This window comes from Spirosoma pulveris (assembly GCF_054781875.1).
In genome coordinates this window covers 1-186,816 of sequence record NZ_BAAGTO010000011.1, presented here as the reverse complement: position 1 = coordinate 186,816, position 186,816 = coordinate 1, and the positions used below count along the sequence as shown (strand labels likewise).

General features: G+C 49.6%; 149 protein-coding genes and 3 tRNA genes. 97 read left to right on the top strand and 55 right to left on the bottom strand.

Annotated elements, in window-relative coordinates; all coding sequences use genetic code 11:
* Positions 1-413: 413 nt before the first annotated feature.
* Positions 414-614, top strand: a complete 201-nt coding sequence (locus ACYVJM_RS26780) for a DUF1016 N-terminal domain-containing protein (RefSeq protein WP_461151295.1) — start codon at positions 414-416, stop codon at positions 612-614.
* A gap of 419 nt (positions 615-1,033) precedes the next feature.
* Here the strand turns inward: ACYVJM_RS26780 and ACYVJM_RS26775 are convergent, their stop codons facing one another.
* The 6 genes from ACYVJM_RS26775 to ACYVJM_RS26750 form a co-directional block, all read right to left on the bottom strand.
* Positions 1,034-3,670 carry an excinuclease ABC subunit UvrA gene (locus ACYVJM_RS26775; protein ID WP_461151294.1) on the bottom strand — a complete coding sequence of 879 codons (2,637 nt, stop codon included), beginning with the start codon at positions 3,668-3,670 and terminating at the stop codon, positions 1,034-1,036.
* Between the two features lie 294 nt (positions 3,671-3,964).
* Positions 3,965-5,131: a zinc-dependent alcohol dehydrogenase gene (locus tag ACYVJM_RS26770; protein WP_461151293.1), complete on the bottom strand. Its 1,167-nt coding sequence runs from the start codon at positions 5,129-5,131 to the stop codon at positions 3,965-3,967.
* Positions 5,112-5,966: an SRPBCC family protein gene (locus tag ACYVJM_RS26765; protein WP_461151292.1), complete on the bottom strand. Its 855-nt coding sequence runs from the start codon at positions 5,964-5,966 to the stop codon at positions 5,112-5,114. The genes ACYVJM_RS26770 and ACYVJM_RS26765 overlap by 20 nt, the downstream gene beginning before the upstream one ends.
* Before the next feature lie 93 nt (positions 5,967-6,059).
* The gene (locus ACYVJM_RS26760; protein WP_461151291.1) at positions 6,060-7,091 is read right to left on the bottom strand and encodes an L-dopachrome tautomerase-related protein; all 1,032 of its coding nucleotides are present in this window, start codon (positions 7,089-7,091) and stop codon (positions 6,060-6,062) included.
* Positions 7,092-7,229: 138 nt separating this feature from the next.
* The gene (locus tag ACYVJM_RS26755) at positions 7,230-7,775 is read right to left on the bottom strand and encodes a hypothetical protein (protein ID WP_461151290.1); all 546 of its coding nucleotides are present in this window, start codon (positions 7,773-7,775) and stop codon (positions 7,230-7,232) included.
* A gap of 11 nt (positions 7,776-7,786) precedes the next feature.
* Positions 7,787-8,947 carry a zinc-dependent alcohol dehydrogenase gene (locus tag ACYVJM_RS26750; protein WP_461151289.1) on the bottom strand — a complete coding sequence of 387 codons (1,161 nt, stop codon included), beginning with the start codon at positions 8,945-8,947 and terminating at the stop codon, positions 7,787-7,789.
* Between the two features lie 1,249 nt (positions 8,948-10,196).
* Between ACYVJM_RS26750 and ACYVJM_RS26745 the strand changes: the two genes are divergently transcribed.
* The 6 genes from ACYVJM_RS26745 (at position 10,197) to ACYVJM_RS26720 (ending at position 17,699) form a co-directional block, all read left to right on the top strand.
* Positions 10,197-10,511 (top strand): hypothetical protein, encoded by a 315-nt coding sequence (locus ACYVJM_RS26745; protein WP_461151288.1) that lies wholly within the window; start codon positions 10,197-10,199, stop codon positions 10,509-10,511.
* 226 nt (positions 10,512-10,737) lie between these two features.
* Positions 10,738-11,532: an SDR family NAD(P)-dependent oxidoreductase gene (locus ACYVJM_RS26740; protein WP_461151287.1), complete on the top strand. Its 795-nt coding sequence runs from the start codon at positions 10,738-10,740 to the stop codon at positions 11,530-11,532.
* A 237-nt stretch (positions 11,533-11,769) separates the two neighbouring features.
* A complete protein-coding gene (locus ACYVJM_RS26735; RefSeq protein WP_461151286.1) occupies positions 11,770-12,681 on the top strand; it encodes an alpha/beta fold hydrolase in 912 nt (303 codons plus the stop codon).
* Between the two features lie 689 nt (positions 12,682-13,370).
* A complete protein-coding gene (locus tag ACYVJM_RS26730) occupies positions 13,371-13,778 on the top strand; it encodes a PadR family transcriptional regulator (RefSeq protein WP_461151285.1) in 408 nt (135 codons plus the stop codon).
* A 35-nt stretch (positions 13,779-13,813) separates the two neighbouring features.
* Positions 13,814-16,366 carry a PspC domain-containing protein gene (locus tag ACYVJM_RS26725; protein WP_461151284.1) on the top strand — a complete coding sequence of 851 codons (2,553 nt, stop codon included), beginning with the start codon at positions 13,814-13,816 and terminating at the stop codon, positions 16,364-16,366.
* A gap of 139 nt (positions 16,367-16,505) precedes the next feature.
* On the top strand, positions 16,506-17,699 hold the full coding sequence (locus ACYVJM_RS26720; RefSeq protein ID WP_461151283.1) for a hypothetical protein: 1,194 nt from the start codon (positions 16,506-16,508) through the stop codon (positions 17,697-17,699).
* A 90-nt stretch (positions 17,700-17,789) separates the two neighbouring features.
* Here ACYVJM_RS26720 and ACYVJM_RS26715 read toward each other — a convergent pair whose 3' ends face one another.
* The 15 genes from ACYVJM_RS26715 to ACYVJM_RS26645 form a co-directional block, all read right to left on the bottom strand.
* Complete coding sequence (locus tag ACYVJM_RS26715) at positions 17,790-18,860, bottom strand: AI-2E family transporter (RefSeq protein WP_461151282.1); 1,071 nt, start codon at positions 18,858-18,860, stop codon at positions 17,790-17,792.
* 174 nt (positions 18,861-19,034) lie between these two features.
* On the bottom strand, positions 19,035-20,417 hold the full coding sequence (locus tag ACYVJM_RS26710; protein ID WP_461151281.1) for an L-serine ammonia-lyase: 1,383 nt from the start codon (positions 20,415-20,417) through the stop codon (positions 19,035-19,037).
* An 80-nt stretch (positions 20,418-20,497) separates the two neighbouring features.
* Complete coding sequence (locus tag ACYVJM_RS26705) at positions 20,498-21,253, bottom strand: oxygenase MpaB family protein (protein WP_461151280.1); 756 nt, start codon at positions 21,251-21,253, stop codon at positions 20,498-20,500.
* Between the two features lie 141 nt (positions 21,254-21,394).
* Entirely contained in the window at positions 21,395-22,120 is a 726-nt protein-coding gene (locus ACYVJM_RS26700; RefSeq protein ID WP_461151279.1) for an OmpA family protein, read from the bottom strand.
* Positions 22,121-22,180: 60 nt separating this feature from the next.
* A complete protein-coding gene (locus ACYVJM_RS26695) occupies positions 22,181-22,738 on the bottom strand; it encodes a pyridoxamine 5'-phosphate oxidase family protein (protein WP_461151278.1) in 558 nt (185 codons plus the stop codon).
* 139 nt (positions 22,739-22,877) lie between these two features.
* Entirely contained in the window at positions 22,878-24,332 is a 1,455-nt protein-coding gene (locus ACYVJM_RS26690) for a phytoene desaturase family protein (protein WP_461151277.1), read from the bottom strand.
* Complete coding sequence (gene soxC / locus ACYVJM_RS26685; RefSeq protein WP_461151276.1) at positions 24,333-25,580, bottom strand: sulfite dehydrogenase; 1,248 nt, start codon at positions 25,578-25,580, stop codon at positions 24,333-24,335.
* Between the two features lies 1 nt (position 25,581).
* A complete protein-coding gene (locus ACYVJM_RS26680; protein WP_461151275.1) occupies positions 25,582-26,184 on the bottom strand; it encodes a c-type cytochrome in 603 nt (200 codons plus the stop codon).
* Between the two features lie 243 nt (positions 26,185-26,427).
* Complete coding sequence (locus ACYVJM_RS26675) at positions 26,428-28,140, bottom strand: hypothetical protein (protein ID WP_461151274.1); 1,713 nt, start codon at positions 28,138-28,140, stop codon at positions 26,428-26,430.
* A 10-nt stretch (positions 28,141-28,150) separates the two neighbouring features.
* Complete coding sequence (locus ACYVJM_RS26670; protein WP_461151273.1) at positions 28,151-29,500, bottom strand: DoxX family protein; 1,350 nt, start codon at positions 29,498-29,500, stop codon at positions 28,151-28,153.
* Between the two features lie 242 nt (positions 29,501-29,742).
* Positions 29,743-30,630, bottom strand: coding sequence for a cyanophycinase (locus ACYVJM_RS26665; RefSeq protein ID WP_461151272.1), 888 nt, complete (start codon positions 30,628-30,630; stop codon positions 29,743-29,745).
* 293 nt (positions 30,631-30,923) lie between these two features.
* Positions 30,924-32,267: a RagB/SusD family nutrient uptake outer membrane protein gene (locus ACYVJM_RS26660; RefSeq protein WP_461151271.1), complete on the bottom strand. Its 1,344-nt coding sequence runs from the start codon at positions 32,265-32,267 to the stop codon at positions 30,924-30,926.
* Between the two features lie 19 nt (positions 32,268-32,286).
* Positions 32,287-35,286, bottom strand: coding sequence for a SusC/RagA family TonB-linked outer membrane protein (locus tag ACYVJM_RS26655; protein ID WP_461151270.1), 3,000 nt, complete (start codon positions 35,284-35,286; stop codon positions 32,287-32,289).
* A gap of 139 nt (positions 35,287-35,425) precedes the next feature.
* A complete protein-coding gene (locus ACYVJM_RS26650) occupies positions 35,426-35,710 on the bottom strand; it encodes a hypothetical protein (protein WP_461151269.1) in 285 nt (94 codons plus the stop codon).
* A 529-nt stretch (positions 35,711-36,239) separates the two neighbouring features.
* A complete protein-coding gene (locus tag ACYVJM_RS26645; RefSeq protein ID WP_461151268.1) occupies positions 36,240-36,833 on the bottom strand; it encodes a Crp/Fnr family transcriptional regulator in 594 nt (197 codons plus the stop codon).
* A 250-nt stretch (positions 36,834-37,083) separates the two neighbouring features.
* Here ACYVJM_RS26645 and ACYVJM_RS26640 point away from each other — a divergent pair, with 250 nt between their 5' ends.
* On the top strand, positions 37,084-37,500 hold the full coding sequence (locus ACYVJM_RS26640) for an OsmC family peroxiredoxin (protein ID WP_461151267.1): 417 nt from the start codon (positions 37,084-37,086) through the stop codon (positions 37,498-37,500).
* Positions 37,501-37,553: 53 nt separating this feature from the next.
* On the opposite strand, the gene lepA is transcribed toward ACYVJM_RS26640, so the two are convergent.
* Positions 37,554-39,341, bottom strand: a complete 1,788-nt coding sequence (gene lepA, locus ACYVJM_RS26635; RefSeq protein WP_461151266.1) for a translation elongation factor 4 — start codon at positions 39,339-39,341, stop codon at positions 37,554-37,556.
* A gap of 489 nt (positions 39,342-39,830) precedes the next feature.
* Between lepA and ACYVJM_RS26630 the strand changes: the two genes are divergently transcribed.
* The 4 genes from ACYVJM_RS26630 to ACYVJM_RS26615 all read left to right on the top strand — a co-directional run bounded on the left by ACYVJM_RS26630 (position 39,831) and on the right by ACYVJM_RS26615 (position 42,941).
* The gene (locus ACYVJM_RS26630; protein ID WP_097131293.1) at positions 39,831-40,304 is read left to right on the top strand and encodes an Lrp/AsnC ligand binding domain-containing protein; all 474 of its coding nucleotides are present in this window, start codon (positions 39,831-39,833) and stop codon (positions 40,302-40,304) included.
* A gap of 149 nt (positions 40,305-40,453) precedes the next feature.
* A complete protein-coding gene (gene hslV, locus ACYVJM_RS26625) occupies positions 40,454-40,993 on the top strand; it encodes an ATP-dependent protease subunit HslV (RefSeq protein ID WP_461151265.1) in 540 nt (179 codons plus the stop codon).
* 57 nt (positions 40,994-41,050) lie between these two features.
* Complete coding sequence (locus ACYVJM_RS26620; protein ID WP_461151264.1) at positions 41,051-42,523, top strand: sensor histidine kinase; 1,473 nt, start codon at positions 41,051-41,053, stop codon at positions 42,521-42,523.
* Positions 42,480-42,941 (top strand): response regulator, encoded by a 462-nt coding sequence (locus ACYVJM_RS26615; RefSeq protein ID WP_097131289.1) that lies wholly within the window; start codon positions 42,480-42,482, stop codon positions 42,939-42,941. The genes ACYVJM_RS26620 and ACYVJM_RS26615 overlap by 44 nt, the downstream gene beginning before the upstream one ends.
* 28 nt (positions 42,942-42,969) lie before the next feature.
* Here ACYVJM_RS26615 and dacB read toward each other — a convergent pair whose 3' ends face one another.
* On the bottom strand, positions 42,970-44,514 hold the full coding sequence (gene dacB / locus ACYVJM_RS26610) for a D-alanyl-D-alanine carboxypeptidase/D-alanyl-D-alanine endopeptidase (RefSeq protein ID WP_461151263.1): 1,545 nt from the start codon (positions 44,512-44,514) through the stop codon (positions 42,970-42,972).
* 134 nt (positions 44,515-44,648) lie between these two features.
* Between dacB and ACYVJM_RS26605 the strand changes: the two genes are divergently transcribed.
* The 9 genes from ACYVJM_RS26605 to ACYVJM_RS26565 all read left to right on the top strand — a co-directional run bounded on the left by ACYVJM_RS26605 (position 44,649) and on the right by ACYVJM_RS26565 (position 55,227).
* Positions 44,649-46,094 (top strand): MBL fold metallo-hydrolase RNA specificity domain-containing protein, encoded by a 1,446-nt coding sequence (locus ACYVJM_RS26605; RefSeq protein ID WP_461151262.1) that lies wholly within the window; start codon positions 44,649-44,651, stop codon positions 46,092-46,094.
* Between the two features lie 103 nt (positions 46,095-46,197).
* On the top strand, positions 46,198-47,151 hold the full coding sequence (locus tag ACYVJM_RS26600) for an acetyl-CoA carboxylase carboxyltransferase subunit alpha (RefSeq protein ID WP_461151261.1): 954 nt from the start codon (positions 46,198-46,200) through the stop codon (positions 47,149-47,151).
* 171 nt (positions 47,152-47,322) lie between these two features.
* Positions 47,323-47,514 carry a hypothetical protein gene (locus tag ACYVJM_RS26595; protein WP_461151260.1) on the top strand — a complete coding sequence of 64 codons (192 nt, stop codon included), beginning with the start codon at positions 47,323-47,325 and terminating at the stop codon, positions 47,512-47,514.
* 195 nt (positions 47,515-47,709) lie between these two features.
* Positions 47,710-48,363, top strand: a complete 654-nt coding sequence (locus tag ACYVJM_RS26590) for an HAD family hydrolase (RefSeq protein WP_461151259.1) — start codon at positions 47,710-47,712, stop codon at positions 48,361-48,363.
* 82 nt (positions 48,364-48,445) lie between these two features.
* Positions 48,446-49,612 carry a site-2 protease family protein gene (locus ACYVJM_RS26585; RefSeq protein WP_461151258.1) on the top strand — a complete coding sequence of 389 codons (1,167 nt, stop codon included), beginning with the start codon at positions 48,446-48,448 and terminating at the stop codon, positions 49,610-49,612.
* A 67-nt stretch (positions 49,613-49,679) separates the two neighbouring features.
* Entirely contained in the window at positions 49,680-50,270 is a 591-nt protein-coding gene (locus tag ACYVJM_RS26580) for an RNA polymerase sigma factor (RefSeq protein WP_461151257.1), read from the top strand.
* A complete protein-coding gene (locus ACYVJM_RS26575; protein WP_461151256.1) occupies positions 50,267-51,007 on the top strand; it encodes a tetratricopeptide repeat protein in 741 nt (246 codons plus the stop codon). Before ACYVJM_RS26580 ends, ACYVJM_RS26575 begins: the two co-directional genes overlap by 4 nt.
* 173 nt (positions 51,008-51,180) lie before the next feature.
* On the top strand, positions 51,181-52,422 hold the full coding sequence (locus ACYVJM_RS26570; protein ID WP_461151255.1) for a S8 family serine peptidase: 1,242 nt from the start codon (positions 51,181-51,183) through the stop codon (positions 52,420-52,422).
* 15 nt (positions 52,423-52,437) lie between these two features.
* Positions 52,438-55,227, top strand: a complete 2,790-nt coding sequence (locus ACYVJM_RS26565; protein ID WP_461151254.1) for a CHAT domain-containing protein — start codon at positions 52,438-52,440, stop codon at positions 55,225-55,227.
* On the opposite strand, the gene ACYVJM_RS26560 is transcribed toward ACYVJM_RS26565, so the two are convergent.
* The 4 genes from ACYVJM_RS26560 to rpiB form a co-directional block, all read right to left on the bottom strand.
* Complete coding sequence (locus tag ACYVJM_RS26560; protein ID WP_461151253.1) at positions 55,193-55,810, bottom strand: 3'-5' exonuclease; 618 nt, start codon at positions 55,808-55,810, stop codon at positions 55,193-55,195. The genes ACYVJM_RS26565 and ACYVJM_RS26560 overlap by 35 nt on opposite strands.
* Positions 55,811-56,015: 205 nt before the next feature.
* Entirely contained in the window at positions 56,016-58,142 is a 2,127-nt protein-coding gene (locus ACYVJM_RS26555) for an FUSC family protein (RefSeq protein WP_461151252.1), read from the bottom strand.
* A 36-nt stretch (positions 58,143-58,178) separates the two neighbouring features.
* Complete coding sequence (locus ACYVJM_RS26550; RefSeq protein WP_461151251.1) at positions 58,179-59,945, bottom strand: ABC transporter ATP-binding protein; 1,767 nt, start codon at positions 59,943-59,945, stop codon at positions 58,179-58,181.
* A 164-nt stretch (positions 59,946-60,109) separates the two neighbouring features.
* Positions 60,110-60,541, bottom strand: coding sequence for a ribose 5-phosphate isomerase B (gene rpiB / locus ACYVJM_RS26545; RefSeq protein WP_461151250.1), 432 nt, complete (start codon positions 60,539-60,541; stop codon positions 60,110-60,112).
* A gap of 129 nt (positions 60,542-60,670) precedes the next feature.
* Here rpiB and zwf point away from each other — a divergent pair, with 129 nt between their 5' ends.
* The 15 genes from zwf (at position 60,671) to ACYVJM_RS26470 (ending at position 80,623) form a co-directional block, all read left to right on the top strand.
* Positions 60,671-62,170: a glucose-6-phosphate dehydrogenase gene (gene zwf, locus ACYVJM_RS26540; RefSeq protein ID WP_461151249.1), complete on the top strand. Its 1,500-nt coding sequence runs from the start codon at positions 60,671-60,673 to the stop codon at positions 62,168-62,170.
* Between the two features lie 11 nt (positions 62,171-62,181).
* Positions 62,182-62,523, top strand: coding sequence for a cupin domain-containing protein (locus ACYVJM_RS26535; protein WP_461151248.1), 342 nt, complete (start codon positions 62,182-62,184; stop codon positions 62,521-62,523).
* A 48-nt stretch (positions 62,524-62,571) separates the two neighbouring features.
* Positions 62,572-63,297 (top strand): 6-phosphogluconolactonase, encoded by a 726-nt coding sequence (gene pgl / locus ACYVJM_RS26530; protein WP_461151247.1) that lies wholly within the window; start codon positions 62,572-62,574, stop codon positions 63,295-63,297.
* Between the two features lie 122 nt (positions 63,298-63,419).
* Complete coding sequence (locus tag ACYVJM_RS26525; protein ID WP_461151246.1) at positions 63,420-63,632, top strand: hypothetical protein; 213 nt, start codon at positions 63,420-63,422, stop codon at positions 63,630-63,632.
* A gap of 189 nt (positions 63,633-63,821) precedes the next feature.
* Positions 63,822-65,066, top strand: coding sequence for an acyltransferase family protein (locus ACYVJM_RS26520; RefSeq protein WP_461151245.1), 1,245 nt, complete (start codon positions 63,822-63,824; stop codon positions 65,064-65,066).
* Between the two features lie 426 nt (positions 65,067-65,492).
* A complete protein-coding gene (gene fumC, locus ACYVJM_RS26515; RefSeq protein WP_461151244.1) occupies positions 65,493-66,893 on the top strand; it encodes a class II fumarate hydratase in 1,401 nt (466 codons plus the stop codon).
* Positions 66,894-67,156: 263 nt separating this feature from the next.
* Positions 67,157-67,852: an RNA polymerase sigma-70 factor gene (locus ACYVJM_RS26510; RefSeq protein ID WP_461151243.1), complete on the top strand. Its 696-nt coding sequence runs from the start codon at positions 67,157-67,159 to the stop codon at positions 67,850-67,852.
* 57 nt (positions 67,853-67,909) lie between these two features.
* On the top strand, positions 67,910-68,917 hold the full coding sequence (locus tag ACYVJM_RS26505) for a FecR family protein (RefSeq protein WP_461151242.1): 1,008 nt from the start codon (positions 67,910-67,912) through the stop codon (positions 68,915-68,917).
* A gap of 23 nt (positions 68,918-68,940) precedes the next feature.
* Complete coding sequence (locus ACYVJM_RS26500) at positions 68,941-72,537, top strand: SusC/RagA family TonB-linked outer membrane protein (protein WP_461151241.1); 3,597 nt, start codon at positions 68,941-68,943, stop codon at positions 72,535-72,537.
* A 13-nt stretch (positions 72,538-72,550) separates the two neighbouring features.
* On the top strand, positions 72,551-74,302 hold the full coding sequence (locus ACYVJM_RS26495) for a RagB/SusD family nutrient uptake outer membrane protein (RefSeq protein ID WP_461151240.1): 1,752 nt from the start codon (positions 72,551-72,553) through the stop codon (positions 74,300-74,302).
* A gap of 564 nt (positions 74,303-74,866) precedes the next feature.
* Positions 74,867-75,298: a MarR family winged helix-turn-helix transcriptional regulator gene (locus ACYVJM_RS26490; protein WP_461151239.1), complete on the top strand. Its 432-nt coding sequence runs from the start codon at positions 74,867-74,869 to the stop codon at positions 75,296-75,298.
* Between the two features lies 1 nt (position 75,299).
* Positions 75,300-76,628, top strand: coding sequence for a TolC family protein (locus ACYVJM_RS26485; protein WP_461151238.1), 1,329 nt, complete (start codon positions 75,300-75,302; stop codon positions 76,626-76,628).
* A gap of 31 nt (positions 76,629-76,659) precedes the next feature.
* On the top strand, positions 76,660-77,772 hold the full coding sequence (locus tag ACYVJM_RS26480; RefSeq protein WP_461151237.1) for an HlyD family secretion protein: 1,113 nt from the start codon (positions 76,660-76,662) through the stop codon (positions 77,770-77,772).
* A 90-nt stretch (positions 77,773-77,862) separates the two neighbouring features.
* Positions 77,863-79,422: a DHA2 family efflux MFS transporter permease subunit gene (locus ACYVJM_RS26475; protein WP_461151236.1), complete on the top strand. Its 1,560-nt coding sequence runs from the start codon at positions 77,863-77,865 to the stop codon at positions 79,420-79,422.
* A gap of 133 nt (positions 79,423-79,555) precedes the next feature.
* Complete coding sequence (locus tag ACYVJM_RS26470) at positions 79,556-80,623, top strand: TolB family protein (RefSeq protein ID WP_461151235.1); 1,068 nt, start codon at positions 79,556-79,558, stop codon at positions 80,621-80,623.
* Between the two features lie 3 nt (positions 80,624-80,626).
* Here ACYVJM_RS26470 and ACYVJM_RS26465 read toward each other — a convergent pair whose 3' ends face one another.
* Both ACYVJM_RS26465 and ACYVJM_RS26460 read right to left on the bottom strand, forming a co-directional pair.
* Positions 80,627-81,898, bottom strand: a complete 1,272-nt coding sequence (locus tag ACYVJM_RS26465) for a DUF819 family protein (RefSeq protein ID WP_461151234.1) — start codon at positions 81,896-81,898, stop codon at positions 80,627-80,629.
* Positions 81,899-81,949: 51 nt separating this feature from the next.
* Positions 81,950-83,983, bottom strand: a complete 2,034-nt coding sequence (locus tag ACYVJM_RS26460) for a glycoside hydrolase family 3 protein (protein WP_461151233.1) — start codon at positions 83,981-83,983, stop codon at positions 81,950-81,952.
* A gap of 351 nt (positions 83,984-84,334) precedes the next feature.
* Here ACYVJM_RS26460 and ACYVJM_RS26455 point away from each other — a divergent pair, with 351 nt between their 5' ends.
* The gene (locus ACYVJM_RS26455) at positions 84,335-85,363 is read left to right on the top strand and encodes a LacI family DNA-binding transcriptional regulator (protein WP_461151232.1); all 1,029 of its coding nucleotides are present in this window, start codon (positions 84,335-84,337) and stop codon (positions 85,361-85,363) included.
* Between the two features lie 28 nt (positions 85,364-85,391).
* On the opposite strand, the gene ACYVJM_RS26450 is transcribed toward ACYVJM_RS26455, so the two are convergent.
* The 5 genes from ACYVJM_RS26450 to ACYVJM_RS26430 form a co-directional block, all read right to left on the bottom strand.
* The gene (locus tag ACYVJM_RS26450; protein WP_461151231.1) at positions 85,392-86,456 is read right to left on the bottom strand and encodes a phosphatidylinositol-specific phospholipase C1-like protein; all 1,065 of its coding nucleotides are present in this window, start codon (positions 86,454-86,456) and stop codon (positions 85,392-85,394) included.
* A gap of 103 nt (positions 86,457-86,559) precedes the next feature.
* Positions 86,560-86,865 carry a rhodanese-like domain-containing protein gene (locus ACYVJM_RS26445; RefSeq protein WP_461151230.1) on the bottom strand — a complete coding sequence of 102 codons (306 nt, stop codon included), beginning with the start codon at positions 86,863-86,865 and terminating at the stop codon, positions 86,560-86,562.
* Between the two features lie 218 nt (positions 86,866-87,083).
* Positions 87,084-88,781: a gamma-glutamyltransferase gene (ggt, locus tag ACYVJM_RS26440; protein ID WP_461151229.1), complete on the bottom strand. Its 1,698-nt coding sequence runs from the start codon at positions 88,779-88,781 to the stop codon at positions 87,084-87,086.
* A 113-nt stretch (positions 88,782-88,894) separates the two neighbouring features.
* Positions 88,895-92,560: a PA14 domain-containing protein gene (locus tag ACYVJM_RS26435; protein WP_461151228.1), complete on the bottom strand. Its 3,666-nt coding sequence runs from the start codon at positions 92,558-92,560 to the stop codon at positions 88,895-88,897.
* Positions 92,561-93,023: 463 nt separating this feature from the next.
* Positions 93,024-94,556, bottom strand: coding sequence for a malate:quinone oxidoreductase (locus tag ACYVJM_RS26430; RefSeq protein WP_461151227.1), 1,533 nt, complete (start codon positions 94,554-94,556; stop codon positions 93,024-93,026).
* A 266-nt stretch (positions 94,557-94,822) separates the two neighbouring features.
* Between ACYVJM_RS26430 and ACYVJM_RS26425 the strand changes: the two genes are divergently transcribed.
* Positions 94,823-95,767 carry a DUF2279 domain-containing protein gene (locus tag ACYVJM_RS26425; RefSeq protein ID WP_461151226.1) on the top strand — a complete coding sequence of 315 codons (945 nt, stop codon included), beginning with the start codon at positions 94,823-94,825 and terminating at the stop codon, positions 95,765-95,767.
* 89 nt (positions 95,768-95,856) lie between these two features.
* Here the strand turns inward: ACYVJM_RS26425 and ACYVJM_RS26420 are convergent, their stop codons facing one another.
* Positions 95,857-96,450, bottom strand: a complete 594-nt coding sequence (locus ACYVJM_RS26420) for a hypothetical protein (RefSeq protein ID WP_461151225.1) — start codon at positions 96,448-96,450, stop codon at positions 95,857-95,859.
* A gap of 149 nt (positions 96,451-96,599) precedes the next feature.
* Positions 96,600-97,649: a S1C family serine protease gene (locus tag ACYVJM_RS26415; RefSeq protein ID WP_461151224.1), complete on the bottom strand. Its 1,050-nt coding sequence runs from the start codon at positions 97,647-97,649 to the stop codon at positions 96,600-96,602.
* A gap of 441 nt (positions 97,650-98,090) precedes the next feature.
* Here ACYVJM_RS26415 and ACYVJM_RS26410 point away from each other — a divergent pair, with 441 nt between their 5' ends.
* Positions 98,091-98,498 (top strand): DUF4332 domain-containing protein, encoded by a 408-nt coding sequence (locus ACYVJM_RS26410; protein ID WP_461151223.1) that lies wholly within the window; start codon positions 98,091-98,093, stop codon positions 98,496-98,498.
* An 83-nt stretch (positions 98,499-98,581) separates the two neighbouring features.
* On the opposite strand, the gene cdaA is transcribed toward ACYVJM_RS26410, so the two are convergent.
* From cdaA to ACYVJM_RS26375, 7 genes are all read right to left on the bottom strand, one after another.
* Entirely contained in the window at positions 98,582-99,409 is an 828-nt protein-coding gene (gene cdaA, locus ACYVJM_RS26405) for a diadenylate cyclase CdaA (RefSeq protein ID WP_461151222.1), read from the bottom strand.
* 93 nt (positions 99,410-99,502) lie between these two features.
* On the bottom strand, positions 99,503-100,465 hold the full coding sequence (locus tag ACYVJM_RS26400) for a ribonuclease Z (RefSeq protein ID WP_461151296.1): 963 nt from the start codon (positions 100,463-100,465) through the stop codon (positions 99,503-99,505).
* Entirely contained in the window at positions 100,458-100,874 is a 417-nt protein-coding gene (locus tag ACYVJM_RS26395) for an STAS domain-containing protein (RefSeq protein ID WP_461151221.1), read from the bottom strand. Before ACYVJM_RS26395 ends, ACYVJM_RS26400 begins: the two co-directional genes overlap by 8 nt.
* Positions 100,875-100,961: 87 nt before the next feature.
* Entirely contained in the window at positions 100,962-101,903 is a 942-nt protein-coding gene (locus tag ACYVJM_RS26390) for a phosphoribosylaminoimidazolesuccinocarboxamide synthase (RefSeq protein ID WP_461151220.1), read from the bottom strand.
* Between the two features lie 58 nt (positions 101,904-101,961).
* Complete coding sequence (locus ACYVJM_RS26385; RefSeq protein WP_461151219.1) at positions 101,962-103,137, bottom strand: thiolase family protein; 1,176 nt, start codon at positions 103,135-103,137, stop codon at positions 101,962-101,964.
* Positions 103,138-103,164: 27 nt separating this feature from the next.
* On the bottom strand, positions 103,165-103,857 hold the full coding sequence (locus ACYVJM_RS26380; protein WP_461151218.1) for a tetratricopeptide repeat protein: 693 nt from the start codon (positions 103,855-103,857) through the stop codon (positions 103,165-103,167).
* A 50-nt stretch (positions 103,858-103,907) separates the two neighbouring features.
* Complete coding sequence (locus ACYVJM_RS26375) at positions 103,908-104,870, bottom strand: vWA domain-containing protein (protein ID WP_461151217.1); 963 nt, start codon at positions 104,868-104,870, stop codon at positions 103,908-103,910.
* A gap of 167 nt (positions 104,871-105,037) precedes the next feature.
* Here ACYVJM_RS26375 and ACYVJM_RS26370 point away from each other — a divergent pair.
* The 26 genes from ACYVJM_RS26370 to ACYVJM_RS26245 all read left to right on the top strand — a co-directional run bounded on the left by ACYVJM_RS26370 (position 105,038) and on the right by ACYVJM_RS26245 (position 132,487).
* Positions 105,038-105,124: transfer RNA gene (locus ACYVJM_RS26370), tRNA-Ser, on the top strand.
* Positions 105,125-105,145: 21 nt separating this feature from the next.
* A tRNA-Pro gene (locus ACYVJM_RS26365) sits at positions 105,146-105,219 on the top strand.
* Positions 105,220-106,433: 1,214 nt separating this feature from the next.
* Positions 106,434-107,246 carry a response regulator gene (locus tag ACYVJM_RS26360; RefSeq protein WP_461151216.1) on the top strand — a complete coding sequence of 271 codons (813 nt, stop codon included), beginning with the start codon at positions 106,434-106,436 and terminating at the stop codon, positions 107,244-107,246.
* Positions 107,247-107,509: 263 nt separating this feature from the next.
* Positions 107,510-108,565 carry a hypothetical protein gene (locus ACYVJM_RS26355; RefSeq protein ID WP_461151215.1) on the top strand — a complete coding sequence of 352 codons (1,056 nt, stop codon included), beginning with the start codon at positions 107,510-107,512 and terminating at the stop codon, positions 108,563-108,565.
* A 58-nt stretch (positions 108,566-108,623) separates the two neighbouring features.
* On the top strand, positions 108,624-109,334 hold the full coding sequence (locus tag ACYVJM_RS26350; RefSeq protein WP_461151214.1) for a hypothetical protein: 711 nt from the start codon (positions 108,624-108,626) through the stop codon (positions 109,332-109,334).
* A gap of 194 nt (positions 109,335-109,528) precedes the next feature.
* Entirely contained in the window at positions 109,529-110,350 is an 822-nt protein-coding gene (locus ACYVJM_RS26345) for a YjbH domain-containing protein (protein WP_461151213.1), read from the top strand.
* Positions 110,347-111,492, top strand: a complete 1,146-nt coding sequence (locus ACYVJM_RS26340; protein ID WP_461151212.1) for a YjbH domain-containing protein — start codon at positions 110,347-110,349, stop codon at positions 111,490-111,492. The genes ACYVJM_RS26345 and ACYVJM_RS26340 overlap by 4 nt, the downstream gene beginning before the upstream one ends.
* A 17-nt stretch (positions 111,493-111,509) precedes the next feature.
* A complete protein-coding gene (locus tag ACYVJM_RS26335) occupies positions 111,510-112,316 on the top strand; it encodes a polysaccharide biosynthesis/export family protein (protein WP_461151211.1) in 807 nt (268 codons plus the stop codon).
* A gap of 11 nt (positions 112,317-112,327) precedes the next feature.
* A complete protein-coding gene (locus ACYVJM_RS26330) occupies positions 112,328-114,664 on the top strand; it encodes a GumC family protein (protein WP_461151210.1) in 2,337 nt (778 codons plus the stop codon).
* Positions 114,665-114,738: 74 nt separating this feature from the next.
* Positions 114,739-115,404, top strand: a complete 666-nt coding sequence (locus ACYVJM_RS26325) for a sugar transferase (protein ID WP_461151209.1) — start codon at positions 114,739-114,741, stop codon at positions 115,402-115,404.
* A gap of 280 nt (positions 115,405-115,684) precedes the next feature.
* Entirely contained in the window at positions 115,685-116,965 is a 1,281-nt protein-coding gene (locus ACYVJM_RS26320) for an O-antigen translocase (protein WP_461151208.1), read from the top strand.
* A gap of 23 nt (positions 116,966-116,988) precedes the next feature.
* Entirely contained in the window at positions 116,989-117,891 is a 903-nt protein-coding gene (locus tag ACYVJM_RS26315) for a DUF6492 family protein (RefSeq protein ID WP_461151207.1), read from the top strand.
* Positions 117,892-117,920: 29 nt separating this feature from the next.
* Positions 117,921-119,174 carry a glycosyltransferase family 4 protein gene (locus ACYVJM_RS26310; protein WP_461151206.1) on the top strand — a complete coding sequence of 418 codons (1,254 nt, stop codon included), beginning with the start codon at positions 117,921-117,923 and terminating at the stop codon, positions 119,172-119,174.
* A gap of 445 nt (positions 119,175-119,619) precedes the next feature.
* Positions 119,620-120,417 carry a hypothetical protein gene (locus tag ACYVJM_RS26305; protein ID WP_461151205.1) on the top strand — a complete coding sequence of 266 codons (798 nt, stop codon included), beginning with the start codon at positions 119,620-119,622 and terminating at the stop codon, positions 120,415-120,417.
* A 9-nt stretch (positions 120,418-120,426) separates the two neighbouring features.
* On the top strand, positions 120,427-121,296 hold the full coding sequence (locus tag ACYVJM_RS26300) for a glycosyltransferase family 2 protein (RefSeq protein ID WP_461151204.1): 870 nt from the start codon (positions 120,427-120,429) through the stop codon (positions 121,294-121,296).
* Positions 121,256-121,723, top strand: a complete 468-nt coding sequence (locus ACYVJM_RS26295; protein WP_461151203.1) for an acyltransferase — start codon at positions 121,256-121,258, stop codon at positions 121,721-121,723. The genes ACYVJM_RS26300 and ACYVJM_RS26295 overlap by 41 nt, the downstream gene beginning before the upstream one ends.
* A gap of 83 nt (positions 121,724-121,806) precedes the next feature.
* A complete protein-coding gene (locus tag ACYVJM_RS26290) occupies positions 121,807-123,102 on the top strand; it encodes a nucleoside/nucleotide kinase family protein (RefSeq protein WP_461151202.1) in 1,296 nt (431 codons plus the stop codon).
* 4 nt (positions 123,103-123,106) lie between these two features.
* A complete protein-coding gene (locus tag ACYVJM_RS26285) occupies positions 123,107-124,018 on the top strand; it encodes a phosphotransferase (RefSeq protein WP_461151201.1) in 912 nt (303 codons plus the stop codon).
* Complete coding sequence (locus ACYVJM_RS26280) at positions 124,002-125,237, top strand: glycosyltransferase family 4 protein (RefSeq protein ID WP_461151200.1); 1,236 nt, start codon at positions 124,002-124,004, stop codon at positions 125,235-125,237. The genes ACYVJM_RS26285 and ACYVJM_RS26280 overlap by 17 nt, the downstream gene beginning before the upstream one ends.
* A 34-nt stretch (positions 125,238-125,271) precedes the next feature.
* On the top strand, positions 125,272-126,471 hold the full coding sequence (locus tag ACYVJM_RS26275; protein WP_461151199.1) for a glycosyltransferase: 1,200 nt from the start codon (positions 125,272-125,274) through the stop codon (positions 126,469-126,471).
* Positions 126,472-126,726: 255 nt separating this feature from the next.
* Positions 126,727-127,518, top strand: coding sequence for a WecB/TagA/CpsF family glycosyltransferase (locus ACYVJM_RS26270; RefSeq protein WP_461151198.1), 792 nt, complete (start codon positions 126,727-126,729; stop codon positions 127,516-127,518).
* Positions 127,519-127,658: 140 nt separating this feature from the next.
* Complete coding sequence (gene gmd / locus ACYVJM_RS26265) at positions 127,659-128,771, top strand: GDP-mannose 4,6-dehydratase (protein WP_461151197.1); 1,113 nt, start codon at positions 127,659-127,661, stop codon at positions 128,769-128,771.
* Positions 128,772-128,897: 126 nt separating this feature from the next.
* The gene (fcl, locus tag ACYVJM_RS26260) at positions 128,898-129,839 is read left to right on the top strand and encodes a GDP-L-fucose synthase (protein WP_461151196.1); all 942 of its coding nucleotides are present in this window, start codon (positions 128,898-128,900) and stop codon (positions 129,837-129,839) included.
* 313 nt (positions 129,840-130,152) lie between these two features.
* Positions 130,153-130,638, top strand: coding sequence for a UpxY family transcription antiterminator (locus ACYVJM_RS26255; protein WP_461151195.1), 486 nt, complete (start codon positions 130,153-130,155; stop codon positions 130,636-130,638).
* A 171-nt stretch (positions 130,639-130,809) separates the two neighbouring features.
* Positions 130,810-131,460, top strand: a complete 651-nt coding sequence (locus ACYVJM_RS26250) for a TetR/AcrR family transcriptional regulator (protein WP_461151194.1) — start codon at positions 130,810-130,812, stop codon at positions 131,458-131,460.
* Between the two features lie 94 nt (positions 131,461-131,554).
* Entirely contained in the window at positions 131,555-132,487 is a 933-nt protein-coding gene (locus ACYVJM_RS26245) for a toll/interleukin-1 receptor domain-containing protein (RefSeq protein WP_461151193.1), read from the top strand.
* 777 nt (positions 132,488-133,264) lie between these two features.
* Here the strand turns inward: ACYVJM_RS26245 and ACYVJM_RS26240 are convergent.
* On the bottom strand, positions 133,265-133,516 hold the full coding sequence (locus tag ACYVJM_RS26240) for a hypothetical protein (RefSeq protein ID WP_461151192.1): 252 nt from the start codon (positions 133,514-133,516) through the stop codon (positions 133,265-133,267).
* Between the two features lie 132 nt (positions 133,517-133,648).
* On the bottom strand, positions 133,649-133,984 hold the full coding sequence (locus tag ACYVJM_RS26235; RefSeq protein ID WP_461151191.1) for a hypothetical protein: 336 nt from the start codon (positions 133,982-133,984) through the stop codon (positions 133,649-133,651).
* 304 nt (positions 133,985-134,288) lie between these two features.
* Between ACYVJM_RS26235 and ACYVJM_RS26230 the strand changes: the two genes are divergently transcribed.
* The 14 genes from ACYVJM_RS26230 to ACYVJM_RS26165 all read left to right on the top strand — a co-directional run bounded on the left by ACYVJM_RS26230 (position 134,289) and on the right by ACYVJM_RS26165 (position 153,025).
* Positions 134,289-134,362 (top strand) — tRNA-Arg (locus ACYVJM_RS26230).
* 611 nt (positions 134,363-134,973) lie between these two features.
* The gene (locus tag ACYVJM_RS26225; protein WP_461151190.1) at positions 134,974-136,695 is read left to right on the top strand and encodes a flavin monoamine oxidase family protein; all 1,722 of its coding nucleotides are present in this window, start codon (positions 134,974-134,976) and stop codon (positions 136,693-136,695) included.
* An 8-nt stretch (positions 136,696-136,703) separates the two neighbouring features.
* Positions 136,704-138,422, top strand: a complete 1,719-nt coding sequence (locus ACYVJM_RS26220) for an alpha-keto acid decarboxylase family protein (RefSeq protein WP_461151189.1) — start codon at positions 136,704-136,706, stop codon at positions 138,420-138,422.
* 44 nt (positions 138,423-138,466) lie between these two features.
* Complete coding sequence (locus ACYVJM_RS26215; RefSeq protein ID WP_461151188.1) at positions 138,467-139,258, top strand: ferritin-like domain-containing protein; 792 nt, start codon at positions 138,467-138,469, stop codon at positions 139,256-139,258.
* Positions 139,153-139,701 (top strand): HvfC/BufC family peptide modification chaperone, encoded by a 549-nt coding sequence (locus ACYVJM_RS26210; protein WP_461151187.1) that lies wholly within the window; start codon positions 139,153-139,155, stop codon positions 139,699-139,701. Before ACYVJM_RS26215 ends, ACYVJM_RS26210 begins: the two co-directional genes overlap by 106 nt.
* A gap of 91 nt (positions 139,702-139,792) precedes the next feature.
* On the top strand, positions 139,793-141,007 hold the full coding sequence (locus ACYVJM_RS26205; protein ID WP_461151186.1) for a sialidase family protein: 1,215 nt from the start codon (positions 139,793-139,795) through the stop codon (positions 141,005-141,007).
* Between the two features lie 388 nt (positions 141,008-141,395).
* Complete coding sequence (locus ACYVJM_RS26200) at positions 141,396-144,620, top strand: SusC/RagA family TonB-linked outer membrane protein (protein WP_461151185.1); 3,225 nt, start codon at positions 141,396-141,398, stop codon at positions 144,618-144,620.
* Positions 144,621-144,639: 19 nt separating this feature from the next.
* Positions 144,640-146,187, top strand: a complete 1,548-nt coding sequence (locus tag ACYVJM_RS26195; RefSeq protein ID WP_461151184.1) for a RagB/SusD family nutrient uptake outer membrane protein — start codon at positions 144,640-144,642, stop codon at positions 146,185-146,187.
* A gap of 80 nt (positions 146,188-146,267) precedes the next feature.
* Positions 146,268-147,989: a GH39 family glycosyl hydrolase gene (locus ACYVJM_RS26190; RefSeq protein WP_461151183.1), complete on the top strand. Its 1,722-nt coding sequence runs from the start codon at positions 146,268-146,270 to the stop codon at positions 147,987-147,989.
* A 101-nt stretch (positions 147,990-148,090) separates the two neighbouring features.
* Positions 148,091-148,651 (top strand): helix-turn-helix domain-containing protein, encoded by a 561-nt coding sequence (locus ACYVJM_RS26185; RefSeq protein WP_461151182.1) that lies wholly within the window; start codon positions 148,091-148,093, stop codon positions 148,649-148,651.
* Between the two features lie 14 nt (positions 148,652-148,665).
* Positions 148,666-149,835 carry an enolase C-terminal domain-like protein gene (locus ACYVJM_RS26180; protein WP_461151181.1) on the top strand — a complete coding sequence of 390 codons (1,170 nt, stop codon included), beginning with the start codon at positions 148,666-148,668 and terminating at the stop codon, positions 149,833-149,835.
* Positions 149,836-149,851: 16 nt separating this feature from the next.
* Positions 149,852-150,643 carry an SDR family NAD(P)-dependent oxidoreductase gene (locus ACYVJM_RS26175; RefSeq protein ID WP_461151180.1) on the top strand — a complete coding sequence of 264 codons (792 nt, stop codon included), beginning with the start codon at positions 149,852-149,854 and terminating at the stop codon, positions 150,641-150,643.
* Between the two features lie 33 nt (positions 150,644-150,676).
* Complete coding sequence (gene araD1, locus ACYVJM_RS26170) at positions 150,677-151,684, top strand: AraD1 family protein (protein ID WP_461151179.1); 1,008 nt, start codon at positions 150,677-150,679, stop codon at positions 151,682-151,684.
* Positions 151,685-151,717: 33 nt separating this feature from the next.
* Positions 151,718-153,025, top strand: a complete 1,308-nt coding sequence (locus ACYVJM_RS26165) for an MFS transporter (RefSeq protein WP_461151178.1) — start codon at positions 151,718-151,720, stop codon at positions 153,023-153,025.
* Positions 153,026-153,165: 140 nt separating this feature from the next.
* Here the strand turns inward: ACYVJM_RS26165 and ACYVJM_RS26160 are convergent, their stop codons facing one another.
* Entirely contained in the window at positions 153,166-153,525 is a 360-nt protein-coding gene (locus ACYVJM_RS26160) for a winged helix-turn-helix transcriptional regulator (protein ID WP_461151177.1), read from the bottom strand.
* Between the two features lie 129 nt (positions 153,526-153,654).
* Here ACYVJM_RS26160 and ACYVJM_RS26155 point away from each other — a divergent pair, with 129 nt between their 5' ends.
* From ACYVJM_RS26155 to ACYVJM_RS26145, 3 genes are all read left to right on the top strand, one after another.
* Positions 153,655-154,443, top strand: a complete 789-nt coding sequence (locus tag ACYVJM_RS26155) for an SDR family oxidoreductase (RefSeq protein ID WP_461151176.1) — start codon at positions 153,655-153,657, stop codon at positions 154,441-154,443.
* Positions 154,444-154,502: 59 nt separating this feature from the next.
* Positions 154,503-154,826 carry a nuclear transport factor 2 family protein gene (locus ACYVJM_RS26150; RefSeq protein ID WP_461151175.1) on the top strand — a complete coding sequence of 108 codons (324 nt, stop codon included), beginning with the start codon at positions 154,503-154,505 and terminating at the stop codon, positions 154,824-154,826.
* Positions 154,827-154,931: 105 nt separating this feature from the next.
* On the top strand, positions 154,932-155,519 hold the full coding sequence (locus tag ACYVJM_RS26145) for a Crp/Fnr family transcriptional regulator (protein WP_461151174.1): 588 nt from the start codon (positions 154,932-154,934) through the stop codon (positions 155,517-155,519).
* A 9-nt stretch (positions 155,520-155,528) separates the two neighbouring features.
* Here ACYVJM_RS26145 and ACYVJM_RS26140 read toward each other — a convergent pair whose 3' ends face one another.
* The gene (locus ACYVJM_RS26140; RefSeq protein WP_461151173.1) at positions 155,529-156,392 is read right to left on the bottom strand and encodes an NmrA/HSCARG family protein; all 864 of its coding nucleotides are present in this window, start codon (positions 156,390-156,392) and stop codon (positions 155,529-155,531) included.
* A gap of 47 nt (positions 156,393-156,439) precedes the next feature.
* Positions 156,440-156,799 (bottom strand): nuclear transport factor 2 family protein, encoded by a 360-nt coding sequence (locus ACYVJM_RS26135; RefSeq protein ID WP_461151172.1) that lies wholly within the window; start codon positions 156,797-156,799, stop codon positions 156,440-156,442.
* A 361-nt stretch (positions 156,800-157,160) separates the two neighbouring features.
* On the opposite strand from ACYVJM_RS26135, the gene ACYVJM_RS26130 reads away from it, so the two are divergent.
* Positions 157,161-157,688, top strand: a complete 528-nt coding sequence (locus tag ACYVJM_RS26130; protein ID WP_461151171.1) for a DUF305 domain-containing protein — start codon at positions 157,161-157,163, stop codon at positions 157,686-157,688.
* Between the two features lie 4 nt (positions 157,689-157,692).
* The gene (locus tag ACYVJM_RS26125; protein ID WP_461151170.1) at positions 157,693-159,090 is read left to right on the top strand and encodes a YVTN family beta-propeller repeat protein; all 1,398 of its coding nucleotides are present in this window, start codon (positions 157,693-157,695) and stop codon (positions 159,088-159,090) included.
* A 93-nt stretch (positions 159,091-159,183) separates the two neighbouring features.
* Here the strand turns inward: ACYVJM_RS26125 and ACYVJM_RS26120 are convergent, their stop codons facing one another.
* The 5 genes from ACYVJM_RS26120 to ACYVJM_RS26100 all read right to left on the bottom strand — a co-directional run bounded on the left by ACYVJM_RS26120 (position 159,184) and on the right by ACYVJM_RS26100 (position 163,072).
* Positions 159,184-160,176: an alpha/beta hydrolase gene (locus ACYVJM_RS26120; RefSeq protein WP_461151169.1), complete on the bottom strand. Its 993-nt coding sequence runs from the start codon at positions 160,174-160,176 to the stop codon at positions 159,184-159,186.
* Positions 160,177-160,324: 148 nt separating this feature from the next.
* Positions 160,325-161,221: an oxidoreductase gene (locus ACYVJM_RS26115; protein WP_461151168.1), complete on the bottom strand. Its 897-nt coding sequence runs from the start codon at positions 161,219-161,221 to the stop codon at positions 160,325-160,327.
* An 11-nt stretch (positions 161,222-161,232) separates the two neighbouring features.
* Positions 161,233-161,514, bottom strand: coding sequence for a GNAT family N-acetyltransferase (locus tag ACYVJM_RS26110; protein ID WP_461151167.1), 282 nt, complete (start codon positions 161,512-161,514; stop codon positions 161,233-161,235).
* A gap of 64 nt (positions 161,515-161,578) precedes the next feature.
* A complete protein-coding gene (locus ACYVJM_RS26105) occupies positions 161,579-162,190 on the bottom strand; it encodes an NADPH-dependent F420 reductase (RefSeq protein ID WP_461151166.1) in 612 nt (203 codons plus the stop codon).
* An 18-nt stretch (positions 162,191-162,208) separates the two neighbouring features.
* Complete coding sequence (locus ACYVJM_RS26100; protein WP_461151165.1) at positions 162,209-163,072, bottom strand: pirin family protein; 864 nt, start codon at positions 163,070-163,072, stop codon at positions 162,209-162,211.
* 344 nt (positions 163,073-163,416) lie between these two features.
* Between ACYVJM_RS26100 and ACYVJM_RS26095 the strand changes: the two genes are divergently transcribed.
* The 6 genes from ACYVJM_RS26095 to ACYVJM_RS26070 all read left to right on the top strand — a co-directional run bounded on the left by ACYVJM_RS26095 (position 163,417) and on the right by ACYVJM_RS26070 (position 172,364).
* Complete coding sequence (locus tag ACYVJM_RS26095) at positions 163,417-164,262, top strand: sugar phosphate isomerase/epimerase family protein (RefSeq protein ID WP_461151164.1); 846 nt, start codon at positions 163,417-163,419, stop codon at positions 164,260-164,262.
* Positions 164,263-164,269: 7 nt separating this feature from the next.
* Positions 164,270-165,076 (top strand): sugar phosphate isomerase/epimerase family protein, encoded by an 807-nt coding sequence (locus ACYVJM_RS26090; protein WP_461151163.1) that lies wholly within the window; start codon positions 164,270-164,272, stop codon positions 165,074-165,076.
* A gap of 507 nt (positions 165,077-165,583) precedes the next feature.
* Positions 165,584-166,237 carry an RNA polymerase sigma-70 factor gene (locus ACYVJM_RS26085; RefSeq protein ID WP_461151162.1) on the top strand — a complete coding sequence of 218 codons (654 nt, stop codon included), beginning with the start codon at positions 165,584-165,586 and terminating at the stop codon, positions 166,235-166,237.
* A 43-nt stretch (positions 166,238-166,280) separates the two neighbouring features.
* A complete protein-coding gene (locus ACYVJM_RS26080; RefSeq protein WP_461151161.1) occupies positions 166,281-167,315 on the top strand; it encodes a FecR family protein in 1,035 nt (344 codons plus the stop codon).
* 27 nt (positions 167,316-167,342) lie between these two features.
* A complete protein-coding gene (locus tag ACYVJM_RS26075) occupies positions 167,343-170,912 on the top strand; it encodes a SusC/RagA family TonB-linked outer membrane protein (protein WP_461151160.1) in 3,570 nt (1,189 codons plus the stop codon).
* Between the two features lie 18 nt (positions 170,913-170,930).
* Positions 170,931-172,364: a RagB/SusD family nutrient uptake outer membrane protein gene (locus tag ACYVJM_RS26070; protein WP_461151159.1), complete on the top strand. Its 1,434-nt coding sequence runs from the start codon at positions 170,931-170,933 to the stop codon at positions 172,362-172,364.
* Positions 172,365-172,586: 222 nt separating this feature from the next.
* Here ACYVJM_RS26070 and ACYVJM_RS26065 read toward each other — a convergent pair whose 3' ends face one another.
* Together ACYVJM_RS26065 and ACYVJM_RS26060 are read right to left on the bottom strand one after the other, a co-directional pair.
* Positions 172,587-172,715 (bottom strand): hypothetical protein, encoded by a 129-nt coding sequence (locus ACYVJM_RS26065; protein WP_461151158.1) that lies wholly within the window; start codon positions 172,713-172,715, stop codon positions 172,587-172,589.
* 112 nt (positions 172,716-172,827) lie between these two features.
* A complete protein-coding gene (locus tag ACYVJM_RS26060; RefSeq protein WP_461151157.1) occupies positions 172,828-173,040 on the bottom strand; it encodes a hypothetical protein in 213 nt (70 codons plus the stop codon).
* 217 nt (positions 173,041-173,257) lie between these two features.
* Between ACYVJM_RS26060 and rbsK the strand changes: the two genes are divergently transcribed.
* The 7 genes from rbsK to ACYVJM_RS26025 all read left to right on the top strand — a co-directional run bounded on the left by rbsK (position 173,258) and on the right by ACYVJM_RS26025 (position 186,268).
* Positions 173,258-174,226 (top strand): ribokinase, encoded by a 969-nt coding sequence (rbsK, locus tag ACYVJM_RS26055; protein ID WP_461151156.1) that lies wholly within the window; start codon positions 173,258-173,260, stop codon positions 174,224-174,226.
* A 25-nt stretch (positions 174,227-174,251) separates the two neighbouring features.
* Complete coding sequence (locus ACYVJM_RS26050) at positions 174,252-175,868, top strand: ADP-ribosylglycohydrolase family protein (RefSeq protein WP_461151155.1); 1,617 nt, start codon at positions 174,252-174,254, stop codon at positions 175,866-175,868.
* 11 nt (positions 175,869-175,879) lie between these two features.
* Entirely contained in the window at positions 175,880-176,875 is a 996-nt protein-coding gene (locus ACYVJM_RS26045; RefSeq protein ID WP_461151154.1) for a GRP family sugar transporter, read from the top strand.
* A 1,777-nt stretch (positions 176,876-178,652) separates the two neighbouring features.
* The gene (locus ACYVJM_RS26040; protein ID WP_461151153.1) at positions 178,653-180,869 is read left to right on the top strand and encodes a hypothetical protein; all 2,217 of its coding nucleotides are present in this window, start codon (positions 178,653-178,655) and stop codon (positions 180,867-180,869) included.
* Positions 180,870-180,872: 3 nt separating this feature from the next.
* The gene (locus tag ACYVJM_RS26035) at positions 180,873-181,892 is read left to right on the top strand and encodes a hypothetical protein (RefSeq protein ID WP_461151152.1); all 1,020 of its coding nucleotides are present in this window, start codon (positions 180,873-180,875) and stop codon (positions 181,890-181,892) included.
* A 1,402-nt stretch (positions 181,893-183,294) separates the two neighbouring features.
* Entirely contained in the window at positions 183,295-184,503 is a 1,209-nt protein-coding gene (locus ACYVJM_RS26030; protein WP_461151151.1) for a GAF domain-containing sensor histidine kinase, read from the top strand.
* 121 nt (positions 184,504-184,624) lie between these two features.
* Positions 184,625-186,268 (top strand): sensor histidine kinase, encoded by a 1,644-nt coding sequence (locus ACYVJM_RS26025; protein WP_461151150.1) that lies wholly within the window; start codon positions 184,625-184,627, stop codon positions 186,266-186,268.
* Positions 186,269-186,816 lie beyond the last annotated feature (548 nt).

Here is a 186,816-nt window from a genome sequence, read left to right as displayed (position 1 = left end):
GCTGGAAAAATTACTATAAGTCGCCCGAATCAGGGGCCGAGAAATAGCTTAACTTAGGACTACCAGTAAAATGGTCAATATAGAATCGGACTAACTCAAAACGGTCAACTTATTTTAGGACGGTACAAGATGCGAAAAATTCATTTTTTTCGGACGTTTTTCTGAACGATGGCATAGTAGGAGGGGAGTGGTCGAAAACAATAGTTTTTGCGTTCAATAAACCCGTTCAGTTTAATAGTTCAGCATTTTTAGCCAATGTTTGGTTTTTGTGAACGTATAAGCTCAATCTGGGCAGTTTGATAAAGTACTTTCAGCGCACATCCTTCATCCTTTATTGAGTAACTTCGCCGATAGAAAATCGTGTCTGTTACGATCCCATCTTACTCAAAAAGACGTATTTGCTTTCCACCTAAATGGATCAATTAGTTTCTGAAATTCGGCAGATTATTCATCAATCAAGAGAAAGTGCAGCTCGCTCTATTAATCATGCCTTAGCCCTAATGTACTGGCATATTGGTCGGGTTATTGTCGAGGATGAGCAGCAAGGTCAAGACCGAGCCACGTATGGTAAAGGGCTTCGCCGAGTGAACGCTTATTCTAAAATTCTGGCATAGTCTAACCCTTATCTTTCAAGCCTGAAATCGTTCACGAAAAGGTTGCTTTCTCTAAACGCTTACTATGAAATGTACAATTTAATAATAAGTTTAAGATCGGATTTACTCTAATTTGGTTAGCGGTAAAATACTATTTGAAAATGAATCAGACCGCTTGTAAGGATTAAAGCGTAATGATTTGCCTCGGAGTCGGGTACAACTGGTGGACCTGGTCATTTAGGAAGCAAATACATGAAAGATTCATCGTCTCAGAAAGAAGGGTATTTTGAAGTAAAATGGCACGCCACTAAAATAGCAACCTTTTGTTTGGGTCGCTGCCTCCTGGTAATTCTGTTAAACTATCAGGAGGCAGTGGCCCAAGATGAAACTAACTTGGTAGCGCATTGACTTGACGTTGATTAGGGGAGACTTAGCTCGGGCTACAGAAAGTTCGAAAGGAAAGGAGCCGTGCGGCTTGCCTGACGCGCGGCAATCTGGGCGGGAGTGCCTGCCGCAACGATCGTGCCGCCGTGATTCCCGGCTCCGGGTCCCACGTCGATCACCCAATCACATTGGGCGACCATACGCATATCATGCTCGACGACAATCACGGTATTGCCCGCATCAACCAGGCGGTTCAGCTGAGCCAAAAGACGGTCGACATCCCGCGGATGGAGGCCGGTGGTCGGCTCGTCCAACACGTAGAGGGTGGTGCCCCGTTGCGTACGTTGCAGTTCGGTGGAGAGTTTGATGCGCTGTGCCTCCCCGCCGGAAAGCTCGGTCGCGCTTTGCCCAAGTTTGAGATAGCCCAGGCCAATAGCTTGCAGCGTATCGAGGGACCGTAACACCAACGCTTCCTGAGCAAAAAACAGGCAGGCTTCGTCGACCGTCATGCCCAGCACATCCGCGATGGATTTACCGTTCCAGTAAATCTCCAGCGTCTTTTCGTTGTAACGTGTGCCATGGCAGGTCGGACAGGGGGCATACACGCTCGGCATGAACAGCAGCTCGATGCTGACCTGGCCCTCTCCCTCACAGGTTGGGCACCGCCCTTTGGCGACGTTGAAGGAAAAACGGCCGGCATCGAAGTGTCTCTTACGGGCCTCCGGCGTGGCGGCAAAGAGTTTTCGGACCTGATCAAAAAGCCCGGTATAGGTGGCCAGGTTGGAGCGTGGGGTTCGTCCGATTGGTTTTTGATCCACCTCAATCAGTCGCTGGATGGCCTCGGTAGCGCCCCCCAATCGACCGATGGTTTTTTCGGCGGGGGTATTTTCCAGCGTATCTTCCTCGGTCTCTTCCCGTCTCATACCCAGGTGCGCTGCCACCAGATCCAGCAGCGACTGGCTCACCAGGCTGGATTTACCGGAGCCCGAGACACCGGTCACGGCGGTAAAGCAACCCAGCGGAAACGAAACATCCACCCCCTGAAGATTATTTCGTCGGACTCCTTCCAGACGTAGCCAGCCTTGAGGGGAACGGTTGGGGGATGAGAGCCGGGCTGTTTCCTCAAACAGGTAGGGTCGGGTGCGGGACTCGGTGACTTGCCTGAGGCCTTGTGGTTCTCCACTGTAGAGAATGCGCCCGCCCGCGCTGCCTGCCTCAGGGCCAACGTCAACCAGCCAATCGGCACGGCGCATCAGTTCAACGTCATGTTCGACCACAAAAAGCGAGTTGCCCGACGCTTTTAGCCTGTCCAGGGCGTCGAAGAGCGCGTGGCCATCGGCCGGGTGCAGCCCGGCTGTTGGCTCGTCCAGCACATAGATGACCCCAAAGAGCTGGGAGGAGAGTTGAGTGGCCAGCCGCAGCCGCTGCAACTCACCGGATGAGCAGGTGGGCGTGCTACGGTCAAGCGACAGATAACCCAGGCCCAGCTCGATAAGCGTTGTCAGGCGATCCAGCAGATCACCGCACAGACGCTCGGCAGCGATGCGCTTTTCCGGCGAGAGGTCATCCGTACGGCGCACATCCGGGGCGCCCTTGTGCGCTGAGCCACCTGCCTGCAGGCGCCGATCCAGCGCGGCTTTTGCCGCCTGGCGACTCACCAGCGACGTTGCCGGGTTCCTGTCGGCGGCAAACTCGCCATTCGCGGCTGGCCTAATAACGTCTGCCAGTTGGTCCAGAGAGAGGTGCGAAAGATCGGCGATGTCGTAACCGGCGAAGGTAATCGAAAGGGCCTCGGGCTTTAAGCGCTTGCCCTGGCATACCGAGCAGGGGCTACTGATCATAAACTGCAACACGCGTTTGCGCATGGCTGCACTGTCCGTATGGGCAAGCGTGTGCTCCAGGTTTCGTTTGGCGCTGCTGAAAGTTCCCTGATAGCTCGGTTCCATCTTCAGTCGCTGAGCCTGACGCGTTTCGGTCGGGGTGAGACCCGCATAGACGGGAACCGTCGGCTGCTCGTCCGTAAAGAGAATCCACTGTCGATCCTTTTTGGGCAGGTCTTTCCAGGGTATGTCGATGTCATAGCCCAGAGAGACTAAAATGTCGCGCAGGTTCTGACCGCCCCAGGCCGTGGGCCAGGCGGCAATGGCCCGCTGGCGGATGGTCAATGACGGATCGGGAACCATCGACTCCTCGGTCATGGTATGCACGCGGCCCATGCCCTGGCAGCGGGGACAGGCCCCTTGCGGGGTGTTGAAGGAAAAATCTTCGGCATAGAGCATCGTCTGCCGGGCGGGGTAAGTACCCACGCGCGAGTAGAGCATGCGCACCAGGCTCGAAAGGGTCGTCAGACTACCTACCGTCGAGCGGGCATTGGGCGTGCCGCGTTGCTGCTGGAGGGCGACGGCGGGTGGAAGGCCGTCAATGGCATCGACATCCGGCACGCCGACCTGATCGATCAGCCGTCTGGCATACGGGGAAACCGATTCCAGATACCGTCGCTGTGCTTCGGCATAGAGGGTACCGAAGGCCAGGGACGACTTGCCCGAGCCGGAGACACCGCTGAAAATCACCAGCTGATTGCGTGGTATGGAGACGTCGATATTTTTGAGGTTGTGCTCACGAGCGCCCCGCACGCGGACAAATCCGGATGCTGCTTGATCGTCCTGGTCGTTGGCGTTTGTTCGTCGAGCCATAAAGGGATACCGAATTTGATTGGTTTTTGGGCAACTTGCCTTAAAAAGCTATGACGGACTCCAATTTCTTCAATTGTAGTTTGTGTTGTGTGCTGGGCCAAACGTTAACAGACTCGCTTACACACGAAGAAAAGAGGACCATTTAACTGACAAATGCATGGACACGCCTTCGTCTCACTAAAAACGGTAAACAGCTTCATTAGTTTAGAAGCGACGGCTGGTCAGGCGGATGAACGCCCGCCGTCTTTCCGCACTATCGCGGGGTTCCTCCCGCCTGACCAGCCGTACAATCCCCTATTGTGGCGCAAAAACAACCCGCATCGTTTCTTTTTTATTGAACAGGTCGTAGCCTTTCATGCCCTCATCGAGCGACATTTTGTGGGTGAGCATAAACCCTGAGTTAAGCTCCCCTTTTTGCAGATGCTCCAGCAGCCGGGGAATGTAGCGCTGCCCGTGTTGCTGGCCCATTCGGAACGTCAGGGCTTTGTTCATGGCCGCTCCCATCGGGATGCTATCGACTAAGCCGCCGTATACCCCAATAATGGAAACGGTCCCGCCTTTCCGACAGGCCAGGATGGCTTCCCGCAGCACAATCGGCCGATCAGATTCCAGCCGGACAAACTGTTTGGCTTTGTCGTAATAATAATCCAGCCCTTCGCTGACGGCTTCCATACCCACGCAGTCGATGCAGCGGTCGGGGCCACGCCCACCGGTCATTTCCCGCAAGGCTTCCTGCACATCGACTGTCGAGAAATCAAGCACCTCCGCTTTACTGATGTCTTTGGCCATGCGTAGTCGTTCGGGTTCCCGGTCGATGGCAATCACGCGGGACGCACCCAGCAGAAAAGCACTTTGAATGGCCATTTGACCTACTCCTCCGCAGCCCCAGATCGCCACCACGTTGCCCGGCTGAATGTCAGCCAGATCCGCGGCCATAAAGCCCGTTGGCATCGCGTCCGAGGCAAACACAGCGGCTTCGTCGGGTAATCCTTCGGGAATGACAAAGCAGCCCTGATCGGCATACGGTACGCGAATGTAGTCGGCATGGGAGCCAGCATAGCCGCCAAAGGCGTGCGAGTACCCAAAAATCCCGGCTGGCGAATCCCCGTAGACTTTTTCCGGTATCCAGGCGTGGGGATTGGAGTTGTCGCAGAGCGACCACTGGGTATCCTGGCAATATTGGCACTCGCCACAGCCCAGAATCGAACACACTACGACCCGGTCGCCTTTCTTGATCTTCTTCACCTCCGAACCGGTTTCGACCACTTCGCCCATAAACTCATGGCCAATGATATCGCCTTCGCGCATGGTTGGCACGTAGCCGTTGAGCAGGTGGAGGTCGGAGCCACAAACCGATGACAGAATAACCCGCAGAACCGCGTCTTTGGGGTTGAGAATAGTTGGGTCGGGAACCCGCTCTGTGCGCAGGTCACCAACCCCGTTATAACATAGCGCTTTCATGTTTTTCGTCCGCTTCAGCGTGTTCAGATACTGGTTTCTTACTGGTTTGCTGCTCAGGTTTCCGACCGGACGGCTGTCCTTCGATGGTCGCGATTTCGCCGGTTTCCAGCAATTGCTTGAACCGGCGCAGATCCTGCTTGATCAGTTGCGCAAAGGCCGGGTTGAACAGCTTCATCAGCACACCGCCAACTTGCCCGGCCGGTGGCCGATAGGCAATAAAGGCGTGAACTTCCGTACCCTGGCCATTGGGTGCATCGACAAACCTCACTTCGCCTGCGTTGTCAATCCTGGCATCGGCAACTGATTTCCAGACTAATCGCTCGTTTTCAACTTCTTCAAGGATTTCGGCATCCCACTCCACTGTTCCCAGTGTTTTCGCCAGGAGCCCATCCGATAGCTTCGCGACCCAGTGCGACCGGTTGTTGTCGAGTTGTCGAACCTCGCTCAGGTGAAACATAAACCGGGGCAGGTTCTCCAATTGCCGCCAATAGGCATATACCTCTTGGCGCGGTTTGTTGATGGTCAGGCTTTTGGTAATTTCAATCGAATCCACTACCTGATTTGGGGTCGTTGGCTCGGCCGTATTTCGCCCCAGCGCCTGGTTCATGGGGCAATAGCCCGACGCCCCCCGGTAGATCATAAATCCGCCCAGCGAAGCCAGTAAGAGTCCGCCAAACGAACCCCGTCGCAGGCCATAGGTGGCCAGCAACGCTCCGCCAGCCATCGACCAGACTCGCTCCGTATTGCCCACATTGATTCGACTGGACCCGCTGGCGTCGGGTTCAATCGGTTCCATGCCCAGTACCCGCGACACGGGCTGCTTTTTGTTTGCCATAGTTTTAGGGAGATGTAAGGTTTGTTTGCCCGCTTAACCGCCTAGTCTGCTCGTTAACCCCACATAAGTCAAGGGTTGGGCAGAAGGCCGCTTTTAGGCATCAGGCAATTTCATCCGGTAAATGGCATAGGGTGTTGTTCGTTTGTTTTCGCCTTCATTGTAATCGGGTTGCTTATGGATCTGGGAGCAACTGATGTATAAATAATCATCCGTTGAAATGGAATAACTATCGGGCCAGATCAGCCTTTCATCGGATACGACATCTTCCAGCTTATGGGCAGGCGTTATTCGTACCAGTTTGTAATGCTGATAATCGCCCAGATACAAGTTGCCGTTTTTGTCAAATACCATCCCGTCCGTCACTGCAAACCGTCCCAAATCTTCCACCGCAGCCTCCCATTGTTCTTCCGGCAAGGCTTCGTTTCGCAAAAATTCCGTGTGAATGCGGTAGAGTTTATTGTCAGTGAGCGGTTTATAATACAGCCATTCGCCATCCGGTGTTAAGGCAATGCCATCCGATTGGAGGTGTGCCGGCTGCCCTTGCTTTTTGAATTCTTTTCCGTCCACGATCAGGGTAAAAGAAGGGTCGTGTTTCACCGAAGGATGATGGCGCAATACCTCCCGGATGGTTCCCGTTTCCAGATTGATGACCACAATTCCCCCTTCATTGGAGTTGGTTAAATACGCTACCTTTCTACGGGTATCGACCCGCACATCGTTGATGTAGCTTTTGTTGCTCAGGACGCCCTCAAACCGGTAGACTTCTTCGATGCTGTCGGTAGCCAGATTGAACTTCACCAGTTTAAAACTAGCGTCATAAACCTGTTCCATGTTCGGGCAGGCCGGGTCCACCACCCACAGGTTGTTCTCGGCGTCAACATAGACGGCCTGCACACAAACCCATTTATCCTTTCCATTATCCCCTTCCTGCCAATTGTTCCACCGTTCGTCCGGATAAGGTTTCACCCGGTTATTGGGTAAAATTTCGACCACACTGTACTGGTGTGGGCCGGGCCATAACGGATAACAGGTAAATAAACGACCGTCTTTCGCGATCGCCACACCGGTTAACTGGTCCGTATCGTCGGAAAACACTTCTTCTAATTGATGACTGCTCGTAGGCATAATTGGATCGGTTTAAATGATTTAGCACCCGTAAACAGGTACCTGGTAACTAGCCGGGCCAAAATAGATCAACCCAAATGTGTTCAACGTGTGGCCTCATTTGAGTTGATCCAATCAATCCTACCCGCTTTCTAAACCCTACGTACGCTTGTTTTTCCGGTTCAGCAGCATGTAGCCGGCCGTGATCAGCAAGGCTGTAGTCGCTGTCTTTTGGATAAAAGCAGGGCGGTTATACTTCCATTCCGCTCGCCAGCCCCTTTCGATCCAGGGGTTGGGAAGAATGCCGTGGGCTAAGTCACTCAGCTTTCCCTCAATGGCGTTTATCCGGTCGGCCAAGATCAGCGTCATCCAGTGCGTAGCGGTCGCTTCACTAAACTGATAAGCATAGCGACGGACAGCCCCACTGAGGCCCGAAGGCGGTGACGACGTGCCAAAGACACGAGTAATGCCCGGCCGCTCCACCGAATGCAGGACCTCGATGTCGAGGGGCTGCTGGGGGGCTTTTTCATAATTGAGCCGCTCGTGGTCCGCCCCGTTCCACTGTTTCATGGGGTAGGTGGGATCATTTTCCGGATCGGCATCCATGCCCCAGCCAGGTATGTCTTTGATACGGTTTCTCTGGTTTCGATTCGCAATCTTGCGGTCCTGAAATTCACCTATTCTATCTTCTAGTACGGTTTGCATACGTTTAGTGTTTAAGCCGCATTGGCACGTGGCGGAATTAACAAGGGTTTAACGATGTGGTCCAGCTTACTGGAAAACATGCGGTACGCATCCGGCACTTCTTCCAGCGGTAGCCGGTGGGTAATGATTTCCTTGGGATTGATTCGGCCGCTCATGATGTGATCAATCAGCTTGGGCAGCAGCCGTTTCACCGAGGCCTGATTGGCCCGCACGGTAATCCCTTTGTTCATCAGACTGCCAATGGGGGCCAGGTTCCAGGGAGGACCGTATACGCCAATGATGGAAACAATGCCCCCTTTTTTTACCGAGTTAATCGCCCAGTGCAGGGCGGTGGCATCGCCGGCTTGCAGGAGTAGTCCTTTACCGGTGATGGTTTGCAAAGCATTGCCGGTGCCATCGCAGCCTACCGCATCAATACAGACGTCGGCGCCAAAGTAATCGGTGGCTTTTTTCAGGAACACCACCGGGTCTTTCATCTCCCGGAAGTTGTAAGCCTCAGCAAAGGCAAACTTGCGGGCAAACTCCAGGCGGTAATCGACATGGTCAATCACAATGACCCGGGTAGCCCCGAAAAACCAGGCAAAACGGGCTGCCATCAGACCGACCGGACCAGCGCCAAACACCACCACGGTATCGCCTTTCTGGATGCCGCCCTGTTCGGCCGCCTGATAGCCCGTGGGCACCACGTCGGTCAGCAGAACGGCGTTTTCCAGGTCCATTCCTTCGGGGATTATGGTGGGGCTCACATCGGCGTAGGGTACCCGAACGTATTCGGCCTGTCCGCCATCATAGCCCCCGCCGGTGTGAGCATAGCCAAAAAAGCCCCCGACAGCTGTAGCTTCCGGATTTGACTCATTGCAGTTGCCATAGAGTTCCTGCTTGCAATGCGGGCAGGTGCCACAGGCCACATTAAAGGGCACCAGCACGTGGTCACCCACTTTCAGTTTTTGCACGCCCGAGCCGACCGCTTCGACTACGCCGGTAAACTCATGGCCAAAGGTCATGCCCACCCGGGTATCGGGCACACGACCGTGATAGAGGTGCAGGTCTGAGCCGCAAATCAGGGATCGGGTGACCCGGACAATGGCATCATAGGGATGCTTGATTTCCGGCTCGGGCTTATTCCGGTCTAGCCTGATCTGACGGGGCCCGCGAAAATTCATGGCTAACATAGCTACCTGTCATTAAAGATGATTGAGCTGGTTTACGCTAACCCAATCCATTGTCATGCTGCATGGAGGCTACCTTAAGCACTGGCGAGAGCGCTTAAACAGGTCTATCTGCTGAAATGCCATGCTGGCTACCTACCCTGGAAGTAGGACGAAGAGGAGCAACATCAACCGAATTAGTTTTCACCACAAATCCCCGCTTACGAATTGAAGCTTCTGGGTCCTCAGAAGGGCGTGTTAGCGGTATGGGGCAAGCCCCTTAACACGATCTGTATGGTTTATCCCTTCCGAATGAGGAACAACTGTCCATCGGGTACCTAATTCACAGGCACTTCCTGTCTCATAAGACAAACACCTTCGCTTGGTGGCCCCGCCGCCGACGAGTTGGGTCATGGTCGACTGCGCAATGTGGCTCTGATAGCGGCTGCTACCAGCCTCGTCTGGACCTTACTGGCGACTCCTTTTAGCAAGTTGCCTGGCGTACGATCCATTCACCTATGTCAAGACGTCGATTTGTCTGGAAACAACTTTTGTTTAGAAACAAAGTTATAGTCGAACCAAAAAAGTGAGGCTACGGTCGCATCTAAAAAAAAGAACCGTGCTCCTGTGCGCCCGTTTCATCCGTGGACATTTCACGCTGGTTGATTAGCGTTCTATATCGGTGTAAGCTGATTGTTTAGAAAAATAAGCTTTTTTATCGTAAGGTATTTGTCTAGTTCAGGGGATAGGCGACCATCCATGCAGCTCGGAGAATCAACTTTCTTCAGTTCTAGTGTAGCCACGTCAATTGAGGGTCCTTAACGGGCTCTAGTTTAACCAAACCGAATAATTTGCTCGACTGCCCATGGATAAATTCAGGGTCTGGTTTATCAGGATGTTTCATTCAGTGTTCGCCTACATACAGCCCGTCCCAGAAGTTATACATACTTAAAATTGGACAGATGTACTTGGCTCATTCCTAGCAGAATCGACTGCTCTGGAGTTGACGGAATCGGGGGGTAGCCCGGCGGTGGTCAGTTTGATCCTAATACCCAATTGGTGCCGTATACTCGATAGCCCAACCCCGGCACGCTATTCCTCGCCCTTCACAGGCTGTTTTTGTCGTTACAAACGCCTATTATTATTGCCCGAACAACCCGGCTAATTAAAAACGTTACTCACCAAAAACCAATCGTCTTTGGGCCTGAACAGTGGCGCGATACAAAGTCCGTGAACAGTGAGCGTGTTGCCTGGGTTGTTATAGAAAAACAACATGCAAACGCCCTACGAGTATCTACAAGCCCAATTGGCATCCCAGCAACCCCTAATGGAGACCGAAGAAGGGGGGTATTTAGTCTCGGAGGTGACGGTCGTTGATGAGACGACGAATGCCTTTACATTTAGCCTGGCTGGTTATGGCCTGATGGCTGGCAGCGCGTTGGCCGGAAGCGTAGAGGATTCCCAGGATGCCAACTATCCAGGTACCTACAATTTTGTGGCTGGCGACGCGGATGCCAACAAGTCCGTACACCAAAACTACAGCCACGACAACGTCCTGTTGTTCTTTACCCAGGGAGTCACCCTCTAGCTTTTCGGCTAAGCGTATCGGTAGCTTGACCGTCACCAGAAACCGGTAGGCTGCTGGTGACGGTCTGGTAATAGATTGTCATCTTAATCGGATGGCCACCTATACTCCTGTGATAGAACGAGTAGCCGTATTGGTTAAGCCAATGGCATCGTGCACAGTGTACTAATCACGACCAGTGGGCACCAGGCCTACTTGACTAAAGTATTAAAGCTTAAACACGAATAAAATGGATTTGCAGCTACGCGGTAAAACCGCTTTGGTAACCGGATCAACGGCGGGCATTGGGTTGGCGATTGCTAAAACGTTGGCTCAGGAAGGGGTCGAAGTCATACTCAATGGCCGAGATAAGGGCCGAGTCGATGCCCTGGTCCATCAACTGACGGCTGAATTGCCCGGTACCCGGTTTCAAGGCATTGCGGCTGACTTCAGTCAGGTCGAGGAAATAAACACCTTGTTGGCCCAACTACCTCAGGTGGACATACTGATCAATAACGTGGGCATATTTGAGCCCAGGGAATTCACTCAGATATCCGATGAAGACTGGTTCAAGTTTTTTGAGGTCAATGTTATGAGCGGAGTTCGACTCTCCCGCCATTATTTCCCCAACATGTTGGCCAACGGATGGGGGCGAATCATTTTTGTCTCCAGTGAATCGGCGCTGCAAATCCCGACGGAGATGATTCACTACGGTACGACGAAGACGGCTCAACTGGCCATCTCGCGGGGGTTAGCCGAACTGACCACCGGCACCGACGTGACCGTTAACACGGTGCTGCCTGGCCCGACCTTGTCAGAAGGGGTTGGCGATTTTATCACCAGTATGGCCGCCAGTCGTCAGGTGTCGGTCGAGGAAATGGAGAAGGACTTCTTCAAACAGGCCCGCCCGACCTCCATCATCAAACGGTTTGCCACAACCCAGGAAATAGCCAATCTGGTGGCTTATCTGTCGAGTCCACTGGCCTCGGCCACGAACGGAGCCGCCGTCCGGGTCGATGGGGGTGTTACCAAGACCATTGCCTAATCGAGTGCCATTCATCTACGCGTAGACAGGCTATAGCTGACTAGATACGACAGTAAACAAGCCTTACGTTGTGTCCAGCAAAATGTGGAGTTTCTACGTTTTAGTAAACAAACAGATCCTGTTTAAATTAGTAGTAGCCTGTAAGGGTAGCCAGGCCACCAGCCCTAAATTATATGCCACGGTTGCGGTTCATCGTACGTTGATTCGCGCAACCTTAAGATTTATTGACTACTGCGTATGTTCCTGAATTATGTCCGGCTTGGTGCCGGTAAACCGTTATTACTGCTCCATGGCCTGGGGAGTTCCTTAAAGGTCTGGGATCGCATTGTCGGTGAGTTAGCCCTTCACCGGGAGGTAATTGCGCTGGATTTGCCCGGTTTCGGGCAGTCCCCTGCCCTAGTTGGGGAGGTATCCATTCCCACCCTGGCCGATGCGGTAACCGATTTCTTAAGCCAGCATCAGCTCCTGGGCATTGATGCCGTCGGCAATTCGATGGGGGCCCGGCTGGTGCTTGAATTAGCCCGGCGGAGTAATGTGGTCGGTTCGGTCGTATCCCTGGATCCGGGTGGGTTCTGGCAAGGCTGGCAGGTGGCCTATTTCTACCAATCGGTTCGGCTATCGGCTCAATTATCCAGTCTCATCCAACCGATCTTACCCCCCCTGGTGAGCAATCCGGTGAGCCGAACGCTGTTGTTCGCGCAATTTTCGGCCCATCTCTGGACGATTCCGGCTCGAGTGGCCCTGAATGAATTTCGGGAGTTTCTGCCTACCCCCAGCTTCACCAAACTCCTGGATAGTCTGGCTCATGGTCCCCCCCAGCAGGGAGCACCGCTTGGCTCCATCCCCAACCTGGTCATTGGCTGGGGTCGTCAGGACCGGATTTGTCCGCCCAGCCAGGCGAAACGGGCCTTGGCATTGTTTCCTGACGCGCAGCTTCATTGGTTTTCGAATTGTGGCCACGTGCCGCAGCTGGATGTGCCGGCTGAAACCGTGGCGCTGATTCTGGCCGTCACGGAGGGTCGCTACGAGCCTCAAACACCAGTCCCCACCTCGGCAAAAGAGTCTGAAGTTACCGGAAAAGTATTTCTGGGTGTGGGTGTCGCGGTGGTGCTGGTCGGCCTATTTCTCACGTTTGGCTTCAAACGATAAGGTCATATCGGATCACAAAGGCCTCTACGATGTCTACAACGATTTAGGGGCTATTTCTTTAGACTAGTGCGGTGAGACCAGCAAGACCTTTGATCTAAATGTACCATTTTTGAGCTTTTAAGTCTGGAGGAGAAATTATTGGCTATTTCCCGAAAAAATACAATCTAAAGTTTTAACGATTTCGTTCACGAAAACGCTCGACTAGATGGATCATGTACATATATTAACAATTTATCTTATAGTGAGGGTTCAGTCTTAGTATCACACTTCATCGAGTATACAGCATAACTGTTGGTGTAAGTCCTTCCACAAATCAAGCTTTCACTGCTTGAAAGAAAGTCCTCTATTTAAGTTAAATGGTCTTTTGGAAATAAGGAAGAGAGACAAGTCAGCCACTCTTTTTCTCCAATACCAACTCAATTGATCAAGTCTCAAGCATCAAGTTGGCCCTCTAGCCAGTTCATGGTCGACCAAACCCTAGCGACCACCACGATCGAGGAAAAATCCTTGTAGTAATAGGTCGTTGGCCTAAAGTGTCGCATTTACTTTGGAAACTGACATATACCACCACTCATCCTGCCTTTTATACCATTGATACAGAAAGTAAGATAAAAATAATAAGGTACCTTGCATCGCATAGTACCTTATTGTACCTTTGAACTAAGAAATTAACGAAATCAAATACACCAATGAATATAGAAAACGCTCAGGTGCAAATGCGGAAGGGTATTCTGGAGTTCTGCATTTTGCACATCATATCGCGGGGCGAAATTTATGCCTCCGATATGCTCGACGAGCTGACTTCCGCCAGAATCATGGTTGTAGAGGGAACCTTGTATCCACTATTAACCCGCCTGAAGAATGCCGGTCTGCTCGATTACAAATGGGTAGAGTCTACCTCCGGGCCTCCACGTAAATATTACATTCTCACCGACCTCGGTCGCACATCACTGGATGCACTCAACGCTACCTGGCAGGAACTTGCCGAATCTGTTAATGCGATTGTCGGAAAAGTAGATTTACACAAAAAAATTACGAATGGTGCGGTCAATGTTTCGCCCTCGCCTGACCCAATAATTCCTCCAGCCAACGCTTAGCCTATTCTCTTCAAAAACCGAATCGTCGGACTCCAATGAAAAAGACAATCAGCATAAATATTAGTGGCGTCATCTTTCATATTGAAGAGGATGGCTACGACAAACTTAAAAATTACCTGACTACGGTACAGCAGTACTTTTCGACCTACGAAGACAGTCAGGAAATTGTTACCGACATCGAAAACCGGATTGCCGAGAAGCTCCTCGCTAAACTGAAAGCAGCCGACAAACAGGTGGTTTCCCTAGAAGATGTCAACGAACTCGTAGCCGCTATGGGTACCGTTGCTGACTTCGAAGCCGTTGAGGAAGAGGAAGTTCTGGTAACCAATGGTGGTCGTCATTCGGCAGCAGGCATTGGGCAGGGAACCGCCAGCAAAGGGTCAACTGCTCAAACGGGTAATCCGAATCCGGCTTCCGGAGCCTATGCCTCACAACCCGGCATACCGTATACGGCTCCCCGCCGGCTGGTGCGCGACCTTCGCCGGAAAACCCTGGGTGGCGTTTGTGCCGGTCTGGCCCACTATTTTAACATGGACGTGGTCTGGATTCGACTGATTTTTGTTGGCCTGTTCGTCGGCTTACCAGCCCTGAGTGGTGCGTCGAATGGTCCCGACGGATTTTTTGGTGGCCTGAGCGGCTTTACCTTCATCATCTACATTGCCATGTGGATTGCCCTGCCGGGCGTGATGACGATTGAAGACGACAAAACGGTAAAAAAGTTTTTCCGTAACCCCGAAGATAAAGTGCTGGGGGGCGTTGCCTCCGGAATCGCGGCTTACTTCGGCGTCGACACGGGTATTATCCGGCTGTTGTTCGTGCTGGGGATCGTGTTCTTCGGTGTTGGCTTCCTGCTCTATATCGTGCTGTGGATGATTGCTCCGCAGGCCAATACCCTAACCGAAAAAATGGAGATGCAGGGTCAGCCCATCACACTCTCGAACATCGAGCAGAGCATCAAACAAAACCTCAATATCAACGAAACACCAGATCGGGAGAGTACATTAACTCGCGTCTTGTTATTTCCCTTTCGTGCCATTGCCACCATCATAGGCGGTCTTGGAAGTGCACTGGGACCCCTGTTGAATGGCGTCGTTTCCCTGATTCGGGTGTTTGCCGGAGTACTGATGTTGATACTAGGCTTTTCATTCATGATCGTTTGCCTGGCCTTGCTTGGTGCTGCCATTGGCTTATGGTCTGGTACACACTTTGGCCCCGGTACGGACTTGCCAATTGAGTTGTTCCGGTCCGATGTGACGGTGCCAATGGTGTTTTCGGCTTTTGCTGCCGGCATCATCCCTGCTTTTGGCCTGGCTATTCTGGGGGTTATGCTTATCACCACCCGCAGCGTATTGAGCGGCCGGACGGCCTTAACCCTGGCGGGTGTATGGCTGTTGAGTCTAGTGGTTCTTGCCGGAACCGCTACCCCGCTGATTTCCAGCTTTCAACGACGGGGAACAGTTGAGGAGACAAAAGTGCTGAATATCCCGGCGGCCATCCCGACCTTTGCCATGAATCAGGTAGAAAACGATGATAACTTTCGTCCATCTATCGATGTAAAAGGCTACGAAGGAACAGCCATTACCTTGATTCAATATTTCCGGGCGCAGGGCAGCACCCGGACCGAAGCCCAAGCCAACGCTCGAAAAATCAAGTACGTCTATCTTGTTAAAGATTCGACGGTTCGCTTCGATGAAACGATGGAGCTTGCTCCCGGCGCGCGTTTTCGAGCCCAGGATCTGGACATGGATCTAATGATCCCCTACGAAAAACCATTTCGTATGACGAGGGATTTTGCCCGCTTCATCCGCAATGAGTTTGGCGAAAAAGAGTTTGATCGCATGGGCGAAAGCATCTGGAAGTTCACGAAAGCCGAGGGCCTGGTTTGTATCAACTTCCCCCGTGAAAAAAATCGGGATGATAACGACGAAGACAACGACGTAACTGACCTGACTGACGATGTGCAGAGTGCCGTAGCCAGCGAACTTGGCGACGACTTTGACCGCGTAAGCGACCACACCCGTCAGTTCAATGTAACGGCCTTTTCGAAAGTAAATGTGGCCGGAGCATTTGTGGTACGTTTCCGCAAGGGTGATGTTTACAAAGTCGTTGCCGATGGCCGCGAAGATGATATGAGCGATATGGACGTTCGGGTGAACGGCAGCACACTCGAAGTTAAAATTGATCGTCGGGGTGGATTGTTCGACTGGAGTAACCGCAAACGCGTCGGGTTGACCATTACGGTTCCGGGTATTGACGAACTTACCCTTTCAGGTGCTTCCAAAGCCAGTCTGACCGGGTTCGGCAACTATAAAGACTTAAAAATCGACATGAGCGGTGCCTGCCGGACGGTTTTTGACGGAACGGCAGACAAGATGAATATCCAACTGTCGGGCGCATCGAACGCGGTGTTGCGGGGCCACGTCAATCAACTGGAAGCTGACTTAACCGGAGCCAGCAAAATTGAAGCGAACGATCTGAGTGTCGATAATGCCGAAGTCGATGCCAGCGGTGCCAGCCACGCAAATTTCGGTCATGTAAATAAGATGGATTCCGAAACATCGGGCGCCAGCAAAGTGACGCGGCAGTAAATCACTGTTCACGTAAAAAGGCTGTTAACTCGCTGGTTTTGTTCGATATTTCCGGATGGACCTGCGAATTGACAGCCCTTTTTTTACCCTTACGAACAACACCGGAAGGGCGCTCATCTGACTAACTTTTCTCTATAGTATGTTCCGTATCGCACAATCATTATTCATTATTTTCTGCCTGTTAGTCGTTTCTGATACGTTTGCGCAACAACCTGATACCCTGTGGAGTAGACTGATAAGAGAGAATACACATTTACTGAAGGCTGATACTAGTGGTTTTACCGGGAAAGGATGGAATCTGATCCAGGACGGTGTTAAACAAAATCAGTACGTGTTGATCGGGGAGGATCATTTTATGGCCGAGATTCCCTTCTTTACCGAGCAGGTGCTCAACACAACAACCTTCCATACATTTGCCCTCGAAGTAGACCCATATGTGGCCCGGCGTCTCAATCAGACGCTTTCGTTGACCGATACCGCTTCGATCATGCAATGGGCCGGAAAAGCCGGACCAGCTCTGTCATTTTATAGCCTGGCCGAAGAGTTTCACATGCTTCGGGAAGCCAAAGGGGCTCAAACGTCGTTCGTGGGCCTCGATCAGGTAGCCCTGATGTCCGACTATTTGCTGTTTGAGGAGTTGGCTCGTTCCGCTGCCCGGTCCAATGTTCGGAAGCAGTATGAGGGAATGGCAAAACGGGCCAGAGTGGCCGCCGAAAAATTGACGGAGGACCTCAGTCAGCCCATGTATATGCAAAGTGCTGCTTTTGAACAGGATCTGGCTGCACTGGCGAAAATGCCTATGTCTTCGAACGAAAAGGAAATACTGGAAGCCATAAAATTGTCGGCTCGAATCTATAAAACGGGAAGTCACTCCCTGCGGGTGCAGCTCATGAAGCACCAGCTTATGTCGGTGTACGAATCCGCAATTAAAAATAAGAAAGTGCTGGTAAAAATGGGTGCCATGCACTGTGCCCGGGGAGAAAGCTATCTTACCGTTTACGATTGTGGAAACCTGCTCGCCAACCTGGCCGAAAGCGAGTTTAAAAGCTCCTTTCACATAGCTATTTTCGGTAAAAACGGTATTCAGGGAAGTCCGTTTAAAGGGCTGCCGGAGCATGCACTGGATCCTTACAAAGGCGATCTGGCCTTTATCAAACCTTTCTTTGACGCAACACCAACCGACAACTGGGTCGTTTTTGACTTATTGCCAATTCGTAAAGCGCTACAACGGCAAACACTAACCATAGACAATGTTAACCTACGAAGAACGATTTTGGGATATGATGCCCTGGTCATCTTCCCCACAGCCCATCCGTCTCACCCGTTGAAATAGGTAATAAAAAAGGGAGGAGTAAAACGCCATACCTTGAAAGTATGGCGTTTTACTCCTCCCTTTTTTACTCTATAAAACCATCCTCGACTTTCATCGTTTCTCCCGTTCCGCTTCGGCTTCCACTTTTTCCTTGGCCACGGCTACTTCTTTCTCCTGTTGTTTGTTCTGCCGCTCGAATACCTGAATCAGTACGATGAAGTAGGAGAGGAGCAACGGCCCGACAACCAGCCCCAGGATTCCAAAAATAGGGACGCCGAGCACAATTCCTGCCAGTGTAACCAGCGGATGAATATCGCCCATGCGCTTGGCCAGCATGATACGGAGCAGGTTGTCGATGTTGATGATAACCACCACCCCAACCACCAGAATGCCAATCCCCTGAGTTGTGTTGCCCTGCGATAGCTGAATCAATCCGGCTGGTCCCCAAACAAGGGGGGTTCCCAAAACGGGGATAAAAGCCATAAAGAAGGCCACCGTGCCCCAAAAAAGCGCGTCGGGTACCCCAAATATCCATAACGTGGCACCGGTTAATACACCTTGTACCAAGCTCACGAGCGCCTGACCAATGACGTTGGCGTTGACGTTATTTTTGAGTGATTCACCAAGTTCTTTCTGCGTGTCTTTTTTGAAAGGCAGGTATTTCTGGAGCCCGGCCTGAAAGCTTTCCTGCTGGACAAACATGAAATACATGGTAAAGAACATCAGTCCCAGAATCACGATAAAATCAAGTGCACCACCCGCCAGTGACGGAAGTAACCGACTCGCGTAGGAGCCCCCCTGCCTTAAAAGATTCTGGATGTTTTCCTGACTGGTGATCTGATAGCCGGTCAGCTCTTCAGCTTTCTTAGCGAGGTTTAGAATGTCTTCGGTATGCTGAGAATAGTACTGAATCCGGTCGATAAGCAGCAAGCTCAGCGTTAGGAAGGGCATGATGATAACCACTATTGAGAAAATAATCAGCAGGGTTGTCACCAGCGATTTATTCCAGTGTCGTTTGATGGCCAGCGCTGTGAACCAGGGCCGAAAAACGACATAAAGAATCCCCGCGCCCAAGAAAGCCGATATGTAGCCGCTCAAGCCATAGATAATGAAGCCTGCAATAATGAACAGGCTCGCTATGAGCAGGATGCGTTGCTGTTGGGGTGTGTAAATATTAGTCATTAGTGTGTTTAATACTGCGTTAGTAAGCGTAATGTATTAAAAACACACTAATCACTGTGAAATGTTTAGAATTGAACCGGACAGCATTCTTCTGCTCGGCAGTAAACCAATTCATCTTGCTACGTTTTTCAGACTGAGCACTGAACAGCAGTATGCTGTTCAGTGCTCAGTTTCTTAACATTCCGTCGCGCTTAGAGCCAGCCCCGCTTCGGAGGTTTCTTTGTATTTGGTAGACATATCCCGGCCGGTAGCCTTCATGACCTTGATGACCGAATCGAGTGATATTTTCTGAAAATGGGAGGCTCCCGACGTAGCAAGCAAAAACGCGTTGTAGGCTTTTACCGCACCCATTGCATTCCGCTCAATGCACGGAATCTGAACATAGCCGCCAATGGGATCGCAAGTCATGCCGAGATGATGTTCGATGCCGATTTCAGCAGCCGCTTCAATGGGGCCAATGTCGGGGGTAGACTGGACGCAGCGCGTCAGGAAAGCCGCTCCCATAGCCGAAGCGGTGCCAATTTCGCCCATGCAGCCCATTTCTGCCCCCGAAATACTAGCGTTGTGCTTCACTAGGAAACCAATAACCGCAGCCGCCAGCATACCCGCCCGCATGGTGGCTTTGTCATAATGGAAATGATGTTTGGCCAGAAAGGTCAATCCGGGAATAACCCCCGATGCACCCGACGTGGGGGCCGTCACGACAATACCCCCGGCAGCATTTTCCTCCGAAGCAGCCAGACAATAGGCGTTTAAAAAGATAAGAAAACTATCGGAAGATTGACTCATGCCCTTAGCCTGTTGAAATAGAATCGGCGCTTTGCGACTCAGTTTTATGGTGCCGGGCAATATGCCTTTATGCTTAAGCCCGCGCCGAACAGCCTTATGCATAAAATCCAGCAACTGATCCAGTCGCTGATTGACTTCTACTCGGCTTCGTCCGGTTAGCGCCATTTCATTAGCCATCAAAAGTTCATCCAGTGAAAAGCTATTATCTGTCAGCAGGGCTTTTAATTCGGTCATGGTGCTATATGGATACGGCACGGTTTTTCCATCCGTATTGGCTTCGGGTTCCCCTTTACGGATGATAAATCCACCACCAATCGAGTAATATTCTTCTTCGGCCAATACTTCATCCCCCGATACTAGTTTGAGGACCATCGTATTGGCATAGGGTGAATCATATCGTTTCCGCTCGAAGTGAATCTGCTGAGGGCCAACGTCTATCGTTTTATCACCAACGGGTACCGGGTATAGTGCCGCCGGGTCGCGCAACAGTTTCAACATGGCAACGGGGTCCGTCGATTCGGGTTGCCAGCCCAGCAGACCGGCCACCACCGCCCGGTCGGTGCCGTGACCCTTGCCGGTAGCACTCAACGACCCGTACAAATACACATGAATCGAACCGGCGCGTTGCTGAATTTCGGTTGGGAGATGCGCCAGCCGTTGTCGGAAATCGAAGGCCGCTTTCATCGGGCCAATGGTGTGCGAACTCGACGGTCCCGGCCCAACTTTAAACAGATCGAAAACGGAGGTTGTAATAGGAGAAGATGCCATGTTGATGAAGGTTGTCAGGGACAGGCTCCAGCCTGGCCATCGAATTGGCTACATGGACAGGCTGGAGCCTGAATCAGACGTTATCTGTCCAAATCCCGAATCTGATCCAGATAGGCAGTGGGTAACAATATACGCTGAACAGTCGACCGAAGCCCCAGACCATTCAGGATTTTATAGAGACCAATTGAGTACGATAAGGCTGGTTTTGCAGGTAAAGCCAGTTGCTGGCTAACCTGCCTGGGCACAAGCACGGCCTGGGCCTGCCGAAGCAAATCATACCGCCAGTTGCCTAACTGCTCACGATACCTCCGGAACAGTTTATCTGTGAACTCACTCCGCACTAGATCGCGATTTAAATGCGCTTCCCGGTCGGTTTGCCAATCGGTTAACGTGCTGGGTAAGTCCGGAACGTGCATGCCTGCGCCCACTTCCCGAAACGTACTGAATACTTCCTCTTTTTCGGGGTTCGTTAAGGGGCGGTGTAATGTTTCGAAGGCCCGCATCGAGTAGTCGATGAGCATGTACAGTACGTCGCGATAAGCCCAGTCTGGAATCTGGTAACCCCGTTTTTTCTCAACGCCACCATGAATGGCACTCATCCGGGCAATGGCTTCACGGGCTTTAGCCTCGGGGGCGAAGACGATCTCCTGCGCGTACCGAACGGTGGAAAACAGGCGGGCGATGGGGTCGGCGGGGAGCTTGCCCGTGAAGAACAGCCAGTCTACCGCCCGGTTCAGGGCAAATTCAGCAGCAGAACCGGCAAAGACCAGCAGAATTACATCGGCGTCCCCCCATATTCGGCGAACAATGGAGTCAGGTTTAACGAAATACGTCATTGGCATTTGTTGTGCTGGCGCGGGGTTGGCCCCGTGCCTATTCATACGCCAGCATTCGCTGACGTGGTCCGGCCAGGCTTTTCAAGAGCCAGCGAATGCTGGCAGCATGGACAAGCACGGGGTCAACCCCGCGCCAGCCGCCTACATAGCTAATACAACAAATTCAACGCGCCGGTTCTTTCGTTTATTTTCTTCCGAGTCGTTCGGAGCGGCCGGTTTACTACTGCCGTAGCCATTATGGCGTAGCCGATTTTCAGGAATGCCGTTGGTGATGAGGTAGTTTGTAATAATCTTGGCGCGATTCTCCGAAAGCGCCTGATTCAGCCGTTTGTCGCCCACGTTATCCGTATGCCCGGCTATTTCTATGACCAGTTTTGGGATAGTCACCAGTGTCTTTATGAGTTTATTGAGTTGAGGGTACGATTCTGGCCGGAGAACGTAGCTGCTTTGGTCAAAATAGACATTGTCGAGCCGAAAGGCGTGGTTAACCTGCAAATCCCGAAAAACACTATCGGCTTTTTCCTCTTTCTCAAGTCGGATAGCGTAGCCATATGTGGCGCAGGTGTCGCAGGAAACGACCATTAACTCTTCGGCTTCGTAATAGCCGGGCGCACTGGCAATGACATTCAGCGTATCGGTTCGGGTTAAAATGAACTCAAATGGCCTGAAAGGGACGCTTTTGCCAGTATACTTCTTTTTAGCCTGCATGGCCTGTATGGTAAACTGCGCCGGTAATTCTGCTGATGTTTTATCATCAACCGCCGAAATAGAGAACAGGGTTTTCTGTGTTTTAACGGGCAGTTTCACCTGTCCGAAAAGAGATGAAAAGGAGAGCAGGCAAAAAAGAGAAATCAGTACGGCGCGCATTATGGTATGATTTATGACTCACACAAATGCCGTACTGCAAATTAAATGCCGGACATGCGGCTATGCCTGTTGCAGACCTAAATTTGTTGGCAGCCCATCCAGACTGATCAGGTTATTTTCCTGCACATATTCAACTAAACCATCTTTCCCTTTTTTCTCGGCCCACTTGAAGTGAACATCACGTTCACCCGCGTAGTCGAATAACGGAACGCCGAAGCCGCAGGATGTCTGGACCAGATCGATATCGGCGATAATGAGCTGTCGAGTGCTGGGGTGAATTGTAAATTCGGGGGAATAGGTCTGCCATTCGGCGGTGCCGGGCAGTACGGTATGGCCTTTTCCATAAAGACGCAAAATGTTGGGGGCTCCTTCGAAGGAACAGAACATGAACGTAATCCGGCCGTTTTCCAGGGTATGGGCCGAGGTTTCGTTCCCGCTGCTGATCAGATCCATGTACCCCACTTTGTTATCGCCCAACACCCGAAAACAATCGAGGCCTTTAGGCGACAGGTTGATGTGGCCATCTGCACTCAGAGGAGCCGTACTCACGAAAAACAGGTGTTGCGCCCGAATGAAATCTTTATGTGCGGCTTTGATGTCGTCGTGAAATTTGCCCATGAGTTTGCTGGAGATAGTTAGGGTTAGCACTTCACCCCCAACCCCCTGAAGGGGGCTTGGCCTGATTATTTCGCAACTAAGTCCACTTTAGGGGGCTGGGGTGAAATAGGTAAAGCAAAATTACCCCTTTTCGGCTATTTTACGTTGTTGCCAGCGTTATCGGCACGGGCAAACCAAAGCCTTCCCGAAGGGCAACGCGAGCGGCATGGTAGCCGCACATACCATGCACACCACCGCCCGGTGGCGTGGAGGACGAACAGATAAACAGACCCGGTGCCGATGTCTCATAGGGTGATAAACTAATGACCGGACGGGTGTACAATTGCGTGATGTCGATAATGCCCCCGTTGATGTCGCCCCCGATGTAGTTCGGGTTGTAGGCTTCCATCTGGACCGTGTTCATCGTGTGCCGATCCAGAATCCGGTCGCGAAAACCGGGCGCAAATCGTTCGACCTGTTGCTCGATAATGGTGGTTTGGTCCAGCGTTGAACCGTTCGGGACGTGGCAGTAAGCCCAGGCAGTGTGCTTGCCATTGGGTGCGCGGCTGCTGTCAAATAGGCTTTGCTGCGCCAGTAAAATGTAAGGCTTGTCGGGGTGCTTCCCGTCTGATGTGGCCTGTTCGGCATCGGCTATTTCGGCAAAGGTGCCGCCCAGATGCACCGTACCCGCCTGCCGACATTCGGGGGCCGTAAACGGAATAGGACCATCCAGCGCCCAGTCGATCTTGAACACGCCCATACCATAGCGATACCGTTCCAACTGGGTGCGATAAAGGGTTGAAAATCGTTCTCCGGCAATGCTGAGCAGTTGTTTGGGCGTCACATCGAACAGAACGACCCGTGTTGACGGAATGTCTTTAAGCGTAGCAACCCGCCGGTCGGTCTCGATCTGACCGCCGATCGACCGGTAGTAAGAGGCCAGGGCGTTCGCGATAGTTTGCGACCCGCCTTTCGGGATGGGCCAGTTGTACAGATGCCCGGCGGTCATGAGCACCAGGGCAATGGCTGAGGTAGCCACATTGCTCAATGGCTGAATGGAGTGAGCAGCCATCCCCCCAAAAAGTCCCTGCGCTTCTTTGGTCTTGAATCGTTTGACCAGTTGTGTAACGGGCAGTAGCGCATTCAGCCCGAAACTGGCCATGTCAATTGGGTGCTTCGGAATACGCAGCGGGCCGAGTATATCTGGGGCCATGCCGGGCCAGTGGCGAACCACCGGTTCCAGCAACGTCCGGTAGGTCTGTTCATCGGCCCCCAGCGATTGCGCAGTCTCGGTCAGCGACCGACGGAGAGCTGCTGCCGTGCCATCATCGAAGGGGTGGGCAGCGGCAATGGGCGGGTCAATGAATTCCAGCCCATGATCGGCCAGGGGGAGGGTTCTAAAAAACGGAGAACCGACAGCCAGCGGATGAATGGCCGAACAAATGTCGTGGACGAAACCCGGCTGGGTCAGTTCGGCCGACCGAAGGCCACCGCCAATAGTAGCTTTCGCTTCCAGTACGAGCGTCGACAGGCCCGCCCGCTGCATAGTAATGGCAGCACTCAATCCGTTGGGACCAGAGCCGACAATGACGGCATCATACTCAGTTTTCGCCATCTAGGTAGTTTCAGGTTTAAATAATACCGTGCCGTCGGGCTTAATCTGCCAGGCGGTGATTGGGTTGAAGTGGTAGCCTGATTCATTTCCACGGGCATCGGTCAATTGCTTGAACGTGGGCTGGCGGTAGCCTGTTTCATCGGTTACCCGGCTCAGGATCTCCGTAGCCTCGCCGTTCCATTGCCATAGATGCCGGAAAGCCGTGTGGGCTTTGTCCAGCACGGGGTCCTGAAGCGTGGCGGGAGTCCAGGTTTTACCGGCATCGGTACTCACCTCGACCCGAACGACTTTACCGCGGCCACTCCATGCCAGCCCCCGAATCTCAATCCAGCCCTTGTCAATTGTCTTGGGATAAGCCGGAAAGGTAATAATCGATCGGGCATCAATGTCGAAACTGAACTGCCGGAATCTACCGTCTTTGACAGGCTCAGTGTATTTCGACGTTTCTTCCCGGGTCATGAAGGGCTGGTCGGATAACTCCAGCCGGCGGAGCCATTTCACGGAAGTATTGCCTTCCCAACCCGGCAGAAACAACCGAACGGGATAGCCCTGTTCGGGCCGGAGGGCTTCACCGTTCTGGGCGTAGGCAATAATAGCATCGTCCCAGCCTTTCCTGACCGGAATGCTGCGGGTCATGATGGCGGCATCGGAGCCCTCCGCCAGAAACCAGCTGGCCTTTGGCTGAACGCCGACTTCCCGAAACAGGGTCGAGAGCTTCACGCCCGTCCACTCGCTCTGGCTGGTCAGGCCGCAAACGTCCTGTGGGGTTAGCGTCTCTTTGCCCGTTCGGAAGTTGCCTGAACATTCCAGGAAGGCAATGCGCGAAACCGACGGAAATCGCTTCAGATCGGCAATGGAGAAGACCATGGGTTTGTCGACCATGCCGTGAATGAGCAGCTCATGTTTGGCCGGGTCGATGGCGGGAACACCGGCGTGATGGCGTTCGAAATGAAGATCGGAGGGAGTAATGATGCCGTAAAAATCCTGTAAGGGCGAGCGCGACGAAATCTCGGATGGTTTCTTGACGAGCTTTTCAAACCCTGAGCGCGTGCCTACTTCACCGGGCAACGGCCCCACGCGTTTGGTCGGGTCGTCGGGTAGCAATTCCGTTACCGAAATACCTTCCTGAATGGTTTTGCCGGAAGCGGTTTGCACAAGGGCGACAGCTGCCGTTGCTGCCCCGCCAAGTAAGGTGCGACGGGACATCTTGCCCGAAATCTGGTCGATATGAGTGATTCTCTTCTTCATATTACTTGATCTCAGGGCCTCCTTTTCGATCGTCGGGAACGAATAATTTCTGAGCGGGCATCACAACGGCAGGCAGCGTTTTGGCGTTGATAATCGTTTTTTCGTTAGTAATACCATTGGCATTCAGCAGGTAAGCCGTCAGATTATAGACTTCTGCATTCGTTAAGGAACCCGGCTCACTAAAGGGCATGGCCCGCCGGATATAGTCGAAGACGGTGGTCGCATAAGGCCAGTAGTTGCCGATGGTTTTCTCCCGTCGTTTCGTGGTAGCGTCATTCGTCGATACCAGCGAACCGTTCGAACCGCCGATGCCGCCAACACCGTGACAGGCTGCGCATTTGGTCGCGAAAATCACTTTCCCGGCGGCTGATGTGCCCTCTCCCGCCGGAAGCCCTTTGCCGTCCGGGCGAACATCAATGTCCAATCGGGCAATCTCCGCCGGAGTCGCTTTCCGTCCGAAGCCAAAGCTGGCGGGCCAGGGAATGGTGTCGGGCTTTGTCACGGATAGGCTAGGAGGCTCTTTCCCGTTTGCCTGCAGGCAACCATCCAGCGCTACGGCGAATAACGCGCAGACCAGACAGAGTGAATAGGTGGTTCTTTTCATGTTTACGGTGCCTTAGGTAAGGACTCACTCCCAAATAAAACGTTACCGACTCTGGAGCGAGTGGCGTCATTTTGTACAATGTGGTGAAGTTAACCGGTTTATTTTTACTTCCGTGAAGTCAGGTTCTTAAACCTGATACGTTAGGTTTTGAAAAACCTAACGTATCATTCATTGGTAAAGAGACGCCTTTATGAACCCTACATTGCGGAGTCAACCTGCCTCTATTTGCCTAACATCCCCGGCTCAATATTCCCCCGCGTTTAGCGTGCTCTTCGAGAGGGCGTAGTTCCGGTTAATTCGGTCGAGTACCACGTAAATGGAGTCTTTATTCTCGTTGATACCCGTTAAAATCACCCGTGAGCCATCCGTTGTTTTGTACGACAAAATCATGCGCTTACGTTTGCCATCTTCCTGACGTGATTCAGACTTTATTCCTTTCGACCGACGTGTGGTGCGGGCAATGGGCTCAATCTTTTCATATTCCGGGCCGATGTTCGCCAATGCCGTTGCCGGAATCCAGTTGTCGGCTGGTTTGTCCGGGCGGTTCGATTTCTTCGCTGAGCGTTTGCCGGAAGCCTCGCTGTCGCCCTCGCCACCTTCCCCCCGTTGACCGGAAGCGGGGCGGTATTTATCCTGCAAATACAAAACCTGATTGACCGGATCGGCATCGTAGTAGAACACCCGTTGGCCACCGCCCACTCCTGTTAGTTCGAACGTTCGGTTGAGGTCGCGCATGGGTGAGCCGCCCCCGTTGGAGAGGTCCAGCGGCACGGCTTTATTTACCTTAAAGGTAAGCGTCGACCAGTTTTCGAAAGTAGCTTCCTGCCAGCGTATGGAATCAGTCGGCGAGTAGGGGAGTTCTTTGCCATTCAGGCGGAAGTCGGAAACGGCATAATTGCCCCGAAGTTCCCGAACACCTTTCTGGGCGGGTTGCTTGTATGGATCGTATCGAAAGTTGACGTACTGAATCCAGAACAGCAGGATCAGGAAAATGCCAATGGTGGCTGTTTTAAGACTGATACGGGCTGCTTTCTGCCAGACTTTAGTAAACGTGGGATAATAATGGGCCGGAACCGTAAGCTGTTCTTTGATCAACAGGGTGTATAGATCCCGGACGTAATACACCAGCAGAAATCCCGACAAGAGCACGAAGTACGAACTGTAGCCATGTACTCCGCCATCGTAAGCCAAGTTCACGTACACAATATCGGCCAGTGCCCCGAACAATAATACCGCGCCCCAGAAGGTTGTTGCCCGGAAAAATAGCAACGCACCCGCCAGCACTTCAACCACGCCCGTGAAGACCTCGTACCAGGGGACAATACCGATAGAAAGCCAGTAGATTTTCTGCGCGGTCAGGTCGCCAAAGTTTGTATTGAGCAAACCCAGCGACGGGTACGGTAACTGCGTGGGCAGCAGTTTCGTAAAGCCGAAGCCGATGATGCCGATACCCGCCCGGTACCGAACCACCACCCGGAGCCAGTAGTACAACAGGTTATAATCCCGTGGTTCGGCCCGTCGGATACGAACGACAGCGGTCCAGATCAGGCCAGCGACGGCAGAGACCAGGAAAAGAAACACCCATTCGCCATAACCCATCCAGGCGGGCCACCAGCTCACGCGGCCCAGGATAGTGGGTTGAAAACGGGCAACATCATACAGATCGCGGTAGTGCAGGTGCCGCCAGTCGAGCGAGAATACATTCTTGTACCAGCCCGTGTTGGTCGGTAGCGACATGACGATGAAAAATACGAACGCTATCCGAAAGGTAATCTTTTCGCCCGGCGTCCAATTTGGGTACCGGTTACCTCGACGGCTTTCGTCGGATGTTTTCTGTTCAGCGACAGGTGATGAAACCGTTAACGGTTCAGAATCAACAGGCCGCGTGTCGGTCAGCTCTTCAGGGGTGATCATGCCCAGGTCGAGTCGTTCGGGGTTGATGTTGGGGAGTGCCATGGGTCAAACGTTAAAGGATTAGCGTACCCCGCCGACCAGCTTTGGCCGCTTCGTTCAGCAGGTATTTTTTGTTGACTTTGTTGAGTATGACGGAAATGGAATCCCGACGTTCATTCAATCCGGACAGGCTGATCTGGTTCGGGCCGGTTCGCTGGTAGTGCAGCGTCAGCGTTTCGTTCGGGTAGTTGGGGTTCCGATTTCTCAGTGACAGTACCTGCCGGGTCGAGTCCACCTGGTAGCTGTAATAATGCCGACCCGCTGAGCCCGCCAGTTCGTAGGTCCGGCTGGCATCGTCGGTCTGAATCTGCTCGGTATTGGTTCGATCCAGCATAATCGGCCGGTTCGATTTGATGCTGATCGTGTTCCAGGTTTCAAAAACCACATCCTGCCAACGCACCGAATCGGTTTTTGAGTAGGGTAGGGTTTCGCCCGCCAGTTTGAAGGACTGTACGTTATACAGTCCGGCGGCTCCGGGTAGTCCGGGAGTTTTGGGGAACTGATACGGGCCGTTTTTGTAGGCCGCGTAGGTTTTATACCCGTACAGGAAAACGGCGAAGAAGGTAAAACTGCCTTTCAGAACCAACCGGCCATACTGCTGCCAGGCTTCGGTAAAAACGGGTTTGAAGCGATTGGGTAAGGTCGGTTGTGCGAGGGAAACCACCCGAAACAACCGGATGGCATCGAATGCAAACAAAACCAGCGCAAATGTGATGAGCAGCAAACTGTAGACAGACTCACCCCCTTCATATGCCAAGTTCGACACGAACACATTGCCAAGAAACGGGATGATAATCAGCGTACCAATAACGGTTGTCTTCCGGTTAAGCAGTAATAGCCCGCCCAGAATTTCAACCAGTCCCAGAAAGGATTCATAGGAGGGAACGATGCCCAGACTGAGCGAAAACAGTTTCCAGGCCGTAAAATCGCCGTAGGGCGTATTGAGGTTGCTGATGGAGGGCAGCGGAGCCAGCAACGGGAACAGCTTGACAAACCCATAGGCGAAGACGGCAACAGCCAGGCGATAGCGGAGCATGACCCGCAGCCAGTAATATAGAGCGGTGTAGTCTCGCCGGTTCTGATCGCAGTATGTCCAGATCAGTGTGCCTATAGCGGCAATAACTGCCACGGCAGCCCAGTTAACAAATGAATCGGCCGGACCGAAAAAATGCGGGGCATAGCGCGCAAGGTTAAACAGATCGCGGTAATAAAAGGCACCCCAGTCAATCGAAACGAGGTCATGGTAAAATCGCCAGTCAATTGGAATGGCCTGAAGGAAGAAATAAAGAAAGACAAAGCGAAAGAGCGTTTTCTCCGTTCGTATCCAGGCCGGTTCAGCTGGAGTTGGGCTGGTGTTGAGCATAGCGAGTGAGACTTTATAATAATCTATCCTATGGAGTAAATAGAATAAATGTAATGTGAATGGAATGATGAATGTGGCGCGTTGTACTGATTCTGTTCGTGATGTCAGTTTTAAGAAACTGACAACACGGAGACAGCTAAAAAGTATTACTTTTTGTCATGCCGAGTTACGAGGAATCTTGAAGTTGGCTACGTAATTCATGATTCCTCATGTCTCGGCATGACGAAAGCAAAAAAGCCACTCTATTTCGCCGGCTCATTTGCTCGTTGGGGCTGCTGGCTGACAACTTTGCGAGCTTTGAGGTCGAACTTCTGGCCTTTGCTGATGAAGTAAAACGGACCGCCGGTGCTGTTTTGCCCCGATGGGTACTTCGCGCTGTTGGCAATCTGGTTGGCTTCGTAAATGCCCACATACGAGTTGCCAATAACCTCGAAGGTGTTCTGCTGCACCACAATGGCGGTGCCTTCGTCGATGGCGATACCCAGTAATTCGGGACGGGCTTTGATCACCTCAATCAGGTCGAACTGGCGATTCCGGCGCAGAAAGTGCTGGTCGATGGTGACGTTGTGGATGAAGTCGAGCCCCTGAGTGTGGTCGCCCACCATGATCGAGTTGCCTTTGGTGTCGCCCCGAACCATGAACGAGCCCTGAATGGTAGCCCCGGCAGAGGTGCCGCCAATGACCCCGCCCCGGCTCAATACGGCGTTGAATTCTTTGTGCGCCAGCGTATTCAGGTACGAATCCGTTAAGCGCCAGTGCCGCCCACCTACAAACCACACACCGGTAGCATTGCGGATAGGGGCCACGAAAGCCGCCTGATTCGCTACTCTGGGGTCGCGGGTGTGCAGGATGGTGATGTTCTTAACCCCAAGACTCGTCAGCTTCTCCTTTTCGCGCGGGGCACTGCTGGCCGACGAATCTTCGCCCGCTGTTGGAATGATCACGATGTTGGCTGCGGCCGGACCGCCGGCCAGTTCAATAAACCGGTTCCAGAGGTCGTTGCTCATAGCTCCGCCCCCTACAATGACCAGCGCCCCTTTTTCGGGGCCAACCGTCTGGGATGTTTGCGCCTTCAGGCTACCGGAGAGTAGGGTCAGGATGATAAGTGGTAAAATGAACTGCTTTGTCATGTCAGGCGTTTGGTTTCTTGTTATAAGGGAGTTAGTGACGAATCGGACGAAGATAAGTTATCGTAAGAACCTCACCCCAACACCACCCCTAAAAAAGGGAAGGGGCTAATAAAAGCGAACGATGGTAGCTATTGCAAGCCATTCCAGCCGGACACTTATTGCATAGCTAAAAAGTAATTTGCGCTAGCCCTTCCAACATTATCTAATCTGAATAAGTGGAGCTAGCTACTAAAGTCCCCTTCTTCTAGCCCCTCCCCTTTATTCAAGGGGAGGGGTTGGAGTGGAGTAATCTTTTAATACCCCTGATTCTGCGTCAGCGCTTTATCGGCCAGAATTTCACTATTCGGAATAGGCAGCACATATTTAGTCGCATCGGTGATGCCTAGCACGGCGGCAACCCGTCCGGTACGGATCAGGTTGAACCAGCGGTCGGCTTCAAAAGGGAATTCTACCTGCCGTTCGGTTTCAATGGACAGTAAGAGCGCGTCTTTGGTCGAAGCCAGTGAAGCGGGTACACCCGCCCGGTCACGTACGGCGTTCAGGTCGGTGAGGGCCGCGGCAGATTTCCCCAGTTGAGCCCGCGCTTCGGCCCGAATCAGGTACAGTTCGGCAATGCGAATAACATAGGCCGGGTCGGTGCCGAGCGGGGTGCGGTAATAGAGTTTGCCATACCACAAATTGCCAGGAGGACTCGTTTGGGCAATAAGCTCTTTCCGGTTGCCGCCCACGTTGGGGTCATTGAGCAAAGTAACCAGATTGGCGTTCGGTGCCCATTCGCGACGGCCGCTCAGTGCCGGGGGAAGCCACCAGTTGTAATGCCCGTTCTTGAACGAATTCGTGTAGGCAATTTCAAAGACAGATTCGGGCGTAGCGACTGCATTGTTCGCGAAAAACGCACTGTATGGTTTCGCCAGCTTGTAGTTGGCGGCATCATCAATGAGTTTACTGGCATAGGTCTCGGCCTGTTCCCACTCCTGCCGATAGAGGTGATACCGAGCCCGAATAGCCCAGACCGTTTTGCGGGTGATCCTGTTGCGATTGGACGTTGCACTCAACAACGGTTCGGCAGCCGTGAGGTCTTTTAAAACCTGCACGTAGGTTTCATCGACACTGCTGCGCGGAATGTTCGTGTTGTCGGTAGGAGTGCGTGTTGCTTTCAAAATCAGTTGAACACCGCCCCAGCCACGAACCAGATCGAAGTAAGATAACGCCCGAATGGCATATGCTTCGCCCAATATCTGGTTTTTCCGGTCTGCTGTTAGCTGCGGATCAGTAATCGTCGGAACGGTTTCCAGCAGATAGTTGGCTTGCAGAATGGTTCGGTAAATGGCGCTCCAGGCCGAACCCACATAGCCATTATCGGCTGTTAATTTGCGGGCCGTAATCTCTTGGGGGGCACCCTGCGATCCCGTCCATTGAATGTCGCCACCCGACAGATAGGCCAGTGCCTGAAAGTTGGAGCCGTAATACCCGTCGCTTCCCAGCCGGTTGTAAAGACCATTAACAGCGGCTTCGGCGGTGCTGGCATTCGTAATCGCCTGCGATTGATCGACCTGTAAATCCGGTTGTACCGTTAAAAATTGCTGGCAACCCGTGAGCAGAAGGGCGCTTAGCAAAGTATTGATTATCTTTTTCATGGGGAATAATTCGTGCTGATCAGAGAGTCAGATTGAGGCCAAACTGAGCGGTTCGGGGTTGCGGGGGCGTACCCAGGTCATAGCCCTGGGTGGTGGGGTCGGCGGTGACGTTCACCTCCGGGTCGGGCCCCTGATAGTTGCTTAGCAGCCACAGGTTGGAGCCGCTGTAATAGATCCGCGCCGATGAGATGCCCACTTTTCGAAGCACGGCTTTGGGAATGGTGTAGCCCAGCACAAGCGAGTTCAGCCGGAGAAACGACCCGTCTTCCACAAACCGGCTGGTGGGGCTCAGGTTGTAGTTGTTGCCGATGGTCGTTACGCGCGGCACATCGGTAATATCGCCCTCTTTCTGCCAGCGGTTCAACTGGTTCTTGTTGATGGCCCGACGGTCATCCCGCGTCCCGCCCGACTCGTGGAAGAAGCGGTTGTTGTTAAAGACTTTACTGCCATAGCTGAAATTGAAGAATACCGACAGATCAAATCCTTTGTAGGCGAAGGTGTTGTTCAGCCCCCCAAAGAATTTGGGTAACGCACTGCCATAAAACTGCCGGTCGGCCACGGTGATCTTGCCATCTTTATTGACATCATCGTATACGGCATCGCCCGTTTTCGGGTCGACATATAACTGCCGGTAAACATAGAATGAGTGAAACGCCTGCCCCTGCGCCATGCGTTCGGCCGCATAGCTGGCATCGACGGGGATGGATAGTTTTTCAATGCGGTTCACGTTCGCGGCTAGGTTAAAGCTGGTGTTCCACTGGAAGTCGCTTTTGTTGATGTTCTGGCTGTTGATACCAAATTCGAGCCCCCGGTTGCTGATCTCACCATCGTTTCGGTAGATGCTGGAAAACCCCGAACTCTGCGCCAGCGGCACCTGAAGCAGCAGGTCGTAGGTGTACTTGGAATAAGCGTTGACTTCCAGACCGATACGGTTGTTCAACAGGCCGATGTTCAACCCAACGTTAGTCTGGCGGGTGGTTTCCCACTTCAGCTCCGGGTTGGCCAGTTGGACGGGTACAGTTCCCGGATTGTCGAGGTAGTTGTTTCCACCACCCCACAGGCCGCGTGAGGCATAGTTACCGATGCCGTTCTGGTTACCCGTCCAGCCAACACTAGCTCGGATTTTTAGATCGCTGACGAAATTGACATCCCGCAGAAAATTCTCCTGCTTAAGCTGCCAGGCTATCCCGGCTGATGGGAAATACCCCCAGCGGTGCCCTTCCGCGAACTTGGAGGAGGCATCGGCCCGAAGGCTGGCTTCCAGAAAATACTTTTTCGAGAAGTTATAATCGACCCGCCCGAAAAACGAGACCAGGTTATACTGGTTGCGGGTCGACGAGGCAGTCGTTACCGACGCCGACGCGATCTGCTTGAAGGCATCCGAGGGGAAGTTGGTGCCCTGCGCCAGCGTCTGCGTCGATACATTCCCCTGTAAGGTGTTGCCTACCAAAGCACCGAAATTATGTTGGGTACCGAACGACCGCCGATACGACAACGTCTGCTCATTGATCCAGATCGTGTTTTTACTAACGCTCGATGTAGCCAGACCTTTGCTCGCGCTGCCTCGGTTAGTGAGGGTATTCCAGTACTCGTATTCGTTGTAATCGTTGTAATCGATGCTCCAGCTACTGCGCAGTTTTAAGCCGCTGGTAATGTCATATTCGCCATAAATGTTACCGATATAGCGGGTGCTGGTCGAGTGCATATCGGTGTTGTTGATCAGCACATCGAGGTTGTCGAAACCCGCCCATTTAGCGTAGGTTCCATCCGTATTAAACTTGGGCAGATAGGTTGGGGTGTGCAGAGCCGCCTGCAAAATACCGCCCTGTGGTCCATCGCCCACGCGCGCATTCGTCCGGTTCGACTGGGAAAGAATGTTGCTGGTGCCAATGCGGATTTTATCCGTAATGTCCTGATCCAGATTTAGTTTGAAGCTGGCCCGGGCAAAGTCGTTGGTGCGCAAGGTAGCCTGCTGGCTGGTGTAGCCACCCCCAATGTAGAAGCGGGTTTGTTTTGTCCCACCCGAAACGGCCAGATCGTAATTTTGCAGTGCCCCCGTACGGAAAATATCGTGCAGCCGGTCGTAGGTGGGCTGCTCTTCCGGCAGTCCGCGCCCCCCTTCCGAAACGGGTCGAAAGGGGCGGGTAGAAGCAGGCTTGCCGTCGTTTATCCAGGCTTCGTTGATGATCGTCGCGTGCTCGGGACCGGTAACCAGATCCCACAGTTTAGGCGCCCATGCCTGTCCGACAGATGCGTTCAAACTGACTTTGGTTTTGCTGTTGTAGGCCCCGCGTTTGGTGGTGATGAGTACCACGCCATTTGCCGCCCGCGCTCCATAAATGGCCGTTGCTTCGGCATCTTTCAGGATGGAAATCGACTCAATATCAGCGGGGTTAATGTCAGCCAGGGGATTATTCGCCTGTCCCTGCGTAGTAATTTTCTGGAGTGACTGGTTGTTGACGAACACCCCATCGACCACATACAGCGGGTCGTTGCTCGCGTTGATGGACGTGGTACCGCGAATGCGGAAGAAAATACCGTCACCCGGTACGCCCGTATTGGCCGCCACCTGCACACCGGCTGCGCGCCCCTGCAACTGCTGGTCGAAACTGGCAACGGGGCGATTCTTAATTTCGTCGGCGTTGACCTGCGTAACGGAGCCGACCAGGTTTTTGCGGTCCTGCGTACCGTACCCAACCACGACAACCTCATTCAGTTGGGAAGCGGATTCACGCAGAAAAATTTCCAGGGTATTTTTTGTGCCGACTTTAACCTGGGTGCTCTGGTAGCCAATGGCCGAGATAACCAACTCGTCTCCCGATTGAGCTTCCAGACTGAAAAGCCCTTCTGCATTGGTTGTAGCCCCTTTTGTCTGGTTTTTGATAACCACATTGGCCCCCGGCAGGGGCTCGCCGTTGTCGGTTCGAACGGTACCGGATACACGGGCTGCGGTCGATTGTGCCAGCAATCCTCCGCAGGCGAGTAGCCATACGACTCCCGCAAATAAAAGTTTTTGCATTACTTTGTCTTGGTTATGTGAAAAATGAGGCTTGTCAGAGCCTTGTTGTTAGCCAGCCGGAACGGTTGCCGCCGTTTCGGCTTTTTTATGCGCGAGCCAATCAGTTGCCGCTGAGTTGCCCGCCGGTATTAAAATTCGCTTACTGTACCTCCCGCACGCTCACCATGCCCTGTATGGACTTAAGTCGTTGTACCAGAAAACCCTGTATTCTGTGTTCTTCCCGCATCTGAACCGTCAACAAGCCCGTTGCCTGTAGGCCATCCCCTTCAAAACAGATGGCCTGAATGGTATACGAACCATCCTGAGGAACGGTACTCGTAATGTCACTGACAAAATTCAATCGGTCGAAGCCCGCCAGCTGGTACGTTACGTGCGCAACGTGCCCTTGTGAGTCGGGTAGGGAGGAGGTAAGGGAAGGTCGCATGGTTGGTTGAGTGATGAGGTTAATAAAAGCATTCGCATTGTTTATTAATTCTATTGATTTAGTAGGGTAATCTTAATTCAGGTTAGGGTAACTGAGTAGTCAGTACAAGATTAGGGTAAATTACGATCGGGGTTAGTAAGGTATATCGGGCCGGGGAGTCGGTCGATGGGTGGCTCAGCCGCAACAATAACTACACATCAGCCGCTTACACATGCAGCGACCTTCATCAACGGAAGTCGGGATGAGTAAGGAGGAAACAGCCAATGGATGGAACGTGCTCATGGGTATCGAACGAGTCAACTACGTCTACTCTTTTTAATTGCTGGGCAAAGGTGGATAGTGGATTTTATTTTTCCAAAAGAAATGTAAAAAAATGATTATCAGTTAATTACCTAATAGTCTATCGGGATATGGAGTTATTCGCCCATAAAAATAAAGCTTGTTAAGATTCCAGCAAGTCTATATGAAACCACCGTATGCTACGTAAGTTTTAGAGTCTGAGGAGATTAGACCCATTGATGTCAAAGGCTTATTTATGGGCGATCTGCGCACGGATTCGGCTCAGAGAGGGGCCTTTTATGCCCAGGTAGGACGAGATATGCCCAAGCGAAACCCGCTTCAACAGCTCAGGCTGATTGGTGATTAAATCAATGTAACGCTCTTCGGCCGTCTGCGTTAACAAACTCTCCGACCGGAGCTGGTTCATCAGAAAATACTGCTCTGCCAGGAGCCGACCAAAACGTTCCCAGCCGTGCGACCGCTCGTATAGTTGCTGAAGGTGGTCATACTGCATAACAAATAATTCGGCATCTTCGAGGGCTTCAATGATGTAGGGACAGGTTGTGCGGGTCAACAGACTTTTTAGGGACGTAATGAAATTGTTTTCGCTCGCAAAATAGAGATTGTGTTCTAGCTCGGTTTTCGGATCGACATAATAGACCCGGAAAATGCCTTTCACGATAAACCCAATATGCCGACAGAGGGAATTTGGGTTGTTGAAGAAATCGTTTCTGCTTACCGTTCGGACTTGCCAGAATTCATGTCCGAGGTCACGGTCAGCGTTTGAGAGTTGAGCAAATTCGCGAAGTTGCTGGTGTAAGATAAGGTGTTGGTTGGAGGTCATGCTGTAAAACTACCAGGTACATAAGCAAACGTAGTAAACACATCGGACCGCCGAAGCGGAGACACGAAGCGCACAGAGTTTAAATTACTGGGTTTTATTTAATTAATTTCTGTGTGCTCCGTGTCTACAATAATTTTAAGTGAATAGTTAATTTACCGCCACTTTTTAACATAGGTGAAAAATAGGCAAAACCAGACCCGCTACTTTTGGTTCATCAATAACAAACACTAACAAGTTAACGCTTAATCGTATGAAAATTACCCGCAATGCACAGGCTCATTGGGCCGGAACCGGTAAAGATGGACAAGGAACAGTAACCACGGCCAGTACTGTACTGAAGCAAACGCAATATTCGTACAAAACCCGTTTTGAGGACGGCGTAGGTACCAATCCCGAAGAACTGGTAGCCGCTGCACATGCTGGCTGTTTCGCCATGCAGTTAGCCTTTAATATTCAACAGGCTGGCTTTGCCGCTGATTCGCTGGATGTCGATTGTGCTATTTCGCTCGAAGATGGCGCCATCTCCAGCTCAGTGCTGACGCTCAAAGCCAGCGTACCCGGTCTCGACCAAGCGAAGTTTAACGAACTGGTCGACCATGCCGAACACAACTGCCCCATCTCGAAATTATTTAACACCACCATCACGGTGAACGCTACCCTAGCGTAATCGTAGCGTTGGGTAATAAAAAAGGCCAGCCCGTTTCCGAGCTGGCCTTTCAATTAATTGATCTTCAACACCGCCATAAATGCTTCCTGCGGTATTTCGACGTTGCCGACCTGGCGCATTCGTTTCTTTCCTTTCTTCTGCTTGTCGAGCAGTTTACGTTTCCGGGAAATATCACCGCCGTAACACTTGGCTAATACGTCTTTGCGCAAGGCACTCAGGGTTTCGCGGGCAATGATTTTCTGGCCAATAGCCGCCTGAATGGCAATCTCAAACTGTTGGCGGGGAATCAACTCACGAAGCTTTTCGCACAGTTTTTTACCCCATTCGTATGATTTCGAGCGGTGAACAATGGCCGAGAGTGCATCCACGCGGTCGCCGTTGAGCATAACGTCGAGTTTCACCATGTCCGATTCGCGGTTGTCCATAAACTCGTAATCGAGGGAGGCATAACCGCGCGAAATTGTTTTGAGCTTATCGAAAAAGTCGAACACCACTTCGGCTAGGGGCATTTCGAACTGGAGTTCAACGCGGTCGGCAGTCAGGTAGACTTGGTTTTTCAGGATACTCCGCTTGTCCATGCAGAGTCCCATGATACCACCTACATACTCAGCTTTGGTAATGATTTGCGCCCGGATGAACGGTTCTTCAATATAGTCGATCAGGTTTGGCTCTGGCATTTCAGCGGGGGCCGATACCTGAAGTTCCTCTCCTTTTGTGGTCATTACCTCAAATCGTACCGAGGGCACCGTGGTAATGACGGTCATGTCAAATTCGCGTTCCAGACGTTCCTGCACAATTTCCATGTGCAGCATACCCAGGAAGCCGCACCGGAAACCGAAGCCCAGAGCCGCCGATGTTTCCGGTTCCCACACGAGGGCGGCATCATTTAGTTGCAGCTTTTCCATGGCATCGCGCAGGTCTTCGAACTCGCTGGTCTCGACAGGATAAATACCCGCAAAGACCATTGGTTTTACTTCCGAGAAACCCTGAATAGCTACACTGGCAGGGTTTTCGATGGTCGTAACGGTATCACCGACTTTTACTTCCTTGGCCACTTTAATACCCGAAATCAGGTAACCTACGTCGCCACACTCAATTACGTCTTTGGGTTCCTGAGTCAGGCGAAGGGTTCCAATTTCATCGGCGGTGTATTCTTTGCCGGTGTTCATGAACTTAACCTTATCGCCTTTGCGAATACGGCCGTTCTTGACCCGGAAAATAACCTCGATACCCCGGTAGGAGTTGAAATGCGAATCGAAGATCAACGCTTGCAGCGGACCGGCGGGTTCGCCTTTGGGAGCTGGAATCCGTTCCACAATGGCGGCCAGAATTTCGGGGACGCCGATACCTTCTTTGCCCGAAGCCGGAATAATATCGTCGCGTTCACAGCCGAGCAGGTCCACCATTTCGTCTTTGATCTCTTCGGGACGGGCACCCGGTAAGTCGATCTTGTTCAGAACGGGAATGATGACCAGGTCGTTGTTAAGGGCCAGATATAGGTTGGAAATCGTTTGAGCTTCCGTTCCCTGCGATGCATCGACCAGCAGTAATGCCCCTTCGCAAGCGGCAATCGAGCGCGATACCTCGTAGCTAAAGTCGACGTGGCCCGGCGTATCGATCAGGTTAAGGGTATACGTTTCACCCTTATACACATAATCCATCTGGATGGCGTGGCTCTTGATGGTGATGCCACGTTCGCGCTCCAGATCCATATCGTCGAGCAGTTGGGCCTGCATATCGCGGGAGCCAACGGTTTTGGTGAATTCAAGTAGTCGATCCGCCAGCGTACTCTTGCCGTGGTCAATGTGGGCGATAATGCAAAAATTACGGATGTGCTTCACGTTGTAATATAAGGTCGTCTAAACGACGGAGGAGTCTTTACTAATAAACAGCAAAAGTAGGCAAAAAAAACAAACGCCGGACTCATCGCGGAGCCGGCGTGTTCAATTACACTTCATCAACAAACTAAAATCTTTTTCCGCCGAAGCAGGAAAATTGCTGTAGGAGGGGGACTCGAACCGCCCACGGTGCAGTTAGCCACAGTACAACTCTGGTGGTCAACCCCAGTCGCCCTTGCGGGCGGCATTATGCTGCGTTTATCCTTTATCACCACCCCCGAGACAGGAGGGCACGTCTGCCAATTTCGACATCCTACAGTGTGAGAAAAGTTATCAAGAAGACCGGCGTGTGACCCCGCTCGATCAACTTGACAATACAAAGATAGTGCAAAGTGAGGTTTCGTTGCAAATTTTCTATAAAAAAAACCTAAAATTTACAAACGATTTAAAAAATGGCTATTTTTGTTAGCACTCATCAAAAATAGGGCTGAAATGACCGAGAAAAATTTAGAAATTGATAATACCGATCTTAAAATACTGAGTTTGTTAATGCAGGATGCCAATATGGCCTATACTGAAATAGGAAAGCGCATCTTTGTATCGGGTGGTACGGTTCACGTCCGGATGAATAAATTAAAGCAGATGGGTATCGTGCGCGGTTCGCAGTTAGTGATTGACCACGCTAAATTAGGTTGGGACATCAGCGCCTTCCTGGGTATTTATTTAGACAAAAGCTCCCTATACGAAGAGGTATCCAAACAACTGGAGAAAATTCCCGAGGTTGTCAACGTGCATTATACAACCGGCATCTATAGCATTTTTGCCAAAATCGTTTGTCGCGACACCCAGCACCTGCGTGAAGTACTGCACGATAAGATCCAGAAAGTAAGTGGCATACAACGCACAGAAACCTTTATCTCCCTGGAGGAGAGCGTTAACCGTCCCATTCCCTTCGCTGAAGGGTAAGTAGTGAAGTGGGATTAGTACGTGGAGCAGGTAGAATAGTGGAGTGAAATTCGTAAGTGGAGTGGGCTAACCAACGACTGCTTCACAACTCCATGAACTGAACCCGAAACTACCTCACCGGTGTTATACCCATCAATAAATTATAATTCATGCAACCTAAAATTCATGCAACTACCGTAGTTGGCATTCGGCACAATGGGCACGTGGCTCTGGGCGCCGATGGGCAGGCTACGATGGGCAATACCGTTGCCAAAAGTAATGTACGTAAAGTACGCGTCCTGATGGGTGGCAAAGTGCTGGCCGGTTTTGCCGGTTCAACGGCCGATGCCTTTACACTCATTGAGCGCTTTGAGGAAAAACTTAATGCCTACGGCGGTAACCTCAAACGGGCTGCTATTGAACTGGCCAAAGATTGGCGAACAGACCGGTACCTCAGAAAATTGGAAGCAATGCTGATTGTGGCGTCTAAAGATGACCTGCTCCTAGTTTCGGGTACGGGTGATGTCATTGAGCCGGATGCAGACGTAGCCGCCATTGGTTCGGGAGGTATGTATGCGCAGTCGGCTGCTCTGGCACTCAAGAAGCACGCCAATGAACTATCCGCCGAAGAGATGGTTCGTGAGAGTCTGCATATTGCGGCTGACGTGTGCATCTATACAAACCATAATTTGGTAGTAGAAACGTTATAAGAGTAAGAAAGGCCTTGTTTCGTTTTCTATATTTGTTGCAGATTGTTTACTTACGTTATGCTAAGAGAAAACCAGACTGGCTACACCATGAACCGGCGCATTGCATTCGGTTTCATTGTGGCTATGGTTCTTATTGCATCCGGTTTCGCCATATCTTTTTATAGCTATAACCGATACGGTGGAGATATGCAGCGCGTACGTCATACATACGACGTCATCAGTGCCCTTGAAAACATTATGTCGCTGATGAAAGATGTGGAAACCGGTTCACGAGGCTACGTTATTACCAACGATTCTGCCTATCTGGAGCCTTATAACCAGGCTATTCAACTGCTTCCAAGCCAGCTTGAGCATCTGCAAACACTGACGAACGATAATAAAATACAGATCAAGCGTCGCCAGGTTCTGGAACAGCTTATCAAAGATAAACTAGCCATAACAGACGCCCGTTTGGACATTTTGCCTTTCGATAGGCGAAACAACGCAATCAGCGCGGAAAGTAAGCGCCGGATGGACCTGCTGCGTAAGCATGTTGCATTGATGATCGACACCGAGCGTGTGCTAATGGAAGCCAGGAACCGGCAGGCAGATAATTCGTTCAGTAAAACGCTCATCATAATTTTTGCCTTATCGTTGATGACGTTCCTGACCCTGTTCATTCTATACCGATTGTTGGAAAAGGAGTTGGCCCATCGGCAGCAAACGGCCGACAAGCTTATGGCTTACGACTCGCAACTACGCGGGCAGATTCGTCAGCTGGAAGCGTCAAATGAAGAACTGGAGCGGTTTGCTTTTGTAGCGAGCCATGATTTGCAGGAGCCACTACGTAAAATTCAGTCTTTTTCCAACCTGATCACGGAGCGTTATGCCAATCTGTTCGATGCGGATAGTATGCTTTTCATGAGTAAAATAGCAAACTCAGCGGAGCGCATGTCTAAACTTATCAAAGACTTGCTGAACTTTTCCCGTATTTCCAGCCATCAGGAGGAATTCAAAGTGGTATCGCTTCATGAAGTGGTACAGCGTATTCTGGACGATCAGGAGCTTCGTATAAAAGGGATGGACGTAAAGCTGGAAATAGGCGATTTGCCGATTATTGAGGGTATTGCCAGTCAAATGGATCATCTGTTCAATAATCTTGTTTCCAATGCACTGAAGTTCGTCAGGCCAGGGGTACGTCCGCTCCTGCGTATCCAGGCTCGGGTAGTAGATAGCGAAACCTACCCGGACTTGATAGCTGATCGGCGATACTTCGAAATTTCCATCGAAGACAACGGAATTGGATTTGATGAAAAATATGTTGATCACATCTTTAAAGTTTTTCAGCGTTTACACGGTAAAAGTGCCTTCGAAGGAACCGGTATCGGCCTTGCCATCTGTAAGCGCGTAGTTATGTATCACCACGGCTATATTACGGCGCGTAGTCAACCGAATGAGGGAGCTACGTTTGTAGTCGTATTACCAGAAAGCCAATCTCAACAACAATATGACCGACCAACTTCAGAAGCCTATTCATATCCTGCTAGTTGACGACGACGAAGACGATCGTTATTTGACGCGGGAGGCATTTCATCAGCATTACCCAGCCAGCCGTATCTCATTTGCTGAAGACGGTGAAGATCTGTTGGATTTTCTGCGGTACGAAGGTCGGTATAGCGGGGCTGCTCATTCGCTGCCCGAGCTGATTTTACTTGACCTGAACATGCCTCGTAAGGATGGACGTGAGGCACTGCGTGAAATTAAAGCGAACGACGATTTTCGCCATATACCCATTGTTGTCCTGACAACCTCCGATGCAAAAGATGATATTGAAACGTCTTATTTCAACGGAGCCAATAGCTTTATCACCAAGCCGCCAACGTTTCAGCGGCTTAGCGAAGTGACCAAAGCGATTGGTCAGTACTGGTTTAACGTGGTAACAGTTTGTGAGCATTACGAAGAAGATTGACGTAGCGCGGGATTTTTCCTGCGCCACGTTACTTTCCATTCAGGCCAACGAGTCCCACAAAAATCTTTTCCAGTTCATTCGTCACGGTTCTATTCTGGCCGGGCGTAAATTTATTGACGAGTATACAGAAGCTCATACGCTCGCCGTCCGCTGCCGTGAAGTAACCGGCATAAGCCCGAACACCTTCAATGGACCCACTTTTGGCCCGTATGTTACCGGCAGCGGCTGTCCCGCGCGCCAGGCTCCGGACAGTCCCTGTCTGTCCGACAATGGGGATTGTCTCATAAAACTGGGGAAACGCTTTGTCCCGGCCCATCACGCTCAAAATACTGGTCATGTTATCGGCCGTGAGCGCCCCAACGGTTGAGAGGCCACTACCATCCCGAATCCGAAACCCATCTGTCGAGACGCCTTTGCTTTTCCAGTAAGTGGTAAGGGCTTGGATACTGGCCGTTGTGGTTTGAGCACTTTTAGTTAATGTAACAGCCGTTGTTCGAAGCAGGGCCTCGGCATACAGATTAATACTTTGAAAGTTTGTTTGCTGAGCCAGATCCGTCAACAATGGTGATTTGTGCTGATTTAAAACAGTACGTTTGCCCGCCGGGTTGACCGTAACCGGCAGACCACCACCCAAGGAGACCGGCGGATTATTAACCGGTATGTTATCCAGAAGAAGTTGATTTTGGAGAGCAAACGCGGCAAAATAGGCGGGGTCTGGCAGAGAGCCTTTCACGCTAAATTCATTGGCGGGTTCGCCAAGCGGTACTTTACCTGTCAGCCATTGCTGGTTCAGAAAAGGAGCGCCGTAGATGTTTACCTGATCGCCGGTATTCGCGGCATCAGTCGTAACGGTGTTTCGGAAATTAAGATAGGGCACCGGTGGATCGGTACGCAATACGCTGGCTGGTTGACCCGTCGTTTTGCCCGGACGAAAAAAGATACGGTATAAGTTTTCGTTGATATTCAGCGCACTTAGACTAGCACCGTAATAATTGCCGAGGTCGCCAAAGGGCCATGTATCGGGTGTTGTCAAGTCATCGTACAGACTTCCATCGCCCACAACCATTCCCTGGATCCGTCGAATGCCCGCAGCCTTTACCGCTTCCGACCAGCTCGAAAGGAGGGCTGGTAAGTCATAGTAGCCCGAAAAACGCCAGCTTCCCAGGGAGGGGTCGCCGGTGCCCCGGATGTATAAATTACCGATAAGTGTGCTGTCTTTGATCGTTCCATCGTATTCCAGCGTTGTTGTATAGCTGAAGTTGGGGCCCAGCACCGCAAAGGCTGTTGCCGTGGTGATGAGCTTTAATGTGGAGGCCGATGGTAAACTTTGGCGGGCGTTATATCCGATAAATTCCTGGCTGTCCCGAACCCGTCGAACAGACAGGGCAACCGTACCAAATCGAGCTGCCGGGCTAGCCTGAAAAGTCTCTGCCTGCCTGAGTAAACGTTGGATAGACAGCGTATCGGTGGGTGCCAGCGGTTGCGAAAAGGCCTGTAAATGAGCACATAGGTTGAGTAAACAGACTAGCGAAAGAAACGAAATAAAAGCCGGGAAATTGAGGAATAAGCGCATTTACGAACAGTTAGGCGATTCGAGGGGTATTTCGTACTTTTGCAAACTTACAAAATAGGCACCACCCAACTTGGTCAAAAACCACCCGTCTCAACATTTTGAATTAACGACACCGAATAGTTAAAGTTGCACGCATGAAATTATCATTTCTGGGGGCGGCCCGGCAGGTGACTGGCAGTATGTACCTGCTGGAACTGGAGGATGATTACCGCATCCTGATTGACTGTGGTTCCGATCTGGAGCGTTCTGCACCACGAGAGGCAAACTCAAACGGTCAAACAACCCCCGCCGTTACTCATCCGGGATTTTTTCCGTTTGAGGCATCTAGCATAAATCTGGTTCTGCTGACGCACGCGCATGTAGACCACTCCGGCAACCTGCCCAATCTGTTTCGTGAAGGATACGAAGGGCAGATACTCTGTACCGAGCCTACCTTTGCCCTCACCAATGTGTTGCTCAAAGATGCCGCATCTTTAAATCAAAAGCGGATCAACGAACTGAACGCCAGCAAGAAGCAACGGGTAAAAGATCGGCAGGTGCAGATGCAGAAGGATCTGTTTCTGGACAAGCAGGTTCGCGAAACCATGGAAAACGTCGTGCCCATTGGTTTTAACCGGAAGTTCAGGGTAGCCGACGGTGTCGATGTGACCTTTATTCCGGCAGGACACCTTCTCGGAGCCGCTCATATCGTCATCAATGTCATTGAGAATGGTGAACGAAAAAGCATTTGTTTTTCGGGCGACATAGGCCGCAAAAATTACCCGCTTTTAGTCGACCCGGCAACGGTACCACCAGTCGATTACCTGATTTGCGAAAGCACATACGGCAATCGGCTCCACGAGCACCTGATGACACCCGAAGATGCGCTCGCCGATATTATTCAGCGAACCTGCATCGATATTCCCGGCCGACTTATTATTCCTTCGTTTAGTGTTGGCCGGACGCAGGCGCTGCTGTACACGCTTAACCGGCTGTATACCGAACGGAATTTTCCGCCGATCAAGGTTTTTTCGGATAGCCCGATGGGTTTCGAAAGCACCAAGATCTACATGCAGCACATAAAAATGCTGAATGCCGAAGCCCGGGAGTTCTACAAGGAAAATGAAGCGCTTTTCGATTTTCAGAATTTTGAATTTCTGGAGTCGGCAAAAGCCAGTAAAGCCGTATCCAACTATGGTGAACCTTGTATCATCATTTCCTCATCGGGTATGGTGCAGGGGGGGCGGGTTGAATACCACGTTGCCGAAAACATCAGCAATCCCTACGCAACCATCCTTATCATCGGCTATTGCGCCGAAGGAACTTTAGGGTGGCGTTTGCTCAACGGACAGCAAACCCTGAGCATAAAAGGGAAAGACCATCAGGTGCTGGCCAATGTTGAAAAGATCGACGTGTTCAGCGGTCACGGCGACCGGAATGATCTGATTAATTTTGTGAGCATGCAATCACCCGAAACGCTCCGGAGTATTTTTCTGGTTCACGGCGAATACGAGAGCATGGAATCTTTCAAGGCCACGCTGGCTGAAGAAGGCTATCCGCAGGTGATTATTCCCAAAAAAGGCGAAAGCTTTGAACTTTAAGCAGCGAGTAGCGAGGAGAGTTAAGAGCGAGAATGCCAGATGAATTGGCCGCATAAGACTCCTAACTCCTCGCTTCTAACTCCTCGCTTCTAACTACTACTTCATGAGAACATACCTCGATTTTGAAAAACCCATTGCCGACCTGGAGTCACGGCTGGAGGAGACCAAAAAGTTAGCTCAAACCAGTAATGTCGATGTCAGCGAAGCGGTCAATATTCTCGAACAGAGCATTGATAAACTGCGCCGGGAAATTTTTCAGAACCTTACTCGCTGGCAGCGGGTCCAATTGTCCCGTCACCCGGACCGCCCGTATACGCTCGACTACATCTCACTCATGTGCGATCAGTTCATCGAACTGCACGGCGACCGTACCGTTCGTGATGACCCGGCCATGGTAGGCGGTTTTTGTGAATTGGGTGGGCAGACAGTGATGATGATCGGTCAGCAGAAAGGGCGTAACACCAAGCAGCGTCAGTACCGGAATTTCGGGATGCCCAACCCTGAGGGCTATCGAAAAGCACTCCGGCTGATGAAACTGGCCGAGAAGTTTAATAAGCCCATCGTGACCATGATTGACACGCCGGGCGCCTTCCCGGGTCTGGAAGCCGAAGAACGCGGACAGGGCGAAGCCATTGCCCGTAACCTGAAAGAAATGTTCATGCTCACCGTGCCGGTCATTTGCATTGTTATTGGCGAAGGCGCATCGGGTGGTGCACTGGGCATTGCCATCGGCGATAAAGTGCTCATGCTCGAAAATACCTGGTATTCAGTTATTTCACCCGAAAACTGTTCGACAATTCTCTGGCGGAGCTGGAACTTTAAAGAGCAGGCGGCCGAAGCCATGAAGCTGACCGCACGCGACATGCAATTGAATAAATTAGTCGATGAAATTGTCGAAGAACCCGTTGGAGGCGCCCATAATGACCATCAGGCCATGGCAAACCACCTCAAAACGGTTATCCTCGACGCCATTGCTCAACTCAGCGCCATTGACCCACAGGAGCGTATCAATCAACGCATTGAAAAGTTCTGCGATATGGGTGTCGTACTGGAGTAAGTAACTGCACTCGTTCTTTGCATAGAAAAGCCGCTGGAAAAGTCTCAGCGGTTTTTTTTATGCAAAGCGTTTACCGGTACATGAGATAGTCCGGCTCCAAAGTCATAATAATTATCCCCCTCTGTAAGGTTTACGTCGTTCCTGCGACTAATCAGCCAAAACGAACCTACTTTGTCATCGATTGATCAACCTGCTAATACCCAACGCCTGTCCGTCAGGTTTAACCGGATCATGTACGAAGCTTTTGTATTGCTGGGTATTTATTTTCTGGTGACAGGTTCCTGGCAGGATGCTGCTGACCATCTGGGCATCGGTTTACTATTCGATCCGTTCGATCGAACAATCCGCTGGGATAATCGCTAGCGCTGGCAACGAATTTGGCCTATTCTTCAGTAAGCACTATTATGGCTACTCTGATCTACTGGAAGACGATGGGCACGTGAGGATTCTTTAGAATCGGGTCTTATCCTCAACTTTGATACGCCGGTTGGCCATTTGTCTGTCAATCTGGCTTATCTTTGACTCCCGGTTCCTGTAAGGCCAGAGCCGCCACTGCGAATGGAGTTTCTACCGAATAAATCAATACTTAAAAATCTTATTTTCGATCTCGGTGATGTAATCATCCCGATTGACCTGACCGCCCCCATCCGAAACTTCGCGATGCTGGCTAACCTGCCCGAAGACGATGTTCGTGCCCTCTGGATGGAACACAACCTCGTGGGTCAGTACGAAACCGGCGTTATTGACGATGAAGCGTTCCGGGCTCACGTTCGGCAAATGCTGAAAGAGCGCACCCGCGAATCCGATGACTGGGCCGATGAAGTGATCGACACCGCCTGGAATACCATTCTGCTCGACTTACCGGTCGAGCGTATCGAGCGCATTAAAGAATTACCTTCCAAATACCGGCTGTTCCTGCTCAGTAATACGAGTCCCATTCATATCCGGCAGGTTAACAAAGTGCTGTCGGCAATGAATCAGCCAACGCTGGAGGAACTGTTCGAGCGAGTGTTTTATTCTTATGAGGTTCGATTGCTCAAGCCTGCCCCTGAAATTTACCAGCATGTACTCAACGAAGCGGGCTTAATGGCCGAACAAACTGCTTTCTTTGATGATAATGCTGCGAACATCAAGGCCGCTGCCGAGTTAGGTATTCAAGCCGTACACGTACAGCCACCTCTTACAATACTGGACTATTTAAGGGATGTATGATTCTTTATGTATGATATAAGCTGTATAATGTATGGGTTTCCTGGCATATATCATACATCCTATATCATACATCCTCCTTCTTATGAACAAAAGTACCCGTACTTACCTCCTGCACGGAGGTCTTTTTTTAATTACACTGATTACAACCACAATGGCAGGAGCCGAGTGGATGTTTGGTAGCATATTTATTCCTATTGAAGGCGTAAAAACCCTTGGCTGGTCTGAATTTGTGGCTGGTTTTCAGTTTTCAATTCCTTTCCTGGCTATCCTCACCGTTCATGAGTTTGGGCACTACTTTACGGCGAAGGCTAATCACGTGCGGGTAACGCTGCCGTATTATATCCCCCTTTGGCTGGGTATTGGCCAGAGTATTGGTACATTGGGCGCATTCATCCGCATCAAGGATTATATTAACAGCCGCCGAAAATACTTTGATATTGGCATTGCTGGTCCACTGGCTGGCTTCGCGCTGGCGCTGGTCGTGCTCTGGTACGGCTTTTCTCATCTGCCCCCCGCCGAATACATATTCAGCATTCACCCAGAATACAAGAAATGGGGTCTCGAATACGGAAAATATGCGTATCAAAAACTCCCTGAAGGCGGAGCCATTGCACTGGGGGATAACTTGCTGTTTTCGTTCTTTAAAACGTATATAGCCGACCCGGCCCGTTTACCCCATCCGTACGAAATGATTCATTATCCATACTTGTTGGCGGGTTATCTGGCGTTGTTTTTCACCTCCCTCAACCTCATTCCCATAGGTCAGTTGGATGGGGGGCATATTCTGTACGCCCTGATTGGGCGTAAACGGTTTCAGTGGGTTTCGCCGGCCCTGTTCATCACCTTTGTTTTTTATGCCGGTCTGGGTCTGTTTAAACCAACCGATTTTGCCGTTCCTACCGATGAAGCCTTCTTTTCGATATTAGGCAACTTTGGCCTGTACATAGGCTTTCTCTATCTGGCTTTCTCGCGTATTGCAGAGCGGTCCGAAAGTGGCTCCCGAATGACGGCCCTGCTCGTCACGTTAAGTGTCGTGGCGGCACAACTGGTGCTATCCTGGGTGCGGCCCGATATTGAGGGCTATACCGGCTTTCTTGTCTTTTCTTTCGTGTTAGGCCGGTTCCTGGGTATATACCACCCCGAAACGGAGCTCGAAGAACCCTTGGACGCCAAACGGCAGATACTGGGCTGGATCGCCTTGATTGTCTTTGTGTTGTGTTTTAGCCCACGGCCCTTTGTGATTTCCTGAACGAATCGAATCGATTTGTTAAATTTACTTATCTTACCGTCGCATATAGTTATGGCTCCTTTATCCTATGCGACTTCCTTCCCGACAGCTATCCGATGCTGAGTTGATGACGGGTATCCGTGCTGGCGGCTCACAGCGTCGGCTCTACGAAAACAAACTCTACGAGAAATATCAGTATTTTATTACAGATGGCATTCGCAAGCATCGGTTAACCGAAGACGAATGTGCCAGTGTCTATTCAGATACTATTCTGGCGATGTTCGACAACATCGCCAGCGACCGCTTTGAAGGCCGTTCTGAGCTTAAAACCTACCTATATCAAATATTTACGAATAAATGTGTTGACGAAATTCGTAAAAAGACGACTAATCGTAATAAGGTCCATGATGCCTTTTCGCTCGATGATTCACTCCTGCAATTGCCCGATGAAGCACGCTCGATTGTGCAGAAGCTCATTGCGCAAAGTGACCTGGAAAAGCTCCATAAGCACCTGAATGAACTGGGTGATAAATGTCGAGCTATGATTTTATCGTGGGGAGAAGGCTATTCCGACGATGAGATTGCTCAGACAATGGGCTACAATACGGCCGCTGTGGCTAAAACCAGTCGCCTGCGTTGTTTGGATAAACTACGTGAACGTTTCCGCGATATACTATGAATACTGATCTGGAGACAATTGAAAATTATGTGACCGGCCAGCTCACTCCCGATGAGCGAACGCGTTTTGAGGCCGCTCTTCGTACCGATCCGGACGTGGCCGAGGCTCTGGCGTTCTACATGCTCTCGAAACACGTAGCCAACGAGCAGGCCCGTGAACAACGCAAAGCGGAACTTAATGCCTTACGTAAACCCGCTTCGTTCTGGAGTGTGCCTATGCGCTGGGCCGCTGCCGCCAGCATTGCCGTACTATTGGGGCTGGGCTGGTACTTTTTACGTCCGGCTAACTCCCCGGAAATGGCAACCCGCCTGGCCGACGATTATGTAGCCGAACACTTTATGCAGCTACCCACGACTATGGATGGCGAATCGTCAAGATCAACGACAGCCGATAGCCTGAAAACAGCCGTTGGTTTGGTCAATAGCGGTAAACTAAACGAGGCCGAAGCTCTCGTTCAGGACATCCTCAAGCGCCAGCCCACCAACGACCGTGCGTTAAAATACGCTGGTATCGTTGCCCTGCGCCTTGGAAATTACGACCAAGCCATTAGCCTGTTTCATCGACTAAGTGAGCGGACAGACCTCTACAGCAACCCCGGTTTATTCTACGAAAGTCTGGCGCTGTTAAAGCGCGGACGACCGATGGATAAAGAGCAAGCCAAAAAGTTGCTTGACGAAGTGATTACCAGGAACTTGGACGGGAAAGTTGAGGCTGAAAAGCTAATAAAGTCATTCTAAACCCGCTCACCGCAATGTACCTGGTCATTAACCTACTAAATCGAATCAGCCGTTCCGTTATTGGTTGTCTACTCCTTTTAGTTAGTATAAACTCGCTGAGTAGCTGTAAATTTTTTTGTAAACAATGTTGTGGGGACAAACCAGTCGAAAAACCCTGGTATTCGTCAGCAAATTTGCTCCTTCCAGGCGAGGTTAAGGATGAGAACATACGAAACGCTATTCGCAAAGCGGCCGAAAAGGCAGGTGGCTCGCTGGCGGATAGTGATATTAAGATTCGACGTTGCCCCTGTGACTCGCTGGTCAATCTGGAATTACCCCCTGGCTGGATCATCGAAGGCCATGATCCCGGTGGCGTTGCGGTTCGGTCGCCTGGTGGCGGACAGTCGGGGGGAGTTGATTTGCCGGGAAGTGGTTCACTGGTGGTAGGCTTAAATTTTCTAATCAATACATACGACCCAAGCCAGCAGACAGACAACCGGGAGGTGGCTGGAAGGGGATATACAGGCAAAGCTTTTCTGCCATCTACTATACCGGTAGCCTCAAAACAAATAAAGATTGCCGTATTTGATTCTGGTTTTTTACGCGGTGTCAACTACTTGTCTGATAGTTATTTACTGCCAACTACTTCCTGTTCCAATGAAGTCCTTGATCCTGCTAAAACGAGTAATCAGGGCTGGAATTTTACAAGCGAAGGAGACGAAAAAACGACTGATGATCTGACCCCGGTTCATCATGGATCGCGGGTGGTGAACCTGTTAGCCAGGCAGTTTGAAAATAGCAATATAGTACCCCGGATTGTGCCTATGAAAGTGCTGAATGGAAATAATCAGGGAGACTTATATGGACTTATGTGTGCAATGAAGACGGCACAGAAAAACGGTGTCAAGGTGTTCAACATGAGTTTAGGCTATTATGGGGGTCTTGATAGCCTGTTCCGAAAGTATATCGCCGAAGCGCATCAGGCTGGTATCTGGATGATCGTAGCCGCCGGAAATCATCTAGTTGACTCAACTGGTTTAAACCGGAACCTAACTACGTTAAAACCCCAGTTTTATCCAGCAACATTTGCCGCTGAGTTCAATCGAGTTGTTCCGGTAACAACGGTGTCAAAAGATGCCAACGGTTTAGTGAGCGCCTGTGTACGGCAGAACTATACCAAAGAATACGTAGTGGGTGCTATGGATAAGTCGACACCCTGTCGTTTCCGAATGAATGATGGACCGGGTAACTCAATCGTAAATATTTTTGGAACTTCTTACGCATCACCGGTAGTAGCCGGGTGGTTAGCCCGTAGACTGGTTGAGTCACCGGGGGTGTTGAACAGCCGTATGGATATTCCTGTTCAGATTCCGGGTGCTAATCAAGGCATTGGCGACCAGGTCATGTCAAACAAGTACATAACGACATTACCATAACGAAAGGTTAATTGTATGTGGCGTTCGCTGGTTTTGGGGCTGGTCTTGTTGCCTGCGTTCGCTCGGGCGCAGTGTCCCACTATGTCCCAGCGGTACAGTCGTTTGGTTGACCTGTCCGGCTTACCAACTCCCCGCGAAATTATACTGAAAGTATCTGAATTGGAAAGGCAATCCCGTAATTGTAAGACTATCAACGACTCGGTTTATGCGAAAACACTCCATATAATGGGGCGTTCGTACTGGTATGCAGGTAGTCTGGACACTGCCATTGCGCTGACCCGACGGGCTATTGAAGTTAACCAAATGAACGGACCTGCTGTACGGAGGGCCAATCTGGTGCATAGTTATTACAATTTGGGGCGTATCTATGGCGATAAAGCTGATTATAAACGGGCTATACAATCCTTTACGACCGCTGTTATCATAGCCAGACACTACCCTGAGAAGTGGGCTTCTGGCGCTAGTGCCTACGATGAACTGTCATACATATACTATAACATTGGCGACTACGAGAAAGCTGTCAATGTAGCTCAGGAGGGAATCTATTTGTCACAAAAGGCGAAGGACCCTAAGATGACCGCTAATACATTGGTTCAGCAGGCTCAATCCCTTATAGTGCTTGATAATTTACCTGCAGCCGCAGCCGCGCTTCAGAAAGCACTACGATTGACTAAACAAATCAACGAACCAGGTATAACAGCCAATGTCTATTCACTTCTGGCTGATGTGGCAAATAAACAACAACAGGTTGGTATTGCTATTCAGTATTACCACAAAGCTATTGCTTTAAATAAACAAGCTAATTTTCGGCACGGATGTTTTCAGTCACTCACTAGTCTTGGACTGGTATATGCTAGGAAGCTGCGGCAATATCATAAAGCATTAGCCAGCTACAAACAGGCACTTGCTTATTGCGACGATACGGGGGGGCGTTTAGTGATTCTGAATTGTATTGGTAAAACACAGCAGGATTTGACACACTATCGGGAAGCGATGCGCTATTATCAGAACGCATTCCGCCTGATAGACCCAACAGTAGACAGCGTCATTTTTACAACCAACCCTGGCAGTCAATTTATCAAATCATCAGGCAATAAAGAATACTTGTTGAGCCTTATTCGAGACAAGGCCGATACCTGGCTCGACTATGCCAAAGCGACTGTAAATGACCGTAACCGATTAAAAGCCGCCCTTGCCACTTACAACATTGCCGATCAAATGATTGACTTTATGCGTTGGGAGCATACTGGAGAACAATCGAAATTGTTCTGGCGGCAGAAGACCCGGAGCATGTACGAGCGCGCCATTGAAACTTGTTTCTTACTGGGCGATGCCGAAAAAGCTTTTCGCTTACTAGAGAAAAGCCGGGCCGTTATGCTGGCCGATAAGCTCAATGAACTCGGTGCCCGGCAGAAACTAACCGAGTTACAGATTGCGCAGGAACAACAGTTGCAGCAGGCGGTCAGCAGCCAGCAAAATACACTGGCCAGCCTCTCCTCCGACAACGGACCCGCCTATAATGCAGCCCGGATGGCTCTATTTACTAAACAGGATAGCCTGACCACTTTTCTGAAAAAACTCGAAACATCCAATCCGGCGTACTATCAGTATAAATATGATACGACTGCTATATCACTTGCTTCAGTAAAACGGTATCTGAAAAGCCAATCTGGTTCACTAGTGACCTATTTTGTGGGCGACAGTGCCCTGTACTTGATGGCTGTTACGGGCGATAAAGCCGTTTTGAAAAAGCAACCGATCAAGGCGTATACAACAGCACTGCACCCGTTTGCCGGGTTGCTGGCGAATTCGGCAGCGATGAGCAAACGCGACGACGTCAATCGGTTTTTGGGACTCAGCAACGACCTGTATCGCCAGTTACTCGCCCCATTCGGTTTGCCAAAAGGGCGGGTTCTGGTATCGCCCGATGGTTTTTTTGTGCCGTTCGATGCCCTGAGCCGTTCGGCCGACAAAGCGGATTTCGCGGTCAATGACTATGCATTCAGCTATGTGTATTCTGTTGGCCTGTTGCTGAAAAGTGGCTTGAAACCATCCCGTAACCAAGCTTTTCAATCGACCGATTTCCTGGGCGTAGCACCCGTTGAGTTTTCGTCCAGACTAAATCAGGTTCGACTGCCCCGCTCCGACGAAGCCCTGAATCCTATAGCCGGGCGCTTTACCAGGTCGACGTTACTCACGCACGACAAAGCCACAAAAGCTTCTTTTTTGGAGAAAGCTGCCACCGCACGAGTTATCCATCTGTTTACCCATGCCACCGCCGATAGCTCTGACCGGGAGCCATCCCTGTATTTTGCCGACTCAACCTTGCAACTTTCCGATTTGAGCGATGACGCACTACCGAATGCCCAGATGGTTGTGCTGGCAGCCTGTAAAACCGGTATCGGGGCCGACCAGCGGGGTGAGGGGGTATTTAGTTTGGCGCGCGGATTTGCGGCACTAGGCGTACCCAGTGTGCTGACAACGCTCTGGAGCGTTCAAAACGAAGCCACCTACGAACTGACTGACCTCTTCTACTCGTACCTCGATCAGGGGTTACCCAAAGAAGTGGCTTTACAACGAGCCAAGCAGGATTGGCTCAACACGGCCGAAGGCGAAAATCGACTGCCTAATTACTGGGCGGGCCTGATCATGGTTGGCGATTCAAGGCCACTTGTTCATCTTTCATACAGTCCCTGGGTCGGTATTTTTTCCTTACTGGCTCTGATTGGGCTGAGTGTAATATGGTTCTGGCAAAATCGAGAGCGTCGTTCTACGGCTGTATTTTCAGCTGCTCACTCAGTTTAAATACTTCCTTAAGGCATTTGGCGGTGAGCACCGCATCTTCCAGTGCATTATGAAAGCCGTCTTCGCGGGCAAAACCAAAATAACTGGCTATGGCCGTCAGACTCAGGCGGTCGGGCACTTTGCGGCCGTTGGCTTTCAATACCCGGAAGGTAAAATAGGCCAGGGTGTGCAGATCGAGCAATACACGCGAATACGGCCATTTCTGTTTCTCGTATCGGTATGCCTCTTTCAAAAAATTGATGTCGTTAATAACGCTCTGGCCGCAGATGATCAGGTCACGCAGATATGGAGTTCGGTCAAGTTGTCCTTTGGGAACACGCAGGCCAAGCTGGGTGCAGATCCATTCTTCCATTTCGGGCAACACGTCGTAGATCATAGGGGCATCCTCCAACTCTGCCAAAGACAGGTTGTGTATTTTCTCGGAAGAGGATGAAAACGCATCTTTATTCTCTGGATAGACATTCGTGAGGTACTGACCGCGCTCTACCCAGTTGTCGTCGAACAGTACAGCACCAATCTGTATAATCTCATTATAATCCGGTTCGGGGCCGGACATCTCCAGGTCAAGGACTAAAAAGGGCATGTCTTAGCTGAGGTTTCGTTGGTGTAAAACTGAATGTAAAAATCCGAATTATTATCCGAAAAATTATTTGACAATTTTTCATATCTGGAATTATTCAGGCTCGTTCAGGGTTTACCTACTAACATCAAAGATAAAGCCTCGGTAGTCAGCTATCGGGGCTTTGTTAGTTTAATGCGTATCAACCCTGCCTCCTCATCGGATCGTACTACGCTAATCGATCCACCAGTTTACCAATGTCGCTGCTTACCTGCTGAATAAAATTTAACTGCTCACTAAGCAAAGGGTCGGCGGGAGCCGGTTCCGGAGCCGCCGGGCTCGTGCCGGTAGGCTCCTGAACCGGGTTGTCCATTGATATGCCTAACCGGCGCAGGCTTTCATTGAGGGTAAACAAAGCTCGCTTAACCGGACGCAGAAACGGGACAGGGTAAACTTTGTATTCGTTCGTAAACTGGGCAGAGGTAATCGTAGCAATGTTGGCCGACAAAATGTGGTTCAGGACCACAAATTCGTAAATAAGCTTCTCGTTACGCTGCTTGTGCTTGGGCTCCGAGAGCATCCGGTCGAAAGCCGCCGATAAATTGGCCGACGTAACATACACTTCCTTACGGGCCAGCTTATAATCCACAAGACTGATATTCTGTCCGGAAAGGCTGTCGAACAGCAGTTGCAGGTAACGGATATTGGCCTGTAAAATAGCCTTCATTGGCTTGGCCAACTGATCGGACTCCCACTGCGGAAAAACCAGATAGCCCGTTACCAGGGCAATAACTCCTCCTAGCAGCGTATCGAAAAAACGCTCTTCGGCCACCCCCAGATAGCTAACCCCCAGAAAGCTGAACAGCAACAGGACAAATGGGGTCACACAAATGACCATCACGATATAATTGATGCGTTGCGCGCTATAGGTGCCGAGCATAAACAGCACCATGAAGCCAAACTGAACGTCTCTGCTGGGGATGAACGTCAGAATGAATACGCCAATAATACCCCCGGCTAATGTACCGCTGATGCGTTCGATATTTCGTTGCTTGGTCAGACTAAAAGCTGGTTTCAGAATCACCGAAATGGTCAGTAATACCCAATAACTATGGTGGCCGTAGGGGAGGAGTTTGGTAATGACGTACCCGAGCAGCATGGCAACCGCTACCCGCACCGAATGCCGGAACACCGAGGAGTTAAGGCTCAAATTGTCGAGAAAGGATTTTCGGTCGATTTCCTGATGCGTAACGAAACGTCCGTATTCCATCTCCTCGTTATTGATCGGGTTGGCCGTTGGTGAAGCCAGGTTTTTCTGAAGGGCCGTTACCCGCTGGCTGATGGTGCGCAGACTAACCAGCACTTTTTTGAGTACCAGCGTGCTGCCGCCTTCATCGCCGAGGGCGTCGATGCTGCGTTTCAATTCATCCAGCCGGGGCGTAATATCGACCGGTTTGTGGAACGGAACGGGTAACTGGATAGCCAGTCCGATATGGTCCAGTTCGACGGAAAGCCGCCGGATGGACCGGGCAATGTGTTCCAGCACACCCGAATTGCCAAACCGTTCCCGAATGTCGGAGTAGTCATAGTACATGGCGATGATCTGCTCGTACAAATCGACAACATCCACGAAGGTGAGCAGCAGCAAACGGCCCGTACGCGTTGTTTCGGCCACAATCCGCCGACTTTTGAATAAAACTTCCCGCACGGCATCCTGCTTTTCGCTAACATCGACCTGTTGGGCAATTAGCCGACGGTAATTGTCATCCAGTGACGTTGACGTATCATAAAAATCCGCCTTGATGGCCATGAGCTTGGCCATTTCATGAATACACTGCCCCAACGCCTGTTGCGCCAGCCGGTAGGGTTGAAGTCGGGAAGCCAGCAAACTGATCAGGCTATACCAAACGCTGCCCGACAGCACCAGGGCACTTTCGTGAATAACCCCGCGGGCATCCATGGGCCGGTCGATCATCAGGATCATGATGAGCAAAGCCGCCGTACCTACAGAAGTGGCCCGGCTTCCGTAGATGGCAAACATGGAAAAAAAGAACCCGAACAGCAGAATTTCAGCGCCCAGCGTGTACTCATTCATCCGGGCGAAGCCCGTAATTAACGTAACCAGAAAGCTGATAACTGCGCTGGTAGCCATGGCGTTACGCCGATGCATGACCGGGCCAGGGGCATCGCTCAGGCTCACGTTCAATGCACCCAGCGACATAGCCATACCGGCCTGTAACTGACCAAACTGCGAGAGGGCCAGGGACGGCAACAGAATAGACAACGTTATCCGCAGACCATCTGAAAAATACTGGCTCGACAGAAAATATCCGACTTGCCGACTACGCTTGTTCATACGTGAATGGCCTTTCCTGAGAAATGCATGGAGCGATCAGGCGTCGAGGGGCAGCAAACCTGTTTTACGTTCTCCAATTTGCTGCCGCCACATGGCGTAATATAGGCCCTTTTGGGCAACCAGCGCATCATGATTGCCCGTTTCGACAATTTTACCCTTCTCCAGCACAAATATAGTGTTGGCGTGTAGGATGGTGGAAAGGCGGTGGGCAATCAGGATGGTAATCTGTTCGTTCAGCGCCGATACCGAGCGGACGGTATCCGTAATTTCTTCTTCGGTAAGTGAGTCCAGTGCCGACGTTGCTTCGTCAAAAATCAATAGCCGTGGATGCCTGACCAGCGCACGGGCAATGGAAAGCCGTTGTTTTTCGCCCCCCGACATTTTCAGACCACCTTCCCCAATCTGCGTGTCGAGGCCGTTTTCTGAGCGGGCCAGCAGATGATCGCAGGCGGCTTTGTCGAGGGCATCGAGCATTTCGGCTTCGGTAGCGTCGGGTTTGACAAACAGCAGGTTTTCGCGGATAGTCCCGGCAAACAGGTGCGTATCCTGCGTCACGAAGCCAATCTGACGGCGCATGGGGTTGAACCGGATGTCCTTAGTCGATATGTCGTTGTAATAAATCTCCCCATCGACGGGCCGGTAAAGTCCGACCAGTAGTTTCACCATTGTCGATTTTCCAGAACCCGACGGTCCCACGAAGGCAATAGTATCGCCCAGGGCGGCCTCGAAACTTACGCCATCGATGGCGTTCTGACCAGCTCCTTTATGCCGAAAAATTACCTCTTCAAACCGCAATCGTTCCAACGGACCCACCACAACCGGCGAATCCGGGTTTTTCTCGATAGGTCTTTGCATCAGCTTGCCAAAACTATGCAGTCCGGCTTCGGCTTCCCGGTAGGCTAGAATGATATTACCCAGATCCTGCAAGGGGTTGAAGATGGCCACCGAAATGAACTGCATGGAAATTAGCTCGCCGGTGCTCAGGATATTTCGAAAAATAAGCCAGAGCAGCGTAAACAGAACGGACTGCTTGAGAATATTCAAGGTGGTACTTTGCCAAAAGGAGAGGAGCCGAACGCGTTTTACCTTGAACATTTCGAGGTCGAAAATGCGACCCGTCTGTACCTTAAGTCGCCTGATTTCCGGGAAGGTAAGCCCCAGGCTTTTGATAAGTTCGATGTTGCGAAGAGACTCCGTAATAACGCCCGACAGCAGGGCCGTTTCCCGGTTGATGGAACGTTGGGTGGTTTTGATCTGGGTGCTCAGCGTACCTGTTAGCCCGCCCAGCAGCAATACGCCGGTTAAAAAGACAGGCACCAGCGCCCAGTGTTTCGTGATGGCATACCAGACCAGAAAACCAACGCCAACCAGTGAGGAAAACAGCACGTTGACGAAGGAATTGATAAATTTCTCTGTGTCGGTGCGGACTTTTTGCAGGATAGACAGGGTAGCCCCACTGCTTTGATCGCCGAACTCCTGATACGAAAGCCGAAGAGTTTGTTTAAGACCGTCGTTGAAAATATCGGTGCCAAATTTCTGGACAACCAGACGGGTGAAGTATTCCTGAAAGGCTTTGGTGATGTTGGACAGAACGGCCACGCCAACGGCAATAGCGAGCAGCCATAAAACGCCGTTTATTTTCTCCGAATCTGTTTTTTTGCCCGGATTGGTGGCGTATTCGTCAATCAGCTTCCCAAAAATAATAGGGTCAACGAGGGCTAGTATCTGGGCGATACCCGCCAGTGCCAGCGCCAGTACGGCCAGCCAGCGATACGGTTTAAGATACGACCAGAGAATCGACATTGGGGTTGGTTAATGTTTATTGATTGGCAGGTATAGCGTTATTAGTCAATGGGTTAGTGGGTTAAAAGGCTGAAACTGAGCCAGACTATATACCGGAATAACGATTAACCAATAACACTATACCTAACAACCTTATCATCATTAACCAATTAACCTCAAGTAGGTTATTGATCGAGCTGCTGAATACGGGCCAGGTGGCGCCCACCTTCAAACGGCGTATCGAGCCAGATTTGGACCAGGTTAAGGGCGGTTTCTTCACTCATCATGCGTTCGCCAATCGACATTACGTTGGCGTCGTTATGCTGGCGGCATAGCCGGGTCGATTCTTCGTTCCAGCAAAGACCGCAGCGAACCCCTTTAATCCGGTTCGCCATGATGGCTTCTCCGTTGCCCGAACCTCCCAGCACAATACCCCGGTCAACATCACCGGCGGCAACGGCTTCGGCCACAGGGCGGATGTAAACAGGATAATCGACGGATGGCGTTTCGGCATACGTGCCTTTGTCAATAACCTCGTGGCCGAGGTTGGTGAGATATTGTCGGATGGCTTCTTTATAACGGAAACCAGCGTGGTCGGAACCGATGGCAATTTTCATGATAAACGAAAGGAATGAAAAACAAGGGCCAAAAGTAGTAGAATACTGCGCCAAGATGAAACCTTAACGGACTAAACTTGTTCCGAAAACAGACTGGCGGTAATTTGCAGCCCGTCAAGACAACCGACTATGATTCCAGCTACTAATCAGCGTCCACCGGCTACCATCCTGTTTATCTTTGGTGGAAGCGGTGATTTGAACCTCCGCAAACTAACTCCGGCGCTCTATAACCTGTACCTTGACAATTACCTGTCCGACCGTTTTTCGATGGTTGGGCTGGGGCGAAGTGAGTATACGGATGAGTCGTTTCGGGAGCGATTACTCGAAGGGGTTCAATCGTTTTCGCGCCGTAAAAATGGCCCCGACGATATCTGGGCGTCGTTTTCCAAGACGATTACGTATTTGCAGATGGACGCTGGTGATGCCGGAGCCTATGCCAAACTGAGTAATTACGTGTCGGCCAAAGAGGAAGAATGGGGTGTACAGGCCAATATTGTTTTCTACCTCGCTGTAGCGCCCCAGCTCGTTCCGGGTATTGCGGTTAACCTTGGTAAACTGCCCCTTTGCTGTGAAAAATCCAGGGTTCGAATCGTGGTCGAAAAGCCATTTGGGCACGATCTTAAAACGGCTCAGGAGCTGAATAGCCTACTGGGTGGCTTGTTTGCCGAAGAGCAGATTTATCGCATAGATCATTACCTGGGTAAAGAAACGGTGCAGAATATCCTGGCCCTTCGATTTGCCAACTCCCTGTTCGAGCCCATCTGGAATCGCCGGTATGTGGCTTATATTCAGATTACCGCTTCCGAAACCGTGGGGCTGGAAGGACGGGGTGGCTATTATGAAGGCTCGGGTGCCTTGCGCGACATGATCCAGAACCACTTGCTTCAGGTGTTATGCATGGTCGCTACCGAAGCCCCTATCTCCTTTGATGCCAATGAGGTACGGAATAAAACCGTCGATGTACTGAACGCCATTCGCCGGATAAAGCCCGAGCAGGTGAACGAGGTAGCCGTTCGGGGGCAGTACGGTCCCGGCCAGAAAGATGGTAAGCCGACACCGGGCTATCGGGAAGAGGAAGGCGTAAAGCCGGATTCTAAAACGGAGACATTTGCTGCTGTAAAGCTGTTTGTCGACAATTGGCGTTGGGAGGATGTGCCGTTTTACCTCCGTACGGGCAAGTCGCTCCCCGAAAAGGCCACCGTTATTACGATTCAGTTCAAGCCTGCTCCATACTACGCCTTCCCTGACGAAGCAACGAATGGCTGGCAGTCTAACCGACTGACCATTGGCATTCAGCCCGGTATGGACATCCGGCTGCGGTTTCAGGCCAAACGGCCCGGCCAAACACTCGCTATCGACCCTGTAGAGATGGTGTTCAGCTATAAAGATGCCTACGAAGGGCAGGAGCCGGAAGCGTACGAAACCTTGTTGCTGGATGTTATGACCGGCGATGCGACGCTGTTCATGCGGGCCGATCAGGTTGAAGCGGCCTGGAAAGTCGTGACGCCCATTCTAGAAGCCTGGGAAGCTGAAACGCCGGACTTCCCGAATTACGAACCGGGTTCTTGGGGCCCCGAAGCCGCTGCGCAGCTCGTTGAAAAAGACGGCTTCTCCTGGATGATGAAATAATCCGAAAAACGATGACAAACCAACTTGCTGCCCTATTCGTCGATGATGGCAACCTGCCCTGGGAGTCGGTGGCCGACGGTGTAAAACGTAAAATCATGACCTACGACGACAACTTGATGATGGTCAAAGTAGCGTTTGAAACGGGCGGTATAGGCGCGGCACATAGTCATTTTCATACTCAAATGAGTTATGTGGCCAGTGGAGCGTTTACCATCACCATCGGCGACGAGGTTCGGGTTGTTCGGGCGGGTGACGCCTATTACATTCCACCGAATATACGACATGGTGCCGTGTGCGAAGAAGCGGGCGTACTGGTCGATGTGTTTACCCCCATGCGCGAAGATTTTGTTTAACTAGTTAAGCCACATCATTAAAATAGGGCATAACTATTAGAATTGACTATGCAACTGATTATCAAAAAGAACCCGGCCGATCTGGCGAAGGCTGCGGCTGATTTTATCGTCAAACGCATTAAAGACACCCTGAGGAAGCAGGATCGGTTTACGATTGCCTTGTCGGGTGGGAGTACGCCGAAAGCCCTGCACGAACTGCTGGCGAAGTCGCCTTATGTTGATCAGATTCCATGGCTGCAACTGCACGTATTCTGGGGCGATGAACGCTATGTGCCCATCGACGATGAACAGAGTAATGCCGGTATGGCGTACGATACGCTGCTAGGGCATGTTTATACGCCGGAGGAGCAGATTCACGTTTGGCGAACTGACCTTGAACCCGATGCCGCAGCGGCCGACTACGACCGGATCCTGCACGCCTATTTTGGTGATAGCGGTCCGTCATTCGACCTCGTTCTGCTTGGTATGGGCGATGATGGGCATACCCTTTCTCTGTTTCCCGGCACCGAGGTTGTCCATGAAGAAACGGCCTGGACTAAAGCGTACTTTCTGACGCAGCAGAACATGTTTCGTCTGACGCTAACGGCACCCATTACGAACCGGGCTGCCTGCGTTGCTTTTCTGGTGGCGGGTCCCAAAAAAGCGGAGCCTTTAAAAGAAGTGCTCGAAGGGGCGTACAATCCGGACAAATATCCCTCGCAGGTGATCAGGCCGGTGGACGGAGAACTCGTCTGGCTCGTCGATGAAAAGGCGGCTGCACTCCTGAAGAAGTAGTATTTGGTGCATCGTACCCATAAAAAAGAAGACCTTCATCAACGAGGGTCTTCTTTTTTATACCGGTCTGTTACTCATACTGTTTCGTCATCAATCGAACGACGGACAGATCAACACACTACTTGATCGAATCTTTCTTTGTGGTGTCGCTCATCATGGTCGATGTTGAGTCACCAGTAGTCGACGAAGTTGACATCGTCGATGTCGTGTCGCTCATCATCGTTGAAGTAGAATCCGATACGGTTGTCGTAGATTCTGTTTTTGTGCTGGAACAAGCCGTTGCCAATGCCATCATCGAGAGGATGAAAAATGCAGATTTTGCCATGTTGAGTTGAAATTGAGGTTGTTAGTTTATTTCAATACTATTAATACAGAGTATGTAGAAAAGTAACCCATCGTAATAATTGTTTTTTGCTGGAGTATAATGACGGCATTTATCATTTTAATATACTTTTTCTTAGGTTTTATACATATAATAAGTAACGATAATTATTAAACTGTTAATATAGGGGGATTTTACATTTTTGAACATTTCTCCTGCCGTATTAGTGATACCCAGTCAAACTGATTTTTCAAAGAAAATTTCCTTTCAGGATACACTTGCAACTACATCCTCAGGTTTACTCCCGAATCTAAATGGAGTTCGTTTTATTGCCGCGTTTCTGGTGCTTTTACATCATATTGAACAAGTGAAGTGGGAGATGAAGGTGCCAAACGTATATGAGTTTTATCTGATTAAAAACAGTGGGAAGTTAGGTGTTGGTATGTTTTTCGTTCTAAGCGGCTTTCTAATTACATATCTGCTCCTGCGCGAACGTTCAGCTAATGAAATCAACGTATCTAACTTCTACGCTCGCCGGATTTTACGGATTTGGCCCTTATATCTGCTGATAGTTTTTCTGGCTTTGCTGGTTTTTCCCAACTTCCCCACTCTCTTTGACTATCGGTCAGACACTACCGTTTCGACTTCATATTTTGTCCCTCAGCTAACGCTTTTCCTGTTGATCTTGCCCAATTTAGCAATTGACTTTTTTGATCCTTCCTATTTATGCTCACCTGCCTGGTCAATTGGTGTAGAGGAGCAATTTTATATATTATGGCCTCACATTATGCGGACAAAAAAGTGGTCGCGGAAATTAGCAGCAATTATTACTTATATCTTGGGTATTACTGTTGTTGTTGCCTTATGTGTTTTCTGGTACAAGCAAATCACGCCACCAGGGAAAGCTAAATCTGCATTATCTATAATTTTAGTGTTGATGGGCCAATTTCGCATCAGTCTGATGCTTATTGGTGCAATGGGTGCAACGCTTCTACACAAAAAGCATTCGTTTATGACCCGATGGCTATTCGCGCCATCGGTACAAATCACTGCTTACACTGCTGTGCTGGTCCTCTGGCTTACAGGTACGCAGATACCCGGCTGTAATCTGGAAATTTATGGCCTGTTTTTTGGGCTGTTCATTCTCAATGTGGCCGGTAACCCGAAAACATTAATTCGGCTGGATGGGGGGCCTTTAGAACGGTTGGGTCGAATCTCTTATGGTGTTTATTTATACCATATTCCTCTCATCGTTCTACTGATAAATCTACTTCAGCATGTGCTGCCTGTTAATTCAGGATTTATATACAATCTAATTTTATATATGCTGAGTATTTGTCTGACACTTATTATTTCAAGTCTATCCTATACCTATTCTGAGACTCCATTTCTGCGATTTAAGGACCATCGTTTTGCTGCAGTATCCTTTAAAAAAAGCGACGGATAACTAAGAAAGAGGATCAGTCTCATGTTTGCCGGAAAGTCATTTAAACTTGTGCTGACCGCTTGCCGCCCGTCCGCACACGAACGAACAGACCAGAATTGCCTTGTCTTTATATAGACAAATGTTGACGTGTAGGAGTATCAGATTGAGTATCAGTTACCTTTAAACTGCTATGCGAATGGCCCGGAAAAATGGCATTGCCATGATACTTCTTGGCCATAAACTCTACCAGTGGTTTTTTTTAAGAAGGTTCGATATGGGTTTAACCAAAGGATCTGTCTACCTTCCAAATAGCAACCTTGTACTGTCACTTGAGAACTATTTTATAAAGAATAAAAATTCGTTTCAACTCTGTGTCGTTGCGCCCTACCTTTGCCGCTGAATTAGCAGACAGCTTTTGTCTAACTTCTTATATCCTTTCGTTTATTCATGGAATACCGCATCGAGAAAGACACGATGGGCCAGGTACAGGTACCGGCCAATGTTTACTGGGGCGCTCAAACCCAACGCTCCATCGAGAATTTTAAAATTGCTCAGGACATCAATAAAATGCCCCGCGAGATTATTCGGGCGTTTGCATACCTCAAAAAAGCAGCAGCCCTAACGAACCTCGATGCAGGCGTATTATCGAAAGAAAAAAGTGATCTCATCGGTCAGGCCTGCGACGAAATTCTGGACGGTAAACTGGACGATCAGTTTCCGCTGGTTGTCTGGCAAACGGGTTCGGGTACGCAGTCGAACATGAACGTCAACGAAGTGATCGCTTACCGCGGCCACGTGCTGCAGGGTGGTCAACTTTCAGATGAGAAGAAGTTTTTACACCCGAACGATGATGTGAATAAATCGCAGTCGTCGAACGATACGTTCCCGACGGCTATGCACATCGCAGCCTATAAAATTCTGCTCGATGTAACGATTCCGGGCATCACGAAGCTGCGTGATACCTTGGCGGCCAAGTCGAAGCAGTTTATGAATATCGTAAAAATCGGGCGGACGCACTTCATGGATGCCACCCCGCTAACGGTAGGGCAGGAGTTTTCGGGCTATGTGTCGCAACTCGATCATGGTTTGCGGGCGATCAACAACTCGCTGGCTCACCTAAGCGAACTGGCGCTGGGCGGAACGGCTGTAGGTACGGGTATCAACACGCCCCCCAACTATTCCGAAAACGTGGCGAAGCACATTGCCAGTGTTACAGGTTTGCCATTCATTACGGCCGAAAATAAGTTTGAAGCTCTGGCGGCTCATGATGCTATAGTGGAAGCCCATGGTGCTCTGAAAACCGTAGCGGCCAGCCTGATGAAAATTGGTAACGACATCCGAATGCTGTCTAGCGGTCCACGGGCGGGTATTGGCGAACTGCACATTCCTGACAACGAGCCGGGTTCGTCGATCATGCCGGGTAAAGTAAATCCAACCCAGTGCGAAGCCATGACCATGGTGGCCGCTCAGGTCATGGGCAACGATGTCGCCATCAACATTGGCGGCATGAACGGTCATTTTGAGTTGAACGTGTTCAAGCCGGTCATGATTTATAACTTCCTGCATTCGGCCCGGCTCATCGGCGATGTGTGTGTGTCGTTTAACGACAAGTGTGCGGAAGGCATCGAACCCATCGAGGCCAACATCAAAAAGCACGTCGATTCGTCGTTGATGCTGGTTACGGCCCTGAATACGAAAATCGGCTATTATAAAGCGGCCGAAATTGCGCAGACCGCCCACAAAAACGGCTCGACGCTCAAAGAAACGGCGTTACAACTCGGTTACCTGACCGAAGAAGAGTTTAACGAATGGGTGAAGCCCGAAGATATGGTGGGCGATATTAAATAAGCCACTTTATTGACTCTACGGAAAAAGACCCCAGTAATGGGGTCTTTTTTTTTTACGACTAGCGGAAGAAACTGCAAAGCAATCTTTGCGTAAAACGTGTGCATCATATAGGACAGCTTATGCGATGGAGTCACTAAAGTATGGTGCCCTGAGTTATTCAATTAAAAAATTAGATTTTTTTTAGAAGTGGACTACGTAGTTTCGGCCTAACATTTGTCATACTGGTATAGTACTACTGCTTTAGCACGGCTGGTCCGCTCTTTATGATGCAAGTTGTTTATTCCGTTTTACCTACTGAAGGGCAACCCGCCGTTGGTCCGGCCGTGGTACCGCCGGCAGGAACTGAACATACCGCTGAACAGGTGGCTGATACGGAATTTTTTGTCCGCGAAGCTTTTAAGGTTGATCCACAACGGGGGTGCGAACTATTGTTTCGGCTCTATTATCAGCCCCTGTGCACACACGCAGTTCGTTTTGTGTATGCCAAGGATGTAGCCGAAGATCTGGTGGCCGATGTGTTCTACACATTCTGGAATACGCGGGCTTATCTATCTGTACAGCAGTCGTACCGAAGCTATTTGTTTCGGTCGGTCCGTAACCGGACCTACAACTATATTGCTCATGAACTCAAACCCAGCGATCAGCTCGATTCGGTAGCTAACCAGCCCCTCTCGACAGAAGAACCGGAGGCCATCATGCGCTTTGACGAATTGCATCATAAAGTTGATCTGCTCGTGGACGGTCTTCCACCCCAATGCCGCAAGGTGTTTATACTGAACCGGTTTGAAGGACGACGTGCTAAAGACATTGCCGCTGAACTCCAGATTTCAGTTAGAACGGTTGAGGTACATATTGCGAAGGCCCTGTCGGTGCTTCGCAGCGGACTACGCGATCACTGGCTCCTCTGGGCGGTAATCGTTGGCCTGGGCGAGAGCCTTACCCAGATTTTTTTTGATTGACCACTACGTAGTTTTCCTTCCTCACTTATCAATTAGGTAATCCGCCCGCACAAAGTCATGAACGTTGTTGATAAAAATCTGCTCTTCTCATATTTCGCCAACGCTACAACGCCAATGCAAAAGCGGCTGATTGAGGAGTGGCTGCAAGTGCCCGACAATCAGGAGCAATTCTACACCTGGCTAGTGGAATGGGAGTACCGGCACCCGTCGTACCAACCCGATGCCGAAACTCCGCTAAGGCGGTTTGTCCAGCACATGGAAACTAGCTCCCATGAAGTTACTGATGAGCAAGTACTCGATGACGAAAAAAGTCCCGTCTTCAATCCTTATCGAATACATTATGGGTGGATGGTTGCGGCTTCGGTGGCGGTGCTGCTGCTGGTTGCCTGGTTCAGTCTGGATACGATTAAGTACCAAACATACCAAACAGCTTTCGGCGAAACCCGGACTGTGGAACTAGCCGATGGCAGCTTCGTGACCCTTAATGCCAACTCGGCTCTGCGAGTGCCCCGTTTTGGTTTTGGCAACGGTTTGCGACAGGTGTGGCTAATGGGTGAAGCCTATTTTTCAGTCAGGCACCAGTCTGATAATCGGCGGTTCATTGTCCAGACAACTAAAGGTTTCGATGTGGTGGTTCACGGTACAGAGTTCACCGTATCGACCTTTACCAATCGGGCAAGAGTAATGCTTCGTACGGGCAAAGTACAGGTTAATTACGCAGCAGGTTCGTCCCGGAAGCAACTGATGCTTTTGCCCGGCGACCTTATTAAACTCGATCAGCCAGCAAAACCCCGCTTGAAACATCATGTTGATCCACAGGCGTTTATGGGGTTCGCCAACCACCGATTTTCGTTCGATAACATGACGTTGGCCGAGTTTGGGCAACTCCTGACCGATACGTACGGGCTGCGGGTGGAGATTCCTGATACGGCGGTAGCCCGGCGAACGCTCGTGGGTACGTTTCGTGCCGACAGTGCCGACGAACTGCTGCTGATCGTCTCCGAAATCTTTGATCTTGACGTGGCCCGGCAGGGCAATACCGTGCGACTTACTGAACGTGATTAATTAACCCTTAAACCAATAGGAATATGAAAAAAACCTTACCTAATGTAAGGGCGGCTCTGCTGTTGCTGATGCTCACGGCCATTGCTCCACCCAGCCTGGCCCAAACCTACGCGTCGGGGCGGCAGCTACCCGCCCGAACGGTGTCGGCTCCCGTCGAAACCCGCCGACTGCGCGATGTATTACAGTCGCTGAAAGCACATTACCGAGTTGATATTTTGTTTGAAGGCGGACTGGTTGATCAGCTCACCGTAGGGCCGCTCGACCTTGATTTGAGCCAGCCAGTAGAACGCAATTTAAATCGGGTGCTACAGGCCACGAACCTACGCTTTCGGCGAGTAAAAATAGGTACGTACCTGATACTGGCCGAAACCCGATCGCGCAAAAAAGACGTGTCACAGGTATTGCCAGTCGACGCAGCCTTGGGCCAGGATCCCCCTCAGTCCCAACCCCTGCTGACCCGCCTGGGTATGTTTACGCCGGCAGCCCAAATGGATAAGATGGTCGATCAGACCATTACCGGCACCGTTACCGACGAAACCGGTCAAGGACTGCCTGGCGTGACGGTGGCTATCAAAAGTACGCAGCGTGGCACTGTGACCGATGCCCGGGGTATGTTCTCGCTGGCGGTGGCCGATAAAGCCGCTGTACTTGTGTTCAGTTTCGTGGGGTACGAATCTCAGGAAGTTGCTGTGGGCGACCGAACCAGCCTGACGGTTTCGTTAAAGACGGATGTGAAAGCCCTTAGTGAAGTGGTTGTGGTAGGCTATGGTACCCAGAAGAAGGCTGATCTCACCGGCTCGGTAGCGACTGTCGATGTCCGGCAGGTGTTGACCAAACCCGCTGCCGATGTGAGCAACATGCTGCAGGGGCGAGTGGCTGGGGTAGTAGCTTCCGGCTCTAACCAGCCGGGGGGCGAGGGGTTTATCCGCATTCGGGGTATCAGCTCGTTTGGCAGCAATAACCCGCTCATTATTATCGACGGGGTACAAACTAGCAGTACCAACTCGCTGAACCCCAACGATATAGAGAACATGACTGTTTTAAAAGATGCCTCGTCGGCGGCCATTTATGGAGCGAGGGGTGCGGGTGGTGTCATAATCATCACCACCAAACGAGGTAAGGCAAACACCACACGTATCAGTTACGACGGCTTTTATGGTGTATCCCAGGTCACGCGATACCCAGATCTGCTCAACACGCCCGAGTTGGGAGACCTGATCTGGAAACAGCAACTAGGCGCAGGCCTCACCCCCTCGTCCACTCAATTTGGCCGGGGTGCGTCGCCTGTTATTCCTGACTACGTGCTGGCGGGCACCGCCGGAGGGTTGTTCGAAGGCAATGCCGCCGTTGACCCCGCCCGTTACAATTATAACCAAAGCGGTTTCTACCAGATTGCACGGGCCAACAAAGAAGGTACCGACTGGTTTCGCGAGATGACGCAGGCCGCCCCCGTGCAAAGCCACAACCTGAGTGCATCAGGAGGCACGGAAAAGTCGGTGTATAGCATGAGCCTGGGATACTACAGCGAAGCCGGTTTGCAGAAATACACCCGATTTGACCGGTACAGCCTGCGGGCTAACTCAGAGTTTAAACTGGGCACCCGCATCCGGTTTGGCGAGACTTTGTTTGGTTCGTTTCGCAAACGCAACGGCAGCACCGACAACGACGAAGCATCGCCCTGGTCGATGGCCTACCGGATGCAACCTATTGTGCCGGTCTACGACATTGCGGGTAATTTTGCCGGCTCTAAAGCGCCGGGAACCGGAAATGGACAAAACCCAGTGGCAATTTTGTATCGTAACCGCAACAATGCCGAGAACGATATTCGGCTGCTGGGCAGCGTGTATGCTGAGGTTGATTTGCTGAAAGGCCTTCGTTTTCGTACCAATTTCGGGATCGATTATACTAATAGCTACCGTAACGTGTTCACCGACATTAACCCCGAACACTCGGAAGGCGGGTTTAACACCAGCCTGGCCCTACGTAGTAATTATCAGTACCGATGGACGTTTACCAATACGCTCAATTACGACAAAACCATGGGACGGCACAGCCTGAAAGGGCTAGCGGGCATTGAGGCTGTCGATTACAAATTTGAGCAGCTATCGGGCGACCGGGTGGGCTACTATCCCTTCACCGACGAATCGTTCCAGGTGCTTGATCGGGGCAATACTGTGGGGCAATCTAACAGTTCTCAGATCAGCGTCGAGTCGCTTTATTCTGTATTTGGGCGCGTTGACTATGCTTACGACGATAAATACCTGCTTAACGCTACTCTGCGTCGCGACGGGTCCAGTAAGTTTGCCCGTGATGTTCGCTATGGTAACTTTCCGTCGGTAAGCGTAGGCTGGCGGCTGTCGCAGGAGCCGTTCATGCGCTCGCTCTCTTTTCTAAGTGATTTGAAAGTCAGGGCAGGCTACGGGGTAGTAGGCAATGATCAGATTGATGCCAACAACCAGTTTACATTCTATCGTTCGGACCCGCAGCGTTCGTTTTATGATCTCACCGGCAATAATACCACCACACAGCCTGGCTACGACCTCGACCGGAAAGGCAACTCCAGCTCCAAGTGGGAGTCGACGGCCACCCTCAACATCGGCCTTGACATGGCTCTTTTTCGGAGTGCGCTGGTGCTAAATGTCGATGTTTATCAAAAGAAAACGTCGGACCTGCTGGTGCAGATTCCGCGCCCCGGCACCGAGGGCGATTTTAATGCTCCCTTCATCAATGTCGGCAACACCGAAAATAACGGCGTCGACCTGATGCTGACCTATCGCGGTCGGACGGGCAAACTTCAGTATGGCGTATCGGGCAATTTTTCGGCCTACCGCAACCGGGTGTCAAGTCCGGGAGTCGATTTTTTTACCAACACGGTTCGCTATGGACAGGTGTCCCGCACGCTGTCGGGCGAAGCCATCGGGCAATTTTACGGATTCGTGATCGACGGCTTCTTTAATTCGGTTGCCGAAGTGCAGACTGCACCCACCCAGCCCGGCATTAACAAAACAACCGAGGCCACGTCCCGGCAATCGGTAGGGCGGTGGCGCTACAAAGACATCGACGGCAATGGTATTATCAATGCCAACGACCGGGCCTTTATCGGTAGTCCGCACCCTAAATTTCAGATGGGGTATAACTTCGATGCATCGTACCGCAACTTCGATTTGAACCTGTTCTTCTTCTGGAACTACGGTAACCAGATTTATAACAACACTAAATGGTGGACCGACATGAATGGAGCTTTTGCAGGCAACCGGTCGCGCAAGATGCTCTATGACAGCTGGACGCCTGAAAACACCAACGCCAGTCTGCCTAAGCTCGATGTAAACGATAATATTACCAGCAGCGTACCTAACAACTATTATGTTGAATCGGGGTCGTATTTTCGGGCCAAAACGGCTCAGTTAGGCTATACCCTCCCCGAAACCCTGGCTAAGTCGTTGCATATCAGTCGTTGCCGCGTGTATGTTCAGGCGCAGAATTTATTTACCATAACCAAATACACCGGGCCTGATCCTGACCTGCTCGACGTGGGCAGGGGCGACATTGGCCTGGGTGTCGATCACGGCCGAGTACCCAATCCGCTTCAAGTGCTGGGCGGTCTGAACCTTACCTTTTAAGCAACTTATCGTCATGAATATAGTTATCAACCGAGTTGCCAAACTCTTCACATTGTCGGTACTGCTACTGGGCAGCCACGCCTGCAAAGACGATTTTCTGAACCGCCAGCCTATCGGTGTATTTAGCGAAGAAGCACTGAAAACCCGTGCCGGTGTCAACGGTATTCTCATCGGAGCCTATGCCGGGCTGAACGGAGCCATGTATGGTAACGGCTCCAGCGCGGGAGCCGATGTAAACTCTTTCTCGAACTGGGTTTTTGGCGGTATCACCTCCGACGATGCTCAGAAAGGTGCCGACGTAGGCGGCAGTCGATCCGACATTGAACGCTATGAAGTAACTCCGGCGAGTACCAAACTCGACGACCGCTGGCGGTTTTGTTACGACGGTATTGCACGCTGTAATGACGTGCTCCGGCTTATTCCGCAGGTGAGCGGACTGAGCGAAATAGAGGTGAAAAACCTGACTGGACAGGCGCGGGCCTTGCGGGCACTGTACTATTTCCACGGCACCATTATTTTCGGTCGCCTTCCCTGGATTGACGAAACCACTACCGACTATCGCCAGCCCAACGAGCGGGTGCTTTGGAAGGAGATGGAAACCGACCTGCAATATGCTTACACTAACCTACCCGAAACGTTTGCTGAAACGGGTAGGATAAACAAGTGGGCGGCCGGGGTGTTGCTGGCCAAAGTGCTCGTATTTCAGAAAAAATGGACCGAGGCCAAACCACTACTTGATGCCATCGTAACCACAGGAAAAACCACGAAAGGTCTTAAATACGCGCTATTTGCCCGGTATCACGATAATTTCCGAATTGGCACACAGGGCAGTGCAACCGACACAGAAGTGGTGCTGGATGCCAACTATTCGGCCAATGACAACAGTAAAGGCTTCAATGGGGGCCTGGGCGAAAATCTGAATCTGCCGCATGGTGGCCTTACTACCCAGCCAGGTGGATGCTGCGGCTATTTCCAGCCTTCTCAGGATTTTGTCAACGCCCACCGCACGGATGCCAATGGACTGCCCCTGCCCGATACCTACAATCAGTTTGAGGTGAAAAATGATCAGGGACTCGAAAGTAGCCAGCCCTTCACGCCCGACGCCGGCAACCTTGATCCCCGGCTCGACTGGTCGGTAGGTCGGCGGGGGATACCATATCTGGATTGGGGCATACACCCCGGCAAATCCTGGATTCGCGACCAGAACTATGCCGGTACGTTTTCGCCCAAGAAAAACGTGTACTACAAAACCGACGAAATGTCCGGTCTGGTTGACCCCGACCGCCGTACATCGGCCAATAACTTCCGGATTCTGCGGTTTGCCGAGGTGCTGCTGATGGCCGCCGAGACCGAGATCGAGTTGAACAACCTGGAGAAAGGACGCGAGTATGTGAATCTGATACGTAGGCGGGCGGCTAATCCCGACGGGTTTGTAAAGGGTGCAGATGGTAATCCGGCAGCCAATTATGTAATTTCAGAGTATAAAACCCCCTGGACTGACCGTGAATTTGCCCTAAAGGCGATGCGGTTTGAGCGCCGTCTGGAACTGGGGATGGAAGGACAGCGGTTCTTCGACCTGGTGCGCTGGGGTGTGGCAAAAGAAGTGCTCAATAAATACTTAGCCTATGAAGTTACCAAACGTTCGAATCTGCGCGGTGCCACCTTCAAAGACCAAAACGTCGTATTCCCGGTACCCCAACGTCAGATCGACGCTACCAAACGCCCCGATGGAACTGCCACGCTGACACAAAATCAGGGGTATTGATACACATGAAGGATTGTTTTTTTTAGTTAGTCGTGCAAGCCGCTTTCTAATCTCTCCACCGTAACCATACAATAAAAGACTCGTCCAGCTACAATGGGCGAGTCTTTTTTATTGATTTCTCCAGGCTAAAGCCTGCTGCTAACTGAAAAGGTTTTTGTGTAATGTTACATTGGAGGTTAGCCAGTTTTCTCCGTTATTCCAGAAGGCCCTGACTTCAATACGATCGGGGTAGCAGATCATTTATTCCTCAAAATACAGCTTTGATTGAGTGGCTAACTTTTTCTATATGCCAATAAATAGCCACTGCACGCTGTCAATGCACCTTTCTCAACATTGTTAAAAACCTATTAAAATATTTGCTGCCAATATATAAACAACTATGCACAAACCTTTAAGGTGTATATAAAAGAGGAGTTGTATTATTTTAATACTATGAAAATTTTGCATTAAAAAAAGTAAGTGCTTTTCTGTACAACGTAAATCAATAAACAGCGGAATTTTTATCGTTTAAACGAAATTTGTTTAAACAAATATGGGTTATACCTTTGATACGCCCTACCAGACATGGATATGCAAACGGTTAATGAATATCATAGACTAATCAAGAATCTGCACCAGACAGACGGGTACATCTTTAACTATTTTGGACAAAAGCTAGCACCTTTCGATTTGTCGGTTCAACAGTACATCACCTTACGTCGCCTTTCGGAGGTTTATCCCAACAGTCTAACGGCGGGTGAGTTGAAAGAAAAAATGACGGATATAAACTCCGACATGACCCGGTTAACGGATCGGCTGGTAGCTAAGAATCTGATTGTTCGCGAAGTTGATCCAACCAATCGTCGGAAAGTTAACCTGAGGCTCACGGAAGAATCTTATCGATCTGTAGAAGCCATTGCGGTTGAGTTCAAGAATTTTGAATCCATCGTGAGCCACCTGACAGACGACGAAGTACGCACAATGAATACACTCCTGGAAAAAATTAGAAATCGGTAAAATGAAAAAGTACGTAATAGGGGCAGGCCTTTGGTTGCTAAGCCTGGGGTTGACAAACGCCCAGTCGACGCCGTCGGTACTGCCGCTGAATCAGGCTATTCAACGGGCCTTACAAAATAACAAGGGTATCAAACTTGCCGATACCCGAACACTGGCCGCCGAGGCACGTGCGCAGGAAGCCAAAGATCGGAGTTTGCCACAGGCCAATGCCTCGCTGGCCTACTCGCGCTACAGCCTGACCGGTCCCTTCTCACTGGGATCGGGGAGTGATGGCAAAGCTTTACTAACTGTTCCGGCTGGAGCTTTCAACGCAACCATAGGGGGCGCAACCATTAGTAAAGAAGTTTTTGGTGGTTTTGCCGAGAAGTCGGCGGAATTATCGGCGAACTTACTCGTCAGAGCCAGCCAACTGGATGCCCAGCGCAACCGCTCAGAGCTGGTCTACACCGTTACAGAAGCGTATTATAACATTGTCAAGCTTATTCGCTCCACCAGCGTTATCGAGCAAAATATCAAGCAGTTCGACGAGCGTGAACGGGAAGCTCAGAATCTCCAGAAGGAGGGCGTGGTGACGGCCAACGAAGTACTTAAAATCCAGTTGCAGCGCAACAACTTGCAATTGAGTCGGCTACAGGTTGAAAAGGCTCGTCAAACGGCTTTGTATAATTTCAACCTGCTCATTGGCCTTCCCGACGACCAGGCTATCAGCGTCGATACCACGCTGGCTAATCCGATTGCCTCGGCCGAGCCATTGAGTAACTTCCTGGGGCAGGCCTTACAGAGCCGTCCTGAAGTGCAGGCCAATTCACTGCGTGTACAATCGGCGGAAGCTATGCTTCGCAACACTAAAAGTGCAATGTATCCTCATTTGGGGGTATCGCTGGGGTATAACTACATTAATCCAACGGCCCGACTCGTTCCCGAAGCCAATTCGTTCATCAGTGCCTGGAATGTTGGGGCTGGCTTGTCTTACAACATCGGTTCGCTTTACAACATGAAAGGCAAACTGAACACGGCAAAAACGGCTATCGATCAGGCATCGATTCAAAGTCAGCAACAAGCCGATCAGATCCGGTCGGAAGTAGTAACGGCTTATAATAATTACCAACTGGCTTTGGAGCAACAGAATGTTATCCGCACTGCCGTCGGACAGGCGCAGGAAAACTACCGCCTGACGGAGTCGCGATTCCGGAATGGGCTGGTTGGTTCAACCGATCTGCTCGAAGCGGACAGCTTCCTGCTACAAGCTCAACTCAATGTAATCAATGCCACCGTGGACGCGCAGCTCGCGTACCAGCGACTGCTTAAAGCCACGGGCCACAATCTTTAATTATTCTCACGTTCTGACGAACGACCTAATCATGAACAAGAAAACTTTATTCCGCGTAGGGGGTGTCCTGGTCCTGGTCATTGCTCTCTTTTTCGGGTACACTGAGTTCAAGTACCTGCAACGTCACGAAACAACCGACGATGCGCAGATTGATGGCGATGTAAACCCGGTTATTCCGAAAGCTGGTGGGTACGTAAAAGCGATTCGTTTTAAAGACAACCAATTTGTTAAAGAAGGCGATACGCTGGTTGTGCTCGACGATGCTGATTACAAAATTCGGGTGGCTCAGGCTGAAGCCGCTTTGCAGAGTGCAATGGCAGCTGCCGGGGTGTCTCGCTCGCAGGTGAGTGTTGCCTCGGCAACCATACAAAGCTCGCAGGCTAGTGTGCTAACGGCCCGTAATCAGGTAGCTACCGCCCAAGCGAACGTAACGGCGGCTCAGGCCCGTGCCCGCAAAGCCAATCAGGATTTTGAAAGGTATAGCCGCTTGCTGGCCGAAAAAACAGTTCCTCAGCAACAATTCGACGCCGTACAGGCCGAACGGGATGCTGCTCAGGCGCAAGTACAGGCGGCTCAAGCGCAGCTGCAAACGGCTCAGGCACAGGTTGCTGCGGCTGGCACGCAAACGGGCGTAACGAGTTCGCAGCGCCGGGCTACGGAAGGGCAAATTTCAGTAGCGCAGGCCGCCATCAAACAGCGTCAGACAGACCTGGATTTAGCCAATCTACAGCTATCATACACCATTGTCCGGGCTCCGGTTTCGGGCGTGGTGTCGAAGCGGGCGGTGCAAATTGGCCAACTGGTACAACCGGGTCAGGCATTGTGTTCAATCGTTGGCAACACGAGCCTTTGGGTTACGGCCAACTTCAAAGAAACCCAGTTGAAGCAAATGCAGCCCGGTCAGAAAGTTGAGATTGATGTCGACGCTTTCGAAGGCGACAAGCTGGTCGGTCAGGTGGGTTCATTTGCCGGTGCAACGGGTGCTAAATTCACCCTGCTTCCTCCCGACAACGCAACGGGTAACTACGTGAAAGTCGTTCAACGGGTTCCGGTTCGTATCGATCTGGACAAAAACAGCCCGCTCTACGCCAAACTTCGTCCCGGCATGAGCGCAACGGTAGCCGTGGATTTACAGGCAAAGTAACTCTGGAGTGGTGTCGGGTTCTCAAACCCGACACGCTCGCGTCAGCAACAGTGTCGGGTTTGAGAACCCGACACCACTTTAATCAATTTTATGAAAAAATTAGGTTTTGATAAGTGGATCGTGGTGATAACCGTTACGACGGCCGCCCTGCTGCAAACCATCGACTCCTCGATCGTCAACGTGACCCTGAACCAGATGATGGGCAACCTGGGCGCGTCGCTTGGGGATATCAGTTGGGTGGTTACGGGTTACGCAGCCGCCAGTGCCGTCATGATCACCATGTCGGGCTGGTTAACGGCCAAACTGGGACGGCGAAATTATTTTGCTGCTTCTATTATCCTCTTCACGATAGCGTCAGTTTTCTGCGGTACCTCGACCAACGTGTGGGAACTCGTCTTTTTTCGGGTTGTACAGGGCATTGGTGGGGGTGGTTTGCTGACCACAGCCCAGTCTATTCTGATACAGACGTTCCCCAAGGAAGACCTGGGTATTGCCAATGCCATTTTTGGCTTGGGTGTAATTATCGGACCGTCAATTGGCCCTACGCTAGGTGGTTTTATTACTGATAACCTGTCGTGGAACTGGGTATTCTACATCAATATTCCCTTCGGTATTCTGGCCACGTTCCTGACGTACACCTACATTAAGGAGCCCGCCGAGAAGATGCTGGCGGGTAAGATGGACTGGCTGGCACTGATTCTCCTGGTTATGGGTATCGGTGGTTTGCAGATCATTCTGGAAAAAGGCGAAGAAAAAGACTGGTTCGATTCCCGCTTTATCGTGGGTATGTCCCTGGCGGCTGGTATTGGCTTGATTGGGTTTATCTGGCGGCAACTGGCGGTTAAGCTGCCCATTCTGGACCTGCGTTTGTTACGTCAACGCCGGTTTGCGGTGGGTACGCTGTTCAATTTTATCCTAGGTTTCGGTCTGTTTGCGTCGGTCTTCATTATCCCGGTTTTCTGCCAGACCATTCTGGGCTTCACCGCTAGCCAAACAGGCTTGTTACTGATGCCAGGTTCCATTGCTACGGGTATGATGATGCCGATTGTGGGTGGTCTGATGAGCAAAAACTACATCTCGCCGGTCTGGTACGCAGGCATTGGCTTTGTGCTGTTCTTTGGTTTCTGTTTCGACCTGTCGGCCATCAGTCTGGCTGCCGGTCCGGATTACTTCTTCTGGCCGCTAATCATTCGGGGTATTGGTATGGGATTGATTTTTATCCCGCTAACGACCGTTACCCTGGCCGATTTAAAGAACATCGAAATTCCACAGGGATCGGCGCTAACGGGCATGATTCGCCAGTTGGGCGGTACGTTCGGAACGGCCATCATGACGACATATATCTCAACGCGTACCATGTTCCATGCGTCGCGGCTGGGTGATAACGTTTCCATTTATAATCCGCTTTCGGTTGATCGTATCCGGCAGTATACAGGCTTGTTTCTCTCCAAAGGGGATGCTCTAATGTCGGCTACCAGCAAAGCCTATGGTATAATGCAGGGGACCATGATGAAGCAGGCACTGGTGATGACTTACGCCGACGCCTTCCTGGTGATTGGTGGTTTCTTCCTGATCTGCGTACCGCTGCTGCTGCTGTTCATCGGTAAGAAAATTGAAGCGCCTGCTCATACCGAAATGATCATGGAGTAAGATTTAATACGCTTTCATTTTGTTTTCAACAGGTTAATCAGCCAGTAAGGCCGGGAGATATTCTTCCGGCCTTATTTGTTTACAACCCTTTGTTATAAACTTGGCTCCATGTTGATATATAGACTACCGACGTATGAAATTCACGCTTTTACCACTTATTGGATGCCTGTGCCTGGTAACCATGAGCTGTGATAAACTACAGCCGATGCAATACAGCCAGGGGACCTTCCCCAATGTGGTTACGAACCTGGGTGATATCAATTCCATTGATGATGATTACAATTCGGCGGTGCCCGCTTACGGGGCGGTCATGCCTTTGCTGTTTTCGTCGAAACGCGGTGGCCGAGCGGATTTTAACTTCGTTCGGGAGTCGCTCAATTACAGTACGGACCGGCGAACGGGCGTTTTTTCATTCGATAACAAGCCCTATGGCGGACTTGATGTTGTGGAGGAGCAGATCCCCGTCGGCTGGGCTGCCGACAAAGTAAACTCAGGCGGGAATGAACTGGGGCCGTATCTCAAATCGTACGGACGGGATTTGATCAAAGACGGAATGGTACGCCACTATGGTGAATACCTCATGCTCTATGCATCTGACAAGACCGGCAATCTGGATGTCTATCTGACGCATAATTACCGCGATAACCCAACCAATGCCACCGACACTCCGGGTGGTACATCGGCACTGACCAACAAACAGTTTTCCGATCCGGTACCACTCACTTTTCTTAACTCGAAGGCTGATGACGCCTACCCAACCTTCGACCAGCAATACGCGGCCATTTACTTCACCTCTAACCGCGCTGGCTCATTCGATATTTACAAAGCAACATTACCGGCAGTAGCTCCCATTGAACTGCATACCAAACTACCGACAACCGGTGCCGTACCTATTGAACGCGTGGCCGAACTATCGTCAGGGGCCAACGATAAGTGCCCGTTCATTCTGGATAACAGGCTGGTGTTTACGTCGAATCGGCCGGGTGGTTTTGGTGGGTACGACTTGTATTACAGTACGTGGGATGGCACACGCTGGTCGGCGCCGGTCAATTTTGGGCCAACCATCAATACTGCGTCGGATGAGTACCGCCCGATTCTGACGGGTCAGTCGGATTATACAAACCAGCTCATGATTTTCTCGTCCAACAGGCCCGGCGGGAAAGGGGGATTTGACCTGTATATGGTTGGTATTCAGAAGTAGACATTAGCTCACAAGCCGCATCAGCCAGGCCGTAAGCAAGCCGCCATACGTGCCCAAAACGTGACTGAGTACCGCCAGTAAGACGCCGACGGGTGCCAGCGCAGGATGAAAGATTGACGCCACAGCCGGAGCCGTCGATACGCCACCAATATTTGCCTGACTTCCCACCGCCACAAAAAAGTAAGGCGCCCGAATAATTCGGGCGGTGATGAGCATGACCGTAATGTGAATGAGCATCCAGATCACGGCTACCAGAAACAGACCCATGTTTCCCCCCAGATTCGATAAGTCGAGTCGCATGCCAATAGTCATGATCAGGAAATAGACGAATAGCGTTGCTAGGTCTGTCGTCCCTAATTTTTCGAGTTTGCGCAGGCGGGTAAATGAAAGCCCAATACCTAAGGACGTTGATAGAATGACCACCCAAAGGAAATTGGACGTAAAAGGGTCCAGTCCGTAGGTCGTCAGGGAGGATTTGTATGGCTGCAGCATGCTCGAAATCACATACGCCAGTGCATGGGCCAGTGCACCTCCACCAAATCCAAGGGCCAGAATGGTACTCAGGTCGAGAAGGTTGGCAGGTCGGTCGGGCACCACTTTGTACGCCAGTATGCGTTGTTTGACTTCTTCAATGGATGTCGTGTCGGCCCGGAGCCAGCCGTCAATCTTCTCGCGGTAAGCGGCTCCATAAATCAGACAGGCCGTCCAGGTTGTCGATACCACCGCATCGACTACAAGAATAATGGCAAAAAGAGCTTCGTTGCACCCGTAAATTTCTTTCAGCGCCAACTGGCTGCTGCTTCCGCCAATCCAGCTTCCCGAAATAGTGACCAGCCCTTTCCAGTATTCGTTGGCAATTGCCTGCTCCCGAAATCCCGGAATGAGCCACATAACCAGAAAAAAGGCAACGGGAGCGCCAATGATAATGCCCACCGTACCCGACATAAACGTGATCAGTGCTTTGGGACCGAGTCGGAGAATTGCCCGCAGGTCGGCGGTGGAGGTGAGCAGGACCAGGGCTGCCGGCAGTAAATAGTTGGTCGATACTTTATATAAGCTGGATTGCTCCCCCGAAATAATGCCAAGGCTGTTCATGCCCGCCGGGAAAACGTAGCACAACAGCAGCGAGGGGACGTACGTATAGGCCCGTTTCCAGAAGGGGTGTTCTGACTGGGATGTTCTGAAAATAAGGGTCAGTAAGACTAGGAAAATGCCAAGGATAATGGCATCGTTTGTAATGAGTGGGTGCATCCGAAAACAAATTTGCTGCCACATCGCTTCTGTTGCGGTGTGGCAGCAAATTAGGTACAAAATAGCAGGACTTTATCAGTTCGAATAGCTTAGGCCATCGCCAAAAGTGAAAAGGGCGTAGCCTTTTGGCTTCATATGGCCCGGCACGTCGGATTGATTGTCGAGTACGGCCTGCCGGGAAACGGGCGTACTGAACGGCATTTTACCGGTCGGGTTAAATTTTCCGCTCAGCACGTCCAGAATGGCATCGGGTGTGGTGCCAAACGTCGCCAATACCGTTTTGAGATTCGGGTTATCAATTTCATCGATCACCCACGGACTCGTGTAATTGATCAGTACGACGGTGGGTTTCTGACTGGTTAGCTCATTGACATGCTTAACGTCGATCTTGTTTTTTGACAGTTGCAGTTCAATAGGCCCGCCGTTCGAACTAAATAAGCTACCGCTGCTGGGTGTTAGCATCATTACCACTACATCCGCTTCATCTTTACTTCCGACAAACTCCAGATTCCAGTTATTGGTTGCGGGCTTAATAACTGTAATGGGCTCCTTCGAACGGCCGTTGTCATAGTACGACTCAATAAACACTTTGGTTTTGGGTGCCAGAGGCAACAGCTTTCCCGAGTTGCGCAGCAGCACAATGGATTTGCGGAAAGCCAGATCGGCCCGCTGCTGAAACTCAGGTTTTCCAACGGTTTTCTGCGCCATCTCCGGATCGACGTACGGGTTTTCGAACAGGCCCAGTGCGAACTTCTCACGCAGTAGCCGGGCGATGGATTCGTTGATCCGCTTTTCACTCACAAGGCCTTTCTTGACAGTAGACATCAGCAGCGAGGGGTCGGCAGACCCTGAAAACAGGTCGACTCCGCACTCGATGGCCTTTTGATACCGTTCTTCAATGCTTAATTTCTCAACGCCCCAGGGCATCATTTCGATAGGTCCGGTATCGGAGTTGACGATCCCCTGAAAGCCCATTTTGTCGCGTAGCAAATCCTTGATGATGGCTTTGTTGTAGGCAAACGCAACTTCTTCGTACTTGGTACCAATAGGTTTGGCGTAATACGGCATGATGGCCGATGTACCGGCATCGATGGCGGCCTTAAACGGTTTGAGGTGATAATCGAACATCTTGCCGGGGTAATGCTGGTCTTTCCCCCAGTCGAAGTGCGGGTCCTGCCCCTCCACCTGTGGGCCACCACCGGGGAAGTGCTTGGTGGTAAGGCCTACGGAGTGGATGCCAAGTTTTGGTCCCTGAAAGCCGAGTACGATTTCGCGGGTCATGTTGGCGGCTAAATCGGCATCTTCGCCGAAAGTGCCTTCAATACGCTGCCAGCGCGGTTCAGTCGCTAAATCGGCCATGTATTGGTACCCTTTCCGTAACCCCACAGCCGCCCATTCCTGCCGGGCTATATCGGCAAACTCACGCGTAAGTTTCAAGTCCCGCATGGCCGCCAGACCCAGTTCGCCCGGCCACTTTGAGAACACCGTAGTGCCAACACTAAGGCCAACGGACGCGTCGGTTGTGATGTGGTTTCGTGGGTTGGAGGCCACGATAGCCGGAATGCCCAAACGGGAGTTTTCGCAAAGGGCCTGTAGGTTATTGTGCCAGTCGGCCATGGTTTTCGCCGAGGTATTGGCCCGTAGAATGAAATGGCGGAGCTGGTTCTGCGTCACAGCTTTGGTGGTTCCGGCAGCCATCATCATGGGATAGGGGAGTGGCTTCCGGGTGAACATGTTCATGCTCTGTACCTGATCTTCTTCATTGAAGCCACTGGTAATTTCGGCTTTTGGAGCGCCCTGCTGAAACGAAAAATCGCCCGCCATCCGCGTTGTGCTGATGAGCATAAAGCCTATCTTTTCTTCCAGGGTCATCTGGCCGATCAAATCCTGCACGCGCTGTTCGGTGGGTAAGCGCCAGTCTTCGTATTTGTCGAGTTTTCCGTTTTTGTTTAGGTCTTTAAAGGAAAGGCCGTTAAGGGTTAGCGTTTTAACGGATCGCGAGCCCAAAGCAGGCTGTACTGGTTTCTGAGCCAGTCCACTTGTGGCTGCCAGCGTGAGCGCTGATAGAACCAGATAGTGATACTGGAAACGCTTTTTCAAATGATGCATGGGTTAAAAAAGTTAAGGCAGTTGGGTATTTTCAGGCAAAACTATAAGAACGACGGTGAAACGTATAAAAATAGATTATTGTGTAAAACCAAGATCAGGGACGCTATACAAAAGCGTTACTTAATACTATTCCTTGTTAAGTTTAACCCCTCAGTGACGTGAATACAAGTATTTTCTCGGGAAGAACGAGATAATTTCACGCAAACGATTTCGGGAACGATTGCGCTGGCTATACAGAATTTAATTTTTTCTTTAAATAAGAGTAAAATGCCTTTGCTATCTTTAGGGTTTCCTGGCCATTTGTCTACCGCATTGCGGCAGGAAAAATATAATTATACTAATTTCTCTATCATGAAGAGCATTACCATAAAGGATATTGCCCGTGAGTTGAACCTATCTACGTCGACCGTTTCCAGAGCCTTAAGGGATAGTACAGAGATCGGTGTTGAAACGAAGAAGCGCGTACTGGAACTGGCGCATCGGCTAGATTACAATCCGAATCCGGTTGCGCTGAGTCTACTGAGCAGCCAGAGTAACGATATTGGCGTCATTGTACCGGAAATCGCGAATCCGTTCTTTGCTATTGTCATCGCGGGCATTGAAGATGTGGCCTTTGCCCAGGGATACCATGTCGTTATCTACCAGAGCCATGAAGATTATGCGCGTGAAGTGCTGAATGTCAAACACATATACAATCGGCGAAAAGATGGTTTACTCGTGTCGGTGGCCACTACAACGACAGATTACACGCACTTTAAAAACATTCATGAACGCGGTTTCCCCATTGTGTTCTTTGACCGTATCTGCGAGGAGATCGACACGCACACGGTATCTGTCGATGACTTTGAAGGAGGCTACAAAGCTACGGAGCATTTGATCAAACAGGGGTGTGAGCGTATTGCCCACGTATCCGGTCCCGATCATCTGCTTATTAGCCGTCGGCGATTGCAGGGATACCGCGCTGCGCTTCTTGAGTATGGCAGACCTATACTCGACGAATTGGTCGTTTCTTCTCCTTACTCGTCAACCAACGCCCTGGAAACCGTCCAGTCGCTATTGGCAATGCCCAATCGCCCGGACGGTATTTTTGCCTCCAGCGATAACATTGCCATTGGCTGTCACGCTGCTATCGTTGCCGCGGGTCTGCGGATGCCCGAAGATATCGCACTGGTTGGCTTTTCTGATCTACCCATCGCAGCTCTGCTCAATCCACCCTTAAGCTCAGTAGCACAACCGGCTTTCGAAATGGGCCGTTCTGCGGCTGAGTTGCTGATCAAGTTGATTCGGAACCCAGGCGAGCACAGCACGTCGATCAGCAATATGTTGAAAACGAAACTGATGGTTAGGAAGTCCTCGATGCGGGTTAGTGAGCTAGGCTAATAGGCTGGTGGTCAGTAAGGTAAAATGCTCAGTGTACGAGTGGATTGGGCCGCAGGTACGAACCGTTGGCAAAGCTGATAACATAGTCGGACGGGAAAAACTGGCTCTTCACGTAGTAATCTGTCGTGATAATCTGAGCTCCCGACTGGCAGGCTGCCTCGAAATTACGTTTGTCGTTGGTTCGGGCCTGCCGGGTATCCGAATCAGCGCGTGTGCGGACCAGGTACCCTTTTTTGACCATCGCCTGAATCTGGTTCTGCTCTTCGATTGAGTTATTCAGGATCATAAATGCAGCTTCGGGCGTTGCCGGTTCCGAATTGGTGAACAGAACGCGGTTCTTCAGCGATGGGTGCCCGGTTATGTAGGCCGACCGTTTGGCGCCGGTTTCGTCGAGAACGAACAGGAACTTTCCCTTCGATGCCTGCAGCGTAGGCCAGTTTCCCGCCAGCACCGCAGCTTCCAGCGTAGGCTTGCGGCCCCGCACATCATCGGGCCTGATCAGTTTGGAACGCCCCAAACCCGCCAGAATATCACTGTCCAGCTGATTTAGTACCGATTCCGTGAACGGCTCGGGTAAGGTGAAGCCCGCTCGTTTGATCGTGTCGTCTTTGGCGTTCATGGTAATAAAGACAGGGTAATGGTTCGGATGAGCATCAGACCAGCGTTTGAGTTCGGTCAGACACCCTTTAAACGTGGGGCAGTTACTTCTAAAGTCAATATCCTGAATGTGAAATACTTTAAATCCGGGTTCATTCATAACCCCGGCTACATCGTACGGCTGTTGGTTTTTGGCGAGTTGAAGACCCATCGGATGGGCGTATTTACCCCCTTTGGTATCGGCATAAACATCGATCTCAAGGTTCTGCAAGCCGCGATTCAGCTGGTCGGTCAGGCTGGAGTGGCTGTACTCGATGGCTTTAAATCGTACTGAATCGGATTGTGTCAATAAAGCGAACAACGCGAGGTCAATGGCCTGTTTGTAGCTATTGTGCGAGCCGATACACTGAATCTGATTTAGTTTGAGGGTGTCCAGGCTCGGCGGTGTAAGCGCGGTCAGCAGGAGAAAACAAACCAGGAAGAGGGGCATTTTCATGAGAAACAGCAAGGTCGATTTAGGCGCACAAGTTAAGGTGCCGAATATTACCGGCACGTTAATTTTGGCTTAAATCGACCTGAATAGGCTGCTTACCAATACCTTATCCGATATTGCGCCAACTGCCGGCATCATGGACATTCATCACGCCATGTCCAGCCATCAGGCTTTTGGCGCGGGCACTTCGCACACCGGATGCACAGCAAACAACAATGGGTTTAGTATAGCTTTTGATTTGAGTAATCCGGGCGTCAATCTGGTCCAGCGGAATATTGACAGCACCGTTGGCGTGCCCGCTGGCAAATTCGCCGGTAGAGCGTACGTCAAGCACGACGGCTCCCTGGCTGAGAATTTCCTGAATATTGGCCTTATCGGATGAGCCGAAGAGGGACTTGAATAAATTTAACATTGTCTTCGTCGCGTGAAGTTGCGGAATTTATCCCTGATTTGGTTTCGACCACAAAGCTACCGGTGGCAAAACTTGACTTTTGTGATATTTATCACCTAAGTTTTACGTATCAACGCAAATTTGTTGAGTACAGAGAGCCGGAGAAAACAGAGACTAGTTAAAAACCTCTGTGTTCTCCGTACCTCTGTGCTCATTAAAATTACTGGATGGTTACCGTGTTAAAATCCGGCGGCCTGGCCGTCTTTTCTGGACTCCGTAGCTCCGTGATACACTTTGTTTTTGGCGTCGTACATAATGGCCTGATAGCCGCCATACCCACCCAGCCCATAGCCTACCTTATGGCCTTTACGCATCAGGTCGCGGATGGTTTCGTAGGGGTAGCCTGATTCCAGTGTAATCTGTCCCGAGTCGGTCATTCGTTCGCCCGTTGGTTCGGATGATCCCTGGTGGTCGATGCGGGGAGCGTCGCCTGCTTCCTGCGGATTCATCCCGAAGTCGATCATGTTCATGATGATCTGAACATGCCCCAGCGGTTGAAAGCTGCCGCCCATAACGCCGAAGCTCATAAAAGGCTGTCCATCTTTGGTCACAAAAGCGGGGATAATAGTCTGGAAAGGCCGTTTATGGGGGGCATAGGTGTTGTTCTGCCCGTCAATCAGACTATACAGTTCTCCTCTGTCCTGGAGCATGAACCCCAACCCGTCCGGAGCCATGCCCGAGCCAAAGCCGCGATAGTTACTTTGAATGAGCGAGACCATATTGCCTTCGTCGTCGGCTACGGTCAGGTATATCGTGTCGCCCTGCTTGAGGGCCGGGTTCCCAGCATCGACCCGGCTGGCGGCCCGGTTGAGGTCGATCAGCTGACGCCGTTCGGCCGCGTACGATTTACTGACGAGTTCGTTGACGGGGATTTTGGCAAAAGCCGGATCGGCATAATATTTGGCCCGGTCTTCGAACGCCAGCTTCTTGGCTTCTACGAACCGGTGAATGTGCTCGGGGCTGCCCCAGGGCGTTTGCGAAAAATCGTAACCTTCCAGCAGATTCAGCATCTGCAAAGCCGCAATGCCCTGACTGTTGGGTGGCAACTCCCACACATCATAGCCCCGGTAATTGGTCGACACGGGTTCAACCCATTCGGAGGTGTGGTCGGCTAAATCTTTGGCGCTGAGGTAGCCGCCCATTTTTTTCATGAAGGCATCAATCGTTTGGGCAATGTCGCCTTTGTAGAAAGCATCCCGACCACCTTTGGCAATCTTTTCGAGTGTATTGGCAAGGGCCGGATTTTTGAAGAGTTCGCCCCGCCTGGGAGCCGCCCCGCTGGGTGCATAGATTTCTTTCACATTGGGGTATTTACCGAACCTCGCAATCATCGATGGCCAGTAAAAAGCGGCTTCGTCGTGAACGGGGTAGCCTTCGCGGGCGTAGCGGATGGCGTGGGCCAAAATGCTGGTCATGGGCGCTTTGCCGAACCGTTTGTGCAGTTCAAACCAACCATCCACGCAGCCCGGCACCGACACCGGCAGGGGGCCATCGGACGGGATGTGTTTGAGACCCCGTTTTTGAAATTCTGCCAGCGTAAGTGTGTAGGGCGAACGTCCCGAGGCATTGAGACCATACAGCTTTTTGGTTTTGGCATCCCATACAATAGCGAACAGGTCACCGCCAATACCGTTGACGTGCGGTTCCACCAACCCTTCCATAGCGTTGGCGGCAATCGCGGCATCGATGGCATTGCCGCCCGACCGCAGCACATCAATAGCGGCCTGGGTAGAAAGCGGATGTGACGTACAGGCCATACCATGCCGGGCCATAACGACCGCCCGGGTGGCAAAGGACTTGCCGCTGAGCCGATCCTGCGCCGGAACGGTTGTGGCGAACGAAACCAGAAAGAGAAACGGGAGTAGCGATTTTTTCATGAATTGGGTGTTCAGGTTGCCGTAAATGAATTGTGCCCCGGTGATAGACCGAGGCACAATATAACGAAAGGAGCGTATTGGTTTTTTGAAAAAAATGCCGGGTATTATTCTGCTTAGTCGATTAGAATTATTTTCCGGGTTTGCCGCTGCTGGTTTTGGGTTAGCATCAGGACATAGCTTCCCCGGTTGTATTGATCGACCATGACTTTAATTAGATTCTCGCCCTGGGTGAGCTGGTGGGTTGCCTGGTGGACTGGCTGAGCCATCATATTGATCAGTTGAATGGTTGCCTCTCCGGCTGTTTCGGCGTAATACTGCACCCACACAACCTCTTTAGCCGGTACGGGATAAGCTTTCATGCGTGATTCTTCGGGAAGCTCAGCGTTTGTCGTGTTAGCCAGGCGGGCACCACTGGTACCAATCAGGCGGGCACCGGCCCAGTCGCCGTGGTCGCAGGAGGAGTCGTCGCCCCCGTTGGTGACAACGAGTTTAAGGGTTTGTTTACCCGATACATCCAGGTCGATTGATTTCGTGGCCGTTGTCGGGTTCATCACGCCACTGCTGTAAGCCAGCACATCGTTCAGGTAGACCTCAAAACTTACTGTACCGCAGGTGATGACTTCATCGTCGAGGCCAATATCTGTCAGGAAGCGGCTGTACTGACCGTTCAGATTATAGGTAATCGAAGCCGAACCATGTACGCCAAGTCCTTTAGCATAGGTGACGCCGTTCAGGGTGATGGTCTTGCCGTCGCCCGCGCTACTTTCGCCGTTGCTGCGGTCCTTTTCAACCGGTCCGTAACCGTTGGTTGCTGTTGTCCAGTTCAGGTCAGACAAAAAGATGCCGGTGCCCGTAGCCGAAGTAGGTGAGGTAGCCGTTGGCGCGGTGCCTGATACAGATGGGTATAAATAACTTTGGGGAATAGCCTGCTGTGCCTGGCCGGGGTACGCCCACAATAATTTGGCTACCGCGCCCGCGCCACCATCGTAGTATTCCATCTGAACGGTATACCGTTGCCCGGCGGTCAGGGCGATAACCGGGCTGCTGTTCGTTGTTGGCCCATGTACGGTCCAGTTGCTGACAACCTGCGTGCCATTGACCCAAAGACGAACGCCATCATCCGACGTTGTGCTGAAGGTATAATTGCCCGTAACGGGGGCTTCAACCTGTCCGGTCCATCGAACCGAAAAATTATCGGTGTTGATGGTGCCGGGAGCGGGAGAGCCGGTGCCCCAGTCGAAGTTCACTGTGGCATCGGTACGGGTCAGTGAAGCCGGAGCCGTCAGAGTAGCATTGTTATAATAGGTGCCCACAAGTCCGGAACCACTCCCTGTTCCACCCGTACTGGTCGGTACCCGTAAGAGTACGGCTGCCGGAATCGCTTGTTTGCCAACACCCGGACCCTCATAACTGACAGTCAGCGTTTGTCCTCCGTTGCCCTGGAAAAAAAGGATCGACAACGCATGCTTACCGGCTTTTAACCCAATGGTACCCGCTTTTTCAATGGCCGCATGTACACCGTCGTTGTTGACCACTTCGGTCGTGCCGATGAGTAGTTTGCTGCCATCGTCAGAGTTCGTATAAAACGTATAGACGCCATCGGTCGGTACGCTGATGTATCCCTTGAATCGAATCCCGTAATTATCGGTGCGGTTACGAACGGATAGGTTGGGGGTGGAAATAGTACCCGCTTTAGTCGTTGTCAACGCGTTGAAATCAGGCAGTGTGCTCCAACTGCCTTCGACATACTGATACTCCAGTCCGGCAACGGTATTGGCTGGGTTTTCCGGCTCACGTAACGAAACGACGGGGGTGTTATCCTTGAAGAGAACAACGGATGCATAGGCGGGAACCGTTACCTGATTGGTACAGATCGTGTTTTTTGCATCGCGATATGTGCCCGTTAGCGGAACCTGAACCGGGTTAGCGGTCGGGTTCGTCAACAGCTTCAAATAGTCATCCGGATTGCCGGACGAATACGTAACGGGACTGTTTTTCGACGCCGGATCCTTACCATACTGACTCTGCCATTGTGCCATCGACAGGCTGGCGCCGATGTTCCGATTATAAACCGTTAGAATTTTATAAACATCGTCAAACGGGCGGGCGTAAACGTTGTTATTGAAGTCTCCGTAACTGATCAGGTCATTCTGGTTCGATTCGTATTTCACCAGAAACTGACTGGCTAACCGGCTGACCAGTATGTTGTTCTGAATGATGTTATTCCGGGGTTGGCAGCCGTTGGCACTCATAATGGCTAACTGTCCCTCGTTGTTGTTGAAGGAGGTATTTCCGGTCAGGGTGATGTTGGATGAGCCGTGCAGAAAAATTCCCAGGCCTTTGCAATGCCCAACGGTATTGCCGCTTACCTCGATATTCGTCGTGCAGTCGTCGAGGTAGATTCCATTGGCTCCGGAGGAACTACCTGCCGGGCTTCCCTCTGGAGCACCGATTCCGTTCGTTACGGTGTTGGCAATCAGTCGAATATTGGCCATGGGCAGTTGGTTGCCATTCCAGATGTACAAGCCGCTTCCATCGCTTTTTGTCAGGCAGAAATTGCTGATCTGATTGCGCTGAATGGTCGTGTTGGCCGAGAAATTCAGCGCATTATAGCCGATGTTATCGAGCGTATTAGCCTCAATAAGCGTGTTGGCGGTTGTAGCTGCATGAAAACCGATGTAGGTGCCATCCCCACTTTTTCCGCGGCCCGGAAAAAGTCCTATACGCCGGATGGTGTTTCCCCGGAACGTAACATTCTGGTACGTTTCAATGTCAACACCGTTGTTATTCGCATCTTCGATGAGGGTATTTTCGATCAGCAACTGCTGGCCGCTTCCCTTCACAAGCAGGGCATCTTCGCCGGATTTTGTCAGGTCATTCCCGCTGATGATCAGATTCGAGCAATTGGTTGCCGTCAGGTTAGAGGCCAGTGCCTGCGTAAGATGAAGGTTACGAATCGTGATGAACGACACCGCCGATAGACTGACAACGTCGGCGAAGACCGTAGCCGTAATCTTTTGAGTATTAGGATTGGACTGGCTGTCGTAGAGCCGAATCATTTTTGTTGACGGATTGTAATACCATTCGCCGGTTTGATCGAGTGTATTGGGGTGGTTCTGGATAAAGAATCCCCAGTTATCGCTGATATCGTAGTTGCCGGAGCCTATGATAGCCAGACTGTTACCGGTCTGGCCCGTAATGGTAGCGCGGTTCAGAATCCATTGCACCGGCCGGTAGACAACTTCTCCGCCCAGCCAGTTCGTGAGCAACGACTGCTGACTGGTTAGCTGGGTTTTACCCACGTGCGATTGGACCGTCAGGTAGCCTTTATTCGCAGCGTCGAGATTTGGGTAGCGACCCAGGGGGAGGATCGCGCCGTTGCGGTACAGGCCCGTCACCCGACTTCCGCAGGAAGGACATAGTGCCTGCCAGGTGTTGTTGCCGATGTTCGTCCAGGCGGTAACGCCCACCGCCCCGGTAAGTACCGGCTTGTTGCCGGAGCCATACGCATCGACCAGTATTGGTTTGTCGCTGGTACCGGACTGTTTAATTTGCAAGCTGCCGCTAAATGCATCGTCGCGCCGAAACAAAATCTGATCGCCCGGTTGTAAGGAAAGGCTGTTGATTTTGCTGATCGTTTGGAAGGGAGCATCGCTCGACCGACCTGAGTTCGAATCGTTGCCCGTGCTGGCAACATAATACGTAGTTTGTCCGAAAGCGGGGGACAGTTGTCCACTAAGCAGCAACAGACAAGCTGGTATATAGCACAATAGTGCCATAACCGGGAAGCATACTGTATTTTTCAAGTTACGGAGGGTTTGTCACTCTACTTATGGTATATAGAGTAACTTATAGTTAACGAAATATATTTATCGTAAACTAAATAAACAAGCTAAGTCTTTACATTTTTTATAATTGAGGTATATAATTATATTTATTAATGAAAAAATTATATTAAAGTACAAGTTGATGTGTTTTATGGTACAATAAGCCTGCTTAAGATAATGTGACGAATGGGCGCGTTGCGGGCCAATGTTCCTTGACGTAGTTAGTCCTGTACTCAACTCATTGATAGTAGACCATAAACCATGAGTTAAATCAAGCGATCAGGCTTGAACCAGCGACTTAGTTGACCCTGGCCTATACATGATCTTGACAGCCCAGGCCATAAAAAATGCGCTCCTCCCGGTCTCAATTCGTACGAGACCAGAGGGAGCGCATCACGAACGAATGCAGAAACTATTAGTGACTATCGCTGGAGGTGTATTCGTATACGCCTAATCCGAGCGTTTCGCTGGTGTACTTCCTGAGTTCCTGGCCAAGCTCCGGGTTGTCCGCTAAAACCTGACCGTAACTTGGAATCATATCCCGAAGTTTGTTCTGCCAGGCCTCGGTGGCCAGTTGCTCAGGGAAGCAGCGTTTTAGCAAATCGAGCATGATTGAAACGGCGGTTGATGCACCCGGTGATGCGCCCAACAGAGCCGCAATGCTGCCATCGGCGGCACTCACCACTTCCGTACCGAACTCCAGTACGCCACCTTCTTCGTCATCTTTCTTGATAACCTGTACCCGCTGGCCGGCAATTTCCAGTTCCCAATCGTCCATCTTTGCATCAGGGTAATACTCCCGCAGAGCGTTCAGCCGGTCTTCGGGCGATTGTAGTACCTGCTGAATCAGGTATTTTGTCAGCGATACATTGTGCAGACCCGCCATGAGCATGGGGGCCATGTTGCTCAACTGGATCGATTTTGGCAAATCCATGTACGACCCGCTCTTTAGGAATTTCGTTGAAAAACCGGCATATGGGCCAAACAGAAGCTCCCGTTTGCCTTCAATCATGCGGGTGTCGAGGTGGGGAACTGACATTGGTGGAGCCCCTACCGATGCTTTTCCGTATACTTTAGCCTGGTGGCGCTCAATGATATCGGGGTTAACGCATTTGAGCCATTGTCCACTTACCGGAAAGCCGCCAAAACCCCGGCTTTCGGGAATATCGGATTTTTCGAGCAGGCGCAGCGAGCCGCCCCCGGCACCAATAAATATAAACTCGGTCTGTACATCCCGAACCTGGCTGGTCGTAACGTTTTCAACCCGGATTTTCCAGCCACCGAGGGATTTTGACCGCCACAGATCCCGAACGTCATGGGCAAAGTAGAGATGAACGCCGGGCATATCATACAACCGACGGAACATGGCCCGCGTCAGGGCTCCGAAGTTTACATCGGTTCCAATGTCCATACGGGTAGCGGCTACCGGTTGTGCCGGATTACGGTCCTGCATAACCAGCGGCATCCACTCGGCTAACTGACCCCGGTCTTCGGAATAGTGCATGCCGTGGAAGAGGTAATTCTGCTGAAGTGCCTCAAACCGTTTGCGGAGGTAGGCTACGTTCTCATCGCCCCACACGAAGCTCATGTGCGGAATAGACCGGATAAAATTCGGGGCATCGTGTAGAAATCCCTTCTGAATGAGAAAAGACCAGAACTGCTTCGACTGTTCAAAAGACTCCGCAATCTTGATCGCCTTCGACGGGTCGATGGTGCCGTCTTCTTTCTCGGGGGTGTAGTTGAGTTCGCAGAAAGCCGAGTGACCGGTTCCCGCATTGTTCCAGGCATCCGAGCTCTCGGCAGCTGCGCTGTCGAGCCGTTCGTAGATGTCGATGGTGATGTCGGGCTGCAATTCTTTAAGCAGCACGCCCAGCGTGGCACTCATAATCCCGGCCCCGATCAACACCACATCGGGACCTTTTTGTACTGATTTATTGCGTTTCGCCATGATTTAAGTAGGCAGGTATATATTCTATATATCTACAAAATTGGTGCGTTGGATGTTCCGGAATAATGTACTAACCGGCCTTTTGTTTGTTTTTCTTATCGCCTGGACGGTTAACTTTAGCCGATAGTAAGTAAACGGTTACCGATGTATGGTCTTGTTCGGCATTACGCCTGAGAATAATGATTTTATTCCGACACATTATGCAAATGCGCTTGTCTGCCTGGCTGTGACGGCTACATTGGTTTATTTTTAAATATTTTTAGCCCATGATGTATCGAATTCGGGCTGTTGTTCTGGTTTGCCTTTGCGGGCTGCTACTCGGCCAGTCTGGGCGGGCGCAGCCCTTGCCACTCACCCCGGCCATGCCTGAGCCAACAGGCATAAATCAGGGGCGTTTTATTGGTGTGCTGGTTGGAACGGCGGCTTTTTATACCATCACGCTGCTCATGCTGCGTAAACAATGGTACAAGAAGAAAGTCCCTTTCCACTCCTTCAACGACAATGCCGAGTGGCTCCAGATGGATAAAGTCGGGCATGGGGCAACGGCTTACTGCATGAGCCGGGGCGGGTACGAGCTGATGCGCTGGAGTGGTGTCAATGAGCGGGCCAGCATTCTGACCGGCGGCCTACTGGCTCTTTTATTCCAGACAACCCTCGAAGTATACGATGGACATTCGGAAGGATGGGGATTTTCCAAAGGGGATATGCTGGCCAATGTTGCCGGAACGGCGCTGTTCGTGGGGCAGCAGTATGGAGCCGGGCAACAGGTGGTAAGTATGAAATATGGCTTCCGAAAAACGATCTTCCCGCCGTTCAGACCCAATGTACTGGGTAAAACGACGGGCGTTCAGATGCTGAAAGATTATAACGGACAACAGTACTGGCTGTCGGTTAACCTGGCATCAGTATTACCGGTGGGACCTGATTTTCCGCGCTGGCTCAATCTCGACGTTGGGTACAGTGGTAGTGGTATGATTGGCGGGCATGAGAATCCGCCAATTGTCGACAAAGACGGGAAAGCTGTCAAATTTGAGCGGTATCGACAGTTTTTCATTTCGCCCGATGCTGACTTTTCCCGGATACGCACGTTTTCACCCTCCCTACAGCGCTTTGTTGGTACGGCTCAGTTTTTTAAAATCCCGGCTCCATCGCTGGAGTACAACCGGGTAAACGGGCTTCGGTTTCATCCGCTGATTTTGCCAAAAGAATAACAGCATTTGTCAACGAGAAAGCCCCCCAAGGGACAGAGACTATAAACCTCTGTGCCTTGGGGGGCTTTCTCGTCTAAGCGAATCGAGTATTACAATCGGCCGCCACCGATGTCGAATCCAACTTTAATACCCAGGTAGGCATTTTTACTATCGATCGTCGTGTTCGACAGCTTAAGCGTTGTGGTGGGTACCGCGTTGTATTCAACACCCACAACGAAATGCCCGGTTTTGATACCGGCTCTGATCATTCCGCCAAATTTGGTATCTGACGTAAACGCCACATTTTCGGGTGGGTTCTGGCCTTCCGTTACCGTAAAGGTTTCCGAAGAGCCAATCGAATAGATCCCGGCGCCCAAGCCAACGAAGGGACGTATCTTCCCTTTACCAATCAGGTAAGTACCCGTTACCATGCCAGAGCCAAATGTGCCCACATTGCCCGTGTAGGTATTGCCATTCGTGACTGTAACGCCCCGGGCAATAAACGCCGTTTCCAGCCGAACCCCCAAGTCGAAGTTATCACTCAGGCCGTATTTAGGCTCCACGCTGAACAAAAATCCACCCGATAAACCTTCTCCCAGTGCTTTGGCATACCCCAGCGAGACATTGACTTTAAAAGGTTTGTACTCCTGCGCTGTGGCTGAGAACGTAACGACTGTAAACAAAATAAAAAGAACGCGTTTCATAAAACTGAGTTGTAAATGGTGAAACATTATTTCCTGCACTGATGACGAACGAGCCCTAAGGACCCTGTAAATCGAGATTAGTAAGTCGCTTCAGCGCTCATCTTCACAGCTAGTTACACAAACGCCTTTGCGTTACTTTTGTTAGTACCCTACTTGGTTAATTCGCCGGGGGTAACAAAAATTCTTGTTTTCAAATTAGCCCGAAGGACCGTTAGCGGTAATTTCCGCCCGATGGTGTCGTCCGTTAGCAGCCGGTGTAGATCATCGACCGATGTAACAGGCTGGTCCGCAAAACCAACAACGATGTCGCCTTCCCGCAGGGAGCTGTTATCGGCTATACCATCCGGTTCGACACTCACGACCATAACGCCCGATTTCCCGGATAGCTGATTATACTGCATAATCCGCTCAGTCAGGTTGATCAACTGTCCGGCAATGCCCAGATAACCCCTCCGTACGCGCCCGGTCATGATCAATTTGCCGGCCACCAGAGCCGCCAGATTGGATGATACGGCGAAACAAATACCCTGCGCGGGTAAAATAACCGCTGTATTTACGCCAATGACATCCCCCTGCGAGTTGACCAGCGGACCGCCCGAATTGCCGGGGTTGAGCGCAGCATCCGTTTGAATAACATCGTCAATTAACCGCCCCGACTCCGACCGAAGCGTCCGGCCGAGGGCGCTCACCACACCGGCCGTCAACGAGTACTGATACCCGTACGGATTTCCAACGGCAATGGCGATCTGACCAACCTGCACGTGCTTTGAGTCGGCAAAGCGAATGGCTTTCAGGTTATCGGCGTAGATTTTCAAAACGGCAATATCGGTATCCGGATCCCGGCCAATTAAGGTGGCATCATACTCACGGGCGTCCGGCAGGTGGACTTTGATGTCCGTTGCTCCGGCTACAACATGATTGTTGGTAATGATGTAACCATCACTGGAAATGATGAAACCGGAGCCCGAACCACCTTCGGTGCGGTCGCGACCCGGCGGGCGTCCCGGCACCGGCGATTGGGACTGCCGACCGGGTGTTGAGTCGACCGGCCGTTTGCTAACCTTGATCTGTACCACCGAAGGGCTGACTTTTTTGGCTACATTTACGACCGTATTTGAATAAGCGTCAAGAAGCGTTGAATCGGGTAGCGTCTCCTGCCCTGCCAGCGAAGCATCGCCGGCATGTGTTATAAATTGCATGTTCATCCGTAAGCGTTGATTTGTTGTGATGGAGACATGCTTCACGATTTATTCCAGAAAAGATTTTTGTCTTGTTGGGGTAGGGTTTCCCGTCAGTTTGTCAGCGTTTGTTTTAACTGAAACGAATGTTGGCTGACAGAGTGGGGAAAAGCGGCTGAAATGACAGAAAACCAAATTCACATTTTAGTAGTAATAAGGAACATGGATTTTGAGACGTATCTAATACAAAAGAAGATCGATGTCGAACAGTTTCAGCAGGTTGAGCCTGTTCGTTTCAGGGAGTGGCAGCGGGAATTCGAATTAATGCATCCGGAAAGCTTTACCGCACAAAAGAAATTTCTTTTGAATGATACCCGAAGAAAGTACCTTGTTCGTTAAAAATGTAGTATACGGCTTGAAGGACAGGCCGATTTTTGCTTTGTACACTCAACTTTATCATTCATGAGCCTAACGTTAGGAGAACTACGCGGCATTACAGACGCCGTACTCAATGCCTTGAAAGGGCAAGGCATCAGTGATAGTGACTCACTGCTCGAAGCCACAAAATCACCATCCGATCGCAAAGCGCTTGCCTCAGCCAGCGGAGTCGATGCAAACACCATCCTGGAGTTAGCGAACCGGGCCGACTTAGCCCGAATTAAGGGAATAGGGCGTGTTTACAGCGATTTAATGGAAGAAGCCGGGGTGGATACCGTCAAAGAATTGGCTCAGCGGGCCCCGCAAAGTTTACATACTAAATTGATCCAGATAAATAGTGTTCGGCAGTTTACCCAACGGCCACCCTCCGTTGAGCAAATCGGCGACTTTGTGGAGCAGGCAAAAGCATTGCCCAGAATGCTGGATTATTAGGTATCGGTTCCAATAACAGAACAGGCCTGCCGTAATGTATACGGCAGGCCTGTTCTGTTATTGGAACTGTAAACGATAAACCGCTAAAGTTCTTTTGCCCTGACTTGTTGACCATTTGGCTCATTCAGGTACTGCTCAAGCTGGAGTTCCAACTCCAGCTGACTCAAATTTGGAAACAACTTTCCGTTGATTGCCAGTGAGATACGACCGCTTTCTTCAGAAACGGCAATGACTGCGGCATCTGTCGCTTCGCTCATGCCTAAAGCCGCCCTATGCCGAAAGCCCAGCGAGGAGGGCAATTCATCATCATCCGAAACGGGTAAAATGCAACGGGCAGAACGAATCCTGCCGCCACTAATGATCACGGCGCCATCATGCAAGGGGCTGTACTGACTGAAAATAGCCAGTAACAAGGGCTTTGACAATTCGGCATCGACGATCTCGCCCGACTGGGCAAATTTTTCCAGGTCATCGTTTCGCTGAAGCACCAGCAACCCGCCGGAAAACTCAGCTCCCAGCGCTTTGCAGGCATCAAGAATTGGTTTTAGCGGCATCTGGCTATCGGTAGACTCAAAATCGCGGAGAAGCCAGCGACGAAGCCAGCGATTGTTCGTCAGGTTCGTTGATTTGCCAATGAGTAGCAGGAACCGCCGGATTTCGTGTTGGAAAATAATGATCAGCGCCAGGGCTCCAACACTAATGAAGTACTCAAGAATAGTAGTCATCAGGTTGAGTGCCAGTGCCTTTACCAGAAGGTAGGCCAGGTAGACCAGCAAATAACCAACAAATACCCGGCTGGCTACGCTGCCCCGAACTAGGTTGTAAATCTGATAAATAAGCAGGGCCACAAGGCCAATGTCGAGTAGATCGAGCCAGCCAATGTCTAAAAATCCCAGGCGAAAAGCCAGCATGAATAAATTGGTAAGGTTAGGGCTTAAAGATAGAAAGAAACCGGGCTTGAAGTCTACTCCTGAGCAGAAAGGCTATTCTATCGCTCCACCTCGTTAAATAGGAACCGTTTGCCCTTCAATGGCTAAATACGTTTCGGGAAAAACAGACCTGGCTTCTTCCAGAAACAAGTCGAACTGTTTGTACCGCGACGAGAAATGACCGATCAGTAATCGCTCTGCGCTGGCTTTGGCGGCAATGGTCGCTGCCTGCTTAGCGGTGGAGTGGTACACTTCGGTTGCCCGCTGGGCATTATCCTCCATAAAAGTTGCCTCGTGGTACAGTAAGTTGACCCCCTGAAGCTGGGGCACCAACTCCTCTACATAGCGCGTATCCGAGCAATACGCGTAAGAGCGGGGCGGTGCGCCGGGTTCAGTATAGTCGGCGCTGGCATAGAGAACTTCACCATTGGGGCCAAGAACATCCTCGCCGTTTTTCAACTGCTTCAGTTGATGTACCGGCACGTTCTCCGGGAGTTTTTCCCGCAGCAGGTGGGGTTTGTGGGGTTTTTCCCGGAAGAGGTAGCCAGAGCAGTCGATCCGATGCTGGAGCGGGATCGACTCCACCGTCATGAGCGGATGATCGAGCAGGAGCGTAGAAGCCCCCGGTTCAACCACCTGAAAATGCAGCCGGAAGCCTAACCTCGAATCGGAAACGCGAAAAATAGTGGTCAATACCTCATCCAGCCCGCGCGGCCCGAATAGGTACAGGTCCTCTGTTCGTCCGCCCAGATTCAGGCTCGACAGCAGCGGAGGGAGGCCGAAATAGTGATCCCCGTGAAGGTGGCTGATAAAAATATAGCGCAAACGGCCCGGTCGAATGCGCTGTTCAATCAGACGTAACTGCGTCCCTTCTCCACAATCGATAAGCACATAATCGCTGCCAATGGTCAGCAATTGTGCCGTCTGGTGGAGTTTAAGGGTAGGCGTAGCCGAACCGGCCCCCAAAATAGTGAGGGAAAAGGGTGAGTTTACCGGTCGGTTAAGCTCCGTGTCCTGATTTGGTTTTGAATTAGGCATCCGCATTACCGACGCTTCCCCCGACGTCGTACTCATCGTCTTCTTCGCTTCTAAAGTCGTTTTCCAGTTCATTCATAAAGACCGCATCGATCGCTTCTTCTACGGTTGGCAGAATGGTGAGATCGCTGATGTTGGCGCCGTCCAGAAAATCGATCAGGTCGTCGTTCTTCGTGACCAGAATCAACAAGCCAACTTCATTGATGCACTGTCGGTTTATCTTTCGAATCGTCATCAATCCGGACTGGTCGACGGATTGTACAGGTTCTACGTCAATGATAATGTTACTGTATCCTTCCCGAAAGAGGCCGCGGCTCAGGGTCTCAAACGTACTGGACACTTCTTCCCCAAACTGACTTTCAGCTAATCGGATCAGGGCATACTGTTCGTTTTTTTCGATTGTGTAATTCATGTATGTTCAATTTTGAGAGATTGGCTGAACAGACCGGCGGAAAGCAGGTATGCCTTCAGCCGTGAACTGTGTCAGTCAATGAGTCATTCACTCTACCGTAATTGCGCGTAAAATGTTTGTTTCAATTCGAGCCACCGGGTCGGCTGCTTCGGCGGGTTGAAACGACTGTCCGGTCACTTTTTCGAAAAGCTCGATGTAGCGGGTTGTAATCTGATTTACCCATTCGTCGGACATGGCGGGAATTGTCTGGCCGGTTTTTCCCTGGAATCCGTTCGCAATCAGCCATTCTCTAACGAACTCCTTCGACAATTGTTTTTGGGGCTCACCGGCTTCCTGATTGGCCTGATAGGTATCCGCATAGAAATAGCGTGAGGAGTCGGGTGTGTGTACTTCATCGATCAGGTACACCTTGCCATCCAGATTACCGAACTCGTATTTGGTATCGACCAGGATAAGTCCCTGTTGAGCGGCCATTTCGGTACCGCGCGCAAAGAGGGCCAGTGCATACTGTTCGAGTTGCACATAGTCCTCCTGCGACACGATGCCCCGGCTCAGAATTTCCTCGCGGCTAATGTCTTCATCATGCCCTTCGTGCGCTTTGGTCGACGGAGTGATGATCGGTGTTGGCAGGCGGTCGTTTTCGCGAAGGCCATCCGGAAGCGGAACCCCGCAAAGAATCCGATGCCCGTCCCGATACTGCCGCCAGGCATGACCGGCCAGGTAACCCCTTACCACCATCTCAACGGCATAGGGCTCACATTTAAGGCCGATGCTTACGTTCGGGTCCGGTACCGCGAGCAGCCAGTTGGGAACGATGTCGGCGGTAGCTTTCAGAAAATAAGAAGCTGTTTGATTCAGGACTTGTCCTTTAAACGGTATGGGTCGGGGTAAGACCACATCGAAAGCCGAAATCCGGTCTGATGCGATCATGACCAATTTGTCGGGAAAAGAATACACATCCCGGACTTTACCGCGATAAAAGGCCGTTTGGCCAGGGAATTGGAAGTTGGTTTCCTGAATTGCGTTCATTTAATTTAGGATTGATGACCCCGCGCCGGAACCAACGTGGCCCGGCCCGGCGCTATCGTTACAATTTTTCAATAATAATGGCCGATGCGCCACCTCCTCCGTTGCAAATACCGACCGCCCCAAAGCGCCCGCCGTTCTGCTGGAGAACGTTGGTGAGTGTGGTGACGATACGCGCTCCCGATGCGCCCAGCGGATGACCGATCGATACGGCACCGCCAAACACATTCAATTTCTCCTGGGGCACGTCAAGGACTTTACTAAAGGCTAAGGGCACAACGGCAAACGCTTCATTGATCTCAAAATAATCAATATCGCTGGTCTTAAGACCGGCCCGCTCAATGGCCAGGGGTACCGCTTTGGTAGGCGCCGTTGTGAACCACTGGGGCTCCTGCTCCGCATCGGCATAGGCGACAATCCGGGCCAGGGGTTTCAAGCCCAGTTCATCGGCTTTCCGTCGACTCATGACTACCAGTGCCGAGGCACCGTCGCTGATGGGGGATGAACTGGCGGGTGTTACCGTACCGTTGGGGGTGAAAGCCGCTTTTAAGGTTGGGATTTTATCATAAATAACGTTCTTGTACTCCTCGTCTTCACCAACGCTGACGGTCCCTTTCCGACTGTTAACCTCAACCGGAACGATCTCTTCGGCAAAACGACCGCTCTGGGTGCTGGACTCCGAACGCCGGTACGATTGTACGGTAAAGGCATCCTGTTCTTCCCGGCTGATTCCATAGGTGCTGGCCGTCTGATCGGCAAAGACACCCATGGCACATTGGTCGTACACATCGACCAGCCCATCGCGGGCGAGACCGTCTACCAGTTCAGCGTTCCCATATTTATACCCGAATCGGGCTTTGGGAACATAATAGGGCACATTGGACATGCTCTCCATGCCACCCGCCACGACGACATCGGCTTGCCCGAGCTGAATCGCCTGGGCGGCCAGCATAATGGCTTTTGTTCCTGATGCACATACTTTATTGATGGTGGTGCAGGGAATAGTAGGAGGGAGCCCCGCTTTCAAGGCCGCCTGTTTGGCCGGTGCCTGGCCAACATTGGCCGATACGACATTGCCCATGTATACTTCCTGCACGACGTCTGGCTGAACGCCCGCCCGGCTCAAAGCCCCCCGAATAGCCGCAGCACCCAAATCTACGGCAGTTAAGGTTGACAGGACGCCCCCGAAACTACCAATTGGCGTTCGAACGGCAGCAATAATCACGACTTCATTCATAGTAGTTTTGTTGTCTCTTTATGTACGCTACCACCGATTTCCCCTGACCTTCGATTTGTTCACTTGCCGCGCCGACAAGGCCAGTGCGTAAGGCAGGTCATCTTCCTGCATGGCGTTGAGGAGCAGCAGCGCCTGCTCTTCACTCAGGTTAAGGCGTTGAAAACGGCGCAGCAAATCGTCCTGCCGGTCTGAACGTTCAACCTGCTGGCCACCTGCCGGACGAGGTTTGTTTTCGGTATTCGGTTTGGCTTCCGGGGAATTCTGCTTTTGTTTTTTCTCCGGTGGTTTTCCGGAGTAATACTTCTTTATAACTTCAAAATTATACCGGGCGGGTTCATTATTCGCATCTTCGAGCAAAGCTTGTTCAAATAAAGCCAGTGCCGTTGTACTATCTCCCTGCAAACACGCCATAACACCCAACTGCGTAGCGGCTACCGTCCGTAGATCGGGCCGGTCCGACTGAAGCAGGGTTTCGTACTGTGGTTTTGCCCGGGTGTACTGCTTCAACTGAAAATAGGTATGCCCGAGGTTCAGCCGAACTGCCGGATCGATGGTGGTGGTTCGGCGGCTCAACTGAACGTATAACGGTAATGCTTTCGCATACTGACCTGCCTGGTAAGCTGCCTGAGCGTCCTGGCGCATCTGGTTATTCTGTGAAATAGGACTAACCGGAAGTAATTCGCTCCACCAGATCCAGAGAGTAATCAACAAGTACATCATACTACCTTACGTATGCCGGGTCAAAAATAAGACAAACTCGCCAGACCAACTCAAAGCCTGAATGTTCGAATTGTTACAATTAGGTCGAGCGCCAGCAAGCCCAGGGCCGCCAGTAAAAAATAATAATACTTATTTGTCGACACCGCTACCCTGTGCTGATCGATGGCCCGCCCTTTTAACAACCGGAGAATTGTTGCCAGCTCGTTAACATAACGTCCATTGGCATCCGCTTCTATATACTGTCCTCGGCTGTCGCGGGCCAGCTCCTGCAAAAAGGGGCGGTTCAGTCGGCTGCTCACGATCTGGTCATTGTCATCCCGCACAAAGTCATTTCCTTTTCGGATGGATGCGCCGGCCTCGGTACCCACACCTACGGTAATAAGGGGTAACCCAAACGAGCGCAGGCGGGCGAGTTCGGTTTGTTCGCAGGCGCTAAAGTTTTCTCCGTCGCTAAAAAGAACAATGGCCCGAACACTCTGGTGGGTCGATGAGTCGTCGACGAGTTTTTGACGGGCCATGGCAATGGCGTTGCATAAGTCGGTCTCGCCGGTGGGCGATATACTCGTGTGGACTTCGCGGATGAACTGCTTCAGGGCGTCATGATCGGCGGTGAGGGGCGAAAGCAGGATCGGCTCCGGGGCTGCCAGGATCAGACCGAATCGGTCGGCGGGCAGGGTATCGCACAGTTGCTGAATATCGTACTTGGTCCGTTCCAGTCGGGTGGGAACGATATCAGCGGCATCCATGGATCGCGAAACATCCACCAGCAGAAACGTATCGTGGCTGGTTGTGACCAGATCTCCCTCTGCTTCGCCAAAGGAGGGGCCAAGAAGCGCAATGATCAGGAGCGTGAGGTAACTGCCGCGAAGAAAAAACTTTGGTACCACCCCCCAGGCGGCTGTATTTAGCTGGCGGGCCAGGCGGAAAGTTCGCCAGATAAAGAGCGAATACAGGCCGATAAAGATGCCAATTAAAAAAAAATCGGTGCTGGTAATGGGATAAAGCCAATTCATTTACTGCGAGTATCAGCCTGATGATGAGCTAAATCGCCCATTGGTGACGAAATCAGGGAGGGCGAAATTAATAATTATAAAAAGATTTTTTGCGAAACCCCTTGCTGAAAAGCTATAATTGCCCTACCTTTGTGTCCCAATCAATCAGGAAGATGTTGGTTGGCTTCGGAGAGATGCCTGAGTGGCCGAAAGGAACAGTTTGCTAAACTGTCGTACTGGTAACGGTACCGAGGGTTCGAATCCCTCTCTCTCCGCTGAGTGAAGTACCTATCTTTCGGGGTGTAGCGTAGCCCGGTATCGCGCCTGCTTTGGGAGCAGGAGGTCGTAGGTTCGAATCCTGCCACCCCGACATCAAAGTCCCAAATAAAAAAAGCACTTGCCAGTACTGGTAAGTGCTTTTTTGTTGTCTTGTACTTTTCTACCAACCCGATTTTCCTGATACACCAGAAGACGTCCGTGGTGCAGTGCAAAAACGACGGAATCAGCCAGGTCCCCTGCAGCGAGCTGAATCAGCCCCAAAAAACCGGTTTTGCGTTTAAGTATATCCACTTAGTGAATGGTGGAAGTCACTGTACTTGAGGTAAGTTACCGAATCATCATACAAGCCGTTTTGAGTTGTGTTTCATGAATTTGTATTGTTAGAATATAGACTAGATAATATTACTAAATGGGCCGTTAAAGTTCAATACTTATCCAATGGTACGTTTGAGTCAACGTAAAGGCTTTGCTCCTGTGAAGAGTAGGGAAATTTATATAATTCCCAGAAACAGCGATTTTGACGGCTAACTAGTAGTTTATACTCATTGCCGTTCTCAGCCCATTTTTTTGAACTTATGGTTCATTATTGCAACTAAACAAGTCATTTATTGTAAAATTGTATTCAATATTTATTAATCGTAAATATTAAGCTAAAGGCTTCGGCAAATTGTGTATCTAAATAAATATTAGAATAGTCATATTTAGTCTGAGACAGGAGACCTCACGTAAAGGCTCTGCAGATTGAAAAGGTCTGGTTCTTATAGATAGGTTAGATGCGGTAGCTGACTGATCGCTGATCAGTGTTACCTTCTTTTGGTACGATTAATAGACAACCAGTAAAATAGTCCATCAGGATGATCGTAAGCTCCGGCTTATGGTCATAAAGATTCACAAGGTTAGCAGGACACGATCGTGGGACTTGAATAGCGGAGCTATACAAATTCAACAGAAATGGCTATCCGATCAGTAACTTTCATTAAAGTTCAATCAGTTATGAACCATAATTGATTGAAACTTGTCCCACTACTCGAGGAAACTTTCATTTAAGTTTTGTCATAGGTCAATAAGAAAGTTAATCGGTAACCTGGGAGACGTCTAAAAATACCTCTTTTGGTTGAGCGGGGTGTTCGTATAAGCCTTTCAGCTACAGGTAGGTTGCCGCATAGTTAGATCAGTACAAAATTTTTACTCAACACATCAACAGTCAATTTTAGTAATAGACGAACGTCTGCTTACTCACCGGCTGTTGGTCCTACCGCTAGAAATCTATGTAATATCAGTTCTCTTTGAGAAATCCACGCTGGAATGGCAACAATTTTACTTATCCACAATGACCTTACTTTACACAGTGAACTTAAAACGTTATTAGAACTTCAAGGGCATAAATTAGTCTCGGCAAATAGCGGGAGGGAAGCGCTCAATCTGTTGCGTTACGCTAATTTAGACCTGATGATTTTTGACATAGATGCTCCTGAAACAGGCGGACTGGAGTTCCTGAGAAAGATCAAGAAGCGGTTCCTGCATAAACAGGCACCTATCATGCTGCTGACCTCCTCCAATGACCAGGGAAGTCGGTTAAAAGGTTTTGAGCTGGGGATTATCGGTTATCTGTCAAAGCCGGTGGATATTCATGAAATTCGGTACCAGATAAATAATTTGTTCACGTATCGGAACACCATCATCGACCATACACTGTACGGATCACATGAAGACCAGAATACGGATTTTCAATTTGTCAAAGAGTTTTACGATCTGTTAGCCATCAACTTCGGTTCCCCGGATTTTAGTCTCAATAAGGCTGCAGAGGCCTTGTCCATGAGCGTATCGACCCTCAAAAGGAGACTGAACATTTACCTGGACACCACATTCAGCGACGCCGTTAAGGAATACAGATTCAGACGGGCGAGTGATCTATTAAAGAAAAGTTCGCTATCCATCGAAGAGATTTCCATTGCCTGTGGCTTCAGGAGCCTGTCTTATTTTTCAAGAAGCTTTAAAGCTACTTATTTACTCTCTCCGGTTCAGTACAAAAATGATACAAACGATAGTCGGCTAGTGGCGTTTGGTGTCAAAGAAGACATAGCCTATACAGAGGAAGACTATACGGATATCAGCTAACGCTGTACCGACATTCCGAAATAGCCTGGGCCTTCGGACTGCACATGAACGGCCCGATTCCTACCCGAATACAGGAAAAGTTTAACGGCTTGACCCAGGTTCGCTATGCCGAGACATGGCGGTTTCATCTAAAACAAACGATTCATACAACAGGGATGCCATTCGCGCTGCGAATACTGATCCCGTATCCTGTTTTATGACGAAGGCTTTACATTCTTCATTCTTAATTAACGTATCACAACACCTTCCAAAAACAATCCTGTATGAAAACAACGCAACGCTATAGCAAACTGCTCATGGCCGGGCTCTTGTTAGCCTCCGTTATGTATAACTGTAAGACAAAGGACGTCGAGTCGGTAACGCCCTTTACGTACACGTTTACGAAGTTCAATGACATCAAGCTGCCTACCGTTACACCAACGGCTCCGGCTGCTGTAACGGTTACTGCCGCTACGGTTACGCCATCTGCTGCCGCGGCTGCCGTGGCAACGGGCTTGTCCAGCCTGAGTGCTACCGGTACGGTACCGGCTTCGGTTAACGCGGCTGCTGCCGATGTGAACAAGGTCATTTCAACGACGGCCGCAGCGCAGCTAAGCGCGAGCTTCACCCCCGATGTGATCAATACATTTATCAGTACGGGTGTCCTGCCGGCCAACCTGAAAGCCCAGTTGGTGGCCCTGAGCAGCAACCCGGCCCTAAAGGCCTATATGTCTACCTTTACGCTGCCTACCGTTAATGGTAAGGCGGTAGGTGGCCGGGTAGGTAATATTGGTGGTGTGGATGTTGTGGCTACCGTGAGCGTGGCCAATGCAACCCTCGACGATGACGCCTGCAAAGAAGCTGCAATAAAGGCCTTTAATACTGCTCAAGATGCTCTGGTTGCTGCCAAAGCAAGTCAAGCCGCTCCCGTTGAAAAAGCCTATACCGACGCACAGGCAGCGGCCAATGCGGAAGCAGCGCCCTGTAAGGCGGGCCTGCCAGCTAAATATGCCCCCCTACGTGCTGCGGCTCAAGAATCATTCAACGCTGGTATAGCCACTCTGGATGCGAACAAAGCTGTTTTAGGCGGTGCCTATGACTTGTTGAAGCTCCTGTATCTGGCTGCCCTGAGCGATGCCAATGATATCTTTACCAAACTGCAGGCTGCTGAAGCAACCGCCTGTGATTCAGTTTCGGCGGCTAAGCTTGTTAACGCCAAAGCGGCTCGTGATAAAGACATCAACACCATTAATTCAAACTTCAATGCAGCTGTGGCTTCACTAACTGCCGCGCTTAATAAAGCAACTGCCGCCTGCCACAATCAGGGTAACGGAGGTTGATATACCCCTACTTGCCTGCTAACGAGATCGTTTGATACACATTCTTTAAAACTACATCATGAGACCAAATTACCTCTTTTTAACCATTACTGTCCTGGTGGGCAGCTTACTGGCCGGGTCTACTAAAACACAGGCACAGGTGAACCTGAAGAGCATCAGCGTAGGTGCCAGCTACTGGAAGCCATCCCTCGATTACTGGAACAATAATTCGATGCTGCTCGATTACAACCTGGGCACGGGGGCCAAGCTCTCCGGCGCGATCATGCCTACGGCTGCCATAGAAATTGGCCTAACCAAAGGGCTTTCGATTGGTGGCCGGGTTGGGATCTGGAAAGACGAAGTATCGGGACCAGTGAAGATTGGTGATGTGACACGTACTGAAAAATTGAGCTTGTCCATCATTCCGGTTTCTCTCGATGTAAAGTACACCTTCGAAAAAGCCGCTGCCGGTACCGAAACCAAAGCTCCGTTCCTGACGCCTTATGTTGGCCTCAGTGTTAGCCGTTACTTTATTAGCAACGATTTTTCTCGTACGTCGACCAGCGGTTCACTGAGCGAAAGTCAGTCCGGGAATAGCTATGGTATACAGGCACTCGTGGGTGCGGAGAAAAAACTGGTTAAGAAACTGTACCTCGCGCTGGATGTACGCTACCACATGGGCAGCTACAACCAGATCGTTAAAGAGAAAACTACTGATGCAGGCACCAAAGAATCGGTTAGCCTGAACGGACTCGAAGCCGGACTTTCACTGAAAGTAAAGTTTAAGTAAGCGGTAGGGTAGGTGTATCCATGGGCCAGATCGCCCGTCTACTTCGTCTTCGTGTCGTACGTATAGGTGTATGCGGTAGCAGGGCTCGTGGATACAATTTTAGTTAGCACTGAGCAAAATCAGTTTGCCGGCAAATGTTAATCATTGTCTGGCGATCATACGTATATGATTGACCGTTCGTAATACTGCTGCGTATGAGGACCATTCAAAAAGTTTTGGCAGGAGCCATCGGTCTACTCGTTGGCCTGTCGCAACCGCTTTGGGCGCAGGTTAATATATCCGGAAAGCCGGGGTTGATGTATATCCCCACGGCCGATGTTCAGGATGAAGGTACGTTTACCATAGGTTACGGTTTCAATCCCTCCAATTACGCCTTTCGGTATAATCAAAAGAATTCGGAAAGCATAGCTTTTGTCAACCTCTGCTTTCTCCCCCGGCTGGAGGTAAACATCAATTTGTTGAACCCTAACGGGCCAATTCGCTTTGGGGATAAAGGCATTGGCGACCGACAAATGGATTTGAAATACGTAATGCTCACCGAGAAAACGAAACGGCCATCGGTGGCTATTATACTTTCAGCCCCTTTCGGTATCGCTAACTCGCTGGTCACCAACGCTCTGGTTGCAACGAAACATGTCTCGATCACCAAGCTGATTACTACGGCATTCACAATTGGTGTAGGTAGTCCGTACACTTTTTCCAGAGCAGGGGTAAGTAATGATCAGAATGCTGATGTTTTTTCAGGATACAGCCTGAAAGATAAACGGGATAATCCGTATTACTACTTAGCCGGGCCTTTTGCAGGTGTAAATTTGACTATCGCGAAAAAGGGGGGGCTGATGATTGAATGGGATTCGCAACATTTGAATGTTGGGCTCTATACTCGTTTAGTCAGACACTGGAATCTACAGGCCGGTTTACTGAATGGCGATCAGCTCACGTTCGGCACCTCGTATAGCCTGAACCTGTTTCAGCTGCCTAAACGACTTTCCGCTAAACATTCCCAATCAAAGTGAGAAAGAGGATACGGGCCAGGGCGTCAGGCAAGTTGCTTGTTCAGGTTACCTGCCTGCTGGGGCTACTGCTCTGGTCAACGGGTGAATCGCGTTCGCAGTCGACCAAGAAACTGCTGAACTTCGAGAACTTGACGGTCGACACCGCCCGGCATCAGGTTTTTTACGAGCAGCGGCTGTACCGGAATCCCCTCATTGGTCTGCTGGAGCTAGCTAACGACGTCGTACCCCAGGGCGTTACCACGTTCGTACCTCTGTTTCAGGGCGTACCAATGGCTGGTTACGAGCTCGGTTCGGGACTTCGTACCATAACTTTATCGGACGATGACCGGAACCTGTACAACCGGGTGCATCCGTTTAACGGACGATCGTACAAGTTTGATTTCAGGCTGCAGCCCGAGTTCATGGCGCAGTTTGGCTTTCGGGAGCAAACGGTTGAAAGTAAAACGAACCTGCTGCTGCAGAGCCAGCTTTACATCAGTCGCGGACTGGTGCTGAACTGGGGGGTGCTGTTTCCTATCGTCAATAAGCTGGACAATCAGGCACTGAACGTACGCCCGGCACCAACCTTTCTGAATCAGTTTCTGGCGCTGGATCACAATCGCTTCCTGAGTCTGTCAGCCGGTCTGTTCTACAATGATCAGTATGGTATCAACGTACAATACCGCCAGGCTGATCTGACAAAACGATGGTCGTATGGGCTGGAATCGGGACTAACTGGTTTTTATTATTTCCCGCCCAACGGTCTTTATTATGAATCGATGAACCACCTTCTGCTGCTGGCCGATGTGGCCTACCGCATTCCCGGCCGCGATCTGACGATCAAGGTATCGGGCGGGCAGTACTTGTACCAGGATCGTGGGGTACGCCTGGACTGCATCCGGCAGTTGGGCAACGTAGAAGTTGGGTTTTATGCCACGAAAACCGGCAATGGCGGGAGCGGTGGTTTCAACTTCGCCATCCCGATTGCTCCCGGCAAGATTGTTCAGACCCAGCGGTTACGCTTGCGGACAACCGAAGAGTTTCGCTGGGAATATGCCTATAGCCGGGGCTATAACATGGCTACCCGCTACAAAGTCGGCTATCAGCTGGACGCGCTGCTCCGGCAATACCACGCGAGTTATTTACAAAATCAATACCGTTAGTTAATCCAAATACATTTATGAAATTACGCCACACGAGGGCCTGGGCTGCATACTGGTTCATTGGGCTTTGCCTACATCTAACGAGCTGCATTTCCAGCAAAGAATTAGTACTATATCAGAAAAATAGTAACGGGAATGATAGCTCGATGGCACTGGCCGCCCGCTATATTCCGACCATTAAGGCCGGGGATATTCTATCGGTTCAAGTGAGCAGCCTGAGTCCTGAAGCAACGGCTTTTTTCAATCCGTACGCGGCTATGACAGCCATGACGGGCGTAACCGCCCAACAAAATAATCCAACAACACCTATTCCTTATACACCGGGTTATCTGGTCAGTGAAGATGGCCAGATCGAACTCCCGCTCATGGGGCGGCAAACGGTTGCGGGTTTAACCAATAGCCAGGCCGCTGCACAGATCAAACAGAAGTTACTCGAATACCTCAAAGAACCAACGGTCAATGTTCGAAACCTGAATTTTCAGATTTCCGTATCAGGTGAGGTAGCCCGGCCCTCCGTTTTTTCCATATCCAACGAGCAAATCTCCCTGCCAGCGGCCCTGGGTCTGGCCGGTGACATTACGATCTACGGCCAGCGAACCAATATTCTGGTTATTCGGGAAGAGAATGGGAAGCGCACATTCAACCGGGTCGATCTCACGAAACGGGATGTGTTTACGTCGCCTTTCTATTACCTGCGCCCAAACGACATTGTGTACGTTGAACCCGGTAAAGCCCGTATCACCAATGCCGACCGAACGTATCAGTTAATACCAATCATGTTGAGTGCCCTGTCCTTTATTGCCATTGTTGTCAGCCGCTTTTAATAACAAAAAATATGGTAAATAATACATATACTTCCTACCAGGATTACGAAATCGAGACGCCCATCAATATCAGGGCGACCCTGACGCGCTATCTCCAAAACTGGCCCTGGTTCGTATTGTCCATCTCGTTAATGCTGGGGGCGGCCTACATCTACCTGCAATATCAGCCACCCGTTTTTAAAGTCAGGGCAAGTCTGCTCATTAAAGACGAAAAGAAAGGCATGGAAGGGGAGAGTATGCTGAAAGAACTGGACCTGTTCACCAACAGCAAAGTGGTGGAGAATGAAATAGAGATCCTGAAATCCTACACCATTATGGACCGGGTTGTCAAGAACCTGGGCCTGAATGTCCGCTACTACCGACCGACCAGTACCATTAACCGGGAAATCTACAAGGAATCGCCCATCCGTATCCTGATTGAAGAACCGCCAGTCATACAGCCTGAGGATCCTCTTGAAATTACCTTTGTCGATGCCAAAACCGTGAAACTGAACGGGCATTCGTATCCCGTTAACCAAAGCATAAAAACGACTTACGGCAAGCTTCGCGTCTTGACATTACGACCCCTATCGGCCCGGCAAGAGCCGGTTATTGCCTCGATTGCCGACCATAGTGAGACGGTGGAAGGCTATTTGGCCGACCTCACTGTAGAACCGACATCAAAACAGGCCACCGTGCTGATGATGAGCCTTGAAGATGCCGTGCCCGATAAAGGGGTGACGATCCTGAATCAGATCATCAATGAATATAACCGAGAAGCCCTCATCGACAAAAACAAGGAAGCGAGCAATACACTCAGCTTCATCGAGGATCGGCTGGGGCTTATCTCCGGCGAATTATCCAGCGTAGAGAAAGAAGTGGAACTCTATAAATCCACACAGGGTATTACGGATCTGGGTATGCAGTCGCAGACATTCCTGGCGACGGTGAAAGAGAACGACATGCAGTTGAACGAGGTCGACATTCGGTTGAGCGGCCTAACCGAAATTGAGCGGTACGTTCGCAAACAGGGGGGGGATAAGAGCTTTGCTCCGGCGACCCTGGGGTTGAACGATCCTGTTTTACTGGGTTTATTAACCAAGGTATCTGAGCTGGAATTAAAGCGGGATGAGCTTTCACGGACCATGGCGGCTAACAGTCCTGTACTGCTTTCCCTCGACAGTCAGGTGAAGACGATTAAGGAGCGCATTAACGAAAACATCCAGACCATACGCCAGCAGTTGACCAGTAACCGGGTACAACTGGTCGCTAAAAACAACCGTCTGGAAAGCATGATCCGTACGGTTCCGGGCAAAGAACGGGCGCTGCTCAACATAACCCGGCAGCAGGGTATTAAGAACGGACTCTATACCTACCTGCTTCAAAAGCGGGAAGAAACGGCCCTGTCGGCCGCTTCGGCCATTCCGGATAGCCGTACCATTGATGCCGCCAGGGCGGGAAGCAGGCCGGTGAAGCCGGTGAAGATGACAATCTTTGCCATTTTCGGGCTGCTTGGGCTGTTGATTCCCATTGGGTTCATCACGGCGAAAGACGCTATGAACAACCGGGTACTCCACCGCACCGATGTGGAAGATGTTTCGCAGGTACCCATCCTGGGCGAAGTGGTCAGGAGCCGCGAAGTCATTGAAGATAACCTGGTTTTCCGGCCCCGTCTACAATCGGTCATTGGCGAACAGATCCGGAGCCTGCGCACGAACCTCCACTTCTTACGGAGTGATCCGGACAGTCCGCAGGTGATCCTGTTTACGTCCAGTATCAGTGGTGAAGGAAAATCGTTTATCTCGCTCAACCTGGGTGCCAGCCTGGCGCTGGTCGACCACAGGACCGTGATTCTGGAAATGGACTTGCGCAAGCCCAAGCTGCACAGTAGCCTGAAGATGGAGAATCAGGCCGGTTTGAGTAATTACCTGATTGGCGAAGCTACGGTCGATGAATTATTGCGACCAGTATCCGATCTTGACAACTACTTTATTATCACCGCCGGCCCTATCCCGCCAAACCCTGCGGAGTTGTTAAGCTCTCCCCGGCTGGCTAAGTTGTTTGAAGAGTTGAAAGAGCGCTTCGATTACATTCTGGTCGACTCCCCCCCCATTGGACTGGTGACAGATTCGCAATTAATTGCGCCCCATGCCGATGCGACGCTCTATCTGGTTCGACACGATCATACGCCTAAGAACGCCGTCAAGATGGTGGAAGTGCTCTATAAAGAACAGCGCTTTCAGCGGTTGAATATCATTCTGAACGGTGTAGGCGAAGGCGAATCCTACTACTACAACTATGGCTACAGCTACGGTCATTATTACGACGGCGGCAAGAAGAAAAACTGGCTGGGTAACGCAAAAGCCTGAGCTGTAAAGACGACATACTGGTAGCTACAGGCTACCTAGCTAAAGATTGATTCACATCACATCAAATTACTGATATGTTAAGCCTTGACACACACTACAAACCATTGTACGTGTACAATGAGCCAAAAACACGGTCCGGTTTCAATTATCAGACTATTGGTAAACGGGGATTCGACATTTGCGTGTCACTGCTGGTGAGCCTGTTTATTTTATCCTGGATGATTCCCCTACTAGGCTTACTCATAAAGCTGGATTCGCCGGGGCCTATTTTGTTTGTTCAACGGCGAACGGGGTACAAGGGTACCTGGTTCAATTGTCTGAAATTCAGGACGATGGCGCACAATCCAAAAGCTAAATTCGAACAGGCAAAAAAACAGGATAACCGGGTAACGAAACTAGGGCGCTTTTTACGGAAGACAAACCTGGACGAAATGCCTCAGTTTCTAAACGTTTTAATGGGGGAAATGAGTGTCATAGGGCCTCGACCTCATGCCGTGCAACACGATGCCCAATTCTGGACGGTTCTGCCCAAATACGGTAGCCGCTACCGGGCCAAACCCGGCATTACTGGATTGGCCCAGGCTCGTGGTTGCCGGGGTGAAACAGACGAACTCATTAAGATGGTTCACAGGGTTCGATTGGACCGATTTTATAATCGTAAAAAATCGCTATGGCTGGATGTGAAAATTTGCTGGTGGACACTCGAGGCCATGATAAAGGGAGATGTGAATGCACATTAATTACGAAGGAGATATGTATTAAAAGAATGCAGTGTCCAACACTGTAAAAGCAGTAAATCAAAATAGTAATTTCGGCCTTGTATTAGGTTTGAAAATAGTTCTTTAAGCTTAAACACTTTAAGGACTAGTCGAGTCTACCACAAGGCCGAGATTAAGATTTGCACTGGATCTACTTGTAAACGATCATTGGAAAGAGTTTTATAAGTATAAAAGCTATTCATGACCTGAGAGATGTAAGTTGAAATAATCTTGAGAAATCGATAAAGTCTAATTAAATATAATGATAGGATTTATAGTAAATAATTTTAATAAAACCCTGAAAAATGGATTTTTAAGAGTTTCTGGCACAAACGGAGTTATTACATTGCTGAAAACTTTAGTTACATTGTTTTCTAACAAAATTATTGCTACAGTAATTGGTACAGCGGGTTTAGGTGTAGTAGGCCAGTTGCAAAGTATAATGACAATAACAATGTTGCTGTCTAGTGCTGGATTTAATCAGGGAGTTACAAAGTATATTGCTGAGAATAATAATAAAAAGGATATAGTCGATTCATTTATTAGTACTGCTTTTTTTACAACAGTCCTCTCTTCTACAATTGCAGGGATATTGACTTTTTTATTTGCAAATACAATTTCTATATATGTATTCGATAATTTGAAATACGTTTCTATTATAGTATTTTTTTCTTTTAGCTTAATACTTTACAACATAAACAACTTATTAATTGCCAGTGTAAATGGTTTTAAATTGTTTAAAAAGTACTTTACAATAAACATTATAACAACATTTGTTGGGATCATATTATCAGTTGGTTTGGTCTTGTTATTGAAAGAGTATGGGGCGATGTTGGCCATTATACTTTCTCAATCAATTATATGCTTTATAACAATCTTTTTACTGAGGAAAGAAGATTGGATAAAAAGTATTTCATTATCTCTTTTTGATAAAAGGAAGCTTAAGCTACTTCTGAGTTATAGTATTATAACCTATTTCTCATCCCTTCTATGGCCACTCGCTCAAATTTTTATACGATCTTATGTCATTAAATACATTTCTCCAGAGGAAGCGGGAATCTGGGAAGCAACTCGCCGGATTAACGATTACATAGTAAACTTGGCAATAGGTTCATTTAGTGTTTATTTATTGCCGGTACTTTCGGAGATAAAGGATAAAAAGGCATTAAAAAATGAGCTAATTAATATATACAAGATTATAATTCCCATAGTGTCGGTAAGCTTTCTAGTATTTTACGAATTCAGGTTATTCTTTATTGATATGTTGTACTCAAAAGATTTTACTAAAGTCTCTGATTACATAGGGCTTCAGATGTTCGGCTCATTCTTCTGGATGTGTAAAGTAGTACCCATGAATCTGATGCTAGCAAAAGGTAAGTTAAAACTTTACATGATATATGAAATCGCTTCCTGGGTGATATATGTATCAGTAGTCATAGTGTTAATACCGACATATGGAGTACAGGGAATACAAGTGGCATTCGCAGTTTATAATTTCATCCAATTGATTGTTACAGCATACAGTATGAAATATTGTATTTAGGCTAAACTAAAAAAATTTAGTATTTGTACGAAAGGAAATTAGAAAAAATGGATTTTGACTGTATAATTCCCACTGCTGGAAGAGAATGTTTACTTCTAAGAAGGACCATCCCTTATTTAATAAATAATCTACAGCCGGATAAAGTCTATATTATAACTAAGAAAATATTCTTTTCATACTTTATTGGTTTAAGCAAAGAAATAAAGGATAAGGTAGTTTTATTAGATGAGGACTCAATAATTGAAGGTGTTTGTTTTGAAACTATTAAAAGGTATTTAATTAAATATGGCCATAATCCTAAAATGGCAGGCTGGTATTATCAGCAATTTATTAAAATGGGTTTTGCTTTTTCGAAATTCGCTAAAGAGTATTATTTAAGTTGGGATGCGGATACCATACCTGTACGAAAAATTTCATTTTTCGACGCGCTTGGTAATCCTTACTTTACGACTAAAGACGAATTTCATAATCCATATTTTGTGACGATAAAAAAGATATTAGGTATTGATAAAGTCATACCTAAATCCTTCATAAGTGAAAATATGATCTTTTCGAAGGTTATAATGAAGCACTTAATTTCAGAAATTGATCCTTCCGCCAATTTTTCTTTACACTGGTGTGAGAAAATAATAGCTGCAATACCGAGAGGTAATAATAATGGGTTTTCTGAGTTTGAAACATATGGTACATTTTCTTTTAAAAATTACCCTGAAAAATATACACTGAGAGAATTAAGAACGTATAGAGATGCCGGTAAAGAATATACCAGACTAGTTTCAAAACAAATGTTTAATGAGCTAGCACTACAGTATGACATGATTTCTATCGAATACAGGGATAACCCAAAGACTCTTGTAGGATATTACATGATCCTCTGCAAAATGATTCAAAGGGGCGGAAATACTTTACTTATGAAATACGTTTAATTGCTTTTTTTTAACTATAATAGAAACTAATGAAAGTTCTCTGGCTTAGTGGTAATGCTTCTTCATTTGAAGCAAACAGTAAATATAATGGTGGAGGGTGGATCAGTGCTTTAGAAAAGGCATTCTTGAAAGCAGCTCCAGATGTAGAAATTGGTGTTGCGTTCTTCTCTAATTCAACTGTTACGAAAGTAAAAAAGAACGGTGTGACCTATTACCCGATTAATAGTTATACTAATCTGTTTAAAAAGGTTAAACATGCACTGTTCTACAAACACTATGATAAAGTTGAAGTAGAAGAGTACTTAAAAGTTATAAGCGATTTTAACCCGGATATTATACATGTATGGGGTAGCGAAATGAGCTTTGGTTTGGTATCCTTATATACCACTGTGCCGGTGGTTATCCATATACAAGGTCTTCTTACACCCTATTCAAATGCGTATTTTCCTCCAGCTGTAAGTGAAAGAGATTTCTATGAATTAAATATTTCTAAAAATTTACGTTACTATTTTACCAGAAAGTTTATAAAGCATAACGAATCGAGGGAATTAGAGATACTTAAACACTGCAAAAACTTTATTGGAAGAACTGAATGGGACAAAAGGTTAATAGATATATACGCACCGCATGCTAATTATTTTGAGTGTTGGGAACTGATGAGACCGGCCTTCTATAACGCATCTGCCTGGTCCAAACCGTCTGGCGTCAAACTAACCATAGTTAGTACAATATCTAAATCGATATATAAAGGTTTTGATCTGATTTTAAAAGCTGCTCAACTGTTAAAAAAGCAGACTAGTGTAGATTTTGAATGGAAAGTATTTGGTGTTACAGATTATAAATTTTGGGAAGATAAGCTAGGCATTAATGCTAAAGAGGTGAATATAGAATGCATGGGCATTGCTTCAGAAGATGTAATTATTAATACAATGCTGAATGCGAGCGTTTATGTTCATCCCTCTTACATTGAGAATAGCCCTAATAGCTTGTGTGAAGCTCAGCTCTTGGGAATTCCGGTAATTGCTACTAATGTTGGCGGAATCTCTAGCATAATACAAGATGGCGTTACTGGTTTAATGGTTCCTGCAAACGATCCATACATATTACTAAGTAAAATTCTTGATGTATATAAAGATGAAGAGTTAGCGACAAGCTTAGGTGGGTCAGGTCATAATACAGCTAAAAAGCGTCATAACCCGGTCTCAATAGTAAACGTGAACTTGAATATTTACGAGTCAATTTTAACATCTAATCAAGTTGATGTACTTGAACATCGCTTGTAATCTATGTATGAATAGAATAAGTCCAATTCGTGTAACGAATTATTTAGTTGAAGAAAAGTATATTTATTACAGTGTAATCCTTTCAACCTGTATATACAGTTGTTATATGATTACCAGTAATTTTACGTTAAGAATATTGTCTTTTACTTTTGTTCTGTTATTCTACATATTTATATCCTGGTATATAATAGAAAGAAAGAATTATCTGACATATCACTATTTTCGAACAAACACAAAATGGTTAATATGGTATTTTGGAATACAAATACTAATTCTATCTTTTTCAATAAAGTTTCATTCTAGTGATTTGCTGACTTTATTCTTTCACCCTCTTTCGTTTTTAGCATATTTCATATCTTTTCTAGCTATTATAGTAAATAAGAGTACCGTGCTTATTTTGAGGAGAATAACAAATAAGATTAATTTGCTATTTCCGATAATTATTTTGTTTGATTATTTTTCATTTAGTAAACCAGTAATCACAAGTGATCTCAGTTACTTTATATTACTTGAGCTATTATTTATTGATAAACTTAGAGTAAAAAGAAAATACTATATTATTTTTATAACTCTTGTAGTTATCTTGTTTGAAAATTACTACGACAATAGAACGATCTTTTTAAGGCTAATTATCGTTCCAAGCTTATTATTATTTTTTCAATTATTTAAATTTATAAATAGTAAAACATTGAAGTGGTCTATAGTTCTTCTCATTTTTACAACACTATATTTTATAGTATTTAACTTTGAGGATACTTTTGGATATATTATAAATAAATTACCTCTATTGAGTTTTGATCGTACTGATACTCGTACCTTTCTATTCAATGAGTTTTTTCAGGATTTTAAAGGGAATGATTGGGTGTTTGGAAGGGGGTTTCTAGGGACTTACTTTAGCCCGTGGTTTTATGAGTGGAAAGGTGATGGTGGTGATTTTTATCATCGATTTTCCATAGAAATTGGCTTATTGCAAATTATTCTAAAAGGTGGCGTGCTACTATTATTGCCTTTCTTATTTATTATGATTTATGCTTTGTGGAAAGGATTTGTAAATCGATCTGTTATGCACTTATCCTTTCGATTCTCTTTGTTTCTACTGGTCCAGATCTTTCTCATGGGAATTGAGAATACTCCGTTCTTTGGTGTGAACTATATGGTATTGTGGATATCGGTAGGTATTATTTTTTTTGAAAATGATACCCACCGTTTAAAGACGATACATGTAGTTAAGCTTAATAAATGAATATTATTTATGGATTCTTCCTTTGTACCTAAAATTTCAATTGTTAGTCCTTCATACAATCAGGCAGATTTTATCGAAGACGCTATAGTATCAGTGCTTGCCCAGAATTACACTAACTTTGAGCATATAATTATTGATGGAGGATCGACCGATGGTACTACCGATATATTAAAGAAGTACCCTCACCTAATCTGGATATCTGAGAAAGACAATGGCCAAAGCGACGCTATAAACAAGGGTTTTGATATGGCTTCTGGCGATATAATTGGTTGGCTAAATACTGACGATTATTACTTGCCTAATGCTTTTCATCAAATAGTCGATACTTTCAAAACTTATAAAGTTGACGCGGTTTATGGTGATGTTAATTTTATAGACAAGCAAAAAAAACATTTAAAAAAAGGTACAAGTCAATCTCCGCTCAAATGGTTTTCTTTATTTCACTGTTATATTCATTCAGCTGCTTTTTTCTTTGATAGGAAAATTTTAGAGGAAGGATTAAAAGTTAATCCTAAATTTCATCTGTGCATGGATAAGGATTTTTTTGCTAACATTTTATTTAAAGGGTTTAAATTAAAATATATCCCTAAAACTCTTACCGCTTTTAGGTGGCACGAAAACAATAAATCTATTAATACTAAAGAAGTAAAAGAGAAGTCTGCCGAAGAAGGTTTTTTAATTTTTTGTAATTACAGTGGTTTTAATTTTAATAACACCAAACTAAATCACAAGCTGTATAGGAACACTGCTCTCTCACTTTTGCCATTTCGTAAATTAATTAAAAATTATGAAAAATATTTTGCTGCTTATATACTACCTGTTTGCATACTATTTGCCAATGCAGCCAATTCCTGGTTTCAAATTGTTCTACAAAATTAGGTTTGAAATATGTAAAAGAATAATTTCTAAATTTGGACAAAATGTAGTTGTGAAAAGTAAATGTTATTTTGGTAATGGTGATAGATTGAGCGTAGGTAATTTCTCCCAGTTAGGCAAAAACTCAAGTTTAACAGGCCCTATTGTAATTGGAGATTATGTAATGATGGGGCCAGATGTAATTATTATGGGAGTCACACATGATGTTTCAGATATTCAGAAAAACATGATAGATCCAACAAATCCATTTATTGAGAAGGAAGTCAAGATTGGTAATAATGTATGGATTGGAACAAGAGTAATTATATTACCTGGGGTTGAAATTGGCGATCACTCTATTATTGGATCAGGTGCAGTTGTTACAAAGTCATTTCCTCCGAACAGCGTAATTGGAGGTGTACCTGCAAAACTAATAAAGAGAAGAGAATAATTAAATGGTGTTGAGGTAATATTGTATGATTCAAAAGTTTGGAGTGATCTCTTATATCGTTAAAAAATTCTCATCTAGTTAAAATGAAGAATAGTTTTTTATTTTTTAGTTATTTCCATGCGTTAAATAACTCTGGAATACTGTATGCTTTAACTGGGAGGACTGATATGTATCCCGATAACATATATAGTGATATCGATTTCATAATCACAAATGAACAGTTTGATAAGTTTTGGTTGTTTATGCAAACTATAGACAAACAGAATATTGCTTGGATTCAATCTATATCACACGAAGCAACCGCCCATTACTGTATTATCACGATTTCAGGAGAAGATAAGAATTATTTACTTAAGCCTGATGTATGTTCTGATTACTATCGAAATGGGACTCTTTTTTTGAAAGCTGACTATTTACTACAAAATAGGATTTTTAACTCCAAAGGATTTTTTCAATTAGCTCCAAGTAAAGAGTTTATATATTATTTTCTTAAAAAGGTTGACAAAGGAAATATTACTATTGATCAGTTTAACCATTTGCGAAGCCAATGGCTGCAAGATCAACATAGTTGCGAAAATTCTTTAAAAAGTTTTTTTGCACAGGATCAAATAGAGATTATAAATAAAGCCTTTGCTGTTAACGACATCAATCTGATAGCTAATTCTATTCAAGTATTCAGGAAAAAATTGCGCTCCCGCTTAAAGTTTAACTTAGGCGACCACTGTAATAAACTGCTCAACAGAATTTCAAGAATTTTAAATCCTACGGGACTTGTTGTTGCCTTTTTGGGTCCAGATGGTTGTGGTAAAACAACGGTAATTAATGGTGTAAAAGGTGATATAACAGAAGTTTTTCGCAAAGGTGAACAGTTTCACTTTTTTCCAAAAAGGGCTTTAAATTCGACCATCGTTACGGACCCTCACGGTAAAGTTAGCAGAGGCTACATTGGGTCAATTGTGAAGCTGCTCTACCTCACGTTTGTGTTCATTAAAGGGTACTTTTATCTTATACTTCCGCTTAAAATAAGCAGCACGCTAGTCATATTTGATAGATATTATCATGATATGCTGGCTGATCCAGTTCGTTACCGACATGGAGCAGGGAACAATTGGGTAAAATTGATCGGGCTGTTTATTCCAAAACCTGATATGTGGATTTTATTGGATGCTCCTGCTGATGTGATTCAAAGTCGAAAATCAGAGGTTTCTCCAGAAGAGACTTCTGAGCAGCTGAGTAGATATCGACAACTGTTTTCAACGCTAAATAACGCATATGTAGTTAATGCAAATCAATCTCCTGAAAAAGTGATATACGACGCTGAGCAATTTATTATAAAATTTTTGCAACACAGGACCCTAGAAAGGTACCGTAACGTGTGACTATATGAATTACTTTCATTTTGATCCATTTAGCAAACAATATCTTTTTCCTGAAGAATATAAAAAATATCCTTTTTTGCTTTCTTTCTATCAACCCTATACATTACTTGGTTGGTTGATGTGGTTTCTTTGGAGAAAGTTTAGTGTCATTCGATTGTTCTGTCGCGTTAAAGGTTTAGAGTCCATCCTTCCGTTTAACATATACTGTAAATATATTTCAGCGAATTCAATTGTGGCTTTTAATTTAGGCACGCCCGGCACTGAACAGAAGACTACAATCTTAGGTATTGACAAACTCACAGGAGAAAAGTTTTTTATAAAGTATGCAACCAGGCCTTTAGCTTTGAGTAATGTTAAGAAAGAGGCTTTAGTTTTATCGCATTTAACGGATTTGCCTTTTGTGCCAAAACTACTTGCTTCTGTTAGCGATCCAGATTACACATTAATAAAAACAAATGTATTTGATGGTGTTAAAGTTACTACACAGAATATTGAGGATCAGCTTTTGAGCATACTTAGCAAGCTGGCAAAGCAAGGTGTGTCCTTACCGCAAGATGATTACTCGCTGGATACTTGTTTTGCACACGGTGATTTCTGTCCCTGGAATATGATCGTTTGTGAAGACAAGTTGTTTGTTTATGATTGGGAAATGGCTACGTATTATCCTTTGGGCTACGATCTTTTTACTTACGTATTTCAAACTTCATTTCTCTTACAACCCCGCATTTCAATTGAGAGTATTCTGGAAAAAAATAAAGGACTTCTCAATCTATATTTTCAGGATTTAGAAATTGATACTTGGCATCCATATTTATTGAGTTTCGCTCAGATAAAACTAGAGGCTGAGATCAAAAAGAAAAATATTAAATTGATTACCCATTATGAGTCTTTAAGAAATTATGCAAAAGGGATCTAATATTTTAATTTCTGCTTACGCTTGTGAACCAGATAAAGGATCTGAGCCTGGTCTAGGTTGGAATTGGGTTATGGTCTTACATAATCAAGGTTATAACTTAACTGTGGTTACACGTAGTAACAATAAATCCTCTATTGATAAAGCGATATTTCATAATCCTAAGTTATCGACTATAGATTTTATCTATTACGATCTACCAACTATTCCCCTCTACTTTAAGAAGTTTTATGGTGTATATTTATATTACGAATTTTGGCAGTTGGGTGTCTTAGGGTACATAAAAAAATTCGTTGATGTATCAAAGTATGCATTGGTACATCATTTGACTTTTGGTGTCTTTCGGCAACCATCTCATTTGTATAAGCTAGGAAGACCTTTTGTTATGGGTCCTGTAGGTGGAGCAGAGAAGGCACCTTATGAATTGATCAAAAGTTTTTCGTTTTCATACAGATTGAAGGAGTTTAATAAAAAAATTATTGATGCTATATTTTTATTAAGACCATCAGTAAAAGAATGTTTTAACCGAGCTTTTGTAATATTTACTAGGACAGAAGATACAAAAAATGCTCTACCTAAATATCTTCATAAAAGGGTCAATGTAGTAGTTGATATAGGTATTCATGAGAGTGAAATAAATCTTAGTCCTAAATTATTTCTTAGTGAAAAAAGGATAGAAGTTTTATTTGTTGGTCGACTACTTTATTGGAAAGGAATTGAAATTGCTATTAAGGCTTTTTATAAATTTAATCTACAATATCCCAATTCTGTATTTACCATTGTAGGACAAGGAAGTTATAAAAGTGAATTAACTCGTTTAGTCAATGCATTAAAGTTAGGTGGTAAAGTTCGTTTTACTGGGTCTATTCCTCACTCGCAGGTAGCAGACAAATATAATAATGCTGACATTTTCTTATTTCCAAGCTTGCATGACGCCGGTCCAAATGTCATACTTGAAGCAGCTAAGACGGGTTTGCCAATAGTAGCATTAAATCTTGGCGGTGTCGGACAAATTCTATCTTCGAAGTATCCTGGTGTTGTTAATTCGAGATTCTTTCATCTTGACGAGACTATAGATTCGTTATCAAATTTGTTATGCCGTCTTTCATCCGAGCAAAGTTTTTATAAAGTATGCTCTCAAGCTAGTCTCGACGTAGCTAATCGTTATACTTGGGAAGGCACGGTTTTAAATACTTATAATTTGATCAATAATAGTATTTAAGAGTTAAAGGGCATTTTAATTAAATTTTATTTTTATGAGAATACTTTTAATTCATACACACTACCAGTTTAAAGGTGGGGAAGATGCCGTCTTTACGCAGGAGCAAGCCCTATTAGAAGAAGACAATGAAGTAAAGACGTTAGTGTTTCGGAATAAAAGCGGCTGGAAAGGTGCTTTGCAGTTTTTATTGTCCGTCTGGAATCCATTTGCAGTTGCCAGTATAAAAAAGCGAATCCGTACGTTTAAGCCAGAAGTTGTACATATACATAACTGGCATTATGCAAGTGGACCGGCCATAATTCGTGCTGCGAAACGGATGGGTGTTCCAGTGGTACTGACTCTGCATAATTATCGGTTGCTTTGTCCATCGGGCTCTTTAATGAATGGTAGTACAATTTTTACGGAGAGTATGTATGCCAATTTCCCCTGGAAGGCTGTGCGGCTCGGTGTGTTTCGTGATTCGGTTATTCAAACGTTTTGGCTGGCATTCGTTGTATGGTTTCATAAAAAGGCAGGTACCTGGCAACTGGTCGATCGCTACCTGGTCTTAACCGATTTTGCCCGGACTCTATACGAATCATCCCGATTGGGCATTGACCCCTCCAGATTCGTTATCAAACCCAATTTTGCACAGCGACCCGAACAGCAGCAGCTTAGTCGAGATCAGCATTTTCTGTACATTGGTCGGTTAAGCGACGAGAAAGGCGTAAATGTCTTATTGTCGACATTCAGGAATACAGGCTATTCACTTTCCATTGCCGGGGACGGCCCCCTGCTTGACCTGGTTGAGCATGTAAGCGCTGTTTCGTCGAATATTCACTACCTCGGTACTCTTGACAAGTGTGCTGTTCAATACGCTATGCAAACCTGCACAGCATTGCTTTTTCCGTCAATCTGGTATGAAACGTTTGGTATGGTCATTATTGAAGCATTTGCACTTGGTTGCCCCGTCATTGCTTCAAACATCGGCTCACCAATCGAATTAGTCCAAAACGGCATTAACGGACTTCATTTTGAAGCGGGTAATGTTGACTCATTGCGGAATACACTGAAACTATGGGTGAGCTTATCGCAGGCAGAGAAAGAGCAGTACGGCAAGCGCGCCCGTGCTACCTATGAGCAGCTTTATACGCCCGAAATCAACTACCAGCTGTTGATGGGTATTTATGAATCGGCGACCGGCATGCCGAATGAGGTTTCGGTGGAAACCCAATCTGCCCTGGTGGTCAGCTAGCCTGAGGCCTGACAGGCAGGGTTGCACGGCACATCATCAATCCTGAACATACTTACTCTTGCGTCCTTTTTGAGGAGGTAGACTACCTCCTGCCCGAAAATTGACCTAACTGCCCCGTCTGGTTCAAATCGAATCTGGCCCACCTTCCTTTTACCGCTTACGTTACCACAAGTTTCAGTTTCCCGATTCCCGACAGCTGCCCTCGCGGATCGGGCCGGTCTTTTATGTTTTTCACTACACAATAACCTTTCGCTCATGTCTACTCTTTACACGCCAGCCCTTCCGGAACAGATAACGCTTGCCAAGTTCAAACGAGCGTCTGTATTAGGATTATCATTTTCACTGGGATCCTATCATCAGATTCAGGAAGACATCATTGCCGCAGCCAAGCTAAAGGAGTCCAGAATGGCCTGTCTGGCCAATGTGCACATGACTGTTGAAGCGAGCAACGACCCGGTATTTGGGGCAGTTGTGAACGGAGCTGACTGGGTGGCGACGGATGGGATGCCCTTAACCTGGGCACTGCGGTTGCTGCATGGTATTGAGCAGCAGCGGGTGGCAGGCTTTGATCTACTCTCCGATTTGATCAGACGGGCGTCAGAAGAGAACCTTTCCATTTTCTTCTACGGCTCTACCCCAAAAATGCTTTTAGAAGTTGTCGGGAAGTGTCGGGAACTGTATCCTGCGCTGGATGTTGCCGGTACCTTATCGCCCCCATTCCGCCCACTTACCGAGCGCGAGCAGGAGGGGGTAATCAATCATATCAATAAATCAGGTGCTCAGCTTGTGTTTGTGGCCCTGGGCTGCCCGAAACAGGAACGCTGGATGGAACAGATGCGGGGTAAAATACAGGCGGTTATGGTAGGCGTGGGTGGAGCGCTGCCTATTTTCACGGGTACGCAGGGGCGTTCGCCTAACTGGATGCGGAATGCCGGTCTGGAGTGGGCGCATCGGCTAGCCATGGAACCACGCCGGTTGTTCAAACGCTATGCCATTACGAATTCGCTGTTTATTATCCGGCTGACCCGCCAGATTCTATTTCGTTAACAGTTCGCATTGACCCTGTTTCGGATCTTTCCTGAAAGCGGACGTCTAAACTAAGCTTCAACAAACCGCTCACAATCAATAGTTATTACCATTTTCATTATCAGCCAAACAAGGCACTTTAATACCAATACAATCATATTATGAAAAAAGCATTAATCACCGGAATTACCGGACAGGACGGGGCTTACCTGGCTGAGCTATTATTAGAAAAAGGATACGAAGTACACGGTATCAAACGCCGTAGCTCGCTTTTCAACACGCAGCGCATCGATCACTTATACGAAGATCCCCACGACCGGAATATTCATTTCAAACTGCATTACGGCGACCTGTCCGATTCGACCAACATTATCCGCATTATTCAGGAAGTTCAGCCCGACGAAATCTACAACCTGGGAGCCATGTCGCATGTACGGGTTAGCTTCGATGAGCCCGAATACACCGCTCAGGTAGATGGGATTGGTACCTTACGTATATTGGAGGCCGTTCGTTTATTGGGTCTTACGGAAAAGACCCGCATTTATCAGGCCTCTACTTCCGAACTCTACGGCGGTGTGCAGGGGCATGCCCAGTCGGAGACAACCCCATTTTACCCCCGTTCGCCTTATGCCGTGGCTAAACTGTATGGCTACTGGATTACGGTCAATTACCGGGAAGCATACAACATGTATGCCTGTAACGGTATCCTGTTCAACCACGAATCACCATTGCGGGGGGAGACCTTCGTAACCCGGAAGATTACCCGTGCCGTGGCGCGTATCGGTTTGGGCCTGCAGGACAAGGTGTATCTGGGTAACCTGGACTCCCTGCGCGACTGGGGTCATGCCAAAGATTATGTAGAAGCGATGTACCTGATTCTTCAGCAGGAAAAGCCCGAAGATTTCGTTATTGCGACCGGCATTACCACCAGTGTTCGGGATTTTGTACGGATGTCGTTTGCCGAGATCGGTGTTGAGCTGGCCTTTAGCGGTGAGGGCGTACAGGAAGTGGGCACGGTCGTTAGTTCGACCAATCCTGATTTTGACGTTGCCATTGGCAAAGAAGTGGTATCGATCGATCCCAGGTATTTCCGGCCTACGGAAGTGGACTTACTGCTTGGCGACCCAACCAAAGCCATGACACAGCTCAACTGGAAGCCCAAATATGACCTTCCGGCGCTGGTGAAAGACATGATGGAGGCAGACATCGACCTGTTCCGTCGGGATCAGCTGTTGGCCAGCAGTGGGCATCAGGTACTGAATTACTTCGAATAAACCGCCTGGGACCTGTTTGTTCTACGGACAGGCTGCTTCCAGACGCCAAATTATTATCTACCAACCTAACTTGTATCTACCTAACTGCTGAGCGTTATCGGCGGTTAGGTTTAATTTTTTATAACTGTGGAAAAACACGCACGAATTTATGTAGCCGGGCACCGGGGTATGGTTGGGTCGGCTCTGGTCCGCAAGCTGCGGGCCGAAGGATTTAACAACATCATCGTTCGCACTTCGCTGGAGCTGGATTTACGCGACCAGCGCGCCGTTGCGGACTTTTTTGAGCAGGAACGGCCGGACTATGTGTTTCTGGCAGCCGCCAAAGTGGGGGGTATCCTGGCCAACAATGTGTACCGGGCTGAATTTCTGTACGATAACCTGCTGATCGAGGCAAACATTATTCATAGTGCTTACCAGACCTCGGTTAAGAAACTGCTGTTTCTGGGTTCTTCCTGCATTTATCCCAAGCTGGCTCCGCAGCCGCTCCGGGAGGAGTATCTGCTGAGTGGTTACCTCGAAGCCACCAATGAGCCGTATGCCATTGCTAAAATTGCGGGCATCAAATTATGCGAGGCATACCGCCATCAGTATGGCTGTAATTTTATTTCGGCGATGCCAACGAATTTATACGGGCCTAACGATAACTACGATTTACAGGGATCGCACGTGTTGCCCGCACTCATCCGCAAGTTTCACGAAGCCAAGCTAAACGGCGACGCGTCGGTGGAGGTTTGGGGGACCGGTTCGCCCAAACGTGAATTCCTCCATGCGGATGATCTGGCCGCTGCGTGTTTTTTCCTGATGGAAAACTACGATGACGAACTGTTTGTGAATATTGGTACCGGCGAGGATGTAACGATCCGGGAACTGGCCGAACTCGTTAAAGAAACGGTTGGCTTCGAAGGGGATCTGCATTGGAATACGTCGAAGCCCGATGGTACGCCACGCAAACTCATGGATGTATCGCGCATTCATCAACTGGGCTGGAAGCACGAAACTGAGTTAAAAGATGGTTTGAAACGCACGTATCAGGACTTTCTGGCCAATCAGGTTTATAGTATGTCCTAGCGGTAAAGAGCACCCCGTCAATGAACCGGATGGGGTGCCTCCATGAATGGTAGAGGTAGTAATTTCACGCTGATCCTGATAGTAAATTATACTTAAGCAGTTGGCTATTAGGATATGTATAAAACGACAAAGTAGGATATTAATTTAAGATTAAAATATAAACTCGTTAATGGTAAAGGCCTATCAGCTAAGTATAAATAACTAAAATGTTCATTTTTTTTAACTTTGGGTCTTTTATTGTTATTAAAAATGGTATTTAAGTAAACTTGAAATGTAATTTGTTCTTAAGCAGGAATATTAAATCTACCATTTAATGAATTGGTATATATTGTGTACAAAATCCCGAAAAGAGAAGGCTGTTTCGAAGTATCTTGAAAAGGCGGGCATTGAAGCATACTGCCCGGTAATACGTCGTCAACATCAGTGGTCTGACCGGCTGAAGGTTGTCGAAGAGCCGCTGTTTGCCAATTACTGCTTCGTTAAAGTAAGCGACGCAGATCGATCGAAGGTTTTTGTTACATCGGGTATTATCAAATATCTCTACTGGTTAGGTAAACCGGCTATTCTGGCCGAAAGTGAAATTGACTCGATCAAATCGGTATTGAGCCAATATGACCACAGTAAAATAACGGTTAATGACTTTCAGTCCAACGATAAGATAGCGATCAAGAGTGGCGTATTTGCCAATCAGACAGGTACGGTTCTTCAACGCCAGGGAAACAATGTTGTCATTTACCTGGAAGCTATTAAAATGTGCATAAAGGTCAACTTCAATACCACACTCGTATCGAAGTTATAAAGTCCTGACCGGCTTTTAGGGTGATGGGTACTGCTTCCATTTCTCATTTTTTTAAGGGTACCACTCACAAAAATCAATACTCACCAGAAGAAGGCATTTGTTTAATAAATAGGGTAGATGAATTAATCTGTTTCGTTTAAGACACTTCTTCAATTTCGCCTAACCAATATAATGTCAATCAATCTTAAGGACGAGAAAATGATTGTTAATAACAAGAAAAACTCTCAGGTAACGCGACAGGCCATATTAAATTCTTTTCGTGCTGTTGTGGCAAGAAAAGGGCTTGATCAAATTTCTATTCGAGAGGTTGCAGATGAAGCCGGTGTCAGTGCAGTTTTAATATACCGGTACTTTGGCGGACTTTATGGATTGATTACAACATTTATACAAGACAGTGATTTGCATCCAAAATGGAGCCGGCTTGACCAATTATTTTTAAAAGGATTAACGGAAGAAAATAATTCGAAAGTATGGTACCTGCATTTTCGGCAAATCATTAACAATCATAAAGAATTAAAGGAGTACAGGGAAATACTGAAAGCGACCATAAAGTCAGATCAGGAAACCGGCATGAAAATCGGTAATCTACTGGATGACCAACTGGTCGATTTTTTCAGCAATGTTCCTGCGGTCAAGAATGTCGATACGCAGATGATCTCTACGCTGCTGTTGGGCGGATTATCCTACATATCCATCTTGGCTTCTGATAATAAGGAGTTTATGCATATGGATTTTAACTCGGAAGATAACTGGCAACGGGTTGATGCGGCCATTAAAACCATTTTACTATCGCTGAATACGGCGGAAGAGAGTAACAGTTAACCTGTTCATTTTCACCCGCCCGGTCGTTCCAAATTTCGAAGGTATAAGCAAAAAAAGCGAGTTGATTTTCTAACTAATTCCAGTTTTTCTTTTCATGAACTCTACTGTAGACGTACTCATCAGTTACTCCAACGAGGATAAAGCTACCGCTGTTAAACTGCTGGATTGCCTTGAATTGAACGAACTGGATTGCTGGTTTGCTCCACGCGACATACAGCCCTGTAAAACATGGCATAGTTCTCTTTTATCGAGTATTCAGTCTGCGAATACATACCTGGTCGTTTTGAGTAAGCGATCTGTTCAGAAGAAAGAAATACAGGATGAAATAGCGAGAGCCATAGCGCTGAATAAATACATCATTTTTTATCTGGTAGAAAAGCTGGAATTACCGAATCGGCTGCAAACCCAGCATTACCTGTTTACCTGTATTCAGGCCTATAACAGACCCGAAGATGATGTGCTCAGTGAATTAAAAAACTCGTTGTATCTGTCCAGAATAAAACGAGAGGCTGGTATCTTCCCGGCGGCCAGAGAAATAAATGAGCAGGCAGACTTTTTACAGAATGGTAAAATCGATTACCTGAATCGGAATTTTGACCGGGCTTATGAATATTTTCTGAAGGCTGCGAATGCAGGATCGGCGGAGGCTTTCTTTTATCTGGGCGAAATTTGTCGGAAACGTGAGTGCAACCAGTCCATTCCGGAGAAGCCAATTGTTTTCTATAAAAAGGCCATTGAATTAAAATCAGTAATTGGCTACTGGGGATTGGCCGAGTTGCTTGAAACGAAAAAAGAAACGGTGAAACTGGCCATGCAGTACTATAAACAAGTTAGTACCGAAATTGCCGAGAAAGCCATTGATGAAGACGGCTATTGCTGCTTTTTATACAGCACCATGTATAAGGAGGGGAAGGGACTTGACAAAGATGAGACGCTGGCCATGTGGTGGCTTCAACGCGCCATTCGGTTTGGGTATAAGCTGCCTGAGCCAGCACCGGTCAGATCATTTTATTCCTTATGGGCGTAGGCGGCAACCAGGCGTCTTCTCATACTTCAAATCATTGTGATGCGATGATGCCCCTGGTTTGGGCCATTGTATCCTGTTTATATTTGCCCTCCGTAAGGTGCTCGATAGTGAGCCCCATTACCTCATAATCTGCTATACGGTTTAACAATACCACCGATTGCTGGTAGAGTGGTTGTATAGTAAAAGTTACGGTGGGTATTGACAGCCGAAGTCTATTGGACTTCGGCTGTTTTAGTTATTAACATGCTCTGGATAAATAATTGACGAACGGCTGGGGCCTTGCTTTCGCCCTTCCTACATTTGTTATTTATACAATAGAAGTGATGTCAGACAGCCTGAACCCACTGGGTAATGGCTGTTTTTTTTATAGCCCATTTTCTCATAAACCGGCATCACCGGCAACAAAGCTTTTGCAGGCTTGTATTGTCAGTAATTTAAGTATAAGATGTCGAGTTTTTTACAGCCGTCTCCTTTTAGGGGTCGGCTGTTTTTGTGTTCGTTATTGACAGCTGTAAACAACTGAACCAGTCGATTGAGCCGGGGGTGACTCGTGCATCTGAGGGGGTGTTCCTGGCATTGAATTGGACCGAATTGTGCTGCCGTGTGCCTGAAAATGAAACGTCTTCACGTAATAAAAATAATCCTTATCACGTGAAGACGTTGCCTAAAACAGGCAATTCCAGAACGGCTATCGAGTAACCGGTGCGGGCTTATAAAACCACACTGATTGCCTGAATAAGCCCTGTTGCAATAACCGGGTCAAGTCTGTTCGATGCGTTAAAAGCCAAAGTTGGCAACAGGAGCAGCGGGCTTATTCGGGTCAATGATCGAATGAACGAACCCGGCAATGTCGGGGGCTTTTTTCAGCGCATTGACAATTTCCTGATAGGACTCTGTCACACTGAACGGTTGCCCGATTCCCACAACATATATACAACAACCAGCGGCCATATCCATCACGGTTGCAATGTGTGCTGCATCAAATAAAGTCTTTTTTGAACTAACTGTAACCTCAATAAATCTAGCCATAAGAAAGGTGTCTACTAAACTTCTAAATGTACCATTTTTAAGCAAACATTCCTTTATATGTTGACAGAGGCTTAGCTAAAGATTCGGAAATTCCGACTGAAAGCTGTTGTTTCGCGTATCAAAAACGGCGGCTTAGGCGTGTGTACCCACCAGCGTCGGGAACTCAACCGTTGAGCTGGTCTTCGCAATCGGTAATACCGATACAACAAGAGTTGCCAGAGCGTTCTTCGTTGCCTCATCGATCATCATTACCCAGTCTGTCTGAATAACCTGATGCGTTTTATGGCCTATGGGATCATGAACGACCTCATCCGTTGCTTCCTTTCTGGCTACCGTTATGTTTATTTCCTCTCCTTCTTTGAATGTAGGTACGAAACTGAAATAACCATCTGCCAGTATGCGACCAGCTTGCTGGGTGGAGGCAGGTTCAAAAAATATCACTTTCAGGTTCTCTGATTGATTACTCATTGGTATGCGTTGCAGTTAAAGATCAAGATGAGTTCATAACCGTCCTGCCGGGCAAAATGTTATGTCCTTTGATTTACGTTCACCCGCAGCATACACAACTTTTCAGGTATATCTGGTCGAGATAGAACAAGGCGATTCGTGGTTTAGCGCAGGACGAACAAACTTTCTTCCCTTGCCCTACCGATATTGGCTGCAGTTTATTGCATAATACTAACAATGGGCGTACTTTTGTGGCTCTTTAAATGGCAGGAGAGGACCTTGGTCGATATTGAGGGTGTTTCGCTCCAGCCACTTTACAGAAGAGGGTCCCGTAGCTCAGCTGGATAGAGCATCTTCCTTCTAAGAAGGCGGTCATTGGTTCGAATCCAATCGGGATCACGTTTAAAATCAGCTAGTTAGCTTCATTGCTGGCTAGCTGATTTGCGTTTAGGGGCGGTCGTGTTTCCTGATCAACCTGATCGGCTACCTGATCACCCATCTGCGGGCGGTTTAACACAAGTTTCCGGCGGATACAGGCATGCGGCCGGAGGCATCGATTATCCAGGCCAGGATTAGGACGGTATCGGGTAACTGTCAACGAAAGTTGCTGTTAGACAAGCGTTTATCAGGCGAAATCAACGTATTTTAGCGCGATCTGATAGCCAACAGGAGGCTTTGGGAGTTGAATGTCTCAAAACTTAAAGAATATGTCCAAAATGTGGGAATGATTTCGTGTGTGGAGTATGAGATTTGACCCATCAGGTCTAAACGCAGAAACAGGAATGTGAAACTAGCTCACTTTGGCCCGCCGTTAAAAAATAGGCATGACCTAATTGAAGTCGAGACTGATCTTTCTTTTTTACAAGAACTCCATCGGGAATCAGTTTAAATGCCTGCAAAACCGGTGGCGGCTATTTTTCAGCCCCTCCATTAGTGCCCTGAAGCATGTCCTGTCTTCTGTATAGTATTTTCGGTCAATTCGTTTCTGAACCCATCTAAATCCTACCCCTATGAATCTTGATATTGCCGTTGTTGGCGGAGGTGTCTCCGGTGCGTATAGTGCCTGGCGTTTGCAGCAGGACAAAGGAGCCGACCAGCGTATTGGCCTGTTCGAATACAGCAACCGTATTGGCGGGCGACTGTTCACCGTTACGCTGCCCGGCTTGCCGCACGTGAAAGCAGAGGTAGGCGGCATGCGGTACATTCCCGACCAGCATATCATGGTAGCCCGGCTTGTCGATCAGCTGGAGCTACAAACCAAAGATTTCCCCATGGGAGCACCCGATCCGGTTGGGGCCAATTGCAATCTGTTTTATCTGCGTGGAAAACACCTGCGGTTGAATGAACTTGCCGACCCGGCCAAAGTGGCGTATAATCTGGCCTGGTCCGAGCGGGGGATGGGTCCCACAAACTTACAGGTGCAGGTAATGAATACGATCTATCCGGGTATGGATAAGCTGGGCCTGTGCGACCTGATGAAGGTAAAAGCCTTCGATAAACCCCTGTGGAAACAGGGGTTCTGGAACCTCATGTATCGGGTACTCAGCAATGAAGGGTATCAGTTCATGAAAGATGCCGGTGGGTACGAAGCCAACGTTGCCAATGCGAATGCCGTTACGCAGCTCCCCGCCACTGAATACAGCGATAAAACGCAGTTTTTAACCCTGGAGCACAGCTACGACCAGTTACCTATCCGGCTCGTTGAGCAGTTTAACAATACCTTTCCCGGCAGAGTCCCCAAAGGAGAACGGCTGCATCTGAACCATCAGCTGGCCGAAATCGAGATGGGCTCCGGCGAGTATCCGTACACGCTCTTGTTCCGGAAAACGGTTACGGTCGACGGCGCAACAAAGCCGGTGGAGCCCGAAGAGAGCATCAAGGTGAAAGTCAAAAAGATTATTCTGGCTATGCCCCGGCGGTCGCTGGAACTGATCAAGAGCACGTTTTTCGATGACCCCTGGCTGAAAGAAAATATACCTTCGGTGTTGATTCAGAGTGCATTCAAGCTGTTTATGGCTTACGAGCGTCCCTGGTGGCGGGCCCTGGGGCTGGTAGCCGGTCGCTCCGTGACCGACCTGCCCATCCGGCAAGTGTACTACTTTGGTACGGAAGGAGAGCAAACCAGCGGATTTCCATACATGAACTCGCTCCTGATGGCCAGTTACAGCGATCTGGCTACCGTACCGTTCTGGAAAGGGCTGGAAAGCGGGGAGCCGTATAAAGGGTACAGACCCGCCTGTCTGGAAGAAGGCGTGGACCACATAATGCCCAGAACCGAATTCAACGCGACCGACGAGATGGTGCAGATTGCCAACCGGCAGGTTGCCGAACTGCACGCCCTGCCCGAAATTCCAATGCCTTATTCGGCTGTGTATCATACCTGGAACGAAGATCCGTACGGCGGAGGCTGGCACGAATGGAAGGCCGACTACCGGCTCGATGAGATCATGTGCCGGATGCGTAAGCCCGTCAGTGATCAGGACATTCACATCGTTGGCGAAGCATATTCGTACGGTCAGGGCTGGGTAGAAGGGGCGCTGACAACGGCTGAATCGACATTGCAGGAGTTTTTTGGTCTGAAACGGCCATCCTGGCTGCCAGGTACCTACCAACTGCTGCCGAACGACTGCCCCGGTTGCGGTGATCTGAGTGGCTGTATCGAGTGCCAGGATTGCCTCGATAACCTCGACGCGATCACCCCGAATTGTTCAACACCCATCTCCATCAGTTAACCTCAGCCATGACGACACCCACCGTTGCTTCGTACCTGATTACCCGCCTGCAACAGGTGGGATTAGCGCATGTGTTTACCGTTCCCGGCGATTATGCGGGGCCTTTCCTGGCTACGCTGGACGATACGCCCGGTATTATCCGCATTCCAACAATCAATGAGCTGGGGGCGGGTTACGCGGCCGATGGCTATGCCCGATACCGGGGTGTTGGGGCCGCCTGTGTGCAGTATGGCGTGGGTACGTTCAGCCTGCTGAACTGCGTGGCAGGTTCGTACGTGGAGCGGGTCCCCGTCGCTATTATTTCGGCCAGCCCAAAGTCGACAGACCGGCAACTGGAGCGCCAAAAAGGGGTTCTCTTTCACCATAGCACGGGGAACCTGCAGGCCGATGAAGAGGTGTTTCGGTCAGTGACCGTTGCCTCCGAGATTATATCGGATGCGGTGGAGGCTCCTGCCCAGATTGACCGGGCCATCGCGGCCATGCTCACCCACCGCCGACCCATTTACCTGGAAGGCATCAATGATGTCTGGGAAAAGTCGTGTACCCATCCCGTTGGCTGTTTACAGGCGCTCACCATGCCCAGTAATCAGGACGTTCTGAGTGCGCTACTCGATGCCGTATGGAAGCGTATTTTGAAAGCTAAACTGCCGGTATTCTGGATAGGGATAGAGGTGCAGCGGTTTTGTCTGCAGGATTTAATGCAGCAGCTTATTGACGCCAGTGGCCTCTTTTTTACGACGACCAGTCTGGGAAAAACTGTTCTGGATGAAAGTCAGCCGCACTTTATCGGAACCTACGCGGGTCCGGCTTCTCCAGCCCTAACCCGTGCGGTAATGAAAGACTGTGACTGCCCGATTGCGCTGGGAACGATCATCACGGATGACTACCTCGATAGTATCAGCACCCGTTTCGATAACCTGATTGTAGTGACCGACGAAAAGGCTCATATAGGTTATCAAAATTACCCTCAGGTAACCCTACGCGATTTTCTGGAAGGGCTGCTCGATCGGTTCATTATCCAGGCTGATTTTCCCCGGCCGTATGCGTTGCCAACCGTACCACCCGAAGATTCGGGGATACCGGTCTCCCCGGAAGATCTATCCTATACGGTGTTCTTTGATGAACTTCAAAAGTTTATTGATTACCAACAGCTTAGTGACGAAATGAGCCTGATATTGGGAGAAAGTACAGCCCTGTATGTATTTGGTAATTTACCGGGTATGCCGCGCAACAGCTTTGTGGCACAGGCCGCCTGGGGGTCGTTGGGCCACGAGACGGGCTGCGCGCTGGGGGTAGCGCTGGGGAGCGGCAAACGCCCTTTCGTTGTAGCGGGTGATGGTGGTTTTATGATGATCTGTCAGGAATTGTCCAGCCTGGCACGCCAGGGATGCAACGCCGTCGTGTTCGTCATGAGCAATCGGTCGTATACCATCGAGCAGGCGTTTGTAAACCCTGACGCCTTCGCGCCGGGGGGCGAGTTTGCCCCCTTCGATCTGCTGCCCGAGTGGGACTATCGGGCACTGGCAACAGCATTTGGGGTGAAAGGCTACCGGGCAAAAACGGTTTCGACGTTAAGGGAGGTGCTGGACGACATTGCCGGGTTAACGGATGTTCCGGCGCTGGTCGAGATCGTTATTCCGCAAAAGGATTACCCGCCCCAACTGAAACGGCTGGCCGCGCCAGCCCCCGGCAAACTAACTCCGCATACGGGTCGGCATCAATGGTAAAGACAGCGTACAGATTGATACACGGTACTTAACCCCTACAATTAATGAAACAACAGCTAGCCCCGCTTGTTGATACCGTCACGCCCGAAAATCGGGGAGAGGCTCTTCAGCAAGCTATCGAAATTGAGATTGCAACTATTCCGGTCTATCTCTACACCTACTACTCGATCAATCGGGAGACCAACCAGGACACGATAATCGGTGTGCTAACCAATGTACTCCTTAATGCTGGCAAAAATCCGCAGCAAGCAAGTGTAATGGCACTCGATTATTCGGCCAAAATGATGGAGGCCCCCCAACTGGTGCCCGGCCGCGGTTATTACGCACAGAATAATATCGACACGGTTTATTATGACAAAAAGCACAGGCCTCACTTCGTCAATGGCGACGATAGCGGTGATCTGATTCAAGTCGTCGATCGACAGTCGGCCATTGCCGCCATCAACCTGATTGTTGAACAAGGGGAGGAGCATACCGGGGCAACGCCCTTAAACTCCGATGGTTCGGTCGACTGCACAACGATTGAACCGGCTGATTTCGATGATCCGGATCATCAAGAGCTGTTGCATTTTGAGAAGTTTGCCCGAATTTACTGCCATTATGAACACCTGGTTACTGAATTTACGGCGCTGGGAATCAGTAAGAACGAGTTTAACCAGTTCTTTATCCTGAACCTGCCCGCTAATCCCAAAGCGGCCGATAAAGCTACCACCCCCGTTTGCGCGAGTGCATGTACAGCCAGTTCAGTGCGCTGGCCTATGCCCTGGGTAAAGAGTTATTCAAATCGTTTGCCGATCAATACCTCGAAGCCTATCCGTCGGAGAGCTACACACTGAATGAGCTGGGCAGGCGATTCCCCCGTTTTCTGGAACAGTCGCGTACTGATTTTGGACTGGATGAAACCGAAGAATGGCCGTTCTTCCTCATCGAACTGGCTCATTTCGAGTTTGATCTCTCGTTGATCTTCGATGAACCTGCCGAACAAAACGAACTCATCCTGTTCGAGATCGACCCGGACGAGGTTGTACGGGTTTGTCCGCTCGTTCACCACCGTTTTCCGGTATGCCAGTATTATCTGGACTTCACGCAGGGCAAAGCGCCTGAACTGCCCTTTCCCAAAGAGAACTTGTGGGCGGTAACCCGGCTAAATTACCGGCTAAAGCTGTATGAGCTGAACCTTATGGAGTATGTGTTCCTGAGTAACTTGAAGGCGGGCCGGACAGTTAATGAAACGAAAAATACCTGGCTGACACCCCCCGGTTCAACCTGCCAACAGTAGGGGATGCCTGGAACCAGTGGCAGGGTAGTTTTATGACAAGGGGGAATTCTAACCCGGAGCTAATATCTTTTCTTATAAAGCGAATAAATCAATGCCCTTTCTGATCTTCAATGTGATTTACGCATGTTTACTGGCGGCCTACCTTGGTCTTTTCTCGCCCACCCGGGCCGAATCGGGTAGTTTAGCCGCCGACTCGGCCCGGCAGGTTATTGCCGAAACAACGGTCTTCCAAAATGGCGAAGGGGGGTATCTCTGTTATCGGATTCCGGCCATTGTCAAAACACCTGGCGGTACCCTGCTGGCGTTCGCCGAAGGACGCCGAACGGATTGCAGTGACTTCGGTGATGTCGATATAGTGTTCCGCAGCAGTAAAGACAATGGGCAGTCGTGGGGTCCCATCCGGACGGCTGTCGATTTTGGTGCCATGCAGGCCGGTAACCCCGCGCCGGTATTCGACCTGAGCGACCCTCGATTTCCCAAAGGGCGGCTGTTTTTGCTGTATAATACGGGTACAGCCTCGGAGGCCGATGTTCGAAAAGGGCTGGCGGTGCGCGAAGTCTGGTACAAAACCAGTACGGATGGCGGTCAGACCTGGTCTGAACCGGTCAATATTACTCCGCAGGTATCGCGGCCCAATAAGCCCGACATGAATCCGGGTTATGCCTTTCCGGACGACTGGCGGTCGTATGCCAATACCCCCGGCCACGCCCTGCAGCTTCGAAAAGGGCGATACAAAGGGCGAATTTTTGTGGCGGCCAATCATTCAGAGGGCAGTCCGCAGCCGCAGTTTCGGGACTACCGGGCTCATGGTTTTTATTCGGACGATCACGGGAGGAGCTGGAAATTAACGCCAACCATACCCTATCCCGGTGGCAATGAAAGCACAGCCGCCGAGACGACAACTGGAGGGCTGTTGCTAAACGCCCGTAACCAGTCGGGTGATGTTAAAAATCGGCTCCTGGCCTTCTCGGCCAGTGCGGGCGAAAGCTGGGACCCCGTTGTTGTTGCCACCGATCTGCCCGATCCGGTTTGCCAGGGGAGTATGATCACCTATCAGCCCCGTCGTGGCCAGCCTGTCCTTTTGTTCGCCAATGCCAACAGTCAGACAAGCCGTACCAATCTGACAGTTCGCGTAAGCCGGAACAATGGCAAGAGCTGGTCGGTGGGCAAATCCATTTATGCGGGTTCATCGGCGTATTCAGACCTTGTCGTTCAGCAGGACAATACCATCGGGGTGCTCTACGAAAAAGACAACTATACCAAAATAAACTACGCCCGCTTTCGCTACAATTGGCTGATTAAGTAAGTTCTTCCCGGAGAAGTCAAACGTCTACAGCACAGATAAATTTGTCTGGCCGCAACTGCGTCAGGTCTGGCCTTTCTTCAGACTGCACAATCGGTTGGGGGATGGGTAACCTTGACATCGGGCAATCAGCCCTGAGCCGCTAATCTGTGCTTAAAATAGCATCTTCTTAAGTTGCTGACTACTAGGCTCCCGTATGGTCATTGCCTCGGACGAACATCCATAAAAGATAATTAAAAATAAAAATAGTAAAAAAAACTTGACTTCCTGAAATCGGCTTTTACCTTTGTATTCAACATTGTTGAATTTTAATAAACCTTGTTATAGTCTCCCGATTAACAGTCCCATTCAATTCTATATAGCTTGCCTTAAACACTTTACCTGCGTTATTATGAAGCAAACTATCCAAAAGCCCTACGGGGGTTTTATGGCATTCCTATGCCTGATTCAGCCAGTAGTTATTCTGTTTTTCGTAGTCTGGGAGACACGTGCCGCCGATCGGGGTACGCCTGTTTCCGCTCAACTAAAATCCTCGACTTTTACGAATGCAGTGCCCAAAAAGGGGATCGCTACCGTAACGCGCCATGTAGACCGAACCATTACGGGAAAGGTAATTGACGAGAATGACCAGCCTCTGCCGGGTGTTAGTATTGTTGTGAAAGGATCAACCGTTGGTACGGCTACTAAATCGGACGGTACCTATGCATTGAACGTAAAAGAAGGCTCGGCAACGCTGGTTTTTTCCTTTATGGGCTACATCGCGTACGAAGTTGTAACGGGGAACAAAAGCGTTATTGACGTCAAGTTGCTGCCCAATGCCGAACAACTAAAAGAAGTAGTAGTGGTGGGGTATGGTACTCAGCAGAAGAAGGATTTGACGGGGGCGGTAGGCTCCATTTCGTCGAAAGATATTGAACTGTCTACTATTAATACCCCCGATAAGGCCTTACAGGGCAAGATTGCGGGTGTACAGGTGCATACCAACTCCCATGCTCCCGGTGGCGGTATTGCCGTTCAGGTGCGGGGAACGGCCTCACTCTCCGCCGGTGGGTCGCCCCTGTATGTCATTGACGGCATGCCCATCAGTAGCGGTACGCAGACCAGTGCCAGCACCGATGCCGGCTCGTTTGGGGGTGCTCCCAACCCCCTGAATTCCATAGACCCGTCTGATATTGAATCGGTGCAGGTCCTGAAAGATGCCTCCGCGACGGCTATTTACGGCTCACGGGCGGCTAACGGCGTGGTGCTCATCAGTACCAAACGGGGGAAGGCGAACCAGCATAATGTCGATCTCGACATATCCGTTGGTGTGCAGGAAGCCCGGCGTAAACTTCCGTTTTTAAACGCACAGCAGTGGGCGCAGCAGGCCAACGAACGGGCTACCTTACTGGGCCGCCCCCCCACCTACACCGCTGCACAGGTGAATGCTTTCGGGCAGGGCACCGACTGGCAAAACGAGGTATTTCAAACCGCTCCCCGGCAAACCTACAAGCTGGCGTTTTCGGGTGGCGGGCAGAGTCTGCGGTACCTGATTGGCGGTAACTACACCAATCAGGACGGTATTTTGCCGGGTTCGAGTTTCAAACGGTATGGCACGACCATAAATCTGGATGCGGATGTCAGCAAGCGGCTGCGGGTGGGCGAAAGTCTGCTGTTCAGCGTCACCGACCAGTATACCGTGCCAACCGATACCAAAGGATACGAGGGTATTTCCAACATCATCAACGCCATTTATCAGGCCCCGCCCACCATTCCGGCCCGCGACAGCCTTGGCCTGCCCAACAACCTGCGCAACTTCCCCCTCGGGAGTGGTCTGGAAAACCCGCTGACCATGAGCGAACAGTACAAGCAGTTGAGCAATACCCTGCGCCTGATCGGCACGGCTTACGCCAATTACAACATTATGGATGGACTGGACCTGGACATTCGGGTGGGGGCCGACATTCGCGACTGGCGGTACCATGAGTATTACCCCATCGGATCCGAAGCGGCAGCGGGTGCCAGTGGCAAAGCCCGGCAGATTGCCGTCCGGAACCTCAACGTCAGTAATTCCAACACGCTGACGTACACGAAGACGATCAATAGCCTGCACAAACTGAAAGTGCTGGGCGGTTTCACGTACCAGCGCGAGAAAAACGAAACGATGGATGCGTCGTCGTTTGGCTTCCCCAGCGATGTGTTCCAGTATTATAACCTCGGGCTGGGCAGCAGTCCCCAAACGCCGGGCAGCAATCAGAACGAGTGGACGCTGATCTCGTATCTGGGCCGGGTCAATTATACCTTCAACGACAAGTACCTGTTTACGGCCTCGGTTCGGGCGGATGGCGACTCGAAATTCGGGGTCAACAACAAGTACGGTATTTTCCCCTCGGTAGCTTTCGCCTGGCAGTTGGGCGATGAGCCCTTCATTCGCAATATGGGTGTGTTCGATCAGCTGAAAGTGCGGACCAGCTTTGGGCGCACGGGGAATGAATCCATTGGTGTGTACCGGTCACTGTCACTGCTGGGAACGGCTTTTGGTACACGCAGTTCCTACATCTTCGGTGGCTCGAAGGTGCCTATCGCTTACCCCAACAATATCCCGAATCCGGATCTAAGCTGGGAAAAAACGCAGGAGTATAACCTGGGCATCGACTTTGCCGTATTCAAAAACCGACTCAGCCTTTCGGTTGACGCCTATTACAAGAAAACGACCGATCTGCTCCTCGATGTTCCTATTTCATCCCAAACGGGTTTTAGCAGTGTGCTCAAAAACACCGGCGCTATGCTCAACAAAGGCATCGAAATTGGGGTAAACAGCACGAATCTGGCGGGCAAGCTGGGTTGGACAACCAATTTCAACATCTCCTTCAACCGCAATGAGATCCTGTCGCTCGGTGGCGCGCCGTATCAGTATACCGGCTGGGTTGGGGGCGGAAACGTAACCCCCCACGATAAAAACACGGCCCGCCTGGAGCCGGGACATTCGGTAGGGGAGTTTTATGGCTCCATTTATGAGGGTGTCTGGAAGTCGGCGGAAGAAATCAGGGAGGTGGGCACCATGCCAGCCGCCAAACCCGGCGACATTCGCTACAAGGACGTGAATGGTGACGGGAAATACAATACCGAGAGCGATGATGTATTTCTGGGAAATCCAAACCCGAAATTCAACTTTGGCCTGACCAACGATGTCAGTTATGGGCCGCTTAGTCTGCATGTGTTCATGTACGGCGAGTACGGCAATTCGGTACTGAACCTGGCGAAACAGCAATGGCTGCTGGATGGCATCGGGATATCGGCCATGCGACTGGATCGATGGTCACCCACCAATCCAAACGGCATTTATCCGGGTGCGGGAGCGTCCAATCCCCAGCGCGTAAGCTCGATCATGGTAGAAGATGGCTCATTCCTCAGGATTCAGACCATTGCCCTGACCTACCGGGTGCCGTCGTTTACCAAATTCATCAAAAACGCCCGTATTGGCATCGGGGTCGATAACCTGGCCGTTCTGACGAAATATACGGGCTACGATCCCGAGCTGAACTCCTACGGCACCAGCAACACAACCAAAGGCATGGACCGCTACGGCTATCCATCCGCCCGCACTTTCCGACTTGATCTCAAACTGGGTTTCTAATTCCTAACCATCCTTTTCCATGCGTACTTTCTTTAACACTCATAAAGTTGCCAGTCTATGTGTGGGGCTACTGCTTCTGGGAAGCACCAGTTGCCAGGATATACTGGATGAAAAAGTGTACAGTCAGGTAGCCGTCGATGCCTTCTACAAAACCAGCGATCAGGCACAGTTGGCCCTGAACGGAGTCTACGGTCGGCTGTGGGACGATACCTATCGCGATGGGCAGTGGGTTACGCTGGGCGACGTTACGGCGGGTACCCTGATCGGGGGCGGGTCGGCCAACGGCTCCGGCGACCGCTCCGGCGTGACCAACGATTTCAACACGTTTAGCTGGAATTCCGACGCGCTCGAATTATCGACGGCCTGGGATTACTATTATGCCGCCATCAACCGGGCAAACGTCCTGATCGATAAGCTGGCCGTGTCGAGCATTTCCAACAAGACCCGGCTGGATGGCGAAGCCCGGTTTCTGCGTGCGCTCTTTTACTTTAATCTGGTGCGTATGTTTGGTGGCGTTCCGTTACAAACCCAGGGCACTACCGACTTAAGCGAAGTCAGTAAACCCCGCAACACCGCCGAAGAGGTCTACGCCTTTATTGTCAAAGACCTGGAAACGGCCGTTGCCGGACTGAGCCCGTATAGTGAAAGCGATCATACCGCGGGGAAAGCCACTTCATTAGCCGCTACGGCACTATTGTCGAAGGTGTATCTCCAACAGCGGCAATGGCAGAAAGCCGCTGCCGAAGCGAAAAAAGTGATCGATTCAAAGGCATTCGATCTGATGGCGGATTACGAGAACATCATAAATCCTGACTTTCGTAATGGTAAAGAAATGATTTTCGCGATTCAGCACGGCGGTAATGCCAACAGTACCTCGCAACTGTACCAGACCCGGATGATCTACCTGTTCGGACCACCGGCCATGTCGCTGGCCAACGGCACCAGTATTCAGTTTCACTTCCTGAAAGATCTGGTTATTTTTCAGGTGCGGAAGGACTTCTTTGCCAACACGCCTAACACCTACCGCAAGTGGTGGTCGGTGCGGGACAAGATGCCGTACTATTACAAAAATGGCATCAAAGAGCTGGTGCGGGATACCGTTCAGATGTACGCGCCCTTCCTGACCAAATTCAACCGGATTGACTTCTCCACGGGCATTTTGAAAGAAGGTGTCGATTACCCCCTGATCCGATACTCAGATGTGCTGCTCACCTATGCCGAAGCCATCAATGAAGCGGGTGGCCCAACCGCCGAAGCTTACGAAGCCCTCAATAAAGTTCGGCGACGGGCGCGGGCGGCAGGCACTCCCAACGCGCAGCCCGCCAGTGTTTACCCGGATTTAGTCGGGCTTAGTCAGGCCCAGTTTCGGGATGCCGTACTCAATGAGGAAGCGCAGGAATTTGTGGGGGAGGGGCACTATCGCTGGGATTTGATCCGCCACGACCGCCTGATCTCCAACGCCAAACAACTGGGCATTTCGGCGGCTGCGGATAAACATGTACTCTTCCCGATCCCAGCCCTTCAGTTGAGTCGAAATACTGCGCTCAAGCAGAATCCAGGCTATTAACGCTGCCTCCCGGAGTGGGTAGAATGAGCGTATTCACGGTTTATCAATAATATTTCCTAATTCCTGTCTTTTTTACCTGTATGTACCAACGTAAACGAAATGCCCTGCTGAAGCTAACCGCACTCGGTATTGGTGTCTTAAGCTCCCTCGCTACTGCCGATAGTATGGCGCAGAGTCCCGGCCCGAAAACGACCTCTATTAACGTCGACCTGACAAAAGAGAAAGGACCGCTGAAACCGATATGGGCCTGGTTTGGCTACGATGAGCCGAACTACACTTACATGAAAGACGGCAAGAAGTTACTGACCGAGATATCGAAGTTAAGTAAGGTGCCGGTTTATGTCCGGGTTCACAGCCTGCTCGTAACCGGCGACGGGGAGGCCGCTCTCAAATGGGGGTCTACCAACGCCTATACGGAGGATGCCAACGGGAAGCCGGTATACAACTGGACCATCGTCGATAAGATTTTCGATACGTTCATCGAGCGCGGCATGAAACCCATTGCGCAGATCGGATTCATGCCCGAAGCCCTGTCGACGCATCCGCAGCCCTACCGGCACAACTGGGACCCCAGCCATAAGGGCTACGACATATTTACCGGTTGGGCCTACCCCCCAAAGGACTACACAAAATGGTCGGAACTGGTGTACCAGTGGGTGAAACATTCGGTGGCGAAGTACGGCCAGAAAGAAGTGGAAAGCTGGTATTGGGAACTGTGGAACGAACCCGACATTCCCTACTGGAAGGGAACGACGGAAGAGTACATCAAACTTTATGACTACACCGCCGATGCCGTTAAGCGGGCGCTGCCGACGGCTCGTATAGGTGGCCCGGAAGTGACCGGTCCATTGAGCGAAAACTCTCAGAAGTTTTTCAAAGCGTTTATGGAGCATATCGTAAGCGGGAAGAACAGCGTAACCGGTAAAACGGGTGCGCCGATCGATTTCATCACGTTCCACGCGAAAGGAGCGCCTAAGGTGGTCGACGGCCACGTTCAGATGAATCTGGGAAAACAGTTGCGGGATATTGACAAAGGCTTCGAAATTGTGGCATCGTACCCCAGCTTAAAAAACCTGCCCATTATCATCGGTGAGTCCGACCCCGAAGGCTGTGCCGCCTGTTCGGAAGATTTCAATCCGCAGAACGCCTACCGGAATGGTACCATGTATTCCAGCTATACGGCGGCTGCGTACGCCCGGAAGTATGATCTGGCTCAATCGCGCGGAGTTAATCTGGCGGGGGCGGTGACCTGGGCATTTGAGTTCGAAAATCAACCCTGGTTCCGTGGGTTCCGCGATCTGGCCACCAACGGCGTCGATAAGCCGGTTCTGAACGTATTTCGCATGTTTGGCATGATGCCCACGACACGCGTCGAGGTGAACAGCGGTCTGGCGTATGACTACAACCGGGTTCGGGATGAGAGCGTACGCGCCGAGCCGGACATTAACGCGCTGGCCTCGAAAGATGCCAAATCGGCCGCCGTGATGGTGTGGAACTACCACGACGATAACGTACCCGTTCCCGACGCCCCCATTTCGCTTCAGTTGAAAGGGCTGCCGGGCCGGAAAGCGGTTGTTCACCATTACCGCATCGACAAGGAGTTCAGCAACTCGTACGAAGCCTGGAAAAAGATGGGTTCGCCCCAGAAACCAACGGCTCAGCAGATCAGCGAACTCGAAAAAGCAGGGCAGCTAAAAGAGATGACGGCGCCAAAATCGGTAACCGTGAAGGATGGTGAAACAACCCTGAACTTTACGTTACCCCGGCAGGGCGTCTCGCTGCTGACCCTGACCTGGGACTGATAAACCGCTGATAACCTCCTTTTAACCTGTTTTTTAAGTCTCGTCTCTCGAAATATATTTACTTTCGTTCAACACTATTGACTATAAGTAGACAAAGGAAAATGATTTCAATCGAGAACAAGACTAACAACCTGAACTTAGGCGATCGGATAAAAATTCTGCGGATAAATCAGAATCGGACACTTCAGGAAATTGCGGATTCCAGTGAGTTGTCCAAAAGCATGATCTCCAAAATTGAAAATAACAAAACGGTGCCTTCGGTGGCGGCTCTTGTCAAGATTGCCAATACCCTGGGCACCACCATCTCCAATTTGCTTGAACATGACGGTTGGTTAAATGCCATTGTAACGCCCCGCCAGAAGGCCGAAGAGAGCCTGACACAAACGGACAAAGGGTACTCCATTTATCCGTACGCATCGGAATACCACGAAAAGAAAATGCAGCCGTTTCTGTTTGTGGGCAAAAAAGGCGAAGTCAAACCGCATGAGCTGTCGCATGAGGGCGAAGAGTTTATCTACGTCATTCGGGGGCAGATGAAAATGCAGGTCGGTGAGGTTGAATACCAGCTCAAAGAAGGCGACAGCCTTTATTTTAACTCCTCTCTGAAGCACGGTATCCTGCCGACTTCCGACGAGGTAGCCTATCTAGACATATTTGTTTAACGTAATCAGAATTCATGAAAATTCGTGCCGTCAGAACGAAACTCTACCAATGGAACGGGCCGGTAAAAACCGGAGATACCATCTTTGCCACACCCCTCAGCCCGCTTCACTTTCAACAGGATTCCCAGGCCGCTTTTCGCTTTTTTAGCTGGCTGGTCGTCGAAATTGAAACCGACGAAGGCCATGTCGGTATAGGCAACGCGGGCCTTTGTCCCGACGTCACCAAGAAGATCATCGATAGCAAACTGGCATCGCTGCTGGTTGGCGAAAACCCGCTCAATACCGAATACCTCTTCGAGAAAATGTACCGGTCGAGCGTGGCCTACGGCCGGAAAGGAGCTGTCATTGCGGCCATCAGTGCCCTGGATATTGCCTTGTGGGATATCAAAGGGCTGGTCTTCAACCAGCCGGTGTTCATGCTGCTGGGCGGGCGAACCAGACCGCATATCGAGACGTACTACAGCCGGTTGTATACCCGCGACTTAGACAGCCTGCAAGCCGAAGCGGCCCACTATAAAGCCGAAGGATTTACCGGCATGAAACTCCGCTGCGGCTACCCCCTGACCGACGGAATGGCCGGGCTTAAGAAAAATGTCGAGATGGTTCGTGTGGTGCGGGAAACCGTTGGCGATGATGTCGACATAATGCTTGAAGCCTATATGGGGTTCAATTTCGCCTATGCCAAACAACTTTTGAAAGGGCTCGAACCGTACAACCTCCGCTGGGCAGAAGAACTCATGCTGCCCGACGAGATTCACAATTTCGCCAAGCTAAAGCAGTATACCGACATTCCGCTGTCGGGCGGGGAGCATGAGTACACGCGTTACGGATTTCATGATCTGCTGCAGACGGGTGCGCTGGATATTTTTCAGTTCGATACCAACCGGGTTGGCGGCTTTACCGAAGCGCAGAAAATCTGCAATATGGCGCTGGTGCACGGCGTCGAAGTGATTCCGCACGGCGGGCAGATGCACAACCTGCACGTGGTGATGAGTTCGTTCGCCTGCCCCATGGCCGAATACTTCCCGCAAACGGAAATCGAAGTAGGCAACGAAATGTTCTGGTACATTTTCGACGGCGAGGCCATCGCCGAAAACGGCAAACTCCAGCTCGACGACAACAAACCGGGCATGGGCCTGACTCTGAAAACGGAAGGGCTGGAGCATTTTACGATTATTGAATAACCAACCTGAATGAATTATGGAACAATTATCGGTGGAACGCAGCATTTTAGACCTCTTCAAACTGAACGGGCAAACGGCGCTGGTCATCGGCGGCAACCGGGGGCTCGGTCTGGCCATGGCGCAGGGGCTGGCGGAGGCCGGAGCCAATATCGTGATCGCGGCCCGCGATGAAGCCACGAACCAGCAATCCGAAGAAGCGATTAAATCGGCCTATGGTGTTGACTGCATCAGCACCGCCTGCGACGTAACCGCCGAGCAGAGTGTAAAGCAGGCGGTTAGTCGTGCGGTTGAGGAGTTCGGCAAAATAGATATCCTCATCAACTCGGCGGGGATCAACATCCGGGGGGCCATTGAGGATCTGTCCCTCGACGATTTCACGAAAGTCCAGCAGGTGAACGTAACGGGTACCTGGCTCGCTTGCCGCGAAGTGATTCCGGTCATGAAACAGCATGGATATGGCCGGATCATCAATATTGGCTCCATGCTGGCCCTCACGGCCATTCCCGACCGCACCCCTTACGCAACCAGTAAGGGTGCCATTCTGCAGCTAACCCGTGCGCTGGCCATGGAAGTCGCCAAGGAGGGGATTACCGTCAATGCGATTTTGCCGGGGCCTTTCGGTACGGACCTGAACCTACCCCTGCTCAATGACCCGGAGAAATACCAGGCGTTTATCGACAAAATTCCCATGGGCCGCTGGGGCGAATTGCACGAGATCAGCGGGATGGCCCTTTACCTCGCCAGCCGGGCATCCAGCTACGTGACCGGCTCATGCTTTTCCGTCGACGGTGGCTGGGTAACCCAGTAGCCCGACTCATTCCTAAACCCTTTCCTTAACTTCATGGAAACGATACGATTAGTGCAACTGTCGGATGCTGCGCAGCAACGGCGGGTTGCGCTGGTGCAGGAACCGCTGTTGCGGTTCCTGCAAACTACGACGTCGGTCTACGCGCTTGCCCTCGAAGCAATTCAGGCAAAGCAATCCCTTACGGATCTGGTTAAGAGTCGTTTGTCGGACGAAACGGTTGACTACCAATCTGTGTATGATGGACAAAGCGACTGGCATTTGCTGCCCGCATTCGACCACCCCGACGGGCCTTTCGGCTGTATGGTTTCGGGTACCGGGCTGACGCATAAAAACAGCGCGTTAAACCGGCAGATGATGCACCAGTCGGGTATCGAAAAACCCACCGACAGCATGCAGATGTATCAGTGGGGGGTTGAAGGCGGCTCGCCGGAGGCAGGCACCATCGGTGTGCAGCCTGAGTGGTTTTATAAAGGAAACGGAGCGGTTCTACGGGCGCATGGGCAGTCACTGGCCGTTCCCGAATATGGCAACGATGGGGGAGAGGAGCCCGAAGTTGCCGGGGCTTACATCGTTGATGAGGCCGGAAAACCCTGGCGGATCGGATTGTGCACCGGCAATGAGTTTTCGGACCATGTGATGGAGAAGAAGAATTACCTCTATCTGGCACCCTCCAAACTACGGCAATGTGCCCTGGGGCCGGAGCTGGCCGTTACGGATGACTTCAGCGAGTGGACGGGTACGGTGAGCGTCGAGCGAAACGGTACGACGGTCTGGTCGTCCGACATCCGGACGGGGGAGAAGAATATGGCCCATAGTCTGCAAAATCTGGAGTATCATCATTTTAAATACGAATCCCACCGGATTCCCTTCCAGGCGCATGTTCACTTTTTTGGGGCCGACGCATTCAGTTTTGGTGCTAAGGTGGCTTTGGAGGATGGCGATTTGATGCGCGTTCACTGGCAGGGACTGGGTCGGGCACTGCAAAACCCCCTCAGGCTGGTCAACACCCCCGAACAGCTACAACCCATTCAGGCGCTTTAACGCCCACTAGTTCTACACAACTCTCTTACGTTCATGGATATGCAGCCCGGTTTACTGAATGGCGTTCAACCGCTGAAAATGCGTTGGGTTATGGTGGGACTGGCGTTTCTGGCCACCGTCCTGAACTATGTGCATCGACTGTCGTTCAACTACCTGAGCGCCGATGGTGATCTCAGGAAACTCATCCCCGACGATGCCTTTGGCTACATTGGAACGGCCTTTTTTGTGGCCTACATGATCTCCAATGCGTTCTCGGGGTTCGTGATCGACCGGCTGGGCACGCGGGTGGGGTATGCGTTGTGCATGGCCTTCTGGACGAGCGCGGGCCTGATACACGCCTTCGCCATTACGCCCCTGCAATTCGGGGTTTGCCGGTTTTTGCTGGGTATTGGCGAAGCTGGTAACTGGCCGGCCGCCATCAAGCTGACCAGCGAATGGTTTCCGCCGAACGAGCGATCGACCGCTTCGGGTATTTTCAACAGCGGCTCGGCGCTGGGGGCCGTTATCGTGCCGCCCATGGTGGCGTATCTGGGCGTCGAATATGGCTGGCAGGCCACGTTTATTATCCTGGCGGTTTTTGGCTATCTGTGGCTGGCTATTTTCTGGTTCACCTATTACACGCCCGAAGCCACGGCAAAGGAAGCCAAAGCCCGGATCATTCCACCCCTGAAGCTGCTCAAAACCCGCTTCGTGATCATGTTCACGCTGTCCAAAACCTTTATGGACCCGGTTTGGTACTTCGTCACCTTCTGGATCGGGCGTTATCTGGTGGACGTTCACCATTGGGACCTGAAGCAGATTGGCTGGTATGCCACCATCCCGTTTATCATTGCCGATGTGGGGAATCTGGTGGGTGGCTATTTTACGCAGTACATCATTAAACGGGGCGTTCCCATTCCGAAAGCCCGGAAAATTGCCGTTGCCCTGGCGGGCTCGATTATGGGTTTATCGCTGTTACTAGGTCCTTTTATCATTACAACGCCCTTATCGGCGCTGCTGATTTTTGGTATGGCGGGGTTTGGGTATACGGCTTACACAGCCAATTCGCTGGCCTTTCCGGCAGATGTGGTGCCCAAAAGTGCAGCTGCTTCGGTATGGGGGCTGGCCTGCGTGGGGACTGGTCTCGGTGGAGCGTTATTCCAGTCGCTATCGGGGATAGTTCTGAAAAATTATGCGGGTAGTTTGGGCTACGCAGCTGCCTATAACATTCTGTTTATTGGCTTTGGTGTGGTGGCCCTGATCGGATTGCTGATCATGATGCTGTTTATGGGGCCGCTCGTCAAAAACAAAGAACTTTATCAGTATGTCGAGGGCGATACGGCCCCTGTCTTACAGCCCTGATATCACGACTAGAGGCTGGAAAAGTAAGTCGGCCCGTACGGTTTTCTGTGGTATGAGAACCCACTTTACGGGTCAACGCTGGTAGACTTCATGCATAAAAACCAGGCCCTTGTCAATTGGCTGTTCAACAAACATGGGGGTTACGGGTTGATGTTCTTCAAGATGAGCGTTCGCCAACGCTGGTCGTGCTGATCGCCCCACTGCCCGATGGCGCCGATAACGGGGATGAGTGATTTTCCGAAATCGGTGAGATAGTAGTCCACTCGGGGCGGGACAACCGGGTAAATCACTTTCCCGATCAGTTCATGGCTCTCCAACTCCTTTAACTGTACATTCAGTACGCGCCGGGAAGCACCAGGAATTTTTCGTTGTAGCTCACTGGGACGTTTATACCCTTCGTGGATAAACCACAAAAGCCGCATCTTCCACTTTCCGTAAAGTACTTCACCAATCAGGTCGAGTCCGCAGTTCAACTCGGGCAGTGTCTTTCGTTCGTACATACGACAAAGATAACCATAGGCACTGCGGCCGGTCAATAGGGATAAATTTATCCCTATCTGATTCGTTAATCCGTACTTGTCAGCGCCTGCCATACGCCCGAAATTTGCCCTGAACAAATCGAGAGCGTTATGGACTTTAACTTTGAAAACGAACTGGCGGGCAAAATTGCCCTGGTTACCGGAGGTAGTAAAGGGACTGGTAAGGCAATCGCCGATCGTCTGCTGTCAGCGGGTGCCAGGGTGATCATTACGGCCAGAAACAGGCCGGAAACCGAAACGGATGGCATTCATTTTATCGCTGCCGATTTAAGCAAACCGGACGGAACCCGGAAAGTGATCGACGAACTGCTCGCAACGTTCGGCAATCCGGACATCCTGGTTAATAATATGGGTGGCTCAGAAACGCCTGCTGGTGGGTTTGCCGCCCTGTCTGATGACGATTGGGAGTCATCGCTTCAGACTAATCTGCTGGCGCCCGTGCGATTGGATCGCGGGTTACTGCCCGGCATGCTCAAGCTTGGGGAAGGGGTCATTATACACATTGCGTCTATCCAGGCGAAACTGCCCTTATATGACTCCACGCTGCCATATGCCGCTGCAAAAGCGGCCCTGGTCAATTATAGCAAAAGCCTGTCGAATGAAGTGTCATCAAAAGGAGTACGCGTACTCACCGTATCGCCGGGCTGGATTATGACCACGGCTTCGAGCCGAATGATGGAGCGTATTGCCGAGAGTTCAGACGGCACTGCCGAACAGGCGGCTCAGGGGGTGATGGATGCACTGGGTGGCATTCCCTTCGGCCGACCCGCCTGGCCACAGGAAGTCGCTGAGCTGGTTGGTTTCCTGGTTTCGCCCAGAGCGGCCTACCTCACCGGTACCGACTTTGTCATTGACGGCGGCACTATACCCACCATATAGACCGGTAGTATCCAAACGGGCATTGATACAAAGCCCTATCAATCTCAAACTATATAGCTATGAAACTCCCTGACAACATAGATGGCCTCATTAAGGCGCAAAACAACCTGGATAGCATTGCTTTTGTAAGCTATTTTACAGACGCAGCCACCGTTTCTGATGAAGGATCGTCGTATTCGGGCAGAGACGAAATCAGGCAATGGATACAGCAGGCGACCGAAAAGTACCGTATGCAGCTAAGACCTATCGATTACAATCAAGCCGGTGCAGCGGCCAAACTGACCGTCGAAGTTAGCGGCACATTTCCCGGAAGCCCGGCTGTTTTGCAGTACCACCTTGAACTGGATGGGCCATTCATTCGCTCATTACGGATTTCAGGATAAACACTTCCTGCTTATTATCTGTCCAAATGTAGTTAGTCGCTTGCGCTTGAAACGGATGCTTCAGGTAAGTACTTTTGTCCTGTTCTGCTGTACAACCTTGTTTCAATGCTCACGTCGCTAGTACACTATATTCAGGAACGATCATCTATTCCGCTATCTGAAGCGGATATCAGCCTGATCGAGGAGGCTTTTATTCCTAAAAAACTAAGAAAAAGGCAATTTTTATTACAGGAAGGCGAAGTCTGCAAATACATCGCTTTCATCGTGAAAGGGGCTACCCGCCAATATACAGTCGACGAAAAAGGGTACGAGCACGTACTAAATTTATGCATCGAAAACTGGTGGACGTCAGACCGTGAGAGCTTTCATAAAGAAACGCCGTCCATTTACAATATAGATGCCTGGGAGGAAACCCAGCTGCTCCTGTTGCCAAAAACCAATGGGTATTATGAACGGGTAAACGCGATTCCTGCCTTCAACGAAATGCGGATAAAGCTTGACGATAATCAGCATATGGCTGCTCAAAAACGCTTGAATACATCGATGAACTATATGGCTGAACATCGCTATGCGGAATTGATCAAACTATATCCTGAATTTTTGCAGCGTTTCCCGCAGCATATCATCGCATCTTACCTGGGTATAACCAAGGAAACATTGAGTCGCATTCGCCATCAATCGCTAAAAAAATAAGCTTACCTATCAACCAGTGCCCCAGTTTCGATTCAGATATTCCTCAACGGATGAGAGTGGAAAGAACATCCTTTCTAATTCTGCTAAATTGGCGCTGTAGCCAACTGTTTCAAACCAGGTAAACATCCGGGCTGATTCTTCGCCCGCCTGTTCACGGAAACGATCAATCGACATTTGCCGATACTGTACAGGCTTATTGACCAGACGACTAAATGCTTCTGCCAGTTTCGTCATGGGTATGTCAACACTGGCGACGTCTATCTCTTTTCCTGCAAATCGATCCCGATCGGCAAACACAGCGGCTACTATGTGGCCATAATCCTGCTCGGATAGCTGCTGTAATGTTGTTTCGGGACGTAGTGGCAGTTCAATACTTCCGTTGGCTATCATATCCTGCATCCCCCTGTAGTTATACATAAAGTAGACAGGCCGTAAAATGGTGTAGGGTAAGTCAATCGATCGGATGTGCGCTTCGATTGCATACTTACTCTCAAAATGCGGGATACCTGTCTGGCGATTGGCACTGCCGACAGAGGAATAGACGAAGTGGTTGACGTCCGCTTTTTTAGCTTGATCAGCTAGTAATTTCCCCTGTATTACTTCCGTATCGACACCGTGGGCAAAGTCCTGCATGGAAAAGACACCGTGAACGTTTTGTAGTGCGTTATCCAACGACAGTACATCCTCGAAATCGCCCGTTACCAATTCGGCTCCCAGCGCTTCCAGCGCTTTTGACTTCTCACTGGTCTTGTTCCTAACCAGCGCACGAACCGTAAATACACCTTGTTTCAACAGACTTTTCGTTACAGCACCACCTTGATTGCCGGTAGCGCCTGTAACCAGAACGATGGGCTTTTCGATCATGACATGCATGACATTTGAGGATGAGAAAATAGGATTTGCCGAACGACCGTAATCCCTTACTGAGCGTCCATAAAAACAAACAGCTGCGCTACTTTTTCATTTTCTACGATAAAAAAATCCATGCCGGTCAGGACATTCGGCTGGGGACCTGTTCGGATGTTCCAGTACAGCCGGGCTCCATGCTGCGTACTTTCCATGGGTTTTGCTATGGTAAAGGTGAAATTATCATCTCCCGCAAACAGCTTGTCGATAAAGTCGGAAACGGCGCTGATACCGGTAAGCGTAAAGTCCTTATCGTACATTTTTATGTCGCCGGCATAGATTGTTTGCATCAGCGCATCACGCGTTGTGCGGTCTTTTTCATTCCAGACGGCGGTATGAGTCTGCTGAAGATTAATCATTGACTGAGCGTCCATAAGTAGGCTAATTGGTTTGTTTTTCAAAAACGATACGACTTCAATGACCAAAAGTAAGCGTCACCTTTGGTGCCAGACGTTGATGTACATCAATAAAGACAGTGGCCTGATCCATTGGTTGTCAGTCAGGCCAGTCCCCAACCGGAATCCAGTGCCTGAGCAGGGCTTAATTATCATAGATCAACAAATGACGGTGTAACCCACTTTACATTTGTAATGGTCATAAGCGGCTTTCGCACCTTTCTGGTTTAGGGTACCTGAAACACCATCAAACGTAAGGATACAAATGAAAAAATACCGGTTTCTTCTCGCTTTCATGTTGTTGGCATCAGGCTTACGGGCGCAACACTCGTCTCATGTAATGACTGAACAGCGCCCTAAACAGGTTTATTTAGCCATGATGGATACAATGATGGTTCGGATGGCAGAAGCACCGGTTGGCAACAGTCCGGCCACTGCGTTTTTGCACCAAATGATTCGCCATCATCAGGGGGCTATGGACATGGCGAACTATGAAATTATGCATGGCAAAAATGGAGAGATGGTGCAGCTAGCCAAAAGTATTTGGGTCGAACAGAAAAGCGAAGTCGAACAGATGCAACTCTGGCTGAAACAAGCCGGTGCCGACACAACCCCCATTCCCTCCACGTTCCAGCCAGCAATGGAGCAAACGATGGCCACCATGATGAAAACGATGCCGCCCGCTCAGGCACTGACGGATACCGATAAAGCGTTTGCTGCCGTCATGAAGCCACACCACCAGGCGGCTATTGATATGGCGAAAGTACTGTTGCGATACCCTGAGAATGGACCGGTGAACGCCTATGCCAAACAGCTTATTGCCAACCAGCAGATTGAGATTGATCAGATGAATGAGTTCTTAAAGTAATATCATGTTCCAGAAACGTTTTCTCGCAGGTGCGCTGCTACTAGGCAGCCTTACTGCCCAGGCCCAGTCACACTACGCGCACGACCGGGTATACACGGCCAATCAGGTGTCCAACACGGTATCGGTAGTGGACCCCTCGACCAATACTTTTTTAGGCGAAATCGACCTGGGAAAACCGTACCCTAATGTACTCTCGCCCTTGTATAGGGGACAGGCTTTGGTCCATGGCCTGCGCTATCTGCCGACCAAAAAGTTATTGGCAGTAGTGTCCATCGGCTCCAACTCCGTTACGTTTATTTCTACAGAAACCAATAAGGTACTGAAAACAGTGTATGTTGGGCGTTCGCCCCACGAGCCAACCTTCACGCCCGACGGCAGACAGCTTTGGGTTTCGGTCCGGGGCGAAGCGTATATCAGCGTGATCGATGTGGCCACCATGAAGGAAATTAAGCAGGTACCCGTAGCCGATGGTCCGGGGATGGTGTCCTTTTCGCCCGATGGCAAGCTGGCTTACGTGTGTTCCAGCTTCACCCCCGAACTCGACATTATCAATGCTTCCACCTATAAATCCGTAAAAAAGATACCCGTCGTAAGCCCCTTTTCGCCCAATATCTTCACCAGCCCAAAAGGCGATTGGGTGGCGTTTACCCACAAAGATGTCTGGAAAGTAACGGTCTTGAACACCAGCACCCAGGCCATTGCCAACGTGCTGAGCACGGGAGCTATTACCAACCACGTAACGTTTACGTATGTAGGCAAAAAACTGCTGATGCTGGCAACCGTTGGCGGGGAAAATAAAGTACGCGTATTTGATCCGGAGCAGAATTTTAAGCAAACCGATACGATCAATGTGGGTACCCTGCCGCATGGCATTTGGGCGGCACCCGATGGAAAGCTGGTGTACGTGGGGCTGGAGTATGCCGATCAAGTACAGGGCATTAATCTGGAAACCATGCAGCCGCTGCCGCCGGTGAAAATTGGGCAAAGTCCGCAAGCGTTGGTGTATGCCGACAATGCCGTGACCGACACCCGGAACACGGCTAACCTGACGCCATTAATCAATTCGACCGCTACCCGGCTGATTACACTTGCGCCAGCAGGCAGCAAGAACCATGGACAGGGGAGGCTGGCCGTGCGTCCGGTGGGCTTAACCGATCTGGTGGAGCAGATTTTTTCAAACCTGCAACCTGACAGGTCCTATACATTGGCGTTTAGCCGGTCTAAAACAGCACCGTATGCAGCCGATTACGAGGTTAACCGCTTCCAGGCTGATGACAAAGGGAAATACATGGGCCAGTCGACCGGGCTGGTACGGTCAACCGGGGGTAAGGCCGATACGAACGCCTATGCACATATCATACTGGTCGACAACGCAACCCAGGAAGTGGTTTTGATTAACTAATCCTGACGGAGAAGAGCGCGTAACCCAAAAGAGCACCCGTCGACGGGTGCTCTTTTGGGTATAAAATTGCTTCTGTCTGTTGTCCGGCCACGGTTAAACCGCCAAAGCCGCTTTGATTACCGCAGCCGCCTGCAACAGGGCCGTTTGTACTGCCGGTACAGTAGCGATGGGGTTCAACAGGCCGTAGTCGTGAATCAGACCGCTATACCGGGTGTGAGTTACCGGTACCCCCGCTTCATTGAGCTTACGGGCGTAGGCTTCGCCTTCATCCCGCAATACATCATTTTCGGCGGTTTGTACCAGCGCCGGTGGCAAGCCTTTCAACTCTTCTAAAGTTGCCTGCAAAGGCGATGCATAAATTGCGTTACGCTGGCTGGTATCGGGTAGATAGTTATCCCAGAACCACTTCATCATGTTTTTGGTGAGGAACCGACCGTTGGCAAACAAGTTATACGAGTCGGTACCAAAATCAGCATTGGTAACGGGCCACAACAGCACCTGCAGCTTAATTTTTGGGCCATTTTTGGCTTTGGCCATCAAGGCAATTACCGCCGACATGTTTCCACCCACGCTATTGCCCGCCACGGCCAGATTAGTGCCATCCACACCGATTTCAGCGCCATGGTCGGCCACCCATTCCGTAACGGCAAAAATTTCATTGATAGCCGTAGGGTACTGCGCTTCGGGCGAAGGCGTGTAATCAGGGAAAACCGCTACGGCCCCACTGCCCACCACCAGATCCCGAACCAGTCGACGGTGGGTCGGATAGTCGCCCAGCACCCAGCCTCCCCCGTGGATAAAGATGAACACGGGTGCCCCGTTCTGGACATGATCAGGTTTTACGATGTGAACGTTTACCTGATAGCCGTTTTGCGAAATTGTCTTTTCTGTTTCGACAATGCCCGAATAATCGACCTCAACCGATTGTTGGGCACCGGTCAGTACCTGTCTGGCATCCGTAGGGCCTAAGGCTTCCACGGGCTTCCCATCACCTGCGTTTAGCGCCTGCAAAAAATCTCTAACCTCCGAAAAAATCTGTGGGTCTTGTTCGCCTTTAAACGGGCGCTCCTGGGTTGTGCTGCTCATTAGGTGTAGCCGTTGAGATTTTGAGATGATATGTTCTGTGTAATTTCTCCAAGGAAGCGCAAAACTAGCGCTCAGGAAAGCGGAGGATAATGAGGTATGATAAAAAACGCCATTGATGTACATCAACAAAGCCTGAAAAACACGGATATCAATCAGTTGAAAACGAAACGCCGGTTACTTTCTCGGCGTAGGTCCATAATGTTTCGGCTTCTGCTCTGTTGGCCGCCGTTTCGTTGATGAACGCAGGGGCGGGGTAGCCTGTCAGTTCTTTTTCACCATCCGGACCGTAATATTCTCCTTTGACAGCCTCGGCCGACGTAGCGGCAAAGAGAGCCGGTAAGGCGCCCTGCCAGGGGTCCATCACCTCGTTGTAGGTGTTCAGAGCCGTGGCATCAATATGCCGCTGTAATCCGGTTCGGACAATGCCCGGGTGGGCCGCCAGGGAATATAAATCCGCGTCCGTATGGTCCATTTTTCGTTGCAATTCCAGGGCAAACAACATGGCTGCCAGTTTGCTTATCCCGTATTCACGAACGGGATCATACGATTTTTCTGAACGCAGGTTGTTGTAGTCGATACCAGTTGCCCATTTGTAAGCACCGCTGCTCAGCGTAACGACCCGTGCCCCGGACGTCTGTTTCAGCAGTGAATACAGATGACCCGTCAGGGCAAAATGCCCAAGGAAATTAGTACCAAACTGTAGTTCATAGCCATCATCGGTCAGGCTTGGGGGCGGCATCATCACCCCGGCATTGTTGATGAGAATATCCAGGCGAGGATGCATGCTCATGTAAGCCTGCGCAACTTGTTTTACCTGCGCCAGATTAGCCAGGTTCAGAACAGTTGTTTCGATACGACCTCTTCCCGCCAACTTCTTCATGTCTTCGGCAGCCTGTCTAAGCTTCTGTTCATCACGTCCTGCAATGGTTACGGTAGCCCCGGCCTGGTACAGAGCTACCCCCATTTCGTAGCCTATCCCCGAATTTCCGCCGGTAATCAGGGCCTGCTTCCCATCCAGATCAGGAATATTTTGGGTTGTCCACATGGTTTTGATAGTTAAAAGAGCACATCCTGATAAGCAGGCGTTTTGTCAAATACAGCCCTGGCGAAGGGACAGAGCGGCAGTATTTTGAGTTGTTTTTCGCGGGCAAACAGAACGGCTGCCTGCACCAGTTGTTTACCAATACCCTCGCCTTTCAGGGCGTTACTGACGCCGGTATGGTCAATAATTATTCGCTGATCGCCCGACCATACGTAGGTCATTTCGGCTTCTGTTTTACCGTCCACGGCTACGTAAAACAGCCCTTTTTGTCCGTTGTCTTTGTGCTGAATCTCCATATACAAGTAGTGTTGGTCTGTGCGTTGCAACAAGCATTGGACTACTTTCAGCGTAGTCCAATGCTTACCGATTAACCTTGATAAGTTCAATACCCGATAAGGCACCACCCACATCCTGAAGGTGACCGCCCTGGCTGAAGGAGCCTAGATCAACTGACTCGAACCCCATGGCTCGCGTGATGTCGGCCACGGTACTTTTTGCTTCGGCATCATCACCACTCATGATAATGACCGAATGGCCCAGGCTAGTTTGCGATGGCTTGGCCAGGGTAGCTGCCGGGAGCGTATTAAACGCTTTAACAACCCGCTGCGCAGGAAAGATGCTTGCCACGTATTCACCCGTTGGTTTGCCCCCGGTATCGGCCAGTCGGAAAGGGCTGACCGAGACGATATTATTGGTGGCATCGACCAGGATTTTTCCGCTATACCCCTGTAATTGGCTGGCCAGATCCGGTAACTGTGTCCAGGGAACGGCGATAAACAAAACGTCTGCCCGGGCGATGGTTTGGCTAAGGTCAGCGGCCGTCAACGATCCGCCAATGGACGTCACTACCTCTGTCAATGACGCTGGCCCCCGACTGTTGGTGATCAACACCGGGTAGTTTGTTTTGGCCAGATGCGTTGCCAGTCCAAGGCCAATATGACCTGAACCGATGATGCCTATGATGTAGCTCATGCTTGTTTTGATTAGAAATTAATAAGTCAGTTTCTGGGTGTCAGATGCCGCAGCGATGTGTGTCATTCTCCCATTTCTGTATTGTTTATACAAATCAGCGATCTCGGTCTGGGTGTCGGCAATGAAGGGTCCGTAAGACACGATGGATTCGTGGGTTGGCTCGGCCGCATACAACACGAAACGTACCCCGTTTTGGCCCGCCAGTAGGGTTAGATTACTGGCCTCTTGGGTGTCGAACATATCCAGCCAGGCTACCTGATCCTGGTTTATGTCTTTACCCGCAATCTGCACCGAGCCGCTGATGACATACAAAAACGCGTTGAAATGGGCCGGAAACTCAACGCTGTTGTCAACGCCTGCCTGCATGGTAAACTCAGCGACAATGAGTGGCGTGTAGTTTCTGATCGGGGAGTGAATACCGGCCAGTGTCCCGCTGTAAAGTCGCATCGTGACACTCTCTTTGTCCAGTACCGGTACCTGTTCGGCTGGCAACAGCTGAATGCGGGGCGTAACCCAGCGATCTTTTCGGGGGAGGTTCAACCACAGTTGGAACAAACGCCCCTGGGTCGGGCCATCGATTGTTTCGGTATGCACGGTGCCGCTCCCGGCTGTCATGAGCTGGAAGTCGCCCTTTTTCATGGATTCCAGCCGCTCCTTTATCTCGCCATCAACCAGCAGAGAGACCGTTTCAAACCCGGCATGAGGGTGTGGTCCACCGGCCGGTTCGTCGTCTTTTTTGTCCAGCCAGTCGTCCATCAGGAAAATGAACGGATCTGTTTTCTCGAAGCCGCCCGTTACAACGGTACGTGCCACATGACCAGCGCCCAGAAAGCCCTGTTCGTTGTGCGGTGTATATAGTCGGGAAACCGTCCTTTGTATCATCACATTTGCTCGTTTTATTCGGGAGCAAACTTACCGGTACCCGCCACGGCCAGCCGATGAGGTATGGTAATTAAAACTGTTGATGTAGATCAATTGACAGCACCAGGCGGCTCTTAATCCGGGAGCTTGCATCAATGGGTTCAGTCTTAAATCCGGGGCACCCGCCAAGGGATGTTGGATACGTTTGGCGCTTTAATAGTACTAAAGTGCATAGGGTATCAACTGATCGGTTTACTGATAATAGGGTAAAAACGAACGGATATTCGCTTGAGAAGGACAACAGGCCTGGGCACTTGTCCGATAGCCCCGCCCGATCAGTTCGTTTGCTTAACCAGTTACAATTCATGAAAAACAGTTTATTTGCTCTCGCTATTCTGCTGGGTCTGGGTTCGGCTCAGGCGCAAAAAAAGGTGTTCCCGCAAACACCCGGCATGGTGTCCTATACCTACCGAAACAGTTTTCAGAAAAACGTAGCCGCCACGCTCGACACTATCAAAGGGCATGGCATCACTGATATGGAGTTCTCCAATCTGTTCGGTAAAACGGCTGCCGATCTTCGTAAACTACTTGACGAACGCGGTATGAAATGCTCTTCTTTCGGAGTAGGTTATCCCGATCTGCAAAACAAGCTTGCAGAGGTAGGCCAGAATGCCAAAACGCTCGGCGCCCAGTTTGTGCGGGTGGCCTGGATACCGCACCAGGGGCCGTTTACGCTCGATATGGCAAAGAAAACCGTCGATGAATTCAATCGCTTTGGCAAACAACTGAAGGACGAATACGGCATTACCTTCTGTTACCACAACCACGGATACGAGTTCGAGAAATACGAAGACGGAACCCTGTTCGACTACATCGTCAGGAATACCAACCCCAACTACGTGAGCTACGAACTGGATATCCTCTGGACGGTTTTTCCGGGACAGGACCCCGTTGCCCTGCTCAAAAAATACCCAAAGCGTTTCAAGCTGATGCATTTGAAAGACCTTCGCAAGGGTGTCGTCGGTAATTTATCCGGCGGGACGCCGGTTGAGAACGATGTGGCTTTGGGAACGGGCCAGATTGACCTGCCGGCCGTTTTACTGGCTGCTCAGAAAGCGGGTGTTCAGCATTATTACATTGAAGACGAAAGCCCCAGCATTGCTACCCAGGTGCCGCAGAGCATCGCTTACCTGAAAGACCTGAAAAAATAACTGTCCGATGCCAATCAAATTTTATGCCCCCGAATGGGGCAACACGCTGCCCTTTCCTATGTTCTGCCAGCGTGTAAAAGCGGCTGGTTACGACGGTATAGAGATGGCGTTACCGCTTGAGGCCGATGCCCGGCAGGTCATCGTTGATACCATCCGCGAACATAATCTTGAGTTCATTGGTCAATACTGGCAGTCGTTCGAGCGCGATCTGGATGAACACGGCCGGAACTACGAAAAATACCTCCGTAATCTGGTTGAAGCACAACCGCTGTTTATCAACTGCCAGACCGGCAAGGACTACTTTTCGTTCGATCAGAACAAACAGCTTTTTGACATCGCCAGCCGGGTTTCGGCCGAAACGGGCGTCCGTATCACCCATGAAACGCACCGGGGGAAGGCCCTTTTTGCTGCCCATATTGCCCAGAAGTACCTGACCGAATTGCCCGACCTGCGCCTTTGCCTCGACATTTCGCACTGGTGCAACGTTCATGAGTCGCTGCTGGATGATCAGACCGATGCTGTCAGTCTGGCCATTGCCCATACCGACCATATTCACAGCCGGGTTGGGCATCCGGAAGGGCCGCAGGTCAACGATCCCCGTGCTCCGGAGTGGGCAACGACGCTCAGCACACACCTGGCCTGGTGGGATAAAATTGTTCAGACACATCAGGCGGCTGGTACGCAGCTTACCGTCACGACCGAATTTGGCCCGGCCACCTATATGCCGGTTATGCCCTACACGCAGTTGCCCATTGGCGATCAGTGGGAGATAAACGTATTCATGATGAACCTGCTGAAAGAGCGGTATGCCTGATTGCTTTTCTGACAGGCTGAGCAGGATTCACATGTCAATCCTGCTCAGCCTGTCAGAAAATACCTTGTTCTAGTCAATAAGGCTAATTTTACTCCTTAGTATGCTGCCCGTTCACGTACTTACGGGCCGTCTCGTTTTCTCCACGACTAAACAACAGGATTGAAGCGCCATGCAGATGGCCTTTAACCAACAGGTTACCCTGCCGGATGCTGTTTATTCATCAGGGGCTATCCGGTCGTATCGTAAAAATGCGTTGGGATAAAGTTGTCTATTACAGGCTTGTCCAGACGCTGCTCTGACGGTCGCTATGTGCAAACGGTTGGTCGCTTTTGTGATGGCCGAAGCATTAGCTCCACCCATCGAGGAGTAAGAGCTGACACAAATTCCGTCAATCTCCGTAACTAAACTAGTTTGTGAAGAAATCAGGAAAATATTTAAAAATAGACAGGGCCTGACTAAGGGTAAGTTCAACGATCCGTGTCATTCAGGTAATTGACCGCTAAACCAATGACTGGATCTGAAGGCAAACCTATACTGAACCAGGACCCTTATCGACAACCGATACTCTCCAACTCAGAACGGACGACACCGGTTGTTGATAATGAACATATTGTTCGGGTGGCCTTTGCCAGCTCCCCCGAAAAAGGGTTTGAGACGCTGTTCCGGCTTTATTTTCGACCCCTGTGCAGCCACGCCGTGCGTTTCGTGTACACCCGGGAGGTGGCCGAGGACATCGTTGGCGACGTGTTTTATCAACTCTGGAAGTCGGGGAGCTACGCTACCGTTCAGCACAGCTACCGAACGTATCTCTATGCGGCCGTCCGGCACCGGGCATTCAACTACCTCCGCGATGAATTAACGGCCAGCCGTACCCCCGCTTCACTCGATGACGTGGGTGATACAGGGCAGGATGAAACGCCCCAAACACTCATCGAGTACGATGAGACGTTTCAACGGATCGAAAAAGTAATCCATGACCTGCCCCCGCAGTGCCAGCGAATCTTTCTGATGAGTCGGTTTGAGAATCGGAAAAATCAGGAAATCGCCGATGAACTCGGGCTGGCACTCAAAACCGTCGAAGCACATATGGCCCGCGCCCTTCAGCAACTACGCCGGGTGTTCATGCCGATGGGCCTGCTACTTTTTCACTTTCTTCACTAAGGGTAATCCGCCACGCTTGTGTCCAACAGGCAAATAGTTGTTCATGGAAGATCTCATCAACAAAGCGGTTCTGTTCGACTATTTCTCGGGTCGGGTGAGTCCGTTACAGAAAAAATCAGTTGAAAACTGGCTGTCTGAACTGGATAATCGGGAATTATACTACCAGTGGCTGCACGAGTGGGAAATGAACCGCTTACAAACGAATGCCGACTGGCAACTCGTCTACGAAAAAACAGCAAAGCGGATCAACGAAACATCGCCCGTTGCGGAGGAGCAGGAACCACCCCCGAAATCCGGGATAAGTCGTCGTTTGGGGAGTTGGGTAAGCCGCAGCGGTCTGCTGGCGGCATCCGTAACCTTGGGAGTATTGGCCGGTGGGTGGCTGTTTCGTGATGTGTTGCTGTACGAAACCGTTCGAACCGGCTTTGGCGAGACCCGCAGCCTAACCTTACCCGATGCCTCGGGGGTGACTCTGAATGCCAATTCAGTGCTGCGCTTCCCCCGGTTTGGATTTGGCGAATGGACAGTAGCCACCGATGCGGCCCATAAAAATCCGCGTACGGTAGAGCTGACCGGCGAAGCCGACTTCTCCGTTCGGCATCTGCCCAATCATCAGCCATTTGTTGTACGAACGCCTAAAGGACTGAACATAACCGTGTTGGGTACGCAGTTTACCGTTTTCAGTCGCGAACGTGCTACGCGGGTGGCGCTTCGGTCGGGGCGGGTGCAGTTGATGACTGAACAAAAAAATGGAGCTCCGCTCATCATGTCCCCCGGCGATCTGGTAACGCTCAACCGGCAGGGGAAATTGGCACTAACCCGAACGGCGCACCCCGAAATTATGGCCGCATGGAAAGATCATCGATTTAATTTCGACCAAACGTCGCTGCGGGAAATCGCCGAAATTCTCCACGAAAACTACGGCCTGACCGTAACTCTCGCGACATCGCACTTGGCCGGTCGTACTATTTCGGGCTCGTTCACAGCCCGGAATGCCAATGAGTTGCTGAAGTTGATTGCCCAACTGCTGCAAGTCAATTACATCCGCGAAAATGACCGCGTGTCTTTTACCGATTAACGCCTATCACTAAATCTAACCACGTAAATGATGTATTCTGTACGCTTATTGACGGTTTTCCTGCTTAGTTTACAACTGGCAGTGAGCCATCCCGGACGGGCTCAATTTCTGGCAACGGCCAAATCGTTTACCCGAACGACGCATCAGGTTGTGAGTCCGCAGGCGATTCAGCTTCGCGAGGTGTTGAACCAGTTTAAAGTACGTTATCAGGTCGATATTCTGTTCGAAGATCGACTGATCAGCGACCATCTTGTCAATCCCGCCAGCGTAGATCCGGCGGCTTCTCTGGAAAGTAACCTGACCAGCGTGCTAAAGCCTAAAGGGCTTCGGTTCTCGAAAGTAAAGCCGGGCGTTTATGTCGTTCTCGCGGATAAAAAGGGTAGTAAACCAACGTCGGCGGTGGAGATGCCGCTGCTGCAACTGGCCGCCGTTGCCAGTAACGGCCAGTCGGAAATCAACCAGATTGGGTCGCTGCAGGTGAAAACCGTAACCGCTGTTGCGGCCGATCAGGCCCTAAGCGGACGGGTTACCGATGGCGCAACCGGCAGTGGCCTGCCCGGTGTGAGTGTAGTCGTGAAAGGCACCAGCCGGGGTACAACTACGGATGGCGAGGGCAACTACCGGGTCAATGTGCCGGACCAGAATGTGGGCAATACCCTCACGCTCGTGTTCTCCTTCATTGGCTACGCTACTCAGGAAGTTCTTGTTGGAAACCGAAATTCGGTCAACGTGACACTGGTCAGCGACAACAAGACCCTGAACGAGATTGTCGTAGTGGGCTACGGCACGCAGAACCGGCGGGAACTGACGGGCTCGGTTGCATCCCTGCAAACGCAAAGCATCAAAGATCAGCCCGTTACAAACGTAGTAGAAGGGCTCACGGGACGGATGCCGGGGGTATTGATCCAGCAAAATACCGGGGCGCCGGGCAATGCACCGTCCATCAAAGTACGGGGACTGGGTTCCATCAGCGCGGGCAACGGGCCGCTGGTTGTCATTGATGGACAGCCGCTTAATTCCGGTAGCCAGACCAACGCTGGTGGCCTGAACCAGCTTAATCCCAATGATATTGATAAGATAGACGTCCTCAAAGATGCCTCAGCTACTGCTATCTATGGCTCGCGGGGGTCCAACGGGGTGATTATGATTACCACCAAACGCGGTAAATCAGGGCAGACACGGATCAACTTCGATTACTATACCGGTACGCAGGAGATCAGCAAGAAAATGGAGATGCTGAACGCACAGCAGTTTGCCGAATTTTCGAAGCAAGCCTTCAATACGGCCTATCTGGAGCGAGTGCCGGGGTCGTCGGTTAATGACCCCAATAGTGTGCGTCCGGCGGGGCAGCGGTACCGCTACCCAAGGGGTGAGTTTACCGGGGTAAACTTCGATGATCCGGCCAGCCTGACCACCTATGATTACCAGGATATGATTTTTCAGCGAGCGCCAATCAGTAACTACCAACTGTCGGCATCGGGCGGTACCGAAAAAGTGCAGTACTTCATCTCAGGAAATTACCTCAAGCAGGATGGTATCATCAAGAAATCGGGCATCGACCGGTACACGGTGCGCTCTAACATCGACGCCCAGCTTTCGTCTAAACTGAAAGTGGGCTTGAGTTTCAGTCCGACGTTCATGGCCGAAAATCGGGTCAATTCCGACGGGCACTGGGCGAGCAACGGGATAATTAATGCGGCCCTGTCGCTGCCGCCATTCATTCCCATTTTTCAGGCCAACGGCACGACCTATAACTCACAGTCGTTTTACGCGGCTCCGTACGACTGGCCCGGCATTACTAACCCGGTGGCGAACATTACCGAAGTCGACAACCGGGTTACGCAGCTTCGGCTTCTGGGAAATGCTTACGCCGAACTGTCGATCTGGAAGTCGCTCCGCTACCGGGGCACCATCGGGGGCGATCTGAACTACCTCCGCCAGAATCAGTACCAGACCTCTGCCATTGTCCTGAACCAACTGCTGCCCCCAAACGTCAGCACGGGTTCGGCGTATACGAACCAGAATATCAACTGGGTAACGAACCATACGCTGAGCTACACGCTCGATCTGGGCACAACGCATCATATGGATGCACTGGTGGGGCTGGAGTCGCAACGGAACGACTTCGAGGAAAGCCAGATTACCGCCAATAATTTTCCGAACGATATTGTCAGGACTGTCAATGCCGGTACCATTACCGGTGGAACATCGACCCGCAACCAGTGGTCGCTGGCGTCGTACTTCGCCCGCGTCACGTATAGTTTCAAAGACCGCTACCTGTTCAACGCATCCGTCCGGCGCGATGGCTCGTCCCGCTTTGGCGAAACCAGTCGCTTCGGAACATTCCCGTCGGCATCGGTGGGCTGGCGGGTCATTGAAGAGCCCTTCATGAAAACGATACCCGTTATCTCGGATTTGAAACTACGGGCCAGTTACGGTCTGTCAGGAAACAACGCGTTTACCAGCAACTACCCGGCCATTGGCGTATTGAGCAAAGACAACTACGTGCTGGGCAATGCACTGGCAAACGGACTGGCAACGAGCAGTATCGCCAACCCGCAACTCGGCTGGGAACGGAGTCGCCAGACCGATGTCGGGCTTGATCTGGGCCTGTTTCAGAACCGTATAAATTTCACGGTGGATTACTACAGGCGCATCACGACCGATCTGCTGCTACAGGTACAAGTGCCCACGCTGACCGGCTTCTCAACGGCCGTGCGTAACATCGGGCAGGTAGAAAACAAAGGGATGGAGTTTGCGCTGTCGACGCGGAACATTAATGGCTCCGGCACCGGCTTCACTTGGACCACGGACCTTAACCTGTCGTTTAACCGTAACAAAGTGCTTGCTCTCGGACCCACGGGCGATGCCATTCGGAGTGGTACGGGTGTGGGTGAAACGAATATCACCGTGATCGGGCAGCCACTCGGCAGTTTCTACGGCTATCAGCAACTGGGAATTTTTCAGAATCAGGCCGAACTGGACGCCTATCCGCACTTCGCCGACAGCCGCCCCGGCGACGTGAAATTTGCGGATGTAAACGGCGACGGCAAACTAACCGCCGACGACCGGACGCTGATCGGTAACAACCAGCCCGATTTCATTTACGGCATTACCAACTCGTTATCGTTCAAAGGCTTCGACCTGAACATCGTTGCGCAGGGTGTACAAGGCGGTCAGATTCTGAACCTATCCCGTCGATTCTACGAAAACCTGGAAGGCAATGCCAACTCGCTGACGACCGTGCTGGGTCGCTGGCAGTCGGAGCAGAACCCCGGCGATGGCAAAACCCCACGGGCCAATACTCGCTCGACGGGTAACAACAACCAGGTGTCAAGCCGATGGGTGGAAAGTGCCACGTATTTCCGGATCCGGAATATTACGTTGGGTTACAACGTGCCGCGCACCTTCCTGCAAAAGATAAAAGTCCAGTCGCTGCGGGTGTATGCCGGTGTCCAGAACGCCATTACAGTCTCCAAATACCTGGCCTACAACCCCGAAGTGAGCGGCTACGAAGGTCCTCTGACGGGCGGAGTGGACTATGGTTCCTATCCGCTGGCACGTACCTACACCATTGGTTTAAACCTGGGCTTTTAATCCTTCTTTCTGAGCATCATGAAAACTAAGTATATTCTTGCCGGCCTGTTGACCCTGAGTATGACCGCCTGTAAAGAGCAGTTTCTAAACCTTTCTCCGGTTTCGGCGGTGGGCACAACGTCCTTTTTTAAGTCGCAATCCGATGTGTTGACGGCCCTTAACGGAGCTTATGGCGCTTTACAGGCCGGTGGTCAGTACGGGCAGTTGTACGTTGTGGCCGAAATTCCATCCGACGATACCACCCCGGTTCTGTCTGGTTCGGTGACGGATCAGGACGAGTTCGACAAGTTCTATGTTCGTACCACCAACCCCTTCACGCTGGCTCGCTGGAGCGATGGCTACCGGGGTATTTACCGGACCAACGCCGTGATTGAGCGAATCGCCGGTATTACGATGGACGAAACCCTCAAAAAACGCATCGTTGGTGAAGCCAAATTTCTGCGGGCGCTGATGTATTTCAATCTGGTACGGGTTTTTGGCGATGTGCCGCTCGTCCTGACAGAAATCACCGATCCCTTGCAGGGCTATGAATATGGCCGGGCTCCCGTAGCCGATGTCTACGCTCAGATCGTTAAGGACTTGACGGATGCCGAAGCGGCCCTGCCCGTTTCCTATACCGGAGCCGATGTAGGGCGTGCTACGAATGGTGCGGCCAAAAGTTTGCTGGGTAAGGTGTACCTGACACAGAAACGGTATGCCGATGCCGCTGCCAAACTGAAAGAAGTGATCGACCGGGGCACGTACGCCTTACAGCCAAACTATGCCGATCTCTTCAAACCGGCCAACAAGAATGGACGGGAGTCGATCTTCGAAGTGCAGTATAAGAAAGGCAACATTGGCGAGGGCAGCGGTTTTGCCAATGCCTACGCCCCGGAAAACTCCGGCAACGCGGTCATTGCCTTTGGTGGAGGTGGCAACAACCGGCCAACGCCCGATCTGGACAATAGCTACGAAGCCGGTGATCCCCGCCGAAATGTGTCACTGGCCAGTAGTTACGTAAACAGCAGCGGGGTTAAGGTCGATTATTATTACATCAAAAAATACGCCGATCCCCCAATTGTTAACGGCGATTCAGAAGATAACTGGTACGTGCTGCGGTATGCCGATGTGCTGCTGATGTACGCCGAGGCACTTAACGAAACGGGTAAACCCGCCGAAGCGCTGCCATTTTTGAATCAGATTCGGAAGCGGGTTGGGCTGGCCGATAAAACCATCACCGCCCAAGCCGACATGCGGCTGGCCATTGAGCAGGAACGTCGGGTCGAGCTGGCGTTTGAGGGGCACCGCTGGTTCGATCTGGTTCGAACGGGTAGAGCCTTGCCGGTCATGCAGGCCAAAGCGGCTACGATTGGTATCAAAACGGCCCTGACCGAGAATAACCTGATCTTCCCGATTCCCCAAAGCCAGATTGATATCAACCCCGGTAAGATAAAACAAAATCCAGGGTATTGAGAGCCGACTTAGGTAGCGCGGGTTTTTATCCGCGCTACCTAAGTCGGCAAGGTTACTATCAATGGTTTGTGACGTTGTCAACTGAATCCACAGTTCTCATTCCCTAAGGCCCGGCATACGCTATGCCGTTATCCGATGACCTGTTGTCAATAGGGCCATCACCAAGGCCGTACATCCAGATTTCGGATCAGCAGCTGATCGGTCGAACGGCCGCTAAAAGCGTCAATGCGCGATAAAACTGCTGGCGGAAGGCGTCCGTTGAGCCAATGTCGAAGCAACTTCAGAATGAACCAACCGTTCTCCATCCGACTGCCGGTTCGTGGTTTTTCGTTTCCGTTCGGTGGAGCGCATGGTATAAGTTAAGTAATCGGCGTTTCCGAATCCGCGCCTTCTATCTATTGTTGGGTCTGTTGCCGGGCCGCCATCACCACATACTGGCCCCGTTCGTGCTGTTCGGCAGACGCTATGCTTTTTCCAGTCGCTCCCGGCTAAACTGAACTAGTCCCCGTTCGTAAAGAATCTGGCTGTCGTGCAGAAGCTGACCAAGGCGAACGTCGATTCGCTTGTCCTGCTCAAACAGACGCTGCATCACAACCCGGTACAGATACTTGCGGGCGGGTTTGAGCGTAGCACCGGGGAAAAGCCGGGTGAGATCAGCGGAGAGGGCGTCGCCCATCGTTTCTTAACTGATCAAAAAATGTCTTCAGACTAATTTGTACCACTTATCAGGCTGGATTTTGGGTTAATACCTGACTAAGACACGATAGTCAAAGAAATTCCAACTTAATTTTTACCACTTAAAATCTTAATGGAAATAGCTAAGTTGGCAAAAAATGGGCTTTGATTGATGCAATTAATCCATAGGTTTGTTCAACAACTTGTTCCCTTTCCTTATGCCTTCTGTTGTTTGTGTCATTGGTAGTTCGAACACCGATATGGTGATCAAGGGCGATAAACTGCCTGCCCCCGGTGAAACCGTTCTAGGCGGTACATTTCTTATGAATCCCGGCGGTAAAGGGGCTAACCAGGCCGTAGCAGCCGCCCGGCTGGCAACCGTAACCAGCGCCGATCCGAATTCAGCCGTTTCGTCCACGAGGGTAACCTTTGTGGCCAATGTGGGTAATGATATTTTTGGCCGACAGGCACTGCAGCAGTTCGAGCGGGAGGGTATCCGGACAGACTTTGTTACGACGGATGCCGATGAACCCTCCGGCGTGGCCCTTATTGGTGTAGACAACAAAGGCGAGAACTGCATCATGGTGGCGTCGGGAGCGAACGGCCGGCTTGGACAGGAGCAGGTTGCCCGGGCGCTGGCCGCCGAAACAGATGCCAGTAATACCGTTGTCTTGCTGCAACTCGAAACGCCCATTCCAACCGTCGAGTACGCCATACGGCAGAGCCACGAACGGGGAATGCGGGTGGTGCTGAACCCGGCCCCGGCCCAACTCCTCGACCCGGCGGTACTGGCCTGTCTCTACGCCATCACCCCCAACGAAACCGAAGCAGAACTGCTTACGGGCGTCCGCGTTACCAACGAAGCTACGGCACAACAGGCGTCCCGCCGATTACATGAGATAGGTGTAGCCAACGTCGTGATCACGCTTGGCTCGCGCGGGGCCTATCTCTCTACACCAGCGGGCGGGTCTATGATTGCCGCTCCGTCCGTAACAGCTGTTGATACTACGGCGGCTGGCGACTGTTTTAACGGGGCGCTGGTGGTCGCCATCGCTGAGGGACGCGACCTGCCCGATGCTGTTGCTTTTGCCAGTAAGGCCGCATCGATTTCGGTAACCCGTATGGGCGCCCAGGCATCGCTGCCCCACCGGCGGGAGGTCGACTCCCTGCCGCTGCGCTCTATTTGACCATTCATAAACTCTCCTAAACCCAATGAAAAAAAGCTACTTCCTCCTTCCGTTACTGGCCCTGGCGGGCTTCGGACGGATCGGCGAACCGTTCACAACGACGCCCTGGAAAGGATCAATCAATGCCGGGTCTGTTCGCCCGCCCGCTACCGTCACCATGACCAAAGCTGCTTTGCAGGACAAAATCAAAGGGGGATGGGCTGGGCAGCTCATCGGCTGTACCTTTGGCGGACCGACCGAGTTCAAGTTTAACGGGACCATGATGAATGATTATCAGCCTATTCCATGGTACGACGGCTACATTAAGAAAACAATGCTTGAAAGTCCCGGCCTGTACGATGATCTGTACATGGACCTCACTTTTGTGGATGTGTTTGAGAAGAAAGGCCTCGACGCACCCGTCAGTGAACACGCCAACGCTTTCGCCAAAGCAGACTATATGCTTTGGCACGCTAACCAGGTAGGGCGGAACAACATCCTCAACGGCATGAAAGCCCCTGAGTCGGGCCACTGGCTGAACAACCCCCATGCCGACGATATCGACTTCCAGATCGAAGCCGATTTTTCGGGTCTGATGGCACCCGGTATGCCCAACACGGCTGTAAAGATCGGCGACCCGATCGGCCATATCATGAACTACGGCGACGGCTGGTACGGTGGCGTGTATGTAGGTGCTATGTACTCGCTGGCGTTCCTGTCTACCGGACAGGGGGGCATTAACAACGAGGTTAACTATGTGGTTCGCGAAGCACTCAAAGCCGTACCGGCGCAGAGTACCTTTTATCAATGCATTGCCGACGTGATCAAGTGGCACGACCAGTATCCGAACGATTGGAAGCGGACCTGGCTCGAAGTACAACGCAAATGGTCCGACGAAGTGGGCTGTTCGGACGGGGTGTTTGCCCCTTTTAATATCGACGCCAAAATCAACTCGGCCTATATTGTGCTGGGGCTGCTGTACGGACAGGGTGATTACGCCAAAACCATGCAGATCAGCACCCGCGCCGGTCAGGATTCCGATTGCAATCCATCGTCGGCGGGCGGTATTCTGGGTACTATGCTGGGTTATAACAAAATTCCCGCCTACTGGAAACAGGGACTTGCCGAAGCAGAGGATATCGACTTTAAATACACGACTATGTCGCTCAACGATGTGTATGGCATCGGAATGAAGCACGCGCTTCAGGTTATTGAGCGAAACGGTGGTAAAGTGACCGGCGATAACGTAACCATTGCCGTACAAACGCCCAAAGCGGTTCGGTTAGAACAGGGCTTCACTGGCCATTTCCCCACCGAAAAACGGACTATTAATAAGGATTTGATTGACGAGTATACTGCCACATTCGATGGGGTTGGCTTTATCATCGTAGGGGAGAACAGGCCGAAAGCGCAGGCTGGCCAGTACGAATACGAAAGTGGGTATACCGCTCAGGTAGACGTTTACATTGACGATAAAAAGATGGAAACGGCCAATCTGCCCGCCAGTTTCACCCGTCGACGCTATGATATGACCTGGAAATACCAGTTGACTCCCGGCAAACACACGCTGCGACTGAAATGGCTCAACCCGGATAAGGATCACTCCGTGCGTATGCGCAACCTGATCGTTTTCGGCAACAAACCCATACTGGCCCGTTATTAACCTGCACCGCTATGTTTATCATTGAATCATACGGCACAGCCGTGTTATTTTGCATCGTTACCATGCTTTGCTGGGGATCGTGGGCCAACACCCAGAAGCTATCGGCGGGTAACTGGCGTTTTGAACTGTTCTACTGGGATTACGTGCTGGGCATTGTCGGGTTGGCGCTGCTACTGGCAATCACGTTGGGGAGTATTGGTGAAGGCGGGCGCTCGTTCCTGGCCGATATCCGGCAGGCCGATCTGGCGAACATTGGCTCGGCGCTCTGGGGCGGTGTACTCTTCAATGCGGCCAACATTTTGCTGGTAGCGGCCATTTCCATTGCGGGTATGTCAGTTGCGTTTCCGGTTGGCATTGGGCTGGCGCTTGTTATCGGCGTAGTGGTCAATTACCTGAACGCGCCGGTCGGAAACGCCGGACTGCTGTTTGGCGGCATAGCCCTGATCGTGGTGGCTATCCTGCTCAATGCCGTTGCCTACCGTCGGACAGCCACAACTGGCGCTAACCTGTCGACAAAAGGGTTGCTGCTGTCTGTGGTGGCGGGTTGTCTGATGGGTTTGTTTTATGGCTACGTGGCTCAGGCAATGTTCCCTAATTTCGACCAGCCCGTGCCGGGTAAATTAAGTCCATACACCGCCGTTGTCTTTTTTGCGCTCGGCATCCTGATCAGTAATTTCCTGTTCAATACCCTGCTTATGCGCCGACCATTCGAGGGAACCCCCGTTAGTTATGCCGATTATTTTCGGGGTAGCGGGCGTAATCATCTAACGGGTGTGCTGGGTGGAATGATCTGGTGTCTGGGTATGTCGTTCAGCATTCTGGCGTCTGATAAAGCCGGTCCGGCCATTAGTTACGGACTCGGTCAGGGCGCCACTGTGGTCGCGGCTTTGTGGGGTATTTACGTATGGCGCGAATTTCAATCGGCTCCAAAGGGCGTTAATGGACTGCTCAATGGCATGTTGCTGTGCTATATTGTTGGGTTGAGCCTGCTAATTGTTGCTCGCTAATAAATCGCCCTCAGACGTGCGGCTCGGACGGACGATTTCATTCCGCTTGAATCGAACGTAACGGCTTATATTCCTATCGCTGATGGCCCACCTCGATCAGTAATGAAGTCCTCAGCTTGTATAATTGGCAAGAAAGTTCGTCTGAGAGGTCTTTTCCGCCAGATCGGTGAGTACGGATCGTAGATGGCCCGACATGATATGTACCCCTTCTTTCAGTAACATTACCTGGCTGTGTTGTCTCTCTTCTCATTATAGCAGCAAGTCTACTGATACGCTAATCAGTAGGCTTGCTGCTATATTAGTAATAACAACAGGTCTCTGGCTACCAGATAAAAACCGATAAAGGCACGGAATTGACAACGATTTACAAGAGCAGTAACTAGTTGGCGATTAATGTAAAAAACTAGTTCTTAATAGCTCATTATCCATTTTTGCAACAAATGCTTATTAAGTATATATACTTACCAGCTAAAGTTGACTGCTAGTTGATTGGATAGTAGTTCAAATTAAACAGTACAAACGGTATTAGGCATCAAAATATAAGAAAAGACGTACGCTCAAAAAGTTTATGAAAATGTTGTACTAATTTGCACTTAGGTAAATATGTACTTTAGATAAATAAAATATTTATAATTTGTTGTATTCGGAAATTAATAATATGTTTAATACGAGAAATACCATCTGCTTATCTTTGAGTACGCTTCCGTGTTCACTGGCAAAAATAAGGCAGGTAACTACCGGCTCATTGATCGGGGACAACCTGGCTGAATAGTATTTCATCCTTTATCATGGGTGGATGAGAGTCTTATCTTAAAGCGGGAATTAGTAGCGCATCAATCAGAATAATAAGCATTGAATCCAAGAATCCAATAGAAAAAATTTTGAATTATGCTTAACCGTAACCAACTCTGTTTTGTCTGCGCGCGTATTTTTACTCAGTACTGGTAGCGATAGGGCATAATAAAAAAAGATGCAGTTGCTGAGCCTAACTGTTTAGTAAATAGTCATTTAGCGATATTATCTTTCTACTTTTTAACTATGTAGATGTATGGTCAGTAAGTACAAGTAGTTACCCTCAGCATGGAATAATGAGGTTTTGATAAGGTTATTATTTTCATAACATGAATGCTATCCTCTAAATAATTTTTAAGTTACTTTCGTATAAATTTGTTTCAATGTTGGGTGTTTTAGGTAAATTTGTCTTGGTAAAGGTTACAAGTCTCTATAGCTAAGTCCGCCGTATAAGACTTTAATATTGACTTGGATCAAGCGTTTTGATCGGTTAAAAGTCATTGTTATCCTGAGAGGCATCAACATAGCGTCCAACGTGTTTTGGGCACTCTGTTCTGGTAGTAGAGCTATACTACAGCCTATACAAAGGTCTTTTAACTAAAAGATGTGTGTCTTTTTGCCTTTAATACTTATTTACTTATGTAAATATTTCTATTAAAATAGATAAAAAGTAAGGGCAGTATCTACAACATATTTCTGTACAGGTTTTCTGTCTAAGGGACTACTTAATCTGGCAGAGACAGCTTGCTAAGCACCCTTTATAATCACGAAACTATTTGCGTTAGTGGCTGGAAGAATAAAAGAGCATGGTTGAGAATTATTCAGCACTATGAGCGAGACCGATCTTAAAAAATATTCATGTACAAAGCCGATGAATCTATCCCTCATTAAATCAAGACTATTGACTGAATATGCATGCAGCAGTTTGTATGCAAACTATTCAAAAATTTAACGTGACTTGCATAATTACTAACCCATAGAGACGATGTTAAACTCTTTTACCCGAGAACAACAAACCAGTACTATTATTGCCAAAAGGCAAACATTAGCCTATAAATTAAATACCATTAGACAACAGCTACTGTCCTTAAAGTCTGCAATAGAATTAATGGACCAGCAGCGTGAAGAAATTCTAAATTCAGTAGATAACGAGTCGATCAGAATTCGTCTGACAAGTATTGAACTCGCCAGTCTTAAAAAGACAATATCATCCCAAATTGAAACTGTCAGCAGATATTATTCTCGTTTCGTTCGGAAAACATTAAATATTGGTGTCATTGGCCTGGCAAGACAGGGTAAAAGCCAGGTTTTGCGTAGCCTGACCGGACTATCGGATGATGCAATACCAGCGAGTCCTTACGGACATTGTACCGGAGCTCGTAGTACAATAATTCACAACCCTTCCGTCGAAGCACATGGTGAGATCTTTTTTTATACTCAACATGAATTTGTACGGGATGTGTTAGCTCCCTATTACAAAGATTTGTTTGGGTTAACCGCCGAAAATTTAACGCTGGAATGGTTTGAGGCTAATCCATTGCCTGCTCTCTCTGCTGAAAAACAGCAGAGTTTAAATTTAAAGGTTAAATATGAGCGGCTGGAGCTGTACAAAAATCGACTTCCTGAGTACAAAAATCTGTTGTCTCAGCCATCGCCACATTACGTTCCCATCGGAAAAATACGCGAGTATGTGGCGCAGGATAATTCGTTCGGTCAACAGGTTTTCAGCAGTTATCTAGCCGTTCGCGAAGCGCGCATTATCTGTAGCTTTCCCCACAAACACATAGGCCAGATTGCTTTAGTAGATATGCCTGGTCTTGGCGATACAGGACAGGTAGGAGAGGGGTGGCTAACCAGCACAATCAGTAATGATGTTGACATTATTCTCTTTGTAAAAAAACCATCGGGATTAGGGGACGTCTGGAAGCCGCAGGAAATCGAGTTATATGATAAAGTACGCAGTACATTGCCTGAATTGCCACTGGAATTGTGGACTTTTTTAGTAATGAACCATGTGCGTTCGTCGTCTCCAAACGAAGACAACCTGAGAAACTGTGAGCGATTGCTGGCGGAGAAATCAGACCAGATGAAGTTTGTTGGATCAATAATTGCCGATTGCTCAGATGCTGATCAGGTTAATGATGTTATTCTGCAAAAGGTACTCGATCATTTGACCAGAAGTATTGAAAAAATTGACCATGCTTATCTAAGTTCTCTACAGGATCGCCTGAGCATTTTACAGGAGCAGGTAGACACTGAACTGGCAAAAGCAAAAGATCTTCTTCTTCTGGCAACCGAGTCGACCCCGCCTAACTTCACGGTCTTCAACCGACTCTTCAGAGATGTGAGCAGACGTCTTTATACGGGGTTTGAGGAAGAGATCAAAAAGTTGCGTGATCAGCGGGAGAAGCCCAACGAAACGTTCTATGAATATGTCGTCGATGCGCAGGAAAAGTCATATTTGGACTCTGGAGTGCCTAGTATCGAACAAATTGAAGACACCCGGAACCTGCTTGGGGGGTACAAGTCTGCCAGTGAGTATTACCTGAATCACATCAGAACTTATTTAGCACTGCACTTCGAAAGTCTGGAGGATGGTTTAAATAAGGTTGTTGAAGATACCAAATTACAGCTGATCGATGTACTGAGAAGTGAGAGTCAGGGACGTTTGCGTCATATCAGTTCGAATACAGATACGGAATTTTTAAAAGACTTAGCTATCCTGTTAAATAATCAGTATCCTATATTACATTCTGCCTTCCGCATCCTGGCCAATTTCCAGCTTTCCTATCAGGGATTTTTATATTACCGACTCCGAAATCACCTGGATTGCCTCACGCCGGATTCCGGTAATGCTGAGCTTGGACCTAAGCCTTCAGCAGCAGAAGTGCAGGATATTCTGGTAGCCATGCAAAAAATGGCGTTAGAAAGCCTTAAGGGGGAAATAGAACATTGGCCCGTTGAAATCAATCAGGCAATTTTTGCTATTGGTGAGCAGTTTGTTGACAAAGTTTTACGCTCCGAAAATGCATTAGAAGAGTGGCAATCTTTCTATATGGAGAACAGGGCACAAATCTGGCCAGAACACTTCCAGCAATTAACAATTAGCAATCGATTACATCGGCAGTGGTTAGAAGTTACAGAACGAGTAATCAGTATTAACAGATCCATCCTGTTAGTAGAATCCGAAATTGATAATTAAGATATGCTCAAAGAATTTAACATAACAGTGCTTGGTCAGGCACGTGTCGGTAAGACCAGTTTACTTTCCTCTATCTACTACCAATTTGATCAAGTCATCAGTAATGATATTGACCTTGAAATAAGGGCGGTTAATGAGGAAGATTCTCTGCTGGGGAAGCCGGTTAGAGACATGCAAAAGGCCTTTGACACGAGTACAAAGATGCCACTCAATAATGCGGATGTGGTGCCCGCTACCCGATTAGGTCGTAAAAATGGAGTAACAGATATAAAATATAAATTTACGCTCGGACAAAGGAATAAAAAGCCTAAGATTCAACTGGTTTTCCGGGATTATCCAGGGGAACAATTACTGGAAAACCACCATGAGGTTGTCAAACGTATCCGCGAATGTGATGTGACAATGATTGCAGTGGATACCCTGGCATTGATGATGGAGGACAACAAATTCGATCCACTTTTATTACAGAAAAGTCAGGGCCCAACGGATAAAAATAACAATGGCTCCATTGGTGTACTTCGTATTTTTCAAGAAGCATATAAAGACCTAAAGAGTGATAAACTTATACTTTTAGTACCAACAAAATGTGAGAAGTGGACCAGTGATGAGGTTTCAGCTACATTATTACTGGATCGTCTGAAACTGAAATACGAGCCCCTGCTTCGATTCTTGAACAGCGACGGTCCACGAGATCGAGTTGCTGTTGTCGTGACTCCTGTGGAAACGCTTGGGAATATAGTTTACGCGTACATGAGTAGTAAAGAAACCTACTCTCCCAATTTTTTAAAGAAAAGTGTTTTTTCAAAATACGCCCCCAAAGATTGTGATCAACCTTTACGCTATATTTTGCGATTTACATTAAAACGATTCTTGGAAAATCAGGGATTTTGGTTCGACCTGTTACGCAGGGACAAGCCTTTTTTAAATGCCATTAATGAGTTTACTAAAGGGTGTAAGACAGAATCTAGCCTGGAAGAAAATGCCAATGGATTTGCTGTACTTCAGGGTGATCAACTTTTGTAAGCTGAATTTTTGACATCGTATTGTTGACTTAATTCAAGTTAGTCAATGCAGTAAATGCTTCTTTTTTGATCGAAGATCCCTGAAAGCTGTTGGGTTTTAATTTGCAAAGCCAGGAACAACTACTCACGAATCTGATTAGGATAGTCTACCAGCTGAATGTAGTATTTTACGCTGATACTATGTCTAGCGTTATTCTGCTTATGAATTAAAATAGACTCAATAGAAGGCATATTCTCAATGGTCAGTATGTACTAATTGATAAAAAGTATAAGTTTATTGGTTGCTTATATATGATTCATTATAGCGTATAGTGCAAGTGCTATAAGTTTACTATTTGGTTGTTTGAGTCTGAATAATGGATAAACACGTTAATCAAACTTGGTATAATAACCTGTCCAATTTACTTTATTTGCATTTTATATATAGATTTGCCAGACATGCCCTCCTTGCCAAAGAAAGTATATGCGCCCCGCAATCGCGCTGTTACTCCAACGTCATTGTTCCCCCTGCTTGCTCACTATGTAAAACAGATAGGGACTAGATATCCAACCGATATGTTGGTACAGCACGAGGTAGGTAAGTTGGTAAAGGTGATGAGTAAAGATTTATAGCGCTTATGTGTAACAGGAGCGTGGTAGAGGCCAAGTAGTAGAGCGCTTTATAACGAGTTTGAATGATTCTGCGCCTATTTTATACAAATTTATAATTCCATTCTTAATTTTTCTGGTAAGGTGACTCGCCTGGCACCCTCAATTTTGGCTTCCCGGGGGACTGTTCTGCCTCTTTCTGAATTTCCATAACCTTAGCTGCCTACCCGTTCAGGACATATCGGTGATGTTTCTATTATTGGTAAAGATGGAAACCGGCAGGAGATCTGGCTTAAGATGCAGGCAAAAAGGTTGCGTAAATACCGACCAGTTCTACATCTCTGGCAGCTTAGGACCGTCGAAATCGTATGTGGCCCATTTGGCCATTGGTTTTGTGGTATTGGTTAAGCGAAACGCCCGCAGCAACGACTTACCAGCAAAAAACAATACTTTTTATTGACGATAAGCCGTCAGAGCAGGGGCTTATTTTACCCAAGGGTCAGGAAAATTCTAGCTGCGGGTAACTATAGTGCTACGGGTATACAACCGCCATAACTATAAAGATCTTACTGCTGATTAGGCATCGGCTAACTGTGCAGCTTCATATAATCAAGGGGTTGAGTATCCAGGAACAGGGCTGGTAATTTGAAAGAAGGTAAATTTAGAATCAGATGTTCTTAAAATATTTTATTGGTAACAAAAAAATGGCATTGGCGTATTGAAAATATGAATATTAAATTATAGTTGTTAGTTTTAAGTATATAGTGAATTGCTGAAATTGCCCTTGTGCACACTACTATCCTCCTAAAATAAAAATGCATGCAGCCAATCTGAATGAACTTGACCGCTTGGCCAATTTAGGTTATTACAACATATTGGATAGTCTTCCCGAGCAGCAATACGACGATATAACTTATTTAGCTGCCATGCTGTGTGGCATGCCCATTTCGCTAATATCCTTCATTGATGAGAAGCGTCAATGGTTCAAGTCCCGCTTTGGATATTCTCTATCAGAAACATCCCGGCAACTTTCTTTTTGCGCGCATGCCATACAAAATCCTCACGAAATGATGGTTGTTTCTGATGCCACTCAAGATGAGCGATTTTCTTTAAATCCATTGATATGGCAGGATCCTAAAGTTGTGTTCTACGCCGGTGTGCCTTTGGTTACTGAGGAAGGCTACGCGCTGGGAACACTCTGCGTGATCGATAACAAACCAAATAACCTGTCTGATGGTCAGGCTAAAGCGCTTGTTGCTCTGGCCCGTCAGGTAATGGCTCTGCTTGTTTTGCGGAAAAGAAACCGCGAAATGGAGTTGTCTCAAACAAAAGAGCGGGAATCACACGCATTGAGAGCCCAATTTGTCAGCATGGTCTCGCACGAATTCAGGAACCCCTTGACATCCATTGGACTAAGTTCAGACTCCATTGATATGTATGCTGAATTTCTTGACGAAAAAGTAGGGATTCCTATCAAACGACATTTGCAGAGCATTCATGATCAGATAAAAAACCTCACCAAATTGATGAATAGTGTTTTGTCGTTTAGCAAAGGTGAGGCTGGCAAAATTTATTTTTCGCCGGAAATGGTGGACGTTGTCTGTTGGAGCCAGGACCTGGTAGCACTGCATTTTACCGGACGTCCCGACAAGCGTGAAGTAAGTATACGTTACAAGGGCAAAGTCAAGCCCGTGAACCTGGACCCCGACTTAATGGCTTATGTTGTGATTAACTTATTGTCGAATGCGTTTAAGTTTTCTCAAACAAACCCGGAATTGCTTTTCTGTTTCAAGTCATCTCAGCTGACCATACAAGTTGTTGATCAAGGGATCGGTATACCAAAAAAAGAGTTACCTCAGTTAACGAACCCCTTTTATCGGGCCAGCAATGCAACCAAAATAGAAGGGACAGGATTAGGCCTTTCAATAGCCCGTCAGTTCATTGAGGTTCATGGAGGAGCTTTACAGATTGAAAGTCAGCAAAATAAGGGGACAACCTGTACTATCCATATACCAATTAAATAGGCGGCAAATTTTGGTTTAGCTATACCGTTAATATCCGGACTTTACAGGGTTTAGGAAAGCCTATTCGATTTATCTGGTTAACTTGTGGGTGCCAATCAGTTTTTACACAGACGCTATTACGTTGAACAACCAATACACCTTTTTAACGGGTGGTGGCGAGATGGGTGCACGTACTCGCCAGTATGACTGGTCAAAAACCGTATTGGGTTTGCCTAGCCAGTGGTCCTCCAACCTGTGTACTACGGTAAGCCTCCTGCTCAAGTCAAGGGTGCCCATGTTTCTGCTTTGGGGAAATGACCTGATCTGTTTTTATAACGATGCCTATCGCCCTATTCTGGGTGCAGAAGGAAAATACCCCGACCCGCTCGGTAAACCGGGCGCTGCTGTCTGGCCTACTATAGGGCCTATCACCAAGGTACTGGTTGATTCTGTCCTGAAGAGTGGGGAGGCTATTTGGGGGGAAGCACAGTTGGTCTCTAATTGCCGAAGTGGTAAAGATGAAGCGCAATACTGGACGTTTGATTACAGCCCTGTTCCAGATGAGTCCGGGATGCCGACAGGCGTTTTGGTGACAGGTATGGAAGAGACTGGAAAGGCCATGGAAGAAGCCGAAATTACGCTTCGGGGAGCGATCGAACTGGCTGAGTTAGGCACCTGGCAGATTGATTTGTCCACATCAACCTTATATTACTCGGAACGATTGCGAGAATGGTTTGGCATCGGTAGCGACGAGATCATAACGCCCGAACGCGCTTATCGACCCGTTCGGGAAGTTGATCGGCCCCGCGTGCGAGCAGCTATCGCTGAGGCACTAACCCCCGGTACCAGCGGTATCTATGACATCGAATACACCCTTGATGCAAACGAAGCCGGGCAGGAACGTATACTGCATATACTCGGAAGGACATTCTACAACGAAAAAGGCGAACCCTTTAAGATAAGTGGTACGGCACAGGATGTCACCAAACAGAGACGGGTGCAGCAGGAGCTTGAACGACAGGTTCAGGAGCGCACCCGGCAATTGGAGATGCTGATTGTCGATCTGGAACGGTCCAATGCCAATCTGCAACAGTTCGCGTATGTCGCCAGTCACGACTTGCAGGAGCCATTGCGGAAAGTTCAGGCATTCGGCGACATTCTCAAAGAACAATATGGCAGTGAGTTAAACGATGGAGTCAATTACTTGGAGCGCATGCAGAGCGCGGCTTCCCGGATGTCTGTTCTGATAAAAGATTTACTAACTTTTTCACGCATTGCTACCCGTCAGGATACAACAACGGCTGTATCACTTAACGACGTACTGACTACGGCGTTGACTGATCTGGAGTTAGTTGTTCAGGAAACGAATGCGGTTGTCGAGGTAGCTGACCTGCCAACGATTACCGGCGACAAAGTGCAGTTGACCCAGCTCTTTCAAAATCTGCTCAGCAACTCCCTGAAATTTGGTCAATCGACGGTTCAGGCCCGTATACGGATTAGCTGCCAGCGGATAGATGCACGTGATTTACCAGAACTCTCCGATACGACTTATCAGGCAATGGCCTACTACCGAATCGACGTAAATGACAACGGTATTGGGTTCGACCCCAAATATGTGGATCGAATTTTTGAAGTGTTCCAGCGGTTACACGGCAAAAACGAGTATGCTGGAACAGGCATTGGTCTGGCCATCTGCGAAAAGGTAGTGGCTAATCATGGCGGCTTTATCACAGCTACCAGTCAACCCGGTCAGGGAGCTACGTTCAGTGTGTATTTACCCGCCTGACTCAGATAGTCTCCTTAATCCCACTATACATAATAGATGTTGTACTCTTGATGTGTTCGCGTGTTCCATAACAAACAACGGCTGCCGATTGCATCCATCGCTTCGCTGAATGCCTCTGAAAAATAAATGATAAAAATTTGTTTTGACAGGAACTCCAGTCAGCATGACAGGGTTATCCAGACATACGCTTCGGGCTCCAAAGTGATGTTGAATCCGCCTGCGAAGCAACCGGTCAAATGACCAGCCCATTAGAAAAGTGTTAAAAAACTTTATTTATCGGGAACTGTAGGTTATCTTTGTACCGTTATTTGTTAGGGCAACTAGGGTAAATTCCCAATACATACTGCAACTAAGTAAGGTCCAAAGACCGACAGGTTCCTTGGCCCCTTATTTTGTCCGGCATGCTTTTTTAACCATAGCCACAACGCTTCGACCAACGGGTCAGGCGCCAAGTTCTTTGACAAACGGTCAGCACAGAAAGACTCAACTTTGCAACTTCGGTTGCCGGTTGAACAACATAGTGATCTTTAGCAGGTCACGCAAATATT

Excerpts from the sequence above, each read along its gene's own strand:
- ACYVJM_RS26780 (WP_461151295.1), top strand. The coding sequence starts at position 414 with ATGGATCAATTAGTTTCTGAAATTCGGCAGATTATTCATCAATCAAGA.
- ACYVJM_RS26775 (WP_461151294.1), bottom strand. The coding sequence starts at position 3,670 with ATGGCTCGACGAACAAACGCCAACGACCAGGACGATCAAGCAGCATCC.
- ACYVJM_RS26770 (WP_461151293.1), bottom strand. The coding sequence starts at position 5,131 with ATGAAAGCGCTATGTTATAACGGGGTTGGTGACCTGCGCACAGAGCGG.
- ACYVJM_RS26765 (WP_461151292.1), bottom strand. The coding sequence starts at position 5,966 with ATGGCAAACAAAAAGCAGCCCGTGTCGCGGGTACTGGGCATGGAACCG.
- ACYVJM_RS26760 (WP_461151291.1), bottom strand. The coding sequence starts at position 7,091 with ATGCCTACGAGCAGTCATCAATTAGAAGAAGTGTTTTCCGACGATACG.
- ACYVJM_RS26755 (WP_461151290.1), bottom strand. The coding sequence starts at position 7,775 with ATGCAAACCGTACTAGAAGATAGAATAGGTGAATTTCAGGACCGCAAG.
- ACYVJM_RS26750 (WP_461151289.1), bottom strand. The coding sequence starts at position 8,947 with ATGTTAGCCATGAATTTTCGCGGGCCCCGTCAGATCAGGCTAGACCGG.
- ACYVJM_RS26745 (WP_461151288.1), top strand. The coding sequence starts at position 10,197 with ATGCAAACGCCCTACGAGTATCTACAAGCCCAATTGGCATCCCAGCAA.
- ACYVJM_RS26740 (WP_461151287.1), top strand. The coding sequence starts at position 10,738 with ATGGATTTGCAGCTACGCGGTAAAACCGCTTTGGTAACCGGATCAACG.
- ACYVJM_RS26735 (WP_461151286.1), top strand. The coding sequence starts at position 11,770 with ATGTTCCTGAATTATGTCCGGCTTGGTGCCGGTAAACCGTTATTACTG.
- ACYVJM_RS26730 (WP_461151285.1), top strand. The coding sequence starts at position 13,371 with ATGAATATAGAAAACGCTCAGGTGCAAATGCGGAAGGGTATTCTGGAG.
- ACYVJM_RS26725 (WP_461151284.1), top strand. The coding sequence starts at position 13,814 with ATGAAAAAGACAATCAGCATAAATATTAGTGGCGTCATCTTTCATATT.
- ACYVJM_RS26720 (WP_461151283.1), top strand. The coding sequence starts at position 16,506 with ATGTTCCGTATCGCACAATCATTATTCATTATTTTCTGCCTGTTAGTC.
- ACYVJM_RS26715 (WP_461151282.1), bottom strand. The coding sequence starts at position 18,860 with ATGACTAATATTTACACACCCCAACAGCAACGCATCCTGCTCATAGCG.
- ACYVJM_RS26710 (WP_461151281.1), bottom strand. The coding sequence starts at position 20,417 with ATGGCATCTTCTCCTATTACAACCTCCGTTTTCGATCTGTTTAAAGTT.
- ACYVJM_RS26705 (WP_461151280.1), bottom strand. The coding sequence starts at position 21,253 with ATGACGTATTTCGTTAAACCTGACTCCATTGTTCGCCGAATATGGGGG.
- ACYVJM_RS26700 (WP_461151279.1), bottom strand. The coding sequence starts at position 22,120 with ATGCGCGCCGTACTGATTTCTCTTTTTTGCCTGCTCTCCTTTTCATCT.
- ACYVJM_RS26695 (WP_461151278.1), bottom strand. The coding sequence starts at position 22,738 with ATGGGCAAATTTCACGACGACATCAAAGCCGCACATAAAGATTTCATT.
- ACYVJM_RS26690 (WP_461151277.1), bottom strand. The coding sequence starts at position 24,332 with ATGGCGAAAACTGAGTATGATGCCGTCATTGTCGGCTCTGGTCCCAAC.
- soxC (WP_461151276.1), bottom strand. The coding sequence starts at position 25,580 with ATGAAGAAGAGAATCACTCATATCGACCAGATTTCGGGCAAGATGTCC.
- ACYVJM_RS26680 (WP_461151275.1), bottom strand. The coding sequence starts at position 26,184 with ATGAAAAGAACCACCTATTCACTCTGTCTGGTCTGCGCGTTATTCGCC.
- ACYVJM_RS26675 (WP_461151274.1), bottom strand. The coding sequence starts at position 28,140 with ATGGCACTCCCCAACATCAACCCCGAACGACTCGACCTGGGCATGATC.
- ACYVJM_RS26670 (WP_461151273.1), bottom strand. The coding sequence starts at position 29,500 with ATGCTCAACACCAGCCCAACTCCAGCTGAACCGGCCTGGATACGAACG.
- ACYVJM_RS26665 (WP_461151272.1), bottom strand. The coding sequence starts at position 30,630 with ATGACAAAGCAGTTCATTTTACCACTTATCATCCTGACCCTACTCTCC.
- ACYVJM_RS26660 (WP_461151271.1), bottom strand. The coding sequence starts at position 32,267 with ATGAAAAAGATAATCAATACTTTGCTAAGCGCCCTTCTGCTCACGGGT.
- ACYVJM_RS26655 (WP_461151270.1), bottom strand. The coding sequence starts at position 35,286 with ATGCAAAAACTTTTATTTGCGGGAGTCGTATGGCTACTCGCCTGCGGA.
- ACYVJM_RS26650 (WP_461151269.1), bottom strand. The coding sequence starts at position 35,710 with ATGCGACCTTCCCTTACCTCCTCCCTACCCGACTCACAAGGGCACGTT.
- ACYVJM_RS26645 (WP_461151268.1), bottom strand. The coding sequence starts at position 36,833 with ATGACCTCCAACCAACACCTTATCTTACACCAGCAACTTCGCGAATTT.
- ACYVJM_RS26640 (WP_461151267.1), top strand. The coding sequence starts at position 37,084 with ATGAAAATTACCCGCAATGCACAGGCTCATTGGGCCGGAACCGGTAAA.
- ACYVJM_RS26630 (WP_097131293.1), top strand. The coding sequence starts at position 39,831 with ATGACCGAGAAAAATTTAGAAATTGATAATACCGATCTTAAAATACTG.
- hslV (WP_461151265.1), top strand. The coding sequence starts at position 40,454 with ATGCAACCTAAAATTCATGCAACTACCGTAGTTGGCATTCGGCACAAT.
- ACYVJM_RS26620 (WP_461151264.1), top strand. The coding sequence starts at position 41,051 with ATGCTAAGAGAAAACCAGACTGGCTACACCATGAACCGGCGCATTGCA.
- ACYVJM_RS26615 (WP_097131289.1), top strand. The coding sequence starts at position 42,480 with ATGACCGACCAACTTCAGAAGCCTATTCATATCCTGCTAGTTGACGAC.
- dacB (WP_461151263.1), bottom strand. The coding sequence starts at position 44,514 with ATGCGCTTATTCCTCAATTTCCCGGCTTTTATTTCGTTTCTTTCGCTA.
- ACYVJM_RS26605 (WP_461151262.1), top strand. The coding sequence starts at position 44,649 with ATGAAATTATCATTTCTGGGGGCGGCCCGGCAGGTGACTGGCAGTATG.
- ACYVJM_RS26600 (WP_461151261.1), top strand. The coding sequence starts at position 46,198 with ATGAGAACATACCTCGATTTTGAAAAACCCATTGCCGACCTGGAGTCA.
- ACYVJM_RS26590 (WP_461151259.1), top strand. The coding sequence starts at position 47,710 with ATGGAGTTTCTACCGAATAAATCAATACTTAAAAATCTTATTTTCGAT.
- ACYVJM_RS26585 (WP_461151258.1), top strand. The coding sequence starts at position 48,446 with ATGAACAAAAGTACCCGTACTTACCTCCTGCACGGAGGTCTTTTTTTA.
- ACYVJM_RS26580 (WP_461151257.1), top strand. The coding sequence starts at position 49,680 with ATGCGACTTCCTTCCCGACAGCTATCCGATGCTGAGTTGATGACGGGT.
- ACYVJM_RS26575 (WP_461151256.1), top strand. The coding sequence starts at position 50,267 with ATGAATACTGATCTGGAGACAATTGAAAATTATGTGACCGGCCAGCTC.
- ACYVJM_RS26565 (WP_461151254.1), top strand. The coding sequence starts at position 52,438 with ATGTGGCGTTCGCTGGTTTTGGGGCTGGTCTTGTTGCCTGCGTTCGCT.
- ACYVJM_RS26560 (WP_461151253.1), bottom strand. The coding sequence starts at position 55,810 with ATGCCCTTTTTAGTCCTTGACCTGGAGATGTCCGGCCCCGAACCGGAT.
- ACYVJM_RS26555 (WP_461151252.1), bottom strand. The coding sequence starts at position 58,142 with ATGAACAAGCGTAGTCGGCAAGTCGGATATTTTCTGTCGAGCCAGTAT.
- ACYVJM_RS26550 (WP_461151251.1), bottom strand. The coding sequence starts at position 59,945 with ATGTCGATTCTCTGGTCGTATCTTAAACCGTATCGCTGGCTGGCCGTA.
- rpiB (WP_461151250.1), bottom strand. The coding sequence starts at position 60,541 with ATGAAAATTGCCATCGGTTCCGACCACGCTGGTTTCCGTTATAAAGAA.
- zwf (WP_461151249.1), top strand. The coding sequence starts at position 60,671 with ATGATTCCAGCTACTAATCAGCGTCCACCGGCTACCATCCTGTTTATC.
- ACYVJM_RS26535 (WP_461151248.1), top strand. The coding sequence starts at position 62,182 with ATGACAAACCAACTTGCTGCCCTATTCGTCGATGATGGCAACCTGCCC.
- pgl (WP_461151247.1), top strand. The coding sequence starts at position 62,572 with ATGCAACTGATTATCAAAAAGAACCCGGCCGATCTGGCGAAGGCTGCG.
- fumC (WP_461151244.1), top strand. The coding sequence starts at position 65,493 with ATGGAATACCGCATCGAGAAAGACACGATGGGCCAGGTACAGGTACCG.
- ACYVJM_RS26510 (WP_461151243.1), top strand. The coding sequence starts at position 67,157 with ATGATGCAAGTTGTTTATTCCGTTTTACCTACTGAAGGGCAACCCGCC.
- ACYVJM_RS26505 (WP_461151242.1), top strand. The coding sequence starts at position 67,910 with ATGAACGTTGTTGATAAAAATCTGCTCTTCTCATATTTCGCCAACGCT.
- ACYVJM_RS26500 (WP_461151241.1), top strand. The coding sequence starts at position 68,941 with ATGAAAAAAACCTTACCTAATGTAAGGGCGGCTCTGCTGTTGCTGATG.
- ACYVJM_RS26495 (WP_461151240.1), top strand. The coding sequence starts at position 72,551 with ATGAATATAGTTATCAACCGAGTTGCCAAACTCTTCACATTGTCGGTA.
- ACYVJM_RS26490 (WP_461151239.1), top strand. The coding sequence starts at position 74,867 with ATGGATATGCAAACGGTTAATGAATATCATAGACTAATCAAGAATCTG.
- ACYVJM_RS26485 (WP_461151238.1), top strand. The coding sequence starts at position 75,300 with ATGAAAAAGTACGTAATAGGGGCAGGCCTTTGGTTGCTAAGCCTGGGG.
- ACYVJM_RS26480 (WP_461151237.1), top strand. The coding sequence starts at position 76,660 with ATGAACAAGAAAACTTTATTCCGCGTAGGGGGTGTCCTGGTCCTGGTC.
- ACYVJM_RS26475 (WP_461151236.1), top strand. The coding sequence starts at position 77,863 with ATGAAAAAATTAGGTTTTGATAAGTGGATCGTGGTGATAACCGTTACG.
- ACYVJM_RS26470 (WP_461151235.1), top strand. The coding sequence starts at position 79,556 with ATGAAATTCACGCTTTTACCACTTATTGGATGCCTGTGCCTGGTAACC.
- ACYVJM_RS26465 (WP_461151234.1), bottom strand. The coding sequence starts at position 81,898 with ATGTGGCAGCAAATTTGTTTTCGGATGCACCCACTCATTACAAACGAT.
- ACYVJM_RS26460 (WP_461151233.1), bottom strand. The coding sequence starts at position 83,983 with ATGCATCATTTGAAAAAGCGTTTCCAGTATCACTATCTGGTTCTATCA.
- ACYVJM_RS26455 (WP_461151232.1), top strand. The coding sequence starts at position 84,335 with ATGAAGAGCATTACCATAAAGGATATTGCCCGTGAGTTGAACCTATCT.
- ACYVJM_RS26450 (WP_461151231.1), bottom strand. The coding sequence starts at position 86,456 with ATGAAAATGCCCCTCTTCCTGGTTTGTTTTCTCCTGCTGACCGCGCTT.
- ACYVJM_RS26445 (WP_461151230.1), bottom strand. The coding sequence starts at position 86,865 with ATGTTAAATTTATTCAAGTCCCTCTTCGGCTCATCCGATAAGGCCAAT.
- ggt (WP_461151229.1), bottom strand. The coding sequence starts at position 88,781 with ATGAAAAAATCGCTACTCCCGTTTCTCTTTCTGGTTTCGTTCGCCACA.
- ACYVJM_RS26435 (WP_461151228.1), bottom strand. The coding sequence starts at position 92,560 with ATGGCACTATTGTGCTATATACCAGCTTGTCTGTTGCTGCTTAGTGGA.
- ACYVJM_RS26430 (WP_461151227.1), bottom strand. The coding sequence starts at position 94,556 with ATGGCGAAACGCAATAAATCAGTACAAAAAGGTCCCGATGTGGTGTTG.
- ACYVJM_RS26425 (WP_461151226.1), top strand. The coding sequence starts at position 94,823 with ATGATGTATCGAATTCGGGCTGTTGTTCTGGTTTGCCTTTGCGGGCTG.
- ACYVJM_RS26420 (WP_461151225.1), bottom strand. The coding sequence starts at position 96,450 with ATGAAACGCGTTCTTTTTATTTTGTTTACAGTCGTTACGTTCTCAGCC.
- ACYVJM_RS26415 (WP_461151224.1), bottom strand. The coding sequence starts at position 97,649 with ATGCAATTTATAACACATGCCGGCGATGCTTCGCTGGCAGGGCAGGAG.
- ACYVJM_RS26410 (WP_461151223.1), top strand. The coding sequence starts at position 98,091 with ATGAGCCTAACGTTAGGAGAACTACGCGGCATTACAGACGCCGTACTC.
- cdaA (WP_461151222.1), bottom strand. The coding sequence starts at position 99,409 with ATGCTGGCTTTTCGCCTGGGATTTTTAGACATTGGCTGGCTCGATCTA.
- ACYVJM_RS26400 (WP_461151296.1), bottom strand. The coding sequence starts at position 100,465 with ATGCCTAATTCAAAACCAAATCAGGACACGGAGCTTAACCGACCGGTA.
- ACYVJM_RS26395 (WP_461151221.1), bottom strand. The coding sequence starts at position 100,874 with ATGAATTACACAATCGAAAAAAACGAACAGTATGCCCTGATCCGATTA.
- ACYVJM_RS26390 (WP_461151220.1), bottom strand. The coding sequence starts at position 101,903 with ATGAACGCAATTCAGGAAACCAACTTCCAATTCCCTGGCCAAACGGCC.
- ACYVJM_RS26385 (WP_461151219.1), bottom strand. The coding sequence starts at position 103,137 with ATGAATGAAGTCGTGATTATTGCTGCCGTTCGAACGCCAATTGGTAGT.
- ACYVJM_RS26380 (WP_461151218.1), bottom strand. The coding sequence starts at position 103,857 with ATGATGTACTTGTTGATTACTCTCTGGATCTGGTGGAGCGAATTACTT.
- ACYVJM_RS26375 (WP_461151217.1), bottom strand. The coding sequence starts at position 104,870 with ATGAATTGGCTTTATCCCATTACCAGCACCGATTTTTTTTTAATTGGC.
- ACYVJM_RS26360 (WP_461151216.1), top strand. The coding sequence starts at position 106,434 with ATGGCAACAATTTTACTTATCCACAATGACCTTACTTTACACAGTGAA.
- ACYVJM_RS26355 (WP_461151215.1), top strand. The coding sequence starts at position 107,510 with ATGAAAACAACGCAACGCTATAGCAAACTGCTCATGGCCGGGCTCTTG.
- ACYVJM_RS26350 (WP_461151214.1), top strand. The coding sequence starts at position 108,624 with ATGAGACCAAATTACCTCTTTTTAACCATTACTGTCCTGGTGGGCAGC.
- ACYVJM_RS26345 (WP_461151213.1), top strand. The coding sequence starts at position 109,529 with ATGAGGACCATTCAAAAAGTTTTGGCAGGAGCCATCGGTCTACTCGTT.
- ACYVJM_RS26335 (WP_461151211.1), top strand. The coding sequence starts at position 111,510 with ATGAAATTACGCCACACGAGGGCCTGGGCTGCATACTGGTTCATTGGG.
- ACYVJM_RS26330 (WP_461151210.1), top strand. The coding sequence starts at position 112,328 with ATGGTAAATAATACATATACTTCCTACCAGGATTACGAAATCGAGACG.
- ACYVJM_RS26325 (WP_461151209.1), top strand. The coding sequence starts at position 114,739 with ATGTTAAGCCTTGACACACACTACAAACCATTGTACGTGTACAATGAG.
- ACYVJM_RS26320 (WP_461151208.1), top strand. The coding sequence starts at position 115,685 with ATGATAGGATTTATAGTAAATAATTTTAATAAAACCCTGAAAAATGGA.
- ACYVJM_RS26310 (WP_461151206.1), top strand. The coding sequence starts at position 117,921 with ATGAAAGTTCTCTGGCTTAGTGGTAATGCTTCTTCATTTGAAGCAAAC.
- ACYVJM_RS26300 (WP_461151204.1), top strand. The coding sequence starts at position 120,427 with ATGGATTCTTCCTTTGTACCTAAAATTTCAATTGTTAGTCCTTCATAC.
- ACYVJM_RS26295 (WP_461151203.1), top strand. The coding sequence starts at position 121,256 with ATGCAGCCAATTCCTGGTTTCAAATTGTTCTACAAAATTAGGTTTGAA.
- ACYVJM_RS26290 (WP_461151202.1), top strand. The coding sequence starts at position 121,807 with ATGAAGAATAGTTTTTTATTTTTTAGTTATTTCCATGCGTTAAATAAC.
- ACYVJM_RS26285 (WP_461151201.1), top strand. The coding sequence starts at position 123,107 with ATGAATTACTTTCATTTTGATCCATTTAGCAAACAATATCTTTTTCCT.
- ACYVJM_RS26280 (WP_461151200.1), top strand. The coding sequence starts at position 124,002 with ATGCAAAAGGGATCTAATATTTTAATTTCTGCTTACGCTTGTGAACCA.
- ACYVJM_RS26275 (WP_461151199.1), top strand. The coding sequence starts at position 125,272 with ATGAGAATACTTTTAATTCATACACACTACCAGTTTAAAGGTGGGGAA.
- ACYVJM_RS26270 (WP_461151198.1), top strand. The coding sequence starts at position 126,727 with ATGTCTACTCTTTACACGCCAGCCCTTCCGGAACAGATAACGCTTGCC.
- gmd (WP_461151197.1), top strand. The coding sequence starts at position 127,659 with ATGAAAAAAGCATTAATCACCGGAATTACCGGACAGGACGGGGCTTAC.
- ACYVJM_RS26255 (WP_461151195.1), top strand. The coding sequence starts at position 130,153 with ATGAATTGGTATATATTGTGTACAAAATCCCGAAAAGAGAAGGCTGTT.
- ACYVJM_RS26250 (WP_461151194.1), top strand. The coding sequence starts at position 130,810 with ATGTCAATCAATCTTAAGGACGAGAAAATGATTGTTAATAACAAGAAA.
- ACYVJM_RS26245 (WP_461151193.1), top strand. The coding sequence starts at position 131,555 with ATGAACTCTACTGTAGACGTACTCATCAGTTACTCCAACGAGGATAAA.
- ACYVJM_RS26240 (WP_461151192.1), bottom strand. The coding sequence starts at position 133,516 with ATGGCTAGATTTATTGAGGTTACAGTTAGTTCAAAAAAGACTTTATTT.
- ACYVJM_RS26235 (WP_461151191.1), bottom strand. The coding sequence starts at position 133,984 with ATGAGTAATCAATCAGAGAACCTGAAAGTGATATTTTTTGAACCTGCC.
- ACYVJM_RS26225 (WP_461151190.1), top strand. The coding sequence starts at position 134,974 with ATGAATCTTGATATTGCCGTTGTTGGCGGAGGTGTCTCCGGTGCGTAT.
- ACYVJM_RS26220 (WP_461151189.1), top strand. The coding sequence starts at position 136,704 with ATGACGACACCCACCGTTGCTTCGTACCTGATTACCCGCCTGCAACAG.
- ACYVJM_RS26215 (WP_461151188.1), top strand. The coding sequence starts at position 138,467 with ATGAAACAACAGCTAGCCCCGCTTGTTGATACCGTCACGCCCGAAAAT.
- ACYVJM_RS26210 (WP_461151187.1), top strand. The coding sequence starts at position 139,153 with ATGTACAGCCAGTTCAGTGCGCTGGCCTATGCCCTGGGTAAAGAGTTA.
- ACYVJM_RS26205 (WP_461151186.1), top strand. The coding sequence starts at position 139,793 with ATGCCCTTTCTGATCTTCAATGTGATTTACGCATGTTTACTGGCGGCC.
- ACYVJM_RS26200 (WP_461151185.1), top strand. The coding sequence starts at position 141,396 with ATGAAGCAAACTATCCAAAAGCCCTACGGGGGTTTTATGGCATTCCTA.
- ACYVJM_RS26195 (WP_461151184.1), top strand. The coding sequence starts at position 144,640 with ATGCGTACTTTCTTTAACACTCATAAAGTTGCCAGTCTATGTGTGGGG.
- ACYVJM_RS26190 (WP_461151183.1), top strand. The coding sequence starts at position 146,268 with ATGTACCAACGTAAACGAAATGCCCTGCTGAAGCTAACCGCACTCGGT.
- ACYVJM_RS26185 (WP_461151182.1), top strand. The coding sequence starts at position 148,091 with ATGATTTCAATCGAGAACAAGACTAACAACCTGAACTTAGGCGATCGG.
- ACYVJM_RS26180 (WP_461151181.1), top strand. The coding sequence starts at position 148,666 with ATGAAAATTCGTGCCGTCAGAACGAAACTCTACCAATGGAACGGGCCG.
- ACYVJM_RS26175 (WP_461151180.1), top strand. The coding sequence starts at position 149,852 with ATGGAACAATTATCGGTGGAACGCAGCATTTTAGACCTCTTCAAACTG.
- araD1 (WP_461151179.1), top strand. The coding sequence starts at position 150,677 with ATGGAAACGATACGATTAGTGCAACTGTCGGATGCTGCGCAGCAACGG.
- ACYVJM_RS26165 (WP_461151178.1), top strand. The coding sequence starts at position 151,718 with ATGGATATGCAGCCCGGTTTACTGAATGGCGTTCAACCGCTGAAAATG.
- ACYVJM_RS26160 (WP_461151177.1), bottom strand. The coding sequence starts at position 153,525 with ATGTACGAACGAAAGACACTGCCCGAGTTGAACTGCGGACTCGACCTG.
- ACYVJM_RS26155 (WP_461151176.1), top strand. The coding sequence starts at position 153,655 with ATGGACTTTAACTTTGAAAACGAACTGGCGGGCAAAATTGCCCTGGTT.
- ACYVJM_RS26150 (WP_461151175.1), top strand. The coding sequence starts at position 154,503 with ATGAAACTCCCTGACAACATAGATGGCCTCATTAAGGCGCAAAACAAC.
- ACYVJM_RS26145 (WP_461151174.1), top strand. The coding sequence starts at position 154,932 with ATGCTCACGTCGCTAGTACACTATATTCAGGAACGATCATCTATTCCG.
- ACYVJM_RS26140 (WP_461151173.1), bottom strand. The coding sequence starts at position 156,392 with ATGCATGTCATGATCGAAAAGCCCATCGTTCTGGTTACAGGCGCTACC.
- ACYVJM_RS26135 (WP_461151172.1), bottom strand. The coding sequence starts at position 156,799 with ATGGACGCTCAGTCAATGATTAATCTTCAGCAGACTCATACCGCCGTC.
- ACYVJM_RS26130 (WP_461151171.1), top strand. The coding sequence starts at position 157,161 with ATGACTGAACAGCGCCCTAAACAGGTTTATTTAGCCATGATGGATACA.
- ACYVJM_RS26125 (WP_461151170.1), top strand. The coding sequence starts at position 157,693 with ATGTTCCAGAAACGTTTTCTCGCAGGTGCGCTGCTACTAGGCAGCCTT.
- ACYVJM_RS26120 (WP_461151169.1), bottom strand. The coding sequence starts at position 160,176 with ATGAGCAGCACAACCCAGGAGCGCCCGTTTAAAGGCGAACAAGACCCA.
- ACYVJM_RS26115 (WP_461151168.1), bottom strand. The coding sequence starts at position 161,221 with ATGTGGACAACCCAAAATATTCCTGATCTGGATGGGAAGCAGGCCCTG.
- ACYVJM_RS26110 (WP_461151167.1), bottom strand. The coding sequence starts at position 161,514 with ATGGAGATTCAGCACAAAGACAACGGACAAAAAGGGCTGTTTTACGTA.
- ACYVJM_RS26105 (WP_461151166.1), bottom strand. The coding sequence starts at position 162,190 with ATGAGCTACATCATAGGCATCATCGGTTCAGGTCATATTGGCCTTGGA.
- ACYVJM_RS26100 (WP_461151165.1), bottom strand. The coding sequence starts at position 163,072 with ATGATACAAAGGACGGTTTCCCGACTATATACACCGCACAACGAACAG.
- ACYVJM_RS26095 (WP_461151164.1), top strand. The coding sequence starts at position 163,417 with ATGAAAAACAGTTTATTTGCTCTCGCTATTCTGCTGGGTCTGGGTTCG.
- ACYVJM_RS26090 (WP_461151163.1), top strand. The coding sequence starts at position 164,270 with ATGCCAATCAAATTTTATGCCCCCGAATGGGGCAACACGCTGCCCTTT.
- ACYVJM_RS26085 (WP_461151162.1), top strand. The coding sequence starts at position 165,584 with ATGACTGGATCTGAAGGCAAACCTATACTGAACCAGGACCCTTATCGA.
- ACYVJM_RS26080 (WP_461151161.1), top strand. The coding sequence starts at position 166,281 with ATGGAAGATCTCATCAACAAAGCGGTTCTGTTCGACTATTTCTCGGGT.
- ACYVJM_RS26075 (WP_461151160.1), top strand. The coding sequence starts at position 167,343 with ATGATGTATTCTGTACGCTTATTGACGGTTTTCCTGCTTAGTTTACAA.
- ACYVJM_RS26070 (WP_461151159.1), top strand. The coding sequence starts at position 170,931 with ATGAAAACTAAGTATATTCTTGCCGGCCTGTTGACCCTGAGTATGACC.
- ACYVJM_RS26065 (WP_461151158.1), bottom strand. The coding sequence starts at position 172,715 with ATGCGCTCCACCGAACGGAAACGAAAAACCACGAACCGGCAGTCGGAT.
- ACYVJM_RS26060 (WP_461151157.1), bottom strand. The coding sequence starts at position 173,040 with ATGGGCGACGCCCTCTCCGCTGATCTCACCCGGCTTTTCCCCGGTGCT.
- rbsK (WP_461151156.1), top strand. The coding sequence starts at position 173,258 with ATGCCTTCTGTTGTTTGTGTCATTGGTAGTTCGAACACCGATATGGTG.
- ACYVJM_RS26050 (WP_461151155.1), top strand. The coding sequence starts at position 174,252 with ATGAAAAAAAGCTACTTCCTCCTTCCGTTACTGGCCCTGGCGGGCTTC.
- ACYVJM_RS26045 (WP_461151154.1), top strand. The coding sequence starts at position 175,880 with ATGTTTATCATTGAATCATACGGCACAGCCGTGTTATTTTGCATCGTT.
- ACYVJM_RS26040 (WP_461151153.1), top strand. The coding sequence starts at position 178,653 with ATGTTAAACTCTTTTACCCGAGAACAACAAACCAGTACTATTATTGCC.
- ACYVJM_RS26035 (WP_461151152.1), top strand. The coding sequence starts at position 180,873 with ATGCTCAAAGAATTTAACATAACAGTGCTTGGTCAGGCACGTGTCGGT.
- ACYVJM_RS26030 (WP_461151151.1), top strand. The coding sequence starts at position 183,295 with ATGCATGCAGCCAATCTGAATGAACTTGACCGCTTGGCCAATTTAGGT.